The sequence below is a fragment of the Pseudactinotalea sp. HY158 genome (genome assembly GCF_009660225.1).
Lineage (GTDB): Bacteria > Actinomycetota > Actinomycetes > Actinomycetales > Beutenbergiaceae > HY158.
In genome coordinates this window covers 2986620-3213662 of record NZ_CP045920.1, presented here as the reverse complement: position 1 = coordinate 3213662, position 227043 = coordinate 2986620, and the positions used below count along the sequence as shown (strand labels likewise).

The window sequence follows — 227043 nt, the reverse complement described above, 5'->3', positions numbered from 1 at the left end:
TCGGCGCCTCGGCCGTCATCGTCGGCGACATGAACGCCGAGCGCCTCCGCCAGGCGGAGAGCTTCGGCTGCGAGACCGTCGACCTGAGCACCGGCAACGAGCTGGCCGACATGATCGCCGAGATCGTCGGTGAACCGGAGGTGGACGCGGCCGTCGACGCGGTCGGCTTCGAGGCGCGCGGCCACGGGGAGGGCGCGGGTGAGGCGCCGGCCACCGTGCTCAACGACATCATGTCGATCACGCGCGTCGGCGCCGGTCTGGGCATTCCCGGGCTGTACGTCACCGGCGACCCCGGAGCCGTCGACGAGAATGCCAAGGTCGGCCAGATCGGAGTCCGGCTCGGCCTCGGCTGGGCGAAGTCCCACCACTTCACCACCGGCCAGTGCCCGGTGAAGAAGTACAACCGGGGACTGATGAAGCTCATCCTCGCCGACAAGGCACACATCGCCGATGCGGTGAACGCCACGACGATCACCCTGGACGAGGCACCGGAGTCGTACGCGAAGTTCGACAAGGGCGCCGCGCACAAGTACGTGATCGACCCACACGGCATGGTCGCCTGACCACGCGCTGACCGGAAGCGAGGCCGCGCCCGTCCCCCGCCCGCCCCGTTCCACTCCCTGTCCGCTCCTTGTCGGTTCGGGGAGAGGGGCGGGCTCGGGGCCCGCCTCCACTACGCTGGTGCCACGAACTGGGTACCGCGAGACGGTGAGGCGACATGGAGACAGCGGCCCGCGGGCCCGGCGGCCCGCGCAGTCACCGCACGCGCACCTACGTGATCGCCGGGGTGCTCGGCGCGTTCGTCCTCGCGGTCGCGGTCCTGGTCGCCTGGAACCTCACACGCGGCGGGGAGCCGGCGGCGGCCGTCACGAGCACGACCACCGGACCGGTTCCCACCGCCACGGGAACGCCGGCGGCCCACGACCAGACGGCCTTCACCGCCGCCCAGCCCGCCACCGTGCTCGACTACCTGCTCACCGGCGTCGAGCCGATCGACGTGCCGGGCGACCCGGTCGAGTCCTGGCACCTGACCTACACCTCACCCGAGCGTACGGTCGACCTCGTGGCGGGCCAGTGGCCCGAGCGGGACGCTGCGACCGCCGCCTTCGACGCGGTGCTCGAGCAGGAGCGCGACGGTGCCCAGGAGGCGCGCGACCTCGGCACCGTCGGCGCGGCCGGGGAGACCGTCGGCCACGCCTGGCTGATCACTCAGTCCGACGGCCAGGGCCTGCTGCTCTGGCAGAACACGACCGCCGTGTTCACCCTGACCGGCCCCATCGACGCGCTCGAGGACTTCCAGCTCGCCTACCCGCTCTGATCCCACTCTCATCCCCATCTGATCCACACAGATCGTCCAGGCCCAAGGAGTTCACGCATGGTTCATCACGTTCCCACCGTCACGCTCATCGGCACGGGGGTCATGGGCGAGGCGATCCTCGGGTCTCTCACCGACGCCGTCGGGGCGGACCGGGTGCGCATCCGCGACGACCGGCCCGAGCACGGCGTCCGCGTCGCCGAGCGTTATGGCGTCACCTGGTGCGAATCGAACGGCGAGGCCGTCGAGGGTGCCGATGTCGTGGTCATCGCCGTCAAGCCGAAGGACGTCGACGCCCTCCTCGCGCAGATCGGCCCGGCGCTCGCGGCGGGGACCGTGCTCGTCTCGGTGGCCGCGGGGATCACCACCGCCCGGCTCGCCCGCGGGGTGGGCGCGCCGGTGCCGGTCGTGCGGGTCATGCCGAACACCCCGGCGACGATCGGCCGCGGGATGTCGGTCATGAGCCCCGGGGAGCACACCAGTGACGAGCACCTCGACCTCGTGGCCGAACTCCTCGCGGGCACCGGGCGGGTGGCCCGGGTCGACGAGGGGCGTCAGGACGCCGTCACGGCCATCTCCGGCAGCGGGCCCGCCTACGTGTTCTACCTGATCGAGTCGATGGCCCGGGCCGGGGTGGCCGGCGGCCTCGACCCGGAGTTCGCGCTCCTGCTCGCCCGGGAGACCGTGGCCGGGGCGGCGATGATGGCCGCAGCGAGCGAGGACGATCCCGCGACCCTGCGCCGCAACGTCACCTCCCCGGGCGGCACGACCGAGGCCGCGATCGCCGAACTCGACGCACGCGACGTGCGCGGAGCCATCGGAGCCGCCGCCGAGAAGGCGTGGCTGCGGGCCGCCGAACTCGGCCGGGAGTAGACTCGTGAGTCGCGGGTCGATGGTACTATCCGGGAACCCGCGTGACGTTCGACTGGAGGACGATCCGGATGATGTGTCGATACGAAGAGGAAGACGTCGACTGAGACGCTCTCAACGAGGGATGCCGGTAGGTACGAGCCTACCGGCGTCCCTCGTTCAACTTCTTGAGTCGAGCGTGATCCACGACTGCCTCCGGGATCTCCGAGACGAGGATCTCGAGTTCTACGAACGCTCGTGATTGGCCGGAGTGTGCCTGAGCGGACTCGCGCCGACGTTCCACGTAGGGACTGAAGCGAGTGAAGCTGCGCTTGATGATGGTTCCTCCGACTGCGGTGAGGAGCTTTCGGTCATAAGCGCCCGTGTTCACGCCGATCGCGATCCGTTCGAGACCGTTGAGGACGCTGATCATGGCGTACAGGACGTCCCGCGCCTGCTGCTCGTCCAACTCCCGTCCGTGGCGATCGTGGAGTCGCAATGGGCGATGCACAAGGGCGTCGGCCTGTGTGTGCGTGATCGTATCGGTGCCGAGCTGCTCCGATAGCAGTACCCGGGAGTCGCGGGTCGTGTCGGACCAGCGTGACCAGGCATCAAGTGTTGCCCGCAACAGTTCGCTTCGAGCCCCGGTGTCGTCGCGCCGCGAGACTTTCCGCACGAGAACGAGCGAGGAGATCGCCGTGGTGAGGGAGGCCGCACCGATGAGGATCATCGCCAGGGCGTACGCCCGCTCACTCGCGCTGAAAATAGAACTGATGCCGCCAGGGCCCAGCAAGAGGTACGCACTCAGTAACGCCAGTATCACTGTGAGCGCCCACGGGACGACGACTAGCACACGTCTGCCGGATTGCGCGGTATTCATGCAGGACACTCCTACCACGTGGGAGTGGTGTCGTCTCGGGATTCGTTGACCGGTGGTCTATTTCGTCACGGCCGGCGGGCGAAGTTCTCCAGCAGGGTCGTGTCCCCGGAGATGATGAGGGTGTCGGCGGCGTCGATGCGGGTGTCCTGATCGGCGTACTCGAACGGGCGCCCCGGCGGCTTGACCCCGATGACCGTGACCCCGTACTTCTTGCCGATCTGCGACTGACCGACGGTGAACCCGTGGGTCTCCTTCGGCGGGCGCATCTTGACGATGGTGAAGCCGTCCTCCATCTCGATGAAGTCGAGCATCCGCCCCGAGACCAGGTGGGCCACGCGGGTGCCCGCGTCGTGTTCGGGGTAGACCACGTGGTGGGCGCCGATGCGCTTGAGGATGCGCCCGTGCTCCGAGGAGATCGCCTTCGCCCAGATGAGCGAGGTGCCGAGGTCCACGAGGTTGCCAGTGATGAGCACGCTCGCCTCGAGGGAGGTGCCCACCCCGACGACTGCGATCGGGAAGTCCCGCGCGCCGAGCTGTTCGAGGGCCTCCGGATTGGTGGCGTCGGCCTCGACGAGCGGGATCCGCCCGGCCCAGTGGTGGATCAGCTCCTCGTCGCGCTCGACCGCGAGCACGTCCTTGCCGAGCTCGTCCAACGTCACGGCCAGCGCTGCGCCGAACCGGCCCAGGCCGATGACCAGCACCCCGGCGTCGGGACCCTGGTCCGGATTCTGCTGCTCAGCCAATGATCGGCCTTTCCTCGGGGAAGCGGATCACCCTGCGCCGGTTGCGCAGGGCCAGGGCCGCCGCCAACGTCATGGTGCCAGTCCGGCCCGCGAACATGAGCACGACGAGCACGTATTTCGCGGAGTCCGGGAGGAGAGCCGTGGCCCCGGTGCTCAATCCGCAGGTCGCGAAGGCGGAGATCACCTCGAAGAGGATCACGTCGAGGTGGAGGTCCGTGATGACCAGGAGCGCGAGCGCCGCCAGGCCCACGAACGTCGCCCCGATGAACGAGACCGCGATGGCGAGCCGGACCACGGAGGAGGACAGGCGCCGTCCGAACGCCTCGATGTCCCGGTCGCCGCGGGCCTCGGCGACGATCGCGAGGGTCATGACGGCGAACGTGCCCACCTTGATCCCACCCGCGGTCGAGGCCGAGCCGCCGCCGATGAACATGAGTGCGTCCTGCAGGAACCACGTGGCCTCGCGCATCTCGGGCACCCCGACGGTGTCGATGCCGGAGGAGCGCGGGGTCATGCCGGCGGTCATCGAACCGATGATCCGGTCCCCGATCGGCAGGGAGCCGAGGGTGGCCGGATTGGTCCACTCGAACCAGCCGATGAGCACCGTGCCGAGCAGCCAGAGGGCGACGCTCGTGGTGATGGTCAGCTTCGCGTGCAGGCTCCAGCGGCGGGGCTCGCGCCAGTGCGTGGCCACGGACAGGATGACCGGGAACCCGATCCCGCCCACGAAGGTGCCGACGATGATCGGCAGCGACATCCACCAGTCGCCCACGTGACCGCCGATGCCGCCCGGCAGGATCACGAAGCCGGCGTTGTTGAACGTGGACACGGCCATGAACCAGCCCTGCCACAGCGCCTGCGGGATGGTCAGCCCGAGCGCGACGAACCGGGGGATGAACACGACCGCGAGCGCGCCGGTGAGCGTGAGGCTGGCCACGATCACCGCCCGCACGAGGTTCCCGACCTCGCCGAGGGCCGCGGTGCGGGTCTCGGAGGCGGCGAGCAGCCGCTGGGTCAGACCGATCCGGCGCGAGACCGCCAGGCCGAGGATCGAGGCGAGGGTCATCACCCCGAGCCCGCCGACCATGATCCCGCCCATGATCACCACGTGCCCGAAGGAGGACCAGTAGGCGGCCGTGTCCACGGTGACGAGCCCGGTCACGCAGACGGCCGAGGTGGCGGTGAACAGGGCGTCGACGAACGGGGGCACCGTGCCGTCGGCGGTGGAGATCGGCAGCAGCAGGAGGCCGGTCACGGCGACGATCACGCCCGAGAACACGATGAGGGTGAGCCGGGCGGGGGAGCGGCGGGCGATCGAGTCGATGGCGTCCCGGGGGCGGGACAGGAACGCCGGCAGTTCCCTCACGGGTCTCCTCCCAGGTGCGCGCGCATCGTCACGGTTGCCTACTGTGCCACGATCTGCCCGCACGGTGGCGATAACAAGCCGCATGCCGCCGGGGGAGGTTAGGTTGTAGCCATGTCCGAGCAGACAGTCCTGGTGTGGTCCGAGGAGTTGCTGACCTATCACTTCGGCGCGTCCCACCCGATGGCCCCGACCCGATTGGGCCTCACCCGTGAACTGGTGCGGGCGTTCGGGCTGTGCGAGGGGGTACGGGTCGTCGATCCCCCCGTGGCCACCGACGCCGAGCTCGAACTCGTGCACCGGCCCGAGTACATCGCGGCCGTCCGGGCCGGGGCGGCCTCGGCCCGGTACGGCCTGGGCACCGCGGACGATCCGGTCTTCGCCGGGATGCACGAGGCGGCCGCGCGGATCGCGGGGGGAACGCTCCAGGCCGCCCGGGAGGTCTGGTCCGGGCGCGCACGGCACGCCGTGAACTTCGCCGGCGGAATGCACCACGCGATGCCCGGCCGCGCATCGGGGTTCTGCATCTACAACGACGCGGCGGTCGCGATCCGGTGGCTGCTCGACCAGGGCGCCCGTCGGGTCGCCTACGTCGACATCGACGCCCATCACGGCGACGGCGTGGAGCGGGCCTTCTGGGACGATCCACGGGTGCTGACCATCTCGGTCCACCAGAGCGGGATGTCGCTCTTCCCGGGCACGGGGTTCGCCCAGGACTGCGGCGGGCCGCACGCCCGGGGCATGGCCGTGAACGTCGCCCTCCCCCCGGACACGGGTGATGAGCCGTGGCTGCGGGCTGTCGAGGCGGTCGCGGCCCCGCTGCTGGCGGAGTTCCGCCCGGAGGTCCTCGTCTCCCAGCACGGCTGCGACTCCCATCCCCGCGACCCGCTGACGGAGCTGCGGGTCTCGGTCGACGCCCAGCGGATCGCCGCCGAGCAGCTCGGCCGGTGGGCCGCGGACCACGCCGACGACCGCTGGGTCGCCCTCGGGGGCGGGGGCTACGACATCGCCTCGACCGTGCCGCGGGTGTGGGCGAACCTCGTGGCGATCGCCTCCGGGCAGCCCGTCGACCCGGAGCGGCTGCTGCCCGCGCGCTGGCGGGCGCACGTGCACTCGCTCGGGGCGGAGGTCCCCCAGACCATGACCGATGGCAGGCGCCCGCGATTGCGGCCGTTCGACGACGGCTACGACCCGGCGGACCCGGTCGATCAGGCGATCCTGGCCACGCGCCGCGTCGTCTTCCCCGAGCACGGGCTCGGCGCGCTTCTCTGAGCGGATGAACAAACCTTTGCCCGTGCACTACATTTGGCCCTAGAGTTCACCCGTGGTGGCACCGGTGCGGCGATCCGAGCCCGAGCGGCGATCGGCTCGCCCGGGATCCGCGCAGGCGGCCGCCGAGATCATGCGAGAGCACAACAGCGATGGGAAGGAGATGAGCGAATGGCACAGCCGGACCCCCCTCGTTTCCTGACCGTTGCCGAGGTCGCCGACATGGCCAGGGTCTCGAAGATGACCGTCTACCGAATGGTGCATGCGGGCGATCTGCCCGCGATCCGGGTGGGACGCTCGTTCCGGGTGCCGCAGGCGGCCGTGGAGGAGATGCTCAGTGGACATTCCGACTTCACCACCGGCACCGGGTACTGAGCGCACCGAGACCCGTGTCCGTGGCTGTGGTCGCGGGTAGTAAACTCCAACACCAGCGTGTGGGCGCACATGTCCGCGCCTGACCAGTTCCAGATCCTAGTGAGGTCCTGTGGGTTCAGTAGTCAAGAAGCGTCGGAAGCGGATGGCGAAGAAGAAGCACCGCAAGCTGCTTCGCAAGACGCGCCACCAGCGTCGTAACAAGAAGTGATCGGGAGCCGGACTTCGGTCCGGCTTTCGTGTTCCGTGACGGGGCGCGCCGAGCGCGAGGCGATCGGCAGCCGCGCCGGAGAGGAGGGGTCGCGATGACCGAGGTCCGGTTCTACACGCGCGCCCACTGCCACCTGTGCGAGGAGGCCCGCCGGCTGCTGTCCGCCGAGTGCGCCCGGGCCGGACTCGAGTTCGCCGAGATCGACGTCGATTCGGATCCCGAGCTGCGGGCCCGGTACGGCGAGTACGTCCCGGTCGTCGTGGTCGACGACACCCAGGTCGGCTATTGGCGCATCGAGCCCGCGCGGCTGCGCGCTGCGCTCGGATCCGCCCCCGGACATGACACGGCCCCCAGGTGGTGGCGCCGGCGCCGCACGCCCGGGGGCTGAGGTCGCGCGCCCCGGTGTGGAGCGCGCGACCGCCGGGTCAGGCCGCCGGGACCGCCGCGATGTCGAGGTCGATGCGGATCTTGTCCCCCACGAGCACGCCGCCACCCTCGAGCGCGACGTTCCAGGTGAGGCCGTAGTCCTTGCGGGAGACGGCGGTGGAGGCCGAGAAGCCGAGGCGCTGCACGCCGTCCGGACCGACCGCCTGGCCGTTGTACTCCACGTCCATGTCCACCGGCTTGGTCACGCCGTTGATGGTCAGATCGCCCGTGAGCACGAACTCCTCGCCGGCGCCCTCGAGCCCGGTCGTGGTGAAGGTCCAGGTCGGGTTCTGCTCGGAGTGCCAGAAGTCGGGGGACGTGAGGTGTGCGTCACGGTCGGCGTTGCCGGTCTTCACGCTGCCTGAGGCGATCTCGACGCTGGCGGTCGAGGCCGGGAAGTGGTCGGCGATCGTGATCTGGCCGGTGAAGTCGTCGAAGGAGCCCCGGACGCGGGCCACGGCGGCGTGGCGGGCGGCGAAGCCGATGCGGGAGTGGGCGGTGTCGATCGTGAAGGTGCCGGCGGGGATCGTGGTCATGTCTGCTCCTGTGCCTCGATGAAAAAGTGGTTGAAAGTTGTACTAGTGACTATGATCGGTCTTGCCGAACCTGTCAAGAGCAAGGGACCCTACTGTGATGACCACGACACCGACCCGCTGGCTGAGCCCCGCCGAGCAGCGATCCTGGCGCGCCTATCTCACCGGTTCGGCCGGGCTCGCCGAGGCCCTCAACCGCGACCTGGAGCTTGCGAGCGGGCTCTCCCTGAACGAGTACGAGGTGCTCGTTCGGCTGTCCGAGCTGCCCGAGCGTCGCAGCCGGATGGCCGCCCTCGCCGCGTCCCTCGTGCATTCCCGCTCGCGCCTGACCCACACCGTGGCGCGCTTGGAGCGGCGCGGCTACGTGAGCCGCCGCCAGTGTGCGGGGGACGGCCGCGGGGTCGAGGCCGTGCTCATGGACGACGGTCACGCGGCTCTCGTCGCCGCCGCACCCGGGCATGTGGAGTCGGTCCGTCGCCACCTCGTGGACGTGCTCACCCCGGAGCAGCTGGCGGCCGTGGGGGAGGCGTTCGCCGCGATCGCCCATGCGCTCGGTCGCGAGAGCGCCGGTCCCGGCGTGGCCGAGTAGGGGGGACGGTCCTCCCAGGATTGTTTGCGAGACTGACGTCATGACACGCACGCTGGTGCACCTCATGCGACACGGCGAGGTGCACAACCCCGACTCGATCCTCTACGGCCGGTTGCCGGACTACCACCTGAGCGACCTCGGGCGCCGGATGGCCGAGACGGTCGCGCGTGATCTCGCGGACACCGGGGCCGACCTCGTGCACCTGCGGGCCTCGCCGCTCGAACGCGCCCAGGAGTCCGCCGCGCCCGTCGCCGCGGCGTTCGATCTCGAGGTCGTGACCGACCCCCGCGTGATCGAGGCGGGCAGCGACCTGCAGGGGCAGGCGATCAGTCGGCACCCCGCGCTGCTGCTGCGCCCGGCGAACCTCGTCAAGCTCTACAACCCGATCCGGCCCTCGTGGGGGGAACCCTTCCAGGACCAGACCGATCGGATGATCACCGCGATCAAGACCGCCCGGGCCGCGGCCGAGGGTCACGAGGCGCTCATCGTCTCCCACCAGAGTCCCATCTGGAGCACCCGGCTCTTCCTCGAGGGGCGCTCGTATCTGCACGATCCGCGCCGGCGGCAGTGCACGCTCGCCTCCCTCACCACCCTGATCTTCGACGGCGCCACGCTCGTGGGCATCGGCTACCGCGAACCCGCGGCCCCGCTGCTCACCCAGGCCACGACCATCACATGATCCGCACTCCCCGACGCCCCCTGTCCACGCGACAGGCACCGGTCACGACTCCGCCCGCGCCCGCCCGGAACCACGCCGCGGCCGCACCGGTGCCCGTGCTCGTTCTGCTCCTGGCGGTCGCGCTGCTCGTGCTGGCCGGATGCTCGAGCGGCCCGTCCGCGGCGGAGGCCGCCGACGCCGGCTACGTCAACGGCGACGGCACCGTGCGGACCTGGCCGCCCGAGAAGCGCGGCAAGGTCGTCGAGCTCGCCGGCGAGACCATGGCCGGCGACCCGGTGGACATCGCCGACTGGCGCGGGCGACCCGTCGTGCTCAACTTCTGGTACGCGGAGTGCCCGCCGTGCCGCAAGGAGGCGCCCGACCTGGCCGCGCTGGCCACCGAGTACGAGGACAGCGTCGAATTCCTCGGCGTCAACCACACGAACGAGCCCGCGACCGCGCAGGCCTTCGAACGCCGATTCGAGCTGCCCTACCCGAGCCTGTACGACAAGCAGGCCGCGGGCGTGGCCGCCGTTCAGGGAGTGGTGCCGCTGGCGGCCATGCCCTCGACCGTCGTCCTCGATCCACAGGGGCGCGTCGCGGCCCGGATCATCGGCCTGGCCGACAAGAGCACGCTCGCCTCCCTCATCGACGACGCCCTCGCCGAGGTGGACGGGGCGCAGTGATCGGCTCCACCTTCGCCACCACGGTCCTGTCGGGCCCGATGCTGCTCGCGATCCCGGTGGCGCTCCTGGCCGGGCTCGTCTCCTTCGCCTCCCCGTGCGTGCTCCCGCTCGTGCCCGGCTACGTCGGCTACGTCGGCGGGATGGCCGGCGCCGAGGGGGGAGCCGGGGCGGGCGGCCGGCGGCGCGGCCGGATGCTCCTCGGCGTGGCGCTGTTCATTGCCGGGTTCACGGCCGTCTTCGTGGCGATGACCGCGCTCGTCACGAGCCTGGGACTCGTGCTCGTGCAGCATCAGGACCTCATCACCCGGCTGCTCGGGGTGATCGTGCTGCTGCTCGGGCTCGCGTTCCTCGGGGCGTTCCCGTTCCTCCAGCGCGAGCGGCGGCTGCACGTGTCCCCGCGGGCCGGCCTCGTCGGTGCCCCGATCCTCGGCATCGTGTTCGCGCTCGGCTGGGTGCCGTGCATCGGGCCGACGCTCGCCGCCGTGCTCACCCTCGCCTACGACCAGGAGAGCCCCGCCCGGGCGATCGCGCTCACGATCACGTACTGCATCGGGCTCGGCGTGCCCTTCTTCCTCGTGGCGCTCGGGCTGCGCAGCTCCCGGCGGATGCTCGGCTGGCTCACCCGGCACCGGCTCGGGGTCATGCGATTCGGCGGCGTGCTGCTCACGCTCATCGGCATCCTGCTGGTCACCGGGCTGTGGAACCGCCTCACCCTCCTCCTGCAAGGCCTCATCGACAGCTACGACCTGGTGATCTGATGCCGTACTCGCCCGAGGGGCTCAAAGACGCCCCGGCCCCCGACCCGACCGGCTCAGCCGCCCCGACCGACCCGACCGGCTCGACCGCCCCGACCCGGCGCGGCGGCCTCGGCCTCACCGGGTGGCTGCGCTGGATGTGGCGCCAGCTCACCAGCATGCGCGTGGCCCTCATGCTCCTGCTGCTGCTCGCGGTCGTGGCGCTGCCGGGCTCGTTCTTCCCACAGACCCCGCAGAACCCGACCGCGGTCTCCCAGTACCTGCGCGACCACCCGACCTCGGGCCCGTGGCTGGAGCAGCTCGGCTTCTTCGACGTCTACTCCTCCCCGTGGTTCTCCGCGGTGTACCTGCTGCTGTTCACCTCCCTCATCGGCTGCATCGTGCCGCGCGTGGGCGTGCACCTGCGTTCCCTGCGCACCCCGGCCCCGGCCGTGCCCCGCCGCCTCACCCGGTTCCCGGTGCGGGAGCAGTACCCGCTCGCGGCCGACCCCGCCACGGCGCAGGCCCGCGCGGCCCACGTGCTGCGCCGTTCCAAGATCGCCACCCGTGAGGAGCCCGGCGGGGTCCTCACTGTCTCGAGCGAGACCGGATACGGTCGTGAGACCGGCAACATCGTGTTCCACCTCGCCCTCGTCGGCGTGCTCATGACGATGGCGTGGGGCCAGCTCGTGCACTATCGCGGCCAGGCCGTGGTGGTCGAGGGGCACTCCTTCGTCAACGCGCCGCTCGACTACAACTCCTTCGACTCCGGGGCACTCTTCGCGGAGGGCGATCTCGAGCCCTTCCGGTTCACGCTCGAGGACTTCAGCTCCCAGTTCACCATCGACGCCCGCGCCCGCGACTTCCAGGCCGACGTCACGGTCACCACCCCGGACGGGCACACGTCGTCCGAGCAGGTCAAGGTGAACGACCCGATGGCGATCGACAACGCCCGGGTCTACCTCATGGGCAACGGGTACGCCCCGGACCTGGAAGTCACCGACGCCTCCGGCCAGGTCGCCTACTCCGGTCCGGTGCCGTTCCTGCCGCAGAACAGCACCTACATGTCCACCGGGGTCGTCTCGGTCCCGGACGCCAACGCCGGGAAGAACCAGCTCGGCTTCCGGGGCACGTTCCTGCCGAGCGCGATCCCCTCGAGCGACGGCGCGTTCGCAGGCTCGGCCCACCCCGATCCGCTCGACCCGGTGCTCGTGCTCGAACTGTGGGAGGGCGATCTCGGGTTGGACGAGGGGGTGCCGAAGAGCCTCATGCAGCTCGACACCACGAACATGGAGCAGGTGATGACACCCAGCTCCACCGGCTCCGGTGAGCTCGTGCCCTATCGCGCCGTGCTTCGCCCGGGGGAGAGCGTCGACCTGCCCGGGGGGCGGGGCACGGTCACCTTCACGGACCTGCCGCGATACGTCGCCCTCGACCTGCGCTACGACCCGTCGATCGTCTGGATGGGCGTCTTCGCCGGGCTCGCGTTCGCCGGTCTCATCGGGTCGCTCTTCCTGCGCCGGCGCCGGATCTGGATCAGGCTGGCGCCGGCCGCGGACGGAACTACGATGGTCGAGGCGGCCGCGCTCGCCCGCGGGGACGATCCCGGCCTCGCGCGGGCGCTGGACCGGGTGCTGACCGCCATGGAACCGAAGGACGAATGATGAATGTTGCCGACCTGAGCACCGCACTCGTCTACGCTGCGATCGCGGCGTACACGGTGGCGATGATCGCCTTCTCCGTCGACCTCTCGGGACTCGCGCTGGCCCGGTCCGAGGCCAAGCCCCGCCGCGCCGCCGCGATCGGGATGAGCACCACGTGGCTCGCCGCCGGGCTGCACCTGCTCGCGCTCGTCACCCGCGGGATCGCCGCCGGCCGGGCGCCGTGGGCGAACATGTTCGAGTTCACGCTCATGTTCACGTTCTTCATGGTGGCGATCTTCCTCGGCCTCAACCTGCGCCGCGACATCCGCTTCATCGGCTCGGCCGTCACCCTCCTGGTGGTCCTCGGCCTCGGCGTCGCGGTCTCCGTGCTCTTCGTCACCGCCGTGGGGGTCGAGCCGATCCTCGACTCCTACTGGCTCCTCATCCACGTCTCCGTCGCCACCCTCTCGACCGGACTGTTCTCCGTGGCGGCCGTGTTCGCCGGCCTGCAGCTGATCCAGCACCGGGTCGAACGCACGCGCGACGGCCACACGCCCGCAGCCGTCGTCACCCTGCGTTCCAAGCGTGCGGACGACGCAGCTCGCCGTCGGCAGGAGCGCGCCGCCCGGGTGGTGGGTCACCCGGAGGGCGCGGCCGTCATGACGGGCATGACGGATACTGTCCCGGCCGCGGCGGACAGCCGGGTCCGGGCCACCGCCACGCTCGTGGAGGACGCACCCACAGCAGTCATAGCCGCCGCAGCAGGCACAGCCGACACGGCCGACACGGCCGACACAGTGGGCGCGGTCGACACAACGGGAGCGGGCGCCGGCCGGCCCGGTGAGGCCGTGGGACCCGCGGCCCTGGGAGCCGACGCCGCTGGGCCCTCGGGCCCGCTCGCACGGCTCATGGGGAGCCTGCCGAGCGCCTCGACGCTCGAGTCGTGGTGCTACCGGCTCAGCGCCATCGGGTTCGTCACCTGGACCTTCACCCTCGTGGCCGGCGCGATCTGGGCCGAGCACGCGTGGGGCCGCCCGTGGGGTTGGGACCCGAAGGAGACCTGGACGTTCGTGATCTGGGTCATCTACGCGGCCTACCTGCACGCCCGCGCCACGGTCGGCTGGACCGCGGAGAAGTTCGCCTACTTCGCGCTCGCCGGGTTCCTCGCGCTGCTGGCGAACTACTACATCGTCAACATCTTCATCCCGGGCAACCACTCCTACTCGGGCCTCTGAGGGACCGGGTGCCCTGAGGAGGAGCCGGGGGGCCGGAGGGGCCGGGCGCCCGCCTACCGGCCGTCGGAGGGGTGATCGTCCGAGGGGTGCCCGTCGCCGCTGCGGCCCCGGCGGTCGTCGTCCGGATCGGGCTCGTGGCCGTGGTCGTCGGTCTCGCTCGATCCCGCGGGCGGTGGGCCCTCGTTCGTGCGCCGGTTGCGCTGCTGCAGGTAGCGCAGGAAGTCGGGGTCGTCGTCCGGAGCCTGCGGCATCGGGCGGCGCGAAGCCTGCGGGGCGGCGTCCGCGGCGCGCGAGACGAGGAGCCACACGAGGGCGCCGACGACCGGCACCACGATGATGAACGCGACCCACAGCCACGTCGGCCCGACCGAGCGTCGGGAGTCCTCGGACCGGACGCAATCGAGGATCGCGTAGATCGTCAGGCCGATGATCGCGAGGGCGAGGAGAACACGGGGCATGGATCCAGCCTACGCTGGGACCATGCTCGTGTATGCGGCCCTCCGGATCCTGCTGCTCCTCGCCGCCATCGGCGGTCTCTACCTGCTCGGACTGCGAGGCTGGCTGCTGGCCGCGGTGGCCATCATCGTGGCCGCGATGCTCTCCTACGTGCTGCTACCGCGCCCGCGTGATCGGGCCGCAGGCCGGCTCGCCCAGGTGGCGGAGCAGCACGGCCGGGTACGCACCGAGCCGTCGGACGAGGAGATCGAGGACGCCGCCGTCGACGGCCCCGGATCAGGCGAGCACGGCCCCGAGGCCGAGGACGATGCCGAAGCCGAGCTGGAGCAGCCCGGTGTCGCGCAGCACGGGCACGAGGGCCCGGCCGGTGTCGCCGCGAAGCACGCGGGAGCTGACGACGAGGGCGAAGATCCCCAGCGGCACCACGAGCAGGTAGGTCCAGTGCCACGTGGCCACGAGCGCTCCCACACAGACGGCGCTGCCGCCGAGGACGAGCGCGACGTACGTCGTCCGGGCCTGCCGGACACCCAGGCGGACCGCTAGCGTGTGCTTGCCCGCCACCTCATCGGTGGCGATATCGCGCAGGTTGTTGACCATGAGCAGCGCGCAGGCGATGAGCCCCATGCCGGTGCCGGCGAGGAACGCCGACCAGGTGATCTCGAGCGTCTGGGTGAAGGTCGTCCCGAGGGTGGCCACCCATCCGAAGAACACGAAGACCGCCACCTCGCCCAGTCCGCGATAGCCGTAGGGGGAGCGCCCGCCGGTGTAGTACCAGGCGGCGATCACGCAGACGACGCCGACGAGGATGAGATACCAGGTGCCCGCGAGCAGGCTCAGCGCGACGCCCGCGGCACCCGCCAGCGCGAAGAACGCGAAGGCGAGGAGCTTGACGCTCCGGGGAGTCACGAGCCCGGACGCCGTGAGCCGCGTGGGTCCGACCCGGTCCGAGTCGGTGCCGCGGATCCCGTCGGAGTAGTCGTTGGCGAAGTTGACGCCGATCTGCAACGCCAACGCCACGATCACCGCGAGGGCGGCGAGGAGCGCATCGGCGTCGGCGCCGGCCATCCCGGTTCCCGCGAGCACGGGCGCGATCGCCGCGGGCAGGGTCCGCAGGCGGGCCCCCTCGAGCCAGTCGGCGAGGGTCGGTCGGGGAGCGGGCGCGGGGGCGGTCACGGATCCAGCGTAGCCGCCACGCGCGGGCCCGTTCGGCGGCCGGACGGGCCCTTGGGGAGCCACCGGGTGGCTCGGACTACCTGTGGTGTGGTCGGGGCCACCCACATCCTCGGGTGGGAGCCACTGGGTGGTTCGGACTACCTGTGGCGGGGTCCGGGTCACCCACATCCTTGGTGGGGAGCCACTGGGTGGTTCGGACTACCTGTGGCGGGGTCCGGGCCACCCACATCCGCGGGCGGGCGCTATCCGCGACTGGCGTCGGGCCGGGCATCGGCAGCCCAGGCGGCGACGGCCAGCCGATCCACCTTGCCGGGACCGCGCAGCGGCAGCGACTCCCGCAGGAACAGCACCCGGGGCGCAGCCGCGGCGCCGACCGCCGACTTCACCCGCGCGCGGATCGTGTCGAGGAGTCCTGCCGGCGTCCGTGCATCAGCCGCGGGCACCACGACCGCGACGACCTCGGTGCCCCATTCGCGCGAGGCCCGGCCCACCACGCAGACCCCGGCGACGCCGTCGACTTCGCCGATCACCCGCTCGACCGCGGCCGGATGCACGTTGACCCCGCCCGAGATGAGCACGTCGTCGACCCGGCCGAGCACCTCGAGCCGCCCGTCCGAGCACCGTCCCAGGTCGCTCGTGCGGAACCACCGACGCCCGGCCGTGAGGGTGAACGGCTGCGGCCCGTCGTCGAGATACCCGCTCGTGATCATCGGGCCGCTCAGCTGCACCGCGCCGCCCTCGAGGCCCACCTCGACCCCGTCGAGCGGGACGCCGTCGTACACGCAGCCGCCCGCCGTCTCGGTCATGCCATACGTGGTGACGACGTGCACGCCCCGCTCCCGCGCCATCGCCACCGCGCCCGGGTCGACGGCCGAACCGCCCACGAGCACGGCGTCGAGTGCGGCGAGCGCCTCGAGGTCGGAGCGTCCGGCCGGCGAGAGGGCGCGGATGAGCTGGGTCGGCACGATCGAGGCGTAGCGCGGCACGTCGGTGCGCAGGCGGGCGACGGCATCGGCGATCGTCTCCTCGGAACCCAGCTGCACCGGAGTCGTGCCCGCGAGTATGGAGCGGCCCAGCACCTGCAAGCCCGCGATGTGCCCGGCCGGCAGCGCGAGCAGCCACTGCCCCGGTCCGGCGAGGCGCGCCTCGGTCGCCCGCACGCTCGCGGTCACCTCGGCCGTGGTCAGCGGTACAGGGCGCCCGCGCCCCGAGACCGAACCGGACGTACGAATGACGAGCGCGGCGTCCATAGGCACCTCGCGTTCCGGCGGCTCCCCCACGATCATCGGGGGTCCGCCGCGCAGGGCGGCGTCGAGGTCGGCGAGGAGGCGGTCCACGGTCACCCTCGCAGGATACGGCCGGTGGCCGGCACCCACGAGGATGCCGGCCACCGGCCGTCGGTCGACCATCGGTCAGCCGCGAGTACCCCGCCGCCGGACGAATACCGCGCCGGCCGCGAGCAGGAGCAGCGCGGTGACGGTGACGGCGAGCACGTTCGCACCCGTGTCGGGCAGCGGCACGGCCCCCTCGCCGTCGCCGGCATCGGTGCCTGCATCGCTCCCGGTACCCGCGGCCGAGGCCTCCGGGTCGTGCGAGCCACCCTCCGCCGAGGCCGCCCCATCGTCACCGCCGGCGCCGGTGGTCCCGTCGACATCACCGCCCGTATCGGTCGTCCCGCCGACACCACCGCCGGTGTCGGTGGTCCCGTTGTCGGCTCCACCGGTGTCGGCGGTCCCGTCGTCGGTATCCGCGCCGGTGTCGCTTGTCCCGTCGGTGTCCGCACCAGTGTCGGTCGTCCCGTCGGTGTCCGCACCGGTGTCGGTGGTCCCGTCGGTGTCCGCGCCGGTGTCGCTTGTCCCGTCGGAGTCCGCGCCGGTGTCGGTCGTCCCGTTGTCGTCTCCGTCGGTGTCCTCCGGCGAGACGGTGACGGTGGCGCCCACCTGGAGCTCCATCGGGTGGTCGCCCTGGGTCACGCCGTCGGGGAGGGGGAAGGTGGCGGTGGCGGTGTAGTCGCCGGCCTGGGTGCCGTCGTAGTCGGTGAGGGTCCAGTCGAGGGTGACGGTGTGGGTGGTGCCGTCGCTGTCGGTGATGGTGGTGGTGGCCGGGAGGGTGGCGGTTGCGTTGCTCTCGGTCGTGCCGAACGCCACGGTCACGTCCTCGACGGCGGTGATCGCCGCGATCGTGGGGAGGGCCTCGGCCTCGACGGTGACGGTGGCGCCCACCTGGAGCTCCATCGGGTGGTCGCCCTGGATCACGCCGTCGGGGAGGGGGAAGGTGGCGGTGGCGGTGTAGTCGCCGGCCTGGGTGCCGTCGTAGTCGGTGAGGGCCCAGTCGAGGGTGACCTCGCGGTTCGAGGTGGCCCCCTCGAGGCTGGTCGTGATCGTCGTCGCGGCCGGCAGCGCCGCGAGGGCGGCGGCCTCGCTCGTGCCGAACGTCACCGTCACGCCTTCGACGCCGGCGATCTCGGTGAGCACCTCCTGCGCGGGTGTCTCGACGGGATCCCCGTAGAGGTTCACCTCGGCGGCCCCGGCGAACCGGGTGCCGTTCGCCGAGGAGGTCGCCACGAGCTTCGCGTAGCGGGCCTCGACCGGGTCGAACGCGATGTAGGCGAGTTCGCCTGTGGGGTCGAATGTGCCTTCGGCGACCTTCGTCCACGTCTCGCCGTCGGAACCGACGTAGAACTCATAGCCGGCGATCGTGCCGTTGGCGTCCTTGACGTCTTGGCGCGGGAGGTAGTCGAATCCGGTCAGGGTGTTCTCGGAGTGGGTGTCGATCACGAGTTCGTGGGGCATCGCCTGGTCCTCGGTGGTGCCGGTGTTGTACTCGGTGTGCCAGAAGGTCGCGGGGTTGCCGTCGATCGACCGCGTCGCCCGGCCGTCCTCACCGTCGGTCTCCTCGCTGTCGGTGCTCACGGTCCACCCGGCCCGGTCGAGGGTCGTGGCCGGATAGAGATTGAGCTCGGCCACCGACGCGAAGCCGGAGTCGGCGGAGTAGCTGCCGTTCTTCGACGTCGTCAGCGCCTCGAGGCGGACGTAGCGGGCGAGCGTCGGCGTGAGCTCGACCCGGGCCCGGGCCCCGGGCGGGTCGAACGTTCCGCGGGCGACCTCCGTCCAGGTCTCGCCGTCGAGGCTCGTGTAGACCGCGTAGTCCTTGATCGTGCCGTTGCCGTCCGGCGCGTCCTGCCGAGGCAGGTGATCGAGCCCGCCGACCACGTGCAGGTTGCCCTCGCCCATGTCGATCGTCAGCTGGTGCGGCAGTTGAGCGATCGCGGGGTTGTAGGCGGTGTGCCACAGGGTCGAGACGTCGCCGTCGATCGCGCGCTGCGCCGCCCCGTTCTCGCCCGCGGACTCGGCGCTGTCGGTCGTGGCCACCCAGCCGGTGCGGTCGAGGGCGACGTCGACCGGCAACGGCTCCGAGGGGGTCGGGGGCTCGTCGGTCGGTGTGCCCTCGAGGAGCACGACCTGGAAGGGCGCGAGGGTCGCGTGGTAGTCGGTGTCCGCGGTGGCCACGAAGTCGTCGTATCCGCCGTCCCGGGCGGTGAACTTGTAGGTGCCGGCGGCGCCGTCGGGCAGTTCGAGCACGTCGCCGACGTCGATCGCGAAGGATTGGGCACGTGCGCTCGGGTTGCGCAGCATGATCATGGTTCGCTCACCGTCGGTGCTGTTCTGCCAGGCCGCGGTGCCGTAGACCTCGCCGAGGGCTGCGTCCCCGCCCACCCAGTGCACGTCGGTGAGCAGGTCGGTGTTCTCTCGTGACCACCGCGCGTTCGCGGCGACCTCGTCCCAGAACCAGTCCGCTCCCGGCTGGTCCGGGCGCACCTGCGTGTTGCGGACGTACAGTTCCTGCAGGCTCAGGCCCATCGCGAAGTACCCGCGCAGGTCCGCGGCCACCCCCGTGCGCACCGACTCCTTGGTCAGGTCGTGATCGGGGGAGAACTGCGGGGCGCGCTCGGAGAAGATGAACCCGTGGTTCATGAGCGCGGTCACGGGGAACAGCGGGTTCGTGGTCACCGTGTGCTCATACGTGATCGAGTCGCGGTAGCTCACGTACTTCTCGCGGGGGTCCCCCTCGCCGGCCTGCTGGGCGTCGTGGCCGTCGCGCCAGATCGAGTCGACGTACCAGAGCCAGTACGGTGAGCGCCACGTGCCCACGGTCGCGTTGATGAAGACGTCCGGCGTGTGTTCGCGCATGTCGCCGGTCATCGACAGCAGCGCCTCGTAGTCGCGGACGTAGGCCGCGTTCGGGCGCTGCTGCCACAGCCCGCCGCCGATGCCGTCGAACTTGAAGCCCTGCACGCCCTGGTTTTCCATCATGTCGAAGACGACGTCGCGGAACCGCTCGTAGTAGCGCTCGCCGCCCAGGTCGAAGCCGCCGTTCGGCCCGTGGGTGTCGAGCCGCTCGCCGGCCGGCTTGGAGTTGTTGAGCTGCTTGCGGCGGTTCGAGCTCTCGCCGTAGCCGCCGAACGGGGACATCCACACCGACAGCGAGGCGTCGTAGGTCGCGGCCTCGGCCTTCTGGGGCGCGAAGCCGTCGGGGAACTGCACGGGGTCGAAGTCCCACACCTCGAGGCCGGTCTCGTCCGGCTGCTGCGGCGCACGCAGGTAGTCCCAGCCGTCGTCGATCCAGAACGAGTCGATCGTGGCGCCCCGGTCGGTCAGTTCGGTGCCGAAGAGGTCGATCGCCTCGTTCAGCTCGCTCGAATCGATGATCAGCCCCGGGGGCTTGAGGTCGAACCAGCTCTGGTAATGCAGGAAGGTCCGGCGGGCGTGTGCCCGGTCGCGCTCGACGTAATAGGTGAAGGCTCGGCGCAGCTGGCCCGGCGGGGTCACACCGATCGAACTCGAGTACTGCCACGTCGAGGCCGCGGCGAGATCGCCCTCACGGTCCACCCACGAGGTGATCGAGTTCCCGTCGACCGTCGTCTCGGCCATGGGATTCTCGACACCGGCGAACGCCACCTCGGCGCCCTCCGGACCGATCGCGACCGGACTGCCGGCGCTGTCGCCGACGATCCGTGCGCTCGTGGCGGTGAGCTCCTGCAACTGCAGCCGCGAGATGCTCACGGCGGCAGCGCCGTTGTTCGTGACGGTGACGTTCTGCTGGAGGTTGTTCGCGTCGTCGCGCAGCTCCGCCTGCCAGACCACCTCGAGGTCGTAGCCGTCCGATGTGTAGGCGTAGGTGACGGAGGCGCGCTCCCCGTCCTCCTGATCCGACATGCGTGCCGCATCCGCGTCGCCGGCCACCGAGGTGATCGCCGGCGGGGAGGTCACGGTCATGGTCTCGGGGGTGAGCTCCGGCCCGCCGTCGACCGAGAGTCGGAACAGGGCGCCGCCGGTGACGCCGAGGTCGCCGGACGCCCCGGCCAGGCCGCCGAGCGTCAGCGCGCCGCCGTTCGCGCCCATGAACGTGGCCGTGAGGACGGCGTTGGCGAACGTGAGCGTGTCGCCGTCGAGCTGCGCCGTCGCCGGGCCGGGCGTCGTGCCCGGATAGGCGAGGTCGCCGGCGTCGAGCAGGCCGGGGTCGTCCGCCGCGGCCGCAGGGGCCTGCGGGATGGTCGGGGGAACCGGCTGGGCGGTCGCGGCGACCGGAACGAGGAGCGCGAGCGCGGTGGCCGCGGCGCCCACACCGAGGAGAGAGCAACGTTGACGGGTAAACATCAGACACCTTCGTCGAGTGACAAGTTGCTCGAAAATAGCACGACCGTGAGCGCAAGTCACCTAGACCGCTCAGAAGTGCTCGAAAAGTGACGAGTTTGCGCCGTGCCGGTCCGTGCCGGCCCGTGCCTGCCCGTGCCTGCCCCGTGCCTGATCCATGCGTGATCCGTACCCGTCGAGTGGAGGCGTCCGGCCGACGATCCCCGCGCGCGAGGCGGGGTCGAATTCCCGGCGTGCGCCCTACGATGAGGCCATGCGCCGATTCCGCCACCTCGCCCCCGCTCGCCTCGGCAGCGTGGGGGTGTTGGGCCTCGCGGCCGTCCTGCTCGTCGGCTGCGCGCCGAAGCCCGCCCCGACCGAGTGGGTGACCGTCGCTCCCACTGTGAGCGCCGACAAGACCGTCCCGCCGGACCCCGCCCAGCAGGTCCGCTGGCCGCTCACGGGGGAGCCGGCGCCGGATGCCGGCGACGACCTGGAGCGCGCCGCCGTCTCCGTGAAGATCGAGAACTCTGCGGCCTCGCGGCCGCAGGTGGGGCTGCAGCGCGCGGACATCGTGTGGGAGGAACTCGTCGAGGGCGGCATGACCCGCTTCGTGGCCACCTACCACTCGGATCTCCCCGAGGACGTCGGCCCCATCCGCTCGATCCGGCCGATGGATGCCGCCATCGCCGGACCGGTCGGCGGCGTGCTCGCCTACTCCGGCGGCCAGCTCGCCTACCAGCAGAAGGCCCGCGCGGCCGGGCTTGTGCTCGTGTCCGACGACGGGGGCGGGTCCGGCTTCTACCGCAATCCGCAGCGCCGCGGCGACCACACCCTTTTCGGCGATCCCCGGACCTTCCTTGCACGGGCCGGCGACGCGGCCCCGCCCCCGGCGCAATTCGCCTACGCCGACTCCGCGGCCGAATCCTCCGCCGCGACCGATGGACGGGAAGCGAGCGCGGTCGCCACGACCTTCCCCGCCTCGAGCCCGTCCTGGCAGTGGGGTGACGGTGGCTGGCGCCGGTACGAGTCCGGCTCGCCCGCCACGGACGGCGGCGACCAGATCACGGCGGCGAACGTCGTCGTGCTCACGGTCACGATCCGCGACACGGGCAACCGGGACGCGGCCGGCGCACCCGTGCCCGAGACGATCCTCACCGGCACCGGGGAGGCGATCGTGCTGAGCGACGGTCACGCGATCGACGGCACCTGGTCCAAGGGCGACGCCACCGACGTGATCGAGCTGACCGATGCGGGCGGAGAGGTGATCGAGCTGACGCCCGGAAACACGTGGGTCGAACTCGTGCCGGTCATGCGCGGCACCATCGCCGTCTCATAGCGGACCGCCCTCGACCTCCGGCGACCTGCGCGAGCGCGCCGGCTCAGGAGTCCTCAGGAGTCCTCAGAAGTCCTCAGGAGTCTTCAGAAGTCTCAGAAGTACCGCGGGAAGCCCGACCAGTCGGGATCGCGGCGCTGCAGGAACGCGTCCCTGCCCTCGACGGCCTCGTCGGTCATATAGGCCAGCCGGGTCGCCTCCCCGGCGAAGACCTGCTGGCCCGCGAGCCCGTCGTCCACGAGGTTGAACGCGAACTTGAGCATCCGGATCGCCTGCGGGGACTTCGTGGCGATGATCCGCGCGTACTCGAGCGCGACGTTCTCCAGCTCCGCGTGCGGCACCGCCTCGTTGATCGCCCCCCAGCGCTCGGCCTGCTCCGCCGAGTATTCGCGGGCGAGGAAGAAGATCTCCCGGGCGCGCTTGTCGCCGACCTGGCGGGCGAGCAGGCCCGAGCCGTAGCCGGCGTCGAAGGAGCCGACGTTCGCGTCCGTCTGCATGAACCTCGCGTGTTCGATCGAGGCGATCGTCAGGTCCGCCACGACGTGCAGGCTGTGCCCGCCGCCCGCGGCCCAGCCCGGCACGACCGCGATGACCGGCTTGGGCATCGTGCGCATGAGCCGCTGCACCTCGAGGATGTGCAGCCGCCCCGCCCGCGCCGGATCGACCGTCTGCGCGGTCGAGCCCTCCGCGTACTGGTACCCGGAGCGCCCCCGGATCCGCTGGTCGCCGCCGGAACAGAACGCCCACCCGCCGTCCTTGGGGCTCGGGCCGTTGCCGGTGAGGAGCACGGCCGCGACGTCCGGGCTCATCCGTGCGTGGTCGAGCGCCCGGTACAGCTCGTCGACCGTGTGCGGGCGGAACGCGTTGCGCACCTCGGGCCGGTCGAGCGCGATCCGCACGACCGGCAGGTCGCGCTCGGCACCCGTGGCGCCGCCCGAGCGCTCGACGCCGCGGTGGTAGGTGAGGTCGGTGAAGTCGAATCCGGGGATGTCGCGCCACCGCGCGGGGTCGAAGAGGTCCGAGACCTGTGCTGGCAACTGGCTCACCCCCCAACTCTAGGCCGAACCGCCGGCCGGCCTTCCGCCCCGGGCCCGTCGTCCGATCCGCATAGAGTGAGGCCGTGCAGCCCACCGCCCCCACGGCCTACTCCGTCCGCCTGCGCACGCGATTCCGCGGCCTCGACACCCGCGACGGACTGCTCCTGCGCGGCGACGCCGGCTGGGGCGAGTTCTCCCCGTTCTGGGACTACGACGACGCCACGAGCGCGCCCTGGCTGCGCGCCGCCCGCGAGGCGGCCCGGCTCGGTTGGCCCGCGCCGTGCGCGCGCGCGTTCCCGTGAACGTCACCATCCCCGCCGTGCGTGCGGACGACGTCGCTCGCCTCGTCGGGGCGAGCGGCGGATGCACGACCGCGAAGGTCAAGGTGGCCGAGCCCGGGCAGGACGTGGCCGACGAGCAGGCCCGGCTCGAGGCCGTCCGCGACGCGCTCGGGCCGCGGGGCCGGATCCGCATCGATGCCAACGGCGCCTGGGACGTGGACACGGCGAGCACCCGGCTGCGGCTCCTCGACCGGGCCGCGGGCGGGCTCGAGTACGCCGAGCAGCCGTGCGCCGACGTGGCCGAGCTGGCGCGGCTGCGGCGCCGCGTCGACGTGCCGATCGCCGCGGACGAGTCGATCCGCCGGGCCGAGGATCCATACGAGGTCGCCCGCCTCGAGGCCGCGGACGTCGTGGTGCTCAAGGTCGCGCCGCTCGGCGGGGTGCGGGCCTGTCTCGAGATCGCCGAGCGGATCGGGCTGCCGGTCGTCGTCTCCTCCGCGCTCGAATCCTCCGTCGGGATCGCCGCCGGGGTGGCGCTCGCGGCGGCCCTGCCGGAACTGCCGTATGCCTGCGGGCTCGCGACCGTCAACCTGTTCACCGCCGACGTGACCGCCGACCCGCTCGTGCCGGTCTCCGGCCATCTGCCCGTGCGCCCGGTCGAACCCGACCTGCTGGCGGGGCTCGGCGGGGATTCGGAACGGCGCTTCCCGGCGGCCGGAGCGGACCTCGCGGAGCGCTGGCGACGGCGCGCCGAGCGGACGGGGCGGCACGCATGACCGGGGCGACGGACTCCGCCCGGCAGATCGTGGCCACGCTTGTGGGCAGCGGGGTGCGCGACGTCGTGCTCGCGCCCGGTTCGCGCAGCGCCCCGTTCGCCTACGCCCTCGCCGCCGCGGCCGAGGCGGGCTGGCTCACCGTGCACGTGCGCGTGGACGAACGGGTCGCGGGCTTCACCGCGCTCGGCCTGGCACGGGTGCGGCCGGCGGCCGTGGTCACGACCTCGGGGACCGCGGTGGCGAACCTCCACCCCGCGATCGCCGAGGCCGCCCACTCCCATCTCCCGCTGCTCGCGGTCACCGCGGACCGGCCGGCGGAACTGCGCGGGGTCGGCGCGAACCAGACGACCGTGCAGCCGGGCATGTTCGCCCCGCTCACCCGACTCGACGTCGATCTGCCCGCGGGCCTCGGCGGCCGTGCGCTCGCCCAGCAGGTGGTGCGGGCCGTGGCATGCGCCCGGGGCGTCGGCGCACCGGGTGGGCCGGTGCACCTGAACGTCGCCCTCCGCGACCCCCTCGTGCCCGGGGATTCCTGGATTCCCGGCCCGGCCCCGGCACCCGCCATCGAGGTCACGGGCCGCGGCGGCGAGCCGTCGGGCGGCCACCACCTCCGGCGCGGTCCGCGGACCGTCGTGCTCGCCGGCGACGGCGCCGGAATCGCCGCCGCCCACTTCGCCGAGGGGGCCGGCCTCCCGCTGCTGGCCGAACCCTCCTCGGGTGCGCGCGCCGGGGCCACGGCGCTGCAGTACCGGCCCGTGCTCACCGGCGAGCTGGGCGATCGGATCGACCGGGTCGTCGTGTTCGGGCGGCCGACGCTCAGCCGGCCGGTCTCGGCGCTGCTTGCCCGCACCGGGGTCGAGGTCGTGGTCGTCGCGTCGCGGCCCGGATGGCCGGACACCTCGGGCAGCGCGAGCGTCGTCACGCCCGCCGTGACGGCCGACCCGCCGGATGAGGCCACGCGGGCCTGGCTCGGCGCGTGGCGCGCGGCCGCCGACCGCGCCCGGCGGGCGGGCCGGCCCGGTGATCGGCCCGGAGATCTGCTCGGCGATCGGCCCACCGGGGCGGCGGTGCTCGACCGCTGCCTGCGCCCGGGCGCGCCCACCACGATGCTCGGCGCCTCGATGACGATCCGCCATGCCGACGTGCACGCCCCGGCGGGGGAGGAGTACACCGACTCCGGCGTTCACGCGAACCGCGGCCTCGCGGGCATCGACGGCACGATCTCGACGGCGACGGGGCTCGCGCTCGGCCTGGATCGCCCCGTGCGGGTCGTGCTCGGCGACCTGAGCTTCGCGCACGATGCCGGCGGGCTGGCGCTGGGGCCGGACGAGATCGAGGCGGACCTGCAGGTGCTCGTGCTCAACGACGGCGGCGGCACGATCTTCTCCACGCTCGAACACGCGGCCGCGCCCGATCCCGTGCTGCGACGGTTCTTCACGACCCCGCTGCGGCTCGACCTGGAGGCGCTCGCCCACGGCTATGGGGCCGACTATCGGCGCGTCGATTCGATGGCGGAGCTGGACCGGGAGCTCGCGCACGAGATCCGCGGACGTAGGGTGGTGGAGATCCCCCTGACGTGACGTCGAGGCAATTCCCAGACGCTGCCCAGGAAAGGCTCCGAACAGCTCCAGGAAGCGGGTGTGGAATGGAGCCATCGAGCAAGGAGTAGCGATGAGCGAACGCCCCACACCACACGGCGACCACGATTCCGACCAGCCACAGTCCGCCTGGGCCACCCCGAACGGCTGGGGCGTCCCGAGCCGACCGGGCCGGCCGGATCCGAGCGAGCCGGCCGTCGACCAGTCGGCCCTCAACCCCGATCCGAGCCGGCCGGACGCGGACCAGTCACATTCGAGCCGGGAGACCGGGGGGCGGCCCGACGCCCCGGCCCACGAGAACCCGCCGGCCCACGAGGCCCCGCCGGCCTATCGGCCGCACCAGCCCTATCTGCCACCGCAGCAGCCGGGTGCCCAGCAGCCCGTGCAGCCGGGCGCTGCTGCGCAGGGCGCCTACGCCGGCTACCAGTATCAGCAGCGGGGCCCGTACGACCAGCAGAACCAGCTGAGCCAACAGAGCCAATACGGCCAACAGGGCCAACAGGGCCACCAGGGCCACCAGGGTCACCAGGGTCAACAGGGCCACTCTGACCACGAGGGCCAATACCGCCGGCAGGGAGGGTTCCAGGAATACGGGCGGCCGGATCAGCAGCCGGCGGCCGGCGGCTACCCGGGCTTCCCGGTCGCGCCGGCCCGCCCCGTGCGGGAGCAGAAGCGACCACGGGTGTGGCTCGCCGTGAGCACGGCGGCCGTCCTGGCCGCGGCGCTCGCCACGGGGGGCACGGCCGCCGTCATGAACTCCGATCAGGCCACCGCCGTCGGGATCACCCAGACCACGCAGACCAGTCAGCCCGCGACCGGCGATCCGGCCTGGGCCGAGGTCGCCGCCAAGGTGGCCCCCGCCGTCGTCGCCATCCAGGTGCTCACGAACTCGGGGGAGGCGCTCGGCTCGGGCGTGGTGATCGACGGCTCCGGCCACATCGTGACCAATAACCACGTGGTCGCCGGCGCCCGGAAGCTGCAGGTCACGATGGCGGACGGACAGATCATTCCGGCCACGGTCGTCGGCACCGACCCCACGACCGACCTCGCCGTGATCAAGCTCGACTCGATTCCCGACAACCTTGTCGCCGCCACCCTGGGCACGTCCGCGGATCTCACGGTCGGTCAACCGGTCATGGCCGTGGGGAACCCGCTCGGCCTCGACTCCACCGTCACCACCGGGATCATCTCCGCCCTCGACCGGCCCGTGAGCGCCAGCGACCGGCAGGGCGGTCAGCCGACGATCACGAACGCGATCCAGGTGGACGCCGCGATCAACCCCGGCAACTCGGGCGGGCCGCTGTTCAACTCGGCCGGCCTGGTCGTGGGCATCAACTCCTCGATCGCCACGACGAGCCAGAGTTCGGGCAACATCGGCCTCGGCTTCGCGATCCCGGTCGACCTGGTCAAGAACATCGCCGAGCAGCTCATCGAGAACGGTGTCGCCCAGCACGCCTTCCTCGGTGTCTCGATGAAGGATGCGACCGCCACCGCCGGGGGCGTCACCCGCACCGGCGCCCAGGTGCTCCAGGTCCAGCCCGGAACGCCGGCCGAGCAGGCCGGCATCCAGGAGGGCGACGTGATCGTCGGGATCGACGGCCACTCGGTCGCCAGCGCCGAGTCCCTCACCGGCTACGTGCGCCAGTACAAGTCCGGCGACAAGGTCAAGCTGACGATCATCCGCTCCGGCCAGGAGCTGACCGTCGAGGCCACCCTGACCACCCGGGTGGAATCGAACTGAGGCCCCACCCGGGTGGCACCCGACCGAGGTGCCACCCGGGTGGATTCGAACCGAGCCTCAGCCCTTCGCCGGGGGCGTGGGGCGGGATCCGAACGCCGTCCGGGTGCGGGAGAGCCGGTAGTCGATCCGGTCGTCGACGTAGGACTCCAGCTGCGGGTACTTCGAGAAGTCCTCGGTGACGACGTCGGCGATGTGATCGGTCACCCGGTTGAGCCGCTCCTCGAGCCGATCACGTTCGATCACCTGGGAATCGAGTCGGAGCGCCTTGACGTTCGCCCAGCACATCGCGAGCAGCACGATGCTGAACGGCAGTGCGGTGGCCAGGGCCGCGGCCTGCAGGGCGCCGAGCCCGCCGGCCAGGAGCAGGGCGGCCGCCACGAGGCCCTCGAGCGTGGCCCACAGGACCCGCGACCAGATGGGCGGATTCGGGTGCCCCCCGGAGGCGAGCATGTCCACCACGAGGGAGCCCGAGTCGGAGGACGTGATGAAGAAGATCGCCACGAGCAGGATGGCCAGGAACGAGAACGCCGAGCCCAGCGGCAGCCGGCCCAGGGCATCGAAGATCGCGCTCTCCACGATGAGCGAGCCGTCCTCGCTCAGGTTGTTCGCGACGATGTCGGCGCCCCCGAAGAGCTCCTCGAACAGGCCGGTACCGCCGAGCACGGAGAACCACAGGAACCCGACGATGGTCGGCACGAGCAGCACACCGGCCACGAACTGGCGGATCGTCCGGCCCCGGGAGATGCGGGCGATGAACACGCCCACGAACGGCGACCAGGAGATCCACCAGCCCCAGTAGAAGACCGTCCAGTTCGAGAACCAGTCGGCCGCGCCCTCACCGCGCTGATAGGCCCCGACGTCGAACGTCATCTGGAACAGGTCGCCCAGGTAGATGCCCAGGGCCTCGACCAGGTTCTGGAAGAGGAAGACGGTCGGGCCGAGCAGCAACACCGCGATGAGCAGGAGGCCGGCGAGCGAGAGGTTGATGTTGGAGAGCCATTTGATCCCGGCGCCGACACCGCTGACCACGGACAGGGTGGCGAGGAAGGTGATGACGATGATGAGCACGATGAGGAGCAGGTTGTCACCGGTCTCGACGATGCCCATCGATGCCAGCCCGACCGAGATCTGCTTGACCCCGAGCCCGAGCGAGGTGGCGATGCCGAACAGCGTGCCCACGATCGCGAGCACGTCGACGAGGTCTCCCACCCAGCTGCGCACCCACCTGCCGAGGATCGGTTCGAGCGCCCAGCGGATGGAGACGGGGCGTCCTCGCCGGTGGATCGCGTAGGCGAGTGCGAGGCCGACCACGGCGTAGATGGCCCAGGGGTGCAGCCCCCAGTGCAGGAACGTCTGCGCCATGGCCGGTCCGGCGAGGTCCGCACCGCTGCCGTCCCAGCCCGGCTTCGGGTCGGTCGTGGCGTACGTGAGCGGCTCTCCCACGGAGTAGAACACGAGCCCGATGCCCATGCCGGCCGCGAACAGCATCGCGAACCACGACAGGAGACCGAACTCCGGCTTCTCGTCGTCCTTGCCCAGCCGGATCCGCCCGAACCGGGAGACCCCGAGGCCGATCGCGACCGCCACGAAGATCCCGACCACGAGCATGTAGTACCAGCCGAGGTTCGTGACGATCCAGCCGTTCATGCCCTTGAACACGCTGTCCGTCGCGTCCGGGGCGATGACTGCGAACGCGACCACGGCGAGGATGATGACCAGGGCGGGCCAGAAGACCCGTGGAGCGATCATCCCGCGGCCGATCCGCATCCCGTGTCGGCGCAGCTTGGTGCTGATCTCGTCGTCCGAGTCCCCGTCGCCGATCCACATCCGGCGCGGGAGGTGCACCGTGCTCGGCAGGCCGTTCGCCGCTGCGGCTCCGGTGCCGGTCGGTGGCGGGTTCTCGAGTTCGGTCGGTTCGTTCGTCGTTGTTGCGCGCACTGGTGGGTTCCGTATCCGTCGATGTTCGATCGCTCCCCAGGCTGACGGGTTCGGGGTGTTCTGGCAACCGGCCCTGAGTCGTGCAGGGTCGTGCCGGGGCGTGCAGTGTCGTGCAGGGTCGTGCCGGGGCGTGCAGGGCCGTGACGTGCGCTGCCACCCGAAGGCGGCCCGGGCGGCGCCTCAGGACGCCGTGATCGCCTCGCGCATCGGGGCGAGCTTCGCCTCGGACTCGGCCCACTCGGCGGCGGGATCCGAGGCCGCCATGATCCCGCAGCCGGCGAAGAGCTGCCACGTCCGATCCGTGACGGCCCGGGCGGTCCGCAGCGCGATGGCCCATTCGCCGTCGCCGTCGCCGCCCATCCAGCCGACCGGCCCGGCGTAGCGGTTCCGGTCCATTCCCTCGTGGGCGGCCAGCACCCGCGCGGCCTCGGCGGTGGGGGTGCCGCATACCGCCGCCGTCGGATGGAGCAGCGCAGCGAACGCGAGCGAGGACACCTCGGTCGAGTCGGCGTCCGGTACGGCCGTGACGTCGGTCGCCAGGTGCATGACGTTCGGCAGCTGCAGGATGAACGGCACCTCGGGGCAGCTCGTCGTGGCCACGTGGTCCCGGAGCGATTCGAGCAGGGAGTCGACCGCGTACTCGTGCTCCTCGAGGTCCTTCGACGAGTGCGCGAGGGCGGCCGCGTGCGTGGCGTCGACGTCCGCGTCGCCCGTGCGCCGGATCGTGCCGGCCAGGACCCGGGAGGCGAGCAGTCCCCGCTCCCGCCGCAGCAGGAGTTCGGGGGTCGCCCCGATGAGCCCGTCGACCGCGAAGGTCCAGCTCGTCGCGTACGCGCTCGCCAGGTGGCCGAGCGTGCGGCGCACGTCGATCGGGGCGGTCGTCGTGGCGATGAGATCACGCGCGACGACCACCTTGGCCACCTCGCCCGAGCGGATCGCGGAGATGACCTGCCCGACCTCGGCGAGCCAGGCGGCCTCGTCCCGGGCGCCGGCGGCGAAGGCGGCGGTGGTCGCCTCCGTGAGCGGTGCCACGCTCGCGAGGTGAGCCGGAAGATCGGGAAGTGGCCCGAGCGATCCGGGAGTGACGACGGTGAGCCACGCTGCGCCGTCCCGACGCCCGAGGATCACCTCCGGCACGATGAGCACCCCGCCCGCGGGGGAGTCCGCGGAGAACGCGAAGGAGCCGAAGGCGAGCGGCCCGGTGCCGGGCAGGCCCACCTCGTCGCGGACGACGCAGCGCGACATGAACTCGCTCCAGTGGTTGTCGGCATCGTCGAACCGGGCCGGCCCGGTCGTGCGGAACCGGGCGATCTCGCCCCAGGCGACGAGCCCCTCACCGCCGCGGATCCAGCTGAGCGCGGCCCCGGGGGTGGGGGCCGGCAGGTACCTCAGCAGGTCGCCCGGGTCGTCGATCGGGACCGTGCGGGCGAGGTAGGCGGGGCTGGGGGCGAGGGGTGCCGCGGAGGGAGCAGACATCGCCCCCAGCCTAATGCTCACCGGCGGGTGATCACCCGGTGGCGACGTCCGAGGAGGACGGCGGCCCCGGCGGCCGCGACGAGCGTCGCCAGGAGCGCGGCGGCCCCGGCACTCGCGCCCGTCGAGGGCAGGGGCTCGCTCGCGTCGCCGGTCGGCGGGATCGTTCCGTCGGCGGATCCGATGCTGTCGGCGGATCCGGTTCCGCCCGTGGCGTCGGTGCCGTCCGTGCCGTCCGAGCCGTCGGTGCCATCGGTGCCATCGGTGCCGGCAGCGCCATCCGTGCCACCGGCATCGCTCGTCCCGCCCGCGTCCTGCGCGCCGTCGGTGGGCTCGTCGGTCGGGTCGGTCGGGTCGGTGGGCTCGTCCGTCGGGGCGGTCGGCTCGTCGGCCACGGTGACCGTCGCGCGCACCTCGGTCGAGATCGCGGGCTCGCCGGGGGTGATGCCGTCCGGCAGGTCGAACGTGCCGATCGCCTCGTAGTCGCCGGCGCTGCGGCCGTCGTAGCCCGGAAGCTCCCAGCTCAGGGCCACGTCCCACTCGCCGCCGTCGGCGTCGGTGAGCGTCGTCGAGGAGGCGAGCGCTCCGATCGCGTCCTCGAGGGAGGTGCCGTGCGCGACCGTCACGTCGGCCACCGCGGCGACCGATGCCGCCGGGGTGAACTGCACGCTCTCGCCCGTGAGCGCCCGGTACACGCGCGCCGAGATCGGCACGAGGTCCGCCACGGCGTAATTCGCCCCGGCGAAGCCGTTCGGGGGGCTCGTCACCGGCGAGTGGCGCATGTTCGTCAGGATCGTGATCGTCAGCTGGTGCAGCGGGTCGATGATCGTGAGCGTGCCGGTCCAGCCCTGGTGGCCGTAGGTCTCGCGCGAGGGGCCCCAGTTGAAGTAGTAGTACGCGGCGGCGTTCTTCGAGTGCACCCGCCACCCGAGCGCGATCGTCGAGGAGTCCGCGTTGCCGCCGCCGACCGCGTGCGGCGTGGTGAACTCGTCGGCCACGTCGGCGTCGAAGTACTGCTCACCGCCGTAGCTGCCCCGGTTGAGCATGAGCTGGGTGAGCACCGCCATATCGCCGGTGGTGGAGAACAGGCCGGCATGCCCGGCGACACCGGCCATGGAGTAGAAGGCCTTCTCGTCGTGCACCTCGCCCTGGAGCGTGTAGTGGCGCATCGGCACGGGGTCGCCGTTCGGGAGCGTGCCGAAGGAGACGTTCCCGTCGCGGGTGTTCCCGTTGAGCTCGGTCGCCGCGACCTCCTCGGGGGCGAAGCCGGAGGCGAGCGGCCGGAACGTCGTGGCCTCGAGCCCGAGCGGCCCGTAGAACTCGTTCTCCAGATAGACGTCCAGGCGTTCGCCGGTGATCTGCTCCACGAGCAGCCCGAGGATCATGAAGTCCACGTCGCTGTAGGCGAACCGCGTCCGAGGCGCGTACATGAGCGGGGTGCGGCTGATCGCGTCGATGATCCCGGCCCGGTCGTCCGGATCGTCGGTCTGGTACCACAGGTCCCCGGCGGAGGCCCGGTTCGGATACTCGGGATCGGGGATGAGGCCGCCCTCGTGATGGAGGAGGTCACGGACCGTCACGGTCTCCTTGCCGGTGTGCACCGCCGTGATCCCGCCCGCGCCGCCGACGGTCCACTTGCCCGTGTAGTCGGAGTTGGCGTCGGTGAAGTCCTCCCAGCCCGGGAACGACGCAACGGTGGCGTCCAGGTCGAGCCGGCCCTCACTCACGAGTCGCTGGATCGCGTAGTTCGTGGCGTACATCTTCGAGTTCGACGCGAGGTCGAACAGGGTGTCGGTCGTGGCCGGCTCCCATTCGGATTCGGGCAGGAGCTCCGCCGGCGTGAGGTCTCCCGCCTCGTCCACGCCGGTCGAGTAGCGCAGCGCGTAGCCGTAGGCGTCGTTCTTGACCACCTTGCCGTCCTTCGTGACGACGACGCCCACCGCCGGGCCGCCCGCGTCGACCTGGTCCTGGATCCAGTCGTCCAGGGAGGCGAGCTCGACCGGATCGAAGCCCACCGCGGCGGGGTCGGCCGTGGTGAGCTCGTCGTGGGCGACGAACTGCGGCGTGAGCACGAGGGCGTCGCCGGAGTGGATGAGCGTGCGCACCTGGAACAGCCATTCGATGGCGCCGAAGGAGAGGTAGTACTCGCCGCCCTCGGAGTAGCCGTCGATGTCGGAGAACACGTAGTCCTCGGAGAGCCAGTAGCTGATCATGTTGCCGGTGACGTTCTGGCCGATCCGGTTCGTGTCGACCGCGATCTCGTAGTAGTCGCGGTTGCGGAAGATCGTGAGGATGTCGAGCGTGTCCGCGGGGGCGCCGTCGAAGACGTAGCCGTTCCTGCCGTAGGAGTAGGTGAGGTCGAGGACGTCGGTCAGATCCTCGACCGCGATGAACGCCTTCCGGTCGCTCGTGGTCACGTCGTCGGCGTCGAGCGTCTGCGGGGCCCCGTAGGCGCGGGCGTCGCCGTCGATCAGCCAGACCTCGGCGGCGCCGTCGGTCGCCTCGACGTAACGCAGGTCCTCGGGGAATCGGCTGTCGCCACTCGCGCGCACGCCGAGGCGGTCGTGCTCGCCGGCGAAGGCGAACTCCGCCACGGTGCCGAAGGAGTCCTCGTCGGTGGACATGGCGGTCGGGGCGGCGCCACCGAGGGTGAGCGCCTCGAGGTCGCCGTCGCTGCCGGTCGCGGAGTAGTAGTGCACGGTCAGGGTGGTGGTCTCCGCGGCGCCGGCGGGGGCCGCGATGAGCAGGGACACCCCCAGGCCGGCGACGGCGGCGATCGCCGTGCCTCTCGATCTGAACATCGGTGTTCGCTCCTTGAGGGGGATGGGAGTCGGTCGAAACGAATTATCGTCGTCGACCGCAGTCTTGGCAAGGATGTGCAATCGGGGGGAGGTGGTCTAATGGACGCCATGTCACGCGCCAGCCTGTACAAGGACCCGACCGCGGTCGCCGGGATGTTCGACGAGGTCGCCCGCAATTACGACCGCACCAACGACATCCTCACCGGCGGTATCGACCGGATCTGGCGGAGGGCGACGTTCGACGCGGTCGCGGCCCGGCCCGGCGAGCGGGTGCTCGACCTGGCGGCGGGCACGGGCACCTCGAGCGCGGACTACGCCGATGCCGGCATCGACGTCACCCCGTGCGACATGTCCGAGGGCATGGTGGCCGAGGGCCGTCGCCGGCGCCCCGACCTGCCGTTCGTCCTCGGGGATGCGACCGACCTGCCGTTCGCGGACGCGAGCTTCGACGCGGTGACGATCTCGTTCGGCCTGCGCAACATCTCTGACACGGGCCTGGCCCTGCGGGAGATGCTGCGGGTGACCGTGCCGGGCGGGCGACTCGTCGTCTGCGAATTCTCCCAGCCGCCGAACCGGGCCTGGGCGGGCCTGTACGGGTTCTATCGCGACCGGATCCTCTCCCCGGTCGCCAAGGCCGTCTCCTCGAACGCCCCGGCCTACGACTATCTGGCCGAGTCGATCGCGGCCTGGCCCGACCAGGACGCGCTCGCCGGCGTGCTGCACGCGTCCGGGTGGCGGGGCGTCGGCTATCGCAACCTCACCGGCGGGATCGTCGCGCTTCACCGGGCATTCAAGCCGGCCGAGTAGCCCTGAACGGCCCTGAACGGCCCTGAATCGGCGCGGGCCGGTCACGGAGCGGGGTTGATCACGCGCCCCCAGGTGGACACGTTGCCCCAGATGTTCTGACGCAGCCCCTCGAGCTGGAGGATCTGGCTGTGGTCGACGAACAGGTTGACCTCGTTGCCGTAGTTCTTGACGTACCACTCGAAGACCGGCCCGTCCGCGGCCTCGAACATGACGTTCTCGAGGCCGAGGCCGTTGATGATCGACGCCGCGGCGGAGGTGTTCCACTCGGCGACGTTCTCGGTGATCCCCTCGGACTCGATCATGATGATCGATGCGCCGGCCGCGAGCGCGCGCCGGCCGCGGTCGACGAGGTCGCCGATGTCCTTCGTCGTCTCCGCCGCCAGCTCCGCCTCCCCGGAGTCCCCGCCGGAGCCGATCTGGATGCCGAGCTCGGGCTTGGGCCGCAGGCCTGCCGCCACCACCTTCTCGACGAGTCGTTCGAGCCCGGAGGTGGGCAGCATGATGAAGCCGGTCGAGATCTCGATCACGTCGAAGCCCACCTCCTTGGCCTCACGGAGGTAGTGGTCGACCGCGTCCGGGCCGTAGCGCAGCACGGTCTCGATCCAGCCGCCCGAGGAGACGTAGGAGTCGTTCTCGTGCGCGAGGTCGCTGAACGCTCGGACCTGCTCGGGCGGCACGAGCGCGAACGAGCCGCCCGCCCACTTGATGCCGTCGACCCACTGGCCGGCGACCTCGAAGACGTCCTGCAGGTGCCGGGTGCCGAACGTCGCATAGTACGGGGCGCGGATCTCGGTCATCCCGGTGGCTCGGGGCTTGGCCGGGCGGTAGGCGCGCGGCACGAAGTCGAAGCTCACATCGAATCCGGTGGCGTTGGACATGGTCGGTCTCCTTGTGTGAATGCCCCGGACGGGGCTCGGTTCAGGCCCGCTCCCGGCGCACCCGGGCGAGTGCGGAGGTGAGGGCGGTGACGGGCTCGTGCTCGAGCCCGCGCACGAGCGCGACGATCTCCTCGCGCAATTCGGCGGGTGCGAACGGGGTCGTGAGCGCGTGGAACTTCCGCTCGGCGCCCGCCCAGCTCTGCGGACGGGTGTGGAACCCCTCGTAGGCGGACTCCTCGGCCTCGAAGGACGTGCCGTCGGTCAGGGTGAGGACCAGGCGCGCCGGCATCTCCTCGGGGAAGCGCGCCGACAGGTCGTCGTCCGGCCGGATGCGCACGCGTGTCATGAGCTGTTGGACGTCGTCGGCGACGATCCGGGCGGGCTCGTACTGGGCGGGCGTGAGCTCGCCGTCGAGGAGGGTCACGGCGAGCATCCACGGCAGGGAGTGATCGGCCTCCTCCTTCGTGGCGACCGTCCGCTTGTCGCCCTCCTCGCCGCCGCCGATGATCGAGTACGCCACGTCGAAGGTCGTCAGCTCGATCGAGGCGACGTCCTCGGCCCGGACGCCGGCCCGAAAGCGGGCCCGGACGGCGATGACCGCCTCGAGCGCCGACTGCGAGTGGATCTCGGCGTTGTGCTTCTTGATGATCACCCGGCGGACCCGTTCCAGGTCCTCCCCGGCCCAGTCGAGCGTGAACGGGCCGGAGACGGTCTCCTTGAAGCCCTTGTTCCCCTCGAACACCTCCGCCGGGCCCGTGATCCCGCGTGCCGCGAGCAGCGCCGCGAACGTCCCCTCCTTCGACACCTGCGGATAGGCGAGGCCCTTCCAGTGGCTCAACGAGCCCGTGCGGGTCACGCGCAGGGCGTTGTTGGCGGTGCCGCAGATCGCGATCGCGTTCGCGATCTGGCCGGTCGTCAGCCGCATCGCCTTGGCCGCTCCGGCGGCCGCGGCATAGGCACCCTGGGTCGTGTGGTCGAAGCCGCGTGCCCGCACGGGCGCCTCGTCCGCGAGGCGGGTGTGCACCTGGTACGCCACCGCCAGGGCCGCGAGGAACTCGGCTCCGGAGGCGCCGACGCTCTCGGCGGCGGCGAGGACCGCGCCGAGGTTGTCCGACGGGTGATTCGTCTCCCCCGGGGCGAGGTAGGCGTCCATGAAGTCGAGGTAGCGGCTCAGGCCGCTGTTGTAGAAGGCGGCCCGGTCCGGGGAGGTCCGGCCGCCGCCGATGAGGGTCGCGACCTCGGTGCCGCCGAGGTCCTCGAGCAGGCCGCGGACGGCGACCATCGGCTCGGCGTCGAGGGCGCCGATCGCGACCCCGAGGGTGTCGAGGACGTGGATCTTCAAACGATCGATCGCCTCCGCGCCGGCATCCGCCAGCGTGACGCGGTGGACGAACGCGGCCAGGTCCTGGACTTCGGTCATGAGTGCCTCCGGGTGCTCCGCAGCCACGTCGGTGGCTGCGTCGGTGGTGTGCTGGGCCGGTGTGATGCCGGCGCGATGTCCTGCCTCCACCATGCGCCCCGGGTATCTTGACGTCAAGAGGCTTGCTGACATTGATCGATCACTTGTCGGAATCCCCTCGACGGGGCGTCGCGCTCGCGCTCCGCGGGCCGTGACGCGCCTCACGGGGGCCCGGGCGCGTGGCCCCGGTCGCCGAATCCGTCGCGTTGTTCCGCCCGGTTGCGGCCTGACGTGACGGAATGGTCGCCTGAGTCACCTGGATCGGGGGTGTGGCGTCAGCGGGGGCGCGTCATTGACGCTAGGCTGCAGACGGGCATGTTTTCCGCGCAAAATCAGCGCGGATCGCCCCCAGAGGAACATCAATTTGGCAAGCTCGCAGTAGCGGAAATGGTGGTTGGCGTGTTGGTCGTGCCCGAGGATGACGCCGACGTCATCGTCGTAGGCGCAGGCCCGGCCGGGGCCTCGGCCGCGCATCACCTCGCGACGGTCGGACTCGAGGTGCTGCTGCTCGAGAAGGCCACGTTCCCCCGCGACAAGGTGTGCGGCGACGGGCTCACCCCCCGCGCCGTCTCCGAGCTCATCCGCATGGGCGTGCCGATGCACCCGCAGGACGGCTGGATCCGCAACAAGGGCCTGCGGGTCGTCGGCGGCGGACACACCCTCCACCTCCCGTGGCCGGAGATCGAGCGCTACCCGAACTACGGCATGGCCAAGGCCCGCACCGGCCTCGACCAGACCCTCGCGCATCACGCCCGCGCCAGCGGCGCGAAGCTGATCGAGGGGGCCAACGTCACCGGCCCGCTCGTGGACGAGCGCACCGACCGGGTCGTCGGGGTCACCTACCGCTCCGTGGACGAACGGGGACGGCGCATCCCGGGCGAGGAGGGTGCGGAACGTCCGCTGCGCGCGCCGATCGTCATCGACGCGGGCGGGGTGTCCGCCCGGCTCGCGACCGCCGTCGGAATCGCCAAGCGCGAGGACCGGCCCATGGGGGTCGCCGTGCGCACCTACTTCCGCACCCCGCGCCACGACGACGAGTGGATGGAGTCCCAGCTCGAGCTGTGGGAGGGCGAGGCCGGGAACTCTCCGCTCCTGCCCGGCTACGGGTGGATCTTCGCGCTCGGAGACGGCACGGCGAACGTCGGCCTCGGCTCGGTCTCCTCGACCGCGCGGGCGACGAAGCTCGACTACAAGGCCCTGCTCGCGGCCTGGATGCGCAACGCGCCCGCGGACTGGGAGTTCACGCCCGAGAACCAGGTCGGCCCCGTGCGCAGTGCCGCCCTGCCGATGGCGTTCAACCGCACCCCCCTCTACCGGCGCGGCCTCATGCTCATCGGCGACGCCGGCGGCATGGTCTCCCCGTTCAACGGGGAGGGCATCGCCTACGGGCTCCAGGCGGGCCGGATCGCGGCGGACGTCGCCGCCCAGGCGCTCATGCGCACGACCGCCCCCGCGCGCGAGCGGATGCTGCTCAGCTACCCGCGCCGAATGAACGAGGACATCGGCGGATATTTCGCTCTCGGTCGACAGTTCGTCAAGTTGATCGAGCGGCCGGAGATCATGCGCGTGTGCACGCGGTACGGGCTGCCCCGGCCGCTGCTCATGAAGTTCGTGCTGAAGCTGCTCTCGGACTCCTACGACACCCGAGGTGGAGATCTGACCGACCGGATCATCACCTCACTGACACGAATCGTCCCTGCGGCGTGAGGATCTGCCCATGACCAATCCCTACCTTCCGATCCTGATCCTGCTGGGTCTGGCCCTGCTGCTCGCCGGCGGGGGACTCGCCGCGTCCGCCGTCATCGGGCCGAAGCGTTACAACAAGGTCAAGGTCGCCGCCTACGAATGCGGCGTCCAACCCACCCCCGGGGCCAGTACCGGTCGCTTCCCGATCAAGTACTACCTCGTGGCGATGACCTTCATCCTGTTCGACATCGAGGTCGTCTTCCTGTACCCGTGGGCGGTGGCCTTCTCGGAGCTCGCCGTCTTCGGCCTGATCGCAATGATGACGTTCCTGTTCTTCATCACCGTGCCGTTCGTCTACGAATGGCGTCGCGGTGGCCTGGACTGGGACTGAGAAAGGAACCACGAGTATGGGACTCGAAGAAAAGCTTCCCTCCGGCTTCCTCCTGGGCAAGATCGAGGACCTGGTGGGATGGACGCGCTCCTCGTCGATGTGGCCGGTCACGTTCGGCCTCGCCTGCTGCGCGATCGAGATGATGGCCGCGGGCACACCGCGCTTCGACATCTCCCGCTACGGCATGGAGGTCTTCCGGGCCTCGCCGCGGCAGGCCGACCTGATGATCATCGCCGGGCGGGTCAGTCACAAGATGGCCCCGGTCATGCGCACCGTCTACGACCAGATGGCCGACCCCAAGTGGGTCATCGCGATGGGCGTCTGCGCCTCCTCGGGCGGGATGTTCAACAACTACGCCATCGTCCAGGGGGCCGACCACGTGCTCCCCGTCGACATCTACCTTCCCGGGTGCCCGCCGCGGCCCGAGATGCTCATCAACTCCATCCTCGAGCTGCACAAGCATGTGATCAAGGGCGCGCCCCTCGGCGCGCACCGGGAGGAGATCAGCCGCCAGGTCGAGGCCGCCGCGCTGCGCGCCACGCCGACCCACGAGATGAAGGGCCTGCTCGCGTGAGTACCGACAAGTCGCTCGCCGCCTCCGGAGGCGGCCAACTCGACCGGGCGCAGGCCGGACCGCTCGGGCTCATCCGTGAGCAGAAGGGCATGTTCGGCGTCCACGGCAGCGGGGACACCTCCGGCTTCGGAGGGCTCGAGCAGGCGGTCGCCCAGACCCCCGCGAGCGAGCGCCCGTACGGCGGCTACTTCGACGAGGTGGTCGACCTCCTCGCCGAGGCGCTGGCCGACGCGGGTGTCGACTTCGACGACGCCATCGAGCAGGTCGTGGTCTACCGCGGCGACCTGACCCTGACCGTCGCCCGGGAGCATCTGCAGCTCGTGGCCCGGCTCCTGCGCGACGAGCAGGACCTGCGCTTCGAGTTCTGCGTCGGCGTCAGCGGGGTGCACTACCCGGACGACCGGGGCCGGGAGCTCCACGCCTACTATCCGCTCAACTCGATCACCCACAACCGGCTCATCAACCTCGAGGTGACCGCCCCGGACGCGGACCCGCACGTCCCGTCCCTGTGCGAGATCTACCCGGCGAACAACTGGCACGAACGCGAGGTCTGGGACTTCTTCGGCCTCGTCTTCGACGGCCACCCCTCGCTCACCCGGATCCAGATGCCGGACGACTGGGTCGGACACCCGCAGCGCAAGGACTACCCCCTCGGTGGGATCCCCGTGGAGTACAAGGGGGCGACCATTCCCTCGCCCGACAACCGGAGGTCTTACAGCTGATGAGTACCACACCCCCGATGGCCACGGCCGGTGCCGGAGCTCCCGGCACCGAGGGCGTCCACGAGTTCACGGCCGAGGGCGGCGACTGGGACCAGATCGCGCTCGACGCCGAACGGTTGGCCGACGAGCGCATCGTCGTCAACATGGGGCCGCAGCACCCCTCGACCCACGGCGTGCTGCGCATCGTTCTGGAGATCGACGGTGAGACGGTCCGCGAGGCCCGGGCGGGAATCGGGTTCCTGCACACCGGTATCGAGAAGAACATGGAGTTCCGCACCTGGACCCAGGGCGTCACGTTCTGCACGCGCATGGACTATGTGGCGCCGTTCTTCCAGGAGGCCGCCTACTGCCTCGCGGTGGAGAAGGCCCTCGGGATCACGGACGACATCCCCGAACGGGCGACCCTCATCCGCGTGCTGGTCATGGAGCTCAACCGGATCTCCTCGCACTTCGTGGCGGCCGGAACCGGCGGGAACGAGCTCGGCGCCACCACGATGATGACGATCGGCTTCCGCGACCGTGAGGAGATCCTGCGGATCTTCGAGGCGATCACCGGACTGCGGATGAACCACGAGTACATCCGTCCCGGCGGCGTGGTCCAGGACCTGCCCCCCGGCCTGACCGCGATGGTGCGCGAGAAGCTGCCGCAGATCCTGCGGGGAATCAGCGAGCTCGAGAAGCTCACGCTGGAGCTTCCCATCTTCGTGGGACGGATGAAGGACGTCGGCGTGCTCGACCTGTCCGCGGCCACGGCCCTGGGCGCGACGGGACCGCTCATGCGCTCGGCGGGCCTCCCGTACGACCTGCGCAAGGCCCAGCCGTACTGCGGCTACGAGACCTACGACTTCGAGATCCCGACCGCCACCGGCGGAGACTCCTACGATCGGTACCTGGTCCGCTTCGCGGAGATGCGCGAATCGGTCAAGATCGTCGAGCAGGTGCTCGACCGGCTCGACGCGCAGGACCGCTCCGGCAAGCACCCGGTCATGGTCGCCGACAAGAAGATCGCCTGGCCGGCCCAGCTCGCGGTCGGCTCCGACGGTCAGGGCAACTCCCTCGAGTACATCCGCCACATCATGGGCGAGTCGATGGAGGCCCTCATCCACCACTTCAAGCTCGTGACCGAGGGCTTCCGGGTGCCGGCGGGCCAGGTCTACCAGCAGGTGGAACACCCGAAGGGCACGATGGGGGTCCACCTCGTCTCCGACGGCGGCACCCGCCCGTACCGGGTCCACTTCCGGGACCCGTCCTTCAACAACCTGCAGGCCCTGTCGATCATGTGCGAAGGCGGTTCGATCGCCGACGTGGTCGTCTCGGTCGCCTCGATCGACCCAGTGCTAGGGGGGGTGGACCGCTGATGTCCATCGAATATCACGGCTATCCTGAGGACGTCGACGCCCGGCTGCGGGCCGATTCCGCACAGATCATCGCCCGGTATCCCACGCCGCGCTCGGCCCTGCTGCCGATGCTCCACCTGGTCCAGGCCGAGGACGGCTACGTCTCCCCGGCCGGCATCGCCCTGTGCGCCGAGGTGCTCGGACTCTCCCGCGCCGACGTGAGCGCGGTGGCGACCTTCTACAGCCAGTACAAGCGCAAGCCGAACGGGGACTACACGGTCGGGGTGTGCACGAACACCCTGTGTGCGGTCATGGGCGGTGACGCGATCTTCGAGCGGATCTCGAGCCGGCTGGGCATCAGTCACGACGAGACGACCGAGGACGGGAAGATCACGCTCGAGCGGATCGAGTGCAACGCCGCCTGTGACTTCGCCCCGGTCGTCATGATCAACTGGGAGTTCTTCGACAACCAGACCCCCGAGGCGATCCTCGAGGTGGTCGACGCGATCCTCGACGGCAAGCCCGTGCAGCCCACCCGCGGAGCGGAGACCGTCGCGACCTTCAAGGAGGTCTCCCGGGTCCTCGCCGGCTTCGACGACGGCCGCGCGAACGAGGGCGTCGGCGCCGGTGCGGCCACGCTCGAGGGGCTCAAGCTCTCTCGGGAGCACGACTGGCACGCGCCGAAGCCCGAGCCGGGCCCGAACTCGAACGATGGAGGCCGGTCATGACCACTCTGACGCCCGTTCTCAGTGACATCTGGGATGCCGAGCGTTCCTGGACCCTGGAGACCTATTCGGCCCATCAGGGCTACGAGGCCTGGCGCACGGCGATCCACACCGAGCCGGCTCGGCTCATCGAGCTCGTCAAGGGCTCGGGGCTGCGCGGGCGCGGCGGTGCGGGCTTCCCGACCGGGCTCAAGTGGTCGTTCCTGCCGGCCCCGGACGGCGGCCCCCGCTATCTCGTGGTCAACGCCGACGAGGCCGAGCCGGGCACGTGCAAGGACATCCCGCTGCTGCTGGCCAACCCGCACTCCCTCATCGAGGGGATGGCGATCACGAGCTTCGCGATCGGCTCCAACCACGCGTTCATCTACCTGCGCGGCGAGGTCGTGCACGTGCACCGGCGCGTCATGAACGCGATCCGGGAGGCGCGCGAGGCCGGGCTGCTCGGCACGAACATCCTCGGCACCGGCTTCGACCTGGAGATCACGCTCCACGCGGGCGCGGGCGCCTACATCTGTGGGGAGGAGACCGCGCTGCTCGACTCCCTCGAGGGCCGACGCGGTCAGCCCCGTCTCAAGCCCCCGTTCCCGGCCGTCGCCGGTCTCGACGCACGGCCCACCGTGGTCAACAACGTCGAATCCATCGCCTCGGTCCCCGGGATCGTGCGGGAGGGGGACGGCTGGTTCGAGTCGATGGGCACGGGCAAGTCGACCGGCCACGGCCTCTTCTCGCTCTCGGGCCACGTGACCCGGCCCGGTCAGTTCGAGGCACCGCTCGGCATCACCCTGCGGGAGCTGCTCGAGCTCGCCGGCGGGATCCGCGACGGTCATCGGCTCAAGTTCTGGACGCCGGGTGGCTCCTCCACCCCGATCTTCACCGACGAGCACCTCGACGTCCCGCTCGACTTCGAATCGGTCGCCGCGGCCGGATCGATGCTCGGCACCCGGGCGCTCCAGATCTTCGACGAGACGACCTCGGTGGTCCGTGCGGTCTCCCGCTGGATCGACTTCTACGCCCACGAGTCGTGCGGCAAGTGCACCCCGTGCCGCGAGGGCACCTACTGGATGAAGCAGGTGCTCACCCGGCTCGAGGCGGGCCAGGGCCTCGAGGGGGACGTCGACCTGCTCCTCGACGTCGCCGGGAACATCGACGGCCGCTCCTTCTGCGCCCTCGGCGATGCCTCCGCCCAGCCGGTCAAGAGCGGTATCAAATACTTCCGTGAGGAGTTCGAGCAGGGCCTGCACACGCCGGCCCGTGAACTCTTCCCCTACGAGGCCAACGCCCTGTTCACCGAGGTCGCCCGATGACTGCCAGCCAGAACACGAACGCACCCGCCCCCGTCGAGGAGGTCGGCCTGACCATCGACGGCGTCGAGGTGAGCGTGCCCAAGGGCACCCTCATCATCCGCGCCGCCGAGCAGGCGGGCATCCACATCCCCCGGTTCTGCGACCACCCGCTGCTGGCGCCCGCCGGCGCCTGTCGCCAGTGCCTCGTGGACGTGGCGATGCCCGACCGGGAGGGGAACCTCCGGGCGATGCCGAAGCCGCAGACCTCGTGCACGATGACCGCCTCGCCCGGCATGGTCGTCAACACCCAGCACACCTCCGCCGTGGCCGACAAGGCCCAGCACGGCATGATCGAGTTCCTGCTCGTCAACCACCCGCTCGACTGCCCCGTCTGCGACAAGGGCGGCGAGTGCCCGCTGCAGAACCAGGCGATGAGCAACGGCAACGCCACGAGCCGGTACGCGGACGTCAAGCGCACGTTCCCGAAGCCGATCAAGATCTCCACCCAGATCCTGCTCGACCGCGACCGCTGCATCCTGTGCCAGCGCTGTACCCGCTTCCAGGACGAGATCGCCGGCGATCCCTTCATCGCGCTGCAGGGACGCGGCGGCGGGGCCCCGGGCCAGGAGGTGCACACCCTCCACGCCCAGCAGATCGGCACGTTCGACGAGGCGATCCTCGACATCGCCCCCCTCGAGGGCGCCCACACCGACCCCGCGCACACGAGCGAGGTCGTCGGCCCCGAGGGCATGGGCGGGATCACCGCCGGCATGATCCAGACCGTCGGCTCCGCCGAGGTGGACTCGACCGGACGCCCGTTCGCCTCCTACTTCTCCGGGAACACGATCCAGATCTGCCCGGTCGGTGCCCTGACGTCGGCGACCTACCGGTTCCGTTCGCGCCCCTTCGACCTCGTCTCCGTCGATTCGATCGCCGAGCACGACGGCTGCGGCTCCGCGATCCGGATCGACCACCGCCGCGGCACCGTCATGCGCCGCCTCTCCGGCGACGATCCGGGCGTGAACGAGGAGTGGATCACCGACAAGGACCGCTTCGCCTTCACGTGGCAGGCCGGCCCGGACGTGCTCACCACCCCGCTCGTGCGCAACGAGGAGACCGGCGAGCTCGAGGCCACCAGCTGGTCCGAGGCGATCCACCTCGCGGCCCGCGGGCTGCGCGGCGCCACCGATCGGGGCGTCGGACTGCTTCCCGGCGGGCGGCTCACCCTCGAGGAGTCCTACGCCTGGTCGAAGTTCGCACGGGTCGCCTTCGACACGAACGACATCGACTTCCGCTCCCGCGCCCACTCCGCCGAGGAGGCCGCGTTCCTCGGACACCACGTCGCCGGCTCCTCGATGGAGGTCACCTTCTCCGATATCGAGCGCGCCGGGCACGTGCTGCTCGTCGGACTCGAACCGGAGGAGGAGGCGGGCACGATCTTCCTCCGCCTCCGCAAGGGGATGCTCGCGGGCACGGTCTCGGTCTCCACGATCGCCCCGTTCGCGACCCGCGGCAGCACGAAGCTGCGCGCGCGCGTCCTCACCACCGGCCCCGGCGGCGAGGCCGCCGCACTGGCCTCACTGACCTCGCCGGCCGACGCGGGTGCCGCCGGTGCCGCCGGTGACACGGCCCAGGTCGCCGAGGCCCTCCGGGCCGACGGCGCCGTCATCCTCGTCGGCGAGCGGCTCGCGCTCAGCCCCGGCGGCTACACCGCGGCCCTCGCCCTCGCCCGTGCCACGGGCGCCCGGCTCGCCTGGGTCCCGCGCCGGGCCGGCGACCGCGGAGCGGTCGAGGCCGGACTGCTGCCGACCCTGCTCCCCGGGGGCGGCCCGTCGCCGACGCGGAGGCGCGCATCGACGTCGCCGCCGCCTGGTCGGTGCCCGAGCTCCCCGAGCGCCCGGGCCGCGACACCGAGCAGATCCTCGCGGCCGCCGGCTCCGGCGACCTGGGAGGACTCGTGGTCGGCGGACTCGACCTGGCCGACCTGCCCGATCCCGCCGCCGCCGAGCGGGCGTTCGCGAACGCCGGCTTCGTGGTCCAGCTCGAGGTGCGACGCACCCAGATCAGCGCCTACGCGGACGTCGTGCTCCCCGTCGCCGCCCCGACCCAGAAGTCCGGCACCTTCCTCAACTGGGAGGGACGCCCCCGGCCGTTCGGTCAGGTCTTCCCCACGAGCATGCGCAGCGACGCCGGCGTGATCGACATGATCGGCGCGGCGATGGAGCTGGACCTGGGCACCGACGAGCTGGACTCGATCCACCGCGAACTCACCGGCTTCGCCGGCTGGGACGGCGCCCGGATCGACGCGCCCCAGGTCGCCGCCCCCGCCGCCGAACCGGTCGGCCCACCGGCCGGCGGCGGAGGCCACGTGCTGGCCACGTGGCGGATGATGCTCGACGCCGGGTCGGGGCAGGACGGCGAGCCGTACCTCGCGGGCACGGCCCACCGGCCCGTCGTGCGCATCTCGCCGGCCACGGCCGATGCGCTCGGCGTCGGTCTCGACAGCCGCGTGACCGTCACCGGCCCGTCCGGGCAGATCACGCTGCCGGTGCTGCCCACCGCGATGCCCGACCACGTCGTGTGGGTGCCGATGCACTCGCCGGGATCGTCGGTCTACCGGATGCTCGGAGTCGCCGCCGGCGCCGAGGTCGCCCTCGCTGCCGCAGCGGACACCCTCGAGGAGGAATCCCGATGATGAACCTGGCCCCGATCCTGGCGCAGGCCCCCCGCGGTGCCGACTTCAGCAATGACACGGTGCTCGTGTCGCTGATCAAGGCCGTGTGCATCCTGCTGTTCCTGTTGTTGTCGGTGCTGCTGGCCCTGTGGTTCGAGCGACGCCTCATCGGCCGGTTCCAGCAGCGCCTCGGGCCCAACGTGCGCGGGCCCTTCGGCCTCGTGCAGTCGATCCCCGACGCGCTCAAGCTCGTGCTCAAGGAGGACATCACCGTCAAGGCGGCGGACAAGGTGATCTACATCATCGCGCCGCTCATCTCGGTGGTCTCCGCCTTCCTCATCTTCGCCGTCATCCCGTTCGGCCCGGAGCGGGAGATCTTCGGCGTGACCACGCCGCTCCAGCTGACCGACATGCCGGTCGCGGTGCTCTACATCCTCGCGATCGCGGCCCTCGGGGTCTACGGGATCGTCCTCGGAGGCTGGTCCTCCGGGTCGACCTACCCGCTCCTCGGGGCGGTGCGCTCGACCGCGCAGGTCATCTCCTACGAGCTCGGCATGGGCCTCTCGCTCGTGAGCGTGTTCATCGTCTCCGGCTCGATGTCGACGTCGGAGATCGTCGCCTCCCAGACGGGGGAGAACGGCGGCGCATGGTGGGCGATCGCGCTCTTCCCGGCCTTCGTCGTCTACATCATCTCGATGGTCGGCGAGACGAACCGGCTGCCCTTCGACCTCCCCGAGGCCGAGGGCGAGCTCGTCGGCGGCTTCCAGACCGAGTACTCCTCGATGAAGTTCGCCTGGTTCTACCTGGCCGAGTACATCAACATGATGAACGTCTCCGCGATCGCCACCACGCTGTTCCTCGGCGGCTGGCACGCGCCGTTCCCGTTCAACTACTTCAGCTGGGCCGAGGTCGGGATCATGCCGGTCGTCTGGTTCCTCGTCAAGCTCTGGCTGCTCATGGGCTTCTTCGTGTGGCTGCGCGGAACGCTGCTGCGCTTCCGCTACGACCAGTTCATGAACCTCGGCTGGAAGATCCTCATCCCGATCGCCCTCGCATGGGTGGTCATCGTGTCCGTCTACCAGGGCGTCATCCAGTTCGGCAGCCTCGACCTGGACGGCCGGCTCGGACCGCTCCCGCTGCGCACGTGGATCATCATCGCGGCCGGTGTGCTGCTCATCCTCGCCTTCGCGCTCCTCGCGAAGGAGCCCCGCCGGGTGCTCGAGTCCGTCAACGCCGAGCCCGCCGAACCCGAGGAGTTCGACGCGTTCGCCGGCGGCTACCCGGTGCCACCGCTGCCCGGGCAGCAGCTGCCGCCGTCCCCACGCCGCGCCAAGGTGACGGCCCCCGCTGGAGAGAAGGAGACCGACGATGTCTGAGCAGACTCCCGATCCGTCCGCCGAGCACTCGCAGGTGACCCCCAGGCCCTGGGCGGGTGTTCCCGGGCGGGACGCCGCGGAGCTCGTCGGCGACCCGAACACGGGTCCGGTGGGTCAGACCCTCGCACCGGTCGCCGGCTTCGGCGTGACGTTCTCCACCCTGTTCCGGCACACCGCCACCGAGCAGTACCCGTTCGAGAAGGTCCCGACCGAGCCGCGCTACCACGGCCGGCACATGCTCAACCGTCACCCCGACGGGCTCGAGAAGTGCATCGGCTGTGAGCTGTGCGCCTGGGCCTGCCCGGCGGATGCGATCTACGTCGAGGCCGGCAACAACACGCCCGACGCGCAGTACGCGCCGGGCGAGCGGTACGGGCGCACGTACCAGATCAACTACCTGCGGTGCATCTTCTGCGGCCTGTGCATCGAGGCCTGCCCCACCCGGGCCCTGACGATGAGCAACGAGTTCGAGCTCGCCGGCCAGACCCGGGCGGAGATGATCTACACCAAGGACGAGCTGCTCGCGCCGCTGCGGGACGGCATGCTCGCCGCCCCCCACCCGATGGTCGAGGGCACGACCGATGTCGACTACTACAAGGGCGAGGTGACCGGCCCGACCCGATCCCAGGTGGACTGGGTCCGCGAGCACCGCCCCCACGACGAGACCCTCGACTCGGCCGCGGCCGCCGCCGCGCGGGCCGAGTCCAGCACTCACTCACCCGCGGGAGGTACCCGGTGACCGAGCCACTGACGTTGTCCACGGGAGAGGGGGTGGTCTTCTGGATCCTCGCCCCCCTCATGGTGATCGGCGCGCTCGGGCTGATCTTCAGCAAGCGGATCGTGCACATCGCGGTCGCGGTCGCCGGCGTGATGATCGGCCTCGCCGTGCTCTACACCGCGAACGAGGCGCCGTTCCTCGGCGTGGCCCAGGTGGTCGTGTACACCGGCGCCGTGATGATGCTGTTCCTGTTCGTCATCATGCTCATCGGCGTCGACTCGAGCGAGTCCCTCACCGAGACCCTCACCGGCCAGCGCTGGTGGGCGGTGCTCGCCGGGGTGGGCACGCTCATCCTGCTCATCGCTGTCACCACGCGGGCGAGCCTGCCCGAACCGGTCGGGCTGGCCGCGGCGAACGCCGACGGCAACCCGGTCGGGGTCGCGCGGCTCATCTTCTCCGAGTTCGTGTTCCCGTTCGAGTTGACCGGGGCCCTGCTCATCACGGCGGCCCTCGGGGCCATCACGCTCACGCACCGGCTCCGGCTCACCGAGAAGGTCGGCCAGCCCGAGTTGGCGAGCGCCCGGATGCGGGCCTACGGCGCCGGGGAGTCCTCCGGCACGATCACCGTGCGGCCCGGACCGGGGGTCTACGCCCGCCACAACTCGGCGGACATGCCGGCGATCGACGCCGCGGGCCGGCCCGTGGACGAGTCGGTCTCCTCCGTGCTGCGGGTCCGCGGCCAGTTCGCCACCCCGCCGCAGCGGCTCGAACTCGGCCGCGGCAGCGCGACCGAGGTCTCGGAGCTCGAGGACGTGAGTGAGTTCCCGGTGAACACCGAGACGGAGGAGACCCGCCCATGAGCATGCTCAACTACCTGGTGCTCTCGGGCATCCTGTTCACCATCGGCACCGTCACGGTGCTCGTGCGGCGCAACGCGATCGTGGCGTTCATGGGTGTCGAACTCATGCTCAATGCGGCCAACCTCATGCTCATCGCGTTCGCCCGCATCCACGGCGACCTTCGCGGTGAGGTGATCGCGTTCTTCGTCATGGTCGTCGCCGCGGCCGAGGTGGTCATCGGCCTCGCGATCATCGTGTCCATCTTCCGATCCCGGGTGTCGGCGTCGCTCGACGACGTCAGCCTCCTGAAGAACTAGGGGAATACACGTGGACCTCGTCAATGCCTCCTGGCTGCTCATCGCCATTCCCCTGGTGAGCGCCGGCCTCCTGCTCCTGCTGGGGCGCGCCGCCGATTCGTGGGGCCACTGGCTCGGCGTTCTCGCCTCCGGTGCCTCCGGTGTCCTGGCCATCGCGCTGCTGATCGACTTCCTCGGTCGCGCGCCGGCCGACCGTGCGGTCGACGTGCACCTGTACGACTGGATCACGGGCTCCGCTCTCAACGTCTCCGCCGGGCTGCGGATCGACACGCTGTCGATCTCGTTCATGCTCCTGGTCACGTTCGTGGGCACGCTCATCCACATCTACTCGGTCGCGTACATGAAGGACGACGTCGCTCGCCGACGCTTCTTCGCCTACCTCAACCTGTTCGTCGCGTCGATGCTCATCCTCGTGATGGCGGACTCCTACGCGTTCCTCTTCCTCGGCTGGGAGGGCGTCGGCGTCGCCTCCTACCTGCTCATCGGGTTCTGGAATCAGCGGACGGAGTACGCGGTCGCCGCGAAGAAGGCGTTCGTGATGAACCGCGTCGGCGACATGGGCATGCTCGTCGGCATGATGGTGCTGTTCGCGACCATCGGCGCCGTCGACTTCGAGACTGTCTTCGACGCCGCGGCCGGGACGAACGAGGGCGTGCTCACGTTCGCGGGCATCGCCTTCCTCATCGGGGCCTGCGGCAAGTCCGCCCAGTTCCCGCTGCAGGCCTGGCTGGGAGACGCGATGGCCGGCCCGACGCCGGTCTCGGCCCTCATCCACGCCGCCACGATGGTCACCGCCGGCGTCTACCTCGTGGTGCGCTCCGGCCCGATCTTCGAGGGGGCGCCCGCCGCCCAGCTCGTCGTCGTCATCGTCGGTGCGATCACGCTGCTGTTCGGGGCGATCGTCGGTTGCGCGAAGGACGACCTGAAGAAGGCGCTCGCCGCCTCGACGATGAGCCAGATCGGCTACATGATGCTCGCCGCCGGGCTCGGCCCGATCGGCTACGCGTTCGCGATCTTCCACCTGATCACCCACGGCTTCTTCAAGGCCGGCCTCTTCCTCGGATCCGGGTCGGTCATGCACGGCATGAACGACGTCGTGAACATGCGCGGGTTCGGTGGCCTGAGCCGGTACATGAAGATCACCTGGATCACGTTCGGGGCCGGCTGGCTGGCCATCATCGGCTTCCCCGGCCTGAGCGGATTCTGGTCGAAGGACAAGATCATCGAGGCCGCGTTCGTCGGCGAGGGCTGGCAGCCCTGGGTCTTCGGCGGCGTCGCGCTCCTGGGCGCGGGGATCACCGCCTTCTACATGTCGCGGCTCTTCTTCATGACCTTCCACGGCAAGGAGCGCTTCAACGACGGGCGCAACGGGCTTCCCGGCCCGGAGCAGCACCCGCACGAGTCCCCGGCGCTCATGACGATCCCGATGATCATCCTCGCGATCGGCTCGGTCGGACTCGGAGCGTTCCTCGCGATCGGCGACCGGTTCTCCACCTGGCTCGCGCCGGTGACCGGGCCGGTCGAGCATCACGAGCCGGTGCTGTCCGTGCCGGTGATCACCACCGCCACGCTCGTGCTCGTGGCCATCGGGGTGTTCCTGGCCTGGCGCCAGTACGCCGCGAACGAGGTGCCGATCGCGCCGCCCGTCGGCAGCGTGCTCACCCGCGCCGCCCGGGTCGACCTTCACCAGGACGACGTGAACGAGGCCCTCGTCGGGCGTCCGGGCCTGCACCTGACCCGCACGCTCGTCTACGCCGATGGCGCCGTCGTCGACGGGGCCGTGCGCGGCCTCGGATCCGGCACGGTGGGCTGGGGCGAACGGCTCCGGCGCCTCCAGAACGGTTATGTCCGCAGCTACAGCGCACTCATGGCCGTCGGGGTCGTCGCCTCCCTCGTCGTCGTGCTCGCGATCCGGTACTGAGCAGGAGAATCACGGATGCCCACACAGATTGCCGGACAGTCGATTCTGACTCTCCTCATCCTCGTCCCCGCGGTCGTCGCGCTGCTCATCTGGGCCGTGCGACCCCTGCGGGCCGCAGCCCGCCCGATCGCCCTGGTCACCTCCGTCGTCGTGCTCGCGGGCGCCGGGTGGCTCGCGGGCGGCTTCGACATCGCGAACGCCTCGACGCCCCAGTTCACGCAGGTGGCCGAGTGGATCCCGGCCTTCGGCGCCTCCTACGCCGTCGGGGTCACCGGCCTCGGCCTCGTCATGGTGCTGCTCGCCGCGCTGCTCGTGCCGATCGTCATCCTCTCCGCCTGGAACGAGGTGACCCTCCCCGAGGGGGTCACCGCCAAGGCAGCGCTCGACTATCGCCGGGCCAGTTACATGGCGCTCATCCTCGTGCTCGAGGCGCTCATGATCGCGATCTTCGTCGCGCAGGACGTGTTCTTCTTCTACATCCTGTTCGAGGCGATCCTCATCCCGATCTACTTCATGATCGGTTCCTACGGCGGGCCGAACCGCCGCAGCGCCGCGATCAAGTTCCTCGTCTACTCGCTCGCGGGCGGGCTCATCATGCTCGTCGGCGTCATCGCGCTGTACTTCCAGACCGACCAGGGCCCGAGCGCCTTCCTGCTCGAGAACGTCACGAACGCGGTGGGCGGGGACGCGACGCTGCAGATGTGGCTCTTCCTCACGTTCTTCGTGGCGTTCGCGATCAAGGCGCCGATGGTTCCGGTGCACACGTGGCTGCCCGACAGCGCCGCCCAGGCACCTCCGGGCACCTCCACGCTGCTCGTCGGCGTCCTCGACAAGGTGGGCACGTTCGGGATGATCGTGCTGTGCCTGCCGATCTTCCCGGACGCCTCGAAGGCGGCCGCCCCGGTGATCATCGTGCTCGCGGTCATCGCGATCATCTACGGCGGGATCGTGGCGATCGGGCAGACGGACGTCATGCGGATGATCGCGTTCAGCTCGGTCAGCCACTTCGGCTTCATCGTGCTGGGCATCTTCGTGGGCACCACCACCGCCCTGAGCGGGGCGATGATCTACATGGTCGCCCACGGCCTCTCGATCGCCGGACTCTTCCTCATCTCCGGCTTCCAGACCCAGCGCGGGGGAACCCAGCTCATGGACTCCTACGGGGGCATGCAGCGCATCACCCCGATCATCGCCGGCACCTGGCTCATCTCCGGATTCGCCTCGCTCGCGCTCCCCGGCCTGTCCGGCTTCGTGCCCGAGTACCAGGTGCTGCTCGGCTCCTTCCAGAACGCCGTCTGGATCGGGATCGCGGCCGTCATCGGCATCGTGCTCTCGGCGCTGTACATCCTCATGTCCTATCAACGCATCTACACCGGTCCACCGAACGAGAAGTACCGCGGGATGCCGGATCTGGACGGCCGGGAGAAGACCGTCGCGGGGGTCCTCATCGCGGCGATGCTCTTCCTGGGCTTCTATCCGGCGCCCGTTCTCGATGCGGTCAACCCCATCGCTGACACTCTCGCCCAGATCATCGGGAGCGCTTCATGAATCCGTTGCAGTCCACATTCGTCGCCCCGCACATCGACTGGGCGGCGCTCGCACCGATCGTCATCGTCTTCGCCGCAGCGGTCGCCTCGGTGCTCGTGGAGGCCTTCGTGCCGCGTGCGCACCGTCGGCTCGCCCAGGTGGGACTGTCCGTCGTCGCGATGGGCGCGGCCCTCGTGGCCGTCGTGTGGCGCTGGACCGAGGTGAGCATCCAGGGCCCGCAGGAGCTCGTGGCCGGCGCCATCCACGAGGATCCGGCCGGGCTCTTCGGCCAGGGGCTCGTGCTCGTCATGTCGTTCCTCGCGCTGCTCATCCTCGCCGACAGGGTCGGGGGCGAGGACTTCTTCGCCCCGACCGCGGCCGCGATCCCGGGCTCCCAGTACGAGGAGCAGGCCCGCCGTGCCGGTCTCGTGCAGACCGAGGTCTACCCGCTCACGCTGTTCGCCGTCCTCGGCCTCATGGTGTTCACGGTCGCGGCGGACCTGCTGACGATGTTCATCGCCCTCGAGGTGCTGTCGCTGCCGCTGTACCTGCTCTCGGGTCTCGCCCGTAGGCGCCGACTCGTGTCGCAGGAGGCCTCGCTCAAGTACTTCCTGCTCGGCGCGTTCTCCTCGGCGTTCTTCCTCATGGGCCTCGCGCTGCTCTACGGCTACTCGGGCTCGATCCGGCTCTCCGAGATCGCGACCGCCGTCCCGCAGATGGTCGGGATGGACGGGCTCCTGCTCGCCGGGAGCGTGCTCGTGCTCATCGGGCTGCTGTTCAAGGTGGCCGCCGTGCCCTTCCACTCGTGGACCCCGGACGTCTACCAGGGCGCACCGACCCCGATCACGGGCTTCATGGCGGCCGGCGTCAAGATCGCCGCATTCGGCGCGATCCTGCGGTTCGTCTACGTCGTCACCCCGGGCATCCAGTGGGACCTGGCCCCGTTCCTGTGGACGATCGCGATCCTCACGATGATCGTGGGCACCGTGCTCGCGCTCGTCCAGACCGACATGAAGCGGATCCTCGCGTACTCCGCGATCGCCCACGCGGGATTCGTGCTGCTCGGCGTCATCTCCCTCGAGCAGTCGGGGATCGGCGCGGTGCTCTTCTACCTGCTCGCCTACGGACTGGCCACCGTCGGCGCCTTCGGCCTCGTGGCCATGGTGCGCAACCGGAACGCGGACGGCACGGTCACGAGCGAGGCCGGGCACCTGTCGCAGTGGGCCGGACTCGGTCGCCGCAGCCCGCTGCTCGCGCTGGCCATGACGCTGTTCCTGCTGTCGTTCGCCGGGATCCCGCTCACCTCGGGCTTCATCGGGAAGTTCACGGTCTTCAGTTCGGCGATCGACGGCGGCGCCTGGCCGCTCGTCGTGGTGGCGATCATCGCCTCGGCCGCCTCGGCGTTCTTCTACATCCGTATCATCGTGCTCATGTTCTTCACGGAGCCGGCAGGTGAGCACACGACGGTGGTCGCGCCCGAGGGCATGGCCCAGGTGGCGATCGCGGTCTGCGCGATCGGGACCGTCGCCCTGGGAATCGTCCCGCAGGGCGTGCTCGACCTCACCGCGCAGGCGTCGAAGTTCCTGCTGTGACCTCGTCCCTGCCCCTCGGCGATGAGGCCCTCGAAGGCCTCATCGCCGGCGAACTGGACCGGATCGAGGCCCGGTTGGCCCACGAGGCGCGCAGCACGCACCCGATCATCGCCGACGCCTCCGGGCACCTGATGAGCGCGGGGGGCAAGCGGCTGCGGCCGGTGCTCGTCATGCTCACCTCCCAGCTCGGCAGCGGGATCGACGAGGCGGTGCGGCAGGCCGCCGTGGCCACCGAGCTCACCCATCTGGCCACGCTCTACCACGACGACGTCATGGACTCGGCTCCGCTTCGCCGGGGCGCTCCGAGCGCGCACGAGGTGTGGGGCAACTCCGTCGCGATCCTCGTCGGGGACCTGCTCTTCGCCCGCGCCTCGCAGCTCGTCTCCGAGCTCGGCCCCGTCGCCGTGCGGATCCAGGCCGACGCGTTCGAACGGCTCGTGCTCGGTCAGCTGCACGAGACCCTCGGCCCGGGGGCGGACGACGACCCGATCGCGCACTATCTGCGCGTGCTCGCCGACAAGACCGGCTCCCTCATCTCGGCCTCCGCCCACTACGGAGCCCTGTTCGCGGGCGCCGACGCGGAGATCATCGCCGCCGTCGTCGCCTATGGGGAGAAGGTCGGCGTCGCGTTCCAGCTCGCGGACGACGTGATCGACCTGATCTCCGACGCCGAGGTCACCGGCAAGACCCCGGGCACGGACCTGCGCGAAGGCGTGGCCACGATGCCCGTGCTGCTGCTGCGCGCCCAGGCCGCGCGCGGAGAGATCGATGCCGCCGGCACCGACATCCTCACCGCCCTCGAGGGCGACCTGAGCGACGACGCGTCACTGGCGGCCGCCCTCGATGCGCTCCGCGCGCACCCGATCCTGGACGAGTCGCGGGAGCTGGCGCGCCAGTGGGCCGCGGATGCGGTCGCCGAACTCGCGCCCCTGCCGGAGGGCCCCGCCAAGGACGCCCTGACGAGCTTCGCGGGCCTCCTGGTCGACCGCCTCGCCTGACTGTCGTCGCTGATAAACGCATACGAAGTCCAAACGACTGCAGGGTGGCTTCCGTATTGCTAGGGTATGTGCCACCCAACGAGGGGTGCGGTACGTTTAAAGGGGATAGGTACATGTTGAACTCGAGACTTGGTGAGTTGGTGTCGGCATTGGCGCTTGCATCACTTGCCATCAGTGCGCCCTCGGTGGGCAAGAGCAGTTCGGATGCGAGTGCCGGTTTCACCAGTGCGTTCTCGGAGGTCGAAGCTGCTGGCGGATCCGTCGTAGTCGATGACGAGGGGAGTGTGCGGCTGCGTGTCGAGGGATCGCTGGACCTCCTCCTAGTCAGTGATGCGGCCGTTCAAGGGACGGAGGAGGGAGGACTCAAGGTGGAGCTCGATGGCATCGAGCCAGACTCGACGCTTGTCGTGATGCCGGACGTGCCCAAGGCGGATGTCTTGGCCTACGTCAGCGATGCGCTTGGCGGCGCGACGCCCGAACCGAACCCTGAGTCTGGACCGGCTTCTGAGCCGTTCGCCACTCTTCAGTACGGCTGTGGCAGCTCGAGGACCTTCACGGCTACCGTCGGGATGACCTCGTGGGGGAATGCGATCAATCTCGGATGCAGCATTGCGGGATCGCCCGGCCACAAGACTACGTACGCTTGGCAGGTGAATCCCTCCTCGTACGGAAGCGCCTGCGTGGCCGTTGCCGGCTGGGTGACGACGCAGGGCGCGCCCGGGCAGCCCCCGGTGACTGTGCAGCATTTCTACCCCGCAGGATGCGGCAACAGTAGTGCGGGCCTCGTGGGCTACACGGTTCCGTGGGGCAATGTCTGGGCTATTCCGAAGTTCAAGGTTCGCAACCCGGGAACTGTGGGTGTGACCGGAGTGGTGATGGGCTGACGCATGTTTCCTGAAAATGAGAGGTCCGAGATGTCTACGCGCCACAGCAACGATGACCGTCCACGCTCCGCAATCGTCGAGTGGCTCGCTGATGGACGGAGGATGATCGGGGTCGCGGCAGTGCTGCTTGTGGTCAGCGCCTTGATCAACGTGTTCTCAGTCAATGTTCCCTTGCTGTTCGTGGGTGATGATTCCAGCTTCCGGATCACCAATATCCTCGACGTGATCGCGGGCGGCTTCCTCCGCCCGGCCGGCATCGCCTGTCTGGTTGTTGGGCTGCTACGCCTGAAGTAGGACACGAAGTAGAGCGAGTGCGAGGCGGCGCTGCAACCATTGCCGCGCCGCCTCACGCCGTGGAGGAAGCAGTCGTTGACCTGGGCCCAGGATCAGCCCGCCGAACGCGTTGGAGCCCGTGCTATCGGCGACGATCGGACCCGTCGTCTCACACCATCGCCGCAGCGGTGCGTGCCGAACCTCCGACGCCTTGTGGGTGTCGGGTTGCTCGAGTGCGCTCGTGGGCGAAGGTCCCGCGTATGAAGTCTCTCGTGGATCACCTTGATCGGCCGGTGGGCGGGGAGCACGCATTCGTAGGAGGCCCCGGGGTGGTGACCGAGATTACGAGCCTGGGAATGGATGTCCATGCTCGTACGGTGCGGGCGGCCGCGATCGATGAGAGCACGGGGAGTCGATCTAGCGAGCCGTACCCGCCGACGTAGCGGATCACACCGCACGGCGGCGGCATGAGAAGCCGCAGGGAGGTATCCGGAAGACGAGTGGCCGACCCCGCACCATCCGGCACCTGGGTGCGCTGGACCCCATCTGCTCGTGTTGGCGGCACCCAGGTCCCTCGGCAGCCGCCATATGGGGGCGCTACACCCCACGTGGCCGTGTCGAGGCCGCCCAGGTTGGGTGCGGAGGCTACTGGTCGGCGAGCGGGGTGTGCATGAGCTGGACGACCTGCACCCCGCGCCGGGTCACGAGCTGGGCGCGACCCGGATCCCCGGGCTTCGGCTTGACGTTCTTGACGAGGGGCCCCTCCGCCGGCGACCCGGCGAGGATGAGCCCCGGCGAGGCGAGGTCCGACAGCGACTGGATGACCGGCTCGTAGAGCGACTTCGCCGCCCCGCCGGCGGAGCGCACGAGCACGACGTGCAGGCCGATGTCACGGGCCTGGGGCAGGAGCGGCACGAGCGGCAGCAGCGGATTTCCCTGGGAGGTGGCCACGAGCTCGTAGTCGTCGACGAGTAGGAACACGTCCTTGCCCGTCCACCACGAGCGCGCCCGCAGCTGATCGGCGGTCACGTCCGGGCCGGGGAGCCGGCCACTGAGGAAGGCCGCGAGATCCTTGATCCCGGCCATCGCGTTCGGGGCCGTGCGGTAGTAGCCGGCCAGGTACTCGTCGGGGATCGCGCCGAGGTGCGCGAACCGGTAGTCCACCTGGAGGATCTGTGCCTGCTCCGGGGTGTAGAGCCGCTGGATCTCGGCCGCCATCGAGGCGATGAACGTCGACTTGCCCGAGCCGGAGTCGCCGAAGGCGTACACGTGCGGTTCGACCCGTGGATCGATGCCCACACCCGTGAGCGCGGCCTCCTCGACCCCGAGGAGGAGCTGATCGCCGGACGGGGCCGCGGCGAGCACGTCCGCCGGCGAGACGTCGGTGGGCAGCAGCCGCAGCTTCGGGCCGGGGGCCTTCGTCCACGCCTTGTTCACCGATTCGATCAGGTGGTCCACCCCGGGGGCGAGGACGTCCGGCTCCGGGCGGCCGTCGATCCTCGGAAGCGCCGCGAGCACGTGGTGGCCCGAGGCGATGAGGCCCCGGCCCGGACGGTCGGCCGGGATGTTCGCCGCGACCTTCCGGTCGATGTCGGAGTCCATCGGATTGCCGAGCTGCAGCTCGAGTTTCGTGCCGAACAGGTCCTTCATCTGGGTGCGGAAGTTCATCCACTGGTTCGCGGAGGCGAGGACGTGCAGCCCGAACGTGAGGCCCCGGGCACCGAGTGCCTGGATCTCACTCTCCATGTCGTCGAACTCCGAGCGCAGGGTGGGCCACCCGTCGACGATGAGCACCACGTCGCCCCAGCCGTCGTCGACCCGGCCCTCGGCCCGGCGCTGCCGGTAGGTCTCGATCGAGTCGATGCCGTGGGCCACGAAGTACTTCTCCCGGGCGTTGACGATCCCGGTCACCTCGGCCAGCACCCGGCGCACGACGTCGGGCTGGCTGCGGGAGGCGACCCCGGCGACGTGCGCCAGGTCCGCCAGCGGGGCGAACGTGCCGCCGCCGAAGTCCATGACGAAGAACTGCACCTCGTGCGGGGTGTGCGTGAGCGCGAGCCCCGTGACCACCGACCGCAACGCGGTCGACTTGCCCGTGCGCGGGCCGCCGACGACGGCCATGTGACCACCCGCGCCCGCGAGGGAGAAGCGCAGCACCTCCCGGCGCTGCTCGAGCGGCCGGTCCACGATTCCGAGCGGGAACGTGAGCACCCCCGCCTCCCGCCAGCGGCGTGAGACCAGGCCGAGTTCGCCGTCCACACTCAGATCCGGCATGAGGGCGTCGAACGTCTCGGGCACCTCGAGCGGCGGCAGCCACACCTGGTGCGCCGGCAGCCCGTGCCCCTTCATCCGGGAGACCGCGATGTCGAACGTCACCCGCTTCTCGGCAGGTTCGGCCGGTCCAGCGGGCCCCGCGGGTATTGCCGGCACCGGCTCGACCTCCTTCGTGGCCGAGAGCACCGGGGCGGCGGTGAACGCCTCCACCCGCACCTGCGTGGCCTCCGTGCGCACCGGCGTGGCGCGCCGGCGGGCCTTCGGGGGCGCGGAGACGTAGGCCGCGCGGAACTGCAGCAGCGTGGTCGAATCCGGCTTGAGGAACCCGTGCCCACCGCCGCCGGGCAGCTCGAACGCGTCCGGCACGCCGATGACGGCCCGGGAGTCGGCGCCGGAGAAGGTCTTGAGGCCGATCCGGTACGACAGATGGGAGTCGAGCCCGCGGAGCTTGCCCTCCTCCAACCGCTGGGTCGAGAGCAGCAGGTGGATGTGCATGGAGCGGCCGAGCCGCCCGATCTGCGTGAACAGGTCGGCGAAGTCGGGCTTGGCGCTGAGCAGCTCGGTGAACTCGTCGGCCACGATGACCAGCGCCGGCAGCGGCGGCAGGTCGGTGCGGCCGCTCGCCTTGCGGGCCTTCTCGTAGTCGCCGACGTTGGCGAAGTTCCCGGCCGAGCGCAGGAGCTCCTGGCGGCGGATCATCTCGCCCTGCAGGGCGTCGGCCATGCGGTCGACGAGCGTGAGCTCCTCGCCGAGGTTGGTGATGATCGCCGACACGTGTGGCATGTCCGCCATACCCGCGAACGTGGCCCCACCCTTGAAGTCGACGAGCACGAAGTTGAGCGCCTCGGAGGAGTGGGTGAGCGCGAGGGCGAGCACGAGCGTGCGCAGCACCTCGGACTTGCCCGAGCCGGTGGCGCCGATGAGCAGGCCGTGCGGTCCCATCCCCTGCTCCGCCGACTCCTTGAGGTCGAGGGAGATCGGCTGGCCCTGCGGGCTCAGGCCGATCGGGACCCGGAGCCGGTCGCGGGCGAGCCGGGGACGCCAGGCGACCTCCGGGTCGAAGTCGCGCACGTCCGGCAGCCCGAGCAGGTCGGTCAGCTCGGCCGAGACCGCCGTCCGCGGGCCCTCGTCGCTCTCCTGCTCGAGCGCGAACGGGGTGAGCCGACGCGCCGTCGCCTCGGCCTCGGCGATGCTCATCCGGTCGGCGAGCGCGTCGGTGGCCTGCCGGGACCGCTGCAGCACCTGCATCGGGGTGACGTCCGCGCCGCCGGCCGCCGCGACCGGGTCGAAGAGGCGCAGCCGCACCGTGTTCCGATCGCGCAGCTCGTCCCACTGGGCGGGCAGGTCGATCAGGGTGACCCCGGCGACGCCGTCCCGGGTCGCGATCGGGTGGTCGTCCGGCAGGTGACCGCCGTCGACGACCACGACGAGATGCGGGAAGACCTCCGCCCCGGGCTGGAACCTGGGCCGGTCGCCCACGCCCGGCGGCAGGTAGTCGGAGATGTCGGAGAACGCGGCCCCGATCATCCGGGTACGGCCCACGGCGTCGTGGGCGTGCAGCGAATGGGTGTGCGGCAGCCACTTCGCCCATTCCCACTGGGGCAGGGCGTCGGGGCCGGCGAGGATCGCGATCTGGAGGTTGTCGGCGTCGATGAACGTGGCCAGGTGGCACAGCATCGCGCGTGTGAGGCTGCGGACCTGGGTCGCCTGCCCGAGTACCTCGATCCGAGCGACGTCGCGCAGGTTCACGCCGAAGGGCACGGCGCGCAGGTTCTGGTGGGTCGTGACGAACCGGTGCGCGGCGGAGGCCGAGACGGGGTCGATCTGCGCGACCGGCGCCGGCGGGGGCGGCTCGAGCGTCAGGGCGAGCCGGGTCGTGGCGCGGCCGATCCGAACGTCGTAGGCGTCGGGCGCGGTCACCTCCCGCTCCCACACGCGGGTGCCCTCCTCGGCGACGACGGGCAGCGCCCATGGATCGGGCAGCATCCAGTGGGCGTACTGGCGCTGCCGATCAGCGGCGGTGCGCACGGTCGCGCGCAGGTCGGCCAGGTAGGCGAGGTATTCGCGCCGGTTCCCGGTGACCTCGCCCGTGTGCTTGGACTTCTGACGCCAGATGTTCATCCCGACCATCGACAGCGCCATGAACAGGAACATCCCGCCCATGATGTAGGCGCGCACCGGGTTCGAGGAGGAGTTGAACGCGATGAGGGCGACGGATCCGAGCGAGCCGATCATCGGCACGGCCATCATGAGCGCATTGCTCGCACCCTCGGGCTTGGCCAGCTCCGGGGGCGGCTGCAATGCGATCGATCCGCTCGGCACCTGCGGCGGGGCGGGCCGCGGCCCGGATCGAGGGTTCATCCACTGCTCCCAACTCGTGCCGGGCGCGGTCGGCGCCCCGGCGATGATCGGCATTCAGACTACCGGGCGAGGCCCGGCCGCGCGGGCGCCGTCCATGGGTCGAAGGCCCCATCCCGCGCGGGCGATTGCGTGCGCGAACGGGCGGATCCGCTCGTTAGACTCACCCGGTGAGTGAGACTCCGGGGCCGCCGGGGGGAAGCAGGCAGGAGTGAGTGTGAGCGAGACGGCACATCGGGCGAGCCGGCTGACCCTTGCGCTCCTGGGCCCCACGGGCCTGCGCGACATCGCCGTCGGGGTCGAGACGACCCCCGCCGATCTGCTGGCGAGCATCGATCACGGCCGAACCGATCTCGTATTGACGACGTCCGCCGGGGTCGCCCTCGATCCCCACCGCGGCCTCGGGGATCAGGTCTCCTCCGGTGCGGTGCTCGGCTTCGCGGTCGCCGGCTCGCTCACGACGGGGAGTCGGGCGCTCTCGGAGCGCGCCGGCTGGCAGGGGATCGAGCCCCGGTATCGATTCGTCGCGTCGGGACGGCGCACCCTCGTCGGTCTGCTCGCTGCGGTCGCGGCGGTGGTCGTCGTGATCACCCAGCTCGAACATGTCGTGGCCTCGACCCAGGTGGAGTGGCTGCGGTGGGTGAGCGGGGCGACCCTCGGGGCCGCAGCCGCGGCCGTCGCCGTGCGGCGGCACCCGCAGCTGGTGACGGTCCTCATCGGGCCGCTCCTCGGACTCGGGGCCGGGGTGGCGTGGGCGCCGTGGCAGGTGGCGGCCTCGCCGGTGAAGGCCGTGGCGCTGGCCCTCACCGTCGGTGCGCTCTGTGCCGCCCTCGTGGCCGTGCTCCGATACGCGGTGAGTCGGCGCCAGGATGCCCGGGAGGGCTCCGCCGGGCGGGTCACCGCCGCCGCCTCGCTCGTGGCCGCGATCGTGTCGGGGGTGGCGATTGTGGCGGTGCTGTGCCTCCTCGTCGGTGCGGCGCCGGCCACCACACCCGTCCTGCTCCTCGGCTGCGCACCGCTCGTGCTGCGGGCCCTGCCCGTCGTCGCGCTCCGGATCCCCGACGAGGAGATCCTCGACCTGCCCGTCATCATGAAGTCGGTGCGCAGTGTCCGGGCCACGATGCCCGCCTCGCCGCGGCGCATCCGCACCCGGTGGGTGGCCGAGCACGTCGAGGCGGCCGCCACGAGCCGGTTGGCGGGGGTCATCCTCCTGTGCACCCTCGCGGTCCTGGTCGCGCCGGCCGTGATCGTGCGGGCGCGCCCCGCCGGCGTCGTCGGTTGGGCCGCGATCGGAGCGGTCGCGTGCGTCACCCTCGTGCTCGGGCTGAGCCCGCGGTCCTGGGCCGGGGGGCCCACGAAGGTCATCCCGCGGGTCGCGCTCGTGATCGTGCTGCTCCAGGTCGCCCTGCTTCGGCCGGGAGGTGAGCCGGGGCTGCTCGCGGCGGCGGTGCTCATGGGGCTCGCGGCGCTCATGCTCGTGGTGATGAGCCCGGTGGCCGCGGGCTTCCGGTCGGTGCGCTGGTCCCGGGCGGGCGATATCGTGGAGGCGATGGCCGTGGGGCTCGTGCTGCCCGCGACGCTGCTCGCGGCAGGGGCGCTCGACGCGCTCCCCATGCTCACCGCGAACTGATCCCACTCCCAGACCCGCGTACACCCCCGAACGCCCCCTATATGCCCCCCAGAGGCCCCCAGAGGCACCGAGAGGACCGAGCGATGAGCGTCCACGCGCCGCAGCGACCGCGGTACGCGCCCATGCGGCAGTTGCCGGTCTCGGTGGTCCATCCGCCCGTCGGACGTCGACTGCTCGCGCAGCTGTGCGACACGGTCGTCGTGCTCGCTCCCGGGGCGGTTCTCGTCGTGCTCACGGGCAACCTCGTGCTGGCGGCGATCGTGTCGTTCGAGCTCCTGCTCGCCCAGGTCGTCTCGGAGGCGAGGTGTGGAGCCACCCTCGGCAAGTGGCTTCTCGGCCTTCGGGCGGCGAAGGTCGACTCCCTCTACGCACCCGGGCTCCTGCGAGCCGCGGGGCGCTCCCTCGTGCTCGGCCTGGGCCATCTGGTCGCCGGCCTCGGCCAATTCGTCATGATCGCCGCGGCGGCCGGGGACAAGGACCGTGGGCAGGGCTGGCACGATCGCGCCGCCCGCACCACCGTGCTCGACGTGCGCGCCGGGATTCGGGCCAGCGCGTTCAGCGGCGCCCCGCAGGCCGATCGCGGCGCCGACTCCGCTGCCGGCTCCAGTACCGGCCCCGGCGCCCACCATCCGACCGCAGCGGAGGAATCCGGACGTCGGGCCGGCTCGGGCGGGACTCCGGAGGCGTTCGCCCCGGCCGTGCGGCCGGCGCCCGCTCCCGTCATGCCGCCCGTGCCGCCGGCGGCATCGGCCCCACTCGTTACGCCGCCTCCGATGCCGCCCTCGGTGCTGCACGAATCGGCGGCGCCACAGCCGCCGGCCGCCTCGCCGGCACCCGCCTTCCTCCGACTCGTGGGGGAGGGGACGGCGCCGATCCGCGTGGGAGGGACCGTCTTCGTCGGCCGCGCGCCGGTCGCCCCGGCCGGGGAGGCGGCGACCGCGGTGGCGATCCACGACGATCGGCGTTCCCTCTCGCGCACCCATGCGCGCCTCGAGGCGCGTGCCGCCGAGCTCGTGATCACCGACCTCGGCTCCGCGAACGGCACCTTCCTCATCGCGGCCGACGGGAGCGCGCAGCAGCTCGAGTCCGATCGGCCGGTGGCGGTACCGGCCGGGACGACGTTCGCGCTCGGCTCCAAGGTCTTCACCGTCCACGCGGGCTGACCGGGCGCGCGCACGGCGCGTCGGGCGCCATCGTTTACACTGCGAAGGGCGCTACGGGGAGGCCTCGTGGGGTCGGCCGAGTGGGACAACCGAGCGGGACAACCGAGTCCAGGAGGACTGAATGCCGAGCAAGGACCGGCGCCGGAGCATGTCGATCGTGCTCGCGGCCGGCGTATTGATCGCCGCGAGCGGATGCGGCGACGGCCGACCCGAGGAGCCGACGACCGCCCCCGCGCCCACCGTCGAGCCGACGACGGCCGAACCGACGGCCGAACCGACGCCGGAGCCCACCGAGGCCACGCCGACCCCGGCGGAGATCCCGAACGCCGGGCAGGAGGTCCGGGTGGAACCCGGGGATGCGGTTCCGTTCTACGACTTCAGCCAGAGTTTCGACAGCCCGCCACACGTGGCCGACATCCGGGTGACCGGGGTGGAGTGGGATTGGAGTCCGCCGGGCGATGCCTCGGATCTGTGCGAGTACGATCCGGCCGACGGCCGCTACGTCGCGGTCGACCTCGCGATCGAGTCCAACGCCGCGGCCGAATCGTACGGGACGCCCTTCAGCGGCGAGGACATCGTGATCACGGACGACGCGGGCGAGCCTGCCGCGGACTATCGTGACTGGGAATCGCTCGCGTGCATGAGCCCGGGGGAGGAGATCACGGTGTCGCTCGAGCAGAACACGAGCTATACGGGGGCCCTCCTCTTCGTGGTCGAGGAGGACGCCTCCCAGCTCCGGGTGGACTTCCATTTCGACCGGGAGGGTGTCACCCCGACCTTCGTGTGGCAGCTGAGCGACTTCTGAGCGAGTCGCCGGCGGCCACGCCGTGAAGGCGTCGCGGTGGTATGACGACGGCCCGGCGAGCAGGTGCTCGCCGGGCCGTCGTCGTCTGGCCTCAGAGTAGGTCGTCGGTGTCCATCGTCGCGGGAGTCGCGTGCTCGCGCACGCCGGCCCCGCCGCCGGGCCCGAGGTCGACCGCGGCCTCTTCGGAATCCAGCTGCAGCGCCTGCAGGCCGAGGCCGCGCCGCTTCTTCTTGTCCGAGCCGCGGCCACCGGCCCCACCCATGCCGCCGGCCGCCATCGCAGCGCCGCCGCGGGATCCCCGCCGCAGCGCCCTGGCCGGCGGGCATCGCGCCGCCGCGGGCGCCTGCTGCTCCGCCCGTACCTCCGCGCGCCGCCCGGGCCGCCACCGATCACGCCGGCGCGGGCCCCGCCCGCGGCTCCGGCTCCGGGCGCCCCGAGCGCCGAACCGCCGGGCACCATCCCGGCCCCGCCCCGCGCGCCGAGCAGGCCGCCGAGGCCACCGCCGCCGAGTCCGCGTGCGGCGAGCAGGCCCGCCCCGCCGACCGCGGCGCCCGCGCCGATTCCGGACACGAGCCCGCCGCTGCCCCCGCCGGCGCCCCCGCCGTCGAGGCCGGAACCGGCGCCGCCGCCGGGCCCGTAGCCCGTGCCGCCTCCCGGCTCATAGCCCGTGCCACCGCCGCCGGGGGGATGGCCCGTGCCGCCTCCCGGGGGAGAGGTGGGATCCGTGCCGATCTCGGGAAGGGGCGTGAGTGGATCGCGCGGCCCGATCGGAGGAGACACCTCGTAGGTCGGCGGCTCCCACCCGCCGGGGAGGGTCGGCGGACGCCCGACGTGGATCGGGTCATCGCCGGTGCCGCCGCCACCGCCGCCTGGGCCGGGGAAGGTCGGGCCGTCGGGAAGCTGCGTCCCGGGGGGACGCACGCCGATGACACCGGGACCGGTCGGCGGTCCCCAGGGGAAGGAGCCGACGCCCCCGCCGGGCGGGAGCCCGCCCGGACTGCGCGTGGCCGGGCCGCCGGCGTCCCTCGTGGAACGATCCTCGAAGGTGATCCCGCCGAGCGCACGGTCGTAGCGCTCCCGGGCGATCGCGGCCTCCTCCTCGCGGGCCTCCTCGACGAGGCCCGCCTGCCACAGCCGCATGTCCTCGGCCGGGAAGTGGCCGCCACCACCGAGGATCGAGTAGACGTTCTGCACGCCGAGCTCCCGGGCGGCGATGAACGGGCTCTCGCCCTCGGGCGGGAGGGAGTCGACCGCCTGGGTGGCGTCGCGCATCGCCGCGACCGCGAGGTCGGCGTTGTCCTGCGACTTCGCCACCTTCGTCTTGAGGCTCTCGAACCGCTCGTCGATGAGGTCTGCCGACTCGCGGAAACGCTCGGCGATCAAGCCCTCGATCCCGGTGCGAGAGCGCATCTGCTGCAGGCTCTCCTGCGCGCCTCCCAGGGAGTTGAGCGAAGACGACAGGTTGTTCTGATCCGTCCTGCGCGACCATGCCCCGAATCCGGAGTAGCTGGTGCGGATCCTGTCGAGGTAATCGTAGTGCTGGCCCATGAATCCTCCTCAGACCATCATCGGGATGGGACCCATGCCGGGGATCGCGATCACCGCGCCCTGGATATAGGTCGGGTCCGCGTCGAGACGAGCGCTGAGCAGCTCGAGACCCTGCTCGGTCTCCTCGTCGATGTCCTCGAGCTCGGCGCCCGCCTCGACGAGCGCGTCTCGAAGGCCCTTGAGCTCGGTCCAGATCTCGTCGATGTCGCGCTGCATCTGCTTGACGGTCAGAGTGAAGTCCTGCCGGAAGGACGCGCTGCCCGACACCGCCGCCCAACTGGTCTCCCCCTGGCTCCCGACCGAATGGACGAGGTTTCGGGGGTGATCGAACTCGTCCACGAGTGTGCCTAGGCGCCCGAGGGCGGACTTGAAGTCCTCCTTGTCGACCACGAGGTCGGTCATCCTGATTCCTCTCACTGCTCGGCGTTCGAGATGCTGCGGTGACGGATCTGCGCGAGATCGTCTATCGACGACGGCACGCGTCGAACCCCGGGGTGGGCTTCGACGCGCGCCGGCGATGCGGGTGGTGTGCTCAGCCGCCGAAGCGCTGGGCGTTGCGCTGTTCGGCGTTCTGGTAGTCGGCGTTGCCCTGGGAGACGGCGCGGCCGATGTCGCTCAGGAGGAGCTTCATGTCGGTGATCGCGGAGGACCACTGGGCCTTGGCCTGCTGGTAGGACTCGGCGGCCGCACCGGTCCAGTCCGCGCGCAGGGGCTGGAGGGCGGAGTCCATCTCGGACAGGCGGGTCTCGATCCCGCCGGCGCCGGTCTGGATGTCGGCGGCGGCGGCTTCGATGGCCCCGAAGTTGGCTTTGAACATGTGTCTGGGTTCCTTTCCGGCCTCAGCCGAGCCGGCTGGAGAGGCTGTTCATCGCCGAGGACTGCGTGTCGTCGGTGGAGGTGTAGGTCGTCTGCGAGCTGGTCAGGTTCTGTTCGAAGGTGTCCAGCGCGGAGGTGATCTTGCGGGCGTCGGTGCGCCAGCGTTCCATGAGCATGGTGAAGGCGGAGGCGCCCTGGCCCTGCCACTGCGCGCCGATGCTGGCGAGCTTGCCCTCGAGCTGGTTGAGCTCTGTGTTCAGTGATGCCTTCGCGTCGGCGACCACCTGCGCGCCCCGCTGTAGGGCGCCGTCTGCTGCGGAAACCTCGGTTGCCACAGTCACCTCCCGTGTTCGGGCCCCTCATCCGGGCCGGTTCCGACCACCGCCTGTCGGGGTGGCCGCCGTCGATCCGCTCGACGGCACGCACCAGGGTATTGCCTGCCGTTCGACGGCGTCGATGGGCAGAGGTACCCGACGGGGTGGAGCGTGCCCGGGCGGCACCGGGGCGCGGCCCGGCCGTTATGCTGAGGGCCGTCCACCGTCGACCCGTGAGGAATCCGATGACCGAGGCGCCAGCGCACGCATCGAACGAGCAGGCACATGTGTTCGGGCAACTGCTGCGGATCTCGGTCGTCGCCGGCGACCGGAAGGTCGACGTGGCCGCGCCCCGGAGCGTTCCGATCGCCGAGCTGATCCCGGGGCTGGCCCGCACGATGGGCCTCCTCGAGGCCGGGACCGCCTACGGCGGCTACACGCTCACGACCGCCGACTCGGGCAGCCGCCTCGACCCGGCGCTCAGCCTGCACTCGCAGGGGGTCACCCCCGGCGACGTGCTCACGCTCACAGGCGGGGCGAACGCTCCGACCGAACCGTCCTACGACGACATCGTCGAGGCCGTCGCGGACGCCGTCGAATCCGAGCACCGGCCCTGGACGCCGCAGGACTCGGCGATGACGGCGCTCCTCGCGGCCACCGCCCTCCTCCTCACCGGAGCGGTCCTGCTGTTCGGCGGCGGGGCGCCGGCCGCCGGTGCCGCCGTGATGAGCGGGAGCGCGGCCCTGCTGCTCCTGGTCAGTGCCGTCGTCCTGAGCATCGGCGCCCGGGTCCCGGCCGCCCCGGTCGTGCTCGTGCAGGCCGCCGCGGTCTTCGCCTTCGTCGCCGGCTACCGCGGACTCCCGCGCGCACAGGACGCGAGCGCCTGGGGGATGCCGCTGCTCGTCGGCGGCGCGGCCGTGCTCGGCACGGGCCTCCTCGGGCTCCTCCTCATCCGCCGGAACCGGGAGTTCGCGATCGTGCCCGTGGTCTGCGGCGCCGGGCTGGCGATCGCCGGATTCGGGGTCGAGCAGCTCGGCCTCTCGCCCGACGAGGCGTTCGCCATCGTCGTGGCGGTCGCGGTCCTCGCGGGCCTCGCGATCCCGTGGCTCGCCCTGTCCACCACCCCGCTGCGCGTCATCAGCCCGCGCGACGACGAGGAGGTCTACGCCGACGTTCCGCCGGTGGAGCGGCCCGAGATCGCGGCCGGGTACGCCCACGGCCACCGGGTCCACATCGGCCTGCGGGTCGGTGCCGGCCTGCTCACGCTCATCGCGATCCCGGCCGTCGTCGGGGGCGGCGCGATCGGGACCCTCCTCATGGTCTCGGCGTTCGCGGGAATGCTGCTGAGCGTGCGGGACTCCTACTCCCGGGTCGATGTCACGGTCGTCGTCGTCGTCGCGATCAGCGGCCTCGCGGCCACGGGCCTCACCTCGGCCCTGCTCCACCCCGACTGGCGCACCACGTTGACCATCGCGGTGGGGGCGGTGGCGATCGCCGTCGTGGCGTTCACGCTCGTGGCCCCGCGCCCGCGCCTCTGGCTCGGACGGCTCGCCGACGCCGCCGAGTTCGTCAGCATGGGGGCGCTCATCCCGCTCGTGGTCGTCCTCATGCGCTGGGGAGCGTGATCGGTGGCATCGAAGAAAGAGCTCATCGCGGCCCAGGGATTCTCCCGACGCCGGCTGGTGACGGCCTTCACGAGCGGTGCCCCCGGCGGCCGCGAACTCGAGCCCTCCTCACCGCTCGCGGGCATCATCGTCGGGGTGGTGATCAGCGTGCTCATCGTGGTCGGCTCGCTCGCCGTCGGCCTGTTCGGCGGTCGGGCACCGCAGGGCTGGGACGAACGCGGTCTCGTCATCGTCGCCGACAACGGCGCGCGGTACGTCGCGCTCAACGGCACCCTGCACCCGGTCGCCAACCTCGCCAGCGCCCGGCTGCTCGCGGGTGAGGACGACGGCACCCTCGCCATCGCCACTCTGAAGGAGTCCCAGCTCGGCGACACCCCGCGCGGCAACGTCACGGTCGGGATCCCGGGCGCGCCCGACGCCCTCACCCCCGCCGACTCGCTCACCCAATCGGGATGGACGGCGTGCATCGCCTCGGGCGGCGGCGTCGCCGTGAGCGTCCCGGCGGCCGAGGACGCCACGCGGGCGACGACGGTCCCGGACCCGCGCGGGGCGCTCGTCAAGGCCGAGGGCGGCGGCGACCTGTTCTACATCTGGGGCCCCTACCGCTTCCCGATCGCGGCCGTGGACGCGGGCCGGGTCGACCTGGCGCTCTCGACCGACCGGAACCAGGCGGTCGAGGTCCCGGGGACCTGGCTCAACCTCTTCGTCGAGGGGCCGGCGATCACCCCGCTGACGATGCCCGGTTCCGGGCAGCCGCTCTCTCCGGCCGCGACGGCGGCCACGGGCATGGGCGACGCCCTCACGGTGGGCAGCGTCGTCGTCCTCACGGATGCCCAGGGCAACGCCGACGGCACCTACGCCTTCACGGCCGACTCCGAGCTGGCGCCGCTGACGGATCTCGCGCTCAACCTGTACGACCGACCCGAGCGGGTGCCGCTGACGTTCTCCGAGGCGGAGAGCCTGCGGCGGCTGCCGAGCGCGGAGATCGTGCCCCGGGAATGGCCCACGGCCCAACCGGAGCCGCTCACCGGCGCCCCGTGCGCCCAGCTGCAACACGCCGACGACCAGGGCCGGGCGAGCACGGAGCTCGTGGCGGCGACCGAGGCCCCCGAGGCCGCGGGGATCACGGTCGCTCCCGGGGCGGGCGCGCTCGTGGCCCTCGGAAGCGCCCAGGGCGGCTGGGGCCTCGTGGACGAGTCGGGCACCCTGTACCCGATCCCCGCCGGGAAGCCGACGGCGCTCACCCTGCTCGGCTACCCGGACGTGGATCCCCCGCGCATCGCGGCCCCGTGGGCGGCGCTCTTCCGAGACGGCCCGCAGCTCTCGGCCGACGCGGCCCTGGCCGGGGCCGGCACCTGATGACCGGACGCGCCGCGCGCGCGGCGGCCGCGGCCGTCCTGGCGGCCGTCGCGGTTCTCGGCACCGGCCCAGCGGCGCTCGGGACAGCCGGGGCACAGACGTCGGGCGGCTCCGAGGGCGCAGACGGCTCGGATGAGGCGGGCGCCCCGTCCTGCGACGTGGAGTCGCCGCGGCTCGTGGCCGAGGCACCGACCGCGATCGCGGATCTGGGATTCGACCGTGCCTGGACCATCACCCGGGGCCACGGGGTGTCGGTGGCCGTGGTCGGCACCGGGATCGCGCAGGAGAACGCCCACTTCCCGGCCGACGCGGTCACGAGCGGTGCCGACGTCGTGCGGGCAGGTGAGCCCGCGTCGCAGGACTCGGACGGACTCGGCACAGCCGTCGCGGGCATCATCGGCGCCCGCGGGCTCGAGGGGTCCGGCGTCATCGGCGCGGCACCCGAGGTCACCCTCGTGCCGATCCGCGTCGGCTACGGCGAGGGCGGCGGGAGCGACCGGGACACGCTGCAGCTGACCGTGGCCCGGCTCGCCGCCGGTATCCGCGCCGCAGCGCAGGACGGGGCCCAGGTCATCGCGGTGCCGGCGGCCACCACCCGGGATTCGGCGGCGCTGCGCTCGGCGGTCGAGGACGCCACCGCGGGTGGGGCACTCGTCGTCGCCTCGGCCGGCAGCTCCCGCGACATCGAGCGCCAGGCCGGCTGGGACGAGGAGTCCGGCGCCGCCTCGGCCGGCCCCGGCGCGGCCTGGTATCCGGCCGCCTATCCCGAGGTGCTCGCCGTGGCGCCCGTGACCGAGACGGGGGCGGCCGCCCCCGGGGCGGCGCCGGGCGGGCCGTGGGTCGACATCGCAGCCCCGGGCCAGAACGCGCCCACCACGTTCCTCGCAGCCCTCGACTGCATCCTCGGCGCCGACCCCGATCCGTCCTATGCCACCGGGTACGTCGCGGCCGCCGCCGCCCTAGTGGCCGGGGCCTTCCCGGATGCGGGCCCGCAGGAGTGGTCCTACCGGCTCGAGGCGACCTCCTCCGGGGCCGTGACCGGCACGTTCGACGAGACGGTTGGGTGGGGGGTCGTCAACCCGTTCGACGCCCTCACCCTGTACATCGACGGGTCCGCCCCGGGGCCGACCCCGCCCGCCTCCGTGGCGGGGAGTCGGGAACGCCCCACGGTTCCCGCCGCCGAAGTGGACCTGAGCCGGGTGGTCGATCCCGACGAGGCGGCCCACGAACGGATGCTCTGGTGGGTCCTGGGCGGGCTCACCGTCGTCGGGCTGCTGCTCCTGCTCACCCGCCGCCGGCCTGCGAGCTGAGACGTGGGTCACGGGCGATCCCGGTGCGGTTGCATCGAGCGCCTAGACTGGCTCATGGTTCCAGCCGTCGATTGAAATGAGCCCCGTGCCCAGCACCTCTCAGCTCCGCGTCGCCGTTGTCGGTGCAGGCCCCGCGGGCATCTACGCCGCGGACATCCTCTCGAAGGCCGATGTCGACGCGTCGATCGACCTGTTCGAGCGACTTCCGGCGCCGTACGGCCTGGTGCGCTACGGCGTCGCCCCGGACCACCCCCGCATCAAGGGGATCATCCTCGCCCTGTACAAGGTGCTCCAGCGCGGGGACATCCGCCTGCTCGGCAACGTCGACTACGGCACCGACCTGACGGCGGCGGATCTGCGCGAGCACTACGACGCCGTGATCTTCTCCACCGGCGCGATCCGCGACGCGGACCTGAACATCCCCGGAGTGGACCTGCCCGGCTCCTACGGCGCGGCCGACTTCGTCTCCTGGTACGACGGACACCCCGACGTATCGCGCACGTGGCCGCTCGAGGCCACCGAGGTCGCGGTCCTCGGGGCGGGGAACGTCGCCCTGGACGTGGCCCGGATCCTCGCCAAGCACCCCGAGGACCTCATGGTCACGGAGATCCCGGAGAACGTCGAGGAGGGCCTGCGCGCCAATCCGGTCACCGACGTGCACCTCTTCGGGCGGCGCGGGCCCGCCCAGGCGAAGTTCACGCCGCTCGAGCTGCGCGAGCTGGGGCAGGTTCCCGACGTCGACGTGGTCGTCTACCCCGAGGACTTCGACTTCGACGAGGGGTCGGAGCAGGCGATCCGCGCCTCGAACCAGACCAAGCAGGTGGTCAAGACCCTGACCGACTGGACCCTGCGCGACCCGGCGGAGATGACCGCCTCCCGGCGCGTACACCTGCACTTCCTGCACAGCCCGGCCGAGGTGCTGGGCACGGACAGGGTGACCGGGCTGCGCACCGAGCGCACCGAACTCGCGGGCGACGGCTCCGTCCGCGGCACCGGCCGGTTCGAGGACTTCGAGGTGCAGGCCGTCTACCGGGCGGTCGGCTACTTCGGGTCGCCGCTGCCCGGTGTGCCCTACGACGCCGTCGCCGGGGTCATCCCGAACGACGGCGGCCGCATCATCGGTGACGACGGCCGCGCCGTGCCCGGCATGTACGCCACGGGCTGGATCAAGCGGGGGCCGATCGGCCTCATCGGTTCCACCAAGTCCGACGCCGCCGAGACGATCCGGAACCTCCTCGAGGAGTTCGCCGACGGCCGGCGCACCGCGAGCGAACGTGATCCCGACGCCATTCTCCGCAAGCTCGAGGCCGACGGAGTGCCCTTCACCACCTGGCACGGCTGGGAGTTGCTCGACACCTACGAGCGGGCTCTCGGAGAGCAGGCCGGCCGGGACCGCGTCAAGGTCGTCAGCCGCGAGGAGATGACGCAGATCTCCCGCGCGGATCGCGAGCACGCCGAGCAGCCCAGCGGCAGCTGACGCACGTCCGCCGGCCGAGTGGCGTTCACGCCTGCCGGGGGCGGCGGACCGCGACCACGACCGCCAGCCCGGCGCCCGCCGTCAGGGCCACGGCCGCGACGAAGGGGCTGAGCGCGGGGGAGGAGGTGGCCCCGAGCACGAGGCCGCCGGCCCACGAGCCGCTCGAGATGCCGAGGTTGAACGCGACGACCATGGCCGCCGAGACGAACGCGCGGTGCGCCGGTGGGGTCGCGTGCAGCGCGAGGGCCTGCACGGTCGGTCCGATCGTGCCGAACATGAGCCCCCACAGCGCCAGGCCGGCGGCCAGGAGCCCGAGGCGGGGCCCCGCCGTGCCCACGAGCACCATCGCCGCCGCGAACAGGGCGAAGAGCACGATCGGGCCGCGGCTCGGCCACCGATTCGTCACCGGGCCCGAGAGCACGAGGCCGGCGATGCTCGCCACGCCGATGATCCCGAGCAGCAGGCCCTGCCGGGCGTCGTCGACGCCGGAGACCTGGGTCAGGAACCGGGTGATGTAGGTGTAGACCACGAAGTGACCGAAGACGAACAGGAGGGCCGCCGCGCTGAGCAGGAGCGGGGTGGCGAGCCGGCCCGCGGCCCGGCGGCCCGGCGCGGGCCGCGCCGCCCGCACGTCCGCGGCCGCGGGTGGGTCGGCCGGGTCGGGCGGGAGGGCCCGCAGGATGACGGCGGCGATCCCGAGTGCCGCGATGCTCACGGCGGCGCAGATCCAGCGCCAGCTCACCACCTCGACCGCCGCGGCCGCCGCCGGGATGGCGAGGGCGGCCGCCAGCTGGGATCCACCCGTGACGATCGCGATGCCCGCGGCCAGGTGGGCCGGACGCAGCAGGGAACTGGCGTACACGACGACCATCGCCCAGAACACTCCGTGGAACGTCGCCCCCACGAGACGCGAGGCGAACGCCGCGGCGTAGCCCGGGGCGAGGGCGGTGGCCAGGTTCCCCACGGCCATTCCCGTGAGCGCAATGCCCACGACGGCCCGGCGGTCGGCCCGGGCGAGGAGGCGCACGAGCGGGATCGAGGTGAGGATGACCGTGAGGCCCCACACGGCGACGAGGGTGCCGATCGCCGTCTCGGGCACGCCGAGGTCGGCGGCCATGGCGGGCATGACGCCCGCCGGGAGGGTCTCTGCGCTCACTGTGAGCATGACCGCGAGGCACAGCGGCGCGAGGCGCGCCCACGGGAACCGCCCGGGAGTGGTCGGCATGGGCCCACCGTAGACCGCCGGTCGCTCCATTCCTCCTACGGGCCCATCCGGGTGGATGCGGCGCCCGAGGACCGCAGGCTCGTGATCACGCTCGAGGCGACGGTGGCGCGGGCGGGGGCCCCGACGCCGATGAGAGTGGCCGAGGCGGCGCCGACCCAGTCCCCGTAGCCGAGGAAGTACATCCCGGGCCGGTCTCGGGATCGGGTGGGCGGGTCGCCGGTGGTGGCCGGGACGGACCCATTGCGCCCATCGCGCGTGAGGCCCAGGGGCCGCAGGTGGCCCAGATCGGGGCGGAAGCCGGTGCACCAGAGCACCGTGTCGATCGCCAGGGAGCGGCCGTCGTCCCAGCGGATTCCCGTGGCGGTGAAGCCGGAGAACATCGGTCTCGCCTCCAGCCGCCCGGCGTCGCGGGCCTGCCGGACCGCCGGAACGGCGACGATGTCGCCGAGGGAGCCGACCCTGCCGATCCTGCCGTGCTCGTCGTGCCCACGGGACTGGACGTGGTCGGTGGCGAGGGCGAACAGGGCCCGGCCGTCGACGTCGTCGGGCAGGTAGCGCGGGGGCCGGCGGGTCACCCAGGTCACCGATGCGGCGGCCGGGAGCAGATCGGCGGCGATCTGTGCGCCGGAGTTGCCCCCGCCGATCACCGCGACCCGCGCCCCGGCGAAGACCGCTCGGCACCGGTAGCCGGTCGTGTGCACCTGGGCGCCGGCGAAGGTGTCCGCGCCGGGAAGCCTCGGGATGAAGGGGCGCCGCCAGGAGCCGGTGGCGTTGACGACCACCCGGCTCACCCAGGTGCCCCGATCGGTGTGGGTGAGGTAGCCGCCGCCCGGGTGGCCTTCGACGGCATGGACGGTGACGGGCCGGTGCACGGGCAGCCCATACCGGTCCTCGTAGGCGCCCAGGTACGACACCACGTGCCCGGCCGACGGATTGCCCGGCCCGTCCCAGGCGGGCATGCGGTATCCGGGCAGGGAGCTGTAGGCGGCCGGGGAGAACAGCTCCAGGGTGTCCCAGTAGTGCTGCCAGGCTCCGCCGGGGCGGGCGTTGGCGTCGAGGATCGCGTAGCTGGGGGCCGGTCCGCCGCGGCCGCGGGCGGCGTCCCGCGCCCGGCGATGCAGGTGGAAGCCGGCGGCCAAACCGGCCTGGCCGCCGCCGATGACCAGGACGTCGACGACACGGGCCGGCTCCACCTTCGGCGTCGGTCGCGGGATCATCCCGCCACCGTACATTGACGTCGATCGATACGTCTCGATAGTGTCCACGTCCACGACGGCATCGGCGGCGACATCGGCCGATGCGGCCGGTGGGCTTCCGAGCGTCACCACCGTCGCGCCCGACCCCTCACCCGAGACAGGAGACCCGAGCGATGCCCACGCCGCAGGCCCCCACCCCGCAGCCCGCCGTGCTGTTCGTCTGCGTCAAGAACGGCGGCAAGTCCCAGATGGCCGCCGCGCTGATGGAACACCACGCGGCCGGGAGCGTCGAGGTCCACTCCGCCGGCACGCTCCCCGGGGCGACGATCAACGCCCTGTCCGCCGAGGTGATCGCCGAGGTCGGCGCGGACATGTCCGGCGGGCGCCCCAAGCCCATCGACCCGGCACTCCTGCGTCGCGTGGACCGGGTCGTGATCCTCGGCGACGAGGCCGAGGTCGAGCCGGTGGCGGGCATGGCCGGGGCCATCGAGACCTGGCACACCGACGAGCCCTCCGCCCGAGGCATCGAGGGCATCGAGCGGATGCGCCTCGTGCGCGACGACATCGACGCCCGCGTGACGGCCCTGCTCGCCGAGTTCGCCCGCACGGAGCATCGCCGGCCCCGAGGCCGGCGCTGACCCGCGATCAGCGGTAGTTGACGAACTGCAGCGCGGCGTCGATGTCCGCGTCCTTGAGCAACTCCTGGACCCCCTGCAGGTGATCGCGCGACTTCGAGCTCACGCGCACCTCGTCGCCGGTGATCTGGGTCTTGACGCCCTTGGGGCCCTCGTCGCGGATGAGCTTTGTGATCTTCTTCGCATTCTCGCTGCTCAGCCCCTCCTTGAGGGCGCCGGCGAGGCGGTACTCCCTGCCCGACGGCACCGGCTCGTTCTCGCCGGTGTCGATCGCCTTGAGCGAGACGCCCCGGCGGATGAGCTTGGACTGGAAGACGTCGAGGATCGCGAGCACGCGATCGGGCGCGTTCGCAACCATGAGCACGGTCTCGCCCTCCCACGAGATGCTCGCCCCCACCCCGCGGAAGTCGTAGCGCTGGGAGACCTCCTTGGCGGTCTGGTTGAGCGCGTTGTCGACCTCCTGTCGGTCCACTTTGCTGACGATGTCGAACGAGGAGTCCGCTGCCATGGTGTGTCCTTCCTGCAGGTGCCGGGTACATCACAGTGCCCGGTTGGTCACGCGGGCCCAGAACTTGCTATTGTTCCATCCGGCCCACCGGTCCACCACCGGACGGGTCGCCAGCACGACCAGCAGCGCGAGCAGGACCGTGCTGCCCAGGCGGGTTACCCAAGTGGCCAAAGGGAGCTGACTGTAAATCAGCCGCGGAATGCTTCGGGGGTTCGAATCCCTCACCCGCCACCAAGCCGTGACCACGTCACGGTGAGGGAACACCGGTCCACGATTCGCGGAACGCCCGCGGAGCATGTACTCTCGTTCCCGCTGCCCCGATAGCTCAGTCGGTAGAGCGTCTCCATGGTAAGGAGAAGGTCTAGGGTTCGATTCCCTATCGGGGCTCTGGTTCTCGGTCCGTCGCCCCTCTCGGGGGGACGCCGGGAGCACGCGGCGGGGTAGCTCAGACGGTAAGAGCGCACGACTCATAATCGTGAGGTCGCGGGTTCGATCCCCGCCCCCGCTACCGTGAAGACGTAGCATCTAGTAGCGCCCGCCGCGCAACCCGACGTGAGGAACACCAGTGGCCAGCAAGTCAGCGGACATCCGCCCGAAGATCACCCTCGCTTGCGACGTGTGCAAGAGCCGCAACTACATCACCAAGAAGAACCGCCGGAACAACCCCGACCGGCTGGAGCTTGCGAAGTTCTGCGCGCGCTGCAACGCCAAGACCAACCACCGCGAGACCCGCTGAGCGCAGCGATGGTCAACGCCGACTACGTAGGGCGGGAGTTCCACGGAACCCCGCCCTACGTCGTGTCCGCGGCCAAGATCTCCGAGTTCGCCGACGCCGTGGCCGCCGACTCGCCGATCCACCGCGACGCGGCCGCCGCCCGGGCGCGCGGCTACGCCGACGTCGTGGCCCCGCCGACCTTCGCCGTCGTCATCGCCCAGCGCGCCGAGGCCGAGTACATCGAGGATCCGGGCGCCGCGATCGACTTCAGCCGGGTCGTGCACGCGAACGAGACCTTCACGCCGGCCCGCCCGCTCGTGGCCGGCGACGAGATCTCCACGGTCACCCGGGTGGTCTCGATCGCCACGCGCGCCTCGATCACGATGGTGACGACGCGGGTCGACCTGACCGACGCCGCCGGGGTGGCGGTCGGCAGCGTCGAGTCCACGCTCGCCGTCCGCGGGGAGGACGCGTGAGGACGACGCTCGCCGCCGATGCGCAGATCGGTACCGTTCTGTTCGAGGTCACCCGGGTGATCGACCGGGCCCGGCTCGTCCGTTATGCCGGCGCCTCCGGGGACTTCAACCCCATCCACTACAGCGACCGGGTGGCCACCGAGGTGGGCCTGGGCGGCGTCATCGCCCACGGCATGCTCACCATGGGGCTGGCGGGCGCGGCGCTGACCGACTGGCTCGGCGACCCGGCGGACCTGCTGAGCTACGGCGTGCGCTTCACTCGCCCCGTGCCCGTGCCCGATCCGGGCGAGGTCGCCCTGACGATCGTCGCGCGCATCGGCGCGATCGAGGCCGACGATTCGGCGGATTCAGCCGACTCGGCCGACTCAGGACCCGTGCCGACCGCCCGGATCGACCTGGCGGTCACCCTGGCCGGGAAGGCCGTGCTCGGCAAGGCGCAGGCGCGCGTCCGCCTGACCTGATCGCCGCCCACAACACGCGGCCGACCCGGCTCAGGAGGTCGAGCCCGGCCGGAGCTCGACGCCGAGCACACGACCGCGGGCAGGTCGCCCGTGGGCCAGCTCGATCGCGGCCTCGGCGATGACCTTGCCGCGGTCGCGGCGCGGCTGATCGATCGTCGTGAGCCGGTCCTCCCCGATCCAGGGCAGGTCCACTCCGTCGAATCCCGCCACGGCGACGTCGTCGGGGACCGCGAGTTCCCGCTCGCGCACCGCCAGGAGCATCCCGGCCGCGATGAGATCCGACTGGCCCACGAGCGCGGTGGGGTGGTGCGCGAGCAGCGCATGCCCGGCGGTGATGCCCTCGTCGACGAGCGAACCGCGGCACTCCCAGATCGCCACCGGTTCGATCCCGCCGCTGCGCAGCCCGGCGAGCCGGTGCGCGGTCACCTGGTAGACGGGATCGTCGGCGGGATCGACCTCGCCGCGTCGAAGTCCGGGTGAGTACGGCAGCGTGGCGAGCGCCACGCGGGTGTGCCCGCGGGCGCGCAGGTGTTCGGCGATGAGGCGCATGCCCCGTTCGTCCTCGACCGTGATGCTCGTGGCCCCGCGGGGGCGCCCGTTGAGTGCGATCATCGCCACGCCGCGGCCGCGCAGCGTGCGCACGGCCCGATCCCGGGGGGCGAGCGCGTAGAACAGGATGGCCGCGTCGATGGCGGCGTTCTGCAGGAGGGGATGGGGACGGCCCGCCGGGTCCTCGCGGGGGATGAGCAGCACCCCGTAGCCCGCCTCGCCCAGGGATTCCGTGATGCCGTCGAGCGTCTGCAGCGAGACCGGGTCGCGGAAGGAGTAGCGCAGGTCGTTGTCGATGACGATCCCCACGACCCCGCTGCGCCCTCGCCGCAGCGAGGCCGCCATGGGATTGGGCCCGGTGTAGCCGAGGTCGGCGGCCGCCCCGAGCACGCGCTCGCGCGTCGCGGCGGCGATCGGACCGGCGCCGGAGAAGGCGAGCGAGGCGGTCGAGAGCGACACCCCGGCGGCGCGTGCCACCTCCGTGAGCGTGACCGACGCCACCATGACCTACCTCCTGGAATGGGAAACTCCGCCACCCTAACGTACGCTGTTCGAATCGTTTCGAGCTTCGACCCGAGGACTGTCTTTGGCTTCGACCCAATCCGAGCGCGCCACCGCGCGCTGGGCGGCTGCGGCCGTCATGGCGGTGTTCTTCGCGAACGGGTTCGCGTTCGCGAACTGGGCCTCGCGCATCCCGACGGTCAAGTACACCCTCGACCTGGAGCCGCACGAGGTCGGCCTCATCCTGCTCGTCGGCTCGCTGGGGTCCCTGCTCGCCATGCCCCTCGCCGGCCGCGTGATCGAACGCCTCGGATCGGCCACGGCGGCAGTCGTCTCCGGAGTCGTCGCGGTCGCGGGGATGGGCGCGGCGGTGGCCGCGGTTCCGGCGGGACTCCCGCTCGGGGTCGCCGGCGGACTCCTCGTGGCGATGGCCGGCATCGGCGCGCTCGACGTGAGCATGAACTTCGCGGGCACCCATGTCGAACGCGCCATCGGCCGCGCGATCATGCCCTGGTTCCACGGCTTCTTCTCGCTCGGAACGGTCGCCGGCGCGGGCATGGGCACCCTGCTCTCGCGTGCCGGGGTGGCGATCACCGTGCACATCTGGCTGGCGCTGGCCGTCATGCTCGTCGTCGTGCTCGTCGGCGTCCGCGGCTTCCCGCGCGTCCCTCGCCGCGATCCGCTCCCTGCGGCCACTGTGGCCACTACGGCCCCTGCGACTCCTGCGACCCGTGCGACCCCCGGTCGCGGGTACCTGCGCGCCTGGCTCGAGGGGCGCACCTGGCTCATCGGGCTCGTGGTGCTCGCCGCGGCCCTGACCGAGGGCGCCGCCAACGACTGGCTCGCCCTGGGGATCTCCGAGGGCTTCGACGTGCCGGAGCACGAGGGCGCCTTCGGGCTCACCGTGTTCATGACCGCGATGACCGTCATGCGCTTCGCCGGCACGTGGCTGCTCGACCGCTTCGGGAGGGTGGCCGTCCTGCGCACCTGCGCCGGCCTCGCGATCGCCGGGCTGGCCGTCTTCGGCTTCGCACCGAGCCTGCCGTTCGCGCTCGTGGGCGCCGTACTGTGGGGCCTCGGCGCGGCGCTCGGATTCCCGGTCGGCATGAGCGCGGCCTCGGACGATCCCCTCCACGCCGCGGCCCGGCTCTCGGTGGTCTCCACCATCGGCTACAGCGCCTTCCTCGTCGGACCCACGCTGCTCGGGCTGCTCGCTACGCACGTGGGCTACCGGCACGCCCTCCTCGCGATCCTCGTGCCGCTCGTCATCGGCCTCCTCGTGACCGGGGCGATGGCGGCGCCCGAGCCCGCGCGGGATTCGGCCGACACCGCGACCGGCGCTACTGTGGCCGAGTGAGTACCCGCCTGGCCGATCTGACCACCCTGCGCGTCGGCGGTCCGGTGGCCACGCTCGTCGACGTCGAGAGCGAGGCCGAGTTCATCGACGCCGTGCGGGCGGCCGACGCCGGATCGAGCAGATCCGCCGAACCCGTGGGCACGGCGGCCGGCGCCGGTCTCCTCGTCCTCGGCGGCGGATCGAACGTCCTCGCCGGCGACGGCCCTTTCGCGGGCACGGTCGTGCGGGATCGCCGCACGGCCATCGACGTCGAATCGGCCGACGCCTGCGGGGGAGCGGTCGTGCGCGTGAGCGCCGGCACGCCGTGGGAGCACGTGGTCGACGCTGCGATCGCCGAGGGCTGGATGGGCATCGAATGCCTCACCGGGATCCCGGGCAGCACCGGCGCGACCCCCGTGCAGAACGTCGGCGCCTACGGCCAGGAGATCGCCGAGGTCGTCTCGACGGTCCGCTGCTGGGACCGCGCCGAGCAGCGGGTGCGCACCTTCGCCGCCGGTGAGCTCGGCTTCGGCTACCGCAGCTCCCTGCTCAAGTCCTCCCTCGGCGGGCGCTGGGGCGTGACCCCGCGCTACGTCGTGCTCGAGGTGAGCTTCCAGTTCCGGCTCGCGACCCTCTCGGCGCCGATCCGCTACGCCGAACTGGCCGCGGCACTCGACGAGCCCCTCGGCGGCCGGACGGATGCCGCCCGGGTGCGCTCCGCCGTCCGTGCGCTGCGCGCGGGCAAGGGCATGGTGCTCGACGACGGCGACCACGACACGTGGAGCGCCGGCTCGTTCTTCACGAATCCGATCGTCGCCCGCGGGCTCGTTCCCGCCGGCGCCCCGGCCTTCGACGTGCGGGGCACGGACCTGGTCAAGACCTCCGCCGCGTGGCTCATCGCGCGGGCCGGGCTCGAGCGGGGCTTCGGCCTCGGCGGGCGCGCCGCCCTGTCCGGCAAGCACGTGCTCGCGCTGACCAACCGCGGTGGCGCCAGCGCCGCCGAACTGCTCGATCTCGCCCGGGCCGTGCGGGCCCGGGTCGCGGGCGCCTTCGGCATCACGCTCGTGCCCGAACCGGTGCTCGTCGGCGTCAGCCTCGACTGAGGCCGGGCCCGGCGCCCGGAAGGTCCGCCAGCCACGCGTCCACGCCGGCGAGCAGGCGGGCCTTCGTCGTCTCCTCGGCCCGACTCGCCCGGATCGAGCCGGCCGCGAGCCGGGCGAGGCCGGTGTCGTCGACCCCGTGCACCTCGCGCGCGATCCGGTACTGATCCACGAGTCGGGACCCGAACAGGAGCGGGTCGTCGGCCCCGAGCGCGATCTGTGCCCCCGCCGCCATGAGGCGGGTCAGCGGCACCGACTCGGCCTGCCCGTAGACCCCCAGCGAGACGTTGGAGCCGGGGCACAGCTCGAGGCTCACGCCGGCCTCGACCAGCCGCGCGAGCAGCGCCGGATCCTCGACGCTGCGCACCCCGTGACCGATGCGGTCGGGGTGCAGCGCGTCCACGACCTCCCGCACGTGGGCCGGGCCGAGGAGTTCGCCGCCGTGCGGCACGAGCGCGAGGCCGGCGCGCTGAGCGATCTCGAACGCCGGCCCGAACGCGCCCGTATCGCCTCGGCGTTCGTCGTTGCTCAGCCCGAAGCCGATGACCCGGCCGGCGTGCCGGGCGGCGAGCCGGGCGAGGGTGCGGGCCTCGAGGGGATGGCGGATCCGCGAGGCGGCGACGATGATCGCCACCTCGACGCCGGTGTCGGCGCTCGCCGAGCGCGCCTCGTCGAGGATGATCTCGAGCGCGGGGGTGATTCCGCCCACGAATTTCGCGTACGAGGTGGGGTCCACCTGCAGTTCGAGCCGCCGGGATCCCTCGGCGGCGTCGTCCTGCGCGGCCTCGCGCACGATCCTCCTCATGACGGCCTCGGAGTCGACCACCGCCCGGGCCGCGTCGTAGAGGTGCTGGAACCGGAACCAGCCGCGCTGGGTGGCGGGCAGGCGCAGGGAATCGGGAATCGTGGCCGCGCTCCGGAGCGACGGCGGAAGTCGCCTTCCCTGCTCCTCGGCGAGCTCGACGAGCGTGGCCGGGCGCATCGAGCCGGTGAAGTGCAGGTGCAGGTGCGCCTTGGGCAGGAGAGCGAGATCACGCTGACTGACGACGTCCATCCGGATACCCTAGAGGCCGCGGGGCAGACCCTGGTTCGACCTCGGGCCGGATGTCCCGTACACTGATGGACGGTAGCTGCGACTGCCACGAATGCCGGTGCCCCTCGGGTCCGGAAGACGTGGCGGGCGAGGTCACCGCGTAGGGCAGTGGCGCAATTGGTAGCGCACCGGTCTCCAAAACCGGCGGTTGTGGGTTCGAGTCCCTCCTGCCCTGCCAGCGGGCCGGCGTCGATCATCATCCGATCGTCGACTTCGGCCCGGTTCGGTTCAGGTACCCGGTGAGGAAGGTCATGAGTATGTCCGTGAATGCGTCAGACGGCGGCGCCGACGGCATCTCACGTGCCAAGACGCCCTCGTCCAAGGCACGCAAGCCCGCGTCCAAGCCGAACCTCTTCGCGCGGATCCTCACCTTCTTCAAGCAGGTCGTCACCGAGCTGAAGAAGGTCGTCACCCCGAGTCGGAACGAGTGGGGCACGTACATCATCGTCGTGCTCGTGTTCGTCATCGCGGTCATGGCGTACGTCGGAGTGCTGGACTTCCTGTTCGGCAAGCTCATGTTCTGGGCATTCGCGCGCTGATCCCGACCGCCACCCACGTTCGAGTCGCCCGAGGAATCCTCAGGAGAGAGAGTAGGTCCCCCGTGTCTGAGCAGCCTTCCGACGCCGAGACGGTCGAGAACGCCGACAACACGGTGGCTCCGGCCGACGAGCCGGACGCTGTCGCCACGCCCGAGGTCGCAGGCACCCGCGTGGCCGTGGAGGAGGACCCGCTCGCCGAGTTCAAGCGCGAGCTGCGTTTCCTGCCCGGCGACTGGTACGTCATCCACTCCTACGCCGGCTACGAGAACCGGGTCAAGGCGAACCTCGAGTCGCGCACCACCTCCCTGAACATGGAGGACTACATCTTCCAGGTGGAAGTCCCCATGGAGGAGGTCGTCGAGATCAAGAACTCGGTGCGCAAGCTCGTGAAGAAGGTGCGCATCCCCTCCTACGTGCTCGTGCGGATGGACATGACCGACGAGTCCTGGGGGGCCGTGCGCCACACCCCGGGCGTCACCGGCTTCGTGGGCAACACGCACTCTCCGGTGCCGCTCACGCTCAACGAGGTCATGTCGATGCTCGCCCCGGCCCTCGAGGCGAAGACCGCTCCGGTCGCTGCCGGCGGCGGGGCCGCGGCGACGCCGGTGCACGTCGAGTTCGAGATCGGCGAATCCGTCACCGTGACCGACGGCCCGTTCGACACGCTCCCCGCCACGGTCTCCGAGATCTCGCCCGAGAACCAGAAGGTGACCGTGCTGGTCTCGATCTTCGGCCGGGAGACCCCGGTCGAACTGTCGTTCAACCAGATCGCCAAGATCTGAGCTGAACCCAAGCTCAAACACGATTCAAAAGGACCCCCATGCCTCCCAAGAAGAAGGTCGCCGGGCTGATCAAGCTCCAGATCCAGGCCGGCGCCGCCAACCCCGCCCCGCCGATCGGGCCCGCGCTCGGTCAGCACGGCGTCAACATCATGGAGTTCTGCAAGGCCTACAACGCGGCCACCGAGTCGCAGCGCGGCAACGTGATCCCCGTGGAGATCACGGTCTACGAAGACCGGTCCTTCACGTTCATCACGAAGACCCCGCCGGCCGCAGAGCTCATCAAGAAGGCCGCCGGTGTCGGCAAGGGCTCGGCCACCCCGCACACCGTCAAGGTCGCCTCCATCAGCGGTGACCAGGTGCGCGAGATCGCCCAGACCAAGATGGCCGACCTCAACGCCCGCGACATCGACGCGGCCGCCAAGATCGTCGCCGGCACCGCCCGCTCCATGGGCGTCACCGTCAACGACTGATCGGGCCGACACACACTCTTTCCAGTGGCAGGGCCGCGCGGGCCCGCACCACGACTGCTCGCACATCATTAGGAGAACAGCAGATGACCACGCGTTCCAAGGGGTACCGCAACGCGGCCCAGCTCATCGACCGCAGCCACCAGCACAACCCGCTGGAGGCCATGCGGCTGGCGAAGAAGTCCGCCACCACCAAGTTCGACAGCACCGTCGAGGTCGCCTTCCGGCTCGGGGTCGACCCCCGCAAGGCCGACCAGATGGTCCGCGGCACCGTGAACCTGCCGCACGGCACCGGCAAGACCGCCAGGGTCCTGGTCTTCGCCACCGGTGAGCGTGCCGAGCAGGCCATCGCGGCCGGCGCCGACGAGGTCGGTGGCGACGAGCTCATCGAGAAGGTCGCCGGCGGATATACGGACTTCGACGTCGCCGTGGCGACCCCGGACCTCATGGGCAAGGTGGGCCGGCTCGGCCGCGTCCTGGGCCCCCGCGGTCTCATGCCGAACCCGAAGACCGGGACCGTCACGATGGACGTGACCAAGGCCGTGAACGACATCAAGGGCGGCCGGATCGAGTTCCGCGTCGACAAGCACGCCAACCTCCACTTCATCGTCGGCAAGTCCTCCTTCAGCGACGTGCAGCTGGTCGAGAACTACGCCGCCGCCCTCGAGGAGATCCTGCGGCTCAAGCCGTCGTCGGCGAAGGGCCGCTACATCAGCAAGGCCGTCGTCTCCACGACGATGGGCCCGGGCATCCCGCTCGACCCGGCCGCCACGAGCGACCTGACGGGCGAGGCGGGCGCCTGAGGGACCCACACGCGAACCGCGGCGAGCGCCTCACCCTCGGGTGGGGCGCTCGCCGCCGTTGCGGCACGTCCGTCCTCGATTCGGGACGGCGGAACTCGCCCACGTGAGCCAGACCACCCGGGGCGAGTTGGCGTCGTCCGTACGCGACCGCTACGATGAAGGCTGCCAAAGACCGCCGGTTACCGATCTGCACGCACGATCGGTCCAAGTCCGTCACGACGGAGCCTGCGCAGGTGCCAGGAGTTCCGCCCCGTCCCCACGGGAACCATGCGAGCCCCGTGCCCTGCGCACGGGGCTTTTCTCGTGCCGGGGCCGATGGTCCTGAATCGTAAAGGAGGGGCCCATGGCACGGCCTGATAAGGCAGCCGCGGTCGCGGAGCTGACGGAGCGTTTCCGGAGCTCGAACGCCGCAGTGCTGACCGAGTACCGAGGGCTCACGGTGGCCCAGCTCAAGCGGCTGCGCACCGCCCTCGGTGATTCCACGCAGTACGCCGTGGTGAAGAACAAGCTCAGCGCCATCGCCGCCCGGGAGGCCGGGCTCGACGCGCTCGAGGGGAAGTTCGTCGGCCCCTCGGCCGTCGCCTTCGTCGAGGGCGATGTGGTCGAGGCCGCGAAGGGTCTGCGCGACTTCGCCAAGGACAACCCGCAGCTCGTCATCAAGGGCGGGGTGCTCGACGGCAACGCACTCTCGGCGGAGCAGGTCACCCAGCTCGCGGACCTCGAGTCCCGCGAGGTGCTCCTGGCCAAGGCCGCCGGGGCGATGAAGGCCAAGCTGCACCAGGCGGCTCAGCTGTTCAACGCGCCGGCCTCCAAGGCCGTTCGCACCATCGAAGCCCTGCGCGAGAAGCAGGCGACCACCGACGCCGCCGCCTGAGCGCGCGTCTTTCACCCACACGCTTCTTGCGCAAGCAGGACACAACGGAAGGAAGCCACCATGGCTAAGCTCAGCACCGACGAGCTCATCGACGCATTCAAGGACCTGACCCTCATCGAGCTCTCCGAGTTCGTCAAGGCGTTCGAGGACACCTTCGACGTCACCGCCGCCGCCCCGGCCGCCGTGGCCGTGGCCGCCGGCCCGGCCGGTGGCGACGCCGCCGCCGAGGAGGAGCAGACCGAGTTCGACGTCGTCCTCGACTCGATCGGCGACAAGAAGATCCAGGTCATCAAGGAGGTGCGCGCCCTCACGTCCCTCGGCCTCAAGGAGGCCAAGGACCTCGTGGACGCCGCACCGAAGGCCGTCCTGGAGGCCGTGGCCAAGGACGTGGCCGAGAAGGCCAAGGAGGCCCTCGAGGCCGCCGGAGCCGGCGTCACGATCAAGTGACCCGATCGCGCTGACGGCGCGATCTCGAGAGCCCGGCCGCGGTGGGGGACCGCCGCGGCCGGGCTCTCGGCATTCTCACGCGCGCTCGGCGGAGTCGGCCCGGTTCGGGCCCGGTCGGCCGCGGTTCGTGTCGTCGGTCACAGCGGGCCTCCCGCGGTGGACTCGCCACGTGGCAGCGGCTATGCTGTCGCTTTGCGCGTGCTCTGACCTCGGCATGTTTCCCAGCGCACCTCAGGTGGTGGATCCACTCCCAGCATACGCCCGGGCGACCGGCGGGCAGGAGTGGTGAACCGTCGGGTGCGCCGGGCCGCACCTCGACCACGAACACGCGCGTGTGCACACACACTCCGTAGGGAAGGAACCCCTCTTGGCTGCCTCGCGCACCCCTACTGCTCCTCACGCTGACGCAATTGCAAACCGGACGGCATCCCGCCGTGTCTCGTTCCAGAAGATCATCGAGCCGATGCAGGCGCCCGACCTGCTCGGGCTCCAGACGGAGAGCTTCGACTGGCTCCTCGGGAACGAAGCATGGCAGGCGCGGGTCGCCGCCGCCGGAGAAGACGAGGTCCCCTCGGTCTCCGGGCTGGAAGAGATCTTTGAGGAGATCTCTCCGATCGAGGACTTCGGTCAGACGATGTCCCTGTCCTTCCGCGACCACCGCTTCGAGCCGCCGAAGTACTCCTCCCAGGAGTCCAAGGACAAGGACTTCACCTACTCGGCCCCGCTGTTCGTCACGGCCGAGTTCGTCAACTACACGACCGGCGAGATCAAGTCGCAGACCGTGTTCATGGGGGACTTCCCGCTCATGAGCGAGCGCGGCACGTTCATCATCAACGGCACCGAGCGGGTCGTCGTCTCCCAGCTCGTGCGGTCCCCGGGCGTCTACTTCGAGCGGACCCCCGACAAGACCTCCGACAAGGACGTCTTCACCGCCAAGATCATCCCGTCCCGGGGTGCGTGGCTCGAGTTCGAGATCGACAAGCGGGACGCCGTCGGCGTGCGCGTCGACCGCAAGCGCAAGCAGCCCGTGACCGTCCTGCTCAAGGCCCTCGGGCTGACCGAGTCGGAGATCCGGGAGGAGTTCGCCGAGTACCCCACGGTGCTCGAGACCCTGGAGAAGGACGTCGTCCACACCCAGGACGAGGCCCTGCTCGACCTCTACCGCAAGATCCGTCCCGGCGAGCCGCCGACGGTCGAGGCCGGCAGCGCGCTGCTCGAGAACTTCTACTTCAACCCCAAGCGCTACGACCTCGCGAAGGTCGGTCGCTACAAGGTGAACAAGAAGCTCGGCGTCGACGCCCCGCTCGACGACTCGGTGCTGTCGAACTCCGACATCGTCGCGACCATCAAGTACATCGCGGCGCTCCACCAGGACTCCTCGACCATGGCCGGCAGCCGGCACGGCGAGCCGGTCGAGGTCGTCGTCGAGACCGACGACATCGACCACTTCGGCAACCGCCGGATCCGCGCCGTGGGTGAGCTCATCCAGAACCAGGTGCGCACCGGGCTGTCGCGGATGGAGCGCGTGGTCCGCGAACGCATGACCACCCAGGACGTCGAGGCGATCACGCCGCAGACCCTCATCAACATCCGCCCGGTCGTCGCCTCGATCCGCGAGTTCTTCGGCACCTCGCAGCTCTCGCAGTTCATGGATCAGAACAACCCGCTCGCGGGCCTGACCCACAAGCGCCGCCTCAACGCGCTCGGCCCCGGTGGTCTGAGCCGTGACCGGGCCGGCATGGAGGTGCGTGACGTGCACCCCTCGCACTACGGCCGCATGTGCCCGATCGAGACCCCGGAGGGCCCGAACATCGGCCTCATCGGCTCGCTCGCGACCTACGGACGCATCAACCCGTTCGGCTTCGTCGAGACCCCGTACCGCAAGGTGCGCTCCGGCCTGGTGACCGACGACGTCGAGTACCTGACCGCCGACGACGAGGACCGCTACGTCATCGCCCAGGCGAACGCCGTGCTGACCGACGACGGCCGCTTCGCCGAGGAGACCGTGCTCGTGCGGACCCGCGGCGGGGAGGCGATCGACGTGCCCGCCGAGGACGTGGACTACATGGACGTCTCCGCCCGGCAGATGGTCTCGGTCGCCACGGCCATGATCCCCTTCCTCGAGCACGACGACGCGAACCGTGCCCTCATGGGCGCCAACATGCAGCGCCAGGCCGTCCCGCTGGTGCGCAGCGAGTCGCCGCTCGTGGGCACCGGCATGGAGCGCCGGGCCGCCGTGGACGCCGGTGACGTCATCGTCGCCGCGAAGCCGGGGGTCGTGACCGAGGTATCGGCCGACGCCATCGTGGTCACCCAGGACGACGGCAGCCAGTTCAACTACCGCGTGGCGAAGTTCCGCCGCTCGAACCAGGGGACCTCCTACAACCAGCGCGTGCTGGTCGACGAGGGCCAGCGGGTCGAGGTCGGCTCCGTGCTGGCCGACGGTCCCGCCACCGACGAGGGCGAACTCGCGCTCGGACGGAACCTGCTCGTGGCGTTCATGGCCTGGGAAGGGCACAACTACGAGGATGCGATCATCCTCTCCCAGCGGCTCGTGCAGGACGACGTGCTCTCCTCGATCCACATCGAGGAGTACGAGGTCGACGCCCGCGACACGAAGCTGGGCCCGGAGGAGATCACGCGGGACATCCCGAACGTCTCCGACGAGGTGCTGGCGGACCTGGACGAGCGCGGCATCATCCGCATCGGTGCCGAGGTCGGGGCCGGCGACGTGCTCGTCGGCAAGGTCACGCCCAAGGGCGAGACCGAGCTGACGCCGGAGGAGCGCCTCCTGCGCGCCATCTTCGGCGAGAAGGCCCGTGAGGTGCGCGACACCTCGCTCAAGGTGCCGCACGGCGAGTCCGGGACCATCATCGCGGTCCGGGAGTTCAACCGGGAGGACGGCGACGAGCTGCCCCCGGGCGTCAACCAGCTCGTGCGCGTGTACGTCGCGCAGCGCCGGAAGATCACGGACGGCGACAAGCTCGCCGGCCGCCACGGCAACAAGGGTGTCATCTCGAAGATCCTGCCCATCGAGGACATGCCGTTCCTCGAGGACGGCACCCCCGTGGACATCATCCTCAACCCGCTCGGCGTGCCGGGCCGCATGAACGTCGGCCAGGTGCTCGAGACCCACCTCGGGTGGGTCGCCAAGCAGGGCTGGGACGCCGGGATCGAGCAGGCCAAGAACGGAGAGCTGCCGGCCTGGGCCGAGAACCTCGCGCCCGAGGCCCTCAAGGCCGCGCCCGACAGCACGGTCGCCACGCCGGTCTTCGACGGGCTGCGCGAGTACGAGCTGCGCGGCCTGCTCGACTGCACGCTGCCCGGCCGCGACGGCGAGCGGCTCATCGACTCCAGCGGGAAGGCGATGCTCTTCGACGGTCGCTCCGGGGAGCCGTTCCCGAAGCCGGTCTCGGTGGGCTACATGTACATCCTCAAGCTGCACCACCTCGTGGACGACAAGATCCACGCCCGTTCCACGGGTCCGTACTCGATGATCACCCAGCAGCCCCTCGGGGGGAAGGCGCAGTTCGGTGGCCAGCGGTTCGGCGAGATGGAGGTGTGGGCGCTCGAGGCCTACGGCGCCGCGTACGCGCTGCAGGAGCTCCTGACGATCAAGTCGGACGACGTTCCCGGCCGCGTCAAGGTGTACGAGGCGATCGTCAAGGGGGAGAACATCCCCGAGCCCGGCATCCCCGAGTCCTTCAAGGTGCTCATCAAGGAGATGCAGTCGCTCTGCCTCAACGTCGAAGTGCTGTCCGCGGACGGCACCGAGATCGAGATGCGCGACACCGACGAGGAGGTCTACCGAGCTGCGGAGGAACTCGGTATCGACCTGTCCCGTCGCCCCGACGCGAGCAGCGTCGAAGAGATCTGAGTGGCGGTCCGCGGCCCGGTCCGGCCGGGCCGCGGACGCCCTCGGTTCACAATCAACTCCATACGACTATCGCGAGTCGAAGGAAGTAGGAATAGTGCTCGACGTCAACGCGTTCGACGAGCTTCGTATCGGTCTGGCCACCGTGGACGAAGTTCGTGCCTGGTCCCACGGTGAAGTGAAGAAGCCGGAGACCATCAACTACCGCACGCTCAAGCCCGAGAAGGACGGCTTGTTCTGCGAGAAGATCTTCGGACCCACCCGTGACTGGGAATGCTACTGCGGCAAGTACAAGCGGGTCCGGTTCAAGGGCATCATCTGTGAGCGGTGCGGTGTGGAGGTCACCCGCTCGAAGGTCCGCCGCGAGCGGATGGGCCACGTCGAGCTCGCCGCGCCCGTCACCCACATCTGGTACTTCAAGGGCGTGCCGTCGCGGCTGGGCTACCTGCTCGACCTCGCCCCGAAGGACCTCGAGAAGGTCATCTACTTCGCGGCCTACATGATCACGTGGGTCGACGAGGAGGGCCGGCACGAGGACCTGCCGAGCCTGCAGAACGAGATCGCCCTCGAGCGCACCGAGCTCGAGTCGCAGCGCGACCTGGCCATCGCCCAGCGCGGTGAGCGGCTCGAGACCGACCTGGCCGAGCTCGAGGCCGAGGGCGCGAAGGCCGACGCCCGCCGCAAGGTGCGCGATTCCGCCGAGCGCGAGATGGCGCAGATCCGTAAGCGCGCGGAGAACGAGCTCGACCGGCTCCAGCGGGTCTGGGACCGGTTCGCGAACCTCAAGGTCGCCGATCTCGAGGGCGACGAGATGCTCTACCGCGAGCTCCAGGACCGCTACGGGAACTACTTCCGGGGCTCCATGGGGGCGGAGGCGATCCAGCGCCGACTGGAGACCTTCGACCTCGCGGCCGAGGCCGAATCGCTGCGGGAGACCATCCGGTCCGGCAAGGGACAGCGCAAGACGCGGGCGCTCAAGCGCCTCAAGGTCGTCAACGCGTTCCTCACCACGAACAACTCCCCGCTCGGGATGGTGCTCGACGCGATCCCGGTGATCCCGCCGGACCTGCGCCCGATGGTCCAGCTCGACGGTGGCCGCTTCGCCACCTCCGACCTGAACGACCTCTACCGCCGGGTCATCAACCGGAACAACCGCCTCAAGCGGCTCCTCGACCTGGGCGCGCCGGAGATCATCGTCAACAACGAGAAGCGCATGCTTCAGGAGGCCGTCGACTCGCTGTTCGACAACGGCCGCCGTGGTCGGCCGGTGACCGGACCGGGGAACCGTCCGCTCAAGTCGATCTCCGACATGCTCAAGGGCAAGCAGGGCCGGTTCCGTCAGAACCTGCTCGGCAAGCGCGTCGACTACTCGGGTCGAAGCGTCATCGTCGTCGGGCCGCAGCTCAAGCTGCACCAGTGCGGTCTGCCCAAGCAGATGGCGCTCGAGCTGTTCAAGCCGTTCGTGATGAAGCGCCTGGTCGATCTCAACCACGCCCAGAACATCAAGTCGGCCAAGCGGATGGTCGAGCGCGCCCGCCCGGTCGTGTGGGACGTCCTCGAGGAGGTCATCACCGAGCACCCGGTGCTCCTCAACCGTGCGCCCACCCTGCACCGGCTCGGCATCCAGGCCTTCGAGCCGCAGCTGGTCGAGGGCAAGGCCATCCACCTGCACCCGCTCGTTTGCGGCGCGTTCAACGCCGACTTCGACGGCGACCAGATGGCCGTGCACCTGCCGTTGAGCACGGAGGCCCAGGCCGAGGCCCGGATCCTCATGCTCTCGAGCAACAACATCCTCAAGCCCTCGGACGGGCGCCCGGTGACCATGCCCAGCCAGGACATGATCATCGGCCTGTACCACCTGACCGTGGGCAAGGACGGCGCACCCGGCGAGGGCCGGAGCTTCACGAACCCGGCCGAGGCGCGGATGGCGTTCGACGCCGGCGAGCTCGACCTCAACGCACAGATCACCGTGCGGGTCTCGGACTTCGTGCCGGGTGCCGACGTCGAGGTTCCCGAGGGCTGGAACCCGAGCGAGCCGATGACCCTGTCCACCACCCTGGGCCGGACCATCTTCAACGAGGCGCTGCCGATCGACTACCCGTACATCAACGAGGTCGTCGACAAGAAGCAGCTCTCGGGCATCGTCAACGACCTCGCGGAGCGCTACCCGAAGGTCGAGGTCGCCGCGAGCCTCGATGCGCTCAAGGAGGCCGGATTCGGCTGGGCCACCCGTTCGGGGGTGACGATCGCGATCTCCGACGTCGTCACGCCGGATGCCAAGGCGGGAATCCTCGAGGCCTACGAGGCCCGTGCCGCGAAGGTCCAGGGCCAGTACGACCGCGGTCTGACCACCGACGACGAGCGTCGCAACGAGCTCATCGAGATCTGGACCCAGGCGACCAACGAGGTCGACGTGGCGATGCGGGCGAACTTCCCCCAGGAGAACGCCGTCAACACGATGGTCGGCTCCGGCGCCCGCGGCAACTGGATGCAGGTCCGCCAGATCGCGGGAATGCGCGGCCTCGTGGCCAACCCGAAGGGCGAGATCATCCCCCGCCCGATCAAGTCGAACTACCGTGAGGGACTGTCGGTCCTCGAGTACTTCATCGCCACGCACGGTGCCCGCAAGGGCCTGGCGGACACGGCGCTGCGGACCGCGGACTCCGGATACCTCACGCGTCGCCTCGTCGACGTCTCCCAGGACGTCATCATCCGCGAGCTCGACTGTGGCACCGAACGGGGCCTCGTCATGCCGATCGTGGAGAAGGACCACCACGGTGTCGCCCGTCGTCACGAGAAGGTCGAGACGAGCGTGTACTCGCGGACCCTCGCGGGGCAGGTGAGCGGCGCCGACGGCACCGTGCTGGGCTCCAACGGCGACGACGTCGGAGACGTCCTCATCGAGGGACTCATCGCGGCCGGCGTCGAGGAGATCAAGGTCCGTTCGGTGCTCACGTGCGAGTCCCGGGTGGGTACCTGCGCCAAGTGCTACGGGCGGTCGCTGGCCACGGGCAAGCTCGTGGACATCGGCGAGGCCGTCGGCATCATCGCGGCCCAGTCGATCGGTGAGCCGGGAACCCAGCTGACGATGCGCACCTTCCACACCGGTGGTGTCGCGTCGGCGGAGGACATCACCCAGGGTCTGCCGCGTGTGACCGAGCTCTTCGAGGCCCGCACCCCCAAGGGGGAGGCGCCGATCGCCGAGATGGCCGGCCGGGTCGGCATCGAGGACACCGACCGGTCCCGCCGGATCATCGTCACCCCGGACGACGGCAGCGAGGAGATCGTCGAACAGGTCTCCAAGCGTGCCCGGCTGCTCGTCGGCGACGGCGAGCACGTCTCGGTCGGTCAGCAGCTCGTGGCCGGCGCGGTCGACCCGAAGAAGGTGCTGCGCATCCTCGGCCCGCGGGCCGTTCAGAAGCACCTGGTCGACGAGGTGCAGCTGGTCTACGGTTCGCAGGGTGTGGACATCCACAACAAGCACATCGAGGTCATCGTGCGGCAGATGCTGCGGCGCGTGACCGTGCTCGACTCGGGCGAGTCGCGGCTGCTGCCCGGTGAACTGGCCGAGCGTGGCCGGTTCGAGGACGAGAACCGCCGGGTCGTCTCCGAAGGGGGCGTGCCGGCCTCCGGTCGACCGGAGCTCATGGGAATCACCAAGGCCTCGCTGGCGACGGACTCGTGGCTGTCGGCCGCGTCGTTCCAGGAGACGACCAAGGTGCTGACCGAGGCCGCGATGAGCGGTCGGTCGGACTCCCTGCTCGGCCTCAAGGAGAACGTCATTCTCGGGAAGCTCATCCCCGCCGGCACGGGCCTCGCCCGCTACCGGGACATCAAGGTGGAGCCGACCGAGGAGGCGAAGGCGGAGCTCTACCCGAGCTTCGGCTACGACGAGATCGACTACGCGCCGCTGCCCGACGTCGGCGACCCGATCGCGCTCGAGGAACTCGACCTCGGCGGATTCACGGACTTCCGCTGAGCCGACCGACGACGAACGGCCCGTCTCCCCTCGGGAGGCGGGCCGTTCGACGTCCCGGAGGGCGGCGGGTCTCAGCCGTGGGCGCGACCCTCGAGTGCCTTCCGGGCGGCGACCATCGCGGCCCAGTTCTCGGCCAGCTCGCGCTCGAGCTCCTCGTCGGCCGGGGGGATCTCGGCCAGATCGAGCCGCCCGAGCTGGACGCCCGCCCGGGCCCGCAGGGTGACGGCCTCGGGGCTCGCGTCCTCGCCGGCGAAGACGGCCGCGGCCGTGGTCTCGCCGCGCGCGAGCCGGGGGGCGAGGCGAGCCCACTGAGGACCGAGCGATCCATCGGCGGACCGGGCGGCCAACCGGTCGAGCGCGCCGCCGGCCGGTGCGGCGCCGGCGGCGTAGTCCTCGGCCTCGGCCATGAGGGCCCGGAGCCGGTCGAGCGCGCTCATTCGCTCTCGCCCCGGCCGGCGCCGCCGGCCGATTCGGCGAGGCCCTCGAGCGCGTCGACGACGTCGTGCAGGTGCACCGTGCCCCCGACGACCGCGGTGATCGCATCGAGCACAGCGTCGATGAGCGCATAGGCGAGGCGGACGCCCCGAACCACCGTGTTCATCGTCTCGTGCGCGCTCGGGCCGAGCGCGCTCCAGCCGGCGGGATCGGTCGCCTCGATCGCGAGGTCGAGGAGGGCGGCCGTGAGCCGGGTCAGCAGCAGCCCGATTCCGGCGCAGGCGTACCTGCAGGCGATCGATACGGCCGCCGCGTACCCGGCGACCGCGTCGTAGCCCGCGCCCAGCCCCTCGTGCGCACTGCCGGCGGTGCTCACCCGGGCACGGAAGGCCTGCCCGGCCGCTCCGCCCCACGACCGGTCCGACGCGGCCAGGGACGCGTAATTCGCTCCGATCGCACGCACGGCGTCCGCGCCGTGGGCCCATGCGGCCACGTCGGCGCCGACCTCGCTCCAGTCGCCCGCCAGGGGCGCGCGGACGACGTCCTCGAGGATCGAGAAGCCGAGCACCCCCCGGGCCACCCAGTCGATCCCGCCGAGCAGCCGCGCGGCATCCCGGCGCAGGTCGTCGGTCCCGTCACTCTCATCGCCGTCGTGAGCGCTCCGGTGCGGCGGGGTCAGGTGGGAACGGGGATCGGCGGCGGCCACCACGGCCGGGCCCGCCGCCGCCGGCGCACTCGGGTCCTCCCAGGGGGTCGCGGGCGAATCGAACCGGGCGAGCAGCCGGTTGAGCGTGGCGTGCAGGTCCTGCTCGACGCGTACGTACTCGCGGACCGACTGCGACAGACTCAGGGCCGTGCCGTTCGAGATCATCGTGCTCAGCCGCGCCCCTCGGGCGCCGAGCTCCGTCGCGGCGCCGAGCCGTGCGCGCGCCGCGGCGAGGAGCGGCGCCCCACCGCCCGCGCCCGGCCCCGCCTCGCGGCGCAGGTAGTCCTCCACGGCGCGGCCGTGATCGGCCTGCTGCCCGAGCAGCTCGGCCCCACGGGCCATCGCGCTGAAGTCGATCGCGGTCATCTCTGCCTTCGGTCGGGGGTCGCCCCAGCACACCACCCGCACCGCCGTCCGCCAATGGGTAGGCCTGCCCACGCGCCCCGCACGCCGCCGCCGACGCGCCGAGACCGACCTGCGCCCCCGCGCGGCTCGGGACGTTAGGATGGGGGCGCGGGCACGATCGGTGGCCCGGGCCGACCGGCAACGACCGCGGCCGACCGGAATCCCATCCGGCTCCAGTGGCCAGCGCCACAGCGTTTCGGGCGTATCGCCGCCATCCTCCCTTTGACCTGCCCGCAATCTCCGGAGTATCCTAGTCGGCAGTGCCCGCTCTGGCGGGCTCTCGCGTGCGCACTCGAGTCGTTCGAGCGTCACCGGTTGCCGGAGGTCCTCTCCTCGCTGGCCGCCGTGAGGATGCCGGGAAATCGAACTGCGCCGCCCGGGCGCCCGGCGTCCCCTGGGATCGAACACCGACGTGTGAGATGCCCGGGAGTCACGGGCCACGCGCCCGGACGCGGGCCTCCTCGTGTAGGGCGAGCCGGCGGACAAGACCGAGGTGACTCGGATCGATCGGCCCCCCGATCACAACCAGAGCAGTCAAGCAATCGAGACGGAGAAGTAGTGCCCACCATTCAGCAGCTGGTCCGCAAGGGTCGCAGCGCCAGGGTCGGCCAGACCAAGTCGCTGGCCCTCAAGGGCAGCCCCCAGCGCCGCGGCGTGTGCACCCGCGTGTACACCACCACCCCCAAGAAGCCGAACTCGGCCCTGCGTAAGGTCGCCCGTGTGCGGTTGTCCAGTGGCATCGAGGTCACTGCCTACATTCCCGGCGTCGGACACAACCTGCAGGAGCACTCGATCGTGCTCGTGCGCGGTGGCCGAGTGAAGGACCTCCCCGGTGTGCGTTACAAGATCGTCCGCGGAGCCCTCGACACCCAGGGTGTCCGGGGCCGCCAGCAGGCTCGTAGCCGTTACGGCGCGAAGAAGGAGAAGAAGTAATGCCTCGTAAGGGCCCAGCCCCGAAGCGTCCCCTCGTCGCGGACCCCGTGTACGGCTCGCCGACGGTGACCCAGCTCGTCAACCGCGTGCTGCAGGACGGCAAGAAGTCGACCGCGCAGGCGATCGTGTACGGCGCCATGGAAGGCGTCCGTGAGAAGACCCAGTCGGACCCGTCGGTCGTGCTCAAGCGCGCCCTCGAGAACATCCGACCCACGCTCGAGGTGCGCTCCCGCCGAGTCGGTGGCGCCACCTACCAGGTGCCGGTCGAGGTCCGTCCCGTGCGGCAGACCGCTCTCTCCCTGCGCTGGCTCGTCGACTACGCGCGAGTGCGGCGTGAGAAGACGATGACCGAGCGACTCATGAACGAGATCCTCGACGCCTCGAACGGCCTCGGTGCCGCGGTCAAGCGCCGCGAGGACGTTCACAAGATGGCCGAGTCGAACAAGGCCTTCGCGCACTACCGCTGGTAGTCGCATCCGCACCCGGCACGGCGCTGGCGGGCCCGCCCGTCGCGCTGCCGGCCGTGCAGTTCCCCTGCTCCCGCGCGAGAGAAAGAGCAATCTGTGGCACAGGACGTGCTGACCGACCTCACCAAGGTCCGCAACATCGGAATCATGGCGCACATCGACGCCGGCAAGACCACGACGACCGAGCGGATCCTCTTCTACACCGGCGTCAACTACAAGATGGGCGAGACCCACGACGGCGCCTCGACCACCGACTGGATGGAACAGGAGAAGGAACGCGGCATCACCATCACCTCCGCCGCGGTGACCTCTTTCTGGAACGGCAACCAGGTCAACATCATCGACACCCCCGGACACGTCGACTTCACGGTCGAGGTCGAGCGCTCGCTGCGCGTGCTCGACGGCGCCGTGGCGGTCTTCGACGGCAAGGAGGGGGTCGAGCCCCAGTCCGAGACGGTGTGGCGCCAGGCCGACAAGTACGTCGTGCCGCGCATCTGCTTCGTCAACAAGATGGACAAGCTCGGTGCCGACTTCTACTACACCGTGCAGACCATCATCGACCGGCTCGGCGCGACCCCGCTGGTCATGCAGCTGCCGATCGGCGCGGAGTCGGAGTTCGTCGGCGTCGTCGACCTCGTCTGGATGAAGGCCCTCGTGTGGCCCGGTGACGCGAAGGGCGACGTCGCGCTCGGGGCGAACTACGAGACCCGGGAGATCCCTGAGGATCTCGTGGAGAAGGCCCAGGAGTACCGCGCCAAGCTCGTCGAGCAGGTCGCGGAGGCCTCCGAGGAGCTCATGGAGAAGTACCTCGAGGGCGAAGAGCTGACCAACGAGGAGATCATGGCGGGCGTCCGCGCCCTGACCATCTCCTCCGAGGTCTATCCCGTGTTCTGCGGCTCCGCCTTCAAGAACCGGGGCGTGCAGCCCGTGCTCGACGCCATCGTCTCCTACCTCCCCTCGCCGCTCGACGTGCCGCCCATGACCGGTCACGTGCCCGGCGACGAGGAGAGCCCGCTCGTGCGCAAGCCGAGCGAGAAGGAGCCGTTCTCCGCGCTCGCGTTCAAGATCGCCGCGCACCCGTTCTTCGGCCAGCTCACCTTCATCCGCGTGTACTCGGGGACGGCGACGCCCGGCACCCAGGTGCTCAACGCGACGAAGGGCAAGAAGGAGCGCATCGGCAAGCTCTTCCAGATGCACGCCAACAAGGAGAACCCGGTCGAGGAGCTCCACGCCGGCCACATCTACGCCGTCATCGGGCTCAAGGACACGACGACCGGCGACACGCTGTGCGCCCTCGACGCCCCCGTCGTGCTCGAGTCGATGAGCTTCCCCGACCCGGTCATCTTCGTGGCGATCGAGCCGAAGACCAAGGGCGACCAGGAGAAGCTCTCCACGGCCATCCAGAAGCTCTCTGCGGAGGACCCGACCTTCACGGTCTCCCTGAACGACGAGACCGGCCAGACCGAGATCGGCGGCATGGGCGAGCTCCACCTGGACATCCTGGTGGACCGCATGCGCCGCGAGTTCCGGGTCGAGGCGAACGTCGGCAAGCCGCAGGTCGCCTACCGCGAGACGATCCGCCGCACGGTGGACAAGCTCGACTTCACCCACAAGAAGCAGACGGGTGGCTCGGGTCAGTTCGCGAAGGTGCAACTCAGTTTCGAACCGCTGGACCCCGAGGCCGGCGAGATGTACGAGTTCGTGAACAAGGTCACTGGTGGCCGGATCCCACGCGAGTACATCCCGTCGGTGGACGCGGGCATCCAGGACGCCATGCAGACCGGCGTGCTCGCCGGCTACCCGCTCGTCGGGATCAAGGCCACGCTGCTGGATGGTGCCTACCACGACGTCGACTCCTCGGAGATGGCGTTCAAGATCGCCGGTTCGATGGCCCTCAAGGAGGGCGTGCGCAAGGCTGACCCGATCCTGCTCGAGCCGGTCATGGACGTCGAGGTGCGGACCCCCGAGGAGTACATGGGGGACGTCATCGGCGACCTGAACTCGCGCCGCGGCCAGATCCAGTCGATGACCGACGCCAGTGGCGTTAAGGTTGTACGCGCGTTGGTTCCGTTGTCCGAGATGTTCGGATACATCGGCGACCTGCGGTCGAAGACCCAGGGTCGTGCGGTGTACTCGATGCAGTTCAGCAACTACGCCGAAACACCTCGGAACGTTGCCGAGGAGATCATCAAGAAGACCCGGGGCGAGTAATCGCGCAGGTCACGTTTCACCATCACCACCACCGACCCGTAGGATTCTCATAGCCCCAGCGAACTGGCCATCCAGCTCGCGCCAGCTTGACGAACATCTACCCAAGTTCCAGGAGGAACCCAGTGGCTAAGGCCAAGTTCGAGCGGACCAAGCCGCACGTCAACATCGGGACCATCGGTCACGTCGACCACGGCAAGACGACCCTGACGGCGGCGATCACCAAGGTCCTCGCCGACAAGTACCCCGACCTCAACGAGTACAAGCCGTTCGAGGACGTCGACAACGCCCCCGAAGAGCGTCAGCGCGGCATCACGATCACCGTCTCCCACGTGGAGTACCAGACCGACAAGCGCCACTACGCGCACGTCGACGCCCCTGGTCACGCCGACTACGTGAAGAACATGATCACCGGTGCCGCCCAGATGGACGGCGCGATCCTCGTGGTCGCCGGGACCGACGGGCCGATGGCCCAGACCCGTGAGCACGTGCTCCTCGCCCGCCAGGTGGGCGTGCCCTACCTGCTCGTCGCCCTGAACAAGTGCGACATGGTCGACGACGAGGAGATCCTCGAGCTCGTCGAGGTCGAGGTCCGCGACCTGCTCTCGAGCCAGGGCTTCGACGGCGACAACGCCCCCGTCGTCCGCGTCTCCGGTCTCAAGGCCCTCGAGGGCGACCCGCAGTGGGTCAAGTCCGTCGAGGACCTCATGGAGGCCGTCGACAACAACGTTCCGGACCCGGTCCGCGACATCGACAAGCCCTTCCTCATGCCGATCGAGGACGTCTTCACGATCACCGGTCGCGGCACCGTCGTGACCGGTCGGGTCGAGCGCGGGATCCTCAAGGTGAACGAGGACATCGAGATCGTCGGCATCAAGGAGAAGGCGATCAAGACGACCGTCACCGGCGTCGAGATGTTCCGCAAGCTCCTCGACACCGCCGAGGCGGGCGAGAACGTCGGCCTGCTCCTGCGTGGCACGAAGCGCGAGGAGGTCGAGCGCGGCCAGGTCGTGATCAAGCCCGGCTCGATCACCCCGCACACCGAGTTCGAGGGCCAGGTCTACATCCTGGGCAAGGACGAGGGCGGCCGTCACAACCCGTTCTACTCGAACTACCGTCCGCAGTTCTACTTCCGGACCACGGACGTCACCGGCGTCATCACCCTCCCCGAGGGCACCGAGATGGTCATGCCCGGCGACAACACCGAGATGAGCGTCACGCTCATCCAGCCGATCGCGATGGAAGAGGGCCTCGGCTTCGCCATCCGTGAGGGTGGCCGCACCGTCGGCTCCGGCAAGGTCACCAAGATCATCAAGTGACCGAGCTGATCTGAACGAGCATCATCCCGAGGGGCCCGTCGGCGCAGCAGCGCCGGCGGGCCCCTCGGCATGACCACGGCGACTTCCGACCGAACGAGGCGAGCCATGACCGACCCGAACGCCCAGCCCGAGCGGCTTCCCCCGGCCACCCCGGCCGAACTGGAGGCGCTGTGGGCGCAGCCCCCACTCGACGTCTCCGAGGAGTCGCCGACGTTCCGGATCCGCGACGTCTTCGAGCGGCCCGGAACCGGTACCTACTGCTTCGGGAAGGTGCTCACCGGCGGCTTCCGCCTCGGCCAGGAGGTCGTGCTCGAGGGACGCGCCGGCTACGCCCATGCGCGCATTCAGCGGATCGGCTTCGGTCCGGACCTGGTCGAGCGCGCGGCCGCGGGGCAGTACGTGACCATCGAGCTCGTCCGGCTGCGCCACCGGGCCATGGCGCTCGACCTGCAGGATGGAAGCCACGTCTACGGCATCTGAGGCACGCGCGGCGACTGTGGCGCAGGTCATGGCGCGGGTTCGCCTGCGGGGTTGGGGAATCCGGCCCAGCTGTGGCAGACTAGTCCGGTTGCCTCCTTGGGGTGTGAGCCCCCGTGTGCGGACCGGTGATTCACTGGTCGCCCGGACACGCCCCAGGACGTCAACAGTCGGAGCATCGGGCTCCCCGGCTCGCGGTGAAAGTCGCAGCCGGGCGGGGCAGATATTCCACCCAGTCATCTTCCGGCCCCGCACCGCGGTGCATGAGGCGGCGGAGCATGTCGCAGCAGGCGACACGCCCGAGCGCGTGGGACGGTCAATGAGGTACGAAGAGAGAGAGTCAGACGACGCCATGGCGGGACAGAAAATCCGCATCCGGCTCAAGTCCTACGACCACGAGGTCATCGATAGCTCGGCGCGCAAGATCGTCGACACGGTGACTCGCGCTGGTGCGCAGGTCGTGGGCCCGGTGCCGTTGCCGACCGAAAAGAACGTGTTCTGCGTCATCCGTTCTCCGCACAAGTACAAGGACAGCCGCGATCACTTCGAGATGCGCACGCACAAGCGGCTCATCGACATCGTCGATCCGACGCCCAAGGCCGTCGACTCGCTCATGCGGCTCGACCTGCCGGCGGACGTCAACATCGAGATCAAGCTGTAGAGGATTTCGTCATGACATCACTTCCCCCCACGTCCACGCGCGTCGTCAAGGCGCTCCTGGGCACCAAGCTCGGAATGACCCAGGTGTGGGACGCTCAGGGCCGTCAGCTGCCGATCACCGTGATCGAGGTCGGCACCAACGTCGTGACCCAGCTCCGTCAGGCGGACAAGGAGGGCTACGACTCGGTCCAGCTCGCCTACGGCCAGATCGACCCGCGCAAGGTGACCCAGCCGCTGCGGCAGCGCTTCGATGCCCTCGGCATCACCCCGCGCCGTCACGTCGCCGAGGTTCGCACCGGTGACGTCGATGCCTACGAGGTCGGCCAGGAGCTCACCGCGGAGACCTTCGAGGCCGGCCAGGTCGTCGACGTCGTCGGCACCACCAAGGGCAAGGGCACCGCGGGTGTCATGAAGCGTCACGGCTTCGGCGGCGCGAGCGCCTCGCACGGCGCCCACCGCAACCACCGCAAGCCCGGCTCGATCGGCGGGGCGTCGACGCCCGGCCGCGTGTTCAAGGGCATGCGCATGGCCGGCCGCATGGGCCATGTGCGCCAGACCACCCAGAACCTGACGATCCACAGCGTCGACGCCGACAAGGGCCTCGTGCTCCTCGTCGGCGCGGTGCCGGGCCCCAAGGGCGGCGTCGTCATGGTTCGCACTGCAGCGAAGGGGGCATGACCATGACCAGCGTCATCGATGTCCTGGATGCCAGCGGCAAGAAGGCCGGCAGCGCGGAGCTCCCCGGTGAGCTCTTCGACGTCGTCGTCAACGTGCCGCTCATCCACCAGGTCGTGGTCGCCCAGCTCGCGGCCGCGCGCCAGGGAACCCACAAGGCCAAGACCCGCGGCGAGGTCCGCGGCGGCGGCAAGAAGCCGTGGCGCCAGAAGGGCACCGGCCGCGCGCGGCAGGGCTCGACCCGTGCACCGCAGTGGTCCGGCGGCGGAATCGTCCACGGCCCCGTGCCGCGCGACTACTCCCAGCGCACCCCCAAGAAGATGAAGACGGCGGCCCTGCGCGGCGCCCTCTCGGACCGCGCCCGCGCCGGCCACGTCCACGTCGTGAGCGGATTCGGCGTCGACGGCGTGCCGTCGACCTCGGGCGCCACCAAGGTGCTCGCCCAGCTGAGCGACGCCCGCCACGTGCTCGTCGTGCTCACCCGCACGGACGAGCTCACCTGGAAGTCGCTGCGGAACGTGCCGACCGTGCACCTGCTGTATGTCGACCAGCTCAACACCTACGACGTGTTGGCCAACGAGGAGATCGTGTTCACCTCCGCCGCCCTGGACCTGTTCGTCGCGGGCCCTGCCACCGGCAGGAGCGCCACGGCCACGGCCAGCTCGGACGAGGTCGAGGAGGAGCAGCAGTGAGCGCCATCGATTACACCGACCCGCACGATGTGATCATCGCCCCGGTCGTCTCGGAGAAGAGCTACAACCTTCTCGACGAGGGCAAGTACACGTTCATCGTGGACCCGGCCGCGAACAAGACCCAGATCAAGATCGCGATCCAGCAGATCTTCGGTGTCAAGGTCGCCTCGGTCAACACGTTCAACCGTCAGGGCAAGAGCCGCCGGACCCGGTACGGGATGGGCAAGCGCAAGGACACCAAGCGCGCCATCGTGACCCTGACCGAAGGCACCATCGACATCTTCGGCTCGGCCAGCTGAGCCTGATTCAACGCTAAGGATCGAAACTCATGGGAATCCGTAAGTACAAGCCGACGACGCCGGGCCGACGTGGCTCCTCGGTCGCCGACTTCGTCGAGATCACCCGGTCGACTCCGGAGAAGTCGCTGGTACGTCCGCTCTCCAAGAGCGGTGGCCGCAACGCCTCCGGGCGCATCACCGCTCGTCACATCGGCGGCGGACACAAGCGCGCCTACCGGGTCATCGACTTCCGCCGCGCCGACAAGGACGGCGTGCCCGCGAAGGTCGCTCACATCGAATACGACCCGAACCGCACGGCCCGGATCGCACTGCTGCACTACGCGGACGGCACGAAGCGCTACATCATCGCGCCGAACAAGCTCAAGCAGGGCGACCGCATCGAGGCCGGCCCGGGGGCGGACATCAAGCCCGGCAATGCTCTCCCGCTGCGCAACATCCCCACCGGTACGGTCGTGCACGCGATCGAGCTCAAGCCCGGCGGCGGCGGCAAGATCGCCCGCAGCGCCGGTGCCTCGGTGCAGCTCGTGGCCAAGGACGGCGCCTTCGCGCAGCTGCGCATGCCGTCGGGGGAGATCCGCAACGTCGACCTGCGCTGCCGCGCCACGGTCGGCGAGGTCGGCAACGCCGAGCAGGCGAACATCTCCTGGGGTAAGGCCGGCCGCAAGCGGTGGCAGGGCAAGCGCCCGAGCGTGCGTGGTGTCGCGATGAACCCGATCGACCACCCGCACGGTGGTGGTGAGGGCAAGACCTCCGGTGGACGTCACCCCGTCAGCCCGTGGGGTCAGCCCGAGGGCCGCACCCGCCGCCCCAACAAGCCCAGCGACCAGCTCATCGTTCGCCGTCGGCGCACCGGCAAGAAGCGCTGACGAGACTTAAGGAGACCCTGTTATGCCACGCAGTTTGAAGAAGGGCCCCTTCGTCGACGACCACCTTCAGAAGAAGGTCGACGTTGCGAACGAGGCAGGCTCGAAGAACGTCATCAAGACGTGGTCGCGTCGTTCGGTCATCACGCCGGACTTCCTCGGCCACACCTTCGCCGTGCACGACGGCCGCAAGCACGTCCCGGTGTTCGTCACCGAGTCGATGGTCGGCCACAAGCTCGGTGAGTTCGCCCCCACGCGGACATTCCGCGGACACGAGAAGGACGACCGCAAGGGTCGTCGCCGCTGACGCGGACCACCGACTATTTCGTTACGAGAAGGCAGGACAACGATGGAAGCCAAGGCGCAGGCGCGATACGTGCGTGTGACGCCCATGAAGGCTCGCCGGGTCGTGGACACCATCCGCGGTAAGGGAGCCAATGAGGCCGTAGCCCAACTGAAGTACGCCCCGCAGGCGGTCGCCGAGACCGTCTCGAAGGTCATCGGCAGTGCAGTGGCCAACGCCCGGGTGAAGGCCGATGCGGCATCGGAGCGGTTCGATGAATCCGAGCTGGTCATCACCGAGGCGTACGTGGACGAGGGTCCGACCATGAAGCGGTTCCGCCCCCGGGCGCAGGGCCGCGCGACCCAGATCCTCAAGCGCACCAGCCACATCACCGTGGTGCTCTCCGAGCGTCAGACCAAGGGAGGGGCTCGCTGATATGGGCCAGAAGGTACACCCGCACGGATACCGTCTCGGTATCACGACCGACCATCGCACGCGCTGGTTCGCGGACTCCACCAAGGAGGGTCAGCGGTACAGCGACTACGTGAACGAGGACGTGCAGATCCGCAAGCTCATGGCCACGGGCCTCGAGCGGGCCGGGATCTCCAAGGTCGAGATCGAGCGCACCCGTGACCGGGTCCGCGTCGACCTGCACACCGCGCGCCCCGGAATCGTCATCGGCCGGCGCGGCGCCGAGGCCGACCGGCTCCGCAGCGAGCTCGAGAAGCTCACGGGCAAGCAGGTTCAGCTGAACATCCTCGAGGTGAAGAACCCCGAGACCGACGCCCAGCTCGTCGCCCAGGGCATCGCGGAGCAGCTCGCCTCGCGCGTGTCGTTCCGCCGCGCCATGCGCAAGGGGATGCAGTCCGCCCAGCGCGCGGGTGCCAAGGGCATCAAGGTGCAGTGCTCCGGGCGTCTCGGCGGCGCCGAGATGAGCCGCAGCGAGTTCTACCGCGAGGGCCGCGTGCCCCTGCACACGCTCCGCGCCAACATCGACTACGGCCTGTTCGAGGCCAAGACCACCTTCGGACGCATCGGCGTCAAGGTGTGGATCTACAAGGGCGACCTCACCGAGAAGGAGTACGCCCGCGAGCAGGCCGCCGCGCCCCGCCCCCGCGGCCGTGGTGACCGGAGCGAGCGCCCGCGCGGGCGTCGTCCCGAATCCCGGCGCGAGGCGCCCGCTGCAGCCGACGCACCCGCAACCACCCCAGCGAACCCCGCGGCCGAGCAGCCTGCGTCCGGTTCCGAGACGGAGGCCTGAGCCATGCTCATCCCCCGGCGCACCAAGCACCGCAAGCAGCACCACCCCAAGCGTTCCGGTCAGGCCACGGGCGGCACCACGATCGCGTTCGGCGACTTCGGCATTCAGGCCCTCGAGGGCGCCTACGTCACCAACCGGCAGATCGAGGCCGCGCGTATCGCCATGACCCGCCACATCAAGCGTGGCGGGAAGGTCTGGATCAACATCTTCCCGGACCGCCCGCTCACCAAGAAGCCGGCCGAGACCCGGATGGGTTCCGGTAAGGGTTCGCCCGAGTGGTGGGTCGCCAACGTCAAGCCGGGCCGGGTCGTCTTCGAACTCGCCGGCGTCGACGAGGGCCTGGCCCGCGAGGCGATGCGTCGCGCGCAGCACAAACTCCCCATGAAGACCCGCTTCATTTCCCGTGAGGGTGGTGACATCTGATGGCAATCGGTTCGAAGGACCTGACGACCGACAAGCTCGACACGATGACCGACGAGCTCCTGGCCGCGGAGCTGAAGAAGGCGAAGACCGAGCTCTTCAACCTGCGCTTCTCCTCGGCCACCGGCCAGCTCGAGGACCACGGCCGGCTCCGGGCGGTCCGTCGCGACATCGCTCGCATCTACACGATCCTTCGGGAACGCGAGCTCAACATCCGTAGCGCGCCCAGCAGCGACGCGAAGTGAAGGAGGAAGGATCCATGGCAACCGAGTCTGCAGACACCGCAACCTCCGTCCAGCGTCCGTATCGCAAGGTCCGGCGCGGCTATGTCGTGAGCGACAAGATGGACAAGACCGTCGTGGTCGAGGTCGAGGAGCGCGTCAAGCACGCGCTCTACGGTAAGGTTCTGCGCCGGACCGCGAAGGTCAAGGCGCACGACGAGACCAACGCGGTCGGCACCGGCGACCTCGTCCGGATCATGGAGACCCGACCGCTGTCCGCCACCAAGCGCTGGCGTGTGGTCGAGGTCCTCGAGAAGGCCAAGTAAACCCGCTCGCGGGGCCGCCGGTCACGGCCGGAACCCCGCAGGGCAGTCAACCATCCGTTCGGCCAGGCTCGGTTAGGAGCCGAGAACCGGCACGACGACAGGAGTAGATCGAATGATCCAGCAGGAGTCGCGACTCAAGGTCGCCGACAACACGGGCGCCAAGGAGATCTTGTGCGTTCGAGTTCTCGGTGGATCCGGACGTCGCTACGCCGGCATCGGCGATGTCATCGTCGCCACCGTCAAGGACGCGATCCCCGGCGGCAACGTCAAGAAGGGCGACGTGGTCAAGGCCGTGGTCGTCCGCGCCAGCAAGGAGACCCGTCGTGTGGACGGCTCTTACATTCGCTTCGACGAGAACGCCGCCGTCATTCTCAAGAACGACGGCGAGCCGCGCGGCACGCGCATCTTCGGACCGGTCGGTCGGGAGCTGCGTGACAAGCGGTTCATGCGCATCGTCTCGCTCGCACCGGAGGTGATCTGAGCAATGGCAAAGGTCAAGAAGGGCGACCTCGTAGTCGTCATCAGCGGCCGCGACAAGGGCCAGCAGGGTCGCGTGTTGTTCGTCGACACGAAGCACGACCGCGTCGTGGTCGAGGGCGTCCAGCGCGTCACGCGCCACACGAAGGTCGGCCAGGGCCAGCAGGGTGCGCGCACCGGCGGCATCGAGACGGTCGAGGCGCCGATCCACATCAGCAATGTGATGGTGGTCGACCCGGAGACCAAGAAGAGCACCCGGGTCGGGTACCGCATCGAGCAGGTCGAGAGCGACGGCCGCACCCGCAACAGCCGGGTCCGCGTGGCCAAGCGCTCCGGTAAGGACATTTGAGGACTATGAGCACCACTACAGCGACCGAGCTGCCGCGCCTCAAGGCCAAGTACCGCGACGAGATCGTCGGCGGCCTGCGCGAGGAGTTCGCCCACGCGAACGTCAACCAGGTGGCGGGCCTGACCAAGATCGTGGTCAACATGGGCGTCGGGGACGCGGCTCGCGACTCCAAGCTCATCGAGGGCGCGATTCGCGACCTCACGATCATCACCGGTCAGAAGCCCGTGACGACCAAGGCACGCAAGTCGATCGCGCAGTTCAAGCTGCGCGAGGGGCAGCCGATCGGTACCCACGTGACCCTCCGCGGCGACCGCATGTGGGAGTTCCTGGACCGCCTGCTCACGCTGGCGCTTCCCCGGATCCGCGACTTCCGCGGACTCTCGCCCAAGCAGTTCGACGGTCAGGGGAACTACACCTTCGGCCTGAACGAGCAGTCGATGTTCCACGAGATCGATCAGGACAAGATCGACCGGGTCCGGGGCATGGACATCACCATCGTGACCACAGCCGACACGGACGACGAGGGGCGCTCGTTGCTGCGCCGGCTCGGCTTCCCCTTCAAGGAGAACTGATGGCGAAGACCGCACTCATCCAGAAAGCCAATCGCAAGCCGAAGTTCAAGGTGCGCGGCTACACCCGATGCAACCGGTGCGGCCGTCCGCACTCGGTGTACCGCAAGTTCGGCCTGTGCCGCATCTGCCTGCGCGAGATGGCCCTTGCGGGTCAGCTCCCCGGCGTGACCAAGAGCAGCTGGTAAATCGACTACGTCGTAGGTCCGGAGACGGAAACCACGGCGAGGAAGGGCACACAGCCCAATGACAATGACAGACCCCATCGCCGATATGCTGACGCGCTTGCGCAATGCGAACTCGGCGTATCACGAGGCCGTCTCGATGCCGTACTCCAAACTGAAGGCCCACATCGCCGAGATGCTCCAGGCCGAGGGCTACATCAGTGGGTTCGAGGTTGCGGATGCCGAGGTGGGCCAGACCCTGACCCTCAACCTGAAGTTCGGACCGCAGCGGGAGCGTGCCCTGGCGGGCGTGCGCCGCGTGTCCAAGCCGGGCCTGCGGGTCTATGCGAAGTCGACCAAACTGCCGAAGGTGCTCGGCGGCCTGGGCGTGGCGATCCTGTCCACGTCCTCGGGCCTGCTCACCGACAAGCAGGCGGAGAAGAAGGGCGTGGGTGGGGAAGTCCTCGCCTACGTGTGGTGAGCGAGGAATCATGTCGCGTATTGGAAAACTCCCCGTCACCGTCCCCGCAGGCGTCGATGTGACCATCTCGGGACCGGAGGTCACCGTCAAGGGACCCAAGGGCACCCTGAGTCAGACCCTCCCGGATCCGATCACCGCGAGCCGTCAGGACTCCGGCGAGATCCTGGTCGAGCGCCCCAACGACGAGCGCACCTCTCGTGCCCTCCACGGCCTCAGCCGCACGCTGGTGAACAACCTGGTCGTCGGCGTGACCCAGGGCTACGAGAAGAAGCTCGAGATCGTCGGCACCGGTTACCGCGTCGTGTCCAAGGGCAACTCGCTCGAGTTCACGCTCGGGCTGTCGCACCCGGTGAACATCGTCGCCCCCGAGGGCATCAGCTTCACGGTCGAGTCGGCCACGAAGTTCTCGGTCGCCGGCATCGACAAGCAGCAGGTCGGCGAGGTCGCTGCGAACATCCGCAAGCTCCGCAAGCCCGAGCCCTATAAGGGCAAGGGCATCCGGTACGCGGGTGAACAGGTCCGCCGCAAGGTCGGAAAGGCTGGTAAGTAATGTCCTCCTTCGTCAAGGCCCGCACCGGGTCCGGCAAGCGCACCTCGCGGACGCGTCGCCACATCCGCCTGCGCAAGAAGCTGCGCGGCACCGCGAGCCGGCCCCGCCTCGTCGTCAACCGCTCCGCCCGCCACATGGTGGCGCAGGTGGTCGACGACGCGATCGGGCGCACGCTCGTGTCCGCCTCCACCCTCGAGGCCGACCTGCGCGCCGACACCGGCGACAAGACGGCCAAGGCCAAGCGCGTCGGCGCCCTGATCGCCGAGCGTGCCCAGGCCGCCGGGATCGAGTCGGTCGTCTTCGACCGCGGCGGGAACGCCTATCACGGCCGGGTGGCCGCGGTGGCCGACGGCGCTCGTGAGGGGGGCCTGTCCCTGTGACGAGTCCCGAGCTGCAGAAGAACGCACACGAACAAAGGAACGCATGATGGCTGCACCGCAGCGTGGCAGAGCCGGCGCTTCCGGTTCCGCCGGTACCGCAGGTGAGCGGAGCGAACGGTCCGATCGGACGGATCGCCGCGAGCGTCAGGGCGGCCGTCGCCGCGACGACGCAGAGAAGAACAACTACGTCGAGCGCGTCGTGACGATCAACCGCGTCTCCAAGGTCGTCAAGGGTGGGCGTCGCTTCAGCTTCACCGCCCTGGTCGTCGTCGGTGACGGCGACGGCACCGTCGGCGTCGGCTACGGCAAGGCCAAGGAGGTGCCCGCGGCGATCGCCAAGGGCGTCGAGGAGGCGAAGAAGAACTTCTTCCGCGTCCCCCGGATCCAGAACACCATCCCGCACCGCGTGCAGGGTGAGGCCGCCGCGGGCGTGGTGCTGCTGCGCCCGGCGACCCCGGGTACCGGAGTCATCGCCGGCGGTCCGGTGCGCGCGGTCCTCGACTGCGCGGGCATCCACGACATCCTCTCCAAGTCGCTGGGCTCCTCGAACGCGATCAACATCGTGCACGCCACGGTGGCCGCGCTCAAGGGCCTCGAACAGCCGGAGGCCGTCGCGGCCCGACGGGGCATGTCCCTCGAGGACGTCACCCCCGCGGCCCTGCTCCGTGCCCAGGCGGCCGGCTCCAAGGCCGACAAGACCCCTGAGGCGGCCGCGTCATGAGCCGACTCAAGGTGACCCAGACGAAGTCCGAGATCGGCTGCAAGCCGAACCAGCGCGAGACGCTGCGTTCCCTCGGCCTCAAGCGAATCGGCGACACGGTCGTCAAGGAGGACCGTCCCGAGTTCCGCGGGATGGTCGGAACGGTGGCCCACCTGGTCGCCGTCGAGGAGGTGGACTGATATGGCTGAGAACGCCGACCAGGCCGAGGACCGCGCGAGCGGCCCCGCACTCCGGCTGCACCACCTGCGTCCCGCCCTGGGCGCCCGGACCGCCAAGACCCGCGTGGGTCGCGGTGAGGGCGGCAAGGGTGGCAAGACCGCGGGCCGCGGTACCAAGGGAACGAAGGCTCGTTACCAGGTGCCCGAGCGGTTCGAGGGTGGACAGACGCCGCTGCACATGCGCCTGCCCAAGACGCGCGGCTTCAAGAACCCGCTGCGCACGACCTATCAGGTGGTCAACCTGGGCAAGCTCGGGGAGACCTTCCCCGAGGGCGGCGACGTCACGGTGGCCGACCTCGTCGGTCACGGACTGGTCCGCGGCGGTCAGCTCGTCAAGGTGCTCGGCACCGGCGAGATCTCCGTCGCGCTGAACGTCACGGCCGACTCGTTCTCGAACTCCGCGAAGAGCAAGCTCGAAGCGGCGGGTGGCTCGGCGACCACCGCCTGACCACTCATCGGCCACTGACCGAAACAATGCCCGATACGGCATGACACCAACGGCGGCGCAGGATCGCTCCTGCGCCGCCGTGTGTCGTTCCCGCGGGTTCGACCTACCAGGATTGACCGATAGGGTCAGTCCGACACATACCAGCGGTGCTCAGGTGCCGCGCACCTGACGATCCACCAGGATCGACTCGGATCGCTCGCTGATCCGCACCCCACTGGCGAGGAGGACCATTGCTCGGCGCATTCACGCGTGCATTCCGTACCCCGGATCTGCGCAAGAAGCTGCTGTTCACGCTGGGAATCATGGCGTTGTTCCGGCTCGGTTCATTGATACCGACCCCCGGGATCGACTACACCAACGTGCAGACCTGTATCGCCACGCCCACGGGCGGCGGTCAGGACCTGCTCGGACTGGTCAACCTGTTCTCCGGCGGTGCGCTGCTCCAGCTGAGCGTCTTCGCGCTCGGCATCATGCCCTACATCACCGCGAGCATCATCGTGCAGCTGCTCCGCGTGGTCATCCCCAAGTTCGAGGCGCTCCAGAAGGAGGGCCAGACGGGGCAGGCGAAGCTCACGCAGTACACGCGTTACCTGACGATCTTCCTCGCCGTCCTGCAGGCCACGACCTACGTGACGATGGCCCGCAACGGGATCCTCTTCCCGGGCTGCTCGGTCGAGGTCATCCCCGACCAGTCCTGGCCGAACCTGCTCATCATGATCCTGACGATGACGGCCGGGACCGGCCTGATCATGTGGATCGGTGAACAGATCACGGAGCACGGCGTCGGCAACGGGATGTCGCTGCTCATCTTCACCTCGATCGCCGCGAGCTTCCCGGGCGCGATCGGCCAGATCTTCGCCGTCGACGGGGGCACCACGAAGGTGCTCATCTTCGTCGGACTCGCACTCGTGCTCACGTGCGCCATCGTGTTCGTCGAGCAGTCCCAGCGCCGCATCCCCGTGCAGTACGCGAAGCGGATGGTCGGCCGGCGGATGTACGGCGGCTCGACCACCTACATCCCGATCAAGATCAACATGGCGAACGTGATCCCCGTGATCTTCGCGTCCTCGCTGCTCGCGCTGCCGGGCCTCGCGGCCCAGTTCTCCTCCGAGCAGGACGCCGGCTGGATCCTGTGGATCCAGACGAACCTCATGGACCCCGCCGCGTCGCTCCACATCGCGATCTACGTCGTGCTCATCCTCTTCTTCACGTTCTTCTACACGTCGATCACGTTCAACCCGGAGGACGTGGCGGACAACATGAAGCGCTACGGGGGCTTCATCCCGGGCATCCGGGCCGGCCGCCCGACGTCGGAGTACCTGACCTACGTGCTCAACCGCATCACCACCTCCGGGGCCGTGTACCTGGCGATCGTCGCGCTCATCCCGACGCTCGCACTCAAGGCGATGGGCGTGGCGAACCAGATCCCCTTCGGCGGATCCTCGCTCATCATCGTCGTCGGCGTCGGCCTGCAGACCGTTCAGCAGATCAACAGCCAGCTCCAGCAGCGTCACTACGAAGGGTTCCTGCGATGACCATGCGTCTCGTGCTCCTCGGTCCGCCGGGGGCGGGCAAGGGAACCCAGGCCGTCCGCATCGCCGAACGGCTGGGTATCCCCGCGATCTCCACCGGCGACATCTTCCGGGCGAACGTGTCCGAGCGCACCGAGCTCGGGCGCACGGCGCAGCGCTACATGGACGCCGGTGAGTACGTGCCGGACGAGGTGACCAATGCGATGGTCGCCGATCGACTGGCCCGCGACGACGCCCGCACCGGTTTCCTGCTCGACGGGTACCCCCGGACCGAGCCCCAGGTGCGCGAGCTCGATTCCATGCTCGGGGCGCAGGACGTCTCGCTCGACGCCGTGATCGAATTGACCGCGGACGTCGACGAGGTGGTCGGACGCCTCCTCGGTCGCGCGCAGGAGCAGGGCCGCACCGACGACACCGAGCCGGTCATCCGGCGCCGGCTCGAGGTCTACCGGGAGCAGACCGCGCCGCTCGTCGGCATCTACTCCGGCCGGGGCCTGCTCGTGCAGGTCGACGGGATGGGTGAGATCGACGAGGTGACGGACCGCCTCCAGGCCGCCCTCGCGGAGGTCGGGGCCTAGCGGTGTTCGGCCGCGAGCGGATCGAGTACAAGTCCGACGACCAGGTCCGCGTCATGCGACGGGCGGGGCTGGTGGTCGCAGACCTCCACGCCGCGGTCCGCTCGGCGCTCCAGCCGGGCCTGACCACCGCCGACCTCGACCGGATCGCGGCCGAGGTCATCACTCGGGCGGGTGCGACGTCGAACTTCCTCGGCTACCACGGCTTCCCCGGGGTGATCTGCACGTCGGTGAACGAGGAGATCGTGCACGGCATCCCGGGCGGGCGTGAGCTCGCGGCCGGCGATCTCGTCTCGATCGACGCCGGGGCGATCGTGGACGGCTGGCACGGGGACGCCGCCTTCTCTGCGATCGTGCCGGGAGCCGAGCCCGACCCCGCCGATGCCGCGCTCATCGCGACCACCGATCAGGCGATGTGGGCCGGCATCGCGGCCACCGCCACGGCGACGTGGCTCGGCGAGGTCTCGGCCGCGATCGACGACGCGAGCGGCGACTACGGCATCGTGCTCGACTACACCGGGCACGGGATCGGATCGGCCATGCACCAGCCCCCCGAGGTGCTCAACTACCGCACCAACGCCCGCGGTCCGAAGCTCAGGGCGGGCATGTGCCTGGCGATCGAACCCATGCTCAGCCGCGCGAGCGGCGAGTCCAGGGTCCTGGAGGACGAGTGGACCGTCGTCACCGTCGACGGCTCCCGGGCCGCGCACTCCGAGCACACCGTCGCCATCCACGCCGGCGGGATCTGGGTGCTCACCGCGCCCGACGGCGGAACCGGGGGACTGGCCCCCTTCGGCGTCGTGCCCGTGCCGCTGGACTGACCCTGCCGACCCTGCCGACCCGGCCGAGCCCGCGGCGCAATCCGGGGTGCCCGTGACGCGCGCCACTGTGGCGGCGGTGTCCGCCGGGCGCTCGATGGCGTACCATGGACCGTTGGGTGCGCTGCGTCCTGCCACGGCGAGAGCCGGCAGCGGAACGCGGCGCCTCCTCATGGCGTCGAAGCGACGTCGGACGAACGATAGAGCAGTGAGCAGCCGGCTCATACGATGACGACGAATTGCGGAGTACATGGGCAAGAAGAGTGATGCCATCGAGGTCGAAGGGAGCGTGGTCGAGGCGCTTCCGAATGCGATGTTCCGGGTGGAACTCGAGAACGGGCACAAGGTCCTCGCCCACATCTCGGGCAAGATGCGCCAGCACTACATCCGAATCCTCCCCGAGGACCGGGTCGTCGTCGAGCTGAGCCCGTACGACCTGACTCGTGGTCGAATCGTCTATCGGTACAAGTAAGTCCCCACTCGGCGCCGACGGTCCTGCGACCGGCGAAGCGGTGTGTGTTCGACGATCAAGGAAACGAATATGAAGGTCAAGCCGAGCGTCAAGAAGATCTGTCCGAAGTGCAAGGTCATCCGTCGTGACGGATCCGTGCGCGTGATCTGCGAAAACTTGCGCCACAAGCAGCGCCAGGGCTGAAACTGGCCGGCCGGAGGCTCTCCCGCCCCGGCCGCGGCGGACTCGTTCCGCCTCCAAGCGTATTCCCGGTGCCCACGCGGCATCACACCCCCGGTCGGAGGCCGGGGCCCCCAGCGGGACGGGAATGGGCGAAGACCTCCGATCCGATCAGGAGTTAAGTTGGCACGACTCGTCGGCGTGGACCTCCCCCGCGAAAAGCGGCTCGAGGTTGCGCTCACCTACATCTTCGGCGTGGGACGCACCCGCGCCGCCCAGACCTGCGCCGCCACCGGGCTCTCGCCCGACGTGCGGGTGAAGGACCTCAGCGACAACGACCTCGTCGCTGTGCGTGACTTCCTCGAGGCGAGCTACAAGCTCGAGGGTGACCTTCGGCGTGAGATCGCCGCGGACATCCGCCGCAAGGTCGAGATCGGCTGCTACCAGGGCCTGCGCCACCGTCGTGGTCTGCCCGTGCACGGGCAGCGCACCAAGACCAACGCCCGCTCGCGCAAGGGCCCCAAGCGCACCGTCGCCGGCAAGAAGAAGGCGGCGCGCTAACAGCGCCAGTAATCCCGAGGCGCCTCCCGCGTGAGTGCGCCCGGGATCGACGACCTGCACAGAAGAGAGAAGCTCATGCCTCCCAAGACCCGCACCGCCTCCGGCGCCCGCAAGCCGCGCCGCCGGGATAAGAAGAACGTGGCCCAGGGCCACGCCTACATCACCTCGACGTTCAACAACACGATCGTCTCGATCACCGACCCGACCGGAGCGGTGATCTCCTGGTCCTCCTCGGGCCAGGTCGGCTTCAAGGGCTCGCGCAAGTCCACGCCGTACGCCGCGCAGATGGCCGCCGAGGCCGCCGCGCGCAAGGCGCAGGAGCACGGGATGAAGAAGGTCGACGTGTTCGTCAAGGGCCCCGGCTCCGGCCGCGAGACCGCGATCCGCTCGCTCCAGGCCACCGGCCTCGAGGTCGGCTCGATCTCGGACGTGACCCCGCAGGCCCACAACGGCGTCCGCCCGCCGAAGCGTCGCCGCGTCTGAGCCCCAGCTCGACACATCTGCACGACCCCCTCGCCCGGACCGAGCGGCGAGGGGCCTGCCGTGGCGTCATATAGCGGACGCCGGCTGAAAGGACATCCCCGTGCTCATCGCACAGCGACCCATCCTCACCGAAGAAGTCGTCGACGAGTTCCGCTCGCGGTTCGTGATCGAGCCGCTCGAGCCGGGCTTCGGCTACACGCTCGGCAACTCCCTGCGCCGCACGCTGCTCTCCTCGATCCCCGGTGCGGCCGTCACCTCGATCCGCGTCGACAGCGTGCTGCACGAGTTCTCGACGATCTCGGGCGTGAAGGAAGACGTCACTGAGATCATCCTCAACATCAAGAACATCGTGGTGTCCTCGGAGAACGACGAGCCCGTGGTCATGTACCTGCGCAAGGCGGGCCCGGGTGTGGTCACCGCCGGTGACATCACGCCGCCGGCCGGGGTCGAGATCCACAACCCGGATCTGCACCTGGCCACCATCAACGCCAAGGGCAAGCTCGAGATCGAGCTGACCGTCGAGCGGGGCCGGGGCTACGTCTCCGCGTCGCAGAACAAGGCCTACGAGGCGGAGATCGGCCGGATCCCCGTGGATTCGATCTACTCCCCGGTGCTCAAGGTGACCTACAAGGTCGAGGCCACGCGTGTGGAACAGCGCACGGACTTCGACAAGCTCATCGTCGACGTCGAGACCAAGAAGTCGATGGCGCCGCGGGACGCGCTCGCCTCGGCGGGCAAGACCCTGGTGGAGCTGTTCGGCCTGGCGCGTGAGCTGAACGTCGAGGCCGAGGGCATCGAGATCGGCCCCTCGCCGACCGACGCCGCCCTCGCCGAGGACCTCGCCATGCCCATCGAGCAGCTCGACCTGACGATCCGCTCCTACAACTGCCTCAAGCGTGAGGGCATCCACGTCGTGGGCGAACTGGTCGCACGGTCCGAGGCCGACCTGCTCGACATCCGCAATTTCGGCGCCAAGTCGATCACCGAGGTCAAGGACAAGCTCGCCGACCTCGGACTCTCCCTCAAGGACTCGGGTGCGGACTTCGACGCCTCGCTCGTGGCCGGGGCGTTCGACGACGGCAACGACTTCGACGTCTACAACTGACCTGCCGGTCCTTTTCTGAACTGGAGTAACCCATGCCTGCACCTACCAAGGGTCACCGTCTCGGCGGTGGACCGGCGCACGAACGACTGATGCTCGCCAACCTGGCGCAGTCGCTGTTCGAGCACGGCAGCATCCGCACGACGGAGAACCGGGCGAAGCGGCTGCGTCCGCTCGCCGAGCGGCTCATCACCAAGGCCAAGCGCGGCGACCTCTCGGCCCGCCGTCAGGTGCTGGCCGTGCTGTCCCGCAAGGACGTCGTACACGTGCTGTTCACCGAGATCGCGCCGAAGATGGCCGAGCGTCCCGGCGGCTACACGCGCATCACCAAGATCGCGCCGCGCAAGGGCGACAACGCGCCCATGGCCGTGATCGAACTCGTGCTCGAGACCTACAGCCCGAAGCAGGCCACCGTGAAGGAGGCCGAGGCGGCCACTCAGCGCGCCGTCAAGGAGAGCGCCGCGGAGGAGGCCCCCGCCGCCGACGAGGCTCCCGTGACTGAGTCCGAGGAGGCGCCCGCAGAAGCCGAGGCCGCGGTCGAGGAGTCCGACGAGAAGTAATTCTCCTCGGAAGCCGGGCGGGACACCACCTGACGCCCCAGCCCGGTCCGAAGGGCCCGCGCGAGGTCACCCCTCGCACGGGCCCTTCGTCGTCCCCGCCGGGGCTGGTGTGGGCCTCGGCGGGTTTCGGCGGCGTGGGCGTCAGCGGACGTCAGCGGGGCAGGTTCCAGACCCGGACCCCGCCGAGGATGCCGGCCGAATTGGGCACGATGACGACGTCGTCGCCGAGCTTGGCGGTCGTGGTCGCCGTGATGCGACGGGAGTTGCCACCCCCGAGATAGAGCCGATCCCACAGGAAGACCGGACGCAGCTCCTCCACGACGGTGCGCACGCGGCGCGACCAGTGCGCGTCACCGAGCCGGATGCGTTCGTGCTCCCCGAGGTACTCGTCGTAGGTCAGCCCCCACCGCACGGGGGCCCGGCTCAGCTCCAGATGCGGGGCGAGCCTGCCGCCGTCGAAGATCGCGTTGCCCAGCCCGGTGCCGAGGCTGATCATGAGCTCGAGGCCCGCCCCCGCGATCACCCCGGCGCCGTGCACCTCGGCGTCGTTGTAGACGAGCGTGGGGATGGCGAGCCGGGCCGTGAGGCGCCGTCGCAGGTCGACGTCGGTCCACTGCTCCACGAGCTCGGGCAGCACCCGGGTGCGCGGCCCGGAGCGGGTGACGTAATGCGGGGTCGAGACGACGACGCCGTGGCGGATCATCCCCGGCATGCCCACCGTGGCCCGGTCGGCCGCCGGGAGCCGGGTGGCCAGGTCCGCGATCACGTCGACCAGCCGGTCCGGGGGCAGCGGGTACGGGGTGGCCGTGCGGACCGCCTGGGCCACCGTGGTGCCGGCGGCGTCGAGCACCGAGGCCTTGATTCCCCCGCCGCCGCAGTCGACGGTCAACGTGAGCGGATTCTCCATGCTGGAACCCTATCGACCCACCTCGATACGATGGCCGGGTGCGCATCCGACTCGACCTTGGCTACGACGGCACGGACTTCTCGGGATGGGCGCGCCAGCCCGGCCTGCGCACGGTCCAGGGGGACATCGAGGCGGCTCTCGACCGCGTCCTGCGCCTCGACGATCCCGCACGCCTGACCGTCGCCGGCCGCACCGATGCCGGCGTGCACGCCCACGCCCAGGTCGCCCACCTCGACCTGCCCGAACAGGTCTGGCTCGCCGCGCCCGGCCGCAGCGACCGGAGCCCGGGCGAGGCGCTCGCGACGCGCCTCAACGCGGTGCTGGCCGACGACGTGGTCATCCGTTCCGTCGCGGCCGCGCCCGCGGGCTTCGACGCCCGGTTCTCCGCGATCTGGCGCCGGTATGCCTACACGGTGCTGCCCGGCTCGGCCGTGCCGGACCCCCTCCGGCGGCGCGAGGAGCTCCGCTATCCCGGCGAGCTCGACCTCGCCGCCCTCGACCGGGCCGCGGCCGTGCTCGTGGGGGAGCGGGACTTCGCCCCCTTCTGCCGCAAGCGGCCCGGGGCGACGACGATCCGGACCCTCGAGGAGTTCGACTGGGCGGCCCGCGGGGAGCGGCTCGTCGCGAACGTGCGGGCCGATGCCTTCTGCCACTCCATGGTCCGCTCCCTCGTGGGAGCGTGCCTGGCCGTGGGGTCGGGGCGCCGCGACCTCGACTGGCTCCGCGGCGTGGCGGCGGGGCAGGAGCGGAGCTCCCTGGTGCAGGTGGCCCCGGCACGCGGGCTCGCCATGGTCGAGGTGGCGTACCCGCCCGAGGCGCGCCTCGCCGTCCGTGCGCGGCAGGCCCGAGCGATCCGTACCCTGCCGCGGGCGTGAACGCGACCACCCGCGCCTGTGGGCTCGCTCACTACGACGCGGACCGCTTTGACCGACCCCGCGCGTGTGGGTACTCTTATGAGTCGTTGTGCGTCCGTTTCGCATCCTGGTGTCTCCCACTCACCGCGCGAGCGAGCGAGGCACCGAAACTGACAATCCCGGTCCCGGTATGGCCGTGCCGCTGAGGCTTCCAGCCGCGGCCTCCCGTGACCAGCTGCAAGCAAGCACAAGAAACGAAGGTTCCCGTGCGTACGTACACTCCCAAGGCCGGCGAGACCGAGCGCAACTGGTACGTCATTGACGCTACCGATGTGGTGCTCGGTCGCCTCGCCACCCAGGTCGCCACGCTGCTTCGCGGTAAGCACAAGCCGACCTTCGCCCCCCACGTGGACGGCGGTGACTTCGTCATCGTCATCAACGCCGAGAAGGTCGCCCTCACCGGCTCCAAGCAGGAGCAGAAGGTCGCCTACCGCCACTCGGGTTACCCCGGCGGCCTCAAGGCGACCAGCTACGCCGAGATGCTCGAGAAGAACCCCGAGCGTGCGGTGGAGAAGGCCGTGCGAGGGATGATCCCCAAGACATCTCTGGGCCGTGACCAGCTGCGCAAGCTCAAGGTGTACCGCGGCGCGGACCACCCGCACCGCGCCCAGCTGCCGCAGACCTTCGAGATCACCCAGGTCGCGCAGTAAGCGCGCGGACAACGGACCAAGGAGCACCACCTGTGGCTGAGACCACCACCACCATCGACGAGCAGGCCGACGCGCCGAGCTCTTACACCTCCGAGACCACCGCGACGACCGGTCAGGGTGAGTCCATCACCGCACCCGGCGCCGCCGTGGGGCGCCGCAAGCGCGCCGTCGCCCGAGTCCGCCTCGTGCCGGGCACCGGCAGCTGGAAGCTCAACGGCCGCACCCTGGAGGAGTACTTCCCCAACAAGGTGCACCAGCAGCTCGTGAACTCCCCGTTCGCGCTGCTCGACATCGAGGGCCGCTTCGACGTGATCGGCCTCCTGCACGGCGGCGGCCCCTCGGGCCAGGCCGGTGCGCTGCGGCTCGCGATCGCCCGCGCCCTGAACGAGATCGACGTCGAGGCGAACCGCCCGGCGCTCAAGAAGGCCGGCTACCTCACCCGGGACGCCCGCGCCATCGAGCGCAAGAAGGCCGGTCTGAAGAAGGCCCGCAAGGCGCCGCAGTACTCCAAGCGCTGAGTGTGCCCTCGCCCGCTGTGGCGAGGCTCCAGGCGTGACAACGGCCCCGGCAATATACTTGCCGGGGCCGTTGTCGTACCCGGAGCACCCGGAGTCGGGTGCGACGCGCGCCGACCAGCACGGCCACGCGGCCGAGAACAGGATGGGGAAGCATGACACGACTCTTCGGCACCGACGGGGTGCGCGGGCTGGCGAATCACGAGATCACGGCCGAGCTCGCGCTCGCGCTCGGAGCGGCCGCGGCTCGGGTCCTGACCGAGCAGGGAGACTTCACCGGGCGCCGTCCACACGCCATCATCGGACGCGACCCGCGAGTCTCGGGAGAGTTCCTCTCGGCCGCGCTCGTGGCCGGGATGACCAGCGCGGGTGTCGACGTGACCGATCTGGGCGTGCTGCCCACGCCGGCCGTCGCGTTCCTCACGGGATCGACCGAGGCGGACCTGGCGGTCATGGTCTCCGCCTCCCACAACGCGATGCCCGACAACGGCATCAAGTTCTTCGCCCGCGGCGGCAACAAGCTCGAGGACGCGATCGAGGATGCGATCGAGGCGGCCATGCGCCGGGACTGGGCGCGGCCGACCGGCGCGGACGTCGGGCGGATCTCCTTCGACCGGGGCGCCTCGGTCGAGGACTACTCGGACCACCTGCTCGGCACGATCGACGTGGACCTGAGCGGCCTGCGGATCGCCGTCGACGCGGCGAACGGGGCCGCGAGCCGGGTCGGTCCGGCGATCCTGCGCGCCGCCGGCGCCGACGTCGTGGTGATCAACGCCTCCCCGGACGGGCGCAACATCAACGATCAGTGCGGCTCCACCCACCCCGAGCAACTGCAGGCCGTGACGGTCGCCTCCGAGGCCCACTTCGGGGTGGCCTTCGACGGCGACGCCGACCGGTGCCTCGCCGTGGACGGCGCGGGCCGGCTTGTCGACGGCGACCAGATCATGGGGATCCTGGCGCGGGCGCAGAAGGCCGAGGGCGCACTCGCCCACGACACGCTCGTGGTCACGGTCATGAGCAACCTCGGGCTGCTGCTCGCGATGGAGGAGGACGGCATCCACACCGTGCAGGCCGGGGTGGGGGACCGGTACGTGCTCGAGGCGATGCGCGCGGGCGGGTACAACCTCGGCGGCGAGCAGTCCGGGCACATCGTGTTCACCGACTACGCCACGACGGGCGACGGCGTGCTGACGGCGCTGCAACTGTCCGCGCAGGTGGTCCGGTCCGGTCGCAGCTTCGGCGAGCTGGCCGGCTCGATCACCCGGCTGCCGCAGGTGCTCCTCAACGTGAGCGGGGTGGACAAGGCCCGGGCGGGCTCCGACGAGGCCCTCGCCGCGGCGGTCGCCGCGAGCGAGGCCCGCCTCGGTCACACGGGCCGGGTGCTGCTGCGGCCCTCGGGCACGGAGCCGCTCGTGCGGGTCATGGTCGAGGCGGCCACGGCCGAGCAGGCGCAGGCGGAGGCGCGCGGTCTCGCGGACGTCGTGGAGCAGCGTCTGGCGCTGAGCTGACGTTCACGGCCGCGCCGGGGCCCGTTCACGGCGCGCCGAACAGATGCCGCGATGGCATCGCCGGGGCATGGCTACTTGCGGGTCACATGCTCGATCGACATGACGAGGATGACCCGGTTCTCGGCGTCCGGGGGAGCGGGCGCGTCCGGTTGGCCGTACCGGGCCGCGAGCACCTGATAGAAGCGGCCCGTGGGGTCGGGTTCGATGCGGATGAGTCGGCCCCTGAGTTCGATGAAGCGGTCAGGGTCGGCCGGGTCGGTCACGCACAGGCTCATCGCCGGGTTCTCCTGCAGGTTGCGGAACTTCGCGCGTGTCGTCGTGTGCGTGAACTCGATCGCCCCCTCGTTCAGGCGGAACCACATCGGGTTGACCTGCACACCTCCGTCGGGTCGGACGGTGCCGAGACAGCCCACGTGGGCCGCGGTCACCAGGTCACGCAGGCCGCCGGGGATCGTCTCCATTCCCCATGGTGACGCCGCCGTTGCGGCCGGGTCAATGGCACGCGATGGTGCCGTCGGGCCGCGTCAGATCTGACGCAGTCGGAGCCGGGAGACCCGGTGGTCGGTGTCCTTGGAGAGCACGAGCGTGGCTCGGGCCCGGGTGGGCAGCACGTTCTCGACCAGGTTCGGCTCGTTGATGTCGTCCCAGATCTGCTGCGCGCGGGCGACGGCGGCGTCGTCGTCCAGGCTCGCGTATCGGTGGAAATAGGAGTCCGGGTCGGCGAAGGCGGTGCGCCGCAGCCGTAGGAAACGTTCGACGTACCAGCGGCGTATGTGGGCCGTTTCGGCGTCGACGTAGATGGAGAAGTCGAAGAAGTCGCTCACGGCCAGGCCGGCGTGGCCGTCCGGGTGGACGCGTGCCGGCGCGAGCACGTTGAGGCCCTCGACGATGAGTACCTCCGGCTTGCGCACCACGATCTGCGCGTCCGGGATGATGTCGTAGGCCAGGTGTGAGTACACCGGAGCCGCGACCGCCTCCGAGCCGCCTTTGACGTCCTCGAGGAACTCGATGAGGCGGCGCCGGTCGAAGGATTCCGGGAAGCCCTTGCGCTCCATCAGCCCGCGCCGCTCCAGCTCGGCGTTCGGGTAGAGGAAGCCGTCGGTGGTGATGAGCTGCACCCGCGGCGTCTCGGGCCAGCGGCGAAGCAGTTCCCGCAGCAGCCGGGAGGTGGTCGACTTGCCGACGGCCACGGAGCCGGCGACCCCGATGACGAACGGGGTGTGCCGGGTCCAATCGCCGAGGAACGTCGAGGTGGCCTGCCGCAGTTGCTGTGAGGCGGCCACGTACAGGTTGAGCAGGCGCGACAGCGGCCGGTAGACGGTGTCCACTTCGTGCAGGTCGATCGGATCGCCCAGCCCGGCCAGGTTCTCGACGTCCGCCTGCGTCAGCGGAAGCGGGGTCGAGGACGCGAGCGCGCGCCACGTGGCGCGGTCGAACTCGGCGAACGGGGAGTTGAGCTCCACGTCGGGGATGGACACACTCCAACTCTAGATGAGCCCGACGGCGTGACGGGCACCCGTCCGTCACGCTGCTCATCCGTCCGCCCTGCTGTGAGTCCGCCGATCCGTGCGTGGCTGCTCACTCGTCAACCCGCCGCCGGCACACCGGTAGCCGAACTCGTCGGCCGCGAGCCGATGGGGGCCGCTGCCTCAGAAGGGTGGTTCGTCGGGGTAGCGGCGGGCGTCGTCTTCTTCGGCGGCGCGGTGGGCTGCTCGGGTGGTGTCGGCGCGGTCGCTCAGGCGGGTGTCTCGGCTGTGGACGATGGCGAGGGTGTCGGGGGTGGCCTGGGACCAGTGGGCCCGGTTGGCGCGTTCGCGCTGCGGGGACAGCGGCGCGGGCGCGGCGGGTAGGGTCGCCTCGGGCGGGGCCTCCACGCCCGGGGCACGAGTTGTGTCCGCGGCATGAGCTGCGCCGGATGCACGGGCTGTCACGATCGGGCCGGACGCGCTGGTGCCGCGGACGGTGGTGCCGAGGGCGGTGTTCTCGGGGGTGCCGGTCGTCGTGCTGGTGGCCGGCTGGATCGCTCCCGTGCCGCTGCTGGTGCCGCCGCTCGTGGCGGCGTTCTCGGTGTTTTCGTGCGTGTCGCGGTGCTCGCCCGTGCCACAGCTCCCGGCGGGTTCGGTGTGCTGAGCGGTCTCGATGCTCTCGGCGGTCTCGATGGGGCCGATGGGGCCGGTGGTGGCCTGGGTGTCGAGGGTGCCCCAGGGGGTGCGTAGGAGGCGGATGCCGTGGGGGCCGGTCCACAGGTAGGTGCCGGTGTCGAGTTTGGCGTAGGACCAGGCCGCGTGGCGCCCGCGCGAGGCGGAATCGGTGTGGGCGTGGGTCTTGAGGCGGTGATGCGCCCTGCACAGCGGGGCGAGGTTGCACGGGCAGGTCGCGCCCCCGGTCACGACCAGGCCGCCGCCCTCGCCGCTCCTGCTGCCGGCGTCGCTCCCGCCGGCGTCGTTCCCGCCGTGTCCGTCGCGCCCGTCCTGTGCGGCGTGTCTGTCGTGCCGGGTGCGGGTGGTGGTGTGCCAGGCGTCGATGTGGTCGAGGTCGCAGGCGCGGGCGGTGCGGGTGCACCAGGGGAAGGCGCATCGGTCGGTGGTCAGGATGGCCTGGGTGCGCATCCGTTCGGTCGGGGTGTAGGAATCGGTCGCGAGGGGCTCGTCCAGGTCGAGGATCGGGCGCACGATGATCTCGGGCACGAAACACGACCCGGACCCACCCTCGCCGGACAGCACGGTCCCAGGCAGCACGGTGCCGGGCAGACCGGTGCCGGGCAGTACGGTGCCGGGCCGTCCCGGGGATGCGGGCGCAGCTGTCCCGTTGAGGCACGGCCCCTCGGGCACACCCGTCCACTGAGGGCCGGGCGCGGGTGTGCCCGGTGCCGCGGGCGCGTGTGCGGGCGGCAGGGTGGTGGGGCGGTGGAAGAGGGAGCCGAGTTCGGCGGCGGTGATGACCGCGCCGCGGGGTAGGCCGCGGGCCTCGACCCGGACCGGGACCCGGCGCAGCCGTTCACGATCGAACCCGCCACCCGCAGCCCGCGCGCCGGCACCAGACACACCACGATCACCACGATCACTGGAATCGTCAGGATCGCCGGGATCGCCACGGTCACCCGGATCGCCGGGATCACGGCCGTCGTGGCCGTCGTGGTCGTTTTCGGTGTCGGGGTGGTCGGGGCCGCCGGGTGGTCGTGGCGGGCTGGTGGTCGGGAGTCCGCCGGGCCAGAGGTCGGCGGCCTGGAGGTGCAGGTACATCAGGATCCGGCCCCGCGGCACGCCCGCACCACCGGTGTCCGGCGCGCCCTGATGACCCGCCGCGCTCGCCGAGCCCTGATGACCGGCCGCGCCCTGATGACCCGGGGTGCTCGATTGTTCGGAGGTTCCGGACTGCTCGTCGGCCCCGGCCTGCTCGGCCTGCTCGGCGGTGCCATCGGACGGTGGGCAGATACGACCGAACATGCCCGGCTCGCCCGGTCGGCCGGACTCGCCCGGGTGGGCGGGCGTCGCCTGCCGGTCGGGCGGGACTGGTTGGTGTGGTTGGGCTGGTTGGTCGGGGCCGGTGGGAGTGCAGCCGGGCAGGGGGGTGTGGCCGTAGCGGGCGCGGGCGAGGTCGCCCAGGGCGTAGGCGCGTAGGTCTCCGGCGGGCAGGTCCCAGCCCTGGGCCTGGATCATGCCGGCGAGGTGATCGATCACGTCCTGCAGGATCCGGCCATCGGCCGCGGGCAGGACCGCGTGCATGCGCGAGTCCCCGGTGGCGGTCTCGGCGTGGGTGAAGGTGACATCCCGAGCCGGGCCCTGATCGGCGGCTTGTTCGGCGGCCTCGTACTCGGTGGGCATGTGCCGGATGAGGGCCTCCTTGATCAGCCCATCGAGCTGGGAACGCCCGAAGTTCAACGGCACGAGCGAGAGCTGAGAGTCGACGAACCCGCAGGCCTCGACCGACAGGAACAGGGTCGCCGCCGCGATCTGACGGGCCCGCCAGACCCGCACCCGCCCGGCCAGGGCCCGGGCGAACAGCAGCGGGAGCCGGGTACGTAACTGTTCGGCCTCGAGCAGGAGACGCTGGGCGGCGTCCAGGCCCATCCCGGCCCCGGCCGCGAACGTGGAGATCGAGTACTCCTCCACCGTCCACAACCCCCGCTGCCCCGATCCCACACCCGGAACCAGATCCGCGGCCGTCAACGGGCGAGACGCCGGATCCGTAGCACGATCCAGCAGGCTCGCCCGCGCGCCGTCGTCGGGACCATCGCCGCTGTTTCTGCTGCTCCCGCCGCTGCTGCGGGTGCTGCCGCCGCTGCTGCGGGTGCTCGTGCTGTTGTTGTTGGCGGCGGCGGTGTGGATGGCGGTGATCTCGCGTTGGCGGGCGTCGTGATCGATCTGGTCCCATTCGGCCTTCTGGGCCAGGGTGGCCTCCACGACCAGCGGTGGCAGATGGGCCAGGGTGTCCTCACCCTCGTCCTCGGCCGCGATCACATACGGATGATGCTCGACCCACATCGCCGCCAACGCGAGCCGCTCGATCATCACCTCGTCCATGACCTCCCGGCCCCGACGCAGCCGGGCGAGCATGGCCGAATCATCGACCACCTCCCGCTCGAACCGCTGAAGTTCCATACCAAACATCCTCCCAGCACCCACCGACATTCCCCCGAGACACCGGGGACAGGGGGACCGCGGGGCAGCCGGATCCTCAGGAGCGGGAGTGCCGGCGCGCCGACCATCCCGAGAATCATGGGAATCCGCGTGGCGTTGCGCGGAGGTGCGCGGGATACGTGCGATGACGCCAACGTCGCGCGGAATCGCGCAGACTGCATGCGAGCCCATGCAGGCCGATGCAGGCCGATGCGGGCCCATGCGGACCTATGCGGGTCCAAACGGATCCACGCGGATTCACAGGAGCGGGCGGGTCGAGACACCCGGAGGCACACGGGGAGATCGGGGGAGTGGTGACGGTCGAACCCGGATGTGATGAGAACGCGATCGGCGCGGGGTGGAGCACGGGGCCACGAGCGGGTACGACGATCGGATGAGAAGGCCCGGTGGAAGCCCGGCCCGGGGGAAGCACGCGCGATGGAAGCACGGCGCGGTGGAAACTCGGGGGAAATGCGGGGAAACGCGGGGAAACGCGGGGCTGTCAGGCGGGAGCGGGTCCGGGTATGCCGGGAGCTCGATGTCGTGTCGGCCGGCTCGCCGCGCTGGAGGTCGCGGACCGCGGAGTCTCCCACCGCACCGGCTCGCGGCGCGCCCCAACCGCCCCCGAACTGTGCCCGAACTGCCTCCGAACTGCCCCCGGATTGCCCCGACCTGTCTCCGACCTTCATGGGGTGCCGCGGACCCGACCGGGTAGCGTGGGGCACGCGGCCGATGGGCTGCCGGGAGGAGCTGCCGTGATCATCGGTGTGGGCATCGACGTCGTCGACGTCAACAGGTTCCTGAGCGCGCTCGGCCGCGCGCCCGACCTCCGCGAGCGCCTGTTCACTCCGCCCGAACGCCACCTCGCGCCCGCCTCGCTCGCGGCCCGCTTCGCCGCCAAGGAGGCGATCGCCAAGGCCCTCGGCTCGCCCGGGGGAATGAACTGGCAGGACTGCACCGTGCACCGCACGCCGGGTGGCCCGCCGCGGATCGAGATCGTCGGCACCGTGCTCGCGGTCGCCGACCGCCTCGGCGTCACCGGCTGGCACCTGTCGATCTCGCACGACGCGGGCATCGCCTCGGCCTTCGCCGTCGCGGAGGGGGGATGAGCGCCGTGCCCGGGTCGAGTGGGCCCGTGGCCGCCTATGCGGCCGAGCACGTCCGAGCCGCCGAGGCCCCGTTGCTGGCCGCCGGCGTGCCGCTCATGCGCCGAGCGGCCGCCGCGCTCGCGGAGACGGTCCGCGCCGAACTCCCGCCCGGGACGGGCGTGCTCGTCATCGCCGGCCGCGGCAACAACGGCGGCGACGGCCTGTTCGCGGCCGCCGAGCTCGCGCGCGCGGGCATCGCCGTGACCGTCGCGCTCGCCCAGCCGATCGAGCCGACGGACGACGCAGCTCACCGGCCGATGTCCGCCGCCGAACCCGGGCCCGGGCAGGGGCTCGCTGCGGCCCGCCGCGAGGGGGCGGTGATCGTCCCCCTCTGGTACGCGGGCGAGACGCTCCCCGGCACACTCGATCAGGCCGACCCGGCCGATCCGGCCGATCCGGCCGATCCGGCCGATCCGGCCGATCAGGCCGACCCGTCCGATCCGGACGGGGCGGGGTCCCCCCGCTGGTCCGCCCTCGATGAGGCCGCGGCCGGTGCCGCGGTGTGGATCGACGCGCTCACCGGGCTCGGCCTGCGTCCCCCGCTGCGGGGCCGGCTCGGCGACCTTCTCGCGCACCTGCTCGCCCTGCGCCGTCGGCACCGGCCGATCGTGGTGGCCGCCGACCTGCCCTCCGGCATGGCGGCCGACTCCGGCGCGCTCACCGGCCCGGTGCTGCCGGCCGACGTCACCGTCACGTTCGGGTGTGCGAAGCCCGCGCTGCTGTTGGCTCCCGCCTGCCACGCCGCGGGCCGCGTCGAGGTGGTGGACCTGGGCCTGACCGAGGAGCTCGCGGCCCTGCCCGTGGCCGTGCGCCGCCTCGACGGTGCCCGGCTCGGCGCGGAGTGGCCCGCCCCCGGCCCGGGCGACCACAAGTACACCCGGGGCGTCGTCGGCGTCATCGCGGGCTCGGCCACGTACCCGGGCGCCGCCGTGCTGTGCACCGGCGCCGCGATCCGCGCCGGGGCGGGCATGGTCCGCTACCTCGGGTCGGCCACCGCGTCGGTGCTCGCCGCCCGGCCGGAGGCCGTCACCGCGCCCGGGCGCGTGCAGTCCTGGGTCATCGGCCCCGGCCTGCCCGGCCTGGGCGATGAGTCGGGCGACCTCGGCGACCCTGGGAGCCCCGCCGACCCCGACATGGCCGCCGCCCTTGGTGCCGCGACCGAGGCGATCGCCGCCGGCGCGGCCCTCGTGCTCGACGCCGGCGGGCTCGACCTGCTCACCCCGGGGGAGGCGAGCGCGGAGGGTGAGACGGCCCGGCGCACCCGGATCGGCGGGCGCATCCTGCACGACCGGGTCCTGCTCACCCCGCACGCGGGCGAGCTCGCCCGCCTGCTCACCCGCTTCGGCGTCGAGGCGGGCCGCGAGCAGATCGAGGCCGACCCGGCTCACTGGGCGGCCAGGGCCGCCGAGGCGACCGGCGCCACGGTGCTGCTCAAGGGGGCCGTGACGCTCGTGGCCGCCCCGGCCCCCGGCGCGGGCGGCGCAGCGAGCACGATCCCCCTCTACTCCCAGCGGACCACACCCCTGGCTCGCAACCGCCGGCAGCGGCGACGTGCTCTCGCCGGGGTCCTCGGCACCGCGCTCGCCCAGTTGCCGCCCCAGCGCCGAGGCGGCCACGGCCCGGGCGTCCGCGATGGGCGGCGATCCACGGCCGCGCCGGCGTGCTGGCCGGCGCGCGCCACGACGGCGGCCCGATCGCCGCCGCCGACATCGTCGGCGCCGTGCCCTGTGCCATCGGTGCCGTGTTGCGCCTCGCGCGCGGGGAATCGGCGGGCGGGGTCCTGGCAGACTAGGGGCGTGAGCTACCCCGGGTACACCGCAGCCGCCCACGTCGACCTGGGCGCGATCCGGAGCAATATCCGCCGCATCCGTTCACTCGCCGCCCCCGCCGAGGTCATGGCCGTGGTCAAGGCCGACGCCTACGGGCACGGCCTCGTGCCGGTGGCGCGCGCGGCCCGGCAGGCCGGTGCCACGTGGCTCGGCGTCGCCCAGCTCGCCGAGGCCCTGCGGCTGCGGGAAGCCGGGCTGGAGGGGCGGATCCTCGCCTGGCTCTGGACCCCCGGAAGCGACCTGCTCGCCGACTGCCTCGCCGCCGACATCGACCTGTCCGTGCCGGACGTGCGCGCGCTCGCGGAGGTCGCCGGCCACGTCCGGGCGCGCACGGCCGCCGGCGGCTCCGACCGTCCGGCCCGGATCCACCTCGAGGTGGACACCGGCATGGGGCGCACCGGCCTCGTGCTCGAGGAGTTCGGCAGCCTCATCGAGGCCGCCCGCGCCGCCGAGGACGCGGGCGAGGTGCGCATCGTCGGAGTGTGGACCCACCTCGCGCGCGCCGACGAGACCGGCGACGCGGACGCCGTGCGCTTCACAGACCGGCAGTACGAACGGTTCGCGTCCGCATGCGCCGCGCTCGCGGCGGCCGGAGCCCAGCTCGAGGTGAGGCATATCGCGAACTCGGCGGGCGTCGTCACCACGCGTGAGCCCTACGACCTCGTGCGCGCCGGCCTCATCACCTACGGGATCTCGCCGCTGACGCACGAGACCCCGGCCGACCTCGGGCTGCGGCCCGCGCTCCGGCTCACCGCGCCGCTGGCCATGGTCAAGCACCTGCCGGCCGGGCACGGCGTCTCCTACGGGGGCACGTACGTCACGGCCGCCGACACCCGGATCGGGGTCGTGCCGCTCGGCTACGGGGACGGCATCCCGCGGCACGGTTCGAACGTCGCGCCCGTGCTCGTCGCGGGGGAGCGGCGCACCATCGCCGGGCGCGTGTGCATGGACCAGTTCATGGTCGACCTGGGCGGCTCGGGACACGTGGATGCGGCGGCCGGCACCGAGGCCGTGCTCCTCGGCGACGCGCTCCGCGGGGAGCCGACCCCGCGCGAGTGGGCCGACGCGATCGGTACGATCGACTACGAGATCGTGACCAGGCTCGGCGCGCGCATCCCACGGATCTACACCGGCGACGACGAAGGGACCACCCCGCCCATGCTCACCATCCCCCTCCCCGACGCCGCGGCCACGACCGCGCTGGGCATCCGGCTTGCACCCCACCTGCGCGCGGGCGACCTCGTGGTGCTCACCGGCGGACTAGGTGCGGGCAAGACCACCCTGACCCAGGGCCTCGGCGCCGCCCTCGAGGTCGAGGGCCAGGTCGCCTCCCCGACCTTCATCATCGCCCGGGAGCACCCCGGCCCGCGGGTCGGCCTCGTGCACGTGGACGCCTACCGGCTCACGTCGCTCGCGGAGGTCGACCAGCTCGACCTCGACGCCTCCCTCGAGGATTCGGTCACCGTGGTCGAATGGGGCGAGGGCCTCGTGGAGGACCTGGCCGAGAGCCGCCTCGAGATCGCGCTCACCCGGCCCCGGGGGGACGCCGCCGACCTCGTGCGCACCGCCCGGATCGAGGCGTTCGGCCCCCGCTGGGCCGGCGAGGACTGGTCCGACCTGGCGACGTCCCGGCCGGACGTAGACTGACGACCATGCTTCTGTGCCTGGACACCTCGCACGGCGCCGCCGTCGCGCTCATCGACCACGGAGCCGACGGGGCCTCGTCGCACAGACCGCCGACCGTGTTCGCCCGCGGCGCCGGCGACGATCCCCGTCGCCACACCGAGGTGCTCGCCCCGCTCATCGCGGCCGTCCTCGACGAGGGGCTCGAGCGGGCCGGGCGCACCCGGGCCGACCTCACGGGCCTCGTCGTGGGCACGGGGCCGGCCCCGTTCACGGGGCTGCGGGTCGGGCTCGTGACCGCCCGCACCCTCGCCGCCGCCCTCGGACTGCCCGTCTACGGTGTGAGCGCGCTCGACGCCCTCGCCCGGCAGGCCTTCGACGCGGCAGGTGAGGGCCCGGTCGACACCGTGCTCGTGGCCGCCGACGCGCGCCGCAAGGAGGTCTACTGGGCCCGCTACGCCTCGGCCGGCGATGACGACGTGCGCCTCCTCGAGGGCCCGGCCGTCGACCGTCCCGCGGACCTGGTCGCCCGCGTCCGGGAGAACGGGGACGTGCCCGTGACCGGGCGCGGCGCGGACCTCTACCCCGCCGAGCTCGGGCCCCTCGCCGCGCCGGACACGATGCTGCGGGCGAGCGCCGCCGTCGACCCGGCCGTGCTCGGGCGCCTCGCCCTCGCCCGGGAGCGGGCCGGCACGGCGCAGCCGACGACGCCGCTGTACCTGCGTCGTCCCGACATCCACACCTCGAGCGGGCGCAAGCGCGCGAGCTGAGCGTGACCGACGACGGCGGGCGCCTGCGCCCCCTCACCCCGGCCGATGCCGGCGCGCTCGCCGCGATCGACGAGGCCCTGTTCGGGCCGGGCGCGTGGAGCCGGGCGATGATCGCCGAGGAGCTCACGGCCCCGGCCCGCCACTACGCCGGCATCGACACGGACGGCGGCCTCGTGGGCTACGCCGGGATCGCGCTCGCCGAGACGAGCCAGATCATGACGATCGGCGTGCTCACCGGCCATCAGGGCCGCGGCTGGGGCGCCCGGCTGCTGACCGATCTGATCGACGCCGCCCGGGCGGCGCGCTCGCGGGACGTCATCCTCGAGGTGCGGGCGAACGCGCCGGTGCCGCAGCGGCTCTACCGCCGCTTCGGTTTCACCCCCATCGGGGTGCGCCCGCGCTACTATCGGCCCGAAGGGGTCGACGCGATCGTCATGCGACTGCCACTGCGGTCCTCGCCCGGCCCGATCGGCTCGGAGGTTGTCGATGCGTGATCAGGTGTTCGTGACGGCCGAGGCGCTCGCGGGCGAACTGCGCGGGACCCGCCCGCCCGTGCTCCTGGACGTGCGCTGGGCCCTCGGCGAACCGGACGGCTACGCCGCCTACCGCGCCGGGCACCTGCCGGGGGCCGCCTACGTGGACCTCGAGAACCAGCTCGCCGACCCCGCCGACCCCCGCCGCGGGCGGCACCCGCTGCCCACGCTCGAACGGCTGCAGGAGGCCGCGCGGTTCTGGGGAGTGAACGACGGCGACGCCGTGGTCTGCTACGACGATTCCGGCGGCGCCGCGGCGGCCCGGGCCTGGTGGCTGCTGCGCTGGGCCGGAATGACCGACGTGCGGATCCTCGACGGCGGCCTGCGCGCCTGGTCCGGCCACGGGGCGCTCGAGGTGTTCGAGCCGAAGGTGCGTGAGATCGCCCGGGAGCACAAGTCCCGCCGGGGCACCGTGACGTTCACGGCCGAGCACCTGCCCGTTCTCACGGCCGACGAGGTGGACGCCTTCGACGGGGTGCTCATCGACGCCCGCGCGGCCGCGCGCTACCGCGGCGACGTCGAGCCGCTCGACCCCCGCGCCGGGCACATCCCCGGCGCTGTCAACGTGCCCTACACCGAGAACCTGCGCCCGGACGGCGGCCTGCGCCGGGTCGACGAGCTCGCCCGCAGCTACATCGCCGCCGGGGTTCCGGTGCCCTCGACCCTGCGGCTGCCCGCCGTGGACCTGCCGGTCGGGTGGCGCCCGCGGCTGTGGGCGGACGCCGGCGACGCCCCGAAGGTCGGGGTGTACTGCGGCTCCGGAGTGACCGCCGCCCACGACATCGCCGTGCTCGCCTCCCTCGGCGTCGAGGCCGCCCTGTACCCGGGGTCGTGGTCGCAGTGGTCGGCCGATTCCGCCCGCCCGGTCGCCACCGGCACGCACGCGCCCGCCGCCCGAGCGACTACCCTGAACGGGTGACTGACACACCGCTCGTACTCGGAATCGAGACCTCCTGCGACGAGACGGGGATCGCGATCGCCCGCGGCAACGACCTGCTCGCCGACGTCACGGCCTCCTCGATGGACTCCCACGCCCGCTTCGGCGGCATCGTTCCCGAGGTCGCCAGCCGGGCCCACCTCGAGGCCTTCGGGCCCACACTCGCCGAGGCCCTCGACCGCGCCGGGGTCACCCTGGCCGATCTCGACGGAATCGCCGTGACCTGCGGGCCCGGGCTCATCGGCTCCCTCACCGTGGGCGCCGCGGCCGCGAAGGCGCTCGCGGTCGGCACCGGCCTGCCGCTGTACGGGGTGAACCACGTGATCGGGCACATCGCCGTGGACGCCCTCGTGCACGGGGACTTCCCGGCGGAGTTCCTGGGCCTCGTGGTCTCCGGCGGGCACTCCTCGCTGCTGCACGTGCGCGATATCGCCACCGACGTGACCGAGCTCGGCCAGACCCTCGACGACGCCGCCGGGGAGGCCTTCGACAAGGTGGGCCGCCTCCTCGGCCTGCCGTATCCGGGCGGCCCGCACGTGGACCGGCTCGCCCGCGACGGCGACCCGACCGCGTTCGACTTCCCGCGCGGCCTGAGCAAGGGCAAGGAGAAGAACCGGTACCCGTACGACTTCTCGTTCTCCGGATTGAAGACGGCGGTCGCGCGCGTGATCGAGGCGCATGAGGATCGCGCTGAGGTGCTTCCCGCCGCGGACGTCGCCGCCTCCTTCGCCGCGGCCGTCGCCGACGTGCTCGTGGCCAAGACGCTGCGCGGGGCGCAGGCACTCGGGATCGACTCCGTGGTCATCGGCGGCGGCTTCTCCGCGAACTCCCAGCTGCGCGACCTCGCCGCCGAGCGGTTCGCCGCCGCCGGCATCGAGGTGCGCATCCCCCCGATCAAGTTCTGCACCGACAACGGGGCGATGATCGCCGCGCTCGGCACGGCCGTCATGGCCGCCGGCGTGGCGCCCTCCCCGCTCGGGATCACGGTGAACTCGCAGCTGCCGCTCACGACCATCGTCGACCACGCGCCCTACGAGCCGCCCGCCTCGACGGGCGACGCGGCCTGACGTGCCCCGCTTCGGCGTATGGACGGCGCAGCGTGCGTGCCGTCGTCGGCGCGGCCGGGCCGGTGGCTTGGCCGCGTTGACCGCGGTGCTCACGGCGTTCGCGCTCGCGGCGTGCACCTCGCCCACGGGCACCCCGGGTAGCACGGGTACCCCGGGGCCGGGTGAGTCCGCTACGAACGGGGGCGCCGCGACGTCGTCCTCACCCACGCCGACCACACCGCCGCCGCCACCGCCGCTCGCGTGGGGGCCGACCGAGGCGGACGTGCAGGGCTGGATCGACGAGGCCGCCGGCCTCGACCTGGCGGAGGCGGCCGGGCAGGTGATCATCGCCCGCTACTCCGGCACGGACCCGGCCACCCCCGCCGACCTGGTGCGCAAGCTCGACCTCGGCGGGATCGTGCTCTTCGCCGGCAACATCGCTTCTCTCGACCAGGTGATCGCGACGGGCGAGGCGATCCAGGCGGCCGGGGAGGACCTGGGGCGCGACTGGCCCACGATCGTCTCCGCCGACGACGAGGGCGGGCGGGTGCAGCGCCTGTCCGGGGCGCGCGGCCCGTGGACGACGTTCCCGAGCTTCTCCCACGCCGGCGACGCGCCCGCGAAGGTCGTGCGCGAGGCGATGGCCGCGATGGCGATCGAGCAGCGCGCCAGCGGGCTCAACACGGACTTCGCGCCGGACGCGGACGTGACCATCGGACCCGCGGACCCGACGATCGGGGACAGGTCGGCGAGCGAGGACCCGGACAAGGCGGCCGCGGCCGTGGCCGCCGCGGTCGAGGGGTTCACCGCGGGCGGAGTGCTCTCGAGCCTCAAGCACTTCCCCGGGCACGGCGCGCTCACGGTCGACTCCCACAAGGCGCTGCCCGTGCAGGAGGACACGACCGCCGAGCTCGAGGAGCGCGACCTCGTGCCGTTCCGCGCCGGGATCGAGGCGGGCGCCCCGATGGTCATGATGGGCCACATCGACGTGGAGGCGTGGGATCCGGGCGTGCCGGCGTCGATGTCGGCCGCCGCCTACGACTACCTGCGCGAGGAGTTGGGCTTCACCGGCGTCGCGATCACCGACGGCCTGGAGATGGGGGCGCTCGATGCGATCGGCGACGCCGGCGACATCGCGGTGACCGCCATCGGCGCGGGCGCCGATCTGCTCCTCGGCCCGACCGACCCGGCGCTCGCCCGGCAGGCGCTCATCGACGCCGTCGAGGCGGGCACCCTCGACCGGGACCGGCTGAACGAGGCCGCCGGGCGGGTCATGGCGATGATGGACTGGCAGACCCACCTGGCGAGCGAGGCCGGGCCGGTGAGCCCGGCGGATGTCGGGTCGGCCAAGGAGGCCGCCGCGGCGTTGGCGGGGTACTGAGGGTCGGCGCCACCGAGGATCGGCGCGACGGGCCTCGAGCGGTCCACATGTCGGCGGTATCGAAATTGGCTCGAGCAACTCTCCTTCGTTGCGATCCGGAGCGAGATCACGACCCGGCGAGGTCTCGTCGGGTGCCGGCGCGGAGTCGGACCGTGTACCTCACGCGGAGCGACGCGCGCGGCGGCGCGACTGCCACTCGTCGAGCGTCATGTAGTCGTCGGAACTCGCATCGGCCTCGGTGACACGCTGCCCGAGGATCGTCCACTGGCCGGCGGGGACGTCATCGCCGAGCCTGATGTCGATCGCGTCGCGCAACTCGGTCAACTCGGACGGACTGAGCCGTTCGAGTTGTTCCATGAGCGACTCATCGACCATCTAGACACTCTATCTGGTGGGCTGCTGCAGTGCACGGCTCTACGAGACTCACCTAAAAGGTCCGGGAACGCCAGCGCGTGCCTCACGCAAGGAGGCCAGCATAGCAGCTGGTGTAAGCCGGGGACCATGAACGGGGAGCTTTCGATGAGTGCACGCCGCGAGATCACCAAGAAGTACGCCCGCCGCTACCAGGGTGGAGGCCTACCGGTCTCTTTTACAGTCAACAAAACCGGCTCTTCACAATCCAGGGTGTAGTTGGGGTCTGAATCCGCCGGCCTCGAGTAGTGATCTGGCGACATAGTTGGTCAGGTTGCGGAAGCCCAGGGCTGAGCCGCGGAGGTGTTCGAGCCTGCCGTTGATCGCCTCTGTGGGGCCGTTGCTCGTGCCGGGTCGGTCGAAGTAGGCCAGGACGTCGCCGGTCAAGTCCCTTGGAGTGGTGTAGCGGTGGGTGATCCTTCGTAGGGGTTCAGGCGGTCAGGGCGGGCATGGTTTCGGCTCCGATCTCGGGGTCGGTGGTGGTGATGAGGGTGATGCGGCAGCGGGCGAGGACGTCGAGGCCGAGGTAGCGCCGGCCTTCGGCCCATTCGTCGGTCTGCTCGGCCAGGACGGCGCCGACGAGGCGCACGATGGCGTTGCGGTTGGGGAAGATGCCCACGGAGTCGGTCCGGCGGCGGATCTCGCGGTTGAGACGCTCCTGGGGGTTGTTCGACCAGATCTGTGTCCACACGTCCTTGGGGAACGCGGTGAACGCCAAGATGTCCTCCCGTGCGCCGGTGAGGTGCTCGGCCGCGTCGGGCAGCTTCTCGTCGACGTACTCGATGAGCCGGTCGAACTGGGCCTGCACGCTGGGTGCGTCGGGCTGGTCATAGACGCTGTGGAGCATGGCCTTGACGGCCGGCCACATGCTCTTGGGTGTCACGTCCATCAGGTTCGCGCTGTAGTGGGTACGGCACCGTTGCCACGCGGCACCGGTCAAGTTCGCCCCGATCGCTTCCTTCAAGCCCTGGTGGGCGTCGGAGGTGACCAAGCGCACGCCCGTCAGGCCGCGCGCGAGGAGGTCGGCGAAGAACTCGTTCCACGCCGACCCGGTCTCACTGGTGGCCACGCGTAGGCCGAGGACCTCGCGGTGCCCGTCGGCGTTGACCCCGGTCGCCAGCAGTACCGAGGTGGCGACCACGCGCCCGCCCTCGCGGACCTTCATCGTGAGCGCGTCGGCCGCGACGAACGTGAACGGTCCCGCCTCATCCAGGGGGCGGTGGCGGAAGTCCTCGACGATCTGGTCCAGGTCGGCCGTCATCCGCGAGACCTGCGACTTGCTCAGTGAGTCGATCCCCAAGGTCTTGACCAACTTGTCCATCCGGCGGGTGGACACCCCGGCCAGGTAGCAGTCGGCCACGACGGTGATCATCGCCGACTCGGCCCGCTTGCGCCGCTCGAGTAGCCACTCGGGGAAGTAGTTGCCCTTGCGCAGCTTGGGGATGGCCACGTCCACGGTCCCCACGCGGGTGTCCAGGTCGCGGTGGCGGTAGCCGTTACGCTGCGCCGTACGCGAGGCGCTGGGCCGGCCGTACTCGGCGCCGACGACGGCGTCGGCGTCCGCGGACAGCAGCGCGTTGATCATCGTCTGCAACAGCGAACGCATCAGATCCGGGCTTGCTTCGCTCAGGGCTTCACTGAGCAGGCCGCCAGGGTCGACAATATGTGGTGCGGTCATCGTGATGACTCCGTTCGAGGATTCGGTAGAAGGTTGACTCGAAGGATCACGCGGTGGCCGCACCCACGTCCACGACCGGGACGAGCTGGGCGACCGCGCTACACCACTCTAAGGGGCACTACTACGTCGCCGGCGCGGCGTGTCAGGGTGCGGCCGAGTCTGCGTAGTTCGCTCAGGGCGGCGGGAACGCCGTGGGCCAGGGAGTCGATCAGGCCGGACATCATCTGCCGCCCTCGTGTCCTGTCGGGGTCGCGGTAGGCGGCGACCATGCGCTGGTAGACGCCCCAGGTCGCCTCGACCTCGATGTGAGCCTCGTCGGCGAAGAGGGCCTCGATGCGGCGGGTCTGCTTCTGGGTGAGCAGGTCGGCGCCGGTGTGCAGGGTGCGGCGGGCGCCATAGAGCGGGTCGCCGGTGCGGCCACGGTGCCCACAGGTGTCCTGCTGTACCCGGCGACGGGCCTCATCGAGGGCGTCACCGGCTAGACGGACGACGTGGAACGGATTATGCCGACGTCGGCATAATCCCTTTTATGTCGATGTCCTGGTTATGTCGATGTCGGTGCGTGGGGGCTGCTGCTGCCTGGGTGCGGTGGTGGGCATGTCGGCATAATCAGAGTCCTTGAAGGAAGGCCAGCAGCTCGTCGTCTGTGACGGTGTAGCGTCCTGGTTTGGTGCCGGTAGGTCTGGTTCTGGCGAGAGCGTCCTCCTTGGTCTTCATGTTCGCGTGCAGGTAGATCTGCGTGGTTTCGATGCTCTCGTGACCGAGCCAGAGAGCGATGACGCTGCTGTCGATCCCCGCAGCCAGCAGCCGCATGGCGGCAGTGTGCCGCAGGACGTGCGCGGTGACGTTCTTACCGGTCAGGCTCGGGCAGGTACTGGTCGCGGTGGCGGTGTGCAGTGCTAGCCGAGCGGCAACGGCGTCACGGCTCATCCTCGTCCCCTCACGAGCGGGGAACACGAATGTGTCGGTGCTGGCCCCGGCGGTGAAGGGCCGCAGGCTCCGGACTGTCTGACGGTCAAGTGGCGTGATCCGGTCCTTCCGGCCCTTCCCGTGGCAGACGACGTGCGCGCCGGTGCCGAGGTGAACATCGCCGGCCCTCAGCGCTGTGAGCTCGGAGACTCGCATCCCGGTGGTGACCGCGACCTGGATCAGCGCGTGGTCGCGGCGTCCGGCCGGGGTGGAACGGTCCGGCGCGTCCAGTAGGGCGGCGACCTCGGGAGGGGTGAGGTAGGTGATCTCGGTGCGCCTGGCTCGTTTCGCGGGGATCGCCAGGACCCGGCTGATCGTGTCGGCGTGCTCAGGATACTGATACGCGGCGTAGGTGAACAGTGAGTGCACCGCGGCGAGCCGCGCGTTGCGGGTGCTGACCGTGTTGCCGCGCTCGGATTCGAGGTGCGCGAGGAACCCGGTGATCAGGTCGTGGTCCAGCTGCGACAGTTCCAGCGCCGCCGGTGCTGTGCCGGTGGCCATGGCGGCGTAACGCAGCAGCAGTCGCCAGCAGTCGCGGTACGCGGCGATGGTGTGGGCGCTGGCACCATACTGAGCCGACAGCCGCGTCGTGAAGAACGCCTGCAGGATCGGGGCGAGCCGGGTCATGATCGGTCCCCTCGGTCGCGACCGGAGGGAGCCGCTGAGGCATCGAGCCGCTCGGTCGCGGTGGCGAGCAGTTCGGTGGTGCCGGTGAGATACCAGTACGTGTCCCGGGGTTCCGTGTGTCCCAGCCAGGTCGCCAGCACCGGCAGGACTGCGGCGGGATCGGCGCCGGCGCGGTAGGCGTCGAGCATGGTGTTCACCGCGAACGTGTGGCGTAAATCGTGCAGCCGTGGACGGCACGACGACGACACCGGGCCCAACCCGGCCTTGTCGGTGAGCTTCCGGAAGGTCGGGTGTACACCGGAGGGATGAAGCCGGGTGCCCACGGTGGAGATCAGCAGCGCGGTGCACGTCGACGCTGGGAGCAGCCGATCCCGCTGCTGCAGGTAGGCGGTCAGCGCCGCGGCGACCGTCGGGTGCAACGGGAGCATGCGGACCTTGCCGTATTTCCCGACCACTGTGAGGGTGCGCCCGCGCTGATCGAAGCTCGCGATGTCCAACGCGATCGCTTCCCCGGTGCGGATCCCGGTCGCGGCCATCAGTCCGATCAGCGTCTGGTAGGTCGCTGCGCGCAGTTCCGGTGTCAGCGTCCCGGCAGCGTCCAGCATCGCCTGGACCTGCGCAGCGGTATAGATGAACGGTGCGACCCGGGTGGGTCGCGCCGGCAGGAGCCTGGCCGGCGGGACCTCGATGTCCGGGTTCTGGCAGTGCGCCCAGCGGGCGAAGCAGCGGATCGCCGATAACCGCAGCGCCTGGGTGCGCGGCGTGCGCGCCGGGGGTGCCGTCGCGAAGCCGACGGCATGCTCGATCGTCACCGTGCGCGCGCCACGGACGTGCAGGTAGGCGACGAAGTGATTCAGGGTGTGCTCGACGCCGTCCAGCTTGTATCCCAGCGCGCGTCGCACCCGCAGATAGTCGCCGATCAGCCTCGGGAGGTCCTCCAGCACGGTGTTCATGACACGCTCCCCCCAGTCGGCCACGGGCGCGCCAGGCCGGCTAGCCGGGTCTGATCGGTCTTCGCGTAGATCGCCGTGGTCGCCGGGCTCGCATGCCGCAGCAGATGCGAAACCTCCTCCAGGCTCGCTCCCGCGTTGAGGGTCTGGCTGGCCGCGGTGTGACGCAACCGATGCGCGTGGATCGTGCCCAGCCCGGCGCGTTTGGCCGCCCGGGCAACGATGCAGCTCAGTCCCGAGTACGCCAGCGGTGTATGTGGCGCGACGGCCTTCACGAACACGGTCCGCGCCGCGGTATCCGGGCGGCCATCGCGAAGGTAGTCCACGACCGCTTTGCCGACATCGACGGGTAGCGGTAGCCGGTCGGTCCGGTCTCCCTTGCCGTGAATGGTGAGGACGCCAGCCTGCCAGTCCACGTCATCCAGCCCCAGCCCGGCGAGCTCGCCGCAGCGCAGGCCCAGCCGATGCAGCACGGTGATCACCGCGAAGTCGCGTCGCCCCACCGCGGTAGACCGGTCACAGGCATGCAGCAGTGCGGCAACCTGTTCCTGGGTCAACGGCTCGGGTAGACCGGACAGTCTGCGGTGCGCGACCGCCGGGACCGCGTCAGCGAGCAAGACCGGGAGGATCTGCTGATCGTGCAGGAAACGAAGGAACGAGCGCAGCGCGCACGCCGTCATCTGCGCCGTCTTCCGCGTCATCGACGGCAGACGCGCGGTCAAGAACCCGGTCACGTCGCTGGCAGTCAACCCGGCAAGCCCCGCAACAGATTCTGTGCCGACCATGGCCTGGACGAACGGGGCGACCCAATGCGCGTACGCCTCAGCGACTGGATTACTCAATCCGCGATCCTCGAGCAGATACCGCCGATAGCGAGCCAGCAGCGCCTCGGCCGGAGACGAGGGCACCGGCGCCGGCGCCGGGTCCGGCACCAGCCCCTCACGGCGCAGATAACCAAGCACCGGACCTAGCGCCCGCAACGAGTACTGACTCGTGTACGCGGCACGGCGAGCCGCGAGGAACTGCTCAATGACTGGGCCGGTCAACTCCCCCAGCTCGAGGTCCTGGGAGTCCAACCACCGCGACAGGTGTGCCGCGAGCAGCATCACAGCCGTTGCCGACGTCGCCGTGTAACCAAGTCGCGTCAGTTCCGCCACCAGCGCCAACGCATGCGGCGACAACGGGCCGATGAACCGAACGTGAGACGGATCTGGAGTTGAATGCATGAATCTGCTCCTTCCAATCAGGGAAGGAACCAGGCTCCCGCACCACACGAATTATGCCGACGTGCCCACCACCGCACCCAGGCAGCAGCAGCCCCCACGCACCGACATCGGCATAACCAGGACATCGACATAAAACGGATCCATGACGGCCACAGCGCCGGGCACCTCCTCGGCCGCGGCCGTCTTGAAGCCGCTGAACCCATCCATCGCCACCACCTCCAGGCCTGCCCGCCAGGACTCGGGACGATCGGCGAGCCAGGTCTTGAACGCCGCCTTGGAGCGGCCTTCGACCATGTCCAGTAGCCGGGCGGGCCCGGTGCCGGCCCGGACCGGGGTCAGGTCGATGATGACGGTCACGTACTTGTCACCGCGGTGGGTGTGGCGCCAGACGTGTTCATCCACGCCCAGGACCCGAACCCCGTCGAACCGGCGGGGGTCACTGATCAACACGCGCTGGCCCTCGGCCAGGATCGCGTCGTTGGCGGTGTTCCACGAGACCGCCAGGCCCTCGGCGACGCGGGCCACGGTCAGGTGCTGACACACGATCGCCTCCAGGGCCCACCGCAGCGCGCCGCGGGAGAGTCTCGCGCGTGGTTCGGCCGCGGCGCTGGTGTCCTGACGCCACACGTGCCCGCACCCGCTGCACCGGTACCGGCGAACGGTGACCTCCAGCGTGGTCGGGCGCCACCCCAGTGGAACGTGCGCCAGCCGCCGCACGAGCGTGTCACGAGCCGATCCCTCGCAGCCACACCGCCGGCACCACTGATCCGGTGCCACGACCCGGCAGGCGAGCACCGCCCGGCCCGGCTAGAGTCGCTGGCCGACGACCTCCAGGCCGAGGCCGTCCAGCAGGGCGAACGTGGTCAGATCGGGGCGAGTGAAGGTAGCGTCGGGCACGTCGAGGTCTTCCTGATGGGCAGTGTGAGAACTTCCATCATCGGAGGACCTCGACCCCTACCCGACGAGCGACTCGCCCACGGCCCCTACACCCTCAACTGTGAAGAGTCACAAAACCGGTAGGCCGCCAGTCATCTCAGGGGGCATAGTGTCGCACCATGATCACAATCGCGCAGACTTGAGGTCACAACAGGCTGAGATCTCAGCGACCGCAGGGAAGGGTAGCGGCGGCAGAGTCTGCCGATGCTGTCGATTGACCGACGACCGTCCGGCCCTTCCATTGATCCTGGCCATTTCCATTGCATTTGGCGGCAACGACGGCGGACCAGCCCCCACCGGGGTAGACGGTGCCGGTTAACTGATTGCGCACGGACCAGATGCCGAAGAGTGCTTTGACTGCGATCTGCCCGGCAACGGATACGGCCGAGGAGCATCCACTGCTCGTCGTGACCGTAGAAGTCGATGTGGCGTGGCCGCCACTCTTCGTCGGCCTAGTCGCAGTGATGCTGTGGGTGCAGGACGCCGTGACACCGATGTAGGTCGTTTCTGCATCCGCATAGATCACCTTGATCGTTTCACCGTTTGCAGGAATCACAGGAGACGCTGACATCTCGAAGTTGGCAACCTGGACATCCCCACCCGTAGCGCCATCGACACCTTCGTCCATGTTGACACCCAGGAGTGGAATGGGCGTTGGCTCGGAGCTGTAGATGACCTGGGTAGCCTCATCGACGCCAACCTGCGAATAGCCAATAGTGTCTGGACTTGTCAGGCTCGCAGGTGCGGAAGCGCTGAGTGCGACAACTGCGAGCAATGCGGAGACTCTCATCATTTCCCCTTCGAAGATTGGGCAGGTGGACCGTTCCGCCTGCATCACGCCAAGCTAGCAGACTTCTGCTTGGGGAGTGTAACGTTTTGCGGCTCTTTCGGTTTTAGAGTGCGTAGCGTCGGCTCGTCGTCGCGGGTGCATCGAGGTCCAGCAGAAAATGCCAGCACACGCCATGGTGCATGGTGCTCGCGGCTCTGGATCGGGGCTCTATTCGCGATTCGTGCACGCCCAGGCTTCGTCCCTGCCATCATGGCCCCCTATGCGTAGTCGTGGAAGGGGGGCTGTGAGGTGGCCATGGGCCGGGTGATCCGCGACCTGTGGGGTACTAGGGGGATCCTGTGGGTGCTGATCCGCCGCGACCTCAAGGTGCGCTACGCCGAGTCGATGCTCGGGTACGTGTGGTCGGTGCTCGAACCGCTCATGATGGGCGTCATCTACTGGTTCGTGTTCGAGAAGATTATGGGCCGTAACGTCGGCGGCGACCCCTACATCATCTTCCTCATGGCCGCGCTGCTGCCGTGGATGTGGTTCACCTCCGGCCTGACCGAGGGGGCCAAGGCGCTGCGCTCGCAACGGCGGCTCGTGGCCTCGACCGCCCTGCCCAGGCAGATCTGGGTGCTGCGATCGGTCGGGGGGAAGGGGATCGAGTTCCTCTTCTCGATACCCGTGTTCGTCATCTTCCTGATCTTCTACCCGCCGCAGTTCAACGCGCACGTTCCGTTCGTGCTGCTCGGCCTGCTCATCCAGCTCGTGCTGCTGCTCGGGCTCGGCTTCCTGCTCTCGCCGATCATGATGCTCTTCCGCGACCTCGAACCGCTCATCCGGATCGCCACCCGGGCGCTGTTCTACGCCTCGCCGATCATCTACAGCATCAACGACGTGCTCGGCACCGGCATGCCCGAATTCCTCAAGGTGATCTACAAGCTCAACCCGGTCACCGGCATCATGGAGGCCTACCGGGCCGGGTTCTTCCCCGAACAGACCCACCTCGACGTCATCGCGATCGCCGGGGCGATCAGCGTGCTCACCCTCGTGGTCGGCTGGATCACGTTCGGGCGCATGGAACGCGCCGTGCTCAAGGAGATCTGATGGTGACCAGTGACCCGGTGATCTCGATCGAGAACGTCGGCGTGGAGTTCTCCCGCGGCCGGCGCAACGTGGGGCTGCGCGAACTGATCTTCAAACGCAACGCGGGCGTGACCTCGGACTCGTTCTGGGCCCTGCGCGACGTGAGCTTCGACGTGCGCCCGGGCGAGGCGATCGGGGTGATCGGCCGCAACGGCCAGGGCAAGTCCACCCTGCTCAAGATCGTGGCCGGCGTCATGCTCCCGGACGAGGGCGAGGTGCGGGTGCGCCAGGGCGTGGCCCCGCTCATCGAGATCACCGGCGGCTTCGCCCCCGACCTGACCGGGCGGGAGAACATCTACCTCGCCGCCGGCCTCCACGGCATGCCGAAGGATCTCGTGGACGACCGGTTCGAGGAGATCGTGGAGTTCTCCGAGATGGCGGACTTCCTCGACACGCCGTTCCGGCACTACTCCTCCGGGATGAAGGTGCGCCTCGCCTTCGCGGTGATCTCCCGGCTGGAGGACCCGATCCTGCTGGTCGACGAGGTGCTCGCCGTGGGCGACAAGGCCTTCCGGAAGAAATGCCACAACAGGATCGAGGAACTGCTCGCCGGGGGGCGCACGCTCTTCCTCGTGTCCCACTCCGACGGCGACCTCAAGCGCTTCTGCGAGCGCGGGCTGTACCTGCGCGAGGGCCGGCTGCGGGCCGACGGCCCGATCGACGAGGTGCTGGAGCAGTACACGGTCGAGAGCCATGTCGCAAAATAACGGATCTCATGGCACCGGCAGTGCCCGGCCCGCCCTGAACTCGGCGCCCGCATGCGCGACCACCGCGTCGAGCGGGCCGCCGTGCGCCGCGGCCACGGCGCGCTGACGCTGGTAGGAGGCGCCGCCGTCCAGAATCTCGAGCACCCCGGCGAGCTCGTCGGCGCAGCCGAGATCCTCGGCGACGGGCGCGAGCTGCTCCACGAGGCGACGCACGGCGCCGGTCACGAGCTCCTCGTTGCCGTCCTCGTCGAGGATGATGATCGCCTCGAGCCCGTACCGGGGGGGCCGCCACTTGTTCTCGGCGAGGAGCCAGGAGGAGATCCGCGGCGGCCCCTCGCAGGCGTCGATGATCCCGTCGACGTTGCACAGTTCGATCGCGTGGAACATGGGCGAGGGGCGGATGGCCCAGCGCACCTCGTCCACCTCCTCGATCATGCCGGTGTCGGGCCCGTCCCAGAATGGGGAGGAGGTGGAGAGGGGGAGCAGGTGCGGTCACTTCGTACGACTGAACCCGAGGTGGACCGACCCGTACGCACTGCCACATGTCGACATGTCAATACCTTCGCGATTTGATAAGGTATTGACATGCCTGTAGTGACGAAGCTGGAGCGGTTGCGCGAGGTCGCGCTCGACCAGCACGGCTTCATCGCAACCGCCTAAGCGCTGGACGAGGGGGTCTCGCATGCGGAGCTGTCCACCATGGTCGCTCGTGGCAGGATCGAACGTGCAGCGCACGGCGTCTACAGAGTGCCGCAGGTTCCCGAGACCGAATATGACCAGTACCGGCCGCCGTCATGTGGACGGGGGCCTCGGAGGCGTGCCTGAGTCACGACACGGCGCTGGAAGCGTGGGGCTTCACCGACATCAACCCCGACCGCATTCACGTCTCGGTCGCCCGGAAGAGGCGTCTGCGCCGCGCCGGGGGAGAGTCTTACGTGATCCACTACGAAGACCTTGCGCCGCAGCAGGTGACTTGGTGGCAGGGCATCCGCATCGTCACCGTGCCGACGGCGATTGCACAGGGGATCGCCTCAGGTGTTCCGACCTACTTGATCCGGCAGGCGCTCGATCGTGCCGGGCGTACGAGCATCCTGCCGACTGTGAGGCGTGAAGAGCTGACTGCGGAACTGGAGGCGTGTGATGGGCGAACGTAATCCCAGGAACCTTGCGGATGCGCTGAATGACCTGACGCCGAAGAGCAAGGCGCCCGCATCCGCACGATTCTCCCTGCCGCTTCGACGTCATCGTCACTCTCAACGGTGTGACCTGGCGGCGCGTGCAGGTCGAAATCTCCCCCGATGAGGGAAGGGCGGGAGCAGTCGCGGAGAACATTCCGGCTCCGTCATTGGCAGGGCTCGGCCTGCCGAACCCGGACCACATCGCAAGCCTGTCGATGACCTACCAGATCGCGCAGAAGATCCACGCCTGCACCGACCCGCACGATCCACCCACGCTCGTCAACGACCGCGCCCGTGACGTCGTCGACCTCATACTCCTGCGCGACCTGATCGAATCCACGCAGCACCCAACCCTCGGTGACGTGCGCGCGGCTGTCGAGGACGTCTTCACGGCGCGAGCGGTGGAAGCCACTACGGTCGGAGTGACACCCCGCAGGTGGCCCGCCCGAAGCGTCGCCCATTCGCACTGGGGCACGAGCTTTCTCAGCGCCGCCGAATCCGCCGGACGGACGGTCTCCCTTGCTGACGCCGTCGACCAGCTCAACGACTGGCTCGATCTCATCGAACACGCTTGATCTCGGCACGTGGCTCGCCGATGGATTGGCATTGGGAAGTGCGCGGGCTGTGCCGATTCGCAGCTACCGGACCGGCAGCGCCCGGCCCGCCCTGAACTCGGCGACCGCGTGCGCGACCACCGCGTCGAGCGCGCCGCCGTGCGCCGCGGCCACGGCGCGCTGACGCTGGTAGGAGGCGCCGCCGTCCAGAATCTCGAGCACCCCGGCGAGCTCGTCGGCGCAGCCCAGGTCCTCGGCGACGGGCGCGAGCTGCTCCACGAGGCGGCGCACGGCGTCGGTCACGAGCTCTTCGTTGCCGTCCTCGTCGAGGATGATGATCGCCTCGAGCCCGTAGCGGGCGGCCCGCCACTTGTTCTCGGCGAGGAACCAGGAGGAGATCCGCGGCAGCTCCTCCCCGGCGTCGAGCCGGCGGGAGAGCCACTCCACGAGGCAGTGGGTCAGGGCCACGACCGCTGCGAGTTCGCCGGCGTTGGTGATCCCGTCGAAGATGCGCAGCTCGATCGTGCCGAAGGTGGGGGAGGGGCGGATGTCCCAGCGCACCTCGTCCACCTCCTCGATCACGCCGGTGTGGAGCATGTCGCCGACGTAGCGCTCGAACTTCTCCCAGGAGTCCACCTCGGTGTAGGGCAGCCCGGCGGTGGGCAGCTGCTGGAAGAGCAGGGCCCGGTTCGAGGCGTAGCCGGTGTCGCGCCCGTCCCAGTAGGGGGAGCTCGCCGACAGGGCGAGCAGGTGCGGGTAGTAGGTGAGCAGCGCCCCGAGGATCGGGAACACCTTCTCCCGCGATTCGATCCCCACGTGCACGTGCACCCCGTAGATGAGCATCTGCCGGCCCCAGAACTGGGTGCGGTCGATCAGGGTGGCGTAGCGGGACTTGTTCGTCACCTTCTGCGATCCCCAGTGCGCGAACGGGTGCGTGCCCGCGCACATGAGCTCCACCCGCAGCGGGGCGCCGAGCTCCTCCACCTGCCGGATCGAGGCCTGCAGGTCGGCCATCGCCTCGCCCGTGCTGCGGCACACCCGCGAGACCACCTCGACCGTGTTGACCATGAGCTCCTGGCGGATCGTCGGATGCTGGGAGCCGTCGGGGGAGACGGCGTCGAGGATCGTCTGGGCGACCTGGCGCAGGTCGCCGGAGTCGACGTCGACGAGCGCGAGCTCCCATTCCACGCCGAGGGTGGAACGGTCCGAGGGGGCGAACGGGATGGCCACGGGTCCATCGTGGCACCGCGGGCGGGCAGGGCGCGAATCCGCGCGGTCGCCGTCTCCTCTACCCTGGGGGCATGACTGCTGCGCGGATCCGGGCCGCCCACGCCGGCGATGCGGACGACCTGCACGCACTCCATCTCGCCTGCTGGCGCGAGGCGTTCTCCGAGCAGCTGTCGCCGGAGGTGTTCGAGCGGCAGGAACGGGAGGGGCTCGCGGCCTGGCGGGAGGCGCTCGTCGACCCCCGCGGCATCTGGATCGCGCATCGGGACGGCGCCCCCGTCGGCCTCGCACGCGCCGTCGCCGCCGGGCCCGGGCACGTGCGTCCGCTCGAACTGGCGAAGCTGTACGTGCTCGCGAGCGAGTACGGCGCCGGCACGGCCGACAACCTGCTCGAGATCTCGATCGGGGATGCCCCCTGCCTCACCTGGGCCGCCGGCTTCAACCTCCGTGCCCAGCGCTTCTACACCAAGCACGGCTTCCGGATCGACGATTCGGTGCAGGCCCACCGGGCCGCCCCCGAGTGGGGCGAAATCGCCCTGCTACGGATGATCCGCTGAACACCTCTATTCAGGTCTGGCCAAGATCTTGAAGCAGACCTACACTCGTGTCATGGAGACGATGTCGATCAGTGCGGCCAAGGCCCGGCTCAACGACCTGGTCGAGCAGGCTGTCACGACACACGAGCGCGTGATGATCACGAGGAATGGTTCCCCGGCAGCGGTGATGGTCTCTGCAGACGAATGGGACGCCATCCAGGAGACCTTGTTCTGGCTCTCTCGGGCCGGCGTCGCCGACGATGTCGCGCGCGGGCGCAGCGAAGACGAGGCCGGTCAGACATTTTCCGAGACCGACGTACGCGCTCGGCTCGGCCGGCCCGCTCGCGGGTGAGCCCGGATGTCGTGTGAGGTCCGCCTGACCTCGGCGGCTGTGCGCGACATCGAACGAATCTCGCCACGCTACATCGATGCTGTACTCACCTTCATCTATGGTCCGCTCGCCGAGAATCCGCGCCGAGTCGGCAAGGAGTTGCGACGTGAGTTCGCCGGGTTGCATAGCGCTCGGCGGGGGGACTACCGCGTCCTGTACGAGATCCGTGATTCCGAACCGCCCGAGGTGCTCGTGCACAGAATCGATCACCGAGCCCACGTCTACCGCCCGCGGTAACTCACCGCCCGCGTCCGAATGATCAGCCGGCCGCTCACGTCAGCGGCTCGACCACGAGCACGCTCTGCGCCCCGGCCACGCGGGTGAGCACGATCGTCGCCTCGCCGGGCCCCTTGAGCTGGAGCTGCGGGCGCAGGGCCTCCGGCGTGACCGCGGTGCCGCGCTTCTTGATCGTCAGCCGGCCCACGCCGCGCTCGCGCAGGTAGGCGCGCAGTCGCTTGAGCCCGAATCCGAACGAGTCGAGCACCCGGTAGCCGGTCGCGAACGGGGAGGCCGCGGCGTGATCGGTCGTGATGTAGGCGATCGAGGGGTCCACGAGCCGGCCGTCGAGCTCGGAGCACACGAGGCTGAGCAGCCCGGAGCGGATGACCGCGCCGTCCGGCTCGTACAGGTAATGCCCCAGCGGGCCGGTCGGGGCCGTGGCCGCGGGTGCGTCGGCGTCGCCGCGCCACGTCAGGTGGTGGCTCGTGCGCCGGCCCTGCGCATCGGTCCCCAGCACGAGCGCGCTGCGCCCCGAACCCTCGCCGGCGAGCGGGCCGAACCACAGGCCGGCCTCGACCACGGAGCCGTCGATGCCGATCCACTCGGCGTGGGTCTCGCTCGGAAGCGCCGAATACGGCACCCCGGGCCCGACCTTCACCCCGAGCGGGCGGCGGTGGCGCAGCTCGAGCACGGCGTCGAGGTTCGGGGAGTAGGAGGCCGGGTCGAACACCCGGGTGCCGCGGCGGGTGCGCCGGGCCGGATCCATGAACACGGCATCGAGCCCGTCGAGGTCGGTGGCGAGCGCGTCGCCGTGGCGCACGCGGGCCTCGGGGAAGGGCCGCAGGTTGACCGCGGCGATCCGGGCGGTCAGCTCGTCCAGCTCGACCGCGAGCACCCCGAGCCCCAGCGCCGCCAGCGCGAGCGCGTCGCCGCCGATGCCGCAGCCGAGGTCGCCCACCCGGGACATCTCGGCCCGCGCGAACCGCCGGGCGTGGCGGGCCGCGATCTCCAGCCGCGTCGCCTGTTCGAGGCCGTCGGGGGTGAAGAGCATGGACCCGGCGAACTCCCCGAACTTCGCCGCGGCCTTGGCCCGCAGCCGCGACTGGGTCAGGGCGGCCGCCACGAGGTCGGCGTCCATCCCCTGGGCGCGCAGCGCCGAGCCGAGCTGGAGCGCCTGCGCCTCGTCGTACGGGGGCAGGCCGCCCAGGAAGGCCCACCCGTCCGGGGTCAGCAGGAGGTCGAGTCCGCGGGTGTCCACGGGGTCAATCCTGCCAGGGGGTCGAACCTACGGACGGCGCCCGGGCGTCGTCCGTAGGCTTCTCGCCGTTCTCATCGGGAGGGAGTGCGGCCTCGCCCGGCAGCGCGCATGCGCCGCCGACGCAGGCCGCGCCCTCGTCGGCGCCGATCATCGTGAACTCGCTCACGACTCCTCGGCCGCCTGGCGCAGGGCCGAGACGAACACGTCGGGGCGCTGCGCCCCGGAGACCCCGTAGCGGCCGTCGATGACGTAGAACGGCACGCCGGAGATGCGGAAGGCGCGCGCCTGGGCGATATCGGCCTGCACGGCGGCGCGGTGGCGGTGATCGGTCAGCGCGGCGAGCGCCTCGGCGCGGTCGAGGCCGATCTCGGCGGCGAGGTCGGCGAGCTCGGCGGCCTCACCGAGGTGGCGCCCCTCGGTGAAATAGGCGCGCAGGAGCCGCTCCGTGCACTCGGCCTGCAGGTCGTGCTCCTTCGCGAAGTGGAGCAGCTCGTGGGCGAGCAGCGTGTTCGTGTGCCGGAGCGAGGCGAAGTCGTACACGAGACCCTCGGTGGCCGCGAGCTCGGTCATCTGGGCGAGCATCTCCTCGACCTGCGCGGCCGGCAGGCCCTTGTGCGCGGCGAGGAAGTCGACCTCGGAGCCCTCGAAGTCGACCGGGGTGTCCGGGGAGAGCTCGAAGGAGTGGTAGGTCACGTTCACAGTCGGGGCGTCGGGGGCCGAGCCGAACGTGGCGAGAGCCTTCTCGAACCGACGCTTGCCGATATAGCACCAGGGGCAGGCGATGTCCGACCAGATGTCGACCGTGATGGGGTGGCTCATGTGCTCGTCAACCTCGGGGCGGGGGCGCCTATTCCGGCCGCTCCGAGACCGTCTTAGCACTCGCCTTGACCGAGTGCTAAGAACTGTCTAAATTGAGCAGTGGGACTTCGCGAGAAGTCACGCAGGTCACGCCTCCAGCGTTGCTCGACCCCCGCGACGGCGGGTGACGCATCCGGCGTTGCCCTACTGTCCTGTTCAGTTTCTTGAATGCGAAGGGGAGGTCCGCAGTGTCGGTCTCCATCAAGCCGCTCGAAGACCGGATCGTCATCAAGACGCTCGAGGCCGAGCAGACCACTGCGTCCGGATTGGTTATCCCGGACACCGCCAAGGAAAAGCCGCAGGAGGGCGAGGTCGTCGCGACCGGTCCCGGCCGCGTGGACGACAACGGCAACCGGATCCCGGTGGACGTTGCCGTCGGCGACGTCGTCATCTACTCCAAGTACGGCGGCACCGAGGTCAAGTACGCGGGTGAGGAGTACCTCATCCTCTCGGCGCGCGACGTGCTCGCGGTCGTCGAGAAGTAACTCGCACCACGGCATCACGAAGGACCCCGGCCGCTCGGCCGGGGTCCTTCGCCGTTGGCCGGAGACCTCAGGGGGAGAAGGCGGTCACCTCGGCGACGGCGCCGTCCGACATGTGCACGGTGAGGTCGATCGTCGCATCGTCGGGTGTGACGCCCGGCCACCAGGCGGCGTAGAAGCCGTGCTCGACGGTCGCGTTGATCGTCTCCGGGGGCTCGTCGAGGGCGTCGGGGTCCAGGTCCGGGCCGCGCTCATGGATCTCGATCCCGGTGACCTTCTCCCCGACCCGGCCGACGAGGGTCGTCAGGGTGTCCTCGCCGGTGCCGCCGGTGTGCAGGACGAGGGTGGCGACCTCCCGGGGCTCGAGGGAGGCCGGCGGCGCGTCGCGGCTGAATCCGCCCGCGGCCAGGACCTCCCCCTCGGGGCCGAGGCACAGGTCGAGGCCAGCGGGGTACTCGACGAGCAGGAACAGGACGGAGCCGCGTTGCTCGGCGATCGGGATCGACGACGGCGTGACGCCGCCCCGGTCGCCCCCGGCCGCGCACTCGTGTGCCGCCGCGAGCGCGTCCTGTGACAGGACCGGCTCCGGCTGCGGCGTCCAGGACGCGAAGGCGGACTGGGGCGATCGGGTCGACTGGAACGAGAGGTAGGCGGCCGCGGCCGCGGCGAGCACCACGACGATGACGCTCACCGTCACCTGCCGGCGCCGCCTCGCCTGCTCGGGGGTCCGGTGACCATCGTGTCCGGGCATCGGTCGCCTCCAGGACGTGGGGTGCATGGGCCCTCCACGGTAGGCGGGAACGGGCCGACTGGTCCAGGGGAGCGGGAGGCGGGCGGGCGTCGTCCCGGCGCTGACGACCCCACGGTTACACTGGCGAACGTGACTGCCGATCCCTTCGCATTTGTTGGACTGACCTACGACGACGTGCTGCTGCTGCCGGGGGAGACGGACGTCATCCCGAGCGAGGCGGACACCACGAGCCGCCTCACCCGCGAGATCGACGTGGCCGTGCCGCTGCTGTCGGCCGCGATGGACACCGTGACCGAGTCGCGGATGGCGATTGCGATGGCCCGCCAGGGCGGCATCGGTATCCTGCACCGCAACCTGCCGATCGCCGATCAGGCCGCCCAGGTCGACGTGGTCAAGCGCTCCGAGTCGGGCATGATCACCTCCCCGGTCACGGTCGGGCCCGAGGCGACGCTCGCCGAACTCGACGAGCTGTGCGGCCTCTACCGGGTCTCCGGGCTGCCGGTGGTCGACGACGCGGGCGTGCTGCTCGGCATCATCACCAACCGCGACCTGCGGTTCGTGCCCCGCGGCGACTACGCCCGCCTCACCGTGCGCGAGACGATGACGGCGATGCCGCTCATCACGGGCCACGTGGGCATCGAGCAGGACGACGCCGCCGCGATCCTCGCCAAGCACAAGGTGGAGAAGCTCCCCCTCGTCGACGACGCGGGCACCCTGCGCGGGCTCATCACGGTCAAGGACTTCGTCAAGTCCGAGCAGTACCCGCTCGCGACCAAGGACTCCGAGGGCCGGCTCATGGTCGGGGCCGCCGTCGGCTTCTTCGGCGACGCCTGGGACCGGGTGAGCGCGCTCGTCGAGGCGGAGGTCGACGTCATCATCGTCGACACCGCGAACGGCCACGCCCGGCTCATGCTCGACATGGTGCGCCGGCTCAAGTCCGACCCGGCCACGAGGCACGTGCAGGTCGTCGGCGGAAACGTCGCCACCCGCGCGGGCTCGCAGGCGATGGTCGACGCGGGCGTGGACGCCGTCAAGGTCGGCGTCGGGCCGGGCTCGATCTGCACCACCCGCGTGGTCGCCGGCGTCGGCGTGCCGCAGGTGACGGCCGTGTACGAGGCCGCCCTCGCCGCCCGCCCGGCCGGGGTGCCCGTGATTGCGGACGGCGGACTCCAGTATTCGGGTGACATCGCCAAGGCGCTGGTCGCCGGGGCGAGCACGGTCATGGTCGGCGGGCTCATCGCCGGCTGCGACGAGTCCCCGGGCGACCTCGTGTACGTCAACGGCAAGCAGTTCAAGCAGTACCGCGGCATGGCCTCCCTCGGCGCGATGCAGTCCCGCGGGGATCGGCGCTCCTTCTCCAAGGACCGCTACTTCCAGGGCGATCTGAACGACGACGAGATCATCACCGAGGGCATCGAGGGCCGTGTGGCCGCGAAGGGCTCCCTCTCCCAGGTCGTGCACCAGCTCGTGGGCGGGCTGCACCAGTCGATGTTCTACGTCGGCGCCCGCACGATCCCGGATCTGCAGGAGCGCGGCAAGTTCGTGCGGATCACCGCCGCCGGGCTCAAGGAGTCCCACCCCCACGACGTGCAGATGATCTCCGAGGCCCCGAACTACGCGAGCCGGTAGGCGCCGCCGCCGTCGAACGGTGGATCTGGCCCCCGGACCGGTCGAATCAGGGGCCTAAGCCACCGTTCGGTCCGTGTCGGGACCTCGGCGACCTGTGTCGTCTCACATGCGCGCAGGCGAGCGCAACGGGACTCGACGATTCCCGATCCCCGGTAGCCTGATGCCCGTGAGCAACGAGATCGAGATCGGCCGAGGCAAGCGGGGACGCCGCGCCTACTCCTTCGACGACATCGCGGTGGTGCCCTCCCGGCGCACGCGCGACCCGGAGGAGGTCTCCGTCGGCTGGCAGATCGACGCCTATTACATGGATATCCCGGTCATGGCCGCCCCGATGGACTCGGTCATGAGCCCGGCCACCGCGATCACGCTCGGCAAGCTCGGCGGCATCGGCGTGCTCGACCTCGAGGGGCTGTGGACCCGCTACGAGGATCCCGAGCCCGTGCTCGCCGAGATCGCCGAACTCACCCCCGAGGCGGCCACCGCCCGGATGCAGGAGCTGTACGCGGCCCCGATCATCCCCGAGCTCATCACGAGCCGGCTCTCCGAGATCCGTGCGGCCGGCGTCACCGTGGCCGGCGCCCTGAGCCCGCAGCGCACCCAGGAGCACTGGCGCACCGTGGTGAGCGCGGGCGTGGACCTGTTCGTCATCCGCGGCACGACCGTGTCCGCCGAGCACGTCTCCTCCCACGCCGAGCCCCTCAACCTCAAGCGGTTCATCTACGAGCTCGACGTGCCCGTGATCGTCGGCGGGGCGGCCACCTACACGGCCGCGCTCCACCTCATGCGCACCGGCGCGGCGGGCGTGCTCGTCGGCTTCGGCGGCGGCGCAGCGCACACGACGCGCCTCTCGCTCGGCATCCACGCCCCGATGGCCTCGGCCGTGGCCGATGTGGCCGCGGCCCGGCGCGACTACCTCGACGAGTCCGGCGGCCGGTACGTGCACATCATCGCCGACGGCGGCGTCGGCCGCTCCGGCGACCTCGTCAAGGCGGTCGCGTGCGGGGCGGACGCCGTCATGCTCGGGGCGGCGCTCGCCCGTGCCGAGGAGGCCCCCGGCCGCGGCTGGCACTGGGGCAGCGAGGCGCACCACCCGACCCTGCCGCGCGGGGAGCGCGTGCACGTGGGCACGGTCGGCACCCTCGAGCAGATCCTGCTCGGTCCCGGCGGTCAGGCCCAGGGCACGGTCAACCTCATCGGGGCGCTGCGCCGCGCGATGGCCACGACCGGCTACTCCGACCTCAAGGAGTTCCAGCGGGTCGAGGTCGTGGTCTCCCCCTACACGCCCCGCTGACCCGTGGCCGTGAGTACCGTCGCCGATCGGCGCACCTGGACCACCTGGGCGCTGAGCCGGCTCGACGCCGAGGCCACCCGGTGCGGCGAGACGCCGCTGCTGCAGTTCCCGCTGCCCGTGGACTGGGGGATCGACCTCTACCTCAAGGACGAGTCGAAACAGCCCACCGGCAGCCTCAAGCACCGCCTCGCCCGGGCCCTGTTCATGTACGCCCTGTGCAACGGCCGACTCGAGCCGGGCCGGCGGGTCATCGAGGCCTCGAGCGGGTCGACCGCCGTGAGCGAGGCGTATTTCGCCCAGCTGCTCGGACTGCCGTTCGTGGCCGTCATGCCCCGGGGCACGAGCCGGGCGAAGATCGATCGGATCGTCGCCTACGGCGGCACCTGCCACCTCGTGGACGACCCGAGAACGATCTATGCCGAGTCCGAACGCCTCGCGCTCGAGACCGGCGGGCTCTACCTCGACCAGTTCACCTACGCCGAACGCGCCTCGGACTGGACCGGCCCGCTGAACATCGCCGCCGGCGTGCTCGACCAGCTGAGCAAGGAGCGCCACCCGGTGCCCCGGTGGGTGAGCATCGGCGCCGGCACCGGCGGCACGTCGGCGACCTTCGGGCGCTACCTGCGGCTCGCGGGCTACGACACCGCGGTGTGCGTCGCCGACCCCGAGGGCTCGGCCTACGCCTGCGCCTGGGAGACCGGCGACCTCACGACCACGGCGACCGGCTCCCGGATCGAGGGGATCGGCCGGCCCCGCGTCGAGGCCTCCTTCATCCCCGAGCTCGTGGACTCGGTCGTGCGCGTGCCGGACGGGGCGAGCATCGCCGCGATGCGCTTCCTCTCGGTCCAGCTCGGCCAGCCGGTCGGCGGCTCCACCGGCACCGCGCTGTGGGCGGCGCTGGAGAAGATCACCGCGATGCGCGCGGCCGAGGAGAGGGGGAGCGTGGTGGCGATCATCTGTGACGCCGGCGACCGCTACCTCGACACCTATTACGACGACGCCTGGGTCGCCTCCCAGGGCATCGACCTGGCCCCGTACACGGGCCGGCTGAGCGAGTTCGCGACACCCGCGCGCGGGTGAGCGGGCGCCGTCCATACTCTGAACAGGCGGTTGAACCGAACCGCCCGCGCGGCTCGGTACCCTAGCAGGGTGCTCACCGTTCAAGACGCCCTGCTGACGCTGCAACAATTCTGGACCGATCGTGGCTGCCTCGTGACCCAGCCGTTCAACACGGAGGTCGGTGCGGGCACGATGAACCCCGCGACGATCCTGCGCGTGCTCGGGCCCGAGCCGTGGCACGTGGCCTACGTCGAGCCGAGCGTGCGCCCCGACGACGCCCGCTACGGCCAGAACCCGAACCGGCTCCAGCAGCACACCCAGTTCCAGGTGATCCTCAAGCCGGACCCGGGCAACCCGCAGGAGCTCTACCTCGACTCGCTGCGGGCGCTCGGGATCGACGTCGACGCCCACGACGTGCGCTTCGTCGAGGACAACTGGGCGCAGCCGGCGATCGGCGCGTGGGGGCTCGGCTGGGAGGTGTGGCTCGACGGGCTCGAGATCACCCAGTTCACGTACTTCCAGCAGGTCGGCGGGCAGAACCTCGACCCGGTGTCGGTGGAGATCACCTACGGCGTCGAGCGGATCATGATGGCCCTGCAGGGGGTCACGCACTTCAAGGACATGGTCTACGCCGAGGGCGTGAGCTACGGCGAGATCTTCGCCCAGGGCGAGTACGAGATGTCCCGCTACTACCTCGACGACGCGGACGTGGCCACGAACCAGGAGCTCTTCGCCCGCTATATCGGTGAGGCGGAGCGGATGATCGAGGCGCGCCTGCCCGTGCCCGCGCACACGTACGTGCTCAAGAGCTCGCACGCGTTCAACGTGCTCGACTCGCGCGGCGCGATCTCGACCACCGAGCGGGCGCAGGCGTTCTCGACGATGCGCCGGCTCGCGCGTGAGGTGTCCGCGCTGTGGGTCGCCCGCCGCGAGGAGCTAGGCTTCCCGCTCCTGGACGGCGCGGCGCCCGGGCTGCGCAACGATTCCGTCATGCCGCCGGCCGCCGGCGAGCCGATGGACGGCGATGAGCTCGCCTCCCGTAGCGAGGCCCTGCGGGGCGCGGCCCCGGAGCTGCTGGCGATCGAGATCGGCGTCGAGGAACTGCCGCCGCACGTGCTCGACCAGGCGATCGAGCAGGTGCGCGAGGGGCTGACGAGCAGGCTTGCGGCCTCCCGGCTCGAGCACGGGCCGATCGTCGTGGCGGGCACTCCGCGGCGGATCGTGGCCCGGGTCGCCGCCGTCGCCTCCTACGAGCCGGACGCCGACGAGCTGCGCAAGGGTCCGAAGGTGAGCGCCGCCTACGACGCGGATGGCAACCCGACCAAGCCCGCCCTCGGGTTCGCCCGCGGGCAGGGGGTCGAGGCGGAGGAGCTCGAGCGGGCGGACTTCGGCGGCACGGAGCACGTCGTCGTGCGCCGCAGCCGGCCCGGCCGCAGCGTGCTCGAGGTGGTCGCCGACGCGCTCGGTGAGATCGTCACGGGGCTGCGGGCCGACAAGAACATGCGCTGGGGCGACCCGGAGCTGTCCTACTCCCGGCCGATCCGTTGGCTCGTGGCGCTCTGGGGCGGCGAGGTCGTGCCGACGCACGCCTCGGGTGTGCACTCGGGCCGCACCACCTACCTCGGCCGCACCGACGCCGCCCCGCTCGTGCGGATCGAGACGGCGGCCGACCTGGAGCGGGTGCTGACCGGGCGCGGCTTCGTGCTCGAACCGGAGCGGCGCCGGGCGATCGTGCTCGAGCAGGCCACCGCGCTCGCGGCCGGAGTGGGCGGGCTGATCGACGCCGGCGCCGAGGCCGGGCTGCTCGACGAGATCACGAACCTCGTGGAGGCCCCGCACGGCATCCTCGGCGAGTACGAGGCACGTTACCTCGAGCTGCCCGAGGAGATCCTCACCACGGTCATGCGCAAGCATCAGCGGTACCTGCCGGTGCGTTCCGTCGACGGCGCCCTGCTGCCGTACTTCGTGGCGATCGCGAACGGCGAGTGCGACGAGGACGCCGTGCGGGTCGGGAACGAGAACGTGCTGCGCGCCCGCTACGAGGACGCGGCCTTCTTCTACGACGCCGACCGCGAGGTGGCGCCCGAGGTGTTCCGCGGCCGGCTCGAGCGGCTGACGTTCGAGAACCGGCTCGGGTCCGTGGCCGCCCGCGCGGACCGGATCCGCGACGGCGCCGCGAACCTCGCCACGGTCCTCGACGGGCTGGACGCCCCGCTGAGCGAGGCCGATCAGCGGACCCTCGTCGAGGCCGGCCGGCTCGCGAAATTCGACCTCGCCACCCAGATGGTCGTCGAGCTCTCCTCCCTCGCCGGGGTCATGGCACGCGACTACGCCCTCAAGGCGGGCCAGAGCCCCGAGGTCGCCACCGCGCTGTTCGAGATGGAGCTGCCGCGCTCGGCCGGGGACGCGCTGCCGACCTCGGTCCCCGGGGCGCTGCTCTCGCTGGCCGACCGGTTCGACCTGCTCGTGGCCATGTTCGCGATCGGCGCGAAGCCGACGGGGTCCTCCGACCCGTTCGCGCTGCGGCGCGCGGCGCTCGGCGTGGTGAGCGTGCTGCGGATGCACCCGGCGCTCGAGGAGCTCGGCATCGAGTTCGGCGTCGGCATCGCGGCCGCAAGGCTCGAGGAGCAGGGCATCGAGGTGAGCCCGGAGGCTCGCGCGGCCGTCGTCGAGTTCGTGACCGGGCGGTTCGAGCAGCAGCTGCGCGACGAGGGCGTCTCCGCCGAGCACGTGGCGGTCATCACCCCGATGACCAACGAGCCCTTCCGGGCCCAGGCCGTGCTCGATCAGCTCCCGGCGGCCCGCGCGGTCGAGGGTTTCGGCGGCCTCGTGGAGCAGGTGCAGCGGATCACCCGGATCGTGCCCCAGGGCACAGAGGGAGCCTTCGACCGGTCGGTGCTCACCGACGCCGCCGAGCTCGCCCTCGCCGACGCCGTGGCCGACCTGACGGACTTCTCCCGGGCCCCGCTGCCCGAGTGGGCTCGGGCGAGTGTCGACTCCGTGGGGCTGCTCACCCGATTCTTCGACGAGGTGCTCGTCATGGCCGAGGACGATGCGCTCAAGGCCGCCCGGCTCGGGCTGCTGCAGACGATCGTCGACCGGGCCCCCTCCGGGATCGACTGGCGCGCACTGGATCACGCCCTCGACGGCTGACGCCCGCCGGTAGCCCGCAGGCCTCGTCGAGCGGTGGATCCAGCCCCGTATTCCAGTGAACTCGGTGCCGAATGCACCATTCGACGGCCTAGCGACGCAGCGCGTGGGCGACTTCGTTCGCGATGCGGCGCTCGCGGACGTCCTTGGCCGTGAAGCGGAGGAGGAGGTAGCCGCCGGCCTGGGCGATCGCGTTCTGGCGAGCACGATCCCGAAACAGTGCCTCGGGCCTGGTGTGAATGCTGCGGCCGTCGATCTCCACCACGACCCAGATGCCATCCGTACGGAGCCAGCCGAGGTCCGCGAACGCCATGGGCCATCCCGTCGCATCGAGGATCGGAACCTGAAGTCGCGGCGGGGGCAGGCCGGCATCGAGGCACTGAAGTCGCGCCTTCGTCTCGACTGGGGAACCCGCGCGTCCATCGACGAGGGGCCACCACGGATGCAGCTGCGCCGCTCCCCGCCGACCGCGCACGCCGGTACGGATACGCTCGAGGTCGACCGCAGCGATGAGCCCACGGTTCAGGGCCGAGTCGAGCACCGCGACGACGACGTCCCGCGGCCACTCCGGCACCGCTTGGATGAGGGCCGTGACCGGGCTCGCCAACCGACGGCCGTGCAGCTCCACGAGTTCCAGCGGTTTGCTGAAGCGTCGGACCGTCACCCCCGCCGCGCCCGGTGTGTGCATCGCCCCGGGGAGGCAGACTTCGGGTCGCAGCGACGTCGGCAGCCCCCATGCCCCGAGAAGGGCGAGGGCGCAGGCGCCGGCCGCGATGCCGTGCGGGTCGGTCGCGAGCAGCCCCGTCCAGGCCGACCGCAAGCGGGCGTGATCGAAACGGTCCACGCTCTCGGACCCGGCCCGTAGGTCATAGACCCCGGTCGTCACGCGGTGCCACTCGCCGCGTCGAGTCCTCGTCTCGATCTGCCGCTTCGTGATGCCGTACGCGAGCAGCTGCCGCCGACTGACGAGACCGGCCTGGCGACGTGCGGCTGCTGCGAGGATGTCGAGTTGTCGCACCATGATCCAACCGGACCACACGACGGTCCGACGTGTCGGCTCGAGGGTCACGGCTGGTGGATAACGAGGGCCGCTGACTGCTCTGTGGGTACGCCGAATGGTGACTTCGGCCCTTCGATCATTGGATATGAGGGCCGGATCCCCCGTTCGACCATGGAGACCGGCCCAGGAGCTCGATGGGATACTGAAGGGAACCTACAGGTCACCTTGAGCACTGCCGGAGATGTGATGAGCGACGAGACCCAGTACCGCATCGAGCACGACACGATGGGGGAGGTGCGGGTCCCGATCGGGGCGAAGTATCGCGCCCAGACCCAGCGGGCCGTCGAGAACTTCCCGATCTCCGGCCGCGGGATCTCCCGGCACCACATCGCCGCGCTCGCGCACGTCAAGCGGGCCGCGGCCCGGGCCAACAACGAGCTCGGCTATCTCGACGATGCCCGCGCGGCCGCGATCATGGCGGCCGCCGACCGGGTCATCGCCGGCGAATTCGACGACCACTTCCCGATCGACGTGTTCCAGACCGGCTCGGGCACGTCGTCGAACATGAACATGAACGAGGTGATCGCGACCCTCGCCGACGAGAGCGGGCTCGCGGGCGATCGGGCGGTGCACCCGAACGATCACGTGAACGCCTCCCAGTCCTCGAACGACGTGTTCCCCTCCTCGATCCACATCGCCGCCACCGAGGCCGTCACCTCGGAGCTGCTGCCCGCCCTCGAACTGCTGGCCACCTCCCTCGAGGCGAAGCGGGATGAGTTCGCGGACGTCGTCAAGGCCGGCCGGACCCACCTCATGGACGCCACCCCGGTGACCCTCGGGCAGGAGTTCGGCGGCTACGCCCAGCAGATCCGCTACGGCATCGAACGGGTGGCCTCGGCGCTCCCGCGCGTGGCCGAGCTGCCGCTCGGGGGCACGGCCGTCGGCACCGGGATCACCACCCCGATCGGGTTCCCGCAGCGGGTCATCAGCCTCATCGCGGAGAACACCGGCCTGCCGCTGACCGAGGCCGCCGATCACTTCGAGGCCCAGTCCGCCCGCGACGGGCTCGTGGAGCTGAGCGGTCAGCTGCGCACGATCGCGGTCTCGCTCACGAAGATCTGCAACGACCTGCGCTGGATGAGCTCCGGCCCCCGCACCGGCCTCGGCGAGATCCACATCCCGGATCTGCAGCCCGGCTCCTCGATCATGCCCGGCAAGGTCAACCCCGTGGTGCCCGAGGCGGTGCTCATGGTGTGCGCCCAGGTCGTGGGCAACGACGCCGCGGTCGCCTTCGGCGGATCCTCGGGCTCATTCGAACTCAACGTGATGATGCCGATGATGGCCCGCAACGTGCTCGAGTCGATCACCCTGATCGCGAACTCCACCCGGGTGCTCGCCACGAAGACCGTCGACGGCATCGCGGCGAACGCCGATCGGGCCCGCGAACTGGCCGAGTCCTCGCCCTCGATCGTCACGCCGCTGAACCGGATCATCGGCTACGAGGCGGCCGCGACGATCGCCAAGCACTCGATCGCGGCGAACCTGACGATCCGGCAGGCGGCGCTCGACCTCGGCTACGTCGAGCGCGGCGACCTCACCGAGGCCCAGCTCGACGAGGCCCTCGACCTGATGTCGATGACCCACCCGTAGGCGTCAGCCCAGGCGGAAGATGACGTCGTCGATCATCCGGCCCTTGCCGGCGTCGAAGCCCGAGTCGTTGCCCGCGCGATTGAACCCGTTGCGCTGCAGCACGGCGGCCCCGGGCTCGTTGATCCGGGTGACGTTGGCGAAGATCGGCCGCTCGGCCACCTCCGCCAGCATCGCCCGCAGCGCGGAGGTCGCGATGCCCTGGCCCCAGTGCTCGCGGTCGATCCAGTAGCTCACCTGCAGGCCCTTGCCGCCCGGCGACACCGCGATATGGCCCACGACCTCGTGCGGCCGGCCGGCGAGCGTGATCGTGCGCACGGTCGCCTCCTCGTTGCTGCGCAGCTTGCTCCAATAGGAGTTGAACCCCTGAGTGTCGGTGTAGTCGACGAAGGTGGAGGAGGCCATCGCCTGGGACTGCGGATCGCGCAGATACTCGTTGAAGGTCGGCAGATCGTCGTCCCACACGTCGCGCAACTCGATCGCCACCCGGTCGCGGCGGCCCTGCCGCTGGTCGGTCTCCGTCATCACGCCCCACCTTCGTTGAGTCAGGTGGCCATGCTAGGCACGGCCCCCTCGGTTCGTCACCAGGTCACGATCGACTTTACCAGTCCTTTATGTGAATCGGCTGGGAATCGGACCGAATTCACTCGGTCGGTCAAGACCCGGCGGGCGTGGCCTTGTGGGACGCCACGCGCTCGGGCAAGTCGTCATCGAGGAGGGTCGATCGCGCCGGCCCGCCCAGTGCCTATGGACGACGTCGCTCGCCTCAGGGAAGCGCGCGCGGTTCGTGTTCGCCCGGCGCGAGCACGACTTCCATCGTCTGCCGCGCGATCTCCCATTCCTCGTTCGTGGGGATGACGAGCGTGCGCACCCGGGCGGACTCCGCGCTGATGTCGCGCACGCCGGGCTTGCGTTCGAGGTTGCGCGCGGGGTCGATGCCCATGCCGAGGTGGTCGAGCCCGGACATGGTGCGCAGCCGGATGTCGGGGGAGTTCTCGCCGATGCCGGCGGTGAACACGACCGCGTCGACCCGGCCGAGCACGGCGAGGTAGGAGCCGAGGTACTTGCGCAGCCGGTAGGTGTACAGGTCGAGGCCGAGCTCGGCGTCGGGGTTGCCCGCCTCCCACGCCTCGATCACGTCGCGCATGTCCTGGTGGCCCGTGACCCCGAGCATCCCGGAGCGGCGGTTGAACAGGTCGTCGATCTCGTCGATTCCCATGCCGGCGTGCCTGCTCAGGTAGAGCGCCACCGCCGGGTCGATGTCGCCGGTGCGCGTGCCCATGACGAGGCCCTCGAGCGGGGTCAGGCCCATCGACGTGTCGATCGAGGTGCCGCCCGCGACCGCGGTGGCGGAGGCGCCGTTGCCGAGGTGGAGCACGATGACGTTCGTGTCGGAGTCGCGCTTGCCCAGGAACTGGGCCGCCTGCCGGGCCACGTAGGAGTGCGACGTGCCGTGGAAGCCGTAGCGGCGGATGCGGTATTGGCGGGCCACCGCCGCGTTGAGCGCATAGGTGCTCGCCCGCGCGGGCATGCTCAGGTGGAACGCGGTGTCGAAGACGACGACGTGGTCGAGGTCGGGAAAGGCGCGTTGGGCCGCCTCGATCCCCGCCAGGTTCGGGGGATTGTGCAGGGGGGCGAGGTCCGCGAGACCGTCGATGATCTGCTTGACCTCCTCGGTGACGAGCACGGGGCCGCCGAACCGGGCCCCGCCCTGGACCACCCGGTGCCCGATCGCGGCCAGGTCCATGTCGGCCAGATCCGGCCCGAGCTCGGTGAACGCCCGCTGCATCTGCTCGACGGCGACCGTGTGGTCGGCCGCGTCGATCTGCCACTCGGTCGTCTCGGCCCCCGACCGGCCGGCGGCGCCGCGCTCGTGGATGAGCCGCCCGCCGACGAGCCCGATGCGCTCGATCAGCCCGGTGGCGGCGGCGATCCCGGTCGTGGCGTCGACCACCTGGTACTTGAGGGAGGAGGAGCCCGAGTTGATCACGAGGACGTTGGTCATCGGGGGCCTCCCTCGCCGATGGTGCCGGCAGCGGTATCGAGCCCCTGCGCCTGGATGGCGGTGATCGCCACCGTGTTGACGATGTCCTGCACCAATGCTCCTCGCGATAGGTCGTTCACCGGCTTGCGCAGCCCCTGGAGCACGGGCCCGACGGCCACGGCGCCGGCGCTGCGCTGCACGGCCTTGTAGGTGTTGTTGCCGGTGTTGAGGTCGGGGAAGATGAACACGGTCGCCTTGCCGGCGACGTCGGAACCGGGCAGCTTCGTGGCGGCGACCGAGGCGTCCACGGCCGCGTCGTACTGGATGGGTCCCTCGATGCTCAGCGCCCCCGCGCGCTCGCGGGCCAGGTCGGTCGCCTCGCGCACCTTGTCCACGTCCGCCCCGAAACCGGAGGTGCCGGTGGAGTAGGAGAGCATCGCCACCCGCGGGTCGACCCCGAACTGGGCGGCGGTCTCGGCGGAGGAGAGGGCGATGTCGGCGAGCTGGGCCGCATTCGGGTCCGGGTTGACCGCGCAGTCGCCGTACACGAGCACCTGATCCGGCAGGCACATGAAGAACACCGAGGAGACGACCTGAGTGCCCGGGGAGGTCTTGATGATCTCGAACGCGGGCTTGATCGTGTGCGCGGTGGTGTGCGCCGCGCCCGAGACCATGCCGTCGGCGAGGCCGAGCTGGACCATCATCGTGCCGAAGTAAGAGACGTCGGTCACGACCTCGCGCGCCCGGTCGACCGTCATCCCGCGGTGGGCGCGGAGCCGCGCGTACTCCTGGGCGAAGCGCTCCCGCAGCTCCGGCTCCGTCGGGGAGAGCACCTGCGCCCCGGAGAGGTCGAGGCCCAGCTCGGTGGCGCGGGCACGGATCGCCTGCTCGTCTCCGAGCAGCGTGAGGTCGACCACGTCGCGGGCGAGCAGCGTGGACGCGGCCCGCAGGATCCGCTCGTCGCCGCCCTCCGGGAGCACGACGTGCTTGCGGCTCGCGCGGGCGCGCTCGATCAGGTCGTACTCGAACATGAGCGGGGTGACCACGCTCGCCCGCGGCACGGCGACCGCGGCCCGCAACCGGGCGCCGTCCACGTGTGCCTCGAAGGTCGAGCGGGCCACGTCGATCTTGCGCTGGGAGCCGGTGCCCATGAGCCCCGGGGTGGCGGCCGCGCGGCTCGCGGTCTCGAAGGTGCCGTGGCCGGTGGTGACGATCGGCAGCCGCTGCCCCAGGCCCTGCACGAGCCGGGTCACCTGCTCCGAGGGCAGGTAGCCGCCGTTGAGCATGAGCGCGGCGAGCGAGGGGAACGACTCGGCCGCGTGGGCGGCGACGATCGAGAGCACCACCTCCGACCGGTCGCCCGGCACGATGACCATGGCGCCGTCGGTGAGTCGGTCGAGGATGTGGTCCATCGTCATGCCGCCCACGATGACGTTCTCGACCTCGCGGTCGAGGAGGGCGTCGTCGCCGGCCCACAGCGCGCCGTCGACGGCGTCCATGAGCTCGCGCGCCGACGGCGCCGAGAGCAGGGGGACGTCGGGCAGGGCCCAACTCGGCACGGGCAGGTCCGCCAGCGCCGCGCGCACGTCCTCGAGGTGCTCGGGGACGGCGCGGCTCGCGACGACGGCGACCACCTGCGCGTGGCCCGCGGCGAGCTCGGCCATCGCCACGTCGACCACGTGCCGCACGTCCGAGCCGGCCCGCTGCCAGGCCGAGGTCACGAGCACGACCGCCGATCCGAGGTTCGCGGCGATGCGCGTGTTGTAGGCCAGCTCCGTCGGGCCGGCGACGTCCGTGTAGTCCGAGCCCACGATGACCACGACGTCGCAGCGGTGGGCGACGTCACGGTAGCGGGAGATGATCCGGCCGAGCGCGGCCTCCGGATCGGCGTGGATCTCGTCGTAGGTGACCCCGGTGCAGTCCTCGTAGGGCAGGTCCACCCCGACGTGGCGCAGCAGCAGCGAGAGCACCGCGTCGGGCTCGGACCGGGAGCGGATGACCGGCCGGAACACGCCGACCCGACGCACCTGACCCACGAGCAGATCCACGATCCCGAGCGCGATCGAGGACTTGCCGGTGTGCCCCTCGGGGGAGGCGACGTAGATGCTGCGGGCCGACATGTGCTGGTCCCTCCAGGTCGGGTGGGCGGGTCGAACGACGGCGGGCCCCGGCCGTGGATGGTGGCCGGTCCCAGGTCGATCCTAGGGCGCGGCGGCCGGCGGGGGGCGGGCCACAGGGCCTAGACGCCCAGGGGGTCGACGTACAGTAGGGGCGTGTCAGAACCGTCCCCGCGCCCGAGCGGGAAGCATTGGCGTCAGGCGGCGCTCACCCGGCGGATGCTCGTCCTGCTCGTGGTGATCCTCGCCGCCGCGGCCGTGTGCGTCCGGCTCGGGGCCTGGCAGCTCGACCGGGCCGTCGCCCGCGCCGAACAGGGCCAGGCCGCCGAGCTCGCCGCGCGCGAGCAGGCAGCGCCCGTGCCGATCGGCGACATCGCCGAGCCGCAGACCCACTTCACCCAGGAGATGGTCGGGCGCCGGGTGCACGTGGCCGGCACCTACATCGGCCCCGAGTTCTTCGTGCCGGGGCAGTTCCGGGTCGACCCGGCCGACCCGGAGAACACGGACCTGTGGACCAGCGGCTACTGGGTGCTCTCCGGGCTGCGCACCGACGGCGGCGCCGTGCTGCCGGTCGTGCGCGGCTGGGTCGCCGAGACCGACCCGGCCTACCTGAACGCCGAGGGCACCCGGGTCGAGGCGATCGGCTACCTCGACGGCTCCCAGGCCGTGGGCGACCCGGTCGACGGCGACGAGATCGGGGCGGTCAGCTCCGCCCAGCTCGTGAACGAATGGTCCACCCCGATCTACTCCGGCTTCATCGTGCTCGCCGAATCCGACCCGGCCGTGCCCGATCCCGCCGGCCTGCCCCCGCTCGACGACGTCGCCGTGCCCACCCTCTCCGGCGGCGGCCTCAACCTGCAGAACCTCGCCTATGCCGGCGAATGGTTCATCTTCGGCGGATTCGCCGTGCTCATCTGGTGGCGCATGGTCCGCGACGAGGCCCGCGACCTCGCCGCTGCTGCTGCCGCCGCCGACGACGACGCCGGAGCAGCCGGCCCGCCGGAGGCCGCCCGCGACCCGCTCGTTGTGACCCCACCCGCACGACCGTGAGAATGGACCCATGACCTCTCCCGTTTCCGACCCCGCCGACGTCACCCGGATCGCCGAACAGAAGGACCGCTCCGCCTTCGCCCGCTACCGGGTCATGGCCTTCGTCACCGGCGGGATGCTCCTGCTGCTGTGCCTGGAGATGGTGCTCAAATACGTGTTCCACGCGGCCGGCCTCGACGAGCAGGGGTCGGCGAAGCCCGTCATCGGGGCGTGGGTGCCGTTCATCCACGGCTGGATCTACGTCGTCTACCTCATCGCCGTCTTCGACCTGTGGAGCCGGATGAAGTGGTCGGTCGGGCGGATTCTCGCGCTCGTCGCCGGCGGCGTCGTGCCCGTGCTCTCGTTCGTCATGGAGACCCGCACGAGCCACTGGGTGAACACGACGCTCGAGGCGCGCCGACCCGCGTGAGGCGAGCTGCGTCGTCCCCTATCCTTGACCGGTGACCGCTGCTCTGCCCCGCCCTGTCCTCGTCGTCGACTTCGGCGCCCAGTACGCCCAGCTCATCGCGCGCCGCGTGCGCGAGGCCCGGGTGTATTCCGAGGTCGTCCCCCACACGCTGAGCGCCGAGGCGATCCTCGCGAGGGATCCCGCGGCCATCATCCTCTCGGGCGGGCCGGCATCGGTGTACGCCGAGGGCGCGCCCGGGATCGACCCGGCGCTGTTCGAGGCCGGCGTGCCCGTGCTCGGGATCTGTTACGGCTTCCAGACCATGGCCGCGGCACTCGGCGGCACCGTGACCGAGACCGGCCGGCGCGAGTACGGGCGCACCGAGGTGACCGTGGCCGAGCCGGGCACGCTGCTCGAGGGCTCGCCCGCATGCCCGCTCGCGTGGATGTCCCACGGCGACGCCGTGACCCGCGCCCCGGACGGATTCGAGGTGCTCGCCTCGAGCGAGGGCGCGCCCGTCGCCGCGTTCGAGGATCGGGAGCGGCGGCTCTTCGGCGTGCAGTGGCACCCGGAGGTGCTCCACTCCGAGGCCGGGCAGGCGACCCTGGAGAACTTCCTCTACCGCGGCGCGGGCCTGAGCCCGGACTGGACCGCGGCGAACGTCATCGCCGAGCAGGTCGCGGCCATCCGCGCCCAGGTCGGGGACGCGAAGGTCATCTGCGGGCTGTCCGGCGGCGTCGACTCCTCGGTCGCCGCAGCGCTCGTGCAGCGGGCCGTCGGCGACCAGCTCACGTGCGTGTTCGTGGACCACGGCCTGTTGCGCACCGGTGAGGCCGAGCAGGTGGAGCAGGACTTCGTGGCCGCCACGGGCGTCAAGCTCATGGTGCGCGACGCCTCCGACACCTTCCTCGACGCGCTCGCCGGGGTGACGGACCCGGAGACCAAGCGCAAGATCATCGGGCGCGAGTTCATCCGCGCCTTCGAGGCCGCCGCGCGCGACCTCGTGAGCGGCGGGGAGGACGTGAAGTTCCTCGTTCAGGGCACGCTCTACCCGGACGTGGTCGAGTCCGGCGGCGGCGAGGGCGCCGCGAACATCAAGTCCCACCACAACGTGGGCGGCCTGCCGGACGACCTGCAGTTCTCGCTGGTGGAGCCGCTGCGGCAGCTGTTCAAGGACGAGGTGCGCCAGGTCGGCCTCGAGCTCGGTGTGCCGGACGGCATCGTCTGGCGCCAGCCGTTCCCCGGGCCGGGGCTCGGCATCCGGATCGTCGGCGAGGTCACCCGCGAGGGGCTGACGACGCTGCGCGCGGCCGACGCGATCGTGCGCGCCGAACTGACGAAGGCCGGCCTCGACCGGGAGATCTGGCAGTGCCCGGTCGTGCTGCTCGCCGACGTGCGCTCCGTCGGTGTGCAGGGGGACGGGCGCACCTACGGCCACCCGATCGTGCTGCGGCCCGTGAGCTCGGAGGATGCGATGACCGCCGACTGGTCGCGCCTGCCGTACGACCTGCTCGCCCAGATCTCCAACCGGATCACCAACGAGGTGCCCGACGTGAACCGGGTCGTGCTCGACGTGACCAGCAAGCCGCCGGGCACGATCGAGTGGGAGTGAGGCGGGTGCGGCCCGCCGGGGGCTGCGGCGATGTGACGCACACGCCTCACCGGGTCGGGTAGGTTTCCCTCACTGGAAGGGAGGCCGCATGGACGCGAGCCGATTCGCAGGCAGGACCGCGGTCGTCACCGGTGCCGCGCACGGGATCGGGGCCGCCACCGCGCGCCGCCTGACCGCGGAGGGTGCCCGCGTGGTGCTGGCCGATGTCGATGTGGGGGCGGCGCGGGACGTGGCCGCGGACCTGCCCGGCGCGGTCGTGGTCGAATGCGACATGACCGAGACGGCGACCGTCGACTGCGCACTAATCGATGCGGTGGCGGCGGTTGGGGCGCTGGACTTCCTCGTGAACGTGGCCGGGGCGGCCCGGCGTGGACCGAGCGTGGCCGAGGGCATGACCGACGAGGACTGGAACTGGGCGGTCGACCTCAACCTCGGCGGGGCGATGCGGCTCGTGCGGGCCGGCGTGCCGTACCTGGGGGACAGTGGCGCGATCGTGTTCGTCAGCTCGGTCAACGGGCTCGCGGCCTTCGGTGAGGACGCCTACTCCGCGGCGAAGGCCGGGCTCGTGTCGTTCGCGCGCAACCTCGCGGCGGAGTTGGGGCCACGGGGGATCCGGGCCAACGTCGTGGCGCCCGGGACGGTCCGGACCCGGGTGTGGGACGAGGTCGGCGGGCCCGACCCGCTCATCCCCCTCTATCCGCTCGGCCGGCTCGGGGAGCCGGAGGACATCGCTGCGGCGATCGCCTTCCTCCTCTCCGAGGACGCCTCGTGGATCACCGGTATCACGCTGCCCGTCGACGGCGGTGTGCTCACCGGCCCCCGCCGGACGATGGATGCGTTGCGCGCGGAAGACGCGGAAGGCCGCTCCTGAGGCCGCGAGGGGCTCGGCGCTCCGGGACCGGCGTGGTCAGAAGGGTGGTTCGTCGAGTCGGCAGGCGTCGGCTGCGGCCTCTTCTGCTAGGCGTCTGGCGGCGCGGGCCTGGTCGGCTCTCTTGATGATGTCGTGGTTGCAGGCCTCGAGGATGTCCCGGTTCTCGAGGGTGGCCTCGGACCAGTGGGCCCGGTTCGCCCGTTCCCGCTGCGGGGACATCGCCCCGTTCGCGGACCGTTCGCTCGCGCCGCCCACGCCGGTCGCACCGGTTGCGCCGGTCGCGCCGGTTGCGTCGGTCGTGCCGATTGAGTCGGTCGGGCCGGTCGGGCCGGTCGAGCCGCCCACGCCGGTCGGACCGTTCGAGCCGGTCAGGTCGGTCGGGTCGTTCGGGCCGCCCACGCCGTCCACGCCGTTCGGACCGTTCGAGTCACGGTGGTCGCTCGTCTTGCTCGTCTGACCCGGCTCGTCTGGTTCGTGGATGTCGGTGTTCTGGATGCCGGTGTTCTGGGTGTCGTAGGTGCCCCACGGGGTGCGTAGGAGCCGGAGGCCGTGGGGGCCGGTCCACAGGTAGGTGCCGGTATCGAGTTTGACGTAGGTCCAGGCCGCGTGCCGGCCGTGGGACGCGGCGGCGGCGCGGGCGTGGGTCTTGAGCCGGTGATGCGCCCGACACAGCGGGGCGAGGTTGCACAGGCAGGTCGCCCCGCCGGTGGCGACCTCGGCGCCGGCGTTCGGGCCGGTGCGGGGCCGGGTGGTGTGCCAGGCCTGGATATGGTCCAGGTCGCAGGCGCGGGCGGTGCGGGTACACCAGGGGAAGGCGCATCGATCCTCGGCCAGGACGAGTTGTTCACGCAGCCGCTCGGACGGGGTGTAGCAGTCCGTGGCGAGTGGCTCGTCCAGGTCCAGGACCGGACGAACGATGATCTCCGGCGCGAAACACGCCAACCCGCTACCGGCCGCACCCGTAGCACCGACAGCACCCGTAGCACCCGTAGCACCGGCAGCACCGGAGCCGGGGCTGCCGGCCGACGCCCCGAGCAGGATGGTCTCGCCGGCCCCGGCGGCGACTACGGTGGATCCGGGAGTGGTGGACACACCTGTGGTGTCGGTCTCGCCGGTTCCGGGCCGGACGGTCTCGCCGGCCTCGGCGGCGACCTCGACGGATCCGGGAGCGGTGGACACACCTGTGCTGTCGGTCCCGCCGGTTCCGGGCAGGGCTGTCCCCTCAATGCCGCCAGATCGGCTGCTGCCAGATCGGCTGCTGTCAGATCGGTGCCTGCGCCGGTCGAGGATCGGGCCCGCGGGCGGGCCGTCGGGCGGGCCGGTGGGCCGGGTGAGGCAGTCACCGGTGCAGGGGCGTCCGTGCGGGGTGAGCGCGGATGGCCGGTAGAACATCGGGGCGAGTTCGGCGGCGCTGATGAACGTGCCGGCCGGGATGCCGCGGGCCTCGATACGCACCGGCGTCCGCCGCAACCGGCCGGGATCAATCCCCAACGACGACCCAGTCAGCGGCCCAGGCGACCCAGTCGGCTCGGTGGGCTCGGTCAGCGGCCCGGTCGGCCCGGTCGGGGGCCCGGATGCGCGCGTGGCGGGCCTGCCGGCGGCGTCATCGCCGTGATCGGCTCCCGCAGCTCCGGCACCTCCGGCGCCGCCGGGTGTCGGCGGTGGTGGTGGGCCGGTGTTCGGGATGCCGAAGGGGAACAGGTCACGGGCCTGGACGTGCAAGTACATCAAGATCTTGCCACGCGGCACACCCGCCCCACCCGTGGTCACCGGGACGCCCGTGGTCACCGGGACGCCCGTGGTCACCGGGACGCCCGTGGTCACCGGGCTGGCGGTGGTCACCGGGTCGTCGTCGTGGCGGTTGCCGGTGCAGTTCGGATCCCCACACCGGCTCGGCCCTGCCGGCCCATCGTTCGGCCCGTCGGGTGGTCTGCCGGGCAGCTGGGCACCGGTCGGCCCACTGTTCGGCTCGCTGGTGGGGGTCTCGGGTGGGGTGAGGGGGTGTTGGCCGTCGTAGCGGAGCCGGGCGAGGTCGCCCATGGCGTAGGAGCGCAACTCGCCCGCGGTCAGCTTCCAGCCCTGGGCGGTGAGGGTGGCGGCGAGGTGGTCGATGACGTCTTCGAGGATGCGGCCCTCCACGACGGGCAGGACGGCCTGCACGCTCGTGTCCCCGGTCCCGTCGCGTGCGTGCTTGAACACGACGTCTCGTGCCGGTGGCGCGGCGAAGCGTTCCTCGAGGTCTTCGTACTCCTCGGGCATGTGCTCGATCAGGGCCCGCTTGATCAGGCCATCGAGCTGGGCCTGCCCGAAGTTCAAGGGCACGAGGTCGAGTTGGGCATCGACGTAGTCACATGCCTCTTCCGAGAGGAACAGGGTCGCCCGGGCGAGGGTCCGGGCCCGCCACACCCGCGTCCGCCCGGCCATGGTCCGGGCGAACAGGCGCGGTAGCCGCACCCGCAACTGCTCGGCCTCCAGCAGCAGCCGCTCGGCCGCGCCCAGACCCATCCCGGCCGCGGTCGCGAACGTCGAGATCGAGAACTCCTCCACCGTCCACAACCCCCGCACCCCCGTGCCCGGATCGACCCCCAGATCGGCCCCGTGCTCACCACCCGAGGCCACGAACCCCGAGACCCCGGCCCCGGAGCCGGATCCGGTCGTGGCGGATTCAGAGGTGGTGAAGCCGGAGGCCGCGGAGCTGGAGGTGGCCGGCTCGCCGGCCGCGGGAGAGGAGGAAGCACCTGCAAGCGTGCCACTGGCCGAGGGCGCGGGATCGGCACACGCGGCGGTGGCGTCACCGCCGGTGGCGGACTCGCTGGAGGAGGACGACGTGGTGGCGGCCGCCGGGGCATCCATCGAATCAGAGCCCATGGCACCCGCGCCGGCCCCGGAGTCGGATCCGGCCCCGGTGCCGGATCCGGTCGTGGCCGGGGTGACCACGTGGCCCTCCCGCTCCCAGATCGCGTTGCGGGCACGGGCGCGTTCGGCCACGAGCCGCGGCGCACCGGCCAGGTCCTCATCGCCGTCATAGTCATCGGCGATGACGAACGGATGCCACTGCACCCACGTCGCCGCCAACGCGAGCTGCTCCAACTTGACCCGATCCACGGTATCGCGGCCCTGACGCAGCCGAGCGACCAGGCCGGCATCATCGCCCACCTCGCCCACCAGCTGCTGAAGTTCCATACCAATCATGGTCTCAGCGACCACCGACATTCCCCCGGCCCCAACCGCCCAAGGGCACCCAGGAACACTGCCGGGGAAACAAGTCGAAGAAATTCCCGAGAAGTCTCGCGATCGCGTCGAGTAGCCGGAAGCAGCAGGAGGCCGATCACCCGATGGCGACGTCGCGCCACTGGAACCGGCCCGGGTGGGGAGGCCGCGAGGACAAGGGCTAGTCGCGCTTGGCGCTCGGATCCCACCAGTCGTCGCCGGTGGGGTGTCCGGCCGAAGTCGCCGTGGCGTCGTCGGGGGGCGGCTCGTGGCCGGAGCGCGGGAATTCGATCGTCGACTGATCGGGCTGCGCCGCGGTCGTGGGCGGCTCCGTCGGTGCCGCCGCCGGTGCCGCCGGTGCAGAGTCGAGTGGGTCGGGTGCGTCGTCCATCCCCGATACGCCGCCGGTCGCGGCGGGGGCGACGAATCCGCCCGACCCGGCCGCCGGCATGACACCTGGGCCCTCGGTGGGCCACGGCTCGTACACCGTGACGGTCGCCCGGGGCGCCCGGCGCGGCAGGATCGCCAGCAGCAACAGGGCGACGCCGAGTCCGGCGCTCACGATCACCGTGAACGTGATCGCGTCGAGCCGGTAGCCGAGGCCGAGGGCCGCCACGAGCACGCCACCGGCGATGAGTAGCAGCCCCCAGACCACCGTGGTGCTGCGGATCCCGGCACGCGGGGTGCGCCGCTTCGCCGCCGTCGGACTCCCTGCTGCGTCGTTCGGACCATCGTTCGTCGGTACGGTCGCGTTCGGGCTGCTGGTCATGACTGCTCCTGTACGAACTGGATACTGATCGCGGACTCGGGCGCGTCGAGGTGCAGCCGGAGTGGCTCGCCCACGAGGGCCGAGGTGAAATCGAGACTGCCGCCGGCGCCGAGGACCCATTGCTCCGGGCCCCAGTTCTGCACCGCGCGGGTGGCGTGAGCCCTCACTCCGGAGAGGTCCCACGCATCCACCCACGCGTTCTCGCCGGTGACCCGGACGTCGAAGGGCACGTCGGCCGGGATTCGCAGGTCGAGCGATGCGCCCGGCGGGAGCGCGATGCTGCCGAGATCGAGGCCCGCCTCATCGACCGATGAGGCTGCCGTCGTGAAGTCGAGGACGGTCGGTCCACTGGAATTCTGCGAGTACCAGGCCTCGAAGCGTTCGAGATCGGCCCGGTCGGTCACCTGATACGTGGCGGGGGCGTGGGCGATCGTGCGGCTGGAGTCCCACGTGAGGGCCCCCGACCCGTAGTTGTCGAAGCCGCCGATCACGAGGCCTCCGGCGACGACGAGCCCGACGACCGACACGAGCGAGAGCAGGCCGCCCCTCCGCCCGAGCAGGCCGGCGATCGTGACGACCACGCCGACGGCGACGAGCGAGCCGCCGGCCATGACCAGCGGCGGCATCGCCATCGAGACGTATCCGCTGAACCATGCGAGCAGGACGCCTGCGAGCACGAGGAACACCCCCGCGAGGCCCAGCAGCACGAGTCGATAGCCCGGCCGCGAAGTGCGGCGGCGCGACGGCATCGGCGCCCGGTACTGCCCCCACGGCCCGGTTGGCCCGCTCGGCCCGGTCGGCCCTGTTTGTCCGGTCGGGGCGGTCGGGTCGGCCTGCGGGGGAGCCTGGGGATACGGCCGGGGCTGCCCGCTCCACAACGGCGGTGCGGCATCGGTCGCACCGGCGGGACCGGCCGCCGCCGGTCCCGCCCCCAACTTCTCGGTGGCTGCCGGATCCGAGGACACCGGCGCGAGCTGCTCCGTGGGTGCCGCCCCCGCCCGGGCAGCCTCGAACCGTTCGGTCGGCGCCATGGGCGCGGGGTCCTCGGTCACCCGCCGAGACGTGTCCATCTCCGGCTCCGAGCGGCCTGCCGCCGCGGACGCCACCGGCAACGCCCTGGTCTCGGAGATCGCCACCGCCCCGGTGTGCGCGGTGGGTTCCGCCGTGGCCGCTGGTGCCCCGGCACCCTCCTGCCCCGGTGGCCCGCCCGTCGCTCCCGTCGGCCCGGAAGCGCCCGGCCCGGAAGCGCCCGCCCCGTCCCCGTCCGACGAGCGCGACCGGGCCACCGCGACGAGGGCGACGACCGCGCCTACGGCGATGATCGCGATGAAGATCCCCCACGCGCCGCTGCCCCCGAACGGGGCGAACCACAGCCCCGGCCGGGCGAGCCCGATCACGAGGGCCGCACCCGCCGCGGCAAGGGCGGCGTCGAAGCGCCCGGACATCGCCTCCTCCAGGTGGATCCGCCCGTCGGTCTCCTCCGGCAGCAGCGCCCAGCACAGCCCGTACACGAGCAGGCCCACGCCGCTGAAGAGCGTCACGATCACGAAGACCCCGCGCATGATCGCGGGATCGATGTTGAACCGCCGGGCGAGCCCGCCGGCCACGCCGCCGCCCCACCGGTTCTGAGTGCGAACGATCCCGGACCGGCGGATCGACGAGAAGAACGATGCCCCCGGCGCCTGCGACGGTGAGGTCTGCTCCTGTGTGCTGTGCATGCCCCACAGTCAATCCGGACGCGGGCCCGTGCCGCTATGGGGGACTCCCCTGATTTCCGCCGCGCCGGACCCCTGGTCGACCCCTGGTTCGTCCCTGATCGGGCCCGCGCCCCGGTCCGGCCGGGCCCGTGCGTGACACGATGGCCCGGTGACGCCCACGCCCCGACCCGAGCTGCGCCGTCCCCACGCGGGCCGGCGGCTCGCCGGGGTGTGCGCCGGCCTCGCCGATCACCTCGGGCTGCCGGTCCGATCGGTGCGGTGGGCGTTCGTCGGCGCCACGGTCGCACTCGGCGCGGGGGCGTTGATGTACGCGTGGCTGTGGGCGGTCGTGCCCGGCGGCGACACCCCCGGGCCGAGCCGCCTCGCCCCGCGGCTGCGTTCGTTGCGCACCCGGGTGTCGAATCGCGAACTCGTGCTGGCGGGGGCGCTGCTCGCGGTCGCGGTCCTGCTGCTGGCGCTGCGCGGCAACATCGCCGGCGGCGCCTCGTGGATCATCGCGTTCGTGCTCGTGTGTCTCGGCGCCGCGCTCGCGTGGAGCGAGTTGGGGCGTGGGGACGACGCAGCTCGCCCCCGGTCCGTCGTGCTCGCCCGCGTGGTGGCCGGGTGTGGGCTCGCGGCCGTCGGGGTCGTGCTGTTCGCCGGGCGCGGTCGCACCCTCGACCTCATCGTCTGGGCCGCCGGGGTCGGGCTGCTCCTTGTGGCCGCGGTCGCGGTGGTGCTCGCACCGGTCGGGCTGAGGATGTGGCAGGACCTGGGCAGCGAGCGGGCGGCACGCGCACGGGAGTCGGAACGGGCCGACATCGCCGCGCACCTGCACGATTCGGTGCTGCAGACCCTCGCGCTCATCCGCTCCCGGGCCGAGGACCCGGAGGCCGTGCGGCGGCTGGCGCGCTCGCAGGAGCGGCAGCTGCGCGACTGGCTGTACACGGATCCGGCCTCGCCGGAGGGCTCGATCGCGCGCCAGGTCGAGGCGGTGGCCGCGGAGGTGGAGGAACGCTACGGCCGGCAGATCGACGCGATCACCGTGGGCGACGACGTGCCCGGTGCCGGCGCCGCCGCGCTCGTGGCCGCGACCCGGGAGGCGCTGACGAACGCGGTCCGGCACGGGGCCGCGCCGGTGAGCCTGTACCTCGAGGTCGCGCCGGCCGAGATCGAGGTGTACGTGCGGGACCGCGGCGAGGGCTTCGACCTCGAGGCCGTGCCGGCCGACCGGCACGGGGTGCGGGAGTCGATCGTGATGCGGATGCGCCGGCACGGGGGCAGTGCCCGGATCCGCACGGGGCGGGGGCAGGGCACCGAGGTGCGGCTGGCGATGCCGCGTGCGGGGGCGCGGGACCCGGCCGCGCGGGTCGGGCAGGATGAGGCGGCGGGTCCGGGCGGTCATGAGCATCGGTCGGCACGCGGCGATGATCGAGAAGGAGTCCGATGAGCACGACGTTGCGAGTGGTCGTGGTGGACGATCACGCCATGGTGCGGGCGGGGCTGCGCGCCGAACTGGCCGCGGACCTGCAGGTCGTGGGCGAGGCGGACGACGTCGAGGGTGGGATCGCCGCCACGCGGGCCCTACGGCCCGACGTCGTGCTGCTCGACGTGCACCTGCCCGGCGGGGACGGGGGCGGCGGGGCCGAGGTGGTGCGCGGCTGCTCCGACCTGGGCGAGGGGGTGCGCTTCCTCGCGGTGTCGGTCTCCGATGCCGCCGACGACGTCGTCTCCGTGGTGCGTGCCGGTGCCCGCGGGTACGTGACCAAGGCGATCAGCGGGCCCGAACTCTCGGACGCGGTGCGCCGGGTCGCTGGCGGCGACGCGGTGTTCTCCCCGCGGCTCGCCGGCTTCGTGCTCGACGCCTTCGGTGCGGGCGGAGCCCAGGGAGCGAGCCGGCTGAGCGAGCCCGCCGACGACGAGCTCGACCGGCTCTCGGCCCGGGAACAGGAGGTCATGCGCCTCATCGCGCGCGGCTACACCTACCGGGAGGTCGCAGGGGAGCTGTTCATCTCGATCAAGACCGTGGAATCGCACGTGTCCGCGGTGCTGCGCAAGCTCCAGCTCTCCTCCCGGCACGAGCTCACCCGCTGGGCGGCGATGCGACGGCTCCTATGAGCCCGAGGCGGCTGTGACGCGGGCCACGGCCGGGATTGTGAGCCCCCCAGGGTGCTGACGTAGTGTCAGCACATGACTCTTCTCCTGCAGATTCTCGTGATCCTGCACATGGTCGGCTGGGCGATCGTGTTCGGCGGCGCCGTGGTCAACCTCAAGAAGCCGAAGATCGCCACCGGCATGCTTCACGGCATCCTCACCGCCATCATCGCCGGCCTCATCTCGATGGGGCTGGCCCACGCGATCTTCACCGACGTGAACGACATGAAGTACGGGATCAAGCTGCTCATCGCGCTCATCGCCGGCGGCATGATCATCTGGGGCGGTCGCAACCAGGAGAAGGTGAGCCGGGGCTTCCTCGGCGCCATCGCGGGCCTCGTGCTCGCCAACATCGCCATCGCCGTCATCTGGTAGGCCACCCCCCCCCAGTGGGTGGCCGCGACCACGTCAGGGGTGGTCCGGGCCACCCACATCCATGGCTCCGCCCGGACTGGGTGGCTCCGACCACGTCAGCGGTGGTCCGGGCCACCCACATCCATGGCTCGCTCCCGACTGGGTGGCTGCGGCCACGTCAGTGGTGGTCCGGGCCACCCACATCCCCGTGGCTCGCATGGCCCGGATGGCGCGGATGGGCCCCATGATTCTGTGGGGCCGCTCGGGGTCGCCGGGCCGTCGTAGGCTGGTGCGGCCATGACATCCTTATTCGCCCACCTGCCGTTGCCGGATCAGCGACGATTCGACCCCCATGCCCAACTCCCCGCGATCGGAGGGGAGGACGCGGAGGGGAGCGACGTCGTCCACACGCCCCCGGAGGGCACCGCGCAGGCGGACGACCTCCTCGACGGTCTCAACCCGCAGCAGCGCCAGGCGGTGGCGCACACCGGCGGGCAGCTGCTCATCATCGCCGGAGCGGGGTCGGGGAAGACCCGCGTGCTCGCGCACCGGATCGCCCACCTGCTCGCGACCGGGCGAGCGCGGCCCGGGGAGATCCTCGCGATCACGTTCACGAACAAGGCCGCCGCGGAGATGCGCGAGCGGGTGGCCGAGCTCGTGGGCCCGCGCGCGAAGAGCATGTGGGTGTCCACGTTCCACTCGGCGTGCGTGCGGATCCTGCGCCGGGAGGCGAAGACCATCGGGCTGCGCTCGAGCTTCTCCATCTACGACGCGGCCGACGCGCAGCGGCTCATGACCCTCGTCTGCCGCGAGCTCGACCTCGACCCGAAGCGGTTCCCACCCAAGGCGTTCTACCACCGGGTCTCCGACCTGAAGAACGACCTCGTGGACCCGGACGACTTCGCGCGCACCGCCGCCGAGAACCCGTATGAGCAGAACCTCGCCGCGGCCTACCGGCGCTATCAGGAGCGGCTGCGGGAGGCGCACGCCCTCGACTTCGACGACCTGATCATGTCGACCGTGACGATGCTCCAGGCGTTCCCCGCGATCGCCGAGCACTACCGGCGCCGGTTCCGGCACGTGCTCGTGGACGAATACCAGGACACGAACCACGCCCAATACGTGCTCGTGCGCGAACTCGTCGGCGGGCCCGGCACCGGCTCGGGCGGCGGCGACCTGCCCGCGGCCGAGCTGACCGTGGTGGGCGATGCGGACCAGTCGATCTACGCCTTCCGCGGCGCCACGATCCGCAATATCGTCGAGTTCGAGAAGGACTATCCGGCCGCCACCACGATCCTGCTCGAGCAGAACTACCGGTCCACGCAGACCATCCTCTCCGCCGCCAACGCCGTGATCGAACGCAATCCCGGCCGGGCGAAGAAGAACCTGTGGACCGCCGCCGGGGCGGGCGACAAGATCGTCGGCTACGTCGCCGACACCGAGCACGACGAGGCCGCCTTCGTGGCCGAGGAGATCGACGCGCTGATCGACGCCGGCGAGGCCCGGGCCGGAGACGTGGCGATCTTCTACCGCACGAATGCCCAGTCCCGGGCGCTCGAGGAGGTGCTCGTCCGGCGCGGCCTTCCCTACCGGGTCATCGGCGGCACCCGGTTCTACGAGCGCCGCGAGGTCAAGGACGCCATCGCCTACCTGCGCGCGGTGGCCAACCCCGACGACTCGGTCAACCTGCGACGGATCCTCAACGTGCCCAAGCGCGGCCTGGGGGAGCGGTCGGAGGCGATGGTCGCCGGCCACGCCGAGCGGCTGCGGATCAGTTTCGGCGCTGCGCTCGACCAACTCGACGACGTGCTCGGGCTCGGCACCCGGGCCGTGACGGGGCTGCGGGCGTTCAACGACATGCTCGCCGGGTTCCGCACCCTCGCGGCGGGGGGCGCGAGCCCTGCCGAGGTGCTCGACGCGATCCTCGACGAGACCGGCTACCTGGCCCAGCTGCGGGAGAGTTCCGACCCGCAGGACGCCACCCGCGTGGAGAACCTCGCCGAGCTCCACGCCGTGGCGGCCGAGTTCTCCGCGGCCGACCCGGACGCCGACCTGGGCGACTTCCTCGAACGGGTCGCGCTCGTGGCCGACGCCGACCAGCTCCCCGGCGAGGAGGAGGGCGGCATGGTCACCCTCATGACCGTGCACACCGCCAAGGGCCTCGAGTTCCCGATCGTGTTCGCGACCGGCCTCGAGGACGGCACGTTCCCGCACTCGCGCTCCCTCGCGGACCCCGACGAACTGGCCGAGGAGCGCCGCCTCGCCTACGTGGCCCTCACGCGGGCCCGCACGCGGCTCTACCTCTCCCGGGCCGGGCTGCGCACGATGTGGGGCGCGCCGAACGAGCTGCCCGCCTCCCGGTTCATCGCCGACATCCCCGCCGACCTGCTCGACTGGCGTCGCACCGAATCCGCCATGAGCACGCTGCGACAGCTCGGAGCCTACGACCGGGGCGCCTCGAGCGGCACGGGCTACGGCGACTACGGCCGCCGGATCGCGAAGAACGATCCGGCGCCGACCCCCTCGTTCGGCTCGGCCAAGCCCCGCGGCCCGGTGCCGAACCTCGAGATCGGCGACCGGGTCACCCACGACTCCTACGGGCTCGGCCGCGTCGTGCAGGTCGAGAAGCCCGGCACGCCGAACGCCGTGGCCCACGTCGACTTCGGCGACTCCAACATCAAGCGGCTGCTCCTGCGCTTCTCCCCGGTGACCAAGCTCTGAGGCGACACGGGTGACCTGCGGGGCCGGCCGGGAGAGAGGGCGGACGGTCGCGGTTCAGGCGGCCCGGGTGGCAGCGCAGTGGATCGCTTCGGCCAAGTCTCGGGGGCGGCTCCACATGGGCCAGTGCCCCGTGGGCAGGTCGACGAACTCCCGGTGCTCGAACTCGACGACCTCGGCGAACACGGGGTGGCCGGCCTCGGCGAGCTCCAGCACCTGCGCGCTCGAGATCGAGCAGCACACGAGCGTGGTCGGCACGCTCAGCCGCGCAGCGTTCGTCAGGTGCACCGGCGCACGAAGCACGGGGCCGGGCTCCGGTACGGCCCGGGACCGGAAGCGGTCGAGCACCTCGGCGCTCAGGCCCTCGAGGCCGGCCTGCTCCCCGAGAACGTCGAAGGGAGGCAGCGGAAGCTCCGCCAGGTCCTCCGGCACATCGGGCGCGAACACGCTTCCGGGGGCGACCGGCCCGGAATCGACCCAGACCACTCGGCGGATGAGCTCGGGGCATCGGTCCAGAACGAGGGTGACGGGGGCGTTCGCGCCGCTGTGAGCCACGAGAACCACACCCTGGCCACCTGCCGCCCGAGTCACGACGTCCTCGATCGCCGCAGCCTGGTCCGCCAGGGTCTTGGACGATCGCTCGGGGTCGTGCTCGTCCAGGCCCGGAAGGGTCACCGCGGTGGCCGCCGCGCCCGCGGCCGACAGGTGTTCGAGCACGTCATCCCAGGCCCAGGCGCCCAGCCAGTGGCCGGGGATGAGGATGATCGTGGGGTCGCTCGGGGTCGATGTCGTTGTCATGTCTCGATGTTCTCAGGGCCGCCGGACAGGTGTGTGTCACCATTTCCGGCATGAAGTCTGCCTGGTGGTTCCGGTGAAGCGAGCCGAGCGGCTCCACGCGCTGTCGGAGATGCTGCGCCGCGGCGGAGCGCGGGGTTGGACCGCCGAGACGCTCGCGGCGGAGTTCGGGGTGTCCGTGCGTACGGTCAAGCGCGATGTGGCGGCGCTGGAGAGCAGCGGTGCACCGATCTGGTCGCGCCCCGGTCCCGGCGGTGGGTACGGGCTGGTGGCGGGTGCCTCACTCCCACCGGTGACCCTGTCCCCGGCTCAAGCCGTCGCGCTCCTGGCGGCTGTCGCGGCCGCGCCCGACGCCCCCTACGCCGATCTGGCCTCCGCCGGGGTCCGGAAGATCGTCGATGTGCTCGATCCCCGGACCCGGACACGGGCCGAGGAGTTGGCGCAGCGCGTGTGGGTCGACGCGACGCGGTCGTCGTCGCGGGCCGTCAGGTCTGCGTTGGAGGAGGCCATGGCCGACCAGCGGGTCCTTCGGATCCGCTACACGTCGGGGGAGGGCGCGACGACCAGTCGCGACGTCGAGCCCATGCTGTTCGCCTCGACCAACGGCCGCTGGTACCTGATCGGTTGGTGTCGCCTGCGCGGCGCGGTTCGCTGGTTCATGGTCGACCGCATCGAGCGAGCGGGCGTCACGACCACGCCATGCGAGGGCCACACCATCGACGAGGTCGGCACGCCGCCCCCGAACGCCAGGCCGGCGGCGCGGCCATCGCCGGGGTGAATCGCGCCACGCCGCTCGTGGCGCGTAGGTGATGTCGGTGCCGCGGCCTAGCCTTGAGTTCAAGACCGCGGCCCGAGCCCGCGGGGATCGTGAGCGGAGGTCGCCGTGGCAGCACCAGCCGTCACCCGTGATCGGTCACGGGCAACCCGGCCCGAGGGACGTGGCTCGACCGGCCCGACCGGCTCGACCGGCCCGACCGGCCCGACCGGTACAGCCCGCCGCGGCCGAGTGGCCGGCACGCCACCCACGCCCTGGCGCATCCACGGGCTCGACGGGCTGCGCGCGATCGCGATCATCGCCGTGCTCGTCTTCCACGTGCGCCCGGCGAGCCTGCGGGGCGGCTTCATCGGCGTCGACGTCTTCTTCGTCATCTCCGGCTACCTCATCACCACCCTGCTCCTGCGCGAACTCGCCAAGAACGGGCGCATCGACCTGCCCGCCTTCTGGGTGCGGCGCGCCCGCCGGCTCCTGCCCGCGCTCGTCACGGTCGTGGTCGCCTCGACCGTGCTCGCCCTGGTCGCCGGCGGTGACCTGCTCGTGGACATCGGCCGTCACATCGTCGGCGCCGTCACGTTCTCGAACAACTGGCTCGAGATCGGCGCCGGCTCCTCCTATTTCGACGCGGCCACCCCGAACCTCTTCGTCAACTTCTGGTCGCTCGCGGTGGAGGAGCAGTTCTACCTCGTGTGGCCCGTGATCACCGTGGTCCTGCTCGCGGCCGTGAGCAGCACCCGGCTGCGCATCGGCCTGCTGGCCGCCGGAGCCCTCGCCAGCGCGCTCGCCATGGCGCTCCTGCTCGACCCGGACGCCCCCACCCGCGTCTACTACGGCACCGACACCCACGCGTTCGGCCTGCTCATCGGCGCGGGGCTCGCCCTCGCCCTCGCGCCCGACGGCCCCCGGTTCTTCCGCGGCCGCGCATGGCAGCGGTGGCGGTTCGCCGGCGCGGGTGCCGGCGCGATCGCGCTCGTCGTGCTCATGATGCGTGTGGACGGCGCAGCCCCCTTCGCCTATCGCGGCGGCCTGGTCCTCGCCTCCCTCGCGACGGCCGCGATCATCGCGGCCCTTCCCGGCGGGCCGAGCCCGCTCACGCGGATCCTCGAGGCCGGACCGCTCGCGTGGATCGGCCGGCGCTCCTACGGGATCTACATGTGGCACTGGCCGGTGCTGCTCATCGTGACCGCGGTCCTCCCTGCGGCCACGGCGGACTCGGGAGCCTGGTGGGCCGGGAAGATGCTCGCGGTCGGCCTGACGATCGCCCTGGCCGCCGCGTCGTTCACGTGGATCGAGAACCCGGTGCGCCGCCTGGGGTTCATCGAGACCCTCCGCCGGGCCCGTGCCTGGTTCGGAGCCCGCCGCCCGCGCGGCAAGGTCGTGACGGCCGCGGCGGGTGCCGCGGTGCTCGCGGCCTTCGTCGTGGCCTGGGCCACCGCCCCGACCCAGAACAGCCTCGAACGTGCGATGGCGGAGGCTGCCGAGTACGTCGGCGGGGCCGCTCGGACCGATGCCGCCGCCACACCCGACGGTTCCGAGCGGGTGACCGGGGAGATCACCGGGTCGGATATCAGCTCCTTCGGCGACTCGATGCTCTACGTCGCCGCCCCCGCGCTCGCGGCCGAGCTGCCCGGGATCGACATCGACGCCGAGTCGAACCGGCAGTGGCCCGCCGTCGCGGAGGCGATCGACGACGCGCTGGCCGCGGGCACGGTGCGCGACGTCGTGATCATCGCCGCCGGCACGAACGCGGGCGCCCGCGACGTCGCCCTCATCGATGCGACGCTCGACGCCCTCGGCCCGGACCGGTCCGTCGTGCTCGTGAACATCTATGGTTCGAGCTTCTGGGTGGAGGAGTCGAACGACAACCTCGCGGCCGTCGCCGCCGCGCGGGAGAACGTCGCGGTGGCCGACTGGCACCAGGCGGCCACCGAGCACCCCGATCGGCTCCAGCCGGATCAGACCCACCCGGACATGGAGGGCATGTACCTGTATTCCGCGGTGGTGCAGGACGCATTCGGCGAGCTCGGGCTGGACGTGGCGCCCGAGGACACCTCGGCCGGGCCGGCCACCGATCCGTCCGATGAGCCGGCCACCGAACCCTCTACCGAGCCGGCACCGGATGCCACGGGCGGCTGAGGCCGTCCCGCCCCGTCGACCTCGACGAAGCCTCGCGTTCGCGCGCCGGGCGAGCCCGCGCCCGCTAGGGTTCGGGCTACCTCCAACGAAAGGCGGCCGCTATGAACAACCTTCCCGACTGGGGCTTCGCCGGCGCCGGCGTCATGCTGCTCATCGGCATCGTGATCTACCTGGCGATCTTCGCTCTGGTGATCTGGATCTTCTACCTGATCATCCGCGCCGCGGTGACCAACGGGATCATGCGGGCCCGGGAGCGCGGAGCGTTCAACCCGCCCCCGGGGCAGGGCGGGTACCAGCCGGGCCCCGGTCCCATGCACCCCGGCGGCGATCCGCGCCAGATGCCGCCCGGGCCCTACCAGTAGGAGCGGCACGCGGGCGACGTCGGCTCGAGCGTCCCCGGCCATCCGGCAGCTCGCGGGCTGTCTGCCCACCTGCCCACGGTAGCGTGAGCCCGAGCACCGCAGGGACGGCGTGCCGCGGTCACTCACGGCCGGTTCAACGACGAAGGAGAGCGTGCGTGCGGAGTCGATCGGGACGGCCACGGGTGGGGCTCATCGGTACCGGCGGGATCTCCGCCGCCCATATCGCCGGCTGGCAGGTGCTCGGATCCGATCTCACCCTCTACTCCCGCTCCGGGGCGCGCGCCGCCGCCGAGCGGGTCGGGGCCCGGGCGGCAGCGACCGTCGGCGAGCTCATCGAGGGCAGCGACATCGTCGGGATCCTCACGCCGCCGGCCACCCACCGCGAGTACGCCCTCGCCGCGCTCGCCGCCGGGAGGCACGTCGTGTGCGAGAAGCCACTCGGGCGCACCGTGGCCGAGGCGATCGACATCGCGGCCGCCGCGGCCACGTCCGCGGGCGTGCTGTTCCCCGCCCACGTCGTGCGCTACTTCCCGGCCTATGCCGAGGCCCGTGCCCGCGTGGCCGCGGGTGAGATCGGCGAGGTCCTCGCCACCCGATTCCTGCGCGCCGGCACGGCCCCGCCCGCCGGCGGCTGGTTCTACGACGAGGCCGCCAGCGGCGGGATCATCATGGATCAGCTCGTGCACGACCTCGACCAGGCCCGCTGGTTCGCCGGCGAGGTGACCGAGGTGTACGCCCGCCGCGCGACGGGCGCGACGGGCACCGCGAGCGGGTCCGGCGAGCCGCCCGCGCCCGTGCACACCGCGGCCGTGACCCTGACCCACGCAAGCGGCGCGACGAGCCAGGTGACCGGCTACTGGGGGCCGCCCGGCCTGGAGTTCACCACCGGATTCGACCTGCACGGCACGACCGCCGCCCTGCGACACTCCACCCTCGACGCCCGCAGCCTCACCCTCGATCCGACCGGCACCGGGGAGGCCGCCTACATCCCCGCCGGGGACCCGGCCGACAGCCCCTTCACGGCCCAGCTGCGCGATCTGCTCGCCGCGATCGACGGAGCGCCCGCTCGGGTCGAGCCGTTCGACGGGGTCGTCTCGGTGGCGATCGCGCAGGCCGCCCTCGAATCGGTGCGTACGCGCGGGCCGGTCGCCGTGGACGAACGGGAGCTGCGCAGCGCCGTCCATACGCGGTGAGTGCGCCGGCGCGTGACCCGCCTCACGCCACCCCCGGGGGGATCTCGTGGGCGGCCGGGCTCGGGCGGCGTTAGTCTGGGGAGGGCCTCGTTGCCGAGGCACGACGTTCATCTGTCGACATTTTCGAGGAGCGAGGCTCAGTGGACCTGTTCGAATACCAGGCGCGTGACGTCTTCGAGAAGCACGGCGTGCCCGTGCTGCGGGGCATCGTCGCAACGACGCCCGAGGAGGCGAAGTCGGCGGCGGCCGAGCTGCTCCCACCCGACGGCGGTGTCGTCGTGGTCAAGGCCCAGGTCAAGACCGGTGGCCGGGGCAAGGCCGGCGGCGTCAAGATCGCGAAGTCCGCGGACGAGGCGGCCGAGCGCGCCGGCGAGATCCTCGGAATGGACATCAAGGGCCACACGGTCCACCGCGTCATGATCGCCGAGGGCGCCGACATCGCCGAGGAGTACTACTTCTCCGTGCTGCTCGACCGGGCCGAGCGCCGCTACCTGGCGATGTGCTCCGTCGAGGGCGGCATGGAGATCGAGCAGCTCGCGGTCGAGCGGCCCGAGGCGCTCGCGAAGGTGGCGATCGACCCGAACGTGGGCATCGACGCCGCCAAGGCCGACGAGATCGTGGCCGCCGCCGGCTTCGACGCCGAGACGGCGCCGAAGGTCGCCGCGGCGATCGTCAAGCTGTGGGGGGTCTACGCGGCCGAGGACGCCACGCTCGTCGAGGTGAACCCCCTCGTCAAGACGGGCGCGGGCGAGATCATCGCCCTCGACGGCAAGGTCACCCTCGACGACAACGCCGAGTTCCGCCAGCCCGAGCACGCCGGCCTGGAGGATTCCGCCGCGGCCGACCCGCTCGAGGCGAAGGCCGCCGAGGCGGGCCTCAACTACGTCAAGCTCGACGGCGCCGTCGGCGTCATCGGCAACGGCGCGGGCCTGGTCATGAGCACCCTCGACGTCGTGGCCTACGCCGGCGAGAAGCACGGCGGCGTCAAGCCCGCCAACTTCCTCGACATCGGCGGCGGCGCGTCCGCCTCCGTCATGGCCGCGGGCCTCGACGTCATCCTCGGCGACCCGCAGGTCAAGAGCGTCTTCGTCAACGTCTTCGGCGGGATCACCGCGTGCGACCAGGTCGCCTCGGGCATCGTGCAGGCCCTCGAGATCCTCGGCGACGCGGCCACCAAGCCGCTCGTCGTGCGCCTCGACGGCAACTCCGTCGACGCCGGCCGGGCGATCCTCGCCGACGCGAACCACCCGCTCGTCACCCTCGTCGACACCATGGACGGCGCCGCCGACAAGGCCGCCGAGCTGGCGAACGCCTGAGTCGCCCGAAGCTAGGAGAACTCAAGACAATGGCAATCTTCCTCAACGACTCCTCGCGCGTCGTCGTCCAGGGCATGACCGGCTCCGAGGGCATGAAGCACACGACCCGGATGCTCGCCTACGGCACGCAGATCGTCGGCGGGGTGAACCCGCGCAAGGCGGGCACGTCCGTCGACTTCGACATCAAGGGCGAGACCCGGGCCGTGCCGGTGTACGGCACGGTGGCCGAGGCCATGGCCGCCACCGGCGCGAACGTCTCGGTCGTGTTCGTGCCGCCGAAGTTCACCCGGTCCGCGGTGGTCGAGGCGATCGAGGCGGGCATGCCGCTCACGGTCATCATCACCGAGGGCGTACCCGTCAAGGACTCCGCGGAGTTCTACAACCTCGCGGCCGAGGCCGGGGTGCGGCTCGTCGGCCCGAACTGCCCGGGCCTCATCAGCCCCGGCCAGTCGAACGTCGGGATCATCCCCGGCGACATCGCCGGTGCGGGCCGCATCGGCCTCGTGTCCAAGTCCGGCACGCTCACCTACCAGCTCATGTACGAGCTGCGCGACTTCGGCTTCTCCTCCGCGATCGGCATCGGCGGCGACCCGGTCATCGGCACCACCCACATCGACGCCCTCGCCGGCTTCGAGGAGGACCCCGACACCGAGGTCATCGTCATGATCGGCGAGATCGGCGGCGACGCCGAGGAGCGGGCGGCCGAGTACATCAAGGCCCACGTGACCAAGCCCGTCGTCGGCTACGTCGCCGGATTCACCGCCCCCGAGGGCAAGACCATGGGCCACGCCGGGGCCATCGTCTCCGGATCCTCCGGCACCGCCCAGGCGAAGAAGGAGGCCCTCGAGGCCGCCGGCGTCAAGGTGGGCAAGACCCCCTCCGAGACCGCCCTGCTCGTGCGGGAGATCCTCGAGGGCTGACCCCGCCCGCGCGATTGCACGACACACCGCCCCGCCGCACCTACGGCGGGGCGGACGTCGTTCACGATAGAGACGATGACTGACACCTCGACGCGCCGCGTCGTCGACCACGACCCGGCCGGCCCCGACTCCCGGTTGCGTGCCCTGTTGCCGCAGCTCTGGCTCCGGGGCGTCCTCGGCGGCGCGGAGGCCGCGCTCGGCTCGTGGCTCGCGATCGTCGTTCCCGCGGTGGCCACCTACGTCGCCACCGCGGCATCGCCCGAACTCGGCTCGGCGAGTTGGATCGAGGCGGCCCGGGCCGGGACCGGCCTGTGGCTGCTCGGCCACGGCGCCACGATCACCCTGGCCGCCGGCGCGGTGAGCATCGTGCCCGTGGGCGTCACCCTGCTGGCCGTGCTCCTCACCTCGGCGTCGCTGCGCCGCGCCCGCCTCGACTCATGGGGGGCGGTCGGCTTCGCCGTGGTCACCTACGCCGTGCTCACGGCGCTGCTCGCCCAGCTCGCCTCCCTCGACGGCGTATGGACGGCGCTCCTCGGCGGGGTGGGCGTGCCCGCCGCCGGCGCGGTGCTGGGCATGCGGGGACGCTACCCGCGCCTCGCGTGGCTCGCGCGGCTGTGGGGCGGGTTCGGGGTCGTGCCCCGGCTCGCGCTGCGCGGCGGAGTGCTGGCCGCGCTCGCGCTGACCGCCGTCGCCACGATCGCCACCCTCGCGAGCGTCGTCGCCGGACTCGACCTCATCACGGCGCTGCACGAGAGCCTGCGCACCGACCCGATCTCGACCGCAGTGACGGTGCTGGTCGACCTGCTGCTCCTGCCCACGCTCATCGTGTGGGCGACCGCGTTCCTCCTCGGGCCCGGGTTCGCCGCCGGCGCCGACACGCTCTTCGCGCCGGGCGAGGTGGTCTCCGGGCCGCTGCCGGCGCTGCCGATCCTCGGGGCGCTGCCCGATCCCGACTCGATGGTGGCGACGCTGCCGATCCTCGGGCTCGCCGGTCTCCTCGTCGGCCTCCTGGGCGGGCTCTGGTTGCACCGGCGCACACGGGAGTTGCCCCTGTGGCAGGTGTGGCTCGTGGCCGCGCTGGCCGCCCTCGTGGCGGCGACGCTGCTCGCGGCGGTGCAGGGGCTGTCGGCCGGTGCCGCCGGACCGGGGCGGATGTCGCACTGGGGAGCCTCCGCGGTCGCGGTGGGGCTGGCCGCGTGGTGGCAGCTCGGCGCCGGGATCGCCGTCCTGGGCACGGTGCTGCACCCTGCGACCGCGGCCGGAGTGCGGGCGGCGGCGGGCTGGCTGCGGATGTGGTGGCGGCAGGTGCGGGGCACCCCCGTCGCCGACTAGTCCGGCGACGGGCTCGGCGACCGCGAAAGGCGCGCGTGCGTCGTCCCTACGCTCGAATCAGGCGAGCGTGATCAGCTCCCCGGGGTGAGGGAGTCGAGCCGCTCCTGCAGGGCCGTGTTGTATTCGTTCACGCATTCGGTCCTGGCCGTGTTGGTGATCGCGAGCTGCAGGCACTCCTGCTTGGCCACCTCGATCGGCCACAGCACCACGCGTGAGGTGCCCGCGAGCGTGAGCAGCAGCGCCAGCACGATGCCCATGATCGCCATCGGAGTGAGGAGGTTGCGGGTCGAGATCTTCCGGCTGCGGATGATCGCGCGGACCCCGAGCCAGATCGTGGCCACGCCGAGCACCGGGGTCGCCGCGCCGACCGGCAGCGGGAGCTGGGAGGCGAGGAAGGTTCCCAGCATCGCGGCGCCGAACCAGGCGAGCGAGCGACCCAGCTCCTTGAGCTGTTCCTTGTCGGGCAGCTCGGGCATTCCCTGCCGCGGGCCGTTCGGCTCGCCCGGCCGCTGAGACTCGGCGGGCCGGCGTGGTTCGGGCGCCCGCGGCGGCGGGGTCGGCGCGCCGTGCTTCGGGGCCGCGTAGGGGTTCCGGGCGGGCTCGTTGCGCTCGTCCTCGGACGAGTCGTCGCTGCTCGCGCTCACGTCTCACCGTGCTTTCGTCGGCTCGTCGGGGCATCGCCGGTTCCGACGATCGGCCGGTTCCGGCCGGTTCCAGTCTCGCAGACCCCCGGCGGGGGGAAGAAATCGTGCGCCGGGGGAGGATGCCGGTAGGCTCACCTGCCGTGAGTGCACGCGTCGTGGTCCTGGTCTCCGGTGGCGGATCGAACCTGGAGGCGCTCATCGACGCGGCCCGGGTGGAGGGGTACGGCGCCCGGATCGTCGCAGTCGGCGCCGACCGGGACTGCGGCGGGCTCGAGCTCGCGGCCGCCGCCGGGATCCCCACCTTCGTCACGCGCGTCGGTGATGCGGCCGACCGGGTGGAGTGGGACCGCTCGCTCACGGCAAGGGTCGCCGCGTTCAACCCCGACCTGGTCATCAGCGCCGGCTTCCTCAAGCTCGTGGGGGCCGAGTTCCTCGCGGAGTTCGGCGGCCGGTTCCTCAACACGCACAACACCCTGCTGCCCGCGTTCCCCGGCATCCACGGCCCGCGGGACGCGCTCGAGTACGGCGTCAAGCTCACCGGGGCGACCCTCTTCATCGTCGACGCAGGCATCGACACCGGCGTGATCGTCGCCCAGGTCGCCGTCCCGGTGGCCGACGACGACACCGTCGAGACCCTGACCGAGCGGATCAAGGTCGCCGAGCGCGCCCAGCTCGTGGACCACCTCGGCCGGCTGTGCCGCGACGGCTGGCGCATCGAGGGGCGCCGGGTCGTGCTCGGCGCCGGCTGACGCCCGACAAGCCGAACGACCCGATACGCCGAACGAGCGGCCCCCGCGGGGTGCCGCTCGTTCGGTGTGGGGCCGGGCGATCCGCCGATCAGGCGGATCGGCGGCGACTTCGGAGCACGAGCACCGCGCCCGCGACCGCGAGGGCCGCCGACAGCAGCGCGATCGTGCCGACCGCCGTGCCGGTGTCGGGCAGCTCCCCGCCCGGGGTCTGAGGCGGCGCCTGGTCCGCGCCGGCCGCGGCCCCGGCGGATCCCGTCGGGTCGGCCGGAACGGTCGGGTCGGTCGGCACGGTCGGGTCGGTCGGGCCCGCCGATCCCGACCCTGCGTCGGTGCCGCTGCCGGCGCCGTCACTGTCGCCGGTATCGGGATTGCCACCGTCGCTGTCGCTCCCACCGGTATCCGAGCCGTCGCCGTCGGTGCCGTCACTCTCGTCCACGTCGACCGTGATCGTGGCCGCCACCGCGAGGGGGGTGGCGGGGTCGGTCTGGGTGAGGCCGTCGGGGAGGGCGAAGACGGCGATGGCGGCATGATCGCCCGCCCGGTGGCCGTCATAGTCCGCGATGGTCCAGGTGAGGTCGACGGTGTGGGTGCCGCCGTCGCTGTCGGTGACGGTCGTGGTCGCGGGTAGGGCGGCGAGGGCGTCGGCCTCGGAGGTGCCGTAGGCGACGGTGACGCCCTCGACCCCGGTGATCGTGGCGATCGTCGGCGACGCCGCCGGTTCGGGCAGGTCGATCCGCGGCGCGGGCACGTCGAGCACGAAGAACGGATCGGCCCCGGACGCGTTCGGGCCCACGGCGAACCGTGCGGGCGGCGCGACGAAGCCCGCGGAGACGTCGTCGGCGGTCACCGTGTACACCGCGGTGGAACAGATCGGGTCGGCTCCGGGAGCCAGGGCGCCGTAGCGGCAGTTCGGGGTCTCGGTGATGTGGAAGCCGCTGAAGTCACCCTCGATCGGCACGAGCGCGACCGTCGCGTTCGTCGTGTTCGAGTACTGGAATCGATATGTGAGCTGCGTGCCCGCCACGATCTCCGCGGGCGCGGGAGGGTTCCAGGCGCCGAGATTGGTCGCGTGAATGCCCAGGTTGACCCGGGGGCCCGCGATGACCAATTCCTGGATCGGATCCGTGGCCGGGTTCTGGGCGATGTTCTCGTCGTCCACGGCCCAGGTCTGGCCCAGATCGACGTACCCGCGGTCCAGATCCGCCTGCGTGACGACGTACTCGGCCGTGCAGTCGTAGCCGAAGCCCGGTTCCATGCCGACGTAGCGACAACCCGGGTACAGTCCCCGCCACTCGCCGGCACGCGGGACGGCGTCGAGGGTCTCGTCGGAGGTGTTCTCGACGTGGGCCGCGACCGGGATCCGGTCGCCGACCGCGTACGAGGCGGCCGGCTCGCCGGCGAGGGTGAGCGAGATGTCCAGGAGCGGCTCCCGACCGACCCGGCGGGCCTCGAATTCGGCCACCGAGATCCACTTGTCGGCGGTGTCGCCGTAGGTGCTCACGGCCTCGACCCGCACGTAGCGAGTCGATTCACCGCCGAAGTACACGCGCCTCGGGTCCGAATTCGCGGGCCACGTGCCCGTGCTGTGCTCGGTGAGGGAGTCGGCGTCCGTTCCGCTGAGGATGCGGTACCGGCCGATCGTGCCATTGAGGCCGTCGGCGCGGGGCACCAGGGTGATGTAGGCGAGATCCTGGGCATCGCCCAGGTCGACCGTGAAGCCGCCCGGGACCTCGGTGTCGTCCGTGCCGGTGTACCACGCGGTGTGATACAGCGTTCCGGTGTCACCGTCGAACATGCTCTCCGGCCCATGGCCGGGCTGCGGCGTCGACGAGGCGGAGGCCGTGAATGCCGACTGCGGGATCGCGGTCGAGGCGATCTGTCCGTCCTGGAGCTGCACCGGCAGGGTCAGGGGCGAATCGATGCTCGTCCCGCCCGCGGTGTAGGCGGCGGTGACGTGGAGGTCGCCCGGGTCCACGAACTCCCCGATCGTGACCGGCACGGTGATCGTCGCCTGCGCGCCGGCCGCGATGGCCGGCACCGGGACGTCGGCCGCGGTCACCTCGAGCGTTCCGTCGATGCTCAGACTTCCGGCGGGCAGGTCGCCGGCCGGTCCGAGGTTGCCGATGGTCAGGTCGATGCTGTCGTCGCCGCGGTGGAGCGCGCGGTCGGCCGCGGTGATCGTGACCCCGGCGGCGTCGAGCCAGGCCCAGGTGAATCGGGCGAATTGGATGTTCTGGCCGCCCGGCTCGTACAGCAGGCCGATGGATCCGTCGGCGAGCGTCGTCAAGGTCGAGTAGGACATTCCACCCGGCTCGAACACCTTCGCGTCGGGCCAGGTCTGCCCGTCGTCGTAGGAGACCCGGATCGTGCCGTTCGAGCGGCTCGTGGCGTTCGCGTTGGAGAAGAGCAGCACCTTCGCCTCGTCGCTGCCCTGGTCCGCGTTCAGGAACGCACGGATGATCGAGGCGTTGTTGCGCGGGTCGGGAAGGTTCGTGTCGAACACGGGATCGGTGTAGGTCTCGCCGCCGTCGGAGGAGTAGGCGATCCAGCGGCCGCCGCTCCGGCCGGAGGAACGGGAGTTGAGCATGACTCGGCCGTCGGAGAGCTCGACCACCTTGTTCTCGTCGAGGTTCGGGCCCACCGGGGCGCCGGCGTGCCACGTGGCCCCGTGGTCGTCGGAGTAGAGCGAGACCGCGTACATGCCGCCGCCCCTGCTCAGGTCCCGGACCGTGTACTGCTGGATCAGCCGGCCGGCGTACTCGCCGTATCGCAGTTGAATGCCCTCACCGGAGGCGGCGAACCGGCCGTTGAACACCTCGCCCGCGCCTCCCGGGTCGAGCGCTCCGGTCACCTCGACCGGCTCGGACCAGGTCTGGCCGCCGTCGCGGGAGGAGATGTAGACGGCGTCCATCACCTGGCGCTCGTTCGCCGGCGGGTTCGAGCCGCCCTGGTGCCAGCCCCAGTCATGGGACATGACGAAGAACGTGAAGATCTCCCCGGTCTCCCGGTCGACCACGAAGGACGGATCGGAGAACCCGAGCTTGTCGGGGTCGCCGTGGCCCTGGGCGATCGTCCGCTGCGCGGACCAGGTCTCGCCGTGGTCGTCGGAGGTGCGCAGCACGATCGAGTTCGGATTGGGGGCGTCGCCGCAGCCGCCCGGTCGCCCGTCCCAGGCGGCCAGGACGGTGCCGTCGCCCGCCGTCGTCAGGGCGGGGATCCGGTAGCACGTGAAGCCCTCGCTGCCTCCCGTGGCCAGGCGCTGGTCCGCGTAGCTCGCCGGGAGGGTCGTGTCGACGTCCCACGGGCCGCCCGCGGGGTCGCCGGGGTCGCCGGGGTCGGCGAACGCCGCGGGGGCGAGACCGATGAGGCTCAGCGCGAATGCGGCGCCGGCCGCGGCAGCTCGTCGGGAGCGCCGGAAAAACACAGCCATTGTGACTCCAGGTGGATCGACGGTGAACCCCTCAGATGCTACATAGTATGTCTGACCTTGTGAACTGATGTTCAAGTTGTGAGAGTGGCCGTCGGAGGCGGCATGCCGGGTCGGGTCGGACGCGGCCCTAGCATGACGGGATGACCATCTCGGGGGAGCCGGAGGAGCGACTCGACCGGCGACGCCTGCTCGTGCTCGCGCGTCAACACGCGCGCCAGGGGCGACGGCGGGTCCGGTCCGCGGCCCTGCCCGTGCTCGTCGCGGCCGTCGCGGCGGGCGTCGCCTGGGCGGTCGCCCACTACGGCCTCGGTCACGAGCAGCCGTTCTTCGCGCCGATCGCCGCGTGGGTGTGCCTCGGCTTCAGCCCGAGTCGGCAGATCCGCAAGGTCGCCGAATTGGCGATCGGGGTGACCCTCGGCGTCGCCCTCGGCGAGCTCATCGCCGCCGGGCTCGGAACCGGGCCCGTGCAGATCGTCGTGGTCATTCTCGTCGCCGCGCTCCTGGCCCGATTCGTCGACCGCGGCGCGATGCTCACCGTGCAGGCCGGCGTGCAGGGGATCGTCATCGTCGCCCTGCCCGTCATCAGCGCCACGGGCGGGGCCGCCGGACGGTGGCTCGACGCCCTCATCGGGGGCGGCTTCGCCCTCCTCGTGGCCGCGCTGACCCCCGGGGACGCCCGGCGGCGTGCCCGTCAGCTCGCCCGTGCGAGCACGAGCGACCTGGCCCAGCTGCTGCGCCTGCTCGCCCGTGGCGTGGCCACCGGTGACGAGCAGCCGATCCGGGACGCGCTCATCGCGGGGCGCGCCACGCAGGGCGTGCTCGACGAATGGTCCGAGGTTGTGCGCAACGCCCGCCAGTCCGTACGGATCTCCCCGGCCTCGCGGCACTATCAGCCCGAACTCGCCGACCTGCAGCACGCGAACCTCTTCGCCGACCGCGCGATGAGGAACGCCCGCGTGATCGCCCGCCGCGGCGTGACCGCGATGAGCGCCGGCGGCGACGAGCGGATCTCAGCCTGGCTCACCCGGATCGCCGAGGGAACCGAGGAGCTCGGCCGGGCCCTCGGATCGGGAACGAGCACCCTGCCGGCCCGCGAGACGCTCGCCGGGGTCGCCGGCCGGCTCGCGCCCCAGCGCTTCGACGAGGCGGGCTGGCGGCTCCAGACCCTCGTGATCATCATGCGCTCGCTCACCGTCGACCTCCTCCAGGCGACCGGCCTCAGCTCCCAGAGCGCCACCGCGCTCCTCGCCCGCGACGAGCCCCCGCCGGCCGACTGACCGGGGCCCCGCCGGGGAGTTGTTACGATGGGACCGGCCGCGACTGGCGTTGAGGTGGAGCACCACCTGGGAGCGGCCACGACCTGACCTCCGATGCGAGCCGATCGCCTGGGCCGCGGTGGACCACCGAACCGGTGCCACACCTATCCTTGGAGTCTCGTCGTGTCCGACCGCCTACCCATCCGCCGCGCCCTCGTCTCCGTCTACGACAAGACCGGCCTGGCCGCACTCGCGGCCGGCCTGCACGAGGCCGGCGTCGAGATCGTCTCCACCGGGTCGACCGCCCAGGCCATCGCCGCGGCCGGTGTTCCCGTCACCGGTGTCGAGGACGTGACCGGCTTCCCCGAATGCCTCGACGGCCGGGTCAAGACCCTCCACCCGAAGATCCACGCCGGCATCCTCGCCGACCGGCGCCTGCCTGAGCACGTGCGCCGGCTCGAGGAGCTCGGGGTCGCCCCGTTCGACCTCGTGGTGGTCAACCTCTACCCCTTCGCCGACACGGTCGCCTCCGGCGCCGAGGTCGAGGACTGCATCGAGAAGATCGACATCGGCGGCCCGTCCATGGTGCGTGCAGCGGCGAAGAACCACGCGAGCGTGGCCGTCGTCGTGGACCCGACCCGGTACGAGGCGGTGCTCGCGGCGGTGACCGCCGGCGGCTTCGACTCGCGCGACCGGGCGGGCCTCGCCGTCGACGCGTTCCGCCACACCGCCACCTACGACGTGGCCGTGGCCACGTGGCTCGGCACGGTCGTGGCCCCGGACGACGAGGGCACCGGCTTCCCGGGCTGGAAGGGTGCGACCTGGGAGCGCTCGCGCGTGCTGCGCTACGGCGAGAACCCGCACCAGGGCGCGGCCCTGTACACGGATGCCCGCGGCGGGGGACTGGCTGGCGCGACCCAGCTCCACGGCAAGGAGATGAGCTACAACAACTACGTCGACGCCGACGCCGCCTGGCGCGCCGCGCACGACCACGGCGACACCCCGACCGTCGCCGTCATCAAGCACGCCAACCCGTGCGGGGTCGCCGTGGGGGAGACGATCGCCCAGGCGCACGCGCGGGCGCACGCGACCGATCCGGTCTCCGCGTTCGGTGGCGTGATCGCCGCGAACGCCGTCGTGACCGAGGAGATGGCCGACCAGGTCGCCGGCGTGTTCACCGAGGTCGTGCTCGCGCCCGGCTATGAGCCGGCGGCGCTCGAGATCCTCTCCCGCAAGAAGAACATCCGCATCCTCACGGTCGCCGGCAGTGCCGCGCTGGCCGGGGCGGCCGTGGCCGAGCGTGAGATCGCGGGCGGGCTGCTGAGCCAGCAGGTCGACCGGATCGACGCCGCGGGGGACGACCCCGCGAACTGGACCCTCGCCGCCGGCGCGGCCGCAGACGAGGCCACCCTCGCCGACCTCGCGTTCGCCTGGCGGGCCGTGCGGTCGGTCAAGTCGAACGCGATCCTGCTCGCCGCCGGCGGCGCCGCGGTCGGCGTGGGGATGGGGCAGGTGAACCGCGTCGACTCGTGCCGGCTCGCGGTCGAGCGGGCGGGGGAGCGGGCGAGTGGCTCCGTGGCCGCCTCCGACGCGTTCTTCCCCTTCGCCGACGGCGCGCAGGTGCTCATGGACGCCGGGGTGCGGGCGATCGTCCAGCCCGGCGGCTCCGTACGCGATCAGGAGGTCGTCGACGCGGCCACGGCCGCCGGGGTGACCATGTACCTGACCGGCACGCGTCACTTCGCGCACTGACCCCGGGCGTCGCGCGCCGACGCCGGCAGCGGCCCCGAGCCCGCCGACCGGGGTGGCTCGGGGTCGCTACGTCAGGGCCTTGCGGAGCTGGACGGCCGGGTCGGTGGCCAGGTCCAGGTCGATTCTCGGGTAGTCCTCGCCGGCGCGCTGGAACGCCTTGCGCACCGCCGAGGTGTCCCGGGGGGAGTCGGCCACGATCGCGCCCACGAGCCGGTTCTCGCGGATCTGCAGCAGCGTCCAGCCGGCGCCCGGATCCCCGCGCAGCACCTCGGTGCCGCCTGGCCCCGCGAGGTCCCCGATCCGCTCGAGGTGGTGGCCGAACTGGTCCGAGAACACCTCCGGGGCCAGCAGGTTCGGCGCGGGCTCCGCGCGCTCCGGGCCGAGGATCCCCGCGGCCACACCGGCCGGATCGCGCAGCGCCGAGAACCAGTGGCCGCCGGCGAGCGGGCCGTGCCGGGGGTGGTCGCGGAGCGCGACGTCGCCCACCGCCCAGACCCGCGGCGTATCCGCGCCGGTGGCCTCGACCGTTGCGTCGCGCGGGGACACCCGGCCGTCGACGGTGACCGGCACGAAACCGCGCTCGGTCACCGGAATCCCGGAGCCGGCGAGCCAGTCGGTATTCGGTCGCACCCCGGTCGCGGCGAGCACCGCATCGGCCTCGATGTCGCCGTCCCCGGTGCGCACGATCGCGCGCAGGCCGGCGCCCGTGCCGCCCGCCGGGTCGACTGCGTGCACGGGGGTGTCGGTGCGCAGGTCCACCTCGGCGGCCTCGTGCCAGGCCCGGGTGTAGTCCCCGGCGCGGACGCCGATGTGGTCGGCCAGCGGCGCCGGCCCGGCCTCGAACACCGTGACCTCGTGGCCCGCCGCGGCCGCCTGCCCGGCGACCTCCGATCCGATCCAGCCGGCGCCGATGATCGCGAGGCGCGCCGGGGCGGCGAGTGCCGCGCGCAGCAGCGCCGCGTCCTCGAGCGTGTGCAGCGTGAGCGGCTCGGGCCAGCGACGAACCGGCGCCGACCCCATGGCCAGCACGACCGCACTCGCCTCGAGGCGAGCGCCGTCGTCCATGATCACGACCGACTCGGCCCCCGGCTCGAGGCGGGCGGCGCGGCCGGTGATCACCCGATCGGCCACGTCGGCCAAGGCGGTGCCCAGGTCGTCGGCGAGCCAGAGCGGCTCGGCGCGGGTGAGCAGCTCGGAGGACAAGGGCGGGCGATCGTACGGCGGATGCGGTTCGTCGCCGATCACGACCACCTCGCCGTCGTATCCGCGCTCCCGTAGTTCCGTTGCGGTGCGCAGTCCCGCGAGGCCGGCGCCGACGATCACAATCCGATTCACTCCTCCAACCTAGTCCGGCTCGATCCAGTTGGTGAGCGTCACGAGCCCGGCCGGCAGCCGCGCGAGCGCCGCGGAGATCGGCTCGGTCGGGGCGTGAACAGTGCGCAGGAGCAGGCCCACATCGCCGTGAGCGGTGATTCCCCTGCCGCTCGCGACGACGTCCGGCTCGGGGATGAGGTCGAGCAGCGCGCGCGCCTCGACCTCCTCGTCCCCGCTCCAGCGCGCGGGAGTGAGGACGACGGCGCTCACCCCGAGCGGGTCGACCCGCTCGAGCTCCTCCCGAACGCCGCCCCCGGTCACCACCACGACCAGCACCCGCACCCCGCGGGCGAGGCTGATGCGCGTGCGGTCGCGGATCCGGCCGGCGGCGAGCAACTCGTCGAGGGCGGCGGTCAGTCGCGGTGACGTGGGATCGGCGCCCGGTGACACGAGGCCGGGGTCGATCCGGCGGCGCAGCCCGCGCAGGACGTTCGCCGGGTGCGGATCGGCCAGTTCGGCGGGATCGCAGGGGCGGACCGCCGTGGCCACGAGGCCGTCCGGTGTGAGGCGGGCCGACACCTGCACCGGCAGCTCCGCGGCCGAGGCCGGCAGGTCGCCGGCGAGCCGGATGCTGCGGTTGCCGACGAACGGCTCGTGTAACGGGCGCGTGCCGGAACCGGGCGCGAGGCGCCCCCGGGCGCGAACCCGGAGCCCGAGGACTCCGCGATGCGCATCGGTCATGAACCGCACGCGGGAATGGTCGACGCATCCGCGGCCGGCGCTGCGGGGAGGATGGCCCGGAGATCTCGACCGGCGAGTGGGATGCGCCACGTGGCGCCGATGCGCAAGAGCGCCGTGACCAGGGCCGCGGGCACATGCCGACCCAGCTGAGGCGTCCTACTCGAGTGCCACATCGTCCGTCTCCCTTCTCAGGTCGCCCATCGTGTCACTCCTCGTTCTGTGGCGACCGGTGTGTGCGCGCCATGCTGGACCAGGGCGTCGACACCGGCGGTATCCTGGCCCGTGATGAGCACCGACCCCGTCACCCTCGCGCGCGGCCGGACGGCCGTCCTGTGGCTCGCGGTCGCGGGCGTGGTCGTGATGATCGCCGCCTCGTTCACGCTCGGGGCGCGGACCGGCATCTCGATCCTCGGCGCGGAGCTGCTCGTGCTCGCCGCGGTGCGGGCGTGTACGTCGTGGGCGGACCGGATCGCCTCCCGGTCGCGCTCGTTCGACGTCGTGCTGCTCGCCGGGATCGGCGTCGCGATCCTCGTGCTCGGGCTCACCGCCGACAACGTCTGAGGCGCGTTCGGCCCCGAATGGTGGATACGGCCCCTGGAGAGGCCGAATGAGGGGCCGCATCCACCGGTCGGCGGTTTATTTCGTGAGCGCCTCGATGATGCCGTTGAGAGTGGTCGAGGGGCGCATGACGGCGGCGACCTTCTCCTCGTCCGGCAGGTAGTAGCCGCCGATGTCGGCCGGCTTGCCCTGCACGGCGAGCAGTTCGGAGGTGATCGTCTCCTCGTTCTCGGTCAGCGCGCGGGCGACCGGGGCGAACAGCTCGGCCAGTTCGGCGTCGCCCGTCTGGGCGGCGAGCTCCTTGGCCCAGTACTGGGCAAGGTAGAAGTGGCTGCCCCGGTTGTCGGTCGTGCCGAGCCTGCGCCCGGGCGAGCGGTTCTCCTCGAGGAACGTGCCGGTGGCCGCATCGAGGGTGTCGGCCAGCACCTGGGCGCGGGCGTTGCCCGTCGTCTTCGCCAGGTGCTCGAAGGAGACCGCCAGCGCCAGGAACTCCCCGAGGGAGTCCCAGCGCAGGTAGTCCTCGGCCACGAGCTGGGCGACGTGCTTCGGCGCGGAGCCGCCCGCGCCGGTCTCGAAGAGCCCGCCGCCGGCGATGAGCGGCACAATCGAGAGCATCTTGGCGCTCGTGCCGAGCTCGAGGATCGGGAACAGGTCGGTCAGGTAGTCGCGCAGTACGTTTCCGGTGACCGAGATCGTGTCGAGCCCCGCCCGGATCCGCTCGACCGAGAGCCGCGTGGCCTCGATCGGGGAGAGGATGCGGATGTCGAGCCCGGCGGTGTCGTGGGTGGGCAGGTAGTCGTTCACCTTGGCGATGAGGTTGGCGTCGTGCGCCCGGTTCTCGTCGAGCCAGAACACGATCGGGTCGCCCGTGGCGCGGCCGCGGTCGACCGCGAGCTTGACCCAGTCGCGCACCGGGATGTCCTTGGTCTGGCAGGCGCGCCAGATGTCGCCGGCGTTCACGTCGTGCTGCATGAGCACCGTGCCCGCCGAGTCGAGCACCGCGACGACCCCGGCGGCCGGGATCTCGAAGGTCTTGTCGTGGCTGCCGTACTCCTCGGCCTTGGCGGCCATGAGCCCGACGTTCGGGACCGTGCCCATCGTGGCCGGGTCGTAGGCGCCGTGGGTGCGGCAGTCCTCGATCACGGCCTGGTAGACCCCGGCGTAGGAGGAGTCGGGGATCACCGCGAGGGTGTCGGCCTGGCCGCCGTCGGGGCCCCACATCTTCCCGGAGGTGCGGATCATCGCCGGCATCGAGGCGTCGATGATGATGTCCGAGGGCACGTGCAGGTTCGTGATGCCCCGGTCCGAGTCGACCATCGCCAGGTCGGGGCCGTCGGCCAGTGACTGTTCGAACGCCGCCCGGATCTCGGTCGCCTTCGCCTGGTCGTCCAGGGCGTCGAGACCGGCGAAGATCGCGGCGAGCCCGTCGTTCGGGCTCAGGCCCGCGGCCGCGAGGTCGTCGCCATGGGCGGCGAACACGCCCGAGAAGTAGGCGCGCACGGCGTGGCCGAAGATGATCGGGTCGGAGACCTTCATCATCGTGGCCTTGAGGTGCACGGACAGCAGGACCCCGGCCTCGGCGGCGCGTTGCACCTGGGCGGCGAGGAAGGATTCGAGAGCTGCGGCGTCCATGCGGGTGGCGTCGACGATCTCGCCGGCGAGCACCGGGATCGCCTCCTTGAGCACGGTCACGGTGCCGTCGGCGCCGCGCAGCTCGACGCGCAGGGTGTCGTCGGCGGCGAGGACGACCGACTGCTCGCTCGAGGCGAAGTCGTCGGTGCCCATCGTGGCCACGTTCGTGCGCGAGTCCGGGCTCCAGGCGCCCATCGAGTGCGGGTGATTGCGGGCGTAGTTCTTGACCGAGGCGGGCGCGCGGCGGTCGGAGTTGCCCTCGCGCAGCACCGGGTTGACGGCCGATCCCATGACCTTGCCGTAGCGGGCGCGCACGTCGCGCTCGGCGTCGGTGGCGGGGGAGTCGGGGAAGTTCGGGAGGTCGTAACCGGCCCGCTGCAGCTCGGCGACCGCGGCCTTGAGCTGGGGCACCGACGCCGAGATGTTCGGCAGCTTGATGATGTTGGCGCCCGGGTGCTTGGCGAGCTCGCCCAGCTCGGCGAGGGCGTCGCCCACCTGCTGCTCGGGCGTGAGGCGCTCCGGGAAGTGGGCGAGGATGCGCCCCGCGAGCGAGATGTCGCGCGTGGCCACCTCGACACCCGCGCTGCCCGCGAAGGCCCGGATGATCGGCAGGAACGAGGAGGTCGCCAGCGCCGGGGCCTCATCGGTGTGGGTGTAGATGATCGTCGACTCTGTCACGAAGACTCCTGGTGGTCGGCTATAGGATTGCTTGACATCAAGATATCTCACGCGGGACTACCGGGTCCGGCCGTGTGATGCAATCGTGGGTGACCGCACCTCCCGGGCGACCGCCGTCACTCCCGGCCCATGCACTCGTCGATAGGAGCTCGACATGACCACCCCCGTCAATGTCACCGTCACCGGCGCCGCCGGCCAGATCGGCTACGCGCTGCTGTTCCGGATCGCCTCCGGTCAGCTGCTCGGCCCGGACACCCCGGTCCGGCTGCGGCTGCTGGAGATCCCGCCGGCCGTCAAGGCCGCTGAGGGCACCGCGATGGAGCTCGACGACTGCGCCTTCCCGCTGCTCGCCGGCATCGACATCGTGGACAACCCCTCCGACGGCTTCGCGGGCACGAACGTGGCGCTGCTCGTGGGCGCCCGTCCGCGCGGAGCGGGCATGGAGCGTGCCGACCTGCTCGAGGCGAACGGCGGCATCTTCGCCCCGCAGGGCAAGGCGATCAACGACGGTGCTGCCGAGGATATTCGGGTGCTCGTCGTGGGCAACCCGGCGAACACGAACGCCCTCATCGCCGCCTCGCACGCCCCCGACGTGCCCGCGGACCGCTTCACCGCGATGACCCGACTCGACCACAACCGCGCCCTCTCCCAGCTCGCGGCGAAGACCGGTGCCGGCGTGGCCGACATCAAGAACCTGACGATCTGGGGCAACCACTCCGCGAGCCAGTACCCGGACGTCTTCCACGCCACGGTCGGCGGGCGCCCTGCTGCGGACCTGGTCGCCGAGTCCTGGCTCGCCGAGGAGTTCATCCCCACGGTGGCGAAGCGCGGCGCGGCGATCATCGCGGCCCGGGGCGCCTCCTCGGCCGCCTCGGCCGCGAACGCCGCGATCGACCACGTGCGCGACTGGGTGCTCGGCACCCCGGCGGACTCCTGGACCTCGGCCGCGGTGGTCTCCGACGGCTCCTACGGCGTGCCCGAGGGGCTCATCTCCTCCTTCCCGGTGCGTTCCGCCAGCGGCGCCTGGGAGATCGTCCAGGGCCTCGAGGTGGGCGACTTCTCCCGCGCCCGGATCGACGCCTCCGTGGCCGAGCTCGGCCAGGAGCGGGACGCGGTGCGCGGGCTCGGGCTCATCTGAGTCGAGCCGGTTGCGGGCCTCGCCCGCAGGCGTATGGACGGCGGGGCTCACCTTCGGGTGGGTCCCGCCGTTCGCGCGTGGTCGTCGCGGTGCCGGTGCTCGGGTAGCATCGTCTGACATCGATGTCAGGTGTCGATGTGGAACAGACCTGATCAAAGGAGCTTCCGAGTATGTCGATTCGTAGTACTAGTCGACCCATCGGCCGCAGGCGGCCGACATCCGGGTCGGTGTGGCGCGGGCGGGTCCTGGGCACGGGCGCGACGCTCGCGCTCGTGGCGACCGCCGCCGTCGCCCCCGCGACGGCCGAACCGGGCGCCGACTGGGAGGCCGGGGAACCGCTCGACCTCACCCAGTACGTCGACCCGCACATCGGCACCGCGGTCTCCTCGACCAGCGGCTACGCCGGCAACGTGAGCCCCGGGGCCAAGGTCCCGTTCGGTATGGTCACCTTCGGCCCGGACATGTCCCGGAGCAACTACAACGGGTCGGGCGGCTACATCCTGCCGGCAAGCGCCACCTCCGGGCGGATCAACTTCTTCAGCCTCACCCACATCAACGGGCCCGGCTGCCCGGGCCAGGGCGTCGTCGGCATGCTGCCGCGCACCGACGCCACCTCGGTCACGAACGCCGCCGGCGCTCCGCAGCAGGCTGCCGAGTTCCAGACCGCGAACGAGTCCGCCGCTCCGGGCGCCTACTCCGTCACGCTCGACAGCGGCGTGGAGGTCGAGCTCGGTGCCACGACCCGCACCGGGGTCGCCACCTTCACCTACCCGGACGCCGACTCCGCGTACTTCTCGCTCGACACCCGCCTCAACGCCAACTCGAACGCGCGCAACGACGCCGGAAAGATCTCGCCCGAGAACGTCTCGCTCGAGGTGTCCGAGGACGGAACGGTGCTCACCGGCAAGACGGTCGCCCCGGCCTTCTGCACCCCGTGGGGCACCCCGTACAACTCGAACGTCTACTTCTACGCCGAGCTCGACCGCACGCTCGAGGCTCAGGACGACACCGACGACACGGAGGGTGCGGAGTCCACGGTCAACACCGTGGTCGACGGCTCGACCGTGCTCCAGTACGACGTTCCGGCCGACGACCCCACGCTCACGCTGCGCGTGGGCATCTCCTCGGTCTCCATCGCCAACGCCGAGGAGAACCTCGCGGCCGAGGCGCCCACCGCCACCCTCGATCAGGTGCGTGCGCAGGCCGACGACCTGTGGAACGAGCGCCTCAACACCGTGCAGGTCGACCGTGCCGCCGATCCGGACGCGCTGACCGAAGAGCAGCGGGATGAGCTCGTGAAGTTCTACACCTCGCTGTACCGGGCCCTCGGCTCGCCGACGGTCTACTCCGATGTGAACGGCGAGTTCCGCAGCATGGAGGCCCCCGAGCTGCTGAGCGGCGAGCCCGACCGCGGAGGCTACGTGCAGGAGCGCGAGACCGTGAACGTCTCCGACTACGACTACACCAAGGCGAACGGCGAGACCGGCGGCTACGACACCCATTACTCGAGCCTGTCGTTCTGGGACACCTACCGCACCCAGGCCCAGCTGCTCGCGCTCCTCGCGCCGGACGTGGCGAGCGACGTGGCGCAGTCCACGATCGTCGACGGCCTGCAGTGCGGCGCGCTGCCGCACTGGGTGGACGCGAGCGACGACTCGACGCCCATGTCCGGCGACAACGCTCTCCCGGTGATCGCCGCCACGTACGCGTTCGGCGCACGCGACTTCGACCTGGCCGCCGCGGCCCGGTTCGTCAGCCAGTCCTCGTTCGACGAGACGAGCGCCTGCAACGGCAACGCGAGCTTCGCGGGGATGGCCGACTACCTCGAGACCGGCTACTACCCCGAGGGCGACTGGACGAGCGCGAACATCGAGCGCTACAACAGCGACTACGCGGCCGCCGAGTTCCTCGCGGCGGTGCGTGACGTCGTCGCCGACGACGTCACGATCACGGACGACCAGGTCGACGTGCTCTACGACCGCGCCGGCTGGTGGACGACCATCCTCGACCCCGAGACGGACACGCTGCGCTCGCGCGTGGCACCGACTGAGCCCGGCGTCCCGGGCGAATTCGGCACGGGAACCTTCCACGAGTCCACGGAGCCGAACTACTTCTGGTCCTTCGCGCACGCCTGGGACGGCCTGATCGAGGGCATCGGCGGGAACGAGGCGGCGATCGACCGACTCGACGCGCTGTTCTCCATGGACGACGAGCTGACCGCGACCCCGACGCTGGCCGAGCTCAACGGCGGTCAGGACGCCGACACGTTCTACATGGGAAACGAGCCGAGCTACCAGGCGCCCTGGGCCTACAACTGGGCCGGAAAGCCGGCGGGCACGCAGTACGTGATCAGCCAGCTGCGGACCACCGCGTTCGGCACCGACCGGGACGGCATGCCCGGCAACGACGACCTCGGGGTGCAGTCGGCCTGGTACGTGTTCGCCTCGCTCGGCCTCTTCCCGGTCGTTCCCTCCGAGGCCGGGCTGGCGATCTCGTCGCCGATGTTCCCCGCCGCCACGGTGTGGCTCGACGGGAAGCCGGTGCGGATCACGACCGATTCCGATCCGGCCGCCGCCCCCTTCATCGAGACGATGACCGTGGACGGCAACGCCTACGGCCGCAGCTGGATGAAGGCCGAGACCCTCGCGAACGCGAGTGAGATCTCGTTCGGGCTGAGCTCGACGCCCACGACCTGGGCCGCCGATGTCCACCCGAGCGATGCGGCCGCCACGACCACGGGCCTCGAGCTGTCCGCGACCACGATCAAGGCCGGCGCATCGGCCACGGCAACCGTCACGGTCGACTCCGCCGATCTGACCGTTCCGCAGGGAACCATCGAACTCCGCGTCGACGGCACGGTCGTTGCGGAGGCCCCGATCGGGGCCGAGACCGGCACGATCGAGATCCCCTTGACGGTGCCCGCGGAGACGCCGGCCTCGACGGTCTCGGTGACGGCGGCATTCGTGCCGTCCGACCCGACGTTCCTCGAGCCGTCCGCCTCCGAGCCGGTCGCACTCGAGGTCACGCCGGCACCGGGCCCCACGCCGGAGCCGACGGATGAGCCGACCGACGAGCCGACGGACACCCCGACGGACGCCCCGACGGACACCCCGACGGGTGACCAGGATGGCCTCGACGAGCTGCCCGACACCGGTATCACGGTGACGGCGTGGATCGTCGCGGCCCTCCTGCTCGCCGCGGGCGGACTCGTGCTCCGGCGTCGCCAGTCGGCCTGATCGCCGGTCCGACGAACCCCGGCCCCACCGGGCGTGCTCACAAGGCGCGCCCGGTGGGGCTTCGCCGTTCTCACCGCCTGTGCGGGGAAATTCGTTGGTGCCGTGCCCCGGCGATGTTCCCCGCAGTCGTGGTGCCGCGGCCCGGCACTGGCGGGGTACCGGGCGGCTGCTGCAACTCCTCTGTGCCCAGACTGCACCGTGATGCATCGCTGTCCACAGCTCCGCCCTCATCACGTGCGCGGTCATCGCCTCGCGTTGCCTCCTGGTGTCATGACCACACCCAGGAATCTCAAGACCGCCCCGTTCGAGGATGCCTTGGACGCCGCGAGCCCTCACGGCGAACCGCCACCCCCGTCGCCTCCGGCTCGAGCCCGCCGCCGGCAGAGCGAGGCGGACGCGGCGGGCCTGTTTCGCACCCAGCACGGACTCATCGCCCGTGGGCAGGTGCTCGCCACCGGCCTCACCGACGAACACATCCGGCACCGGCTGGCGCTCGGGCTCTGGGTGCGCGTGTATTCGGGTGTCTACTGCCTCGCCGGCACCCGTCGGACCCGGCTATGTCGATGTGTCGCGGCGCTCCTGTATTGCGGACCGAACGCGTATCTGAGTCACGACACGGCGGCCTACGAACTCGGCCTCATCTATCGCCCGTACTCTGCGACCATCCATGTCACGCTGCCGCATTCCACGCGCGTCCGCGCACAGACGGGATTGAAGATCCATCGCACCCGGCTCCCGGCCGAGCCGCGCCGCACATCGACGGGGCTGGTCGTGGCCGATCCGGTCCGCACTCTCGTCGACCTGGCCGCGACGTTGAGCAGCCGTGACCTGCAGGCAGTCCTGCACGATGGCATCTTCAAGAAGATCGTCACACTGAATGCCTTGTACGACGGCCTCTCCGAGCCCAGACACGTGCCCGGATTCAGCCCGATGAGGCGCGAGATCGAGGTCTTCGATCGGGAATCCGATTCGGGTCGGGAGGCGGAGGCCGGACGGCTCTTTCGTCGCGCCGGGATGTCCTTCATCAGGCGATATGAGGTGTGGGGCGACGAGGGCGGGCACGCAATCCTCGATTTCGCGCACGTGCCGCTCAAGCTGGATGTCGAGATCGACGGGGCCGCCTATCACGCGGACCCGGCAGCGCAGGCGCGTGATCGCGAACGCGACCGAATGCTCATTCGGCTCGGCTGGCAGGTGCTGAGGATCCCCGCCACCGACGTGCGCACCCGGCCCGACGACGTTGTGGAACTCGTTCGGGCGGCGCTCGCGCAGCGCCCTACGTGTCAGGCTGAGTTGAGACCAGGTCCTCATAGCAAGTATGACTCGTAGGGTGAGACTAGGAACGATCCGATGATGATGCCGAACGCGTTGAAGATGATGAACGAGAACAGTCAGGAGGACCCCGCCGGGGCTGGTCCCCGGGCCGGTGGCCCGAAGCGGCGACGGTTCACCCCGGCGCAGAAGCTCGCCCATGTCCAGGCCTACGAGCAGGCCCTGGCCGACGGGGACGCGGGAGCGTACCTGCGCCGCGAGGGGCTGCACTCGGCCTCCATCAGCGAGTGGCGGCGGCTGCGTGATGCGGGCGTCCTCGAGGGCAAGGAGCCCGGTCAGGCGGTCGGTCGCCCGAACCGGGAGCAGGCCGAGATCGGACGGCTGCGCAGGCAGTTGGAGGTGACCCAGAACGAGTTGGACCAGACCCGTACTGCCCTGGAGATCATGGGAAAAACACACACCGCTCTTGGAGCAGATCTCCAAGAGCGCGCAGGACGGGCACGGGCCCACGAAGCGCTGATGGCCACCCACGAGGAGCTCACCGGTGCCGGCATCACCACCCGTGAGGCGGCACGCCTGACGGGCATCTCCCGGGCCACGGCCGCTCGCCACGGCAAGGCCCGCCCGGCGCCGACCCCACTTGATCGGGCCGATCCGGTCAATAGGCTCTCGTGTGCCGAGCGCGAGGTCGTGTTGGAGGTCCTGGATAGCCCGGAATTCGTTGACTCCACGCCGATGCAGGTCTACGCCACATTGCTCGAACGAGGGGTCTACCTGTGCTCGGTGTCCACGATGTACCGGATCCTGCGTGAGGACGACCAGGTAGTCGATCGTCGCCGGCAGGCCCGTCACCCCGCCCGGACGGTCCCCGAGCTCGTGGCCACCGGCCCCGGCCAGGTCTATACGTGGGACATCACGAAACTGCCCGGACCGGCCAAGGGCGTCTACTACGACGCCTACGTCATGCTCGACATCTACTCGCGCTATATCGTCGGGGCCATCGTCCACGCCCGTGAAAGTGGCCCGCTGGCCGAGGAGATGATGCGCGAGGTCTTCGGCATCCACGGCATCCCCCACGTCGTCCACGCCGACCGCGGCACCTCGATGACCTCGAAATCGGTCGCTGTACTGCTGGAGGACCTGCAGGTAGTCCGTTCACACTCACGCCCGCGGGTCTCGAACGACAACCCGTACTCGGAATCACTGTTCAAGACCGCCAAGTACAGCCCCACGTTCCCCGACCGGTTCGGATCCCTGGACGATGCCCGCGCCTGGATGGCCGAGTTCACCGAGTGGTACAACCACGAACACCACCATTCCGGGATCGGGCTCCACACCCCCGCAGACGTCCACTACGGCCACGCCGATCAGATCGCGACCGACCGTCAGGCCACCCTCGCCGCCGCGCGCGCTGCCCACCCCCAACGCTTCTCGACCAACCACGCCCCGAAGATCCTCGACCTACCCACAGCGGCCTGGATCAACCAGCCCGACGATGAACACGACCAATCGACCAAGGAGGACTCGAACCCGGCCTACGAACAGGCCGCATAACAGGGCACTGGCCTCGTACACCTTGACAACTTCCGGCGCGCCGGAATCCACGGCATCGACGACCGAGCGGCCGGCTGATGGTCGACACAGGATCGCGGGGAAAGTAGCTGTGCCTGCGCAACGACGAGCTTCCCCAGCTTCACGACGCCGGGCCGATGCGGCCGCACCTGGGGAAAGAAGCTGTGCCACCGCAACGGCGAGTCTCCCCGCGAGGTGGGCAGGGCGAGGTGGGGAAAGAAGCTGTGCCACCGCAACGTGTTATGTCGCAGGACATCGGTGACAGTTCTGCATCAGGACATCGGTGACAGTTCGAGGGGTCTTGGTGGTGACACTTCAGCGGGTTTGATGAGCGGATGCCTGCGAATGAGCCTGTTGATGCCCGTGTCCGTCTGGCGATTGCGAGGTGGCCCGATGATGCGCCGCGTGGGGCGGTGACGACGTTCTGTCTTGAGCACGACATTTCGCGCAAGACGTTCTACGTGCTGCGGGCACGGGCCCGTCGCCAGGGGCAGGCTGCTGTGTTGGAGCCCCGCTCGCGGCGCCCGGCGACGTCTCCGACGCGGATCGATGAGGACACCAAGCAGCGAGCCCTGGACGTGCGTGCCGCGCTCGAGGCCTCGGGCCTGGACCACGGTCCTGTGAGCGTGCATGACAAGTTGGTCGCGATGGGCTTGACCTCCCCGTCGACGGCGTCGTTGGCGCGGATCTTCCGGGACAAGGGTGTCGCCCGGGTCGAGCCGAAGAAGCGACCACGGGCCGCCTACCGGCGGTTTGTGTACCCGGCACCGAACGCGTGCTGGCAACTGGACGCGACCGAGTACGTCCTTACTGGTGGACGCAAATGTGTGATCTTCCAACTCGAGGACGACCACAGTCGGCTCGCGGTCGCCTCCCACGTCGCGGCCGCCGAGACCAGCGACGCCGCGATCGCCGTGGTGGAGAAGGGGATCGCCGCCCGTGGCGTGCCACAGCGCCTACTGACCGATAACGGTGTGGCCCTCAACCCCTCGAGGCGTGGCTGGCAGGGCCGACTCGTCGAATACGTCACCTCCCTGGGGGTGGAGGCGATCACCGGCAAGCCCTACAAACCGACCACCCAGGGCAAGAACGAGCGATTCCACCAGACCCTGTTCCGGTTCCTGGACAAGCAGCCGATCGCGTCCTCACTGCCCGAGCTGCAGGCACAGGTCGATGTCTTCGACCGGATCTACAACACCGAGCGTGGCCATCAGGGCCTACCGGGGCGCATCACCCCGCAGCGCGCATGGGACGCGACCGCGGTAGCCGAGCCTCCCAAGCCGAAGGTCTCCTACATCGAGCCACTCCTGCCCGATCCGCGCGGGATCGCCGGGCAGGGAGCCATCGCCGCGTCCATCGGCGAGACGCCACCCCCAACAGAGCCACCACTGGCCCGGCGTGCCGTCGCCGCCCGGGGTAGCCGCCTCCTGGTGATCCGGCCCACGGGTAGCGCCAAGATCCGCGGAATCGAGTTCCAGATCAGCAGCCGACTGGCCGGCCAGAGCGTCCTCGCCACCTGGGACGAGACCACCGTCGGCTTCGTAGACCAGCACGGCGAGACCCTCGCCTGCTAGCGGACATGCCAACCTCCTTGTAGACGGACACGGACTTCCCTGCTGATGGACAGTTGATCTCCCTGTCTGTGGCCATGGGATCGGGCCGTGTCGGTCCCGGCGAAAGCGGCCCTCCGGGGATGTGCTCGAGGTCTTCAACCACCACGAGTAGTCCACCGGAGGGACGCATGAAGAAGTCTGACAGGGAGATCATGGAAATTCTGGAGGCGTACGACGCCACACAGAGTGCGCACTCGGCCGCGCAACTGGCCGGGGTGGACCCCAAGACGGTGCGGCGGTACGTCGCCGCCCGTGATCAGGGCCGTGCGGTCACCGGCGCGGGCCGCCGGCCGCGGATGATCGATGAGCACATGCCCAAGATCGAGGAGTGGGTCGAGCGCGGCAACGGCAAGGTCCGCGCTGACGTTATCCACGGCCGGCTCGTCGCTGTGGGGTTCACAGGGACCGAGCGGACCACCCGGCGGGCTGTCGCCGAGGTCAAGGCCGCGTGGCGGGCCGGGCACCGGCGCAGCTATCGGCCGTGGATCACCGAGCCGGGGCTGTGGCTTCAGTTCGACTGGGGCGAGGGCTCGCGAGTGCCCGGGCCCGATGGGAAGCCGCGACGGACGTGGCTGTTTTGCGCCTGGCTGGCCTGGTCACGTTTCCGGGTGGTCATTCCGGTGTGGGACCAGACGCTGCCGACGCTGATCGCGTGCCTGGATGCCACGCTGCGCCGCCTGGGCGGGGTGCCCAGCTACATCTTGACCGACAACGCCAAGACGGTCAGCGTCGAGCACGTCGCCGGCGTGGCGGTACGCCATCCGCAGATCGTGCAGGTCGCCCGCCACTACGGCAGCCAGGTGCACACGTGCGTGCCCTACGACCCGGAGTCCAAGGGCGGCACGGAGTCCACGGTCCGGTTGGCCAAGGCTGACATCGTGCCTACCGGCGCGAACCTGCGCGAGCAGTATTCCTCCTTCGCGCAGTTGGAACAGGCGTGCGAGGAGTTCATGACCAAGGTCAACAACCGCAAGCACCGCGAGTCCGCGCGGTTACCGGCCGAGGCGCTGATCGAGGAGCGGGCTCGGTTGCACATGCTGCCGGCCGCGCCGCACACGATGGCGCTGGGAGAGACCCGCAGCGTAGGCACCGATCAGACCATACGGTTCGGGTCGGTGCGCTACTCCACCCCGCCGGGGCTGGTCGAGGAGGAAGTGTGGGTGCGGGCCGCGGGGGCCGAGTTGATCATCGTCGCCGACCTAGACGCGCTGCCGCTCGTGCCGGACTGGGCCACCGATCGTCGTGGGCTAGTTGAGGTCGCCCGTCACCGCCTGTCCACGCCGGGCAACCCGCGTATCGACCTGGCGCACTACCCCGACCACCCGCAGGAGCCCGATGGTGCGCCCCGACCGCCGAAACCACGAGCCCGCAACGCCGCGGAGGAGGAGTTCCTCGCGCTGGGGCGGGGTGCCTACGACTGGCTGATCGAGGCCTCCGCGGCCGGGGCAGTGCGCATCCGCGCCAAAATGGCCGACGCCGTACAGCTGGCCACCCTCGTCGGCCGCGAGGGCGTGGACGCCGCCCTGGGCGTGGCCGCGGCCGCCGGCCGCTTCGGCGAGGGCGACCTGGCCGCCATCGTCGACCACCAGGCCGTTGGGGCGACCGCGACCGACCTGGTCGTCGCTGACGAAGCCCACTCGGCCCAGCCCGGCACCACTGCCTGGGCGAACTTCACCACCAGCAAGGAGACCACCCGATGAGTCCGACCGCCGTGACCACGACGACAACGCCGGCAGCGCCACCGCTGCCCAGCGACCTGGAGCAGGCCATGCGACGGATGCGCCTGCCCTACCTGCGCGCCGCCGCCCCCGATGTTCTGGCGACGGCGAAGTCCCAACGGTGGGATCCCGCCGAGATCCTGCGGGTGCTACTGGCCGAAGAAGTGCGCGGCCGCGACGAGGCCACCAAGACCGCCCGCCGCAAGGCCGCCGGGCTGCCCGCCGGCAAGACCCTGCACTCCTGGCGCGAGCACGACTCGTCCATCCCGGCCCCGACCCAGTCCGCGCTGGCCACCCTGGAATGGATCCACCACCGCGAGAACCTGGCGATCAGCGGCCCCTCGGGCACCGGCAAGACCCACTTCGTCGAGGCCCTGGCGCACAAGGCCATCGACGAAGGAATGCCCGTTGCCTGGTTCACCCTGGAATCGCTGACCACAGCCATCAGCCGCGCCACCGTCGACGGGTCGATCAGCAAGGTCCTGGCCAAGATCACCCGCGCCGAGCTCGTCGTCATCGATGACATCGGCATGCTGCCCGCCGGACAGGCCGCCGCCGAGGCCTTCTACCGCCTCGTCGACGCCACCTACGAACGCCGCAGCCTCGCGGTCACCAGCAACATCCACCCCGCCGGGTTCGACACGATCATGCCCAAGACCCTGGCGACCGCCACCGTCGACCGGCTCCTGCACCACGCCCACGTAATCGTGACCGAGGGCACCTCACAACGACTGACCGAAGCGACCAACGGACGCGGGGTGATCCCCTTGACCTGACAACCCGGGGAGATCAACTGACCGCAGGCAGGGAGATGAACTGTCCGTCAGCAGGGAACCCACATGTCCGCCCACAGGGATGTCCCACTGTCCCTTGACACTCGCCGAGCACCTCTGGCCGCCCAAGGGCATCACCTACGTCAGCAACAACCACTCCCTCCTCCACCCCCGCACCACCACCATCAACGATGAACCGTCACCGACGTCCTGATACATCAAACGTCACCGATGTCCTGATGCAGAACTGTCACCCATGTCCCGATACAAGACAGTGCCACCGCAACGGCGAGTTTCCCCGCAGGGGGCGGGGAGGGGCAAGCCCGCCCTCAGGGCTGGAGCACCTCGAACGTGGCGGCGTACCGGCAGCCGAGGCGCTCACCGGCGGCGGTCGCACCAGCGTCCAGGAAGCCGGCCGGGTCGAAGCCGCCGAGGCCCTCGATATAGGCGGCGTGTGCGCGGAGCGAGTCGAGCCCGACCTCGAATGTGGCGCTGATGTCGACGGCGTGCCCCGCGGCGGGTGAGCCGGGCAGCCAGACCTGGCGGACGCCGTCCCAACGCTCGAGCCCGCCACCCGCATCGGGGAAGATCCACCGGTTCCCGGCGTCGCGCACGGCGTCGACACTCGCGCGGCCCACGGCGATGTGGTCGGCCTGATTGAGCAGCCCGCCGGGCCAGGTCTCCCGGTAGCTGTTCGTCATCACGATCTGCGGGCGCAGCCGCCGGATCTGCTCGCACAGCGCCGCCCGCAACTCGAGCGAGTGCTCGAGCGTGCCGTCCGGTCGGCGCAGGAAGATCACGTCCTCGACGCCGACGATTCGGCACGAGTCGACCTGCTCGCGCTCCCGCAGCGGTCCCGCCCGATCGGGTGCCATCGAGTCGATGCCCGCCTCGCCCGAGGTGACCATGACGTACGTGATGTGCTTGCCCTGCGCGGTCCAGCGGGCGATCGCCCCGGCGGCGCCGAACTCCATGTCGTCCGGGTGCGCCACGATCGCGACGGCGCGCTCCCAGTCCTCGTCGAGTGGTTGCAGTTCCATGCCACTCACCGTAGGCGACGGAGCGGGCCGGCTACCGGAACACGACCGTGCGGTGTGCGTCGAGCAGCACCCGGTGCTCGGCGTGCCAGCGCACGGCCCGGGCGAGCACCCGGCGCTCGACGTCCTGACCGAGCCGCATGAGTTCGGTCGGGTCCTCCGCGTGCGTGACCCGCTCGACGTCCTGCTCGATGATCGGGCCCTCGTCCAGGTCGGCCGTCGCATAGTGCGCGGTCGCTCCGATGAGCTTGACCCCGCGGGCGTGCGCCTGGGCGTAGGGCCGGGCGCCCTTGAACGAGGGCAGGAACGAGTGGTGGATGTTGATGATCCGCCCGGGCAGGGCACGACACAGGTCGTCCGAGAGGATCTGCATGTACCGGGCCATGACCACGAGCTCGGCGTCCAGCTCGGCGGTGAGCTCGAGCAGCCGGTTCTCCGCCTCGGCCTTCGTCGCCTTCGTCACGGGGATGTGATGGAACGGCACGCCGTAGAATTCGGCGATCGGCGCGAGGGTCGTGTGGTTCGAGACGACGGCCACGATGTCGGTCGGCAGCCCGGTCGAGCGCTGTCGGAAGAGCAGGTCGGTGAGGCAGTGCGCCGTGGTCGAGACCATGACGATCGTGCGCATCGCCCGGCCCACCCGGTCGAGGGTCCAGGTCATCCCGAACGAGGAGGCCACCGGCTCGAGCACCGACCGCAGCGGCCCCTCGCCCGCACCGGACTCGACCTGGACCCGCATGAAGAACAGCCCGGACTCCGGATCGCCGAACTGCTGTGACTCGGTGATGTTGCCGCCGATCCCGGCCACGGCACCGGCCACGGCATGGACGATCCCGGGGCGGTCGGGGCAGGAGAGGGTGAGGACCCACTGGGGTGCGCTGTCAGTCACAACGGCCAGGGTAGCCGCCCGGCCCGACATCGTCTCACCCACGGCGCTGCGCCGTGCGCCGGGGGAGTCCGAAGTGCAAGGATGGGGTCATGAGCGAAGACCTGCGGATCGACCTGGTCGAACAATCCTGCGCCGGCGAGCTGCTGACGGTGCGCCGGGCCGCGTTCGTGACCGAGGCCCAGCTGTACGGAGACCCGAACATCCCCTCCCTCACGCAGACCCTGGCGGAGCTCGAGGCCGATCTCGATCGTGCCGACGTCGTCACGCTCGGGGCGTGGACCGGCTCGCGGCTCGTGGGCTCCGTGCGCGTGGGCCTCGAGGAGGACCGGGCGCTGCTCGGCCGCCTCGCCGTGGTTCCGGACCTGCAGGGCCAGGGGATCGGCACCCAGCTCCTCATGGCCGTGCTCCACTACCTGCCCGAGGACACGAAGGAGGTCTGGGTCTTCACCGGCCAGGACTCCAAGCAGAACCTCGCGATGTACGACAAGCACGGCTTCGAGCACCAGTACGACCAGAACGCCGGCGATCTCACCTACGCCTACCTGCGCAAGATCCTTGGCGACGGGCCGGATGAGGCGCAGACTGAACACGAGGTCGACTCCGCCTCCTGACCCCGGCACCGACGATGGGGAAGGATTTCATGCACGCGCTCACTACGCGCCACGCCCTCGCGGCCGGCGCCCTGGCCGCGGCGCTGCTCGCATCGCTGAGCGGCTGTGAGAGTGGGGACGACGGCGGCTCGCCCACCCCGCCCGCGTCACCGCCGGCCTCGGTCACGCCGAGCGAGCCGGGGCCGAACGAGTCGGCGCCCACGGGCTCGCAGAGCGATACCGCGAGCCCGACGTCCACCCCGACGCCCACCCCGACACGGAGTGAGACCGGCGGGACCGATGCGCCCATCCCGACCGACGCCGCCGACTACGCCGACGCCCTGATCGTCGCCTGGGGGTCGGGGGATCACGACCGGATGGTCGAGCTCGCCACCCCCGAGGTGGTCGAGGAGCTCACCGGTCATGCCGATCCGGGCGGCCCGCACTGGGATCGGGTCGGCGAGGACTCCGGGGCCGGATCCACCTTCGTGCGGTACGAGGACACGAGCACCGGGGAGACCGTCGAATTGCGAGTCGAACTCCAGGCGGCCGGTCAGGGGCGGGAGCACGCCGTCGCCGAGGTGAAGTTCGGCTGAGGCGGAGCGCGCCGGTCAGTCGGTCAGCCGGGCCTCGACCCGGTCGACCTTCTCGGTCAGCTGATTCGTGAAGCCGGGCCGGATGTCGGCCTTGAGCACGAGTCCGACCCGCGGGGAGCCCTCGCCGGCCGCGTCGAGGGCCGCCTTGACCACGGCCATGACCTCGTCCCATTCGCCCTCGATCGTGGTGAACATGGCGGTGGTCTCGTTCGGCAGGCCGGAGTCGCGGATGACCCGGACGGCCTTGGCCACCGCGTCGCTCACGCCCCCGGTCTCGTCGCCGGCGGAGGGGCTGATACTGATCGCTACGAGCATGCGTCCAGCCTAGATGAGTAATTCCAAGGGGTCAGTGGTCGTAGGCGGTCAGTGAGCGGCGGATGGGCTGGCCGGTACGGTCGTTGTGCCAGATGGCGGCGGTCAGGGCCAGGATGCGTTGCAGGATGCGGATCAGGACACCGGCGGGGGTGCGGCCTTGGTGGCGTTCGAGGTCGAGTTGGCCCTTGAAGGTATCGAAGATCGATTCGATGGTCTGGCGCAGTGGTTTGAAGAACCGTGCACCCGGGCGCGGTTTCTCGCCCTTGCGTGCTGGGCGCAGCAGTTCGATGTCGTGGTCGGCGAGGTCGGTCTCGAACTGGTGGCCGAAGTAGTTCTTGTCACCGATCAGGATCGATCGGGCGCGTCCGGCCAGGGACTGGTCGGTCTGCAGGAGTTCCAGGACCACGGTGCGTTCATCGGCCTTGGCGCCGGTGATCGCGAACGCAATGGGCAGTCCATGGACGGTGGCGATCATGTGCAGGCGTAGTCCCCAGAAGTAGCGGGAGTGGCTGGCGCAGTAGCCGTACTGGGCCCAGCCGGCCAGGTCCGAGCGGTGCACGGTCTCCCTGGAGCGGGCGCATTCGATGGGGGTGGAGTCGACCAGGAGGACGTCGTCGTCGTACACGGAGGTCTGGGATGCCAGCGCCCGGATCAGCCATGCCACGGTCCCGACCAGGGCACGCAGGCGCTTGTTGTAGCCCGATTGACGCGGAATGTAGGGGAACATGGCGTGCAGGTGCGTGTGGGCGTACCGGAGCCAGCGGGTCTCGTTGGTATGGCCCAGCAGTGCCTGCATCACCGCCAACGTGATCAGCTCGGCGTCGCTGATCTGCGGTGCCAGGCCCACCAACGGCCGCAACGGGCATTCTTCGGGATGGGCCTTCAGTAGGTCATCGGTCGTGACGTACAGTTCAGTTGCGAGGGTGTCCAGGTCGGCGTCCACGGCGAACCTCCACGTTCGGCGATTGGGGTAACAACGCCGATCCTGGACACTTTCTCGCTCACCGCGCAGCCGCCGCGCCGCCCACACCCCTTGGAATTACTCATCTAGTGACCGTTCCCGCGTCCGGCCACGGCCGGTGGGCGGCGATCGCATATCGGATCGCCGCCGGTTCCTTGTACACTGGCATCATCGCGACTGGCGCAGAGGTGGATCACCACCGGGGAGCGATGCCAAGGAGTTCGTGGTCGCCCGCCTGGGCCACGGAATCGACTGAGACCGACCGAGATCGATCGACATCCGTCGACACCGTCGAGACCCGTACTTGGAGAACCCGTGACGCAAGAAGCCGCCGCCAACATGCCCCTGGCCGAGCTCGATCCCGAGATCGCCGCCGTGCTCGAGGGGGAGCTCGTCCGCCAGCGCGACACCCTCGAGATGATCGCCTCGGAGAACTTCGTTCCCCGCGCCGTGCTCCAGGCCCAGGGGTCGGTGCTGACGAACAAGTACGCCGAGGGCTACCCCGGCCGCCGCTACTACGGTGGCTGCGAGCAGGTCGACATCGCCGAGTCGCTCGCGATCGAGCGCGCGAAGTCCCTCTTCGGCGCCGACTACGCGAACGTCCAGCCGCACTCGGGTGCGACCGCGAACGCCGCCGTGCTCCACGCCCTCATCAAGCCGGGCGACAAGATCCTCGGCCTCTCGCTCGCGCACGGCGGGCACCTGACCCACGGCATGAAGATCAACTTCTCCGGCAAGCTGTACGACGTCGCCGCCTACGGCGTGGCCGAGGACACCCACCTGATCGACTACGACGCGCTGCGTGCCCGCGCCATCGAGGAGCAGCCGAAGGTCATCATCGCCGGCTGGTCGGCCTACCCCCGCCACCTCGACTTCGAGGCGTTCCGCTCGATCGCGGACGAGGTCGGCGCCTACCTGTGGACCGACATGGCCCACTTCGCGGGTCTCGTGGCCGCCGGTCTGCACCCGAACCCGGTACCGTTCTCGGACGTCACCTCGACCACCGTGCACAAGACGCTCGGCGGCCCCCGCTCGGGCCTCATCCTCTCCCGCGACGGTGAGACGTTCGGCAAGAAGCTCGACTCGGCCGTCTTCCCGGGCCAGCAGGGCGGTCCGCTCATGCACGTCGTGGCGGCGAAGGCCACGGCCCTCAAGGTCGCGGCCGGCGCGGACTTCCGCGAGCGGCAGGCCCGCACGATCTCGGGCGCGCGGATCATCGCCGACCGGTTGCTCGCGGAGGACGTGAAGAAGGCGGGCGTGTCCGTCGTCTCCGGTGGTACCGACGTCCACCTTGTGCTCGTGGACCTGCGCCACTCCGACCTCGACGGCCAGCAGGCCGAGGACCTCCTGCACGCGGCCGGCATCACGGTCAACCGCAACGCCGTGCCGTTCGACCCGCGCCCGCCCCGGGTCACCTCCGGCCTGCGGATCGGCACCCCGGCGCTCGCCTCCCGCGGCTTCGGCGACGAGGAGTTCACCGAGGTCGCCGACATCATCGCGGGGCTGCTCGCGACCGGCGCGGGCGCCGACGTCGAGGCGGCCAAGGCCCGCGTGGCCAAGCTGACCGGCGCGTTCCCGCTCTACCCCGGCCTGCAGCAGTGAGTGCTCGAATGCTGCCGGGCGGCCCGGTCGCGGACGCGGTCCTCGCCGGCCTCGCGCCCCGGATCGCCGCGCTCACCGCGGCTGGGCACACCCCGGGCCTGGGCACGATCCTCGTCGGCTCCGACTCCGCCTCCGCCGGGTACATCCGGATGAAGCAGACCAAGGCCACCGAGCTCGGGTTCACCGCGCCGCACATCCATCTCGGGGACGACGCCACGCAGGCCGATGTGCTCGCCGCGGTCGCCGACATGAACGAGGCGAGCGACGTGGACGCCGTGCTCATCCAGCACCCGACCCCGCCGCAGATCGACTTCGACGCCGCCCTGCTCGCCCTCGACCCCGATAAGGACGTCGACGGCCTGCACCCGGTGAACATGGGCCGCCTCGCCCTGGGGATGCCCGGGCCGGTCCCGTGCACGCCCGCGGGCATCGAGGCGATCCTCGCCCACTACGAGATCGAGGTCTCCGGGCGCCACGTCGTCATCCTCGGCCGGGGCACGACGCTCGGCCGGCCGCTCGCGCTGCTGCTCTCGCAGAAACGTCCGACCGCGAACGCCGCGGTGACCGTCGTCCACACGGGCGTGCCCGACTGGGCCGACTACACCCGCCGCGCCGACATCGTCATCGCCGCCGCGGGCGTGCCCGGCATCCTCCAGCCCGAGCACCTGACCCCGGGCGTCACCGTCATCGGCGGCGGCGTCCGCTACGAGGGGCGCAGGCTCCTGCCGGACGTCGACGAGGCCTGCGAGCAGGTCGCCGGCGCGATCACCCCGCGGATCGGGGGGGTCGGCCCGACGACCATCGCCATGCTCTTCAAGAACGCGGTCGAGGCCGCGGAACGCCGGGCGGGCCTGGCGGCCTGAGCTCAGCCGTTCACAACGACCTTGTGGTCGGGAATCGCGCGATTCCCGACCACAAGGTCGTTCTCGACGAGTGATTCGACTCAGCGCCGCAGCGCCCGTTTCGCCAGCGAGTTCCCGAGCCACTGCACGAGCTGGACGATGATCACGATGATCACCACGACGGTCGCGGTCACGGCCCAGTCGTACTGCTGGTAGCCGTACACGATCGCGACGTCGCCGAGCCCACCGGCGCCGAGGTACCCGCCGATCGCCGACATGTCGAGCACGCCGACGAACAGGAACGTGTACCCGAGGATGAGCGGGGCGAGCGCCTCGGGGATGAGCACGGTGAGGATGATCCGCAGCGGCGAGGCGCCCATCGCGCGCGCCGCCTCGACCACGCCCGGGTCGATCGACAGCAGGTTCTGCTCCACGAGCCGGGAGAACACGAACGCGGCCATGAAGCACATCGCGAACGTGAACGCCTCGATCCCGATGATCCGCCCGGTCACCAGCTTGGTCAGCGGCCCGAGCGCCACGAGGAAGATGAGGAACGGGATCGGCCGCACGATGTTCACGCCCAGGTTGAGGATCGTGAAGGTGGCCCGGTTCGCGAGCAGGTTCCCGCTGCGCGTCACGTACAGCCCGATCCCGAGCGCGAGTCCGACGACGCCGCCCGCGGCGAGGGTGATGAGGACCATGTAGGCCGTCTGCCCGAGGGCCTCGAGCAGCAGCGGCGCCATGTCGCCGGCCGTCACGGGCGCACCTCCGATGCTCCGGAACCGCTTGTGGACGACGTCGCTCCCCAGTCCTCGACGTCCGTCAGTCCGCGCAGCTCGGCCACGGCCCCGGCCACGCCGGGCCCGGTCAGCTCGTAGGTGAGCGAACCGGACGGCCGTCCGGACACCTCCGTGATGCCGCCGTAGACGAGGGTGGCGGCCACGTCGTGCCGGCCGAGGACCGACTGGAGGCGAACGCTCGAGCGAGTCTCGTCGTCCACACCGAGCGTGAGAAGCCGACCCGTGTGGCGGGCGCGCAGCCGCTCGACCACCTCGGCCGAGGGCCGGTCGCGCCGGGTGGAGGCGACGAACGTGCGGGTCATGGGCGCCCGCGGGCGCGTGAACACGTCGTAGGTGGGGCCGGTCTCGACCACGCGGCCCGAGTCCATGACCGCCACCCGGTCGCAGATCGCGCGCACGACGTCCATCTCGTGGGTGATGACGACGACCGTGATGCCCAGCTCGGCGTTGACCCGTTGCAGCAGGGAGAGCACGTCGGCGGTCGTCTCCGGGTCGAGCGCACTGGTGGGCTCGTCGGCGAGCAGGATCCGCGGGCTGGTCGCGAGCGCCCGGGCGATGCCCACGCGCTGCTTCTGGCCACCGGAGAGCTTCGCGGGATACGCGCGTGCCTTGTCGGACAGCCCCACGAACTCGAGCAGCTCGGCCACCCGCGCCCGGCGCCGGGCCCGCGGCCAGCCCGCTACCTCGAGCGGATAGGCCACGTTCGCGGCGACGGTGCGCGAGCCGAGCAGGTTGAAGTGCTGGAAGATCATGCCGATCCCGGCCCGGACCCCGCGCAGCCGCGTCTCGCTCAGCGGCGAGAGCGGCTCGCCGGCGACGGTGAGCTCGCCGGCATCGTGCCGCTCGAGGGCGTTGATGAGTCGCACGAGGGTGCTCTTGCCCGCCCCCGAGTGGCCGATGACCCCGAAGATCTCCCCGGCGTGGATCTCGAGGGAGACCTCGTCGACGGCGCGCAGTGCGCCGAAGGACTTGCTCACGCGCTCGAGGCGGATGATGGTGTCGGTCATGGCTGGGCGACTCAGCCGTCGATGTCGGTCTGCAGCCCGGTCAGGATGTCCGCCAGCGCGGCCGGGGCCTTGTCGAGGAAGGCCGCGGTGCCGCCGGCGACCTCCTGCACGCCGGCCTCGACGGTCGCGTCGTGGTAGATCTCGGCGAGCTTGGCGAAGGTCGGGTTGTCGGCGTCGCCGGCCCGGGCCGCCCAGATGTTGATGTAGGGGGCGGCGGCGTCGGACTCGGGGTCGTCGGAGAAGAGCGCGTCGTCGGCGCTCAGGCCGGCCTTGCCCACGAAGTCGTTGTTGATGATCGAGGCGTCGACGTCCTCGAGCGCGAGCGGGGTCTGGGCGGCGTCGACGGGGGTGACGCTCACCCGGGAGGAGTCGAGCACGTCGCTCGGGGCGGAGAAGGCGTTCCCGCCGCCGGCGAGCTCGATCAGCCCGGCCTCCTGGAGCACGAGGAGCGCACGGGCCTGGTTCGTGGCGTCGTTGGGGATGGCGACCTCGCCGCCGTCGGGGATCTCCTCGATGGTGGCGTGCTCGGTCGAGTAGATGCCGAGCGGGTAGACGGCGGTCGAGGCGATCGCCACGAGGTCGCCGTCGGCCTTCGCGTTGTACTGGGCGAGGAAGAGCAGGTGCTGGAACTGGTTGAGGTCGAGCTCGCCGTCGGTGAGCGCCTGGTTGGGCAGCTGGTAGTCGGTGAAGTTGACGAACTCGACGCTGATCCCCTCGGCGGCCGCGAGGTCGGTGAACGTGTCCCAGTAGTCCTCGGCGGCCGTGACCACGCCGATCCGGATCGGGTCGTCGCTGCTGCCGGTCGAGGCCGCGGCGGGGGCATCGCTGCCGCAGGCGGTCAGGGCGAGGGCGCCGGCGGTGAGGAGGGAGGCGAGTGCGGCGTGCTTGAGGCGGAGGGGGGACATGGGTGTGGTTCCTTCGTGCTGGGGCGGCGCGGATGGGCCGCCGTTCGGGGCGGGACGGCTCGCGGCAGCGGTCGTGCTCACGGGCCTGGCGGGTCGGTGCGGGTGGGGGACGACCCGATGCGCCGCTCAGATGGGCGCGGGGGAGGCGTGGTTCAGGCGCACATTCGCATCATTCGGCCCGGGGAGGGCCGAAGGGATGCGCGCAGGACGATCGAGGTGGACACGGGTGCCATTGTGCATGGGCGCGAGTCGGCGTGCTCGTGGGCCGCCGCAAGTGTTCAGCATGTGGACGACGTCGCTCCCCTTGCGTAGCGGCGGCAGGCGCCGTAATGTCAGGTCCGAAATATCTTTACGACCAGTAGTGATCTGGCAACAGATATTTTCATCAACGTTCCGTGCTGCGCACGGTTGCCGGTCCGGAACGGTGCGACTCACCCAACACAGGAGGAACAACGGTGTCCCGAACACTTCGACGGGCCGGTCGCGCGACCGGTACGCGTGCCTGCCTCGCCGCGCTCGCGGCGGGCGGTCTCGTGGCGGCCACGATGCTGCCGGCCCAGGCCGCCATCGATCCGCCCAGCGACGCGGATGCGATCGCCCAGATTGTCGCAGACATGAGCCTCGAGGAGCTCATCGGTCAGATGACCTGGACCCACGTCTACGGCAACTCCGCCGACGACGACTCGATGAAGTCCGAGAATCAGGCCCGCTACGGCGTCGACACGCCGGCCGAGGTCGTGGAGAAGTACGACCTCGGCGGTGTGCTCTACTTCGCCTGGTCGAATCCTGTGGTCGAGCACGATCCCGTCGGCACCGCCGAACTTTCGAATGGCTTGCAGGAGGCGTCCGTCGGGGAGGACGGATCGGGGATCCCGCTCGCCGTGACGATCGACCAGGAGGGCGGCATCGTCGCCCGGGTCGGCTCCCCGGCCACGGTGTTCCCGGGCAACATGGCCCTCGGCGCGACCTTCGACGCGGGCCTCGCCTATGACCAAGGGGCGGTCCTCGCGAAGGAGATGACCGCCATGGGCATCAACGTCGACTTCGCCCCGAGCGTCGACCTCAACACGAACCCGGACAACCCCGTCATCGGCGTGCGGTCGATGGGCTCCGATCCCGATGCGGTCTCGGAGCTCGGCGTCGCGCAGATCAACGGTATGCAGGAACAGGGCATGGCGGCAACGGCCAAGCACTTCCCCGGTCATGGGGATACGGCCACGGACTCCCACACCGGCCTGCCGATCGTCACGTACGATCGCGCGACCCTGAACACGCACCTCGAGCCCTTCGAGGCCGCGATCGACGCCGGCGTCGACATGATCATGACCGCCCACATCATCGTCGAGGCGATCGACCCGGACATGCCGGGCACGCTCTCGAAGAAGGTGCTCACCGGGCTGCTGCGCGATGAACTCGGCTTCGACGGGCTGATCACGACCGACGCCCTCGACATGGACGCGCTCAAGAACATTCCCGGCAACCCGCTCGACGACGGTGATATCGCCGCTCTCGCGGTCGAGGCCGGCTCGGACATCCTGCTCAACTCCCCGGACGTCGACGCCGCGATCCAGGGTGTGCTCGATGCTGTGAATGCCGGTGATCTCAGCCGTGCCGACCTCGAGGACTCGGTCACGCGGATCCTGCACTGGAAGCTCGACCGGGGTGTCTGGGAGAACCCGATGGTCGATGCGGGCGCCGCCGCGGACCTCGTCGGTTCGAGCGAGAACCTCGCGGTGGCCAAGGAGATCAGCGAGCGCTCGCTCACCCTGCTGCGCAACGACGGCGCCGTGCTCCCGCTCGACGTCGACTCCGACCATGTGCTCATGGTCGGTGCCGGGTCCGGCTGGCCCGAGCGGATGACGCCGATGCTCGAGGAGCGAGGATTCACGGTGACCGAGGAGCTCGAGAACGGCTCCTCGCCGTCCGCCGAGTATCGTGCCCGGGCCGTCGCCGCGGCCGAGGACGATGCGATCGACGTCGTGCTCTTCACCTCGAACAACGCGAGTGGGAACAGCGCCCAGCAGGCGATGGTCGCCGACCTCGTGGACACCGGCAAGCCGGTCGTGGTCATCGCCACCCGGAACCCCTACGACATCAACGTCTTTCCGGGTGCCGCCGCCGTGATCAACCAGTACAGCTGGCAGATCCCGAGCTTCGCGGCCGTGACGGCCGCACTCGCCGGCGACATCAACCCGAGCGGGAAGCTCCCGGTCGACGTTCCCACGGCCGACGGCTCCGACGTGCTCCTTCCGCTCGGCTTCGGCATGCGGTACATGATGACCGCGACCCCGGAGGCGCCGACCTTCACCGACGAGCCGGGCACCGCGAACGACACCGTGACCATCCCCGACGTCGAGGGCGTGCAGTATCTGCTCGACGGCGAGGCACTCGAGCCGGGCA

General features: G+C 70.9%; 209 protein-coding genes, 4 tRNA genes, 8 pseudogenes and 2 riboswitches (2 of these 223 running past the window's edge). Of the genes and pseudogenes, 155 read left to right on the top strand and 66 right to left on the bottom strand.

Translation table 11 applies throughout. The features are described 5' to 3' along the window. The 3 genes from fdhA to proC form a co-directional block, all read left to right on the top strand. Positions 1-563, top strand: the final stretch of a protein-coding gene (gene fdhA, locus GCE65_RS14175) for a formaldehyde dehydrogenase, glutathione-independent (protein WP_152909679.1). It extends 649 nt beyond the left edge of the window; 563 of the gene's 1212 nt are visible here — the last part of the coding sequence; its start codon lies beyond the left edge, outside the window; it ends in the stop codon at positions 561-563. A gap of 155 nt (positions 564-718) precedes the next feature. Then, entirely contained in the window at positions 719-1318 is a 600-nt protein-coding gene (locus GCE65_RS14170; RefSeq protein ID WP_153878823.1) for a hypothetical protein, read from the top strand. 57 nt (positions 1319-1375) lie between these two features. Beyond that, positions 1376-2188 (top strand): pyrroline-5-carboxylate reductase, encoded by an 813-nt coding sequence (gene proC, locus GCE65_RS14165; RefSeq protein ID WP_153878822.1) that lies wholly within the window; start codon positions 1376-1378, stop codon positions 2186-2188. 139 nt (positions 2189-2327) lie between these two features. Here proC and GCE65_RS14160 read toward each other — a convergent pair whose 3' ends face one another. From GCE65_RS14160 to GCE65_RS14150, 3 genes are all read right to left on the bottom strand, one after another. Next, positions 2328-3044: a DUF4760 domain-containing protein gene (locus tag GCE65_RS14160; protein WP_153878821.1), complete on the bottom strand. Its 717-nt coding sequence runs from the start codon at positions 3042-3044 to the stop codon at positions 2328-2330. A gap of 65 nt (positions 3045-3109) precedes the next feature. Then, positions 3110-3787 (bottom strand): TrkA family potassium uptake protein, encoded by a 678-nt coding sequence (locus GCE65_RS14155; protein ID WP_152909683.1) that lies wholly within the window; start codon positions 3785-3787, stop codon positions 3110-3112. Next, positions 3780-5144 (bottom strand): TrkH family potassium uptake protein, encoded by a 1365-nt coding sequence (locus tag GCE65_RS14150; RefSeq protein WP_227993675.1) that lies wholly within the window; start codon positions 5142-5144, stop codon positions 3780-3782. The genes GCE65_RS14155 and GCE65_RS14150 overlap by 8 nt, the downstream gene beginning before the upstream one ends. Before the next feature lie 120 nt (positions 5145-5264). Between GCE65_RS14150 and GCE65_RS14145 the strand changes: the two genes are divergently transcribed. From GCE65_RS14145 to GCE65_RS14130, 4 genes are all read left to right on the top strand, one after another. Next, complete coding sequence (locus tag GCE65_RS14145; RefSeq protein WP_152909685.1) at positions 5265-6422, top strand: acetoin utilization protein AcuC; 1158 nt, start codon at positions 5265-5267, stop codon at positions 6420-6422. Positions 6423-6590: 168 nt separating this feature from the next. Continuing rightward, positions 6591-6794 carry a helix-turn-helix domain-containing protein gene (locus GCE65_RS14140; protein WP_152909686.1) on the top strand — a complete coding sequence of 68 codons (204 nt, stop codon included), beginning with the start codon at positions 6591-6593 and terminating at the stop codon, positions 6792-6794. Positions 6795-6903: 109 nt separating this feature from the next. Further along, positions 6904-7002 (top strand): 30S ribosomal protein bS22, encoded by a 99-nt coding sequence (locus tag GCE65_RS14135; RefSeq protein WP_082775156.1) that lies wholly within the window; start codon positions 6904-6906, stop codon positions 7000-7002. Between the two features lie 94 nt (positions 7003-7096). Continuing rightward, the gene (locus tag GCE65_RS14130) at positions 7097-7390 is read left to right on the top strand and encodes a glutaredoxin family protein (RefSeq protein WP_152909687.1); all 294 of its coding nucleotides are present in this window, start codon (positions 7097-7099) and stop codon (positions 7388-7390) included. A 37-nt stretch (positions 7391-7427) separates the two neighbouring features. Here the strand turns inward: GCE65_RS14130 and GCE65_RS14125 are convergent, their stop codons facing one another. After that, the gene (locus GCE65_RS14125; protein ID WP_153878820.1) at positions 7428-7964 is read right to left on the bottom strand and encodes a YceI family protein; all 537 of its coding nucleotides are present in this window, start codon (positions 7962-7964) and stop codon (positions 7428-7430) included. A 97-nt stretch (positions 7965-8061) separates the two neighbouring features. Between GCE65_RS14125 and GCE65_RS14120 the strand changes: the two genes are divergently transcribed. From GCE65_RS14120 to ccsB, 6 genes are read left to right on the top strand one after another with little or no spacing between them, the layout of a single operon-like run. Beyond that, positions 8062-8550 carry a MarR family winged helix-turn-helix transcriptional regulator gene (locus tag GCE65_RS14120; RefSeq protein WP_152909689.1) on the top strand — a complete coding sequence of 163 codons (489 nt, stop codon included), beginning with the start codon at positions 8062-8064 and terminating at the stop codon, positions 8548-8550. Positions 8551-8590: 40 nt separating this feature from the next. Next, a complete protein-coding gene (locus tag GCE65_RS14115) occupies positions 8591-9229 on the top strand; it encodes a histidine phosphatase family protein (RefSeq protein ID WP_152909690.1) in 639 nt (212 codons plus the stop codon). Continuing rightward, the gene (locus GCE65_RS14110) at positions 9226-9894 is read left to right on the top strand and encodes a TlpA disulfide reductase family protein (RefSeq protein ID WP_153878819.1); all 669 of its coding nucleotides are present in this window, start codon (positions 9226-9228) and stop codon (positions 9892-9894) included. The genes GCE65_RS14115 and GCE65_RS14110 overlap by 4 nt, the downstream gene beginning before the upstream one ends. Then, positions 9894-10652, top strand: coding sequence for a cytochrome c biogenesis CcdA family protein (locus GCE65_RS14105; RefSeq protein WP_228760206.1), 759 nt, complete (start codon positions 9894-9896; stop codon positions 10650-10652). Before GCE65_RS14110 ends, GCE65_RS14105 begins: the two co-directional genes overlap by 1 nt. Beyond that, on the top strand, positions 10652-12292 hold the full coding sequence (locus tag GCE65_RS14100) for a cytochrome c biogenesis protein ResB (protein ID WP_153878818.1): 1641 nt from the start codon (positions 10652-10654) through the stop codon (positions 12290-12292). The genes GCE65_RS14105 and GCE65_RS14100 overlap by 1 nt, the downstream gene beginning before the upstream one ends. After that, the gene (ccsB, locus tag GCE65_RS14095) at positions 12292-13506 is read left to right on the top strand and encodes a c-type cytochrome biogenesis protein CcsB (RefSeq protein WP_194165049.1); all 1215 of its coding nucleotides are present in this window, start codon (positions 12292-12294) and stop codon (positions 13504-13506) included. The genes GCE65_RS14100 and ccsB overlap by 1 nt, the downstream gene beginning before the upstream one ends. A gap of 53 nt (positions 13507-13559) precedes the next feature. On the opposite strand, the gene GCE65_RS14090 is transcribed toward ccsB, so the two are convergent. Further along, entirely contained in the window at positions 13560-13964 is a 405-nt protein-coding gene (locus GCE65_RS14090; protein ID WP_153878817.1) for a PLD nuclease N-terminal domain-containing protein, read from the bottom strand. On the opposite strand from GCE65_RS14090, the pseudogene GCE65_RS17145 reads away from it, so the two are divergent. Then, a pseudogene (locus GCE65_RS17145) lies at positions 13933-14160 on the top strand (DUF4229 domain-containing protein); the annotation flags it as partial. The gene GCE65_RS14090 and the pseudogene GCE65_RS17145 sit on opposite strands and share 32 nt — an antisense overlap. 78 nt (positions 14161-14238) lie before the next feature. Here GCE65_RS17145 and GCE65_RS14080 read toward each other — a convergent pair. The 3 genes from GCE65_RS14080 to GCE65_RS14070 all read right to left on the bottom strand — a co-directional run bounded on the left by GCE65_RS14080 (position 14239) and on the right by GCE65_RS14070 (position 20759). After that, positions 14239-15135, bottom strand: coding sequence for a 1,4-dihydroxy-2-naphthoate polyprenyltransferase (locus GCE65_RS14080; protein ID WP_228759967.1), 897 nt, complete (start codon positions 15133-15135; stop codon positions 14239-14241). Between the two features lie 242 nt (positions 15136-15377). Beyond that, positions 15378-16478, bottom strand: a complete 1101-nt coding sequence (locus GCE65_RS14075) for an AMP-binding protein (RefSeq protein WP_228759966.1) — start codon at positions 16476-16478, stop codon at positions 15378-15380. Between the two features lie 69 nt (positions 16479-16547). Further along, positions 16548-20759 carry a discoidin domain-containing protein gene (locus tag GCE65_RS14070; protein ID WP_153878814.1) on the bottom strand — a complete coding sequence of 1404 codons (4212 nt, stop codon included), beginning with the start codon at positions 20757-20759 and terminating at the stop codon, positions 16548-16550. Between the two features lie 283 nt (positions 20760-21042). Between GCE65_RS14070 and GCE65_RS14065 the strand changes: the two genes are divergently transcribed. Further along, entirely contained in the window at positions 21043-22107 is a 1065-nt protein-coding gene (locus GCE65_RS14065; protein WP_153878813.1) for a DUF3048 domain-containing protein, read from the top strand. Positions 22108-22199: 92 nt separating this feature from the next. Here the strand turns inward: GCE65_RS14065 and GCE65_RS14060 are convergent, their stop codons facing one another. After that, positions 22200-23150: a 1,4-dihydroxy-2-naphthoyl-CoA synthase gene (locus GCE65_RS14060; protein WP_153878812.1), complete on the bottom strand. Its 951-nt coding sequence runs from the start codon at positions 23148-23150 to the stop codon at positions 22200-22202. A gap of 74 nt (positions 23151-23224) precedes the next feature. On the opposite strand from GCE65_RS14060, the pseudogene GCE65_RS14055 reads away from it, so the two are divergent. The 3 genes and pseudogenes from GCE65_RS14055 to GCE65_RS16705 all read left to right on the top strand — a co-directional run bounded on the left by GCE65_RS14055 (position 23225) and on the right by GCE65_RS16705 (position 27537). Continuing rightward, positions 23225-24198 (top strand): annotated as a pseudogene (locus GCE65_RS14055) (o-succinylbenzoate synthase). Further along, entirely contained in the window at positions 24195-25778 is a 1584-nt protein-coding gene (gene menD / locus GCE65_RS14050) for a 2-succinyl-5-enolpyruvyl-6-hydroxy-3-cyclohexene-1-carboxylic-acid synthase (RefSeq protein WP_152909700.1), read from the top strand. Before GCE65_RS14055 ends, menD begins: the two are co-directional and overlap by 4 nt. A gap of 91 nt (positions 25779-25869) precedes the next feature. After that, a complete protein-coding gene (locus tag GCE65_RS16705; protein ID WP_228759965.1) occupies positions 25870-27537 on the top strand; it encodes a S1C family serine protease in 1668 nt (555 codons plus the stop codon). 57 nt (positions 27538-27594) lie between these two features. Here the strand turns inward: GCE65_RS16705 and GCE65_RS14040 are convergent, their stop codons facing one another. The 3 genes from GCE65_RS14040 to pbp4b form a co-directional block, all read right to left on the bottom strand. Further along, positions 27595-29364, bottom strand: coding sequence for a BCCT family transporter (locus GCE65_RS14040; RefSeq protein ID WP_153879293.1), 1770 nt, complete (start codon positions 29362-29364; stop codon positions 27595-27597). A gap of 291 nt (positions 29365-29655) precedes the next feature. Next, complete coding sequence (locus GCE65_RS14035) at positions 29656-30951, bottom strand: isochorismate synthase MenF (protein WP_153878811.1); 1296 nt, start codon at positions 30949-30951, stop codon at positions 29656-29658. Between the two features lie 17 nt (positions 30952-30968). After that, positions 30969-33749 (bottom strand): penicillin binding protein PBP4B, encoded by a 2781-nt coding sequence (pbp4b, locus tag GCE65_RS14030; RefSeq protein WP_153878810.1) that lies wholly within the window; start codon positions 33747-33749, stop codon positions 30969-30971. 108 nt (positions 33750-33857) lie between these two features. Between pbp4b and GCE65_RS14025 the strand changes: the two genes are divergently transcribed. Continuing rightward, complete coding sequence (locus GCE65_RS14025; RefSeq protein WP_152909703.1) at positions 33858-34556, top strand: demethylmenaquinone methyltransferase; 699 nt, start codon at positions 33858-33860, stop codon at positions 34554-34556. 41 nt (positions 34557-34597) lie between these two features. Here the strand turns inward: GCE65_RS14025 and GCE65_RS14020 are convergent, their stop codons facing one another. Together GCE65_RS14020 and GCE65_RS14015 are read right to left on the bottom strand one after the other, a co-directional pair. Continuing rightward, on the bottom strand, positions 34598-35434 hold the full coding sequence (locus GCE65_RS14020) for a phosphosulfolactate synthase (RefSeq protein ID WP_153878809.1): 837 nt from the start codon (positions 35432-35434) through the stop codon (positions 34598-34600). A gap of 40 nt (positions 35435-35474) precedes the next feature. Continuing rightward, positions 35475-36854 carry an MmgE/PrpD family protein gene (locus GCE65_RS14015; RefSeq protein ID WP_153878808.1) on the bottom strand — a complete coding sequence of 460 codons (1380 nt, stop codon included), beginning with the start codon at positions 36852-36854 and terminating at the stop codon, positions 35475-35477. Positions 36855-37280: 426 nt separating this feature from the next. On the opposite strand from GCE65_RS14015, the gene GCE65_RS14010 reads away from it, so the two are divergent. From GCE65_RS14010 to GCE65_RS13920, 20 genes and pseudogenes are all read left to right on the top strand, one after another. Then, entirely contained in the window at positions 37281-38600 is a 1320-nt protein-coding gene (locus GCE65_RS14010) for a geranylgeranyl reductase family protein (RefSeq protein ID WP_152909706.1), read from the top strand. 10 nt (positions 38601-38610) lie between these two features. After that, a complete protein-coding gene (locus tag GCE65_RS14005) occupies positions 38611-38970 on the top strand; it encodes an NADH-quinone oxidoreductase subunit A (protein WP_152909707.1) in 360 nt (119 codons plus the stop codon). A 16-nt stretch (positions 38971-38986) separates the two neighbouring features. Further along, positions 38987-39544 (top strand): NADH-quinone oxidoreductase subunit B family protein, encoded by a 558-nt coding sequence (locus GCE65_RS14000; RefSeq protein ID WP_152909708.1) that lies wholly within the window; start codon positions 38987-38989, stop codon positions 39542-39544. Next, positions 39541-40266: an NADH-quinone oxidoreductase subunit C gene (locus tag GCE65_RS13995; protein ID WP_153878807.1), complete on the top strand. Its 726-nt coding sequence runs from the start codon at positions 39541-39543 to the stop codon at positions 40264-40266. Before GCE65_RS14000 ends, GCE65_RS13995 begins: the two co-directional genes overlap by 4 nt. Next, entirely contained in the window at positions 40266-41624 is a 1359-nt protein-coding gene (locus GCE65_RS13990; RefSeq protein ID WP_152909709.1) for an NADH-quinone oxidoreductase subunit D, read from the top strand. The genes GCE65_RS13995 and GCE65_RS13990 overlap by 1 nt, the downstream gene beginning before the upstream one ends. After that, positions 41624-42331 (top strand): NADH-quinone oxidoreductase subunit NuoE, encoded by a 708-nt coding sequence (gene nuoE, locus GCE65_RS13985; RefSeq protein ID WP_152909710.1) that lies wholly within the window; start codon positions 41624-41626, stop codon positions 42329-42331. The genes GCE65_RS13990 and nuoE overlap by 1 nt, the downstream gene beginning before the upstream one ends. Beyond that, positions 42328-43632, top strand: coding sequence for an NADH-quinone oxidoreductase subunit NuoF (gene nuoF / locus GCE65_RS13980; protein WP_152909711.1), 1305 nt, complete (start codon positions 42328-42330; stop codon positions 43630-43632). The genes nuoE and nuoF overlap by 4 nt, the downstream gene beginning before the upstream one ends. Further along, a pseudogene (locus GCE65_RS13975) lies at positions 43629-45383 on the top strand (NADH-quinone oxidoreductase subunit G); the annotation flags it as partial. The gene nuoF and the pseudogene GCE65_RS13975, both read left to right, overlap by 4 nt. Before the next feature lie 104 nt (positions 45384-45487). After that, positions 45488-45724: pseudogene (locus GCE65_RS17140) on the top strand (hypothetical protein); the annotation flags it as partial. A gap of 63 nt (positions 45725-45787) precedes the next feature. After that, the gene (locus GCE65_RS17135; RefSeq protein ID WP_194928721.1) at positions 45788-46306 is read left to right on the top strand and encodes a molybdopterin dinucleotide binding domain-containing protein; all 519 of its coding nucleotides are present in this window, start codon (positions 45788-45790) and stop codon (positions 46304-46306) included. Beyond that, the gene (nuoH, locus tag GCE65_RS13965) at positions 46303-47661 is read left to right on the top strand and encodes an NADH-quinone oxidoreductase subunit NuoH (protein ID WP_370460133.1); all 1359 of its coding nucleotides are present in this window, start codon (positions 46303-46305) and stop codon (positions 47659-47661) included. Before GCE65_RS17135 ends, nuoH begins: the two co-directional genes overlap by 4 nt. Beyond that, on the top strand, positions 47654-48400 hold the full coding sequence (nuoI, locus tag GCE65_RS13960) for an NADH-quinone oxidoreductase subunit NuoI (protein WP_152909713.1): 747 nt from the start codon (positions 47654-47656) through the stop codon (positions 48398-48400). Before nuoH ends, nuoI begins: the two co-directional genes overlap by 8 nt. Further along, positions 48397-49239, top strand: a complete 843-nt coding sequence (locus GCE65_RS13955) for an NADH-quinone oxidoreductase subunit J (RefSeq protein WP_153878804.1) — start codon at positions 48397-48399, stop codon at positions 49237-49239. Before nuoI ends, GCE65_RS13955 begins: the two co-directional genes overlap by 4 nt. Beyond that, positions 49236-49535 carry an NADH-quinone oxidoreductase subunit NuoK gene (nuoK, locus tag GCE65_RS13950; protein WP_152909714.1) on the top strand — a complete coding sequence of 100 codons (300 nt, stop codon included), beginning with the start codon at positions 49236-49238 and terminating at the stop codon, positions 49533-49535. Before GCE65_RS13955 ends, nuoK begins: the two co-directional genes overlap by 4 nt. A 4-nt stretch (positions 49536-49539) precedes the next feature. Continuing rightward, positions 49540-51456 (top strand): NADH-quinone oxidoreductase subunit L, encoded by a 1917-nt coding sequence (gene nuoL, locus GCE65_RS13945; protein WP_153878803.1) that lies wholly within the window; start codon positions 49540-49542, stop codon positions 51454-51456. A gap of 15 nt (positions 51457-51471) precedes the next feature. Next, on the top strand, positions 51472-53004 hold the full coding sequence (locus tag GCE65_RS13940) for an NADH-quinone oxidoreductase subunit M (RefSeq protein WP_153878802.1): 1533 nt from the start codon (positions 51472-51474) through the stop codon (positions 53002-53004). Continuing rightward, on the top strand, positions 53001-54575 hold the full coding sequence (gene nuoN / locus GCE65_RS13935) for an NADH-quinone oxidoreductase subunit NuoN (RefSeq protein ID WP_153878801.1): 1575 nt from the start codon (positions 53001-53003) through the stop codon (positions 54573-54575). The genes GCE65_RS13940 and nuoN overlap by 4 nt, the downstream gene beginning before the upstream one ends. Next, positions 54572-55573 carry a polyprenyl synthetase family protein gene (locus tag GCE65_RS13930; protein WP_153878800.1) on the top strand — a complete coding sequence of 334 codons (1002 nt, stop codon included), beginning with the start codon at positions 54572-54574 and terminating at the stop codon, positions 55571-55573. Before nuoN ends, GCE65_RS13930 begins: the two co-directional genes overlap by 4 nt. A gap of 113 nt (positions 55574-55686) precedes the next feature. Further along, positions 55687-56457 carry a hypothetical protein gene (locus GCE65_RS13925; protein ID WP_153878799.1) on the top strand — a complete coding sequence of 257 codons (771 nt, stop codon included), beginning with the start codon at positions 55687-55689 and terminating at the stop codon, positions 56455-56457. A 30-nt stretch (positions 56458-56487) separates the two neighbouring features. After that, positions 56488-56751, top strand: coding sequence for a hypothetical protein (locus GCE65_RS13920; RefSeq protein WP_153878798.1), 264 nt, complete (start codon positions 56488-56490; stop codon positions 56749-56751). Between the two features lie 624 nt (positions 56752-57375). Here GCE65_RS13920 and eccCa read toward each other — a convergent pair. Then, positions 57376-61419 carry a type VII secretion protein EccCa gene (gene eccCa, locus GCE65_RS13915; protein ID WP_228759964.1) on the bottom strand — a complete coding sequence of 1348 codons (4044 nt, stop codon included), beginning with the start codon at positions 61417-61419 and terminating at the stop codon, positions 57376-57378. Between the two features lie 160 nt (positions 61420-61579). On the opposite strand from eccCa, the gene GCE65_RS13910 reads away from it, so the two are divergent. The 3 genes from GCE65_RS13910 (at position 61580) to GCE65_RS13900 (ending at position 64960) form a co-directional block, all read left to right on the top strand. Further along, on the top strand, positions 61580-62992 hold the full coding sequence (locus tag GCE65_RS13910; RefSeq protein ID WP_153878797.1) for a hypothetical protein: 1413 nt from the start codon (positions 61580-61582) through the stop codon (positions 62990-62992). An 83-nt stretch (positions 62993-63075) separates the two neighbouring features. After that, positions 63076-64155, top strand: coding sequence for an RDD family protein (locus GCE65_RS13905; RefSeq protein ID WP_194928720.1), 1080 nt, complete (start codon positions 63076-63078; stop codon positions 64153-64155). A gap of 121 nt (positions 64156-64276) precedes the next feature. Continuing rightward, positions 64277-64960, top strand: coding sequence for a hypothetical protein (locus GCE65_RS13900; RefSeq protein ID WP_153878795.1), 684 nt, complete (start codon positions 64277-64279; stop codon positions 64958-64960). Between the two features lie 91 nt (positions 64961-65051). On the opposite strand, the gene GCE65_RS13895 is transcribed toward GCE65_RS13900, so the two are convergent. From GCE65_RS13895 to GCE65_RS13880, 4 genes are all read right to left on the bottom strand, one after another. After that, complete coding sequence (locus GCE65_RS13895) at positions 65052-65237, bottom strand: hypothetical protein (protein ID WP_153878794.1); 186 nt, start codon at positions 65235-65237, stop codon at positions 65052-65054. Between the two features lie 1280 nt (positions 65238-66517). Beyond that, positions 66518-66910, bottom strand: a complete 393-nt coding sequence (locus GCE65_RS13890; RefSeq protein WP_152909724.1) for a hypothetical protein — start codon at positions 66908-66910, stop codon at positions 66518-66520. Between the two features lie 130 nt (positions 66911-67040). Next, entirely contained in the window at positions 67041-67325 is a 285-nt protein-coding gene (locus GCE65_RS13885; RefSeq protein ID WP_153878793.1) for a WXG100 family type VII secretion target, read from the bottom strand. Between the two features lie 22 nt (positions 67326-67347). After that, positions 67348-67659, bottom strand: a complete 312-nt coding sequence (locus GCE65_RS13880; protein ID WP_153878792.1) for a WXG100 family type VII secretion target — start codon at positions 67657-67659, stop codon at positions 67348-67350. Between the two features lie 224 nt (positions 67660-67883). On the opposite strand from GCE65_RS13880, the gene eccD reads away from it, so the two are divergent. The 4 genes from eccD (at position 67884) to GCE65_RS13860 (ending at position 73409) form a co-directional block, all read left to right on the top strand. After that, a complete protein-coding gene (gene eccD, locus GCE65_RS13875; RefSeq protein ID WP_194928719.1) occupies positions 67884-69263 on the top strand; it encodes a type VII secretion integral membrane protein EccD in 1380 nt (459 codons plus the stop codon). A 3-nt stretch (positions 69264-69266) separates the two neighbouring features. Continuing rightward, on the top strand, positions 69267-70622 hold the full coding sequence (gene eccB / locus GCE65_RS13870) for a type VII secretion protein EccB (RefSeq protein WP_153878790.1): 1356 nt from the start codon (positions 69267-69269) through the stop codon (positions 70620-70622). Continuing rightward, positions 70622-71932 (top strand): S8 family serine peptidase, encoded by a 1311-nt coding sequence (locus tag GCE65_RS13865; RefSeq protein ID WP_153878789.1) that lies wholly within the window; start codon positions 70622-70624, stop codon positions 71930-71932. The genes eccB and GCE65_RS13865 overlap by 1 nt, the downstream gene beginning before the upstream one ends. Positions 71933-72008: 76 nt before the next feature. Then, entirely contained in the window at positions 72009-73409 is a 1401-nt protein-coding gene (locus tag GCE65_RS13860) for an FAD-dependent oxidoreductase (RefSeq protein ID WP_153878788.1), read from the top strand. A 25-nt stretch (positions 73410-73434) separates the two neighbouring features. Here the strand turns inward: GCE65_RS13860 and GCE65_RS13855 are convergent, their stop codons facing one another. After that, positions 73435-74634, bottom strand: coding sequence for an MFS transporter (locus GCE65_RS13855; RefSeq protein ID WP_194928718.1), 1200 nt, complete (start codon positions 74632-74634; stop codon positions 73435-73437). A gap of 35 nt (positions 74635-74669) precedes the next feature. Continuing rightward, positions 74670-75851 (bottom strand): ArsO family NAD(P)H-dependent flavin-containing monooxygenase, encoded by a 1182-nt coding sequence (locus tag GCE65_RS13850; protein WP_153878786.1) that lies wholly within the window; start codon positions 75849-75851, stop codon positions 74670-74672. Positions 75852-76003: 152 nt separating this feature from the next. On the opposite strand from GCE65_RS13850, the gene GCE65_RS13845 reads away from it, so the two are divergent. Continuing rightward, positions 76004-76468: a low molecular weight phosphatase family protein gene (locus GCE65_RS13845; RefSeq protein WP_153878785.1), complete on the top strand. Its 465-nt coding sequence runs from the start codon at positions 76004-76006 to the stop codon at positions 76466-76468. A 7-nt stretch (positions 76469-76475) separates the two neighbouring features. Here GCE65_RS13845 and GCE65_RS13840 read toward each other — a convergent pair whose 3' ends face one another. Further along, positions 76476-76973: a YajQ family cyclic di-GMP-binding protein gene (locus tag GCE65_RS13840; protein WP_152910166.1), complete on the bottom strand. Its 498-nt coding sequence runs from the start codon at positions 76971-76973 to the stop codon at positions 76476-76478. 30 nt (positions 76974-77003) lie between these two features. Next, on the bottom strand, positions 77004-77144 hold the full coding sequence (locus GCE65_RS13835) for a hypothetical protein (protein WP_153878784.1): 141 nt from the start codon (positions 77142-77144) through the stop codon (positions 77004-77006). Between GCE65_RS13835 and GCE65_RS13830 the strand changes: the two genes are divergently transcribed. The 6 genes from GCE65_RS13830 to GCE65_RS13805 all read left to right on the top strand — a co-directional run bounded on the left by GCE65_RS13830 (position 77123) and on the right by GCE65_RS13805 (position 78625). Next, positions 77123-77207, top strand: a tRNA-Tyr gene (locus GCE65_RS13830). The genes GCE65_RS13835 and GCE65_RS13830 overlap by 22 nt on opposite strands. 80 nt (positions 77208-77287) lie before the next feature. After that, positions 77288-77360, top strand: a tRNA-Thr gene (locus GCE65_RS13825). A gap of 47 nt (positions 77361-77407) precedes the next feature. Next, a tRNA-Met gene (locus GCE65_RS13820) sits at positions 77408-77481 on the top strand. A gap of 57 nt (positions 77482-77538) precedes the next feature. Beyond that, positions 77539-77709 carry a 50S ribosomal protein L33 gene (rpmG, locus tag GCE65_RS13815; RefSeq protein WP_153878783.1) on the top strand — a complete coding sequence of 57 codons (171 nt, stop codon included), beginning with the start codon at positions 77539-77541 and terminating at the stop codon, positions 77707-77709. A gap of 8 nt (positions 77710-77717) precedes the next feature. Beyond that, the gene (locus tag GCE65_RS13810) at positions 77718-78164 is read left to right on the top strand and encodes a MaoC family dehydratase N-terminal domain-containing protein (protein ID WP_152910165.1); all 447 of its coding nucleotides are present in this window, start codon (positions 77718-77720) and stop codon (positions 78162-78164) included. Next, a complete protein-coding gene (locus tag GCE65_RS13805; RefSeq protein ID WP_153878782.1) occupies positions 78161-78625 on the top strand; it encodes a MaoC/PaaZ C-terminal domain-containing protein in 465 nt (154 codons plus the stop codon). Before GCE65_RS13810 ends, GCE65_RS13805 begins: the two co-directional genes overlap by 4 nt. A gap of 30 nt (positions 78626-78655) precedes the next feature. Here GCE65_RS13805 and GCE65_RS13800 read toward each other — a convergent pair whose 3' ends face one another. Continuing rightward, on the bottom strand, positions 78656-79678 hold the full coding sequence (locus GCE65_RS13800) for a LacI family DNA-binding transcriptional regulator (protein WP_152910164.1): 1023 nt from the start codon (positions 79676-79678) through the stop codon (positions 78656-78658). A gap of 82 nt (positions 79679-79760) precedes the next feature. Between GCE65_RS13800 and GCE65_RS13795 the strand changes: the two genes are divergently transcribed. Both GCE65_RS13795 and GCE65_RS13790 read left to right on the top strand, forming a co-directional pair. Next, positions 79761-81032, top strand: a complete 1272-nt coding sequence (locus tag GCE65_RS13795; RefSeq protein ID WP_228759962.1) for an MFS transporter — start codon at positions 79761-79763, stop codon at positions 81030-81032. Beyond that, a complete protein-coding gene (locus GCE65_RS13790) occupies positions 81029-82114 on the top strand; it encodes a UDP-N-acetylmuramate dehydrogenase (protein WP_153878781.1) in 1086 nt (361 codons plus the stop codon). The genes GCE65_RS13795 and GCE65_RS13790 overlap by 4 nt, the downstream gene beginning before the upstream one ends. On the opposite strand, the gene GCE65_RS13785 is transcribed toward GCE65_RS13790, so the two are convergent. Then, the gene (locus GCE65_RS13785) at positions 82101-83165 is read right to left on the bottom strand and encodes an adenosine deaminase (RefSeq protein WP_153878780.1); all 1065 of its coding nucleotides are present in this window, start codon (positions 83163-83165) and stop codon (positions 82101-82103) included. The genes GCE65_RS13790 and GCE65_RS13785 overlap by 14 nt on opposite strands. Positions 83166-83306: 141 nt before the next feature. Between GCE65_RS13785 and GCE65_RS13780 the strand changes: the two genes are divergently transcribed. The 9 genes from GCE65_RS13780 to GCE65_RS13740 all read left to right on the top strand — a co-directional run bounded on the left by GCE65_RS13780 (position 83307) and on the right by GCE65_RS13740 (position 94969). Further along, positions 83307-83382 (top strand) — tRNA-Trp (locus tag GCE65_RS13780). Positions 83383-83455: 73 nt separating this feature from the next. Then, positions 83456-83743, top strand: coding sequence for a preprotein translocase subunit SecE (secE, locus tag GCE65_RS13775; RefSeq protein WP_152910162.1), 288 nt, complete (start codon positions 83456-83458; stop codon positions 83741-83743). A 62-nt stretch (positions 83744-83805) separates the two neighbouring features. Beyond that, on the top strand, positions 83806-84525 hold the full coding sequence (gene nusG, locus GCE65_RS13770) for a transcription termination/antitermination protein NusG (RefSeq protein WP_153878779.1): 720 nt from the start codon (positions 83806-83808) through the stop codon (positions 84523-84525). Positions 84526-84563: 38 nt separating this feature from the next. Next, complete coding sequence (rplK, locus tag GCE65_RS13765; protein WP_152910161.1) at positions 84564-84995, top strand: 50S ribosomal protein L11; 432 nt, start codon at positions 84564-84566, stop codon at positions 84993-84995. Between the two features lie 83 nt (positions 84996-85078). After that, a complete protein-coding gene (gene rplA / locus GCE65_RS13760; RefSeq protein ID WP_152910160.1) occupies positions 85079-85795 on the top strand; it encodes a 50S ribosomal protein L1 in 717 nt (238 codons plus the stop codon). A 343-nt stretch (positions 85796-86138) separates the two neighbouring features. After that, positions 86139-86669, top strand: coding sequence for a 50S ribosomal protein L10 (gene rplJ / locus GCE65_RS13755; protein ID WP_152910159.1), 531 nt, complete (start codon positions 86139-86141; stop codon positions 86667-86669). A 60-nt stretch (positions 86670-86729) separates the two neighbouring features. Continuing rightward, positions 86730-87116 carry a 50S ribosomal protein L7/L12 gene (rplL, locus tag GCE65_RS13750; RefSeq protein ID WP_152910158.1) on the top strand — a complete coding sequence of 129 codons (387 nt, stop codon included), beginning with the start codon at positions 86730-86732 and terminating at the stop codon, positions 87114-87116. Between the two features lie 367 nt (positions 87117-87483). Beyond that, positions 87484-90993 (top strand): DNA-directed RNA polymerase subunit beta, encoded by a 3510-nt coding sequence (rpoB, locus tag GCE65_RS13745; RefSeq protein WP_152910157.1) that lies wholly within the window; start codon positions 87484-87486, stop codon positions 90991-90993. Between the two features lie 94 nt (positions 90994-91087). Continuing rightward, positions 91088-94969 carry a DNA-directed RNA polymerase subunit beta' gene (locus tag GCE65_RS13740; RefSeq protein WP_153878778.1) on the top strand — a complete coding sequence of 1294 codons (3882 nt, stop codon included), beginning with the start codon at positions 91088-91090 and terminating at the stop codon, positions 94967-94969. Positions 94970-95040: 71 nt separating this feature from the next. Here the strand turns inward: GCE65_RS13740 and GCE65_RS13735 are convergent, their stop codons facing one another. Together GCE65_RS13735 and GCE65_RS13730 are read right to left on the bottom strand one after the other, a co-directional pair. Then, on the bottom strand, positions 95041-95406 hold the full coding sequence (locus GCE65_RS13735; protein ID WP_152910155.1) for a hypothetical protein: 366 nt from the start codon (positions 95404-95406) through the stop codon (positions 95041-95043). Next, entirely contained in the window at positions 95403-96476 is a 1074-nt protein-coding gene (locus tag GCE65_RS13730; RefSeq protein ID WP_153878777.1) for a hypothetical protein, read from the bottom strand. The genes GCE65_RS13735 and GCE65_RS13730 overlap by 4 nt, the downstream gene beginning before the upstream one ends. Positions 96477-97073: 597 nt before the next feature. On the opposite strand from GCE65_RS13730, the gene rpsL reads away from it, so the two are divergent. The 35 genes from rpsL to rplQ all read left to right on the top strand — a co-directional run bounded on the left by rpsL (position 97074) and on the right by rplQ (position 118238). Beyond that, complete coding sequence (gene rpsL, locus GCE65_RS13725; protein ID WP_153878776.1) at positions 97074-97448, top strand: 30S ribosomal protein S12; 375 nt, start codon at positions 97074-97076, stop codon at positions 97446-97448. Then, entirely contained in the window at positions 97448-97918 is a 471-nt protein-coding gene (gene rpsG / locus GCE65_RS13720; RefSeq protein WP_152910153.1) for a 30S ribosomal protein S7, read from the top strand. The genes rpsL and rpsG overlap by 1 nt, the downstream gene beginning before the upstream one ends. Before the next feature lie 93 nt (positions 97919-98011). Continuing rightward, entirely contained in the window at positions 98012-100126 is a 2115-nt protein-coding gene (gene fusA / locus GCE65_RS13715; RefSeq protein WP_153878775.1) for an elongation factor G, read from the top strand. Between the two features lie 122 nt (positions 100127-100248). Then, on the top strand, positions 100249-101442 hold the full coding sequence (gene tuf, locus GCE65_RS13710) for an elongation factor Tu (protein WP_153878774.1): 1194 nt from the start codon (positions 100249-100251) through the stop codon (positions 101440-101442). Between the two features lie 105 nt (positions 101443-101547). Next, the gene (locus GCE65_RS13705; RefSeq protein WP_152910151.1) at positions 101548-101922 is read left to right on the top strand and encodes a hypothetical protein; all 375 of its coding nucleotides are present in this window, start codon (positions 101548-101550) and stop codon (positions 101920-101922) included. 349 nt (positions 101923-102271) lie between these two features. Next, positions 102272-102580, top strand: a complete 309-nt coding sequence (gene rpsJ / locus GCE65_RS13700; RefSeq protein WP_152910176.1) for a 30S ribosomal protein S10 — start codon at positions 102272-102274, stop codon at positions 102578-102580. An 11-nt stretch (positions 102581-102591) separates the two neighbouring features. Continuing rightward, entirely contained in the window at positions 102592-103257 is a 666-nt protein-coding gene (gene rplC, locus GCE65_RS13695; RefSeq protein ID WP_152910150.1) for a 50S ribosomal protein L3, read from the top strand. 2 nt (positions 103258-103259) lie between these two features. Beyond that, positions 103260-103946, top strand: coding sequence for a 50S ribosomal protein L4 (rplD, locus tag GCE65_RS13690; protein WP_305071541.1), 687 nt, complete (start codon positions 103260-103262; stop codon positions 103944-103946). Beyond that, entirely contained in the window at positions 103943-104245 is a 303-nt protein-coding gene (gene rplW, locus GCE65_RS13685; protein WP_194928717.1) for a 50S ribosomal protein L23, read from the top strand. Before rplD ends, rplW begins: the two co-directional genes overlap by 4 nt. Before the next feature lie 29 nt (positions 104246-104274). Beyond that, positions 104275-105111 carry a 50S ribosomal protein L2 gene (gene rplB / locus GCE65_RS13680; protein WP_152910148.1) on the top strand — a complete coding sequence of 279 codons (837 nt, stop codon included), beginning with the start codon at positions 104275-104277 and terminating at the stop codon, positions 105109-105111. Positions 105112-105133: 22 nt separating this feature from the next. Further along, complete coding sequence (rpsS, locus tag GCE65_RS13675; RefSeq protein ID WP_152910147.1) at positions 105134-105415, top strand: 30S ribosomal protein S19; 282 nt, start codon at positions 105134-105136, stop codon at positions 105413-105415. Positions 105416-105457: 42 nt separating this feature from the next. Further along, positions 105458-105826: a 50S ribosomal protein L22 gene (rplV, locus tag GCE65_RS13670; protein ID WP_153878773.1), complete on the top strand. Its 369-nt coding sequence runs from the start codon at positions 105458-105460 to the stop codon at positions 105824-105826. Between the two features lies 1 nt (position 105827). Beyond that, a complete protein-coding gene (rpsC, locus tag GCE65_RS13665) occupies positions 105828-106652 on the top strand; it encodes a 30S ribosomal protein S3 (RefSeq protein ID WP_152910145.1) in 825 nt (274 codons plus the stop codon). Positions 106653-106655: 3 nt separating this feature from the next. Next, the gene (gene rplP / locus GCE65_RS13660) at positions 106656-107075 is read left to right on the top strand and encodes a 50S ribosomal protein L16 (protein WP_152910144.1); all 420 of its coding nucleotides are present in this window, start codon (positions 106656-106658) and stop codon (positions 107073-107075) included. Beyond that, positions 107075-107317 (top strand): 50S ribosomal protein L29, encoded by a 243-nt coding sequence (gene rpmC, locus GCE65_RS13655; RefSeq protein ID WP_152910143.1) that lies wholly within the window; start codon positions 107075-107077, stop codon positions 107315-107317. The genes rplP and rpmC overlap by 1 nt, the downstream gene beginning before the upstream one ends. 14 nt (positions 107318-107331) lie before the next feature. Beyond that, positions 107332-107619 carry a 30S ribosomal protein S17 gene (gene rpsQ / locus GCE65_RS13650; RefSeq protein ID WP_153878772.1) on the top strand — a complete coding sequence of 96 codons (288 nt, stop codon included), beginning with the start codon at positions 107332-107334 and terminating at the stop codon, positions 107617-107619. A gap of 112 nt (positions 107620-107731) precedes the next feature. After that, positions 107732-108100, top strand: coding sequence for a 50S ribosomal protein L14 (gene rplN / locus GCE65_RS13645; protein ID WP_152910141.1), 369 nt, complete (start codon positions 107732-107734; stop codon positions 108098-108100). A gap of 3 nt (positions 108101-108103) precedes the next feature. After that, positions 108104-108445, top strand: a complete 342-nt coding sequence (gene rplX / locus GCE65_RS13640) for a 50S ribosomal protein L24 (RefSeq protein WP_153878771.1) — start codon at positions 108104-108106, stop codon at positions 108443-108445. A gap of 5 nt (positions 108446-108450) precedes the next feature. After that, the gene (gene rplE, locus GCE65_RS13635) at positions 108451-109017 is read left to right on the top strand and encodes a 50S ribosomal protein L5 (RefSeq protein WP_152910139.1); all 567 of its coding nucleotides are present in this window, start codon (positions 108451-108453) and stop codon (positions 109015-109017) included. After that, positions 109017-109202, top strand: coding sequence for a type Z 30S ribosomal protein S14 (locus tag GCE65_RS13630; protein ID WP_152910138.1), 186 nt, complete (start codon positions 109017-109019; stop codon positions 109200-109202). Before rplE ends, GCE65_RS13630 begins: the two co-directional genes overlap by 1 nt. Positions 109203-109260: 58 nt before the next feature. Continuing rightward, positions 109261-109659, top strand: coding sequence for a 30S ribosomal protein S8 (gene rpsH, locus GCE65_RS13625; protein ID WP_152910137.1), 399 nt, complete (start codon positions 109261-109263; stop codon positions 109657-109659). Positions 109660-109669: 10 nt separating this feature from the next. Then, positions 109670-110209, top strand: coding sequence for a 50S ribosomal protein L6 (gene rplF, locus GCE65_RS13620; RefSeq protein WP_152910136.1), 540 nt, complete (start codon positions 109670-109672; stop codon positions 110207-110209). Then, positions 110209-110589 (top strand): 50S ribosomal protein L18, encoded by a 381-nt coding sequence (gene rplR, locus GCE65_RS13615; RefSeq protein WP_152910135.1) that lies wholly within the window; start codon positions 110209-110211, stop codon positions 110587-110589. Before rplF ends, rplR begins: the two co-directional genes overlap by 1 nt. Before the next feature lie 46 nt (positions 110590-110635). Then, complete coding sequence (gene rpsE / locus GCE65_RS13610; protein ID WP_152910134.1) at positions 110636-111310, top strand: 30S ribosomal protein S5; 675 nt, start codon at positions 110636-110638, stop codon at positions 111308-111310. Next, complete coding sequence (gene rpmD, locus GCE65_RS13605) at positions 111307-111489, top strand: 50S ribosomal protein L30 (protein WP_153878770.1); 183 nt, start codon at positions 111307-111309, stop codon at positions 111487-111489. Before rpsE ends, rpmD begins: the two co-directional genes overlap by 4 nt. Position 111490: 1 nt before the next feature. Continuing rightward, on the top strand, positions 111491-111976 hold the full coding sequence (gene rplO, locus GCE65_RS13600; protein ID WP_152910132.1) for a 50S ribosomal protein L15: 486 nt from the start codon (positions 111491-111493) through the stop codon (positions 111974-111976). 230 nt (positions 111977-112206) lie between these two features. Continuing rightward, the gene (gene secY, locus GCE65_RS13595; protein WP_153878769.1) at positions 112207-113511 is read left to right on the top strand and encodes a preprotein translocase subunit SecY; all 1305 of its coding nucleotides are present in this window, start codon (positions 112207-112209) and stop codon (positions 113509-113511) included. Then, the gene (locus tag GCE65_RS13590) at positions 113508-114086 is read left to right on the top strand and encodes an adenylate kinase (protein ID WP_152910130.1); all 579 of its coding nucleotides are present in this window, start codon (positions 113508-113510) and stop codon (positions 114084-114086) included. The genes secY and GCE65_RS13590 overlap by 4 nt, the downstream gene beginning before the upstream one ends. Before the next feature lie 2 nt (positions 114087-114088). Beyond that, entirely contained in the window at positions 114089-114904 is an 816-nt protein-coding gene (map, locus tag GCE65_RS13585; RefSeq protein WP_153878768.1) for a type I methionyl aminopeptidase, read from the top strand. A 247-nt stretch (positions 114905-115151) separates the two neighbouring features. Next, the gene (infA, locus tag GCE65_RS13580; RefSeq protein WP_153878767.1) at positions 115152-115373 is read left to right on the top strand and encodes a translation initiation factor IF-1; all 222 of its coding nucleotides are present in this window, start codon (positions 115152-115154) and stop codon (positions 115371-115373) included. A gap of 69 nt (positions 115374-115442) precedes the next feature. After that, entirely contained in the window at positions 115443-115556 is a 114-nt protein-coding gene (gene rpmJ, locus GCE65_RS13575; protein ID WP_152910128.1) for a 50S ribosomal protein L36, read from the top strand. 159 nt (positions 115557-115715) lie between these two features. After that, entirely contained in the window at positions 115716-116093 is a 378-nt protein-coding gene (gene rpsM, locus GCE65_RS13570) for a 30S ribosomal protein S13 (protein ID WP_152910127.1), read from the top strand. A 75-nt stretch (positions 116094-116168) separates the two neighbouring features. Beyond that, complete coding sequence (rpsK, locus tag GCE65_RS13565) at positions 116169-116576, top strand: 30S ribosomal protein S11 (RefSeq protein ID WP_152910174.1); 408 nt, start codon at positions 116169-116171, stop codon at positions 116574-116576. A gap of 100 nt (positions 116577-116676) precedes the next feature. Then, complete coding sequence (locus GCE65_RS13560; protein WP_153878766.1) at positions 116677-117681, top strand: DNA-directed RNA polymerase subunit alpha; 1005 nt, start codon at positions 116677-116679, stop codon at positions 117679-117681. A 32-nt stretch (positions 117682-117713) separates the two neighbouring features. Beyond that, complete coding sequence (gene rplQ / locus GCE65_RS13555) at positions 117714-118238, top strand: 50S ribosomal protein L17 (protein ID WP_152910126.1); 525 nt, start codon at positions 117714-117716, stop codon at positions 118236-118238. Between the two features lie 151 nt (positions 118239-118389). On the opposite strand, the gene GCE65_RS13550 is transcribed toward rplQ, so the two are convergent. Next, a complete protein-coding gene (locus tag GCE65_RS13550; protein WP_152910125.1) occupies positions 118390-119145 on the bottom strand; it encodes an ROK family protein in 756 nt (251 codons plus the stop codon). Between the two features lie 38 nt (positions 119146-119183). On the opposite strand from GCE65_RS13550, the gene truA reads away from it, so the two are divergent. From truA to glmM, 4 genes are all read left to right on the top strand, one after another. Continuing rightward, complete coding sequence (gene truA, locus GCE65_RS13545; protein WP_153878765.1) at positions 119184-120020, top strand: tRNA pseudouridine(38-40) synthase TruA; 837 nt, start codon at positions 119184-119186, stop codon at positions 120018-120020. A gap of 245 nt (positions 120021-120265) precedes the next feature. Next, entirely contained in the window at positions 120266-120709 is a 444-nt protein-coding gene (gene rplM / locus GCE65_RS13540) for a 50S ribosomal protein L13 (RefSeq protein WP_153878764.1), read from the top strand. A 32-nt stretch (positions 120710-120741) separates the two neighbouring features. Further along, a complete protein-coding gene (rpsI, locus tag GCE65_RS13535) occupies positions 120742-121227 on the top strand; it encodes a 30S ribosomal protein S9 (protein WP_153878763.1) in 486 nt (161 codons plus the stop codon). 152 nt (positions 121228-121379) lie between these two features. After that, on the top strand, positions 121380-122732 hold the full coding sequence (gene glmM, locus GCE65_RS13530) for a phosphoglucosamine mutase (RefSeq protein ID WP_153878762.1): 1353 nt from the start codon (positions 121380-121382) through the stop codon (positions 122730-122732). 71 nt (positions 122733-122803) lie between these two features. Here glmM and GCE65_RS13525 read toward each other — a convergent pair whose 3' ends face one another. The 3 genes from GCE65_RS13525 to GCE65_RS13515 form a co-directional block, all read right to left on the bottom strand. Next, entirely contained in the window at positions 122804-123193 is a 390-nt protein-coding gene (locus GCE65_RS13525; RefSeq protein WP_153878761.1) for a PPOX class F420-dependent oxidoreductase, read from the bottom strand. 63 nt (positions 123194-123256) lie between these two features. Then, positions 123257-124204, bottom strand: a complete 948-nt coding sequence (gene coaA / locus GCE65_RS13520; RefSeq protein WP_194928894.1) for a type I pantothenate kinase — start codon at positions 124202-124204, stop codon at positions 123257-123259. Between the two features lie 177 nt (positions 124205-124381). Next, positions 124382-127333 carry a hypothetical protein gene (locus GCE65_RS13515; protein WP_153878759.1) on the bottom strand — a complete coding sequence of 984 codons (2952 nt, stop codon included), beginning with the start codon at positions 127331-127333 and terminating at the stop codon, positions 124382-124384. A 773-nt stretch (positions 127334-128106) separates the two neighbouring features. Here GCE65_RS13515 and GCE65_RS13510 point away from each other — a divergent pair. The 7 genes from GCE65_RS13510 (at position 128107) to GCE65_RS13480 (ending at position 136618) form a co-directional block, all read left to right on the top strand. Further along, positions 128107-128460 (top strand): holo-ACP synthase, encoded by a 354-nt coding sequence (locus tag GCE65_RS13510; RefSeq protein WP_153878758.1) that lies wholly within the window; start codon positions 128107-128109, stop codon positions 128458-128460. After that, positions 128457-131975, top strand: coding sequence for an alanine racemase (gene alr / locus GCE65_RS13505; RefSeq protein WP_153878757.1), 3519 nt, complete (start codon positions 128457-128459; stop codon positions 131973-131975). Before GCE65_RS13510 ends, alr begins: the two co-directional genes overlap by 4 nt. 5 nt (positions 131976-131980) lie before the next feature. Continuing rightward, on the top strand, positions 131981-132721 hold the full coding sequence (gene tsaB / locus GCE65_RS13500; RefSeq protein ID WP_153878756.1) for a tRNA (adenosine(37)-N6)-threonylcarbamoyltransferase complex dimerization subunit type 1 TsaB: 741 nt from the start codon (positions 131981-131983) through the stop codon (positions 132719-132721). A gap of 2 nt (positions 132722-132723) precedes the next feature. Beyond that, a complete protein-coding gene (rimI, locus tag GCE65_RS13495) occupies positions 132724-133215 on the top strand; it encodes a ribosomal protein S18-alanine N-acetyltransferase (RefSeq protein WP_228759961.1) in 492 nt (163 codons plus the stop codon). After that, positions 133208-134173: a sulfurtransferase gene (locus tag GCE65_RS13490; protein WP_153878755.1), complete on the top strand. Its 966-nt coding sequence runs from the start codon at positions 133208-133210 to the stop codon at positions 134171-134173. Before rimI ends, GCE65_RS13490 begins: the two co-directional genes overlap by 8 nt. Further along, entirely contained in the window at positions 134170-135258 is a 1089-nt protein-coding gene (tsaD, locus tag GCE65_RS13485; RefSeq protein ID WP_153878754.1) for a tRNA (adenosine(37)-N6)-threonylcarbamoyltransferase complex transferase subunit TsaD, read from the top strand. The genes GCE65_RS13490 and tsaD overlap by 4 nt, the downstream gene beginning before the upstream one ends. 67 nt (positions 135259-135325) lie before the next feature. After that, entirely contained in the window at positions 135326-136618 is a 1293-nt protein-coding gene (locus GCE65_RS13480) for a glycoside hydrolase family 3 N-terminal domain-containing protein (protein ID WP_194928716.1), read from the top strand. A 159-nt stretch (positions 136619-136777) separates the two neighbouring features. On the opposite strand, the gene GCE65_RS13475 is transcribed toward GCE65_RS13480, so the two are convergent. From GCE65_RS13475 to GCE65_RS13435, 9 genes and pseudogenes are all read right to left on the bottom strand, one after another. After that, positions 136778-136993, bottom strand: a complete 216-nt coding sequence (locus GCE65_RS13475) for a hypothetical protein (protein ID WP_153878752.1) — start codon at positions 136991-136993, stop codon at positions 136778-136780. Positions 136994-137230: 237 nt separating this feature from the next. Further along, positions 137231-137410 (bottom strand): annotated as a pseudogene (locus tag GCE65_RS13470) (transposase); the annotation flags it as partial. A gap of 49 nt (positions 137411-137459) precedes the next feature. Next, positions 137460-138707, bottom strand: a complete 1248-nt coding sequence (locus GCE65_RS13465) for an IS256 family transposase (protein ID WP_153878751.1) — start codon at positions 138705-138707, stop codon at positions 137460-137462. 119 nt (positions 138708-138826) lie between these two features. Continuing rightward, positions 138827-139210 (bottom strand): annotated as a pseudogene (locus GCE65_RS13460) (transposase); the annotation flags it as partial. 106 nt (positions 139211-139316) lie between these two features. Further along, the gene (locus GCE65_RS13455) at positions 139317-140303 is read right to left on the bottom strand and encodes a tyrosine-type recombinase/integrase (RefSeq protein WP_153878271.1); all 987 of its coding nucleotides are present in this window, start codon (positions 140301-140303) and stop codon (positions 139317-139319) included. Next, complete coding sequence (locus GCE65_RS13450; RefSeq protein ID WP_153878272.1) at positions 140300-141256, bottom strand: tyrosine-type recombinase/integrase; 957 nt, start codon at positions 141254-141256, stop codon at positions 140300-140302. The genes GCE65_RS13455 and GCE65_RS13450 overlap by 4 nt, the downstream gene beginning before the upstream one ends. Next, complete coding sequence (locus GCE65_RS13445) at positions 141253-142479, bottom strand: tyrosine-type recombinase/integrase (RefSeq protein ID WP_153878273.1); 1227 nt, start codon at positions 142477-142479, stop codon at positions 141253-141255. Before GCE65_RS13445 ends, GCE65_RS13450 begins: the two co-directional genes overlap by 4 nt. Before the next feature lie 126 nt (positions 142480-142605). Then, a pseudogene (locus GCE65_RS13440) lies at positions 142606-143376 on the bottom strand (ISL3 family transposase); the annotation flags it as partial. Between the two features lie 202 nt (positions 143377-143578). Further along, on the bottom strand, positions 143579-144250 hold the full coding sequence (locus tag GCE65_RS13435) for a hypothetical protein (protein WP_153878750.1): 672 nt from the start codon (positions 144248-144250) through the stop codon (positions 143579-143581). 249 nt (positions 144251-144499) lie between these two features. On the opposite strand from GCE65_RS13435, the gene GCE65_RS13430 reads away from it, so the two are divergent. Both GCE65_RS13430 and GCE65_RS13425 read left to right on the top strand, forming a co-directional pair. Beyond that, positions 144500-145294, top strand: a complete 795-nt coding sequence (locus GCE65_RS13430) for an ABC transporter permease (RefSeq protein WP_153878749.1) — start codon at positions 144500-144502, stop codon at positions 145292-145294. Positions 145295-145434: 140 nt separating this feature from the next. After that, positions 145435-146040 (top strand): annotated as a pseudogene (locus GCE65_RS13425) (ABC transporter ATP-binding protein); the annotation flags it as partial. A gap of 6 nt (positions 146041-146046) precedes the next feature. On the opposite strand, the gene GCE65_RS13420 reads toward GCE65_RS13425, so the two are convergent. Further along, on the bottom strand, positions 146047-146475 hold the full coding sequence (locus tag GCE65_RS13420) for a hypothetical protein (protein WP_153878747.1): 429 nt from the start codon (positions 146473-146475) through the stop codon (positions 146047-146049). Between the two features lie 264 nt (positions 146476-146739). On the opposite strand from GCE65_RS13420, the gene GCE65_RS17130 reads away from it, so the two are divergent. From GCE65_RS17130 to GCE65_RS13410, 3 genes are all read left to right on the top strand, one after another. After that, on the top strand, positions 146740-146865 hold the full coding sequence (locus GCE65_RS17130; protein ID WP_370460129.1) for a hypothetical protein: 126 nt from the start codon (positions 146740-146742) through the stop codon (positions 146863-146865). After that, positions 146835-147194: a hypothetical protein gene (locus GCE65_RS13415; protein ID WP_153878746.1), complete on the top strand. Its 360-nt coding sequence runs from the start codon at positions 146835-146837 to the stop codon at positions 147192-147194. The genes GCE65_RS17130 and GCE65_RS13415 overlap by 31 nt, the downstream gene beginning before the upstream one ends. Positions 147195-147301: 107 nt before the next feature. Then, entirely contained in the window at positions 147302-147793 is a 492-nt protein-coding gene (locus GCE65_RS13410; RefSeq protein ID WP_153878745.1) for a hypothetical protein, read from the top strand. A 63-nt stretch (positions 147794-147856) separates the two neighbouring features. Here the strand turns inward: GCE65_RS13410 and GCE65_RS13405 are convergent, their stop codons facing one another. Beyond that, positions 147857-149002, bottom strand: coding sequence for a glutamate--cysteine ligase (locus tag GCE65_RS13405; RefSeq protein ID WP_153878744.1), 1146 nt, complete (start codon positions 149000-149002; stop codon positions 147857-147859). 71 nt (positions 149003-149073) lie between these two features. Between GCE65_RS13405 and GCE65_RS13400 the strand changes: the two genes are divergently transcribed. The 3 genes from GCE65_RS13400 to GCE65_RS13390 are packed head-to-tail and all read left to right on the top strand — an operon-like array spanning position 149074 to position 150163. Beyond that, positions 149074-149556 (top strand): GNAT family N-acetyltransferase, encoded by a 483-nt coding sequence (locus GCE65_RS13400; protein ID WP_153878743.1) that lies wholly within the window; start codon positions 149074-149076, stop codon positions 149554-149556. Between the two features lie 52 nt (positions 149557-149608). After that, on the top strand, positions 149609-149887 hold the full coding sequence (locus tag GCE65_RS13395; RefSeq protein ID WP_152909984.1) for a type II toxin-antitoxin system Phd/YefM family antitoxin: 279 nt from the start codon (positions 149609-149611) through the stop codon (positions 149885-149887). 6 nt (positions 149888-149893) lie between these two features. Further along, entirely contained in the window at positions 149894-150163 is a 270-nt protein-coding gene (locus GCE65_RS13390; protein ID WP_153878742.1) for a type II toxin-antitoxin system RelE/ParE family toxin, read from the top strand. A 34-nt stretch (positions 150164-150197) separates the two neighbouring features. Here GCE65_RS13390 and GCE65_RS13385 read toward each other — a convergent pair whose 3' ends face one another. Genes GCE65_RS13385 through GCE65_RS13375 form a run of 3 tightly spaced genes read right to left on the bottom strand, consistent with a single transcriptional unit; the run spans position 150198 to position 152222 of the window. Continuing rightward, positions 150198-151403: an SAM-dependent methyltransferase gene (locus tag GCE65_RS13385; protein ID WP_153878741.1), complete on the bottom strand. Its 1206-nt coding sequence runs from the start codon at positions 151401-151403 to the stop codon at positions 150198-150200. Positions 151404-151407: 4 nt separating this feature from the next. After that, positions 151408-151569 carry a hypothetical protein gene (locus GCE65_RS13380; protein WP_153878740.1) on the bottom strand — a complete coding sequence of 54 codons (162 nt, stop codon included), beginning with the start codon at positions 151567-151569 and terminating at the stop codon, positions 151408-151410. Then, positions 151566-152222, bottom strand: a complete 657-nt coding sequence (locus GCE65_RS13375; protein ID WP_152909986.1) for a DsbA family protein — start codon at positions 152220-152222, stop codon at positions 151566-151568. The genes GCE65_RS13380 and GCE65_RS13375 overlap by 4 nt, the downstream gene beginning before the upstream one ends. A gap of 227 nt (positions 152223-152449) precedes the next feature. On the opposite strand from GCE65_RS13375, the gene groES reads away from it, so the two are divergent. Beyond that, positions 152450-152746, top strand: a complete 297-nt coding sequence (gene groES, locus GCE65_RS13370) for a co-chaperone GroES (protein ID WP_153878739.1) — start codon at positions 152450-152452, stop codon at positions 152744-152746. 67 nt (positions 152747-152813) lie between these two features. Here the strand turns inward: groES and GCE65_RS13365 are convergent, their stop codons facing one another. Beyond that, positions 152814-153494, bottom strand: a complete 681-nt coding sequence (locus GCE65_RS13365) for a hypothetical protein (RefSeq protein WP_153878738.1) — start codon at positions 153492-153494, stop codon at positions 152814-152816. Positions 153495-153623: 129 nt separating this feature from the next. On the opposite strand from GCE65_RS13365, the gene guaB reads away from it, so the two are divergent. From guaB to GCE65_RS13345, 4 genes are all read left to right on the top strand, one after another. Continuing rightward, entirely contained in the window at positions 153624-155123 is a 1500-nt protein-coding gene (guaB, locus tag GCE65_RS13360) for an IMP dehydrogenase (RefSeq protein ID WP_228759960.1), read from the top strand. Positions 155124-155289: 166 nt separating this feature from the next. Continuing rightward, complete coding sequence (locus GCE65_RS13355) at positions 155290-156414, top strand: GuaB3 family IMP dehydrogenase-related protein (protein WP_153878737.1); 1125 nt, start codon at positions 155290-155292, stop codon at positions 156412-156414. Positions 156415-156423: 9 nt separating this feature from the next. Continuing rightward, the gene (locus tag GCE65_RS13350) at positions 156424-157494 is read left to right on the top strand and encodes a PLP-dependent cysteine synthase family protein (RefSeq protein ID WP_228759959.1); all 1071 of its coding nucleotides are present in this window, start codon (positions 156424-156426) and stop codon (positions 157492-157494) included. 69 nt (positions 157495-157563) lie between these two features. Next, the gene (locus tag GCE65_RS13345) at positions 157564-160626 is read left to right on the top strand and encodes a glycine--tRNA ligase (RefSeq protein ID WP_153878735.1); all 3063 of its coding nucleotides are present in this window, start codon (positions 157564-157566) and stop codon (positions 160624-160626) included. 88 nt (positions 160627-160714) lie between these two features. Here the strand turns inward: GCE65_RS13345 and GCE65_RS13340 are convergent, their stop codons facing one another. Continuing rightward, entirely contained in the window at positions 160715-161644 is a 930-nt protein-coding gene (locus GCE65_RS13340; RefSeq protein WP_153878734.1) for a type IV toxin-antitoxin system AbiEi family antitoxin domain-containing protein, read from the bottom strand. Between the two features lie 225 nt (positions 161645-161869). On the opposite strand from GCE65_RS13340, the gene GCE65_RS13335 reads away from it, so the two are divergent. Further along, positions 161870-163273 (top strand): aspartate ammonia-lyase, encoded by a 1404-nt coding sequence (locus GCE65_RS13335; RefSeq protein ID WP_153878733.1) that lies wholly within the window; start codon positions 161870-161872, stop codon positions 163271-163273. 3 nt (positions 163274-163276) lie between these two features. On the opposite strand, the gene GCE65_RS13330 is transcribed toward GCE65_RS13335, so the two are convergent. The 3 genes from GCE65_RS13330 to pta all read right to left on the bottom strand — a co-directional run bounded on the left by GCE65_RS13330 (position 163277) and on the right by pta (position 167374). Beyond that, entirely contained in the window at positions 163277-163795 is a 519-nt protein-coding gene (locus tag GCE65_RS13330; protein WP_152909994.1) for a GNAT family N-acetyltransferase, read from the bottom strand. A gap of 241 nt (positions 163796-164036) precedes the next feature. Then, positions 164037-165275, bottom strand: coding sequence for an acetate/propionate family kinase (locus GCE65_RS13325; protein ID WP_153878732.1), 1239 nt, complete (start codon positions 165273-165275; stop codon positions 164037-164039). Further along, positions 165272-167374, bottom strand: coding sequence for a phosphate acetyltransferase (gene pta, locus GCE65_RS13320; protein WP_153878731.1), 2103 nt, complete (start codon positions 167372-167374; stop codon positions 165272-165274). The genes GCE65_RS13325 and pta overlap by 4 nt, the downstream gene beginning before the upstream one ends. A gap of 153 nt (positions 167375-167527) precedes the next feature. Here pta and GCE65_RS13315 point away from each other — a divergent pair, with 153 nt between their 5' ends. The 4 genes from GCE65_RS13315 to GCE65_RS13300 all read left to right on the top strand — a co-directional run bounded on the left by GCE65_RS13315 (position 167528) and on the right by GCE65_RS13300 (position 171292). Further along, positions 167528-168421: an SURF1 family protein gene (locus tag GCE65_RS13315; RefSeq protein WP_228759958.1), complete on the top strand. Its 894-nt coding sequence runs from the start codon at positions 167528-167530 to the stop codon at positions 168419-168421. Positions 168422-168431: 10 nt separating this feature from the next. Continuing rightward, complete coding sequence (locus tag GCE65_RS13310) at positions 168432-168830, top strand: DUF3817 domain-containing protein (protein WP_152909997.1); 399 nt, start codon at positions 168432-168434, stop codon at positions 168828-168830. 31 nt (positions 168831-168861) lie between these two features. Then, positions 168862-170421 carry a glutamine-hydrolyzing GMP synthase gene (gene guaA / locus GCE65_RS13305; protein ID WP_153878730.1) on the top strand — a complete coding sequence of 520 codons (1560 nt, stop codon included), beginning with the start codon at positions 168862-168864 and terminating at the stop codon, positions 170419-170421. A gap of 88 nt (positions 170422-170509) precedes the next feature. After that, positions 170510-171292, top strand: coding sequence for an SDR family NAD(P)-dependent oxidoreductase (locus tag GCE65_RS13300; protein ID WP_153878729.1), 783 nt, complete (start codon positions 170510-170512; stop codon positions 171290-171292). Between the two features lie 36 nt (positions 171293-171328). Here GCE65_RS13300 and GCE65_RS16890 read toward each other — a convergent pair whose 3' ends face one another. From GCE65_RS16890 to GCE65_RS16695, 3 genes are all read right to left on the bottom strand, one after another. Continuing rightward, the gene (locus GCE65_RS16890) at positions 171329-174475 is read right to left on the bottom strand and encodes an HNH endonuclease signature motif containing protein (RefSeq protein ID WP_153878728.1); all 3147 of its coding nucleotides are present in this window, start codon (positions 174473-174475) and stop codon (positions 171329-171331) included. Between the two features lie 208 nt (positions 174476-174683). After that, the gene (locus GCE65_RS13290; protein WP_153878727.1) at positions 174684-175271 is read right to left on the bottom strand and encodes a hypothetical protein; all 588 of its coding nucleotides are present in this window, start codon (positions 175269-175271) and stop codon (positions 174684-174686) included. Continuing rightward, positions 175268-176989: a PspC domain-containing protein gene (locus GCE65_RS16695; protein WP_228759957.1), complete on the bottom strand. Its 1722-nt coding sequence runs from the start codon at positions 176987-176989 to the stop codon at positions 175268-175270. Before GCE65_RS16695 ends, GCE65_RS13290 begins: the two co-directional genes overlap by 4 nt. Before the next feature lie 148 nt (positions 176990-177137). Between GCE65_RS16695 and GCE65_RS13280 the strand changes: the two genes are divergently transcribed. The 4 genes from GCE65_RS13280 (at position 177138) to pcrA (ending at position 182197) form a co-directional block, all read left to right on the top strand. Further along, positions 177138-178418 (top strand): ATP-binding protein, encoded by a 1281-nt coding sequence (locus GCE65_RS13280; RefSeq protein WP_228759956.1) that lies wholly within the window; start codon positions 177138-177140, stop codon positions 178416-178418. After that, positions 178415-179086, top strand: a complete 672-nt coding sequence (locus GCE65_RS13275) for a response regulator transcription factor (RefSeq protein WP_153878726.1) — start codon at positions 178415-178417, stop codon at positions 179084-179086. The genes GCE65_RS13280 and GCE65_RS13275 overlap by 4 nt, the downstream gene beginning before the upstream one ends. A gap of 72 nt (positions 179087-179158) precedes the next feature. Continuing rightward, positions 179159-179497 (top strand): hypothetical protein, encoded by a 339-nt coding sequence (locus tag GCE65_RS13270; protein ID WP_153878725.1) that lies wholly within the window; start codon positions 179159-179161, stop codon positions 179495-179497. 276 nt (positions 179498-179773) lie between these two features. Next, the gene (pcrA, locus tag GCE65_RS13265) at positions 179774-182197 is read left to right on the top strand and encodes a DNA helicase PcrA (RefSeq protein ID WP_152910004.1); all 2424 of its coding nucleotides are present in this window, start codon (positions 179774-179776) and stop codon (positions 182195-182197) included. 54 nt (positions 182198-182251) lie between these two features. On the opposite strand, the gene GCE65_RS13260 is transcribed toward pcrA, so the two are convergent. Further along, positions 182252-182992, bottom strand: coding sequence for an alpha/beta fold hydrolase (locus GCE65_RS13260; RefSeq protein ID WP_152910005.1), 741 nt, complete (start codon positions 182990-182992; stop codon positions 182252-182254). A 73-nt stretch (positions 182993-183065) separates the two neighbouring features. Between GCE65_RS13260 and GCE65_RS13255 the strand changes: the two genes are divergently transcribed. From GCE65_RS13255 to GCE65_RS13230, 7 genes are all read left to right on the top strand, one after another. Then, complete coding sequence (locus tag GCE65_RS13255) at positions 183066-183767, top strand: YafY family protein (protein WP_153879286.1); 702 nt, start codon at positions 183066-183068, stop codon at positions 183765-183767. 105 nt (positions 183768-183872) lie between these two features. Then, positions 183873-185900: an acyltransferase family protein gene (locus GCE65_RS13250; RefSeq protein WP_153878724.1), complete on the top strand. Its 2028-nt coding sequence runs from the start codon at positions 183873-183875 to the stop codon at positions 185898-185900. A gap of 101 nt (positions 185901-186001) precedes the next feature. Next, a complete protein-coding gene (locus GCE65_RS16330; protein WP_194928715.1) occupies positions 186002-186262 on the top strand; it encodes a hypothetical protein in 261 nt (86 codons plus the stop codon). Between the two features lie 155 nt (positions 186263-186417). Continuing rightward, positions 186418-187455 (top strand): Gfo/Idh/MocA family protein, encoded by a 1038-nt coding sequence (locus GCE65_RS16325; protein ID WP_194928714.1) that lies wholly within the window; start codon positions 186418-186420, stop codon positions 187453-187455. Between the two features lie 140 nt (positions 187456-187595). Further along, the gene (gene sucC / locus GCE65_RS13240) at positions 187596-188771 is read left to right on the top strand and encodes an ADP-forming succinate--CoA ligase subunit beta (protein WP_153878722.1); all 1176 of its coding nucleotides are present in this window, start codon (positions 187596-187598) and stop codon (positions 188769-188771) included. Positions 188772-188800: 29 nt separating this feature from the next. Next, positions 188801-189691, top strand: a complete 891-nt coding sequence (sucD, locus tag GCE65_RS13235) for a succinate--CoA ligase subunit alpha (protein WP_152910009.1) — start codon at positions 188801-188803, stop codon at positions 189689-189691. Between the two features lie 75 nt (positions 189692-189766). Next, entirely contained in the window at positions 189767-191023 is a 1257-nt protein-coding gene (locus GCE65_RS13230; protein WP_153878721.1) for a DUF6350 family protein, read from the top strand. Between the two features lie 71 nt (positions 191024-191094). Here GCE65_RS13230 and GCE65_RS13225 read toward each other — a convergent pair whose 3' ends face one another. After that, positions 191095-191667: a hypothetical protein gene (locus GCE65_RS13225; RefSeq protein WP_152910011.1), complete on the bottom strand. Its 573-nt coding sequence runs from the start codon at positions 191665-191667 to the stop codon at positions 191095-191097. A gap of 140 nt (positions 191668-191807) precedes the next feature. On the opposite strand from GCE65_RS13225, the gene purN reads away from it, so the two are divergent. Continuing rightward, positions 191808-192416: a phosphoribosylglycinamide formyltransferase gene (purN, locus tag GCE65_RS13220; protein WP_370460128.1), complete on the top strand. Its 609-nt coding sequence runs from the start codon at positions 191808-191810 to the stop codon at positions 192414-192416. Between the two features lie 88 nt (positions 192417-192504). On the opposite strand, the gene GCE65_RS13215 is transcribed toward purN, so the two are convergent. Next, positions 192505-195846: an exo-alpha-sialidase gene (locus tag GCE65_RS13215; RefSeq protein ID WP_153878719.1), complete on the bottom strand. Its 3342-nt coding sequence runs from the start codon at positions 195844-195846 to the stop codon at positions 192505-192507. A gap of 140 nt (positions 195847-195986) precedes the next feature. On the opposite strand from GCE65_RS13215, the gene GCE65_RS13210 reads away from it, so the two are divergent. Together GCE65_RS13210 and purH are read left to right on the top strand one after the other, a co-directional pair. After that, positions 195987-197123, top strand: coding sequence for an aromatic acid exporter family protein (locus GCE65_RS13210; protein WP_153878718.1), 1137 nt, complete (start codon positions 195987-195989; stop codon positions 197121-197123). Positions 197124-197152: 29 nt separating this feature from the next. Further along, positions 197153-197244, top strand: a riboswitch (ZMP/ZTP riboswitch). Then, positions 197217-198854 carry a bifunctional phosphoribosylaminoimidazolecarboxamide formyltransferase/IMP cyclohydrolase gene (purH, locus tag GCE65_RS13205; protein WP_153878717.1) on the top strand — a complete coding sequence of 546 codons (1638 nt, stop codon included), beginning with the start codon at positions 197217-197219 and terminating at the stop codon, positions 198852-198854. (Overlaps the previous riboswitch by 28 nt.) A gap of 66 nt (positions 198855-198920) precedes the next feature. Here purH and GCE65_RS13200 read toward each other — a convergent pair whose 3' ends face one another. Continuing rightward, positions 198921-200189, bottom strand: a complete 1269-nt coding sequence (locus GCE65_RS13200) for an NAD(P)/FAD-dependent oxidoreductase (protein ID WP_153878716.1) — start codon at positions 200187-200189, stop codon at positions 198921-198923. Positions 200190-200198: 9 nt separating this feature from the next. Next, on the bottom strand, positions 200199-200909 hold the full coding sequence (locus GCE65_RS13195) for a hypothetical protein (protein ID WP_153878715.1): 711 nt from the start codon (positions 200907-200909) through the stop codon (positions 200199-200201). A gap of 285 nt (positions 200910-201194) precedes the next feature. Here GCE65_RS13195 and GCE65_RS13190 point away from each other — a divergent pair, with 285 nt between their 5' ends. Next, positions 201195-201470, top strand: coding sequence for a DUF3017 domain-containing protein (locus tag GCE65_RS13190; protein ID WP_153878714.1), 276 nt, complete (start codon positions 201195-201197; stop codon positions 201468-201470). A 75-nt stretch (positions 201471-201545) separates the two neighbouring features. Here the strand turns inward: GCE65_RS13190 and GCE65_RS13185 are convergent, their stop codons facing one another. Then, positions 201546-203777, bottom strand: coding sequence for an NADP-dependent isocitrate dehydrogenase (locus GCE65_RS13185; protein WP_153878713.1), 2232 nt, complete (start codon positions 203775-203777; stop codon positions 201546-201548). 154 nt (positions 203778-203931) lie between these two features. On the opposite strand from GCE65_RS13185, the gene GCE65_RS13180 reads away from it, so the two are divergent. The 7 genes from GCE65_RS13180 (at position 203932) to istB (ending at position 215102) form a co-directional block, all read left to right on the top strand. Further along, positions 203932-204915 carry a malate dehydrogenase gene (locus GCE65_RS13180; RefSeq protein WP_153878712.1) on the top strand — a complete coding sequence of 328 codons (984 nt, stop codon included), beginning with the start codon at positions 203932-203934 and terminating at the stop codon, positions 204913-204915. A gap of 227 nt (positions 204916-205142) precedes the next feature. After that, the gene (locus GCE65_RS13175) at positions 205143-208151 is read left to right on the top strand and encodes a glycoside hydrolase domain-containing protein (protein WP_194928713.1); all 3009 of its coding nucleotides are present in this window, start codon (positions 205143-205145) and stop codon (positions 208149-208151) included. Positions 208152-208595: 444 nt separating this feature from the next. After that, positions 208596-209480: a DUF559 domain-containing protein gene (locus GCE65_RS13170; protein ID WP_194928712.1), complete on the top strand. Its 885-nt coding sequence runs from the start codon at positions 208596-208598 to the stop codon at positions 209478-209480. 48 nt (positions 209481-209528) lie between these two features. After that, positions 209529-210977, top strand: a complete 1449-nt coding sequence (locus GCE65_RS13165) for an IS3 family transposase (protein WP_153879285.1) — start codon at positions 209529-209531, stop codon at positions 210975-210977. 431 nt (positions 210978-211408) lie between these two features. After that, positions 211409-212569 (top strand): DDE-type integrase/transposase/recombinase, encoded by a 1161-nt coding sequence (locus tag GCE65_RS13160; protein WP_228759955.1) that lies wholly within the window; start codon positions 211409-211411, stop codon positions 212567-212569. Positions 212570-212736: 167 nt separating this feature from the next. Beyond that, positions 212737-214308, top strand: a complete 1572-nt coding sequence (gene istA / locus GCE65_RS13155) for an IS21 family transposase (RefSeq protein ID WP_194928711.1) — start codon at positions 212737-212739, stop codon at positions 214306-214308. Next, entirely contained in the window at positions 214305-215102 is a 798-nt protein-coding gene (gene istB / locus GCE65_RS13150) for an IS21-like element helper ATPase IstB (RefSeq protein ID WP_153877410.1), read from the top strand. The genes istA and istB overlap by 4 nt, the downstream gene beginning before the upstream one ends. Before the next feature lie 326 nt (positions 215103-215428). Here istB and GCE65_RS13145 read toward each other — a convergent pair whose 3' ends face one another. Continuing rightward, positions 215429-216139: a PIG-L deacetylase family protein gene (locus GCE65_RS13145; protein ID WP_153878709.1), complete on the bottom strand. Its 711-nt coding sequence runs from the start codon at positions 216137-216139 to the stop codon at positions 215429-215431. 31 nt (positions 216140-216170) lie between these two features. Then, positions 216171-217055, bottom strand: a complete 885-nt coding sequence (gene purU / locus GCE65_RS13140; RefSeq protein ID WP_152910343.1) for a formyltetrahydrofolate deformylase — start codon at positions 217053-217055, stop codon at positions 216171-216173. 59 nt (positions 217056-217114) lie between these two features. On the opposite strand from purU, the gene GCE65_RS13135 reads away from it, so the two are divergent. Together GCE65_RS13135 and GCE65_RS13130 are read left to right on the top strand one after the other, a co-directional pair. After that, positions 217115-217636 (top strand): GNAT family N-acetyltransferase, encoded by a 522-nt coding sequence (locus GCE65_RS13135; protein ID WP_152910334.1) that lies wholly within the window; start codon positions 217115-217117, stop codon positions 217634-217636. Between the two features lie 29 nt (positions 217637-217665). Continuing rightward, the gene (locus GCE65_RS13130; protein ID WP_152910333.1) at positions 217666-218211 is read left to right on the top strand and encodes a hypothetical protein; all 546 of its coding nucleotides are present in this window, start codon (positions 217666-217668) and stop codon (positions 218209-218211) included. Positions 218212-218226: 15 nt separating this feature from the next. Here GCE65_RS13130 and GCE65_RS13125 read toward each other — a convergent pair whose 3' ends face one another. Both GCE65_RS13125 and GCE65_RS13120 read right to left on the bottom strand, forming a co-directional pair. After that, the gene (locus GCE65_RS13125; RefSeq protein WP_152910332.1) at positions 218227-218526 is read right to left on the bottom strand and encodes an MTH1187 family thiamine-binding protein; all 300 of its coding nucleotides are present in this window, start codon (positions 218524-218526) and stop codon (positions 218227-218229) included. A gap of 31 nt (positions 218527-218557) precedes the next feature. Further along, complete coding sequence (locus GCE65_RS13120) at positions 218558-219469, bottom strand: IS982 family transposase (RefSeq protein ID WP_153877139.1); 912 nt, start codon at positions 219467-219469, stop codon at positions 218558-218560. 181 nt (positions 219470-219650) lie between these two features. Continuing rightward, a riboswitch (ZMP/ZTP riboswitch) is annotated at positions 219651-219735 on the top strand. 91 nt (positions 219736-219826) lie between these two features. Between GCE65_RS13120 and glyA the strand changes: the two genes are divergently transcribed. Together glyA and GCE65_RS13110 are read left to right on the top strand one after the other, a co-directional pair. Continuing rightward, positions 219827-221089 carry a serine hydroxymethyltransferase gene (gene glyA, locus GCE65_RS13115; protein WP_152910341.1) on the top strand — a complete coding sequence of 421 codons (1263 nt, stop codon included), beginning with the start codon at positions 219827-219829 and terminating at the stop codon, positions 221087-221089. After that, the gene (locus GCE65_RS13110) at positions 221086-221952 is read left to right on the top strand and encodes a bifunctional 5,10-methylenetetrahydrofolate dehydrogenase/5,10-methenyltetrahydrofolate cyclohydrolase (RefSeq protein WP_228759953.1); all 867 of its coding nucleotides are present in this window, start codon (positions 221086-221088) and stop codon (positions 221950-221952) included. The genes glyA and GCE65_RS13110 overlap by 4 nt, the downstream gene beginning before the upstream one ends. A gap of 80 nt (positions 221953-222032) precedes the next feature. Here the strand turns inward: GCE65_RS13110 and GCE65_RS13105 are convergent, their stop codons facing one another. Genes GCE65_RS13105 through GCE65_RS13095 form a run of 3 tightly spaced genes read right to left on the bottom strand, consistent with a single transcriptional unit; the run spans position 222033 to position 224643 of the window. Beyond that, positions 222033-222674, bottom strand: coding sequence for a methionine ABC transporter permease (locus GCE65_RS13105; protein ID WP_153879283.1), 642 nt, complete (start codon positions 222672-222674; stop codon positions 222033-222035). A gap of 11 nt (positions 222675-222685) precedes the next feature. Beyond that, positions 222686-223738, bottom strand: a complete 1053-nt coding sequence (locus GCE65_RS13100; RefSeq protein WP_153878708.1) for a methionine ABC transporter ATP-binding protein — start codon at positions 223736-223738, stop codon at positions 222686-222688. An 11-nt stretch (positions 223739-223749) separates the two neighbouring features. Continuing rightward, positions 223750-224643: a MetQ/NlpA family ABC transporter substrate-binding protein gene (locus GCE65_RS13095; protein WP_153878707.1), complete on the bottom strand. Its 894-nt coding sequence runs from the start codon at positions 224641-224643 to the stop codon at positions 223750-223752. A 455-nt stretch (positions 224644-225098) separates the two neighbouring features. Between GCE65_RS13095 and GCE65_RS13090 the strand changes: the two genes are divergently transcribed. Then, on the top strand, positions 225099-227043 hold the 5' portion of the coding sequence (locus GCE65_RS13090) for a glycoside hydrolase family 3 N-terminal domain-containing protein (protein ID WP_153878706.1). Its footprint extends 377 nt past the window's final position; the window shows 1945 of its 2322 coding nt (coding positions 1-1945); the start codon lies at positions 225099-225101; the stop codon falls past the right edge of the window.

What these genes read in the sequence shown, in the direction of transcription:
- GCE65_RS14170 (WP_153878823.1), top strand. Translation starts at nt 719, where the DNA reads ATGGAGACAGCGGCCCGCGGGCCCGGCGGCCCGCGCAGTCACCGCACG.
- proC (WP_153878822.1), top strand. Translation starts at nt 1,376, where the DNA reads ATGGTTCATCACGTTCCCACCGTCACGCTCATCGGCACGGGGGTCATG.
- GCE65_RS14160 (WP_153878821.1), bottom strand. Translation starts at nt 3,044, where the DNA reads ATGAATACCGCGCAATCCGGCAGACGTGTGCTAGTCGTCGTCCCGTGG.
- GCE65_RS14145 (WP_152909685.1), top strand. Translation starts at nt 5,265, where the DNA reads ATGTCCGAGCAGACAGTCCTGGTGTGGTCCGAGGAGTTGCTGACCTAT.
- GCE65_RS14140 (WP_152909686.1), top strand. Translation starts at nt 6,591, where the DNA reads ATGGCACAGCCGGACCCCCCTCGTTTCCTGACCGTTGCCGAGGTCGCC.
- GCE65_RS14130 (WP_152909687.1), top strand. Translation starts at nt 7,097, where the DNA reads ATGACCGAGGTCCGGTTCTACACGCGCGCCCACTGCCACCTGTGCGAG.
- GCE65_RS14125 (WP_153878820.1), bottom strand. Translation starts at nt 7,964, where the DNA reads ATGACCACGATCCCCGCCGGCACCTTCACGATCGACACCGCCCACTCC.
- GCE65_RS14120 (WP_152909689.1), top strand. Translation starts at nt 8,062, where the DNA reads ATGACCACGACACCGACCCGCTGGCTGAGCCCCGCCGAGCAGCGATCC.
- GCE65_RS14115 (WP_152909690.1), top strand. Translation starts at nt 8,591, where the DNA reads ATGACACGCACGCTGGTGCACCTCATGCGACACGGCGAGGTGCACAAC.
- GCE65_RS14110 (WP_153878819.1), top strand. Translation starts at nt 9,226, where the DNA reads ATGATCCGCACTCCCCGACGCCCCCTGTCCACGCGACAGGCACCGGTC.
- GCE65_RS14100 (WP_153878818.1), top strand. Translation starts at nt 10,652, where the DNA reads ATGCCGTACTCGCCCGAGGGGCTCAAAGACGCCCCGGCCCCCGACCCG.
- ccsB (WP_194165049.1), top strand. Translation starts at nt 12,292, where the DNA reads ATGAATGTTGCCGACCTGAGCACCGCACTCGTCTACGCTGCGATCGCG.
- GCE65_RS14090 (WP_153878817.1), bottom strand. Translation starts at nt 13,964, where the DNA reads ATGCCCCGTGTTCTCCTCGCCCTCGCGATCATCGGCCTGACGATCTAC.
- GCE65_RS14065 (WP_153878813.1), top strand. Translation starts at nt 21,043, where the DNA reads ATGCGCCGATTCCGCCACCTCGCCCCCGCTCGCCTCGGCAGCGTGGGG.
- menD (WP_152909700.1), top strand. Translation starts at nt 24,195, where the DNA reads ATGACCGGGGCGACGGACTCCGCCCGGCAGATCGTGGCCACGCTTGTG.
- GCE65_RS16705 (WP_228759965.1), top strand. Translation starts at nt 25,870, where the DNA reads ATGAGCGAACGCCCCACACCACACGGCGACCACGATTCCGACCAGCCA.
- GCE65_RS14040 (WP_153879293.1), bottom strand. Translation starts at nt 29,364, where the DNA reads ATGTGGATCGGCGACGGGGACTCGGACGACGAGATCAGCACCAAGCTG.
- GCE65_RS14035 (WP_153878811.1), bottom strand. Translation starts at nt 30,951, where the DNA reads ATGTCTGCTCCCTCCGCGGCACCCCTCGCCCCCAGCCCCGCCTACCTC.
- pbp4b (WP_153878810.1), bottom strand. Translation starts at nt 33,749, where the DNA reads ATGTTCAGATCGAGAGGCACGGCGATCGCCGCCGTCGCCGGCCTGGGG.
- GCE65_RS14025 (WP_152909703.1), top strand. Translation starts at nt 33,858, where the DNA reads ATGTCACGCGCCAGCCTGTACAAGGACCCGACCGCGGTCGCCGGGATG.
- GCE65_RS14020 (WP_153878809.1), bottom strand. Translation starts at nt 35,434, where the DNA reads ATGTCCAACGCCACCGGATTCGATGTGAGCTTCGACTTCGTGCCGCGC.
- GCE65_RS14015 (WP_153878808.1), bottom strand. Translation starts at nt 36,854, where the DNA reads ATGACCGAAGTCCAGGACCTGGCCGCGTTCGTCCACCGCGTCACGCTG.
- GCE65_RS14010 (WP_152909706.1), top strand. Translation starts at nt 37,281, where the DNA reads ATGGTGGTTGGCGTGTTGGTCGTGCCCGAGGATGACGCCGACGTCATC.
- GCE65_RS14005 (WP_152909707.1), top strand. Translation starts at nt 38,611, where the DNA reads ATGACCAATCCCTACCTTCCGATCCTGATCCTGCTGGGTCTGGCCCTG.
- GCE65_RS14000 (WP_152909708.1), top strand. Translation starts at nt 38,987, where the DNA reads ATGGGACTCGAAGAAAAGCTTCCCTCCGGCTTCCTCCTGGGCAAGATC.
- GCE65_RS13990 (WP_152909709.1), top strand. Translation starts at nt 40,266, where the DNA reads ATGAGTACCACACCCCCGATGGCCACGGCCGGTGCCGGAGCTCCCGGC.
- nuoE (WP_152909710.1), top strand. Translation starts at nt 41,624, where the DNA reads ATGTCCATCGAATATCACGGCTATCCTGAGGACGTCGACGCCCGGCTG.
- nuoF (WP_152909711.1), top strand. Translation starts at nt 42,328, where the DNA reads ATGACCACTCTGACGCCCGTTCTCAGTGACATCTGGGATGCCGAGCGT.
- GCE65_RS17135 (WP_194928721.1), top strand. Translation starts at nt 45,788, where the DNA reads ATGCGCAGCGACGCCGGCGTGATCGACATGATCGGCGCGGCGATGGAG.
- nuoH (WP_370460133.1), top strand. Translation starts at nt 46,303, where the DNA reads ATGATGAACCTGGCCCCGATCCTGGCGCAGGCCCCCCGCGGTGCCGAC.
- nuoI (WP_152909713.1), top strand. Translation starts at nt 47,654, where the DNA reads ATGTCTGAGCAGACTCCCGATCCGTCCGCCGAGCACTCGCAGGTGACC.
- nuoK (WP_152909714.1), top strand. Translation starts at nt 49,236, where the DNA reads ATGAGCATGCTCAACTACCTGGTGCTCTCGGGCATCCTGTTCACCATC.
- GCE65_RS13940 (WP_153878802.1), top strand. Translation starts at nt 51,472, where the DNA reads ATGCCCACACAGATTGCCGGACAGTCGATTCTGACTCTCCTCATCCTC.
- nuoN (WP_153878801.1), top strand. Translation starts at nt 53,001, where the DNA reads ATGAATCCGTTGCAGTCCACATTCGTCGCCCCGCACATCGACTGGGCG.
- GCE65_RS13925 (WP_153878799.1), top strand. Translation starts at nt 55,687, where the DNA reads ATGTTGAACTCGAGACTTGGTGAGTTGGTGTCGGCATTGGCGCTTGCA.
- GCE65_RS13920 (WP_153878798.1), top strand. Translation starts at nt 56,488, where the DNA reads ATGTCTACGCGCCACAGCAACGATGACCGTCCACGCTCCGCAATCGTC.
- eccCa (WP_228759964.1), bottom strand. Translation starts at nt 61,419, where the DNA reads ATGCCGATCATCGCCGGGGCGCCGACCGCGCCCGGCACGAGTTGGGAG.
- GCE65_RS13905 (WP_194928720.1), top strand. Translation starts at nt 63,076, where the DNA reads ATGAGCGTCCACGCGCCGCAGCGACCGCGGTACGCGCCCATGCGGCAG.
- GCE65_RS13900 (WP_153878795.1), top strand. Translation starts at nt 64,277, where the DNA reads ATGCCGAGCAAGGACCGGCGCCGGAGCATGTCGATCGTGCTCGCGGCC.
- GCE65_RS13895 (WP_153878794.1), bottom strand. Translation starts at nt 65,237, where the DNA reads ATGGCGGCCGGCGGCATGGGTGGGGCCGGTGGCCGCGGCTCGGACAAG.
- GCE65_RS13890 (WP_152909724.1), bottom strand. Translation starts at nt 66,910, where the DNA reads ATGACCGACCTCGTGGTCGACAAGGAGGACTTCAAGTCCGCCCTCGGG.
- GCE65_RS13885 (WP_153878793.1), bottom strand. Translation starts at nt 67,325, where the DNA reads ATGTTCAAAGCCAACTTCGGGGCCATCGAAGCCGCCGCCGCCGACATC.
- eccD (WP_194928719.1), top strand. Translation starts at nt 67,884, where the DNA reads ATGACCGAGGCGCCAGCGCACGCATCGAACGAGCAGGCACATGTGTTC.
- GCE65_RS13865 (WP_153878789.1), top strand. Translation starts at nt 70,622, where the DNA reads ATGACCGGACGCGCCGCGCGCGCGGCGGCCGCGGCCGTCCTGGCGGCC.
- GCE65_RS13860 (WP_153878788.1), top strand. Translation starts at nt 72,009, where the DNA reads ATGAGCCCCGTGCCCAGCACCTCTCAGCTCCGCGTCGCCGTTGTCGGT.
- GCE65_RS13855 (WP_194928718.1), bottom strand. Translation starts at nt 74,634, where the DNA reads ATGCCGACCACTCCCGGGCGGTTCCCGTGGGCGCGCCTCGCGCCGCTG.
- GCE65_RS13850 (WP_153878786.1), bottom strand. Translation starts at nt 75,851, where the DNA reads ATGATCCCGCGACCGACGCCGAAGGTGGAGCCGGCCCGTGTCGTCGAC.
- GCE65_RS13845 (WP_153878785.1), top strand. Translation starts at nt 76,004, where the DNA reads ATGCCCACGCCGCAGGCCCCCACCCCGCAGCCCGCCGTGCTGTTCGTC.
- GCE65_RS13840 (WP_152910166.1), bottom strand. Translation starts at nt 76,973, where the DNA reads ATGGCAGCGGACTCCTCGTTCGACATCGTCAGCAAAGTGGACCGACAG.
- GCE65_RS13810 (WP_152910165.1), top strand. Translation starts at nt 77,718, where the DNA reads ATGGTCAACGCCGACTACGTAGGGCGGGAGTTCCACGGAACCCCGCCC.
- GCE65_RS13800 (WP_152910164.1), bottom strand. Translation starts at nt 79,678, where the DNA reads ATGGTGGCGTCGGTCACGCTCACGGAGGTGGCACGCGCCGCCGGGGTG.
- GCE65_RS13785 (WP_153878780.1), bottom strand. Translation starts at nt 83,165, where the DNA reads ATGGACGTCGTCAGTCAGCGTGATCTCGCTCTCCTGCCCAAGGCGCAC.
- secE (WP_152910162.1), top strand. Translation starts at nt 83,456, where the DNA reads ATGAGTATGTCCGTGAATGCGTCAGACGGCGGCGCCGACGGCATCTCA.
- rplK (WP_152910161.1), top strand. Translation starts at nt 84,564, where the DNA reads ATGCCTCCCAAGAAGAAGGTCGCCGGGCTGATCAAGCTCCAGATCCAG.
- rplA (WP_152910160.1), top strand. Translation starts at nt 85,079, where the DNA reads ATGACCACGCGTTCCAAGGGGTACCGCAACGCGGCCCAGCTCATCGAC.
- rplJ (WP_152910159.1), top strand. Translation starts at nt 86,139, where the DNA reads ATGGCACGGCCTGATAAGGCAGCCGCGGTCGCGGAGCTGACGGAGCGT.
- rplL (WP_152910158.1), top strand. Translation starts at nt 86,730, where the DNA reads ATGGCTAAGCTCAGCACCGACGAGCTCATCGACGCATTCAAGGACCTG.
- GCE65_RS13735 (WP_152910155.1), bottom strand. Translation starts at nt 95,406, where the DNA reads ATGAGCGCGCTCGACCGGCTCCGGGCCCTCATGGCCGAGGCCGAGGAC.
- GCE65_RS13730 (WP_153878777.1), bottom strand. Translation starts at nt 96,476, where the DNA reads ATGACCGCGATCGACTTCAGCGCGATGGCCCGTGGGGCCGAGCTGCTC.
- rpsG (WP_152910153.1), top strand. Translation starts at nt 97,448, where the DNA reads ATGCCTCGTAAGGGCCCAGCCCCGAAGCGTCCCCTCGTCGCGGACCCC.
- GCE65_RS13705 (WP_152910151.1), top strand. Translation starts at nt 101,548, where the DNA reads ATGACCGACCCGAACGCCCAGCCCGAGCGGCTTCCCCCGGCCACCCCG.
- rpsJ (WP_152910176.1), top strand. Translation starts at nt 102,272, where the DNA reads ATGGCGGGACAGAAAATCCGCATCCGGCTCAAGTCCTACGACCACGAG.
- rplC (WP_152910150.1), top strand. Translation starts at nt 102,592, where the DNA reads ATGACATCACTTCCCCCCACGTCCACGCGCGTCGTCAAGGCGCTCCTG.
- rplD (WP_305071541.1), top strand. Translation starts at nt 103,260, where the DNA reads ATGACCAGCGTCATCGATGTCCTGGATGCCAGCGGCAAGAAGGCCGGC.
- rplB (WP_152910148.1), top strand. Translation starts at nt 104,275, where the DNA reads ATGGGAATCCGTAAGTACAAGCCGACGACGCCGGGCCGACGTGGCTCC.
- rpsS (WP_152910147.1), top strand. Translation starts at nt 105,134, where the DNA reads ATGCCACGCAGTTTGAAGAAGGGCCCCTTCGTCGACGACCACCTTCAG.
- rplV (WP_153878773.1), top strand. Translation starts at nt 105,458, where the DNA reads ATGGAAGCCAAGGCGCAGGCGCGATACGTGCGTGTGACGCCCATGAAG.
- rpsC (WP_152910145.1), top strand. Translation starts at nt 105,828, where the DNA reads ATGGGCCAGAAGGTACACCCGCACGGATACCGTCTCGGTATCACGACC.
- rplP (WP_152910144.1), top strand. Translation starts at nt 106,656, where the DNA reads ATGCTCATCCCCCGGCGCACCAAGCACCGCAAGCAGCACCACCCCAAG.
- rpmC (WP_152910143.1), top strand. Translation starts at nt 107,075, where the DNA reads ATGGCAATCGGTTCGAAGGACCTGACGACCGACAAGCTCGACACGATG.
- rpsQ (WP_153878772.1), top strand. Translation starts at nt 107,332, where the DNA reads ATGGCAACCGAGTCTGCAGACACCGCAACCTCCGTCCAGCGTCCGTAT.
- rplN (WP_152910141.1), top strand. Translation starts at nt 107,732, where the DNA reads ATGATCCAGCAGGAGTCGCGACTCAAGGTCGCCGACAACACGGGCGCC.
- rplX (WP_153878771.1), top strand. Translation starts at nt 108,104, where the DNA reads ATGGCAAAGGTCAAGAAGGGCGACCTCGTAGTCGTCATCAGCGGCCGC.
- rplE (WP_152910139.1), top strand. Translation starts at nt 108,451, where the DNA reads ATGAGCACCACTACAGCGACCGAGCTGCCGCGCCTCAAGGCCAAGTAC.
- GCE65_RS13630 (WP_152910138.1), top strand. Translation starts at nt 109,017, where the DNA reads ATGGCGAAGACCGCACTCATCCAGAAAGCCAATCGCAAGCCGAAGTTC.
- rpsH (WP_152910137.1), top strand. Translation starts at nt 109,261, where the DNA reads ATGACAATGACAGACCCCATCGCCGATATGCTGACGCGCTTGCGCAAT.
- rplF (WP_152910136.1), top strand. Translation starts at nt 109,670, where the DNA reads ATGTCGCGTATTGGAAAACTCCCCGTCACCGTCCCCGCAGGCGTCGAT.
- rplR (WP_152910135.1), top strand. Translation starts at nt 110,209, where the DNA reads ATGTCCTCCTTCGTCAAGGCCCGCACCGGGTCCGGCAAGCGCACCTCG.
- rpsE (WP_152910134.1), top strand. Translation starts at nt 110,636, where the DNA reads ATGGCTGCACCGCAGCGTGGCAGAGCCGGCGCTTCCGGTTCCGCCGGT.
- rpmD (WP_153878770.1), top strand. Translation starts at nt 111,307, where the DNA reads ATGAGCCGACTCAAGGTGACCCAGACGAAGTCCGAGATCGGCTGCAAG.
- rplO (WP_152910132.1), top strand. Translation starts at nt 111,491, where the DNA reads ATGGCTGAGAACGCCGACCAGGCCGAGGACCGCGCGAGCGGCCCCGCA.
- GCE65_RS13590 (WP_152910130.1), top strand. Translation starts at nt 113,508, where the DNA reads ATGACCATGCGTCTCGTGCTCCTCGGTCCGCCGGGGGCGGGCAAGGGA.
- infA (WP_153878767.1), top strand. Translation starts at nt 115,152, where the DNA reads ATGGGCAAGAAGAGTGATGCCATCGAGGTCGAAGGGAGCGTGGTCGAG.
- rpmJ (WP_152910128.1), top strand. Translation starts at nt 115,443, where the DNA reads ATGAAGGTCAAGCCGAGCGTCAAGAAGATCTGTCCGAAGTGCAAGGTC.
- rpsK (WP_152910174.1), top strand. Translation starts at nt 116,169, where the DNA reads ATGCCTCCCAAGACCCGCACCGCCTCCGGCGCCCGCAAGCCGCGCCGC.
- rplQ (WP_152910126.1), top strand. Translation starts at nt 117,714, where the DNA reads ATGCCTGCACCTACCAAGGGTCACCGTCTCGGCGGTGGACCGGCGCAC.
- GCE65_RS13550 (WP_152910125.1), bottom strand. Translation starts at nt 119,145, where the DNA reads ATGGAGAATCCGCTCACGTTGACCGTCGACTGCGGCGGCGGGGGAATC.
- glmM (WP_153878762.1), top strand. Translation starts at nt 121,380, where the DNA reads ATGACACGACTCTTCGGCACCGACGGGGTGCGCGGGCTGGCGAATCAC.
- GCE65_RS13525 (WP_153878761.1), bottom strand. Translation starts at nt 123,193, where the DNA reads ATGGAGACGATCCCCGGCGGCCTGCGTGACCTGGTGACCGCGGCCCAC.
- GCE65_RS13515 (WP_153878759.1), bottom strand. Translation starts at nt 127,333, where the DNA reads ATGGAACTTCAGCGGTTCGAGCGGGAGGTGGTCGATGATTCGGCCATG.
- alr (WP_153878757.1), top strand. Translation starts at nt 128,457, where the DNA reads ATGAGCGCCGTGCCCGGGTCGAGTGGGCCCGTGGCCGCCTATGCGGCC.
- tsaB (WP_153878756.1), top strand. Translation starts at nt 131,981, where the DNA reads ATGCTTCTGTGCCTGGACACCTCGCACGGCGCCGCCGTCGCGCTCATC.
- GCE65_RS13490 (WP_153878755.1), top strand. Translation starts at nt 133,208, where the DNA reads ATGCGTGATCAGGTGTTCGTGACGGCCGAGGCGCTCGCGGGCGAACTG.
- GCE65_RS13475 (WP_153878752.1), bottom strand. Translation starts at nt 136,993, where the DNA reads ATGGTCGATGAGTCGCTCATGGAACAACTCGAACGGCTCAGTCCGTCC.
- GCE65_RS13465 (WP_153878751.1), bottom strand. Translation starts at nt 138,707, where the DNA reads ATGACCGCACCACATATTGTCGACCCTGGCGGCCTGCTCAGTGAAGCC.
- GCE65_RS13455 (WP_153878271.1), bottom strand. Translation starts at nt 140,303, where the DNA reads ATGACCCGGCTCGCCCCGATCCTGCAGGCGTTCTTCACGACGCGGCTG.
- GCE65_RS13450 (WP_153878272.1), bottom strand. Translation starts at nt 141,256, where the DNA reads ATGAACACCGTGCTGGAGGACCTCCCGAGGCTGATCGGCGACTATCTG.
- GCE65_RS13445 (WP_153878273.1), bottom strand. Translation starts at nt 142,479, where the DNA reads ATGCATTCAACTCCAGATCCGTCTCACGTTCGGTTCATCGGCCCGTTG.
- GCE65_RS13435 (WP_153878750.1), bottom strand. Translation starts at nt 144,250, where the DNA reads ATGCAGGCGGAACGGTCCACCTGCCCAATCTTCGAAGGGGAAATGATG.
- GCE65_RS13430 (WP_153878749.1), top strand. Translation starts at nt 144,500, where the DNA reads ATGGGCCGGGTGATCCGCGACCTGTGGGGTACTAGGGGGATCCTGTGG.
- GCE65_RS13420 (WP_153878747.1), bottom strand. Translation starts at nt 146,475, where the DNA reads ATGATCGAGGAGGTGGACGAGGTGCGCTGGGCCATCCGCCCCTCGCCC.
- GCE65_RS17130 (WP_370460129.1), top strand. Translation starts at nt 146,740, where the DNA reads ATGGTCGCTCGTGGCAGGATCGAACGTGCAGCGCACGGCGTCTACAGA.
- GCE65_RS13415 (WP_153878746.1), top strand. Translation starts at nt 146,835, where the DNA reads ATGTGGACGGGGGCCTCGGAGGCGTGCCTGAGTCACGACACGGCGCTG.
- GCE65_RS13400 (WP_153878743.1), top strand. Translation starts at nt 149,074, where the DNA reads ATGACTGCTGCGCGGATCCGGGCCGCCCACGCCGGCGATGCGGACGAC.
- GCE65_RS13395 (WP_152909984.1), top strand. Translation starts at nt 149,609, where the DNA reads ATGGAGACGATGTCGATCAGTGCGGCCAAGGCCCGGCTCAACGACCTG.
- GCE65_RS13390 (WP_153878742.1), top strand. Translation starts at nt 149,894, where the DNA reads ATGTCGTGTGAGGTCCGCCTGACCTCGGCGGCTGTGCGCGACATCGAA.
- GCE65_RS13375 (WP_152909986.1), bottom strand. Translation starts at nt 152,222, where the DNA reads ATGAGCCACCCCATCACGGTCGACATCTGGTCGGACATCGCCTGCCCC.
- GCE65_RS13365 (WP_153878738.1), bottom strand. Translation starts at nt 153,494, where the DNA reads ATGCCCGGACACGATGGTCACCGGACCCCCGAGCAGGCGAGGCGGCGC.
- GCE65_RS13340 (WP_153878734.1), bottom strand. Translation starts at nt 161,644, where the DNA reads ATGGTGCGACAACTCGACATCCTCGCAGCAGCCGCACGTCGCCAGGCC.
- GCE65_RS13335 (WP_153878733.1), top strand. Translation starts at nt 161,870, where the DNA reads ATGAGCGACGAGACCCAGTACCGCATCGAGCACGACACGATGGGGGAG.
- GCE65_RS13330 (WP_152909994.1), bottom strand. Translation starts at nt 163,795, where the DNA reads ATGACGGAGACCGACCAGCGGCAGGGCCGCCGCGACCGGGTGGCGATC.
- GCE65_RS13325 (WP_153878732.1), bottom strand. Translation starts at nt 165,275, where the DNA reads ATGACCAACGTCCTCGTGATCAACTCGGGCTCCTCCTCCCTCAAGTAC.
- pta (WP_153878731.1), bottom strand. Translation starts at nt 167,374, where the DNA reads ATGTCGGCCCGCAGCATCTACGTCGCCTCCCCCGAGGGGCACACCGGC.
- GCE65_RS13310 (WP_152909997.1), top strand. Translation starts at nt 168,432, where the DNA reads ATGACCTCTCCCGTTTCCGACCCCGCCGACGTCACCCGGATCGCCGAA.
- GCE65_RS13300 (WP_153878729.1), top strand. Translation starts at nt 170,510, where the DNA reads ATGGACGCGAGCCGATTCGCAGGCAGGACCGCGGTCGTCACCGGTGCC.
- GCE65_RS16890 (WP_153878728.1), bottom strand. Translation starts at nt 174,475, where the DNA reads ATGGAACTTCAGCAGCTGGTGGGCGAGGTGGGCGATGATGCCGGCCTG.
- GCE65_RS13290 (WP_153878727.1), bottom strand. Translation starts at nt 175,271, where the DNA reads ATGACCAGCAGCCCGAACGCGACCGTACCGACGAACGATGGTCCGAAC.
- GCE65_RS16695 (WP_228759957.1), bottom strand. Translation starts at nt 176,989, where the DNA reads ATGCACAGCACACAGGAGCAGACCTCACCGTCGCAGGCGCCGGGGGCA.
- GCE65_RS13275 (WP_153878726.1), top strand. Translation starts at nt 178,415, where the DNA reads ATGAGCACGACGTTGCGAGTGGTCGTGGTGGACGATCACGCCATGGTG.
- GCE65_RS13270 (WP_153878725.1), top strand. Translation starts at nt 179,159, where the DNA reads ATGACTCTTCTCCTGCAGATTCTCGTGATCCTGCACATGGTCGGCTGG.
- pcrA (WP_152910004.1), top strand. Translation starts at nt 179,774, where the DNA reads ATGACATCCTTATTCGCCCACCTGCCGTTGCCGGATCAGCGACGATTC.
- GCE65_RS13260 (WP_152910005.1), bottom strand. Translation starts at nt 182,992, where the DNA reads ATGACAACGACATCGACCCCGAGCGACCCCACGATCATCCTCATCCCC.
- GCE65_RS16330 (WP_194928715.1), top strand. Translation starts at nt 186,002, where the DNA reads ATGAACAACCTTCCCGACTGGGGCTTCGCCGGCGCCGGCGTCATGCTG.
- sucD (WP_152910009.1), top strand. Translation starts at nt 188,801, where the DNA reads ATGGCAATCTTCCTCAACGACTCCTCGCGCGTCGTCGTCCAGGGCATG.
- GCE65_RS13230 (WP_153878721.1), top strand. Translation starts at nt 189,767, where the DNA reads ATGACTGACACCTCGACGCGCCGCGTCGTCGACCACGACCCGGCCGGC.
- GCE65_RS13215 (WP_153878719.1), bottom strand. Translation starts at nt 195,846, where the DNA reads ATGGCTGTGTTTTTCCGGCGCTCCCGACGAGCTGCCGCGGCCGGCGCC.
- GCE65_RS13210 (WP_153878718.1), top strand. Translation starts at nt 195,987, where the DNA reads ATGACCATCTCGGGGGAGCCGGAGGAGCGACTCGACCGGCGACGCCTG.
- purH (WP_153878717.1), top strand. Translation starts at nt 197,217, where the DNA reads ATGCGAGCCGATCGCCTGGGCCGCGGTGGACCACCGAACCGGTGCCAC.
- GCE65_RS13195 (WP_153878715.1), bottom strand. Translation starts at nt 200,909, where the DNA reads ATGACCGATGCGCATCGCGGAGTCCTCGGGCTCCGGGTTCGCGCCCGG.
- GCE65_RS13190 (WP_153878714.1), top strand. Translation starts at nt 201,195, where the DNA reads ATGAGCACCGACCCCGTCACCCTCGCGCGCGGCCGGACGGCCGTCCTG.
- GCE65_RS13180 (WP_153878712.1), top strand. Translation starts at nt 203,932, where the DNA reads ATGACCACCCCCGTCAATGTCACCGTCACCGGCGCCGCCGGCCAGATC.
- GCE65_RS13165 (WP_153879285.1), top strand. Translation starts at nt 209,529, where the DNA reads ATGAACGAGAACAGTCAGGAGGACCCCGCCGGGGCTGGTCCCCGGGCC.
- istA (WP_194928711.1), top strand. Translation starts at nt 212,737, where the DNA reads ATGAAGAAGTCTGACAGGGAGATCATGGAAATTCTGGAGGCGTACGAC.
- istB (WP_153877410.1), top strand. Translation starts at nt 214,305, where the DNA reads ATGAGTCCGACCGCCGTGACCACGACGACAACGCCGGCAGCGCCACCG.
- GCE65_RS13145 (WP_153878709.1), bottom strand. Translation starts at nt 216,139, where the DNA reads ATGGAACTGCAACCACTCGACGAGGACTGGGAGCGCGCCGTCGCGATC.
- purU (WP_152910343.1), bottom strand. Translation starts at nt 217,055, where the DNA reads ATGTCGGGCCGGGCGGCTACCCTGGCCGTTGTGACTGACAGCGCACCC.
- GCE65_RS13135 (WP_152910334.1), top strand. Translation starts at nt 217,115, where the DNA reads ATGAGCGAAGACCTGCGGATCGACCTGGTCGAACAATCCTGCGCCGGC.
- GCE65_RS13130 (WP_152910333.1), top strand. Translation starts at nt 217,666, where the DNA reads ATGCACGCGCTCACTACGCGCCACGCCCTCGCGGCCGGCGCCCTGGCC.
- GCE65_RS13125 (WP_152910332.1), bottom strand. Translation starts at nt 218,526, where the DNA reads ATGCTCGTAGCGATCAGTATCAGCCCCTCCGCCGGCGACGAGACCGGG.
- glyA (WP_152910341.1), top strand. Translation starts at nt 219,827, where the DNA reads ATGCCCCTGGCCGAGCTCGATCCCGAGATCGCCGCCGTGCTCGAGGGG.
- GCE65_RS13105 (WP_153879283.1), bottom strand. Translation starts at nt 222,674, where the DNA reads ATGGCGCCGCTGCTGCTCGAGGCCCTCGGGCAGACGGCCTACATGGTC.
- GCE65_RS13100 (WP_153878708.1), bottom strand. Translation starts at nt 223,738, where the DNA reads ATGACCGACACCATCATCCGCCTCGAGCGCGTGAGCAAGTCCTTCGGC.
- GCE65_RS13095 (WP_153878707.1), bottom strand. Translation starts at nt 224,643, where the DNA reads ATGTCCCCCCTCCGCCTCAAGCACGCCGCACTCGCCTCCCTCCTCACC.